The sequence below is a fragment of the Streptomyces sp. NPDC045899 genome (assembly GCF_056431485.1).
Map to the genome: position 1 here is coordinate 1 of NZ_JBWKKP010000009.1, position 230,686 is coordinate 230,686.

At 72.4% G+C, this 230,686-nt stretch carries 189 protein-coding genes, 6 tRNA genes and 1 pseudogene; 87 read left to right on the plus strand and 109 right to left on the minus strand.

Going from position 1 to position 230,686, the window contains the following annotated elements:
- On the plus strand, nt 1–1,215 hold a 1,215-nt coding region (locus AC07FT_RS15295), incomplete at its 5' end, for an ATP-binding protein (RefSeq protein ID WP_479176631.1).
- A gap of 56 nt (nt 1,216–1,271) precedes the next feature.
- On the opposite strand, the gene AC07FT_RS15300 is transcribed toward AC07FT_RS15295, so the two are convergent.
- Nucleotides 1,272–2,186: an alpha/beta hydrolase gene (locus AC07FT_RS15300; RefSeq protein WP_471204259.1), complete on the minus strand. Its 915-nt coding sequence runs from the start codon at nt 2,184–2,186 to the stop codon at nt 1,272–1,274.
- Nucleotides 2,187–2,458: 272 nt separating this feature from the next.
- Between AC07FT_RS15300 and AC07FT_RS15305 the strand changes: the two genes are divergently transcribed.
- Both AC07FT_RS15305 and AC07FT_RS15310 read left to right on the plus strand, forming a co-directional pair.
- The gene (locus AC07FT_RS15305; RefSeq protein WP_479176632.1) at nt 2,459–3,256 is read left to right on the plus strand and encodes a 4'-phosphopantetheinyl transferase family protein; all 798 of its coding nucleotides are present in this window, start codon (nt 2,459–2,461) and stop codon (nt 3,254–3,256) included.
- 47 nt (nt 3,257–3,303) lie between these two features.
- The gene (locus AC07FT_RS15310) at nt 3,304–3,513 is read left to right on the plus strand and encodes a DUF2277 domain-containing protein (protein WP_471204255.1); all 210 of its coding nucleotides are present in this window, start codon (nt 3,304–3,306) and stop codon (nt 3,511–3,513) included.
- Nucleotides 3,514–3,585: 72 nt separating this feature from the next.
- Here the strand turns inward: AC07FT_RS15310 and AC07FT_RS15315 are convergent.
- The 6 genes from AC07FT_RS15315 to ehuB form a co-directional block, all read right to left on the minus strand.
- A tRNA-Lys gene (locus AC07FT_RS15315) sits at nt 3,586–3,659 on the minus strand.
- A gap of 75 nt (nt 3,660–3,734) precedes the next feature.
- Nucleotides 3,735–4,496: an IclR family transcriptional regulator gene (locus tag AC07FT_RS15320; protein ID WP_479176633.1), complete on the minus strand. Its 762-nt coding sequence runs from the start codon at nt 4,494–4,496 to the stop codon at nt 3,735–3,737.
- Between the two features lie 235 nt (nt 4,497–4,731).
- Nucleotides 4,732–5,502, minus strand: a complete 771-nt coding sequence (gene ehuA, locus AC07FT_RS15325; RefSeq protein WP_432040503.1) for an ectoine/hydroxyectoine ABC transporter ATP-binding protein EhuA — start codon at nt 5,500–5,502, stop codon at nt 4,732–4,734.
- A gap of 22 nt (nt 5,503–5,524) precedes the next feature.
- Nucleotides 5,525–6,175 (minus strand): ectoine/hydroxyectoine ABC transporter permease subunit EhuD, encoded by a 651-nt coding sequence (gene ehuD, locus AC07FT_RS15330; RefSeq protein ID WP_479176634.1) that lies wholly within the window; start codon nt 6,173–6,175, stop codon nt 5,525–5,527.
- Nucleotides 6,172–6,918 carry an ectoine/hydroxyectoine ABC transporter permease subunit EhuC gene (gene ehuC, locus AC07FT_RS15335; protein WP_254740802.1) on the minus strand — a complete coding sequence of 249 codons (747 nt, stop codon included), beginning with the start codon at nt 6,916–6,918 and terminating at the stop codon, nt 6,172–6,174. Before ehuC ends, ehuD begins: the two co-directional genes overlap by 4 nt.
- A complete protein-coding gene (gene ehuB, locus AC07FT_RS15340; RefSeq protein WP_479176635.1) occupies nt 6,915–7,829 on the minus strand; it encodes an ectoine/hydroxyectoine ABC transporter substrate-binding protein EhuB in 915 nt (304 codons plus the stop codon). Before ehuB ends, ehuC begins: the two co-directional genes overlap by 4 nt.
- Before the next feature lie 119 nt (nt 7,830–7,948).
- On the opposite strand from ehuB, the gene AC07FT_RS15345 reads away from it, so the two are divergent.
- Nucleotides 7,949–8,458, plus strand: coding sequence for a DUF3830 family protein (locus AC07FT_RS15345; protein WP_471204246.1), 510 nt, complete (start codon nt 7,949–7,951; stop codon nt 8,456–8,458).
- Between the two features lie 115 nt (nt 8,459–8,573).
- On the opposite strand, the gene AC07FT_RS15350 is transcribed toward AC07FT_RS15345, so the two are convergent.
- Nucleotides 8,574–9,998, minus strand: a complete 1,425-nt coding sequence (locus AC07FT_RS15350; RefSeq protein WP_479176636.1) for an amidase — start codon at nt 9,996–9,998, stop codon at nt 8,574–8,576.
- Nucleotides 9,999–10,024: 26 nt separating this feature from the next.
- On the minus strand, nt 10,025–10,972 hold the full coding sequence (locus tag AC07FT_RS15355) for a D-2-hydroxyacid dehydrogenase (protein WP_479176637.1): 948 nt from the start codon (nt 10,970–10,972) through the stop codon (nt 10,025–10,027).
- Nucleotides 10,973–11,174: 202 nt separating this feature from the next.
- Here AC07FT_RS15355 and AC07FT_RS15360 point away from each other — a divergent pair, with 202 nt between their 5' ends.
- The 3 genes from AC07FT_RS15360 to AC07FT_RS15370 all read left to right on the plus strand — a co-directional run bounded on the left by AC07FT_RS15360 (nt 11,175) and on the right by AC07FT_RS15370 (nt 14,367).
- Nucleotides 11,175–12,119 carry a maleate cis-trans isomerase family protein gene (locus AC07FT_RS15360; protein ID WP_471204241.1) on the plus strand — a complete coding sequence of 315 codons (945 nt, stop codon included), beginning with the start codon at nt 11,175–11,177 and terminating at the stop codon, nt 12,117–12,119.
- Nucleotides 12,120–12,341: 222 nt separating this feature from the next.
- Complete coding sequence (locus AC07FT_RS15365; RefSeq protein ID WP_479176799.1) at nt 12,342–13,085, plus strand: maleate cis-trans isomerase family protein; 744 nt, start codon at nt 12,342–12,344, stop codon at nt 13,083–13,085.
- A gap of 160 nt (nt 13,086–13,245) precedes the next feature.
- Nucleotides 13,246–14,367, plus strand: a complete 1,122-nt coding sequence (locus tag AC07FT_RS15370; RefSeq protein ID WP_479176638.1) for an LLM class flavin-dependent oxidoreductase — start codon at nt 13,246–13,248, stop codon at nt 14,365–14,367.
- A gap of 51 nt (nt 14,368–14,418) precedes the next feature.
- On the opposite strand, the gene AC07FT_RS15375 is transcribed toward AC07FT_RS15370, so the two are convergent.
- Nucleotides 14,419–16,320, minus strand: a complete 1,902-nt coding sequence (locus AC07FT_RS15375) for a putative bifunctional diguanylate cyclase/phosphodiesterase (protein ID WP_471204237.1) — start codon at nt 16,318–16,320, stop codon at nt 14,419–14,421.
- Between the two features lie 312 nt (nt 16,321–16,632).
- Here AC07FT_RS15375 and AC07FT_RS15380 point away from each other — a divergent pair, with 312 nt between their 5' ends.
- The 3 genes from AC07FT_RS15380 to AC07FT_RS15390 all read left to right on the plus strand — a co-directional run bounded on the left by AC07FT_RS15380 (nt 16,633) and on the right by AC07FT_RS15390 (nt 20,462).
- Complete coding sequence (locus tag AC07FT_RS15380) at nt 16,633–17,904, plus strand: M6 family metalloprotease domain-containing protein (protein ID WP_479176639.1); 1,272 nt, start codon at nt 16,633–16,635, stop codon at nt 17,902–17,904.
- Nucleotides 17,905–18,046: 142 nt separating this feature from the next.
- A complete protein-coding gene (locus AC07FT_RS15385) occupies nt 18,047–19,717 on the plus strand; it encodes an AMP-binding protein (protein ID WP_479176640.1) in 1,671 nt (556 codons plus the stop codon).
- A 139-nt stretch (nt 19,718–19,856) separates the two neighbouring features.
- Complete coding sequence (locus tag AC07FT_RS15390) at nt 19,857–20,462, plus strand: response regulator transcription factor (RefSeq protein WP_471204231.1); 606 nt, start codon at nt 19,857–19,859, stop codon at nt 20,460–20,462.
- Between the two features lie 41 nt (nt 20,463–20,503).
- On the opposite strand, the gene AC07FT_RS15395 is transcribed toward AC07FT_RS15390, so the two are convergent.
- The 3 genes from AC07FT_RS15395 to AC07FT_RS15405 all read right to left on the minus strand — a co-directional run bounded on the left by AC07FT_RS15395 (nt 20,504) and on the right by AC07FT_RS15405 (nt 24,396).
- On the minus strand, nt 20,504–21,757 hold the full coding sequence (locus AC07FT_RS15395; RefSeq protein WP_479176641.1) for a sensor histidine kinase: 1,254 nt from the start codon (nt 21,755–21,757) through the stop codon (nt 20,504–20,506).
- 124 nt (nt 21,758–21,881) lie between these two features.
- Nucleotides 21,882–24,200: a TOMM precursor leader peptide-binding protein gene (locus AC07FT_RS15400; protein WP_479176642.1), complete on the minus strand. Its 2,319-nt coding sequence runs from the start codon at nt 24,198–24,200 to the stop codon at nt 21,882–21,884.
- A 7-nt stretch (nt 24,201–24,207) separates the two neighbouring features.
- On the minus strand, nt 24,208–24,396 hold the full coding sequence (locus tag AC07FT_RS15405) for a hypothetical protein (protein ID WP_471204225.1): 189 nt from the start codon (nt 24,394–24,396) through the stop codon (nt 24,208–24,210).
- 248 nt (nt 24,397–24,644) lie between these two features.
- On the opposite strand from AC07FT_RS15405, the gene AC07FT_RS15410 reads away from it, so the two are divergent.
- The 7 genes from AC07FT_RS15410 to AC07FT_RS15440 all read left to right on the plus strand — a co-directional run bounded on the left by AC07FT_RS15410 (nt 24,645) and on the right by AC07FT_RS15440 (nt 31,859).
- A complete protein-coding gene (locus AC07FT_RS15410; protein WP_432012374.1) occupies nt 24,645–25,469 on the plus strand; it encodes an AfsR/SARP family transcriptional regulator in 825 nt (274 codons plus the stop codon).
- Nucleotides 25,470–25,693: 224 nt separating this feature from the next.
- A complete protein-coding gene (locus tag AC07FT_RS15415) occupies nt 25,694–26,254 on the plus strand; it encodes a cyclase family protein (protein ID WP_308358454.1) in 561 nt (186 codons plus the stop codon).
- Between the two features lie 50 nt (nt 26,255–26,304).
- Nucleotides 26,305–27,540 carry an FAD-dependent monooxygenase gene (locus tag AC07FT_RS15420; protein WP_479176643.1) on the plus strand — a complete coding sequence of 412 codons (1,236 nt, stop codon included), beginning with the start codon at nt 26,305–26,307 and terminating at the stop codon, nt 27,538–27,540.
- A gap of 81 nt (nt 27,541–27,621) precedes the next feature.
- A complete protein-coding gene (locus AC07FT_RS15425) occupies nt 27,622–28,572 on the plus strand; it encodes a GlxA family transcriptional regulator (RefSeq protein WP_479176644.1) in 951 nt (316 codons plus the stop codon).
- Nucleotides 28,573–28,684: 112 nt separating this feature from the next.
- Entirely contained in the window at nt 28,685–29,764 is a 1,080-nt protein-coding gene (locus AC07FT_RS15430) for an NAD-dependent epimerase/dehydratase family protein (protein WP_479176645.1), read from the plus strand.
- On the plus strand, nt 29,764–30,468 hold the full coding sequence (locus tag AC07FT_RS15435; RefSeq protein ID WP_479176646.1) for an SDR family NAD(P)-dependent oxidoreductase: 705 nt from the start codon (nt 29,764–29,766) through the stop codon (nt 30,466–30,468). The genes AC07FT_RS15430 and AC07FT_RS15435 overlap by 1 nt, the downstream gene beginning before the upstream one ends.
- A gap of 86 nt (nt 30,469–30,554) precedes the next feature.
- The gene (locus AC07FT_RS15440) at nt 30,555–31,859 is read left to right on the plus strand and encodes a nucleotide disphospho-sugar-binding domain-containing protein (protein WP_479176647.1); all 1,305 of its coding nucleotides are present in this window, start codon (nt 30,555–30,557) and stop codon (nt 31,857–31,859) included.
- 78 nt (nt 31,860–31,937) lie between these two features.
- On the opposite strand, the gene AC07FT_RS15445 is transcribed toward AC07FT_RS15440, so the two are convergent.
- The 7 genes from AC07FT_RS15445 to AC07FT_RS15475 all read right to left on the minus strand — a co-directional run bounded on the left by AC07FT_RS15445 (nt 31,938) and on the right by AC07FT_RS15475 (nt 38,588).
- A tRNA-Lys gene (locus AC07FT_RS15445) sits at nt 31,938–32,011 on the minus strand.
- 56 nt (nt 32,012–32,067) lie between these two features.
- Complete coding sequence (locus AC07FT_RS15450) at nt 32,068–32,664, minus strand: bifunctional DNA primase/polymerase (protein WP_479176648.1); 597 nt, start codon at nt 32,662–32,664, stop codon at nt 32,068–32,070.
- Between the two features lie 196 nt (nt 32,665–32,860).
- Entirely contained in the window at nt 32,861–33,226 is a 366-nt protein-coding gene (locus AC07FT_RS15455) for a hypothetical protein (protein WP_254740761.1), read from the minus strand.
- Nucleotides 33,227–33,483: 257 nt separating this feature from the next.
- A complete protein-coding gene (locus AC07FT_RS15460) occupies nt 33,484–34,824 on the minus strand; it encodes an AAA family ATPase (RefSeq protein WP_479176800.1) in 1,341 nt (446 codons plus the stop codon).
- A gap of 44 nt (nt 34,825–34,868) precedes the next feature.
- Nucleotides 34,869–36,449 (minus strand): hypothetical protein, encoded by a 1,581-nt coding sequence (locus AC07FT_RS15465; protein ID WP_479176649.1) that lies wholly within the window; start codon nt 36,447–36,449, stop codon nt 34,869–34,871.
- Nucleotides 36,440–37,555, minus strand: a complete 1,116-nt coding sequence (locus AC07FT_RS15470; protein WP_479176801.1) for a hypothetical protein — start codon at nt 37,553–37,555, stop codon at nt 36,440–36,442. The genes AC07FT_RS15465 and AC07FT_RS15470 overlap by 10 nt, the downstream gene beginning before the upstream one ends.
- Before the next feature lie 31 nt (nt 37,556–37,586).
- Nucleotides 37,587–38,588 (minus strand): phosphatase PAP2 family protein, encoded by a 1,002-nt coding sequence (locus tag AC07FT_RS15475; RefSeq protein WP_471204205.1) that lies wholly within the window; start codon nt 38,586–38,588, stop codon nt 37,587–37,589.
- 319 nt (nt 38,589–38,907) lie between these two features.
- On the opposite strand from AC07FT_RS15475, the gene AC07FT_RS15480 reads away from it, so the two are divergent.
- The gene (locus tag AC07FT_RS15480; RefSeq protein ID WP_432012364.1) at nt 38,908–39,510 is read left to right on the plus strand and encodes a histidine phosphatase family protein; all 603 of its coding nucleotides are present in this window, start codon (nt 38,908–38,910) and stop codon (nt 39,508–39,510) included.
- A gap of 365 nt (nt 39,511–39,875) precedes the next feature.
- On the opposite strand, the gene AC07FT_RS15485 is transcribed toward AC07FT_RS15480, so the two are convergent.
- Nucleotides 39,876–41,228: a tetratricopeptide repeat protein gene (locus AC07FT_RS15485; protein ID WP_479176650.1), complete on the minus strand. Its 1,353-nt coding sequence runs from the start codon at nt 41,226–41,228 to the stop codon at nt 39,876–39,878.
- A gap of 190 nt (nt 41,229–41,418) precedes the next feature.
- Here AC07FT_RS15485 and AC07FT_RS15490 point away from each other — a divergent pair, with 190 nt between their 5' ends.
- Together AC07FT_RS15490 and AC07FT_RS15495 are read left to right on the plus strand one after the other, a co-directional pair.
- Nucleotides 41,419–41,916 carry a hypothetical protein gene (locus tag AC07FT_RS15490; protein WP_479176651.1) on the plus strand — a complete coding sequence of 166 codons (498 nt, stop codon included), beginning with the start codon at nt 41,419–41,421 and terminating at the stop codon, nt 41,914–41,916.
- A 120-nt stretch (nt 41,917–42,036) separates the two neighbouring features.
- Nucleotides 42,037–42,927 carry a spermidine synthase gene (locus AC07FT_RS15495; protein ID WP_479176652.1) on the plus strand — a complete coding sequence of 297 codons (891 nt, stop codon included), beginning with the start codon at nt 42,037–42,039 and terminating at the stop codon, nt 42,925–42,927.
- Nucleotides 42,928–42,960: 33 nt separating this feature from the next.
- Here AC07FT_RS15495 and AC07FT_RS15500 read toward each other — a convergent pair whose 3' ends face one another.
- A complete protein-coding gene (locus AC07FT_RS15500; RefSeq protein ID WP_479176653.1) occupies nt 42,961–43,497 on the minus strand; it encodes a hypothetical protein in 537 nt (178 codons plus the stop codon).
- A gap of 41 nt (nt 43,498–43,538) precedes the next feature.
- Here AC07FT_RS15500 and AC07FT_RS15505 point away from each other — a divergent pair, with 41 nt between their 5' ends.
- The 3 genes from AC07FT_RS15505 to AC07FT_RS15515 all read left to right on the plus strand — a co-directional run bounded on the left by AC07FT_RS15505 (nt 43,539) and on the right by AC07FT_RS15515 (nt 46,990).
- Nucleotides 43,539–44,267, plus strand: coding sequence for a response regulator transcription factor (locus AC07FT_RS15505; RefSeq protein ID WP_479176654.1), 729 nt, complete (start codon nt 43,539–43,541; stop codon nt 44,265–44,267).
- Entirely contained in the window at nt 44,264–45,670 is a 1,407-nt protein-coding gene (locus AC07FT_RS15510; RefSeq protein WP_479176655.1) for a HAMP domain-containing sensor histidine kinase, read from the plus strand. Before AC07FT_RS15505 ends, AC07FT_RS15510 begins: the two co-directional genes overlap by 4 nt.
- Before the next feature lie 186 nt (nt 45,671–45,856).
- Entirely contained in the window at nt 45,857–46,990 is a 1,134-nt protein-coding gene (locus AC07FT_RS15515) for a chitinase (protein WP_479176802.1), read from the plus strand.
- 72 nt (nt 46,991–47,062) lie between these two features.
- On the opposite strand, the gene qcrB is transcribed toward AC07FT_RS15515, so the two are convergent.
- From qcrB to AC07FT_RS15540, 5 genes are all read right to left on the minus strand, one after another.
- The gene (gene qcrB, locus AC07FT_RS15520; protein WP_479176656.1) at nt 47,063–48,715 is read right to left on the minus strand and encodes a cytochrome bc1 complex cytochrome b subunit; all 1,653 of its coding nucleotides are present in this window, start codon (nt 48,713–48,715) and stop codon (nt 47,063–47,065) included.
- A 185-nt stretch (nt 48,716–48,900) separates the two neighbouring features.
- Nucleotides 48,901–50,328, minus strand: a complete 1,428-nt coding sequence (locus tag AC07FT_RS15525; RefSeq protein ID WP_479176657.1) for a GH1 family beta-glucosidase — start codon at nt 50,326–50,328, stop codon at nt 48,901–48,903.
- Between the two features lie 48 nt (nt 50,329–50,376).
- Nucleotides 50,377–51,303, minus strand: a complete 927-nt coding sequence (locus AC07FT_RS15530; protein ID WP_479176658.1) for a carbohydrate ABC transporter permease — start codon at nt 51,301–51,303, stop codon at nt 50,377–50,379.
- A gap of 45 nt (nt 51,304–51,348) precedes the next feature.
- Nucleotides 51,349–52,305, minus strand: a complete 957-nt coding sequence (locus tag AC07FT_RS15535) for a carbohydrate ABC transporter permease (RefSeq protein WP_479176659.1) — start codon at nt 52,303–52,305, stop codon at nt 51,349–51,351.
- Nucleotides 52,302–53,645, minus strand: coding sequence for an ABC transporter substrate-binding protein (locus AC07FT_RS15540; RefSeq protein ID WP_479176660.1), 1,344 nt, complete (start codon nt 53,643–53,645; stop codon nt 52,302–52,304). The genes AC07FT_RS15535 and AC07FT_RS15540 overlap by 4 nt, the downstream gene beginning before the upstream one ends.
- A 278-nt stretch (nt 53,646–53,923) precedes the next feature.
- Here AC07FT_RS15540 and AC07FT_RS15545 point away from each other — a divergent pair, with 278 nt between their 5' ends.
- Nucleotides 53,924–54,970, plus strand: a complete 1,047-nt coding sequence (locus AC07FT_RS15545; protein ID WP_479176661.1) for a LacI family DNA-binding transcriptional regulator — start codon at nt 53,924–53,926, stop codon at nt 54,968–54,970.
- Between the two features lie 25 nt (nt 54,971–54,995).
- Here AC07FT_RS15545 and AC07FT_RS15550 read toward each other — a convergent pair whose 3' ends face one another.
- The 3 genes from AC07FT_RS15550 to AC07FT_RS15560 form a co-directional block, all read right to left on the minus strand.
- Nucleotides 54,996–56,057, minus strand: a complete 1,062-nt coding sequence (locus AC07FT_RS15550) for a glycosyltransferase family 2 protein (protein ID WP_479176662.1) — start codon at nt 56,055–56,057, stop codon at nt 54,996–54,998.
- On the minus strand, nt 56,054–56,365 hold the full coding sequence (locus tag AC07FT_RS15555) for a hypothetical protein (RefSeq protein ID WP_479176663.1): 312 nt from the start codon (nt 56,363–56,365) through the stop codon (nt 56,054–56,056). Before AC07FT_RS15555 ends, AC07FT_RS15550 begins: the two co-directional genes overlap by 4 nt.
- Nucleotides 56,366–56,525: 160 nt before the next feature.
- On the minus strand, nt 56,526–57,413 hold the full coding sequence (locus AC07FT_RS15560) for a glycosyltransferase family 2 protein (protein ID WP_479176664.1): 888 nt from the start codon (nt 57,411–57,413) through the stop codon (nt 56,526–56,528).
- Between the two features lie 130 nt (nt 57,414–57,543).
- Here AC07FT_RS15560 and AC07FT_RS15565 point away from each other — a divergent pair, with 130 nt between their 5' ends.
- Nucleotides 57,544–57,900, plus strand: coding sequence for a hypothetical protein (locus AC07FT_RS15565; protein ID WP_479176665.1), 357 nt, complete (start codon nt 57,544–57,546; stop codon nt 57,898–57,900).
- Nucleotides 57,901–58,264: 364 nt separating this feature from the next.
- Complete coding sequence (locus AC07FT_RS15570; RefSeq protein ID WP_479176666.1) at nt 58,265–58,591, plus strand: SH3 domain-containing protein; 327 nt, start codon at nt 58,265–58,267, stop codon at nt 58,589–58,591.
- A gap of 291 nt (nt 58,592–58,882) precedes the next feature.
- Here the strand turns inward: AC07FT_RS15570 and AC07FT_RS15575 are convergent.
- The 4 genes from AC07FT_RS15575 to AC07FT_RS15590 all read right to left on the minus strand — a co-directional run bounded on the left by AC07FT_RS15575 (nt 58,883) and on the right by AC07FT_RS15590 (nt 61,950).
- Nucleotides 58,883–58,955 (minus strand) — tRNA-His (locus tag AC07FT_RS15575).
- Nucleotides 58,956–59,051: 96 nt separating this feature from the next.
- Nucleotides 59,052–59,660, minus strand: coding sequence for an oligoribonuclease (gene orn / locus AC07FT_RS15580; protein WP_471204169.1), 609 nt, complete (start codon nt 59,658–59,660; stop codon nt 59,052–59,054).
- A gap of 5 nt (nt 59,661–59,665) precedes the next feature.
- On the minus strand, nt 59,666–60,985 hold the full coding sequence (locus AC07FT_RS15585; RefSeq protein ID WP_479176667.1) for a helix-turn-helix domain-containing protein: 1,320 nt from the start codon (nt 60,983–60,985) through the stop codon (nt 59,666–59,668).
- A 482-nt stretch (nt 60,986–61,467) separates the two neighbouring features.
- Nucleotides 61,468–61,950, minus strand: a complete 483-nt coding sequence (locus AC07FT_RS15590) for a hypothetical protein (RefSeq protein ID WP_479176668.1) — start codon at nt 61,948–61,950, stop codon at nt 61,468–61,470.
- A 440-nt stretch (nt 61,951–62,390) separates the two neighbouring features.
- On the opposite strand from AC07FT_RS15590, the gene AC07FT_RS15595 reads away from it, so the two are divergent.
- Nucleotides 62,391–62,912 (plus strand): universal stress protein, encoded by a 522-nt coding sequence (locus AC07FT_RS15595; protein ID WP_471204162.1) that lies wholly within the window; start codon nt 62,391–62,393, stop codon nt 62,910–62,912.
- A gap of 646 nt (nt 62,913–63,558) precedes the next feature.
- Here AC07FT_RS15595 and glmS read toward each other — a convergent pair.
- The 3 genes from glmS to AC07FT_RS15610 form a co-directional block, all read right to left on the minus strand.
- Entirely contained in the window at nt 63,559–65,391 is a 1,833-nt protein-coding gene (gene glmS / locus AC07FT_RS15600) for a glutamine--fructose-6-phosphate transaminase (isomerizing) (RefSeq protein ID WP_471204159.1), read from the minus strand.
- An 80-nt stretch (nt 65,392–65,471) separates the two neighbouring features.
- Nucleotides 65,472–65,747: a hypothetical protein gene (locus tag AC07FT_RS15605; protein WP_254740696.1), complete on the minus strand. Its 276-nt coding sequence runs from the start codon at nt 65,745–65,747 to the stop codon at nt 65,472–65,474.
- 74 nt (nt 65,748–65,821) lie between these two features.
- Nucleotides 65,822–66,751 (minus strand): DUF4429 domain-containing protein, encoded by a 930-nt coding sequence (locus AC07FT_RS15610; RefSeq protein WP_479176669.1) that lies wholly within the window; start codon nt 66,749–66,751, stop codon nt 65,822–65,824.
- Nucleotides 66,752–66,855: 104 nt separating this feature from the next.
- On the opposite strand from AC07FT_RS15610, the gene AC07FT_RS15615 reads away from it, so the two are divergent.
- Nucleotides 66,856–68,463: a beta-N-acetylhexosaminidase gene (locus AC07FT_RS15615; protein WP_479176670.1), complete on the plus strand. Its 1,608-nt coding sequence runs from the start codon at nt 66,856–66,858 to the stop codon at nt 68,461–68,463.
- A 70-nt stretch (nt 68,464–68,533) separates the two neighbouring features.
- Here the strand turns inward: AC07FT_RS15615 and AC07FT_RS15620 are convergent, their stop codons facing one another.
- From AC07FT_RS15620 to AC07FT_RS15635, 4 genes are read right to left on the minus strand one after another with little or no spacing between them, the layout of a single operon-like run.
- On the minus strand, nt 68,534–69,700 hold the full coding sequence (locus tag AC07FT_RS15620) for an acyl-CoA dehydrogenase family protein (protein WP_471204153.1): 1,167 nt from the start codon (nt 69,698–69,700) through the stop codon (nt 68,534–68,536).
- A gap of 3 nt (nt 69,701–69,703) precedes the next feature.
- Nucleotides 69,704–70,666, minus strand: coding sequence for a hydroxymethylglutaryl-CoA lyase (locus tag AC07FT_RS15625; RefSeq protein ID WP_479176671.1), 963 nt, complete (start codon nt 70,664–70,666; stop codon nt 69,704–69,706).
- Nucleotides 70,666–72,762 (minus strand): acetyl/propionyl/methylcrotonyl-CoA carboxylase subunit alpha, encoded by a 2,097-nt coding sequence (locus AC07FT_RS15630; protein WP_479176672.1) that lies wholly within the window; start codon nt 72,760–72,762, stop codon nt 70,666–70,668. Before AC07FT_RS15630 ends, AC07FT_RS15625 begins: the two co-directional genes overlap by 1 nt.
- A gap of 14 nt (nt 72,763–72,776) precedes the next feature.
- A complete protein-coding gene (locus AC07FT_RS15635) occupies nt 72,777–74,420 on the minus strand; it encodes a carboxyl transferase domain-containing protein (protein ID WP_254740688.1) in 1,644 nt (547 codons plus the stop codon).
- Nucleotides 74,421–74,519: 99 nt separating this feature from the next.
- Between AC07FT_RS15635 and AC07FT_RS15640 the strand changes: the two genes are divergently transcribed.
- The 3 genes from AC07FT_RS15640 (at nt 74,520) to AC07FT_RS15650 (ending at nt 77,388) form a co-directional block, all read left to right on the plus strand.
- Nucleotides 74,520–75,146 carry an SACE_7040 family transcriptional regulator gene (locus AC07FT_RS15640; protein WP_479176673.1) on the plus strand — a complete coding sequence of 209 codons (627 nt, stop codon included), beginning with the start codon at nt 74,520–74,522 and terminating at the stop codon, nt 75,144–75,146.
- 133 nt (nt 75,147–75,279) lie between these two features.
- Nucleotides 75,280–76,437: an acyl-CoA dehydrogenase family protein gene (locus AC07FT_RS15645; protein ID WP_479176674.1), complete on the plus strand. Its 1,158-nt coding sequence runs from the start codon at nt 75,280–75,282 to the stop codon at nt 76,435–76,437.
- A gap of 63 nt (nt 76,438–76,500) precedes the next feature.
- Entirely contained in the window at nt 76,501–77,388 is an 888-nt protein-coding gene (locus tag AC07FT_RS15650; RefSeq protein ID WP_479176675.1) for an acyl-CoA thioesterase, read from the plus strand.
- A 153-nt stretch (nt 77,389–77,541) separates the two neighbouring features.
- Here the strand turns inward: AC07FT_RS15650 and AC07FT_RS15655 are convergent, their stop codons facing one another.
- Nucleotides 77,542–78,351 (minus strand): phosphatase, encoded by an 810-nt coding sequence (locus AC07FT_RS15655; protein WP_431771114.1) that lies wholly within the window; start codon nt 78,349–78,351, stop codon nt 77,542–77,544.
- A gap of 193 nt (nt 78,352–78,544) precedes the next feature.
- Nucleotides 78,545–78,748, minus strand: coding sequence for a cold-shock protein (locus AC07FT_RS15660; RefSeq protein ID WP_254740681.1), 204 nt, complete (start codon nt 78,746–78,748; stop codon nt 78,545–78,547).
- Nucleotides 78,749–79,032: 284 nt separating this feature from the next.
- Here AC07FT_RS15660 and AC07FT_RS15665 point away from each other — a divergent pair, with 284 nt between their 5' ends.
- From AC07FT_RS15665 to AC07FT_RS15675, 3 genes are all read left to right on the plus strand, one after another.
- The gene (locus AC07FT_RS15665; RefSeq protein ID WP_471204141.1) at nt 79,033–79,335 is read left to right on the plus strand and encodes an SCO5918 family protein; all 303 of its coding nucleotides are present in this window, start codon (nt 79,033–79,035) and stop codon (nt 79,333–79,335) included.
- A gap of 88 nt (nt 79,336–79,423) precedes the next feature.
- Nucleotides 79,424–80,407: an agmatinase gene (gene speB, locus AC07FT_RS15670; RefSeq protein WP_479176676.1), complete on the plus strand. Its 984-nt coding sequence runs from the start codon at nt 79,424–79,426 to the stop codon at nt 80,405–80,407.
- Nucleotides 80,408–81,216: 809 nt separating this feature from the next.
- A complete protein-coding gene (locus AC07FT_RS15675) occupies nt 81,217–83,955 on the plus strand; it encodes a glycosyl hydrolase family 65 domain-containing protein (protein WP_479176677.1) in 2,739 nt (912 codons plus the stop codon).
- A gap of 120 nt (nt 83,956–84,075) precedes the next feature.
- Here the strand turns inward: AC07FT_RS15675 and AC07FT_RS15680 are convergent, their stop codons facing one another.
- Together AC07FT_RS15680 and map are read right to left on the minus strand one after the other, a co-directional pair.
- Complete coding sequence (locus tag AC07FT_RS15680) at nt 84,076–85,098, minus strand: AraC-like ligand-binding domain-containing protein (RefSeq protein WP_471204133.1); 1,023 nt, start codon at nt 85,096–85,098, stop codon at nt 84,076–84,078.
- A gap of 185 nt (nt 85,099–85,283) precedes the next feature.
- Nucleotides 85,284–86,051 (minus strand): type I methionyl aminopeptidase, encoded by a 768-nt coding sequence (gene map / locus AC07FT_RS15685; protein ID WP_479176678.1) that lies wholly within the window; start codon nt 86,049–86,051, stop codon nt 85,284–85,286.
- Nucleotides 86,052–86,127: 76 nt separating this feature from the next.
- Here map and AC07FT_RS15690 point away from each other — a divergent pair, with 76 nt between their 5' ends.
- The gene (locus AC07FT_RS15690) at nt 86,128–86,403 is read left to right on the plus strand and encodes a helix-turn-helix domain-containing protein (RefSeq protein WP_471204130.1); all 276 of its coding nucleotides are present in this window, start codon (nt 86,128–86,130) and stop codon (nt 86,401–86,403) included.
- A gap of 111 nt (nt 86,404–86,514) precedes the next feature.
- A complete protein-coding gene (locus tag AC07FT_RS15695) occupies nt 86,515–90,552 on the plus strand; it encodes an ABC transporter ATP-binding protein (protein ID WP_479176679.1) in 4,038 nt (1,345 codons plus the stop codon).
- A gap of 153 nt (nt 90,553–90,705) precedes the next feature.
- Here the strand turns inward: AC07FT_RS15695 and AC07FT_RS15700 are convergent, their stop codons facing one another.
- Entirely contained in the window at nt 90,706–91,149 is a 444-nt protein-coding gene (locus tag AC07FT_RS15700) for a hypothetical protein (RefSeq protein ID WP_471204125.1), read from the minus strand.
- 179 nt (nt 91,150–91,328) lie between these two features.
- Between AC07FT_RS15700 and AC07FT_RS15705 the strand changes: the two genes are divergently transcribed.
- Nucleotides 91,329–92,732 (plus strand): S28 family serine protease, encoded by a 1,404-nt coding sequence (locus AC07FT_RS15705; protein ID WP_479176680.1) that lies wholly within the window; start codon nt 91,329–91,331, stop codon nt 92,730–92,732.
- A gap of 114 nt (nt 92,733–92,846) precedes the next feature.
- Here AC07FT_RS15705 and AC07FT_RS15710 read toward each other — a convergent pair whose 3' ends face one another.
- From AC07FT_RS15710 to AC07FT_RS15720, 3 genes are all read right to left on the minus strand, one after another.
- Nucleotides 92,847–94,793 (minus strand): glycoside hydrolase family 3 protein, encoded by a 1,947-nt coding sequence (locus tag AC07FT_RS15710; RefSeq protein WP_479176681.1) that lies wholly within the window; start codon nt 94,791–94,793, stop codon nt 92,847–92,849.
- Between the two features lie 75 nt (nt 94,794–94,868).
- A complete protein-coding gene (locus AC07FT_RS15715; protein ID WP_479176682.1) occupies nt 94,869–95,471 on the minus strand; it encodes a hypothetical protein in 603 nt (200 codons plus the stop codon).
- 179 nt (nt 95,472–95,650) lie between these two features.
- On the minus strand, nt 95,651–96,565 hold the full coding sequence (locus AC07FT_RS15720; RefSeq protein ID WP_479176683.1) for a LysR family transcriptional regulator: 915 nt from the start codon (nt 96,563–96,565) through the stop codon (nt 95,651–95,653).
- 113 nt (nt 96,566–96,678) lie between these two features.
- Here AC07FT_RS15720 and AC07FT_RS15725 point away from each other — a divergent pair, with 113 nt between their 5' ends.
- On the plus strand, nt 96,679–97,761 hold the full coding sequence (locus tag AC07FT_RS15725; protein ID WP_479176684.1) for an EamA family transporter: 1,083 nt from the start codon (nt 96,679–96,681) through the stop codon (nt 97,759–97,761).
- Here the strand turns inward: AC07FT_RS15725 and AC07FT_RS15730 are convergent.
- The 3 genes and pseudogenes from AC07FT_RS15730 to AC07FT_RS15740 form a co-directional block, all read right to left on the minus strand.
- A pseudogene (locus AC07FT_RS15730) lies at nt 97,751–98,425 on the minus strand (sugar phosphate isomerase/epimerase family protein); the annotation flags it as partial. The gene AC07FT_RS15725 and the pseudogene AC07FT_RS15730 sit on opposite strands and share 11 nt — an antisense overlap.
- Nucleotides 98,426–99,117: 692 nt before the next feature.
- Nucleotides 99,118–100,305 carry a methyltransferase gene (locus tag AC07FT_RS15735; RefSeq protein WP_479176685.1) on the minus strand — a complete coding sequence of 396 codons (1,188 nt, stop codon included), beginning with the start codon at nt 100,303–100,305 and terminating at the stop codon, nt 99,118–99,120.
- Between the two features lie 169 nt (nt 100,306–100,474).
- Nucleotides 100,475–101,527: a LacI family DNA-binding transcriptional regulator gene (locus tag AC07FT_RS15740; RefSeq protein WP_479176686.1), complete on the minus strand. Its 1,053-nt coding sequence runs from the start codon at nt 101,525–101,527 to the stop codon at nt 100,475–100,477.
- Between the two features lie 281 nt (nt 101,528–101,808).
- On the opposite strand from AC07FT_RS15740, the gene AC07FT_RS15745 reads away from it, so the two are divergent.
- The 3 genes from AC07FT_RS15745 to AC07FT_RS15755 are packed head-to-tail and all read left to right on the plus strand — an operon-like array spanning nt 101,809 to nt 104,992.
- Nucleotides 101,809–102,969: a Gfo/Idh/MocA family protein gene (locus AC07FT_RS15745; RefSeq protein ID WP_479176687.1), complete on the plus strand. Its 1,161-nt coding sequence runs from the start codon at nt 101,809–101,811 to the stop codon at nt 102,967–102,969.
- Nucleotides 102,966–104,132, plus strand: coding sequence for a dihydrodipicolinate synthase family protein (locus tag AC07FT_RS15750; protein WP_479176688.1), 1,167 nt, complete (start codon nt 102,966–102,968; stop codon nt 104,130–104,132). The genes AC07FT_RS15745 and AC07FT_RS15750 overlap by 4 nt, the downstream gene beginning before the upstream one ends.
- Complete coding sequence (locus AC07FT_RS15755; RefSeq protein ID WP_479176689.1) at nt 104,129–104,992, plus strand: sugar phosphate isomerase/epimerase family protein; 864 nt, start codon at nt 104,129–104,131, stop codon at nt 104,990–104,992. The genes AC07FT_RS15750 and AC07FT_RS15755 overlap by 4 nt, the downstream gene beginning before the upstream one ends.
- Here the strand turns inward: AC07FT_RS15755 and AC07FT_RS15760 are convergent.
- The 9 genes from AC07FT_RS15760 to AC07FT_RS15800 form a co-directional block, all read right to left on the minus strand.
- Nucleotides 104,947–105,342, minus strand: a complete 396-nt coding sequence (locus AC07FT_RS15760) for a hypothetical protein (protein ID WP_479176690.1) — start codon at nt 105,340–105,342, stop codon at nt 104,947–104,949. The genes AC07FT_RS15755 and AC07FT_RS15760 overlap by 46 nt on opposite strands.
- 94 nt (nt 105,343–105,436) lie before the next feature.
- Nucleotides 105,437–105,829, minus strand: a complete 393-nt coding sequence (locus AC07FT_RS15765; protein WP_479176691.1) for a hypothetical protein — start codon at nt 105,827–105,829, stop codon at nt 105,437–105,439.
- A complete protein-coding gene (locus tag AC07FT_RS15770; RefSeq protein ID WP_479176692.1) occupies nt 105,826–106,494 on the minus strand; it encodes a SigE family RNA polymerase sigma factor in 669 nt (222 codons plus the stop codon). The genes AC07FT_RS15765 and AC07FT_RS15770 overlap by 4 nt, the downstream gene beginning before the upstream one ends.
- A 58-nt stretch (nt 106,495–106,552) precedes the next feature.
- Complete coding sequence (locus tag AC07FT_RS15775; RefSeq protein ID WP_479176693.1) at nt 106,553–106,990, minus strand: hypothetical protein; 438 nt, start codon at nt 106,988–106,990, stop codon at nt 106,553–106,555.
- A 357-nt stretch (nt 106,991–107,347) separates the two neighbouring features.
- The gene (gene rbsD / locus AC07FT_RS15780; protein WP_479176694.1) at nt 107,348–107,752 is read right to left on the minus strand and encodes a D-ribose pyranase; all 405 of its coding nucleotides are present in this window, start codon (nt 107,750–107,752) and stop codon (nt 107,348–107,350) included.
- Entirely contained in the window at nt 107,749–108,675 is a 927-nt protein-coding gene (gene rbsK / locus AC07FT_RS15785; protein WP_479176695.1) for a ribokinase, read from the minus strand. The genes rbsD and rbsK overlap by 4 nt, the downstream gene beginning before the upstream one ends.
- A 46-nt stretch (nt 108,676–108,721) precedes the next feature.
- Nucleotides 108,722–110,671: an ABC transporter permease/substrate-binding protein gene (locus tag AC07FT_RS15790; RefSeq protein ID WP_479176696.1), complete on the minus strand. Its 1,950-nt coding sequence runs from the start codon at nt 110,669–110,671 to the stop codon at nt 108,722–108,724.
- On the minus strand, nt 110,661–112,238 hold the full coding sequence (locus AC07FT_RS15795) for a sugar ABC transporter ATP-binding protein (protein WP_479176697.1): 1,578 nt from the start codon (nt 112,236–112,238) through the stop codon (nt 110,661–110,663). The genes AC07FT_RS15790 and AC07FT_RS15795 overlap by 11 nt, the downstream gene beginning before the upstream one ends.
- A complete protein-coding gene (locus AC07FT_RS15800; protein ID WP_479176698.1) occupies nt 112,235–113,251 on the minus strand; it encodes a LacI family DNA-binding transcriptional regulator in 1,017 nt (338 codons plus the stop codon). The genes AC07FT_RS15795 and AC07FT_RS15800 overlap by 4 nt, the downstream gene beginning before the upstream one ends.
- A gap of 196 nt (nt 113,252–113,447) precedes the next feature.
- On the opposite strand from AC07FT_RS15800, the gene recD2 reads away from it, so the two are divergent.
- Both recD2 and AC07FT_RS15810 read left to right on the plus strand, forming a co-directional pair.
- Nucleotides 113,448–115,688: an SF1B family DNA helicase RecD2 gene (recD2, locus tag AC07FT_RS15805; RefSeq protein ID WP_479176699.1), complete on the plus strand. Its 2,241-nt coding sequence runs from the start codon at nt 113,448–113,450 to the stop codon at nt 115,686–115,688.
- Between the two features lie 151 nt (nt 115,689–115,839).
- The gene (locus AC07FT_RS15810; RefSeq protein WP_479176700.1) at nt 115,840–117,129 is read left to right on the plus strand and encodes a citrate synthase; all 1,290 of its coding nucleotides are present in this window, start codon (nt 115,840–115,842) and stop codon (nt 117,127–117,129) included.
- Nucleotides 117,130–117,670: 541 nt separating this feature from the next.
- On the opposite strand, the gene AC07FT_RS15815 is transcribed toward AC07FT_RS15810, so the two are convergent.
- The 3 genes from AC07FT_RS15815 to AC07FT_RS15825 all read right to left on the minus strand — a co-directional run bounded on the left by AC07FT_RS15815 (nt 117,671) and on the right by AC07FT_RS15825 (nt 121,144).
- On the minus strand, nt 117,671–119,959 hold the full coding sequence (locus AC07FT_RS15815) for a heavy metal translocating P-type ATPase (protein ID WP_479176701.1): 2,289 nt from the start codon (nt 119,957–119,959) through the stop codon (nt 117,671–117,673).
- A gap of 86 nt (nt 119,960–120,045) precedes the next feature.
- Nucleotides 120,046–120,285, minus strand: coding sequence for a heavy-metal-associated domain-containing protein (locus AC07FT_RS15820; RefSeq protein WP_254740623.1), 240 nt, complete (start codon nt 120,283–120,285; stop codon nt 120,046–120,048).
- Nucleotides 120,286–120,487: 202 nt separating this feature from the next.
- Entirely contained in the window at nt 120,488–121,144 is a 657-nt protein-coding gene (locus AC07FT_RS15825; protein ID WP_479176702.1) for a TetR/AcrR family transcriptional regulator, read from the minus strand.
- 169 nt (nt 121,145–121,313) lie between these two features.
- Between AC07FT_RS15825 and AC07FT_RS15830 the strand changes: the two genes are divergently transcribed.
- Nucleotides 121,314–123,614 (plus strand): MMPL family transporter, encoded by a 2,301-nt coding sequence (locus AC07FT_RS15830; protein WP_479176703.1) that lies wholly within the window; start codon nt 121,314–121,316, stop codon nt 123,612–123,614.
- Between the two features lie 119 nt (nt 123,615–123,733).
- Here AC07FT_RS15830 and AC07FT_RS15835 read toward each other — a convergent pair whose 3' ends face one another.
- From AC07FT_RS15835 to AC07FT_RS15865, 7 genes are all read right to left on the minus strand, one after another.
- Nucleotides 123,734–123,940 carry a helix-turn-helix transcriptional regulator gene (locus AC07FT_RS15835; protein ID WP_471204068.1) on the minus strand — a complete coding sequence of 69 codons (207 nt, stop codon included), beginning with the start codon at nt 123,938–123,940 and terminating at the stop codon, nt 123,734–123,736.
- Between the two features lie 194 nt (nt 123,941–124,134).
- On the minus strand, nt 124,135–125,175 hold the full coding sequence (locus tag AC07FT_RS15840; RefSeq protein ID WP_479176704.1) for a Gfo/Idh/MocA family protein: 1,041 nt from the start codon (nt 125,173–125,175) through the stop codon (nt 124,135–124,137).
- 86 nt (nt 125,176–125,261) lie between these two features.
- Nucleotides 125,262–126,281, minus strand: a complete 1,020-nt coding sequence (locus tag AC07FT_RS15845; protein WP_479176705.1) for a Gfo/Idh/MocA family protein — start codon at nt 126,279–126,281, stop codon at nt 125,262–125,264.
- A gap of 49 nt (nt 126,282–126,330) precedes the next feature.
- The gene (locus tag AC07FT_RS15850; RefSeq protein WP_479176706.1) at nt 126,331–127,251 is read right to left on the minus strand and encodes a sugar phosphate isomerase/epimerase family protein; all 921 of its coding nucleotides are present in this window, start codon (nt 127,249–127,251) and stop codon (nt 126,331–126,333) included.
- A 185-nt stretch (nt 127,252–127,436) separates the two neighbouring features.
- Nucleotides 127,437–128,306 carry an ATP-binding cassette domain-containing protein gene (locus tag AC07FT_RS15855; protein WP_479176707.1) on the minus strand — a complete coding sequence of 290 codons (870 nt, stop codon included), beginning with the start codon at nt 128,304–128,306 and terminating at the stop codon, nt 127,437–127,439.
- A complete protein-coding gene (locus AC07FT_RS15860; protein WP_479176708.1) occupies nt 128,303–129,373 on the minus strand; it encodes an ABC transporter permease in 1,071 nt (356 codons plus the stop codon). The genes AC07FT_RS15855 and AC07FT_RS15860 overlap by 4 nt, the downstream gene beginning before the upstream one ends.
- Nucleotides 129,374–129,380: 7 nt before the next feature.
- Nucleotides 129,381–130,391, minus strand: a complete 1,011-nt coding sequence (locus tag AC07FT_RS15865; RefSeq protein WP_471204055.1) for a sugar ABC transporter substrate-binding protein — start codon at nt 130,389–130,391, stop codon at nt 129,381–129,383.
- Between the two features lie 282 nt (nt 130,392–130,673).
- On the opposite strand from AC07FT_RS15865, the gene iolC reads away from it, so the two are divergent.
- The 7 genes from iolC (at nt 130,674) to AC07FT_RS15900 (ending at nt 139,834) form a co-directional block, all read left to right on the plus strand.
- Complete coding sequence (gene iolC, locus AC07FT_RS15870) at nt 130,674–131,621, plus strand: 5-dehydro-2-deoxygluconokinase (RefSeq protein ID WP_479176709.1); 948 nt, start codon at nt 130,674–130,676, stop codon at nt 131,619–131,621.
- 190 nt (nt 131,622–131,811) lie between these two features.
- A complete protein-coding gene (locus AC07FT_RS15875) occupies nt 131,812–132,690 on the plus strand; it encodes a Cgl0159 family (beta/alpha)8-fold protein (RefSeq protein WP_479176710.1) in 879 nt (292 codons plus the stop codon).
- A 52-nt stretch (nt 132,691–132,742) separates the two neighbouring features.
- Entirely contained in the window at nt 132,743–133,648 is a 906-nt protein-coding gene (gene iolB, locus AC07FT_RS15880) for a 5-deoxy-glucuronate isomerase (protein ID WP_479176711.1), read from the plus strand.
- A complete protein-coding gene (iolD, locus tag AC07FT_RS15885) occupies nt 133,645–135,531 on the plus strand; it encodes a 3D-(3,5/4)-trihydroxycyclohexane-1,2-dione acylhydrolase (decyclizing) (RefSeq protein ID WP_479176712.1) in 1,887 nt (628 codons plus the stop codon). The genes iolB and iolD overlap by 4 nt, the downstream gene beginning before the upstream one ends.
- A 26-nt stretch (nt 135,532–135,557) precedes the next feature.
- The gene (locus AC07FT_RS15890) at nt 135,558–137,060 is read left to right on the plus strand and encodes a CoA-acylating methylmalonate-semialdehyde dehydrogenase (protein WP_479176713.1); all 1,503 of its coding nucleotides are present in this window, start codon (nt 135,558–135,560) and stop codon (nt 137,058–137,060) included.
- Nucleotides 137,061–137,237: 177 nt separating this feature from the next.
- Nucleotides 137,238–137,693: a hypothetical protein gene (locus AC07FT_RS15895; protein ID WP_471204043.1), complete on the plus strand. Its 456-nt coding sequence runs from the start codon at nt 137,238–137,240 to the stop codon at nt 137,691–137,693.
- 59 nt (nt 137,694–137,752) lie between these two features.
- A complete protein-coding gene (locus tag AC07FT_RS15900; RefSeq protein ID WP_479176714.1) occupies nt 137,753–139,834 on the plus strand; it encodes an FUSC family protein in 2,082 nt (693 codons plus the stop codon).
- Here the strand turns inward: AC07FT_RS15900 and AC07FT_RS15905 are convergent.
- Nucleotides 139,831–140,436 (minus strand): TetR/AcrR family transcriptional regulator, encoded by a 606-nt coding sequence (locus AC07FT_RS15905; RefSeq protein ID WP_479176715.1) that lies wholly within the window; start codon nt 140,434–140,436, stop codon nt 139,831–139,833. The two genes, AC07FT_RS15900 and AC07FT_RS15905, sit on opposite strands and share 4 nt — an antisense overlap.
- A gap of 100 nt (nt 140,437–140,536) precedes the next feature.
- Between AC07FT_RS15905 and AC07FT_RS15910 the strand changes: the two genes are divergently transcribed.
- Both AC07FT_RS15910 and AC07FT_RS15915 read left to right on the plus strand, forming a co-directional pair.
- Nucleotides 140,537–141,040, plus strand: coding sequence for a PH domain-containing protein (locus tag AC07FT_RS15910; RefSeq protein ID WP_471204037.1), 504 nt, complete (start codon nt 140,537–140,539; stop codon nt 141,038–141,040).
- Nucleotides 141,037–142,611 carry a PH domain-containing protein gene (locus tag AC07FT_RS15915; protein WP_479176716.1) on the plus strand — a complete coding sequence of 525 codons (1,575 nt, stop codon included), beginning with the start codon at nt 141,037–141,039 and terminating at the stop codon, nt 142,609–142,611. The genes AC07FT_RS15910 and AC07FT_RS15915 overlap by 4 nt, the downstream gene beginning before the upstream one ends.
- On the opposite strand, the gene AC07FT_RS15920 is transcribed toward AC07FT_RS15915, so the two are convergent.
- From AC07FT_RS15920 to AC07FT_RS15930, 3 genes are read right to left on the minus strand one after another with little or no spacing between them, the layout of a single operon-like run.
- Nucleotides 142,586–143,341 carry a succinate dehydrogenase/fumarate reductase iron-sulfur subunit gene (locus tag AC07FT_RS15920; protein ID WP_479176717.1) on the minus strand — a complete coding sequence of 252 codons (756 nt, stop codon included), beginning with the start codon at nt 143,339–143,341 and terminating at the stop codon, nt 142,586–142,588. The genes AC07FT_RS15915 and AC07FT_RS15920 overlap by 26 nt on opposite strands.
- Nucleotides 143,338–145,293, minus strand: a complete 1,956-nt coding sequence (locus AC07FT_RS15925; protein WP_479176718.1) for a fumarate reductase/succinate dehydrogenase flavoprotein subunit — start codon at nt 145,291–145,293, stop codon at nt 143,338–143,340. The genes AC07FT_RS15920 and AC07FT_RS15925 overlap by 4 nt, the downstream gene beginning before the upstream one ends.
- A gap of 1 nt (nt 145,294) precedes the next feature.
- Nucleotides 145,295–146,047, minus strand: a complete 753-nt coding sequence (locus tag AC07FT_RS15930; protein WP_431771068.1) for a succinate dehydrogenase — start codon at nt 146,045–146,047, stop codon at nt 145,295–145,297.
- Between the two features lie 83 nt (nt 146,048–146,130).
- On the opposite strand from AC07FT_RS15930, the gene AC07FT_RS15935 reads away from it, so the two are divergent.
- Nucleotides 146,131–147,090 carry a LysR family transcriptional regulator gene (locus AC07FT_RS15935; RefSeq protein WP_471204024.1) on the plus strand — a complete coding sequence of 320 codons (960 nt, stop codon included), beginning with the start codon at nt 146,131–146,133 and terminating at the stop codon, nt 147,088–147,090.
- 386 nt (nt 147,091–147,476) lie between these two features.
- On the opposite strand, the gene crcB (AC07FT_RS15940) is transcribed toward AC07FT_RS15935, so the two are convergent.
- The 4 genes from crcB (AC07FT_RS15940) to AC07FT_RS15955 form a co-directional block, all read right to left on the minus strand.
- The gene (crcB, locus tag AC07FT_RS15940; RefSeq protein ID WP_479176719.1) at nt 147,477–147,851 is read right to left on the minus strand and encodes a fluoride efflux transporter CrcB; all 375 of its coding nucleotides are present in this window, start codon (nt 147,849–147,851) and stop codon (nt 147,477–147,479) included.
- Nucleotides 147,848–148,165, minus strand: a complete 318-nt coding sequence (locus AC07FT_RS15945) for a DUF190 domain-containing protein (RefSeq protein WP_471204266.1) — start codon at nt 148,163–148,165, stop codon at nt 147,848–147,850. The genes crcB (AC07FT_RS15940) and AC07FT_RS15945 overlap by 4 nt, the downstream gene beginning before the upstream one ends.
- A gap of 68 nt (nt 148,166–148,233) precedes the next feature.
- The gene (crcB, locus tag AC07FT_RS15950) at nt 148,234–148,734 is read right to left on the minus strand and encodes a fluoride efflux transporter CrcB (RefSeq protein ID WP_471204019.1); all 501 of its coding nucleotides are present in this window, start codon (nt 148,732–148,734) and stop codon (nt 148,234–148,236) included.
- 81 nt (nt 148,735–148,815) lie between these two features.
- Nucleotides 148,816–149,853, minus strand: a complete 1,038-nt coding sequence (locus AC07FT_RS15955; RefSeq protein ID WP_479176720.1) for a polyprenyl synthetase family protein — start codon at nt 149,851–149,853, stop codon at nt 148,816–148,818.
- Nucleotides 149,854–150,121: 268 nt separating this feature from the next.
- Between AC07FT_RS15955 and AC07FT_RS15960 the strand changes: the two genes are divergently transcribed.
- Nucleotides 150,122–152,122 carry an ABC1 kinase family protein gene (locus AC07FT_RS15960; RefSeq protein WP_479176721.1) on the plus strand — a complete coding sequence of 667 codons (2,001 nt, stop codon included), beginning with the start codon at nt 150,122–150,124 and terminating at the stop codon, nt 152,120–152,122.
- A gap of 145 nt (nt 152,123–152,267) precedes the next feature.
- Nucleotides 152,268–153,257 (plus strand): zinc-binding alcohol dehydrogenase family protein, encoded by a 990-nt coding sequence (locus AC07FT_RS15965; RefSeq protein WP_471204263.1) that lies wholly within the window; start codon nt 152,268–152,270, stop codon nt 153,255–153,257.
- Nucleotides 153,258–153,647: 390 nt separating this feature from the next.
- Here AC07FT_RS15965 and AC07FT_RS15970 read toward each other — a convergent pair whose 3' ends face one another.
- The 4 genes from AC07FT_RS15970 to AC07FT_RS15985 are packed head-to-tail and all read right to left on the minus strand — an operon-like array spanning nt 153,648 to nt 157,196.
- The gene (locus AC07FT_RS15970; protein WP_479176722.1) at nt 153,648–154,859 is read right to left on the minus strand and encodes an ABC transporter permease; all 1,212 of its coding nucleotides are present in this window, start codon (nt 154,857–154,859) and stop codon (nt 153,648–153,650) included.
- The gene (locus AC07FT_RS15975) at nt 154,856–155,620 is read right to left on the minus strand and encodes an ABC transporter ATP-binding protein (protein WP_479176723.1); all 765 of its coding nucleotides are present in this window, start codon (nt 155,618–155,620) and stop codon (nt 154,856–154,858) included. Before AC07FT_RS15975 ends, AC07FT_RS15970 begins: the two co-directional genes overlap by 4 nt.
- On the minus strand, nt 155,617–156,681 hold the full coding sequence (locus AC07FT_RS15980) for a peptidoglycan-binding protein (RefSeq protein WP_479176724.1): 1,065 nt from the start codon (nt 156,679–156,681) through the stop codon (nt 155,617–155,619). The genes AC07FT_RS15975 and AC07FT_RS15980 overlap by 4 nt, the downstream gene beginning before the upstream one ends.
- On the minus strand, nt 156,678–157,196 hold the full coding sequence (locus tag AC07FT_RS15985; protein WP_479176725.1) for a hypothetical protein: 519 nt from the start codon (nt 157,194–157,196) through the stop codon (nt 156,678–156,680). The genes AC07FT_RS15980 and AC07FT_RS15985 overlap by 4 nt, the downstream gene beginning before the upstream one ends.
- Nucleotides 157,197–157,392: 196 nt before the next feature.
- Between AC07FT_RS15985 and AC07FT_RS15990 the strand changes: the two genes are divergently transcribed.
- Together AC07FT_RS15990 and AC07FT_RS15995 are read left to right on the plus strand one after the other, a co-directional pair.
- Complete coding sequence (locus tag AC07FT_RS15990; protein ID WP_479176726.1) at nt 157,393–158,109, plus strand: response regulator transcription factor; 717 nt, start codon at nt 157,393–157,395, stop codon at nt 158,107–158,109.
- Entirely contained in the window at nt 158,106–159,272 is a 1,167-nt protein-coding gene (locus AC07FT_RS15995) for a sensor histidine kinase (protein ID WP_479176727.1), read from the plus strand. The genes AC07FT_RS15990 and AC07FT_RS15995 overlap by 4 nt, the downstream gene beginning before the upstream one ends.
- 164 nt (nt 159,273–159,436) lie before the next feature.
- Here the strand turns inward: AC07FT_RS15995 and AC07FT_RS16000 are convergent.
- Nucleotides 159,437–159,512, minus strand: a tRNA-Arg gene (locus AC07FT_RS16000).
- Nucleotides 159,513–159,894: 382 nt separating this feature from the next.
- Here AC07FT_RS16000 and AC07FT_RS16005 point away from each other — a divergent pair.
- The 7 genes from AC07FT_RS16005 to AC07FT_RS16035 all read left to right on the plus strand — a co-directional run bounded on the left by AC07FT_RS16005 (nt 159,895) and on the right by AC07FT_RS16035 (nt 169,042).
- Complete coding sequence (locus tag AC07FT_RS16005) at nt 159,895–161,505, plus strand: dynamin family protein (protein WP_479176803.1); 1,611 nt, start codon at nt 159,895–159,897, stop codon at nt 161,503–161,505.
- A gap of 6 nt (nt 161,506–161,511) precedes the next feature.
- A complete protein-coding gene (locus tag AC07FT_RS16010) occupies nt 161,512–163,584 on the plus strand; it encodes a GTPase (RefSeq protein ID WP_479176728.1) in 2,073 nt (690 codons plus the stop codon).
- Between the two features lie 249 nt (nt 163,585–163,833).
- Nucleotides 163,834–164,286: a single-stranded DNA-binding protein gene (locus AC07FT_RS16015; RefSeq protein WP_479176729.1), complete on the plus strand. Its 453-nt coding sequence runs from the start codon at nt 163,834–163,836 to the stop codon at nt 164,284–164,286.
- A gap of 209 nt (nt 164,287–164,495) precedes the next feature.
- Nucleotides 164,496–165,872 (plus strand): Cys-Gln thioester bond-forming surface protein, encoded by a 1,377-nt coding sequence (locus AC07FT_RS16020; RefSeq protein WP_471205530.1) that lies wholly within the window; start codon nt 164,496–164,498, stop codon nt 165,870–165,872.
- Nucleotides 165,873–166,140: 268 nt separating this feature from the next.
- Nucleotides 166,141–167,805: an energy-dependent translational throttle protein EttA gene (ettA, locus tag AC07FT_RS16025; RefSeq protein ID WP_471205528.1), complete on the plus strand. Its 1,665-nt coding sequence runs from the start codon at nt 166,141–166,143 to the stop codon at nt 167,803–167,805.
- A gap of 5 nt (nt 167,806–167,810) precedes the next feature.
- Nucleotides 167,811–168,266, plus strand: coding sequence for an acyl-CoA thioesterase (locus AC07FT_RS16030; protein WP_471205526.1), 456 nt, complete (start codon nt 167,811–167,813; stop codon nt 168,264–168,266).
- On the plus strand, nt 168,263–169,042 hold the full coding sequence (locus AC07FT_RS16035; protein WP_479176730.1) for a DUF8185 domain-containing protein: 780 nt from the start codon (nt 168,263–168,265) through the stop codon (nt 169,040–169,042). The genes AC07FT_RS16030 and AC07FT_RS16035 overlap by 4 nt, the downstream gene beginning before the upstream one ends.
- Nucleotides 169,043–169,111: 69 nt before the next feature.
- Here the strand turns inward: AC07FT_RS16035 and AC07FT_RS16040 are convergent, their stop codons facing one another.
- A complete protein-coding gene (locus tag AC07FT_RS16040) occupies nt 169,112–169,516 on the minus strand; it encodes a globin (protein ID WP_479176731.1) in 405 nt (134 codons plus the stop codon).
- Between the two features lie 79 nt (nt 169,517–169,595).
- On the opposite strand from AC07FT_RS16040, the gene AC07FT_RS16045 reads away from it, so the two are divergent.
- On the plus strand, nt 169,596–170,651 hold the full coding sequence (locus tag AC07FT_RS16045) for a methyltransferase domain-containing protein (RefSeq protein ID WP_479176732.1): 1,056 nt from the start codon (nt 169,596–169,598) through the stop codon (nt 170,649–170,651).
- Between the two features lie 71 nt (nt 170,652–170,722).
- On the opposite strand, the gene AC07FT_RS16050 is transcribed toward AC07FT_RS16045, so the two are convergent.
- The 7 genes from AC07FT_RS16050 to AC07FT_RS16080 form a co-directional block, all read right to left on the minus strand.
- Nucleotides 170,723–172,072, minus strand: coding sequence for an FHA domain-containing protein (locus AC07FT_RS16050; protein WP_479176733.1), 1,350 nt, complete (start codon nt 172,070–172,072; stop codon nt 170,723–170,725).
- Nucleotides 172,073–172,134: 62 nt separating this feature from the next.
- The gene (locus AC07FT_RS16055; protein WP_479176734.1) at nt 172,135–173,493 is read right to left on the minus strand and encodes a vWA domain-containing protein; all 1,359 of its coding nucleotides are present in this window, start codon (nt 173,491–173,493) and stop codon (nt 172,135–172,137) included.
- Nucleotides 173,494–173,738: 245 nt separating this feature from the next.
- Nucleotides 173,739–174,965 carry a protein phosphatase 2C domain-containing protein gene (locus AC07FT_RS16060; protein WP_479176735.1) on the minus strand — a complete coding sequence of 409 codons (1,227 nt, stop codon included), beginning with the start codon at nt 174,963–174,965 and terminating at the stop codon, nt 173,739–173,741.
- 3 nt (nt 174,966–174,968) lie between these two features.
- A complete protein-coding gene (locus tag AC07FT_RS16065) occupies nt 174,969–177,497 on the minus strand; it encodes a serine/threonine-protein kinase (RefSeq protein WP_479176736.1) in 2,529 nt (842 codons plus the stop codon).
- On the minus strand, nt 177,490–178,821 hold the full coding sequence (locus AC07FT_RS16070) for a hypothetical protein (protein ID WP_479176737.1): 1,332 nt from the start codon (nt 178,819–178,821) through the stop codon (nt 177,490–177,492). Before AC07FT_RS16070 ends, AC07FT_RS16065 begins: the two co-directional genes overlap by 8 nt.
- Nucleotides 178,822–178,911: 90 nt before the next feature.
- Nucleotides 178,912–179,952 (minus strand): glutamate ABC transporter substrate-binding protein, encoded by a 1,041-nt coding sequence (locus AC07FT_RS16075; RefSeq protein WP_479176738.1) that lies wholly within the window; start codon nt 179,950–179,952, stop codon nt 178,912–178,914.
- Nucleotides 179,949–181,325: a hypothetical protein gene (locus tag AC07FT_RS16080; protein WP_479176739.1), complete on the minus strand. Its 1,377-nt coding sequence runs from the start codon at nt 181,323–181,325 to the stop codon at nt 179,949–179,951. The genes AC07FT_RS16075 and AC07FT_RS16080 overlap by 4 nt, the downstream gene beginning before the upstream one ends.
- 787 nt (nt 181,326–182,112) lie before the next feature.
- Here AC07FT_RS16080 and AC07FT_RS16085 point away from each other — a divergent pair.
- The gene (locus AC07FT_RS16085) at nt 182,113–183,231 is read left to right on the plus strand and encodes a hypothetical protein (protein ID WP_479176740.1); all 1,119 of its coding nucleotides are present in this window, start codon (nt 182,113–182,115) and stop codon (nt 183,229–183,231) included.
- A 72-nt stretch (nt 183,232–183,303) separates the two neighbouring features.
- On the opposite strand, the gene AC07FT_RS16090 is transcribed toward AC07FT_RS16085, so the two are convergent.
- The 4 genes from AC07FT_RS16090 to AC07FT_RS16105 form a co-directional block, all read right to left on the minus strand.
- On the minus strand, nt 183,304–184,326 hold the full coding sequence (locus AC07FT_RS16090; RefSeq protein ID WP_479176741.1) for an N-acetylglucosamine kinase: 1,023 nt from the start codon (nt 184,324–184,326) through the stop codon (nt 183,304–183,306).
- On the minus strand, nt 184,317–185,579 hold the full coding sequence (locus tag AC07FT_RS16095; RefSeq protein ID WP_479176742.1) for a 6-phospho-beta-glucosidase: 1,263 nt from the start codon (nt 185,577–185,579) through the stop codon (nt 184,317–184,319). The genes AC07FT_RS16090 and AC07FT_RS16095 overlap by 10 nt, the downstream gene beginning before the upstream one ends.
- A gap of 77 nt (nt 185,580–185,656) precedes the next feature.
- Nucleotides 185,657–186,877 (minus strand): ROK family transcriptional regulator, encoded by a 1,221-nt coding sequence (locus AC07FT_RS16100; protein ID WP_479176743.1) that lies wholly within the window; start codon nt 186,875–186,877, stop codon nt 185,657–185,659.
- Between the two features lie 209 nt (nt 186,878–187,086).
- On the minus strand, nt 187,087–188,169 hold the full coding sequence (locus AC07FT_RS16105; protein WP_479176744.1) for a mechanosensitive ion channel family protein: 1,083 nt from the start codon (nt 188,167–188,169) through the stop codon (nt 187,087–187,089).
- 395 nt (nt 188,170–188,564) lie between these two features.
- On the opposite strand from AC07FT_RS16105, the gene AC07FT_RS16110 reads away from it, so the two are divergent.
- Entirely contained in the window at nt 188,565–189,101 is a 537-nt protein-coding gene (locus tag AC07FT_RS16110) for an HNH endonuclease (RefSeq protein WP_254740526.1), read from the plus strand.
- A 74-nt stretch (nt 189,102–189,175) separates the two neighbouring features.
- Here the strand turns inward: AC07FT_RS16110 and AC07FT_RS16115 are convergent, their stop codons facing one another.
- Complete coding sequence (locus tag AC07FT_RS16115; protein WP_479176804.1) at nt 189,176–192,163, minus strand: beta-N-acetylglucosaminidase domain-containing protein; 2,988 nt, start codon at nt 192,161–192,163, stop codon at nt 189,176–189,178.
- Nucleotides 192,164–192,595: 432 nt separating this feature from the next.
- Between AC07FT_RS16115 and AC07FT_RS16120 the strand changes: the two genes are divergently transcribed.
- From AC07FT_RS16120 to AC07FT_RS16135, 4 genes are all read left to right on the plus strand, one after another.
- The gene (locus AC07FT_RS16120; RefSeq protein ID WP_479176745.1) at nt 192,596–192,886 is read left to right on the plus strand and encodes a hypothetical protein; all 291 of its coding nucleotides are present in this window, start codon (nt 192,596–192,598) and stop codon (nt 192,884–192,886) included.
- On the plus strand, nt 192,886–195,060 hold the full coding sequence (malQ, locus tag AC07FT_RS16125; RefSeq protein WP_479176746.1) for a 4-alpha-glucanotransferase: 2,175 nt from the start codon (nt 192,886–192,888) through the stop codon (nt 195,058–195,060). Before AC07FT_RS16120 ends, malQ begins: the two co-directional genes overlap by 1 nt.
- Nucleotides 195,057–195,302, plus strand: coding sequence for a hypothetical protein (locus AC07FT_RS16130; protein WP_432037989.1), 246 nt, complete (start codon nt 195,057–195,059; stop codon nt 195,300–195,302). Before malQ ends, AC07FT_RS16130 begins: the two co-directional genes overlap by 4 nt.
- Nucleotides 195,303–195,562: 260 nt before the next feature.
- Nucleotides 195,563–196,537, plus strand: a complete 975-nt coding sequence (locus AC07FT_RS16135; protein WP_471205495.1) for an acyl-ACP desaturase — start codon at nt 195,563–195,565, stop codon at nt 196,535–196,537.
- A gap of 123 nt (nt 196,538–196,660) precedes the next feature.
- On the opposite strand, the gene AC07FT_RS16140 is transcribed toward AC07FT_RS16135, so the two are convergent.
- The 4 genes from AC07FT_RS16140 to AC07FT_RS16155 all read right to left on the minus strand — a co-directional run bounded on the left by AC07FT_RS16140 (nt 196,661) and on the right by AC07FT_RS16155 (nt 203,530).
- A complete protein-coding gene (locus tag AC07FT_RS16140; protein ID WP_479176747.1) occupies nt 196,661–197,770 on the minus strand; it encodes a right-handed parallel beta-helix repeat-containing protein in 1,110 nt (369 codons plus the stop codon).
- Nucleotides 197,771–198,049: 279 nt separating this feature from the next.
- Nucleotides 198,050–199,150 (minus strand): right-handed parallel beta-helix repeat-containing protein, encoded by a 1,101-nt coding sequence (locus AC07FT_RS16145; protein WP_479176748.1) that lies wholly within the window; start codon nt 199,148–199,150, stop codon nt 198,050–198,052.
- Nucleotides 199,151–199,790: 640 nt separating this feature from the next.
- On the minus strand, nt 199,791–202,364 hold the full coding sequence (pepN, locus tag AC07FT_RS16150; RefSeq protein ID WP_479176749.1) for an aminopeptidase N: 2,574 nt from the start codon (nt 202,362–202,364) through the stop codon (nt 199,791–199,793).
- 140 nt (nt 202,365–202,504) lie between these two features.
- Complete coding sequence (locus AC07FT_RS16155; protein ID WP_254740511.1) at nt 202,505–203,530, minus strand: aspartate-semialdehyde dehydrogenase; 1,026 nt, start codon at nt 203,528–203,530, stop codon at nt 202,505–202,507.
- 322 nt (nt 203,531–203,852) lie between these two features.
- Here AC07FT_RS16155 and AC07FT_RS16160 point away from each other — a divergent pair, with 322 nt between their 5' ends.
- The gene (locus AC07FT_RS16160) at nt 203,853–205,586 is read left to right on the plus strand and encodes a TIGR03767 family metallophosphoesterase (protein WP_479176750.1); all 1,734 of its coding nucleotides are present in this window, start codon (nt 203,853–203,855) and stop codon (nt 205,584–205,586) included.
- Nucleotides 205,587–205,634: 48 nt separating this feature from the next.
- Here the strand turns inward: AC07FT_RS16160 and AC07FT_RS16165 are convergent, their stop codons facing one another.
- Together AC07FT_RS16165 and pepN (AC07FT_RS16170) are read right to left on the minus strand one after the other, a co-directional pair.
- Entirely contained in the window at nt 205,635–206,663 is a 1,029-nt protein-coding gene (locus AC07FT_RS16165) for a hypothetical protein (RefSeq protein WP_479176751.1), read from the minus strand.
- A 111-nt stretch (nt 206,664–206,774) separates the two neighbouring features.
- The gene (gene pepN / locus AC07FT_RS16170; protein ID WP_479176752.1) at nt 206,775–209,375 is read right to left on the minus strand and encodes an aminopeptidase N; all 2,601 of its coding nucleotides are present in this window, start codon (nt 209,373–209,375) and stop codon (nt 206,775–206,777) included.
- Between the two features lie 165 nt (nt 209,376–209,540).
- On the opposite strand from pepN (AC07FT_RS16170), the gene AC07FT_RS16175 reads away from it, so the two are divergent.
- Nucleotides 209,541–210,176 carry a mycothiol-dependent nitroreductase Rv2466c family protein gene (locus AC07FT_RS16175; RefSeq protein ID WP_471205483.1) on the plus strand — a complete coding sequence of 212 codons (636 nt, stop codon included), beginning with the start codon at nt 209,541–209,543 and terminating at the stop codon, nt 210,174–210,176.
- 134 nt (nt 210,177–210,310) lie between these two features.
- On the opposite strand, the gene AC07FT_RS16180 is transcribed toward AC07FT_RS16175, so the two are convergent.
- Nucleotides 210,311–210,952, minus strand: coding sequence for a superoxide dismutase (locus AC07FT_RS16180; protein WP_471205481.1), 642 nt, complete (start codon nt 210,950–210,952; stop codon nt 210,311–210,313).
- Between the two features lie 225 nt (nt 210,953–211,177).
- Between AC07FT_RS16180 and AC07FT_RS16185 the strand changes: the two genes are divergently transcribed.
- Complete coding sequence (locus AC07FT_RS16185; RefSeq protein ID WP_479176753.1) at nt 211,178–211,600, plus strand: hypothetical protein; 423 nt, start codon at nt 211,178–211,180, stop codon at nt 211,598–211,600.
- A gap of 404 nt (nt 211,601–212,004) precedes the next feature.
- On the opposite strand, the gene AC07FT_RS16190 is transcribed toward AC07FT_RS16185, so the two are convergent.
- Complete coding sequence (locus AC07FT_RS16190; RefSeq protein ID WP_479176754.1) at nt 212,005–213,426, minus strand: amino acid permease; 1,422 nt, start codon at nt 213,424–213,426, stop codon at nt 212,005–212,007.
- Nucleotides 213,427–213,700: 274 nt separating this feature from the next.
- Between AC07FT_RS16190 and AC07FT_RS16195 the strand changes: the two genes are divergently transcribed.
- Nucleotides 213,701–214,315 (plus strand): biotin transporter BioY, encoded by a 615-nt coding sequence (locus AC07FT_RS16195; protein WP_479176755.1) that lies wholly within the window; start codon nt 213,701–213,703, stop codon nt 214,313–214,315.
- A gap of 195 nt (nt 214,316–214,510) precedes the next feature.
- On the opposite strand, the gene AC07FT_RS16200 is transcribed toward AC07FT_RS16195, so the two are convergent.
- Nucleotides 214,511–215,977, minus strand: coding sequence for an amino acid permease (locus tag AC07FT_RS16200; RefSeq protein ID WP_471205475.1), 1,467 nt, complete (start codon nt 215,975–215,977; stop codon nt 214,511–214,513).
- A gap of 182 nt (nt 215,978–216,159) precedes the next feature.
- Between AC07FT_RS16200 and AC07FT_RS16205 the strand changes: the two genes are divergently transcribed.
- Together AC07FT_RS16205 and AC07FT_RS16210 are read left to right on the plus strand one after the other, a co-directional pair.
- Complete coding sequence (locus AC07FT_RS16205) at nt 216,160–216,648, plus strand: ribose-5-phosphate isomerase (RefSeq protein WP_254740490.1); 489 nt, start codon at nt 216,160–216,162, stop codon at nt 216,646–216,648.
- Complete coding sequence (locus AC07FT_RS16210; protein ID WP_471205473.1) at nt 216,648–217,457, plus strand: Fpg/Nei family DNA glycosylase; 810 nt, start codon at nt 216,648–216,650, stop codon at nt 217,455–217,457. The genes AC07FT_RS16205 and AC07FT_RS16210 overlap by 1 nt, the downstream gene beginning before the upstream one ends.
- Before the next feature lie 17 nt (nt 217,458–217,474).
- Here the strand turns inward: AC07FT_RS16210 and AC07FT_RS16215 are convergent, their stop codons facing one another.
- The gene (locus tag AC07FT_RS16215) at nt 217,475–218,704 is read right to left on the minus strand and encodes a GNAT family N-acetyltransferase (protein WP_479176756.1); all 1,230 of its coding nucleotides are present in this window, start codon (nt 218,702–218,704) and stop codon (nt 217,475–217,477) included.
- Between the two features lie 128 nt (nt 218,705–218,832).
- Between AC07FT_RS16215 and AC07FT_RS16220 the strand changes: the two genes are divergently transcribed.
- The 3 genes from AC07FT_RS16220 (at nt 218,833) to AC07FT_RS16230 (ending at nt 223,463) form a co-directional block, all read left to right on the plus strand.
- Entirely contained in the window at nt 218,833–219,975 is a 1,143-nt protein-coding gene (locus AC07FT_RS16220) for a PP2C family protein-serine/threonine phosphatase (RefSeq protein WP_254740484.1), read from the plus strand.
- 123 nt (nt 219,976–220,098) lie between these two features.
- The gene (locus AC07FT_RS16225; protein WP_479176757.1) at nt 220,099–220,941 is read left to right on the plus strand and encodes an ABC transporter ATP-binding protein; all 843 of its coding nucleotides are present in this window, start codon (nt 220,099–220,101) and stop codon (nt 220,939–220,941) included.
- Nucleotides 220,938–223,463, plus strand: coding sequence for an ABC transporter permease (locus tag AC07FT_RS16230; protein WP_479176758.1), 2,526 nt, complete (start codon nt 220,938–220,940; stop codon nt 223,461–223,463). Before AC07FT_RS16225 ends, AC07FT_RS16230 begins: the two co-directional genes overlap by 4 nt.
- An 82-nt stretch (nt 223,464–223,545) precedes the next feature.
- Here AC07FT_RS16230 and AC07FT_RS16235 read toward each other — a convergent pair whose 3' ends face one another.
- Nucleotides 223,546–224,736, minus strand: coding sequence for an acyltransferase family protein (locus tag AC07FT_RS16235; protein ID WP_471205465.1), 1,191 nt, complete (start codon nt 224,734–224,736; stop codon nt 223,546–223,548).
- 617 nt (nt 224,737–225,353) lie between these two features.
- On the opposite strand from AC07FT_RS16235, the gene AC07FT_RS16240 reads away from it, so the two are divergent.
- Entirely contained in the window at nt 225,354–225,548 is a 195-nt protein-coding gene (locus AC07FT_RS16240) for a hypothetical protein (protein WP_254740476.1), read from the plus strand.
- 75 nt (nt 225,549–225,623) lie between these two features.
- Here AC07FT_RS16240 and AC07FT_RS16245 read toward each other — a convergent pair.
- Nucleotides 225,624–225,697, minus strand: a tRNA-Gly gene (locus AC07FT_RS16245).
- 173 nt (nt 225,698–225,870) lie between these two features.
- Between AC07FT_RS16245 and AC07FT_RS16250 the strand changes: the two genes are divergently transcribed.
- From AC07FT_RS16250 to clpX, 5 genes are all read left to right on the plus strand, one after another.
- Nucleotides 225,871–225,947: transfer RNA gene (locus AC07FT_RS16250), tRNA-Pro, on the plus strand.
- A 155-nt stretch (nt 225,948–226,102) separates the two neighbouring features.
- A complete protein-coding gene (tig, locus tag AC07FT_RS16255; protein WP_479176759.1) occupies nt 226,103–227,527 on the plus strand; it encodes a trigger factor in 1,425 nt (474 codons plus the stop codon).
- 301 nt (nt 227,528–227,828) lie between these two features.
- Complete coding sequence (locus tag AC07FT_RS16260; protein ID WP_471205539.1) at nt 227,829–228,431, plus strand: ATP-dependent Clp protease proteolytic subunit; 603 nt, start codon at nt 227,829–227,831, stop codon at nt 228,429–228,431.
- 61 nt (nt 228,432–228,492) lie between these two features.
- Nucleotides 228,493–229,149, plus strand: a complete 657-nt coding sequence (locus tag AC07FT_RS16265) for an ATP-dependent Clp protease proteolytic subunit (RefSeq protein ID WP_471205461.1) — start codon at nt 228,493–228,495, stop codon at nt 229,147–229,149.
- A 178-nt stretch (nt 229,150–229,327) separates the two neighbouring features.
- A complete protein-coding gene (gene clpX / locus AC07FT_RS16270) occupies nt 229,328–230,614 on the plus strand; it encodes an ATP-dependent Clp protease ATP-binding subunit ClpX (RefSeq protein ID WP_432039212.1) in 1,287 nt (428 codons plus the stop codon).
- Nucleotides 230,615–230,686: the final 72 nt, after the last annotated feature.

Sequence of the window (230,686 nt, forward strand, 5' to 3'; positions counted from 1 at the left end):
GACTCCGCCGTCCGCGAGGCGGTGGCCGCCTTCGGCCGCGGCGAATGCTTCGTCGAGCGCTACCTCGACAAGCCCCGCCACGTGGAGACCCAGTGTCTGGCCGACACCCACGGCAACGTCGTGGTCGTCTCCACCCGCGACTGCTCCCTCCAGCGCCGCCACCAGAAACTCGTCGAGGAAGCCCCGGCACCGTTCCTGAGCGAGGAGCAGAACGCCGAGCTCTACGCCGCCTCCAAGGCCATCCTCAAGGAAGCCGGCTACGTCGGCGCCGGCACGGTGGAGTTCCTCGTCGGCAACGACGGCACCATCTCCTTCCTGGAGGTCAACACCCGCCTCCAGGTCGAACACCCGGTGACGGAGGAGGTGTCCGGTATCGACCTGGTGCGGGAGATGTTCCGGATCGCCGACGGGGAGGCCATCGGCTATGACGATCCGCCGTCGCGGGGCCACTCGTTCGAGTTCCGCATCAACGGTGAGGACCCGGGGCGCAACTTCCTCCCGGCTCCGGGGTCGGTGACCCTCTTCGCGCCGCCCTCCGGTCCGGGTGTCCGGCTGGACGCGGGGGTGGAGTCCGGCAGTGTGATCGGTCCGGCGTGGGACTCGCTGCTGGCGAAGCTGATCGTCACCGGCGCCACCCGCACCCAGGCGCTCCAGCGCGCCGCCCGTGCGCTGGCGGAGTTCCAGGTCGAGGGCATGGCCACCGCCATCCCCTTCCACCAGGCCGCGGTGGTCGACCCGGCGTTCACCAGTGACCCGTTCACGGTCCACACCCGCTGGATCGAGACCGAGTTCCAGAACACCATCGCCCCCTTCACCCCGACCGGCGCGGACGAGGCCGAGGACACCGGCGCCCGCGAAACCGTCGTCGTCGAGGTCGGGAGCAAGCGGCTGGAGATCTCCCTCCCGGCCGTTCTCGGACTGGCGGTCGCCCCGGCGGAGGGCGCGGGGGCGAAGAAGCCCAAGCGCAAGGCGGTCAAGAAGTCCGGCTCGGCGGCCTCGGGCGACGCACTGGCCTCGCCGATGCAGGGCACCATCGTGAAGGTGGCCGTCGCCGAGGGCGACACGGTGGCCGAGGGCGACCTCGTGGTCGTCCTGGAGGCCATGAAGATGGAACAGCCCCTCAACGCCCACCGGGCCGGGATCATCAAGAACCTGAACGCGGACGTGGGCGCCTCGGTCAGCTCGGGCGCGGTCATCTGCGAGATCAAGGACTGACACCCGCCCGGCCGGTCCTTCCCCGCAGGCGGTGCGGGGAGGACCGCTGCCCGGCCTCAGTCCTTGAGGGTGCGGTCCAGGAAGCCCAGTACGGTGTCGGCGTAGAGGTCCGGCTGGGTTTTGATGCCCTGGATGTGCGGGGTGTCCGGCAGGGTGTGCACCTCGGCCAGCGGATAGCGCTCGCCCAGCGCGTGCACCCCGGCGGCGGGGATCATCGAGTCACGCTCACCGGCAAGGAAGAGCATCGGCGTCCGCTCGTAGGCGCCCTCCGCCGCCGGGGGCCACTGGACCCGCAGCATCGCCACCGCTGCCGAGGAGGCGACCGTCTCCAGCACCGTGCGGGAGGGTCCGGACCGCAGCGGCCCCGGGACCGGCAGTCCGCCGGAGGCGACGAAGTTGCGGAACAGCGGGGCCAGTTCGAGGGCCGGACCGCTGTCGCAGATCAGCGCGTCCACCGGACACTCCTCCCCCCTGCGCAGCATGTAGAAGGAGGGGAAGGCGGAGATGGAGAAGCCGTATACGGCGATCCGCGCGGCGGCGTACTCCTCCAGGGAGCGCAGGTACCGGACCACGGCCACCACGTCATCCGTATGACGGTCGCTCATGCCCCAGCAGGCCCGGTCGGCCGTGCTCCTGCCGTGGTTGCGGTGGTCGAAGAGGGCGACCGTGTACCCCGCTTGATGCAGCAGCTTCGCCTGGGCCAGGCTCGCGGACTTGCTCAGCCCCAGTCCGTGGCCGAGCACCACCACCCGCCGCGGATCGGCCGGGCAGAGCCAGACGTGCAGTCCGCGTCCCTTGAAGCCGTCCAGCGGCACCGTGACGTCCGTACTGTCGATGCCCAGGTCGGCCGGGGTCCTGTGATGGCGTTTACGGGGCGGGTGGTAGATGAAGTACGAGAGGAACGCGCCGTACAGCGGCGCCACCGGGAGGGTGGCCGTGGACACCGCCTTCGCCAGGAATCCCGTCGCCATATCGCAAAACCCCCATCACCGGTTGTGCACGGACGTGCGCGATCGTAGTGGCGCGGCCCCGTGACCGGGGGCCCGCGAGGTGAACGTGTCCTAACTCACCGGCTGTTCCGGTGCCGTAACGCCCGCCCCCGGCGGGGGCGTTGGACCGGCGGGGACGGGCCGCGACGGCAGCTTCCTGCCGTGCCGCCGTACGGGTGAGCCGGGTCCGCACCGGTAACGTCGTCCCGACGGGATGCCGGAAGGCGACGAGTCGTGCGGAGGAGATACGAACAGTGCCGTTCACCAGCCCGGCCGAGCCCACCGGGAACCCCGGGTCCTGGGGTCCGGCCCGCACCCTGCCCCGCCCCGAGGACCGGCCGGGCCCGGGTGAGGTGGCCGTCTGGCTGCTGCGCATACCGCCCGCCGTGGCGGCGGCCGAGGCGGCCGCCGGAATGCTGGACGAGCGTGAGCGCGACCGCGCCGCCCGCTTCCGCCACACCACCCTGCGGGAGCGCTACGTCGCCTCGCACGTGGGGCTGCGGACCCTGCTCGCGGGCTATCTGGGGGCCGATCCGGCCGAGGTGGAGTTCACCCGGGACCTGTGCGGGATGCCGGACTGCGACAAGCCCCACGGCCGTCCCGCCCTGGCCGGGGACCCCACCCTGTGCTTCTCCCTGTCCCACGCCGGGGACGCCGCGCTCTGCGCGGTGGCCGGGGTGACCGTCGGCGCCGATATCGAGGAGCGCGAACCCCGGCGGGCGGGCACCCGGCTGACCGGACTGGTCGGGCAGCTGCACCCCGGGGAGCGGGCGGCGATCGAGGCACTGCCCGAGGAGCTGCGGGAGGAGGCGTTCCTCGGCTGCTGGGTGCGGAAGGAGGCGTATCTCAAGGGCATCGGCACCGGACTGCCCGGAGGCTTGCGCACCCATCACGTCGGTCTCGCCGAGGGGCTGGCGTCCGCGGACGCGCCGCCCGGCCCGGACGGCTGGACGCTCGCCGATGTGGACGCGCCCCCTGGCTATCACGCGGCGGTCGCGGTGCGCGGCCACGAGGCCCCGGTGGTCACCGTGGGCGCGCTGCCACTGGGCTGAGGACGGACGGGGGAGCGCTGTCGGTGCGGCGGCGTACCGTCGGGAGTATGTGCAGATCCATCAAGACACTCCGCCCGCCCTTTGCCGAGACCGTCACCGAGGAGGACATGCGCGCGGCGGCGCTCCAGTACGTGCGCAAGATCTCCGGCTTCCGGCAGCCCGCCGCGCATAACGCGGAGGCGTTCGACCGAGCGGTCGAGGCGGTCACCGCCGCCACCGCGGAGCTGCTGGGCTCGCTGGAGGTGCGGGGTGGATGAGGGCTTCACCGGAAAAAAGTCAGGGCGTTCTCGGAAACCGAGAACGCCCCAGGTCAGCTACCTGATCATCGGTGCGCCGCCAGGGACTCGAACCCCGGACCCGCTGATTAAGAGTCAGCTGCTCTAACCAACTGAGCTAGCGGCGCCTGCTGACGACGTAAATACTACCCGGTCCCGGGAGGTGCTTCGGACCACCGCCGGCGGGAGGAGCGCGGCCGGGCTCAGATGGTCAGGGAGAGCAGCATCGGGGCCGCCTCCCGGTTCAGGGCGTAGGCGGCCTGGCGCAGCCGGTGGGCGTGCTCCAGCGGGAGCGAGAGGGCCAGACAGCCGACGGAGCGGCCCGCGGTGATCGGCACGGCCGCGCAGACGGTGCCCACCGCGTACTCCTGGAGGTCGAGCACGGGCACGGTGGCGGGCTGGCTGTCCAGCTTGCGGAACAGCACCTTCTCGTTGGTCGTCGTCCGGGAGGTGAGCCGGACCGTCCTGTGGCGGGAGAGGTGGTCCCGGCGGCCGTCGTGGTCGAGCTGGGTGAGCAGGCACTTGCCGGCCGCCATGGCGTGGGCCGCGGACCGGAAGTCCACCCACTCGTTGACCCTCGGCATCCGCGGGCCGTCGGCGTACTGCGTGATCTTGACTTCCCCGTCGACGTAGCGGCTGAGGTAGACGGCGGCGCCCACCGAGTCGCGCAGCGCGGCCAGTGAGCGCTGGAGCTTGTTCTCCACGGCCTGGACGCGGTCGGCCGCGGCGGAGCCGAGCAGGGTCAGGGATTCGCCGCCGATGTACGCCCCGTCGCCGATCTGCTCCACATAGCCCTCGCGGCGCAGCATCCGCAGCAGTTCGCCGAGCCGGTGGCCGGGCAGCCGGGTCTCGCGCGCGATGACGGTGTCGTCCACGCCGCCGGAGTGCCTGGCGACGACCTCCAGGATGCGCAGGGCGTGCTGCACCGAGTGGAATGGCGCGGTCGGCTCGGGCTTGAGCGCCACGGTGTCCCCCCTCGCAGGCCTCGCAGGTTGTGACCGCTTGCGTACCACGATAGCCGCCAAGGGCGGGACGCGGGGGGTGTGTTGGGCATTTCGGCGGTGGGTCCGCCCCGGTCGGCGCGGGGTCGGCACCAGGCCGTCTCTGCGGCTGTGCCATGAGCATGCCCCCGCCGGTCTCGGCGGGGGCATGGTGGCGCTCAGGGCCGGGGGCCGGGTGGGACCGGCCCCCGGAGCGGTGTCAGAGGACCGCGCTCAGGAACTCACGGGTCCGCTCGTGCTCCGGTTCCGTGAAGATCTTCTCCGGCGGACCGGATTCTATGACCCGGCCCGAGTCGAACATCAGGACGTCGTCCGAGATGTCCCGGGCGAAGTTCATCTCATGGGTCACGCACAGCATGGTGATGTCGGTGGTGTGCGCGATGTCGCGCAGCACGTCCAGCACCCCGGCCACCAGCTCCGGGTCCAGCGCCGAGGTCACCTCGTCCAGCAGCATCACCTGCGGACGCATGGCCAGCGCCCGGGCGATCGCCACCCGCTGCTGCTGTCCGCCGGACAGCTGCGTCGGGTACGCGTCGCACTTGTCGCCGAGGCCGACCAGGTCGAGCAGTTCCCGTGCGCGGGCCTCGGCCTCGTCCTTGTCCAGCCCCAGGACGTGTACCGGGGCCTCGGTGATGTTGCGCAGCACCCGCATGTTGGGGAAGAGGTTGAACTGCTGGAAGACCATGCCGATCTTCTTGCGCACCTCACGGGTGTGCTTCTCGCCCGCGGGGACCAGCTTGCCGCCCTTGTCCTCGTGGGTGAGGTAGTCCCCGTCGACCTTGATCGTGCCCTCGTCGGGCTTGAGCAGCGTCATCAGCAGCCGCAGGATCGTGGTCTTGCCGGAGCCGGACGGGCCGATCAGGGTGACGTGCTTGCCCGAGGAGACCGAGAAGTCCAGGTTGTCCAGGACGACGTTGTCGCCGAAGCGCTTGGTCACCTGGTCGAAGCGGATCAGTTCACTGCCGTCCACGGCAGGATTCGTGTGGTCGGTTTCAGTGGCCAAGACGACGCTCCAGGGCTCGCATGAGAAGGGATGCCGGGTAGGCGATGAGGATGAAGGCGATGCCGACCATGGTGAACGGCTCGATGTAGTTGAAGGACGAGGAGCCCTCGGCCCGCGCGTTCTGCAACATGTCGACGACGCCGATCAGCGCGAGCATCGGGGAGTCCTTCAGCATCGCGATCACGTAGTTGCCCAGGGCGGGCACCACGCGGCGGATCGCCTGCGGCAGGATCACCGCCAGCCAGGTGCGGCTGCGGGAGAGGCTGAGCGCGGTGGCCGCTTCCCACTGGCCCACGGGTACGCCGTCGATACCGGCCCGGTAGACCTCGGCGGTGTACGTCGAGTAGTGGAGCCCCAGCGCGATCACACCGGTGGTCAGCGCCGAGAACTTGATGTCCCAGGTGGGCAGCACGTAGAAGAAGAAGAACAGCTGCACCAGCAGCGGGGTGTTGCGGATGAACTCCACGACCGCCGAGACCGGCCAGCGCACGAAGCGGCTGGGGGAGCGGAAGGCCATCGCCCAGACCAGGCCCAGCGCGAACGCCAGCACCGAGCCGAGGGCGGTGGCTTCCAGCGTGATCACCAGACCGTCGAGCAGGTCCGGAAGGAAGTCCTTGGCTACGTCCCAGTTCCAGTTCACTGGACTCCACCTCCAGTGATCAGGTTCGACGACTGCGCGCTCTCCTTGCTGGGCGAGAGCTTCCGCGTCACCAGCGGGCCGCGCTTCTCCGGGAACTGTCCGATGCCCGCCTTCGCGCGCCGCTCCAGCAGCCGCATCAGCCGGGTGAGGACGAAGGCCAGGACGAAGTACATGACCAGGATGAGCGAGTAGATCTCGGCACTCTCACCCGTCGCCAGCCGCGAGAGCTGGGCGGAGAAGGTGATGTCCGGGACCATCACCGCCGAGACCAGGGCCGTGCCCTTCAGCAGCTCGATGAGCAGGTTGTTGAAGGGCGGGATCATCTCGGGGATCGCCTGCGGCAGGATCACCCGGCGCATCCGCTGCGCCGGGCTGAAGCTGAGCGCGATGGCCGCCTCCTGCTGGGCCGGGGCGACGGACGCGACGGCACCGCGCACGATCTCCGAGCCGTAGGCGCCATAGGTGAGGCCCAGGGCCAGAACGGCCGCCCACATCGGGAAGAGCTGCCACTGGAAGGCCAGCGGCATCACGAACGCCAGCCAGAACATCAGCACCAGCGCCGAGGTGCCGCGGAAGATCTCCACGTAGAAGCCCGACAGGAAGCGGACGATCCACAGCGGCGAGTTCCGCACCAGGCCTATGCCGAAGGCCACCACGGTGGCGAAGGCGGCGCTGTACAGGGTCAGCTGGATCGTGATCCAGACGCCCGGGAGGAGCCAGTTTTCCCACAGTCCGGCTGTCATTTGCACAGCTCCTCTGCGGTCAGGTCGGTCATCTCTGCCTTGGTGAAGCCGAAGGGGCGCACGATCCTGAGCAGCTCGCCGCTCTTCTTTATCTTGTGCAACTCCTCGTTGAAGGCGTCGCGCAGCGCGGTCTCCTCGGGCCGGAAGGCGAAGCCGCCCGCCCCGATGTCCGGTTTGCCGTCCACGTACGCCTGGAACGGCTCGGTCGCCTCCGCTCGCTGGCTGTTCCGCTGCTTCACCACGTTGTGGACGGTCACGGTCGTGCCCGCGAAGACATCGGCCCGGCCCTGCTCCACGGCCAGCAGACCGGCCAGCTGGTCGGGAAGGGTCATGATGTCGTCCTTCTTCACTCCGGCGGCTTCCGCGTAGCCGATCTGGGCATAAGCGGTACCGGTCGCCATCGTGGCCTTGGATTTCGCGATGTCGTCGTAATTGTGGAGATTCTTCGGATTCCCCTTGCGTACGATGAACGCGTCACGCATGCGGTAGTCGGGATCGGAGAAGATCACCTGAGCGCAGCGCTCCGGATTGATGTACATCCCCGCCGAGACCACGTCGAACTGCTGCGATCGCAGCCCCGGGATCAGCGATCCGAACTCGGTCGGCACCGGCTGGACCCTGTCCACGCCCAGCCGTTTGAAGATGACCTTCGCGAGTTCCGGTGCCTCACCGGTGAAATCGCCGTTTTTGTCGATATAGCCGAATGGGATCTCCCCCGCGATTCCCAGCCGCACCGTGCCTTGCGACCGCAGCCGCTCCAGCAGATTGCCCCCGTCCTTGCCACCAGAGCTGGACACCCGGCTACAGCCGGCCGCGCCCAGCAGACCCAGGGCCGCGGCGCCGGTCAGGAGTGACCGGCGAGCGAGCCCTTTTCCTCTGCTTTCGATGTCTTTCCCACGTGGTGGAGCCATGGGCGCGCGACTACCCGACTCGGCGAAATGTATGCGGGCTGTTTCCAGCCCTTGATGTAGCCGATGCTGGGTATGTCCCTACGACAGCATTGACTCCGAACTGGCCTGGAGGAATGTCCATGGTTGACCGAGCTGACCGGTTCATCGAGGTCTCGCTCGACAAGCGCGGGGTGGCCTGCACGGCGAAACTCCTTGACGATCGTGCGCCGATCACCTGCGAGGCGGTCTGGAACGCGCTGCCCCTCGGAGGTGATGTGTATCACGCCAAGTACGCGCGGAACGAGATCTACACGTTGCTGCCGCCGTTCGCGCCGGAAGAGCCCCCGCTCGAGAATCCGACGATCACCCCCATCCCGGGCGATCTGTGCTACTTCACCTTCACGGACACCCAGCTCGGAACGAAGTCCTACGGCTATGAGACGGACGCCAAGCACCAGGGCCGCAACCAGGTCATCGACCTGGCGCTGTTCTACGAGCGGAACAACCTGCTGATCAACGGTGACGCGGGGTGGGTGCCCGGCATCGTGTGGGGCACCATCGTGGACGGTCTGGACCGCATGGCCGACGCCTGCCAGGACCTGTGGCGGGCCGGTGCACTGGGGGAGACGCTCAACTTCCGCCGGGCATGACGAACCGCCGGACGGACCACTCGGTCCGTCCGGCGTCGGGTCCCGGGCCACCGGCCGTCCGCCGCGGTGGCGGCCGCGGCGGGCGGCCCGGCCTCAGGCCGCGGGCGGTCCCGTCTCAGGCGGCGGGCGGCCGTACGCCGTCCGCCAGCCCCGCCCCGTACAGCGCATGCGCGGCCCGCAGCACCATCGCGTCCGCGTGGCGCGCGCCCACCAGCTGCACCCCGATCGGCAGCCCCGCCGAGGAAAGTCCGCACGGCATCGACGCCGCGGGCTGCTGGGTGAGGTTGAACGGGTAGGTGAACGGCGTCCACCCGGTCCAGCGGGTGTGCTCCGAGCCCGGCGGCACCTCCACCCCGGCCTCGAAGGCGGTGATCGGCATGGTCGGGGTGACCAGCAGGTCGTACGCGGAGTGGAAGCGGCCCATGGCGTGGCCGAGGGCCATCCGCACGTCCACCGCCGCCAGGTAGTCCAGTGCGCTGTACGCCGCGCCCTGGTCGCAGACCTCGCGGAGCCCCGGGTCCAGCAGCTCCCGCTGGTCCTGCGACAGCGGCTGCACCACCCGGGCCGCCCCGCTGAACCACAGCGTGTGGAACGCCTCCACAGGATCCTCGAACCCCGGGTCGATCTCCTCGACCACCGCGCCCAGCCGCTCCAGCAGGTCCACCGCCCGCCGGACCGCCGCGGCCACCTCCGGGTCCACCGCCGCCGTACCGCCGAGCGCGGGGCTGTAGGCCACCCGCAGACCGTCGACCCCGCCGCCGCCCGCGGTGAGGGCGTCCCGGAAGCCCGCACCGCCCTCCGGAACGGGCGCCAGCTGGGACCAGTCGCGCCAGTCCGCACCGGAGATGACGTCCATCAGGAGCGCGGCGTCGGCCGCGTCCCGGGTCATCGGACCCACATGGGCCAGCGTGCCGAAGGCGCTCGCCGGATAGAGCGGAACCCTCCCGTAGGTGGGTTTGAGCGCGAAGACACCGCAGAAGGACGCCGGGATGCGGACCGAGCCGCCGCCGTCCGTCCCCAGGCTGAGCGGACCCGCGCCCAGCGCCACCGCCGCGGCGCTGCCGCCGCTGGAGCCCCCCGCGGTCAGCCCCGGGTCGTACGGATTGCCGGTCACCCCGTGGACCGGACTGTCCGTGACGCCCTTCCAGCCGAATTCCGGGGTGGTGGTCTTGCCCACGAACACCGCGCCGTGTTCCCGCAGCCGGGCCACCGACGGCGCGTCCTCGTCCCACTCCCGGCCCTCCGCGCGCACGGTCCGCGAACCGCGCAGCGTGGGCGCGCCGCGCTGGAGCAGGATGTCCTTCACCGACACCGGCACCCCGTCCAGCAGCCCCACGGGGGTGCCGCGCCGCCACCGCTCGGCGGACTCCTCCGCCTGCCGCAGCGCCTCCTCGGCGTTCAGCCGGCAGAACGCGTTGACCTCGGGCTGGATCTGCTCGATCCGCTGGAGGGCGGCCCGGGTGGCCTCGACGGGGGACAGTTCGCCGGAGGCGTACCGCTCCAGGAGTTGAACCGCTGTCAGATCGTGGATATCGGTCATCCAACTCTCCGTTCCAGGTCGTGCGTTCAGTCCACCGGTACGTATCCGAGCCGCTTGTCGACGACGTTGCGCAGCGGCTCATCCGCGGCCCAGCGGTCGAAGTTGTCCTGGAACTGCTCGGCCAGGTGATCGCGCCAGCCGACCGTGTCGCCGCTCATATGGGGCGAGACGAACAGCCCCGGCACGTCCCACAGCGGGTCGTCGGCGGCCAGCGGCTCGTTCTCGAAGACGTCCAGCGCGGCGCCCGCGATCTGCCGGGAGACCAGGGCCGCCGAGAGATCCTTCTCGATCACCAGGGGGCCGCGGCCGACGTTGATGAACCGGGCGGTGGAATTCATCCGGGCGAAGGCGGCCCGGTCGAACATCCCGCGGGTGGACTCGGTGAGCGGCGCCGCGCACACCACCCAGTCGGCCCCGGGGAGCAGCCCGGGCAGCTCGTCACCGCCGCGCACCCCGTCCCGGGCGGTGCGGCCGACCAGGTCCACGACGACGCCGAGCGCTTCCAGGGTGGAGCCGATGGCCCGGCCGATGGGGCCCGCGCCCACGACCACCGCGCGGCTGCCCGCCAGCCGCATGGTCTCGCGGTGCCGCCAGCGACGCTGCCGCTGGAGCTCCCAGCTCCCCTGGAAATCCTTGGCCATGGCGATGACCAGGCCCGCGACGTACTCGGCGATGGGCTGCTCGAAGACGCCCCGGGCGTTGGTCAGGACGGTGTCGGAGGCGGTCAGTTCGGGGGAGAGCAGGCGGTCGACGCCCGCGCTCGCGGTGTGTACCCAGCGCGGCCGGGGCCCCTCGCCGGGCCAGGCGTCGCGGACCGCGTCGGAGGTGAAGTCCCATACGAGGAGCACGTCCGCGGAGGGGAGGGCTCCGGGCAGGGACTCCTCGTCGCAGACCACGACCCGGGCCCGGCCGGCCAGCCGGTCCAGCCGGACCGGCGGCTGGTCGCCGAAGACGACAACAGTGCATTCGGACATAGGCGGGAAACCGTTTCGAAACGTGGATGGGTTTGGCTTTACCAGCACTGGGCAGACGCCTCAGTTTGCAGGATTGACCACGCTAGGCAGCGGAAACTACCGTCGTCAACAACGGCATCTGTTCCGGCGTCCCGGCATCAGGCCGGCTTCTTCTGTATCTCTGGCCAATGGTCCAGCCCTCCGTTCTGATTTGGGGCTCGATATGGACGTCTCTTTCCTCGGTGGTCCACAGCCGCAGCTCGGCGTGGGCGTCGTAGCACCGTTCGACTTCGCTCTCGACCGGGAGCTGTGGCGCTGGGTACCCGATGAGGTCTCCCTGCACCTCACCCGGACCCCCTTCGTCCCGGTCGAGGTCAGCCTCGACCTGGCACGCCTCGTCAGTGAACACGAGACCTTGCACGAAGCGGTGCGGGCGCTGAGCGCGGTCGCACCGGAGGTGGTGGCCTACGCCTGCACCTCCGGCAGCTTCGTCGGCGGCGTCGCCGGCGAGCGCGCCATGTGCGCGGCCATGACCCACGCGGGGGAGCTCCCCTCGCTGACCACCTCGGGCGCCTTGCTGGAGGCGCTCCACGAGATCGGCGCCCGGCGGGTGGCGGTGGTGACGCCGTACACCCGGTCGGTGACCGACTCGCTGGGGGACTACCTCGGCGAGGGCGGTATCACCGTCACCGGGCGCGCCTACCTGGGACTCACCCGGCACATCTGGAAGGTGCCCTACCGCGATGTGGTCGACATGGCGCGGGAGGCGGTGGTCGGGTCCCCCGACGCGCTGTTCATCAGCTGCACCAATCTGCCCACCTACGACGTGATCCCACAGCTCGAGGCGGAGCTGCGGATGCCGGTGCTGTCCGCCAACCAGGTCACGATGTGGGCGGCGCTGCGCAGGATCGGCGCCCAGGCCGTCGGGCCGTACCAGGCGCTGCTGGACCCGGTCGCCCGGTCCGGTCCGGCGGGGATGTCCGCGTCCTCGCAGAGCGCGCCGGTCGCCCAGCAGGTGGCCGACGTCGAACCGGGACCCGAGGCGGCGCTGGCGGGCGCGGCGTCACCGGGGCCGGACCTGGACCCCGGGGACGGGCTGGACCCCGGATTCGCTTCCGGGCTCGGCGAGGGTCCCTACCTCGACGACACGGGCGGCCCGTCGGTGTGAGGAACCGATGCGTGCCGCCTGGACCGGGCGCGGGGCGGGGTGGTCACTCCGATGGCCCCTCGGTCGGTGTCCGGACCGTTCCGATGACCGATCCGACGATCCATGAGCCGGACGGTACCGCCGGGTGAGGGAACCCGGCGGGCGTCCGCGGTGTACAAGAAGTGTCAGAGCACGGGGCGGCGCTCACGGGGGCCGCCGGATGAGGAGGCAGTGCCAGTGGCAGTGGACACGACGCGCCCGACCCCGGACACCGTGGGCTTTCTCTACCCCGGCTATTCCGCCGAGGACGACTATCCGCGTCTGGAGGGCATCCTGGGCGACGGCATCCGGCTCCCGCTGGTCCATACGGACATCGGGGAGGACGCCCACCGGGTGGACGCGCTGCTGGAGATGGGATCGGCCCGGCGGCTCGCGGACGGGGTCGGCGAGCTGAAGGAGCGCGGCGCCCAGGCCGTGGTCTGGGCCTGCACCAGCGCCAGCTTCGTCTTCGGCTGGGAGGGCGCGCACGATCAGGTGCGTGAGCTGGGGGAGACGGCCGGGCTGCCCGCCTCCAGCACCTCGTTCGCCTTCGCCCACGCGGTGCAGGCGCTCGGGGCCGAGCGGGTGGCCATCGCCGCCACCTATCCGGAGGACGTGGCCGAGTGTTTCCGCGCCTTCCTGAAGGCCGCGGGCGCGGAAGTGGTCTCCACCCGGGGCAGCGGCATCATCACCGCCGCGGAGGTCGGCACCTGGGGCCGGGAGGAGGTGCTGCACCTGGCCCGTACCGGCGACCACCCGGAGGCGCAGGCGGTGCTGTTGCCGGACACCGCGCTGCACACCGCGGCCTGGTTGCCCGATCTGGAGGAGGAGTTGGGCAAGCCGGTGCTCACGGCCAACCAGGTCACGGTCTGGGAGGGACTGCGGCTGCTGGGCCGGGAACCGGTCCATGACCGGCTGGGCACCCTGTTCGCCAAGGCGGGCCGATGACCGGGTGCTGACGGAGCGCTGACCCGGCGCTGACCGGGCGCTGGCCGGGCGCGGCGCACCGGGAATAAAGCGGAGCCCTTCTCCGGTTGTTCGGGTCGCTGTCCGCGGGGGCTCCCGCGGACAGCGACCGGAACGAACGTGACCAGGGAGGCGGGCCACCGTGGCCGAAGAGCGGGACCGGCGAGACGACCAGCGCGACACCGTCCGGGGCGAGGCCCTCGGCAGCGCGCCCGTACCCCTGTCGGTGCTGGACCTCGCGACCGTCGGCAGCGGGGTCACCGCCACCCAGGCGCTGAAGACCTCGGTCTCCCTGGCCCGGCTCGCCGAGCGCCGCGGCTTCCACCGCTTCTGGGTGGCCGAGCATCACTCCATGCCCGGTGTGGCCAGCTCCTCCCCGGCCGTGATCCTGGGCCATCTCGCCGCCCACACCGAGCGCATCCGGCTGGGCTCCGGCGGGGTGATGCTGCCCAATCACGCCCCGCTGGTCATCGCCGAGCAGTTCGGCACCCTGGAGGCGCTCGCCCCCGGCCGGGTGGACCTCGGACTCGGCCGGGCGCCCGGCACCGACGGGGGCACCGCCGCCGCCCTGCGCCGCACCGACCGACTGAGGGAGGGAGCCGATGAGTTTCCGCAGGCGCTGTCCGAGCTGATCCGGTTCCTCGACGACGACTTCCCGGACGGTCACGCCTACGCCCGCGTGCATGCCGTGCCCGGCCCGGTGCAGGGGACCGTCCCCGGCGGGGTGCAGTCCGCCGACCGGCCCTCGGTGTGGCTGCTGGGGTCCAGCGGGTTCAGCGCCCGGCTCGCGGGCACCCTCGGTCTGCCGTTCTCGTTCGCCCACCACTTCTCCGCCGCGAACACCATTCCGGCGCTCGACCTCTACCGCGAGACGTTCCGCCCCTCCGCCGTACTGGACCGGCCGTACGCCTCGATCGGCGTCTCCGCGCTCGCGGCCGAGGACCGCGCGCAGGCCCACCGCCAGGTGCTCACCGGTGCGCTGTCCATGATCCGGCTGCGCACCGGCCGTCCCGGTCTGGTCCCCACCCCGGAGGAGGCCGAGGCGTATCCGTTCAGCGAGCTGGAGCGTGAGTTCGTGGACAGCTGGCTGGCGAACGTGGAGTACGGAACGCCGGACGAGGTCCGTGAGGGGCTCGACGGACTGGTCAAGCGGACCGGCGCCGATGAGCTCATGATCACGTCCACCGCGCACGGCCGGGAGGCGCGGCTGCGCTCCTACGAGCTGATCGCCGACGCCTACGGTCTGCCCGGCGCGAACACCTGAGCCATGTCCCGCGGCCCCGGCGGGACCCCGAGCGCCACGCCGCGGACATCTCTAGGACGCCGCCGACGAGGCCCGTGACGTGGCGATCATGGCGGTGATGCGGTCCGGTGGCACCGGGCGGGAGTAGAACCACCCCTGTCCGGTGTCGCAGCCGATCCGCCCCAGCCGCTCCGCCTGCTCCGCGCTCTCCACACATTCGGCCGTGACCGTCAGCCCCAGCCGGTGGGCGAGCTGCACCAGCGCCTCGACGATCGTCTCGTCCGCCGGATTCGGATGCTCCGCCGTCCGGAAGCCCTGGACGAACGACCCGTCCAGCTTCAGCGTGGAGACCGGCAGCCGGCTGAGATAGGCCAGATTGGAGTAGCCGGTCCCGAAGTCGTCGATGGCGATCGCCACCCCCATGTCGCTGAGCCGCTGGAGCGCCTGGAGAGGGCGTCCCGCCGAGCCCATCACCGCGGACTCGGTCAGCTCCAGTTGCAGCAGATGCGGCGGCAGCCCGGTCTCCTGGAGGATCGTGCCCACATCGGCGACCAGGTCCGAGTCCCAGACCTGGCGGACCGCCACGTTCACGCTGACCACCAGCGGCCGCAGCGGATGCGCCCGCTGCCAGGCGCGGGCCTGGTGGCAGGCGCTGCGCAGCACCCACCGGCCCAGCGGCACGATCGCGCCGTTCTCCTCCGCCAGCGGGATGAAGCGGTTCGGCGACAGCCGCCCGAACTGCGGATGGTCCCAGCGCACCAGCGCCTCCACTCCGCGCAGCACCCCGTCCACCAGCCCCACCAGCGGCTGGTAGTCCAGGACGAACTCCTCCCGCTCGACTGCCGGACGCAGGGTGCTGGAGAGCGCCTGACGGGTCATCCGGTGGGCGTTGCGCTCGGGGTCGAACAGGGTCCAGCGCGCCTTGCCGTCCTCCTTGGCCCAGTACAGCGTGGTGTCCGCGGCCTGCATCAGCCAGGTGGTGTGGGTGCCCGCGGCGGGCCGTTCCACCACACCGATGCTGGCCGACACCGAAAGCCGCTGGCCCACCACGTCGAACGGCCGCTGGAGCGCGGCCAGTACCGTCCGGGCCAGATCGCAGAGCTCCTCGGTGCCGCTGGAGTTGCGCACCAGCAGCGCGAACTCATCGCCGCCGAGCCGGGCCACCAGATGGCCGCCGGGCGCCGCGCATTCGGCCAGCCGCTGGGCCACCGCGCCCAGCAGCCGGTCGCCGACCCGGTGGCCCAGGGTGTCGTTGACCGCCTTGAAACCGTCCAGGTCCAGGTAGCACAGCCCGATCCGGCCGGTGCCCTCCTGGTCGTAGGCGGCCGACTCCAGCGCCGAGGCCAGCCGCTCGAAGAACAGATGGCGGTTGGGCAGCCGGGTCACCGGGTCGTGCATCTGGAGGTGGCGCAACCGCCCCTGGAGGTCCCGGCGGTCGCTGATGTCCGCCATCGACAGCAGCATGCCGCGGCTGTCCGTGGCGGGCTCGACCGTGATCTCCGCCCACAGCGCATGGCCGTCGGTGTGCTGGAGCCGCCGGGTGCAGCACAGCCGTGCCCGGCGCCCGCACAGCACCTCGCGGTACTCGGTCCAGGTCCGCGGGTCCTCCCGCAGACCGGCCAGATCGGCGGCGCTGCGGGTGGCCAGTACGGCCGGATCGGTGCCCAATAACGCGCCGAGCGCCGGGTTGGCGTCCAGCACCCTGCCCTCGCGGTCGACGACGGCCATCGCCAGCCGCGCCGTATGGAACGCGGCGCGGTAGTCGGCGGGTGCGGCGCCCGGGGGAGCGCCGGAGCCGGAGCCGGGTGCGCCGGCGCCCGTTCGAAGGGGTGGAGCGCTGGGCTCCGCATCACGTTCTGTGACTTTCGGCAGCGTCGCGCCGGGCGCGCGGCCCTGCCCGTCGGGGATTCCGCTCACCGCTCGCTCCCGCGTGGCGTCCGTCGTGGCCAGGTCTGTCGTACACGTCTCGCACATGTCTCACACCGGGTGCCGGGCGGGCCGAGATCGCCCGTCCACGTAGGGAATCCCCGTGGGAAATGTGCCGATCATAGAGGCTCGTACTCCGGGCGTTCCATCGACGTCATCGCGCTCTCCGCAGCCTTGACCCTGTGTTTGGTCGTAACTGTTCGACTCTGCGCGGGCCAACGGCCCGCCTGACCGATTGTGACCGTCTGTTACGTACCCGCATCGCGGCCGGTTCACTCGACCGGTCCAGCCGAACAGGGCGTACCGCCCCTTTCGACCGCAGGGTGGAGTGGGTGTTCCCACTATGCCCGGGAGGTCGACATGGTGCGTCCTCAGGTACCCGAGGGGGTGCACCGACCGCCCCGGCTGCGGCGGGCCGGAGCCGTGCTGACCTCGCTGAGCGCACTGATCGCCACCTCCGTGCTGGCGGGCCCCGCGGCCGCGGCGGGCGCGGGCGGCCCCTGTGACCTGGAGCGCACCGGAGCCCACCACTCCGAGGGCCTGGACAGCTGGAACTCGCGCTATCCGCGCCCGGTCCGCTCCCTGGACGCGGTGATGGTCTTCCTCCGCTTCCCGGACGCCAAGCCCAAGGTGACCCCGCGCCGACTCGCCGCCGACCACACCCCGGCCACGGCCGACTTCTTCGAGAAGTCCTCCTACGGCAGGTTCCGGTTGCGGGTGCATCCGCGGCAGAACTGGATCACCATGCCCCAGGCGTCCACCGCGTACGCGATACAGCGGGACTGGAACTCCGGGCGCCGGGCGGCCTATCTGCGGGATGCCATCGCCGTCTCCGATCCCCGGGTGGACTTCAGCCGCTACGACATCGTCTATCTGGTCGCCGATCCCGACGCCCCGGGCGTGGACGCCGACGCGACCAAGGTGGTCAACTTCGAACGTCCGATCCGTGCGGACGGTACCGATCTGCGACGCCTGGTGACCGTATTCGAACACCATCCGCCGGACCGCAATGTGCTCGCCCATGAGACCGGCCATGTCTTCGATCTGCCGGACCTCTACCACCGCCCCGAGGACACCGACAACAGCGGTGAGTGGGACACCTACGTCGGCGACTGGGACCTGATGGGCAGCCAGTTCGGACTGGCTCCGGACCCCTTCGGCTGGCACAAGTGGAAGCTGGGCTGGCTCGATGACCGCCAGGTGACCTGCGACCGCGCCCTCGGCTCACGGATGTACACCCTCGAACCGCTCGGCGCCCCCATGAACGGGAGCCGATCCGGCCTCGACACCCGCACCCGGCTGGTCGTGGTCCGCACCGGCCCCACCACGGCCCTGGCCATCGAGGTCCGCGGCCGCTACGGCAACGACTCCCGGCTGTGCACCGAAGGGGTGCTGGTCTACCGGGTGCACAATGACACCGCCTCCGGTGACGGCCCCATCCAGGTGCTCGACGGCCACCCCGCCAGCTCCGCCTGCTGGAGCGAATCGGTCTACCCCGCGCTGGCCGACGCCCCGCTGGGGATCGGCGACAGCCTCGCCGTCAAGGACGACGGCGTCCGGGTCACGGTGACCGGCCGCGCCACCGGGGGCGGCTGGAGCATCAAGGTCACCCGCCGGGAACTGGGCTCCTGACCGTACCGGGGGCGGATACGGGGGCGTGAGGTTGCGTTTCCGGTTGCGTTGGAGCGTTGCGCCCACCGGTGATCGAGCCGCCTTCGAGGTGGCGCTCCGAGACTGTGGGCCCTTTCCGACCTCGGGCGCCCGGGAGTTGTGCATGACGCGATACGCGAATCTGGCGGAGGCCCTGAAGGAACGCGCCCTCCAGCGCTCCGGCCACGACGCGCTGGTGCACCCGGCCGGGGCCACCTCCCCCGGCCACCGGCTCTCCTACGCCGAGCTCGACGCCCGCGCCACCGCCGTGTCCGCCTGGCTGCGCGCCCGGGACGCCGGTGGCCGCCGGGTGCTGATCGCCATGGACCCCGGCCCGTACGCGGCGGTGGCCCTGCTCGGCTGCCTCCTGGCGGGGGCCGTCGCGGTGCCGGTGCCCGCGCCGTACGACTCCCGGACCGACGCCGAGCGCACCGCCGCCATCGCCCGGGACGCCGCCGTGGACCTCGTCCTCACCGAGACCGCGCACGCCACCGAGACCTCGCGGCGCCTCTCGCTCGTCGGCCGTACCGGTCTCACCTGCCTCGCCGTGGACGGACTGCGTCCGGACGACCACCCCCACGGCGCGCGGGGCGCCCGGCGCGATCCGGCTCCCCACGCCCCCGCCCGTACCGGGCCCGAGAGCCTCGCGCTGCTCGCGTACGACTCCGGCCCCGCCATCGCCCCGCGCGGCGCCCGGCTCACCCACGGCCATCTGCTGGCCGCCATGGTCGCGCTGCGCCGGACGCTCGGCACCGGCCGCCACTCCCGGATCGGCGGCTGGCTGCCCCGCCACCACACCCCCGGTCTGGTCGGACAGGTACTGCATCCGCTCTGGCTGGGCGCCACCGCCGTCACCCTCCCGCCCCGTCCGCTGCGCGCCGATCCGGCCGCCTGGCTGCGGGCGGTCAGCCGCCACGGCATCACCGAGACCGTGGCCCCCGACAGCCTCTACGCCCGCGGCGCCGCAGCGGCCACCCAGGAACTGCTGGCCGGACTCGACCTGTCCCGCTGGCGCACCGCGCTGAACGCCGGGGAACCGGTCTCGGCCGCCACCATGGCCGCCTTCACCCGCCGCTGTGCCGCCGCCGGGCTGCGGACCGGCACCCTGGTCGGCGGCTACGCCCCGGCCGAGGGCGCCCCGGTGCTGTTCGCCGCGGGCCGGGACCCGGGGTCCGGCGCCGACGCCGCGGTCGTCGATCCGCAGACCTCCCGCCGGCTGCCGGACGGGACGACGGGGGAGATCTGGCTGCGCGGACCGGCCGTGGCCACCGGCCACTGGGGCGGACCGCCGGACACCGCCCCGCTGTTCGCCGCCCGCGCCGCCGGGGGAACGGGCGGCTTCCTGCGCACCGGCGACCTCGGCCTCGCCGTGGACGGCGGGCTCCGGATGACCGGACGGCTGCGCGACACCCTGCTCGTGGACGGGCGCACCCTGCATCCCCAGGATGTCGAACGCGAACTGCTGGACTGCGGACGTCCGCTGGGGTCCGCGCGGGTCTTCTGCGACGGCCCCGGCACCGGCCGGCTGGTGGTCGTCCAGGAGGTCCGCGCGGCGGGCGGCGCCCGTGCCCGGCTGCCGCTGCTGGCCGCACGGGTCCGGGCCGCGGTGGCGGCGGAGTTCGGGGTCACCACCGGCGCACTGCTGCTCGTCCGCCCCGGCACCGTGCGCGGGGTCGGCGCGGTCAAGGTGCGCCGCTCCCTGCTGCGCGAACGCTATCTCGGCGGCGAACTGCGATCCCTGCACACCGAGTTCGCGACCGGGTTGCGCGAACCGGCGCGCGGCGGCGCGGCCTGACCGCCCGCGCACGGCTCGCGCGCCGCAGGGGACGGGTGTTCGACGGGCGGATTCGGCCCGGGAATGGTGAAACAGCCGTCCTGATGCGGGAATACTTGGAGAGGGGGCGATAAAGGGGCGGAATACAACCGGGGGCCACATGGTTCGCGTGCTCATAGCCGAAGACATGCATATGCTGCGCAAGGCCCTGGTCGCCTTGCTGGAATTCGAACCCGATATCGAAGTCGTGGCGGAATTCTCCAGCGGTACCGACATCCTGCCGCGCGCCCGGGAACTCCGGCCGGACGTCGCCGTCCTGGACATCGACCTGCCCGGCATGGACGGACTCACCGCCGCCGCGGAGCTGCACACCGCCGTTCCCGAGTGCCGGACCATGATGCTCACCAGCCTCGGCCGGCCCGGGAACCTGCGCCGCGCCCTGGCCGCCCATGTCTCGGGCTTCCTGTTGAAGGACAGCAGTCCGGACAAGCTGTCGGACGCGATCCGGGCGGTGGCCAAGGGCGAGCGGGTGATCGACCCCCAACTGGCGCTGGCCGCGCTGGACGACGGTCCGCAGCCGCTGACCCCGCGTGAGCTGGAAGTGCTGCGACTGGCCTCGGATGGGGCGGAGTCGTCCCAGATCGCGGCCACGCTCTTCCTGTCGGTGGGGACCGTGCGCAACTACCTGACGTCCGCGGTGACCAAGCTGAACGGCCGTAACCGGGTGGACGCCATCCGGATCGCCCGTGAGGCCGGCTGGATCTGACGTCATCGCCCCGGTGGCCCGGGAGGAGGCAGGGGACCGGTTCAGGCCGTCACGGCCGGCCCCGGACCGTACTCCTCCTCGGCCCCGCGGCGCGCCCGCCGCCGGGGCTCCTGCTCCATGGACAGCTCCAGCTCCGCCCGCAGCTCGAACCAGCCGTCCGGGCGGACCCCCGCGCACAGCCGCCCGCCCAGGCCCTCCAGCCGCACCTTGAGGTTGCCGATCCCGCTGCCGCCGTCCGTACTGTCGGCGCGCAGGATCGTGGAGGGTTTGCCCACCCCGTCGTTGACCAGCGTCAGCCGCACCCGGCCCCCGGTGCGCCGTGCCTCGATCGCGCAGGTTTCCGCCTTGCTGTGGCGCAGTACGTTGGTCAGCCCCTCGCGCAGCACGCTCGCCAGCACCGTGTCCACCAGCTCGGGCAGATCGCCGCAGCCGATGTCCGAGGTGGCGCTGATCCCGGCCGCGGCCAGCATGGACCGCGCGGACTCCGCCTCCGCCGACAGCGACATGGTGCGGTAGCCGCTGGCCACCGCGCGGACATCGGCCAGCGCCTGCCGGGAGGTCTGGAGGATCTCCGAAAGCTCGCGCTGCGCACGGGAGTTCTGCCGCGGCACCAGCCGGTGCACCAGTTCACACTTGAGGGTGATGGTGGAGAGGCTGTAGCCGAGCAGGTCATGGACGTCCCGGGAGAACCGCAGCCGCTCCTGCGCGACCGCCAGCCGGGCCAGTTCGGCGCGTGACCGAGAGACCTCGGCGACCAGTCCGGACAGCCGGGAGAGCCCGAAGACCACCAGTCCGGTCAGCGCCGTGGAGACCGTGGTGTAGCCGACCTTGCCCCAGCCGAAGCCCACTTGGAACAGCAGCACATCGGTACAGAGCATGACCGTGGCGAACGCCGTCCAGCCCAGCGCCGGTGAGAGCACCAGCAGCGCGGAGCCCGCCAGGAACCCCGGCATGCCCAGCCACGCCTGCTCGAAGACGGCGAACGGCAGGAAGGTCAGCAGCGCCTGCAAGGTCAGCGTCCAGTGCCGGGCGTCGGCGAACCGGGGCACCAGCCCGGGGAAGGAGTGGACCAGCTGGAGACCCAGCAGCGCGGCCATCGGCAGGAGGGCCAGCACCAGCTTGGCCGTGCCCATCGCCCGGCCCGAGGGGCGGGAGTCGAGCACATAGGTCACCGCGACGCAGAAGTAGCCCATGAGGACCACCACGGTGATCACGACGGCCAGGCGCGGCGCCAGGTTCTCATGAGGGCGCGGCCGGTTGTCCCCGGGATCGCCGGGAAAGAGGCTCCGCTGCACTCGTCCTCCGGATGGTCGGGCCGGATTGGGCGGCTTGCCCGAGAGTATCCGATCTAAGCCGCAGGTGGAGAGGCCGCGTAGCGCGTTGATATGACGCTGGGTGTGTCGAGGGAGCACCGGGGGTTCACAGGAAGAGGGGAATGGGGTTGAGACAGCGGTAGGGCGTGGGGTCGGGCAGCCGGCCGAGGGTCACCGGAACGTCGAAGAGCCGGCCGGGCGCGAACCGGGGCCAGTGCGGGCGCAGTCCGGGGACGAGGACCTTGGCCACGGGCAGTCCGACATCGGGCCGGGTCTGGTCCAGCACCAGCAGCTCCATCCCGCGCCGACGGACCATCTCACCTATGGAGGCCACCGACAAGCCGTCCGGCGGGGTGGATATCGCGGGGGGCGCGGCGTCCGGATCCGGCGCCAGATAGGGGTGGCCGGCGGTGGTCGCGGTGCGGAACCAGCGCAGTGCCTCGGGGTCGGCCGCGCCGTAACCCCCGCCGTCGGCACGGGCCTCGACCACCGCCGGGAGCATCTGGTTGAGCTCGGCCAGGGCGTGGCACAGCGCGGTGAGCCGGTCGGGGTGGGCGCCGAAGCCCAGGGTGATGTCCTCGGCGGGTTTGTCGGTCCGGCGGGAGAGCGCCGCTACCACGGGGACACCGAAGTCCGTGGTGAGGTCCAGGGCCCAGACCTCCCGGCGCAGTCCGGTGTGCAGCTCGCGCACCTCGTCCGGCCAGGGGTCGCCGAGGCCGTCCAGGGCTATCCCGGGCTGCCGGGTGCGGTTGTACCACCACAGGGCGACCGCGTCCCGCTCCACGAGCTCCAGGAAGCCGCGGACCACCGCGTCCTCCAACGTGGCCCCGGCCGCCGCCCCGTTGGAGTCGGCCCGGCAGAAGCGGCGGCCCGGGGCCTGCGGCGCTCCGTAGTACAGCAGCGCGGTGGGCAGCAGCCGGTGGCGCCCGGCCGTCACGGACCACACCGGCGTCCAGTCCAGCTCCGCGCCCTCGTCGAACGGGTCGTGGACCCGGTGGCGTGCGGCGGCCGTCCGGTCCCGGAACTGGCGGGCCGCGAAGAGCTGGACGGTGTCGGGGTGGACGGCGTCCCCGGGGGCCAGGTCGCGGTAGCGGGCGCGCTGCCGGGGCTCGTCCCCCTGGAAGTGGCCGCTGTAGTGCTCCAGGGCCTCGCACAGGGCGCCCGCGCGGGCCTGTTCGGCGGTACGGCCCTTGCCGTGGGCCGCGGCGCCCAGACCGGCGCGCAGCGCGTCCAGGCCGCCCAGGAGGTCCGCCCCGGTGAACGAGGGGTGGCGCGCGTGGAAGCAGTTGAGCCCGTCGGGACCGCGCGGATCGCGGCGGATCTCGGTGATCAGCCCGGTGACGGGGTCGATGAGATGGCCGTAGGTCTCCAGGACGCGGCGGGGCGAGGTGTCGGCGGGCGCGCGCCGCTCCGCCAGGTCCAGTGGCGCCCGCACCCGCGCCGCCACCAGCTCCGGATCGCCGCAGCCGGGGCACTGCGGACGGCGGAACAGCGGATGGCGGTCCACCGTGGTGCTCAGGCTGTCCAGTACGGACAGGGCGCGCTGGCCCGGATGCCGGTGCCCGGCCAGCCACGTGGCCGCCTCCAGGGCGGCCAGCTGCAGCGCGGCGGCCCTGCTCGCGGGCAGTGACGCGGGCGGCCTGGGCACCGGTCCGGACCGGCCCAGTCTGCGCTGGAGGTACGCCTCGGCCTGGCGCCCGCGCCACAGCCGGTCGGCCATGCAGGACCAGCAGGGGTCGTCGGGGGCGCCGAGGAACGGGCCCAGCCATGCCTGGGTGCCCACGGGTTTGACGGGCAGCCAGCGGCGCCCGGCGGCACGGTGTTCACGGTCGACCGCGGCCAGCCGGGGGTCGAGATAGTCGTCGCAGACGACCAGGGTGAGATCGGCATCGTGAGGTTGACACGGTCCCACGGGGCATATGTCGCCGGGGAGTTCGGCGCCCACGGCGGTCCGCGCCCCGCCCGCCGGTGTGCCCTCCGCGGTCCGCAGACCGGCGGCCCGCAGCGCCCGCAGTGCCTCCTCCGGATCGGCGGAGCCGAGGGCCAGCACCGCCACGGCCGCCGCCGCGGGGGCCCGCGGGGACGCCGCCCGGCAGCCCTCCGGGCCCGGCCCGGCCAGCTCCCAGTACGCCTCCTCCGGGCCCGGGGGACCGGCGCTCCCGCGCTCGCAGACCAGCCCCGCCTCCCGCAGCCGGGCGATCACCAGCTCGGCCTGTTCCTCGGGGACGGCGCTCGCCCGGTCCGCCGCGGCGGCCGCCTCGGCCAGGATGCGCGCGAGGTCCCGGGAACCGTCCAGCAGCGGGGCGAGGGTGGCGACGGTCCGTCCGTGGAGTGCCGTGACGCCGTGCTCGGAGACGAGGTAGACGGCCTCGCCCGGGACCGGCTCGACCCGCAGGTGCGGGGTGAAGCCCAATTCCCCTGACATCCGGCGGTCAGTCTCCGGCGGTGCAGATGCAGATGCAGGCGCGTGGTGCGACAACTCCCCGCGAGGCGTCGGTCAGTTCCTCGATGACCAGGTCGTCCTGGAAGACCGGGAGCGATCCGGCCCGCGCGGTCACCGCCGCGACGGACGCCAACTCGGCGGTGCTGGAGGGGGATGTGAAAGCGGGCGCGTCGATCATCGCGCTCTCCTCGGATGAGAGGGGCAGTTCCCCGCGGAGGGGCCGCGTCGCGGCCACATGCAGGTCACTACCTATCTTGTCGCCAAGGTATGAATTTATCATGGTTTTGCACCCCAGAACTCATATGGGGTTCGGTATTCCGGCACTGGCCGGAGACGACCTCCGCACGCGAGTCTCTTAGGTGCCTCGGTGGCTGGGCCGCGCGGCACAAGAGGCACTTGACGGACCGTTGACGGAGGTACAGGACCATGGACATCAAGGTGTTGGGGCCACTGAGCGTCGAAGCGTGCGGTCAGTCGATCGTGCCCACAGCGGGCAAACCGCGGCAGATCCTCGCACTGCTTTCCGTCTACGCCAACCACATGCTGCCGGTGCCCACTCTTATGGAGGAAATCTGGGGCACACAGATGCCGCGCAGCGCACTGACCACCCTGCAGACCTATATCCTCCAGCTCCGCCGGAGACTGGCCGCCGCCTACGGACCGCAGGCCCCGAACGCCTCGAAGAACGTACTGGCCACCCGGTACGGGGGCTATGTGCTGGAGGCCCAGCCGGGCGCGGTGGACATCCATGAGTACGACCGGCTGGTGGCCGCGGGCCGTGACGCGCTGGACGCCGGGGACGACGTGGAGGCGTCCCTGCTGCTGCGCGAGGCCCTCGCGGTCTGGCGCGGCCCGGCGCTGGTGGACGTGCGGGTCGGACCGGTCCTGGAGATCGAGCTGGCCCGGCTGGAGGAGAGCCGCCTCGGTGTCCTGGAGCGCCGGATCGAGGCCGATCTGCGGCTCGGCCGCCATGCCGAACTACTTACCGAACTCACCGAACTGACTGCTCGTCATCCGTTGCACGAGGGGCTGCACGCCCAGTGCATGGCCGCCCTCTACCGGGCCGGCCGTCCCTGGCAGGCGCTGGAGGTCTACCAGGGGCTGCGGGCCCGGCTGGTGGAGGACCTCGGGCTGGAGCCGTCACCGCGGCTGCAGAAGCTCCAGCAGGCGGTGCTCGCCTCCGACCCCGCCCTCGATCTGGACGCGGACGCCCAGTGGCGGCGCCCGGTGCTCGATCTGTTCGCCGCCTGACCCGGGGGAGCCCACACCCCGCCCCGCCGAGCGCTCCGTCCGCGTACACCGTCAGCAGTCTCCCCGCGCGCCACCCGTCCCCCGTCCGGAGAGCCCTCCCCCCGAAACGCCCGGCGCCGCCCTTCAGCCGGGTCCGCTACGGCTCCGCTGCCCGATCCCCCCGCGCGGGCAAGCGGAGCCGTAGTGCTTCTCCCGCCGTCCAACGCACCAGCCGAGGGGGCGCCTTGCGCGTCATCGACCTGACCACACCCGAGGACGGCCGCGCGCCGGAGCCGGACCCCGGGGCGGCCACGCGATGGGCTCCCCGCCCGGCCCATGTGCTGGACCTCAGCGCCGTGGCCCCGCCGACCCGCACCGCCGGGGTCGCGGACATCGACCGGGCGCTGGCCCGGCTCGGCTGTCGCCCCCGCCCCCGGGACGTGGTCCTGCTGCGCACCGGCGCCTCCGGTCTGGCCGGAACCCCGCGCTACTTCACCGACTTCACCGGGCTGGACGGACCGGCCACCGACCGGCTGCTCGCCCTCGGGGTGCGGGTCATCGGCACCGACGCGTTCAGCCTCGACGCGCCCTTCCGTGCGATGATCCGCCGTTACCACGCCACCGGCGACCGCTCGGTGCTGTGGCCCGCGCTGTTCGCGGGCCGCCGTCACGCCTGCCGCAGGATCGAGCGGCTGGCCCGGCTGGACATCCTGCCGCCCACCGGCTTCCGGGTCGTCTGTCTGCCCGCGCGGGGCGCGGGGCCGGGGGCGCAGCCGACCCGGGCGGTGGCGCTGCTCGACGACTAGGCCCGTCCACGGCCCCGGTGCCGTTCCGCCGACCACGAGGAGGTGGGGGAGTGCGCGAGATCGACACCGATGTGTGTGTGGTCGGCGGCGGCCCGGCCGGGCTGGTGCTGGCCCTGCTGATGCTGCGTTCCGGCCTGGGCGTGGTCGTCCTGGAGCGACTCCGTGCCCATCAGCGGGAGTTCCGGGGCGACATCCTCCAACCGGGCGCGCTGGCGCTGCTGGACGCGCTCGGGGTGCTCAGCGGCGCGCGGGAGCGCGGCGCCCGTGAACTGGACCGGTTCCGCCTCCTGGACGGTGACCGGGTGCTGATGGAGGCGGACTACCGACTGCTCCCGCCCCCGTACGACCACCTGTTGACCGTTCCGCGCCCCCATCTGCTCGATGAACTGCTCGCCCACTGCCGCAGGTCACCACACTTCCGCTATCTGCCCGGGCGGCGGGCCGGAGGGCTGCTGCGGCGCGAGGGACGGATCGCCGGGGTCGTCGCCGACGGACCGTCGGGGCGCTGCGCGGTGCGCGCCCGGGTCGTCGTCGGCGCCGACGGCCGCCTCTCGCGGATCCGGCGGCTCGCGGGCATCGGGGCGGGCCGTACCGGACCCCTCGGCCAGGCCGTGCTGTGGTGCTCGCTGCGGACGTCGTCCGGCGGGGCGCCGCCGCCGGACGAGGTCCGCGTGGTGCGCACCCCGGCCGGCCCGGTGCTCGTCCACGGCGGCTGGCCCGACCGGATCCAGCTCGGCTGGACCCTGCCGCCCGGCCACGGCGGCGCGCTGACCGCCTCCGGTCTGGAACCGGTCGCCGAGCGGCTGGCGCGGGCCGTCCCGGAGTACCGCGGGCCGATCCTCGATCAGCTCCGCGCACCGGAGGACCTCACCGTGGTGGACGTCTTCTCCGCACGTGCCGAGCGATGGGTCGACGACGGTCTCGTGCTCATCGGCGACGCCGCCCACACCCACGGCCTCCTCGGCGCCCAGGGCGTTCATCTGGCCGTCCAGGACGCCGTGGTGCTGCATCCGGTGCTGACCGCGGCGCTGGCCGCCGGGGACACCGGCGCGGCCCGGCTCGCCGCCTTCGAGCGGCGCCGCGGGCCGGACATCACGGCCGTCATGCGCCGCCAGAGCCTCCACAACCGGGTGATGCACGCCCAAGGCACGTACGCCACCCGCGTACGCCCCCGGCTTGCGCGCGCACTGCGCCATACGCCGCTCTACCGCCGGGCACTCCAGCGCGTCGCCTACGGCAATCCATCGATCCGGATCACCGATGACCGGGCCTGCGGCTGGGCGTAGCGGGAGCGCGCCGGCCGCTGGCTGCTGGCCGGAATCAGCTGCCCCCTCCGATTCCGGCCAGGGCCGACCTAGGGTGGCCGCATGCACACCGTTGCCGTCCTGGCGCTGGACCAGCTGATCCCCTTCGATCTGGCCACGCCGATCGAGGCGTTCTCCCGCACCCGGCTGCCCGACGGCCGGGCGCCCTACCGGGTCCGGGTCTGTGCCCCCGCGCCGTCGGTGGACGCCGGGCTGTTCACCCTCCGGGCGCCGTACGGACTGGAGGCGCTGGCCGACGCGGACACCATCGTGCTGCCCGGGGTGAGCGACCCCCGGGTCCCCGTCCCGGACGAGGTGACCGACGCGCTGCGGCGCGCGGCCGCCCGTGGCGCCCGCCTCGCCTCGATCTGCTCCGGCGCGTTCGTCCTGGCCGCCACCGGACTGCTCGACGGCCACCGGGCCACCACCCACTGGCAGGCCGCGGCGCTGCTGGCCGAGCTCCATCCCCGGGTGGAGGTGGACCCCGGAGTGCTCTACGTCGACAACGGCCAGTTCCTCACCTCCGCGGGCGCGGCGGCCGGACTCGACCTGTGTCTGCACATCATCCGGCGGGACCACGGTTCGGCCGTGGCTGCCGACACCGCCCGTCAGGCCGTGATGCCGCTGGAACGCGAGGGCGGCCAGGCCCAGTTCATCGTCCACGACCATCCGCCGGTGCCGCGGGGCTCCCAACTGGAGCCGGTGCTGCGGTGGATGGAGGAGAACGCCGGACGTGAGCTCACCCTCGCCGAGATCGCCGCGCATGTCGGGATGAGCACCCGTACCCTCAACCGCCGCTTCCGGCAGCACACCGGTACCAGTCCGCTCCAGTGGCTGCACCGGGCCCGGATCCGGCAGGCGCAGTACCTGCTGGAGTCCACCGGCCATCCGGTGGAGCGGATCGCCGGGCAGGTCGGCTTCGGATCGCCGACCGCGTTCCGCGACCGCTTCAAGCGGGTGGTCGGCACCAGCCCGCACAGCTACCGGGCAGCCTTCCAGCACCCCTCCGGCTGACCGCACCGCTCCCGCCCGGACGATGGCGGGCCGTCACCGGGTACGGGTCGAGGCGGGCTCGAGTCACGGCGGCGACCATGGGCGTCCCCAGCGAGAACACAGAGGAGCGCCGATGGTGTCACACGCAGCCGGACTGTCGGTCGTGGTGCTCGGCGGCACCGGCGCCCTGGGCCGCCAGGTGTGCCGGGCCTTCCAGGACGCGGGCGCCCGGGTGCTGACCGTCTCCCGCGGCGGCCCGCCCGACGGCCCCGCCGGGCCCCCGGACCACCTCCGGCTGGACCTGACCCGCGCCCCGGCCGACGCCCTGGCCGGACTGCTCGCCGCGGCCGGCGCCGATGTGGTGGTCAACGCGGCGGGCCGGACCGGGGGCGGCGCCGGGGAGCCGCCGCTCGCCGCGGTCAACTCCCGGCTGGTGGACGTCCTGGTGGAGGCCACCGCCGCGCTGGAGCGCCGCCCCCGGCTGGTCCACCTGGGCACCGTCGAGGAGTACGGACCGGTCTGCCGGGGCGTGAGCGTCACCGAGGACCTGCCCCCCTCACCGGTCAGCGGCTACGGCCGGAGCAAGCTGCTGGGCGCCCGTACGGTGCTGGACGCCACCCGGGCCGGGGCGGTGGACGGCACCGTGCTGCGGATCGCCCATGTCTTCGGCCCCGGGGCGCCGCGCGGCAGTCTGCTGGGCACGGTCGCCCACCATCTGGCGGTGCGGCGCCCGGCGGCGCTGCGGCTGGGCTCGCTGGACGGCCGGTGGGACTTCGTGGACATCCGGGACGTGGCCACCGCCGCGGTGGCGGCGGCCGCCTCACCGCGCGCGGTCGGACAGGTCGTCAACATCGGCGGGGGACAGGCGCTGGGCGTACGACGGCTGGTCGAGCGGATGATCGTGCTCAGCGGGTACCCGGTGCCGCTGGTGGAGGACCCCGGCGCGGACGGCGGGTTCGGGCCCGGCCCCGACTGGCAGCGGGTGGACATCTCCCGGGCCCGGCTGCTGCTGGGCTGGCGGCCCCGGCAGCGTACCGCCCGCTCGCTGCGCGACCAGCTCGCGGCGGCGGGGGTGCCCGAGCGGGGCGGGGCGTTCGCCCGTGCGGTCAGCCCGCCCTGGGCCGCCGCCCTGGAGCGCGCGACCGCTCCCGGACGTCCGGGAACCCCGGGGAGCGCCGGGAGCCGTGGGCCGCTGGCGGTGGAGCGCCCGTGATGGACCTCGGTCTGGAGGAGCGCACCGTCCTGGTCACCGGTGCCACGGGCGCCGTCGGCCGCGCCGCCGCCCGTGCCTTCGCGGATCAGGGCGCCCGGGTCGCGCTCGCCTACCGCCACCGGCGGGACGCCGCGGAGGAGTTGGCCGCCGAGCTGGCCGGGCCCACCGGCGGCCGGGCCTTCGCCGTGCCGTACGCGCTGGAGGACTCCGCCTCACCGCGCTGGGTGGTGGCGGCCGTGGAGGAGCGCTGGGGCGGGCTGGACGTCCTGGTGGCCAACGCCTGGCGGTGGGGCGAGCGGCAGGGCGCGGGCGCCCGCTTCGAGGAGGTCAGCGAGCAGGACTGGCTGCCGGTCGTGGCGGACAACCTGACCCCCGCCATCCGTACCGTCCAGTGCGCGGTCGCCGGGATGCGCAAGCGCGGCTGGGGCCGGATCGCGCTGGTCTCCCCGCACCCCGCGCTCGTCGCCGGGCACGGCGGCGAGTTCCACGGGGTGGCGAAGGCCGGGCTGCACGGTCTGGCGCGCGCACTGACCGAGGGCGGCGCGGGCGTCGACGGGGTCCTGGTCAACGCCGTCTGCGCGGGCCCCACCGCGGCCGGGGAGGCGAGCGCCCCCGAGGACGTCGCCCGGGTGCTGCTGTTCCTCTGCTCGGCCGCCAACGCCGCCGTCGGCGGCCAGACGCTCACGGTCGCGGGGGCCCGCTGACGGATCCGGCCCGAGACCCACCCGGCGGGCGGCCACCCGGCGCCGGACCGACCGGTCCGGCCTCGCTCGACATCCCGGAGGAGACTGTGCGCGTCCTCTTCACCACCTGGGCCTCCGGGGCCCATCTCGTTCCCCTGGTGCCGCTGGCCCGTTCCCTGCTGGCCGCCGGTCACCAGGTGCGGTTCGCGGTGCCGTCCGGCTGTGCGGCGGCCGTCGCCCGGACCGGTCTGGTCCCGGTCCCGGTCGGTTCGCTGCCCCCGGCCGCGGTCAGGGTGGCGGCGGCCGCGCGCCGTCCGGCCGGGCACTGGCCCGCGGACTGGCCGGTGCGGCCCGCCGTGCTCAGCCCCGAACAGCACGGTGTGCTGCGGGCGTTCGGCGACCGGCAGGTGCGGATCGCCGAGGGGATGGCCCAGGGTCTGGTGGCCTTCGCCCGCTGCTGGCAGCCCGATCTGGTGGTGCATGACGCCAGCGCCTACGCGGGCACGGTGGCCGCGGCGGCGCTGGGGGTGCCCGCGGTGGGCCAACTCTGGGGCAGTACCGCCGTGGTGCGGCTGGAGCGGCACCGGCTGGAGGGACCGCCGCTGCCCGGTTACTCCCGCCTGATGCGCCGTTACGGGGCGGACCCGGAGCGGGAACCCGATCTGTGGCTGGATCCGTGTCCCCCGAGCCTGGCGCTGCCCTCGCGGTCCCGGCGGCTGCCGGTGCGCTTCGTCCCCGTCGATCTCCCGGCCGACCCGCCGTACGCGGCGCCCCGGACGTCGCCCGCCCCGCCCCGGCCCCGGGCCGCGCCCGTGCCCCCCGGCCGTCCTCCGTACCGCCCGATGCGGTCCGGGCCGGTGCGCGTCTGCGCGGTCTGGGACGACGCCGCGGGTCCGCCGGAGGCAGTGCGGGCCGCGCTGCGGGTGGCCGAGTCACGGGGCGTGGAGGTGGTGCGGGTGGGCAGTGCCGCCGAGGGGCGGCCGCCCGCCGGACCGCTGCACCGGGTGCTGCCCGGCTGCGGCGCGGTGCTCCACCCCGGCGGCGGTACGACCCTGATGGCCGCGACGCTCGCCGGGGTGCCGCAGTTGGTGGTGGCGCCCCGGCTCGAACAGCAGCTCAACGGGGCGCGGCTGGCGCGGGTGGGCGCCGGGACGCTGGTGCCCGCCGATCACCTCGACGGTTCGCCGAGGACGTCCGCGGCGGCCGGGGCGCGGCTGGCCCGCCATCTGTTCGCGCTGCTGGAGCAGCCCTCGTACGCCGCCGCGGCGCGCACCCTGCGGCGGGAGGCGCTGGGGATGCCGGGGCCGGACGAGGCGGTGGGCATGGTGACCCGGCTGACGGACCCGGACCGGGGCCGGGCGGACCGTTCCGCCACCGACCGGGACGGCCGTCGCCGTGCCGATGAGTCATGACCGCGCCGCTGCTCCTGGGCATGCGCAACGGGCATGCGAAAGGCCCCCCACCGAAGTGAGGGGCCTCACACATGTCTGTGCGCCGCCAGGGACTCGAACCCCGGACCCGCTGATTAAGAGTCAGCTGCTCTAACCAACTGAGCTAGCGGCGCCTGCTGACGTAGAAGACCTTAGCACCCTGGTCGGGCTGGGTGAAAATCGATATCCCTCAGCCCGGGAAAACGGCGGGAGTGCTGGTCACAGGGGTGGTGGCGGTGAGATCGGCACCACCCGCGCGGGCGGCCCGGACACATGCCCACAGCAGCACCTCGGGACCGGGCAGCCAGGGGTTGCGCACATCCGGGGCCACCAGCCAGCGCGGGGACGGCGCCGCCCCGGTGTCCCCGGAGGGCTCGGCCGCGGGGGGCTCCGGGGGGAACAGCGGCGGAACGGTCACCGCGTCGCCCCAGCCGTAGCAGAGCAGCGGGGGAGCGGCGGCGCCCCACTCCTCCCAGCCGAGCAGTGCGGGCAGCCGCTGGGCCGCGCCCGGGGTGGCGAAGAGCATGACGCGGCCCCCCTGGGCGGCCACCGGGCCGGTACCCGGGCCGTCCGTCCATAACCGGCTCACCACCCGGCGGCCGAAGAGCGCGTCCATGCTCACCACGTCGAAGGCCGTACCGCAGGGCAGGGCCACGGACGCGGACGGATGCCGGGCCCACAGGGCGTGCACATCGCGGGGGGAGTGGCTGGCCGAAGCGAGCCAGTCCGCGCCCGCCGGGGTGACGAACGCGGCGGTGTGCTGGATTTCCCGAGGCCATCTGCTCATGTTTCTACCTTTACCGTCGGTACGGACGGCGTAGGGGGATGAGTCAAAACCGGGACACGGCGGCGCGGGATGGAGTACCTTCCGCCCGCATATGCCCCCGGCTTGTGATCGCGGCACCGGGACCGACGTCCCCTCCGCACCGCGGGGCACAACCCGCACATCAGCCACCCCTCCTTCACCACGGATGCCACAACCGTCAGTCCGACGGGTCGCCGCCCCGCATCAGCTCCCGGCCGAACTCGACCATCTTCTTCGCGTAGTCCTCGGTCCACTCCGCCCGCTCGGCGATCACGGCCGGGGTCAGCCGGTCGAACCGCCGCGGGTCGGCGAGCTGGGCGGCGGCCATCGCCTGGAACTCCATGGCACGGTCGGTCGCCGCGCGGAACGCCAGTACCAGCTCGGTGGAGCGGGCCAGCAGCTCCCGCGGGTCCTCGATGGACTCCAGGTCGAAGAAGTGCGCCTCGTCCTTGACGGCGGCCGCCGGCTCGAAGAGCAACGGTGCGGGTTTCAGCCGCCGGGGCGCGGCGCCGTGCGGGCCTTGAGCCGGATCCGGCTCGGGCATGTGATCGCTCCTCCTGGGTCGTGAGACACGGTCGGTTCGCGGTGCTTCCCGCTCTCCATTGTCGCGCGCGGGGCAAGAGCGCCCCCGCCGTACGCCGCCGACCAGGGTTTCTCTCCCCACCCCGCCGCCCCGTGAACCATGCGGCGGGCAGAAGCCGTGGATCGGCGCCTCCCCGGACCGCTCCGGCACGCCCCCCGGCCGGCCCGGGAGGGCGGGTCAAGGGGCCGGGCGGTCCGGCGTCGGGATCCGGACAGGGCCTATGGCCGCCAGGGCACCCGGTGCTCGGAGAGATGGGACAGTACCGCGTGGTTGGCCTCCCAGCCGTCCGGGAACTTCACCGTGACGCCCAGCTGGACCGGCTCGGTGGACGGGTGCTCGTCCAGCAGCTCGGCCACCCCCGCACGGCAGACCACCACACAGGCGTGCCGGTGCCGGGAGGCGAGGACGCACAGCCGCCCGGTCTCCAGGTGGAAGGCGGTGGCGTCCGGCCGCCCGGACAGCGGGTGCAGGACCACCGTCACATCGAACTCACGCCCTTGGAGGCGGTTGGCGGTGTCGACGGTGACGCCGCGGACCCCGAGCCCGCCGAGCGCCGCCCGTACCGCCGCCGCCTGGTCCCGGTGCGCGGTGCCGACCGCGATCCGGTCCGCGGTGAGCGGCACCGGCTCCGCCGAGCGCTCGCTGACCGAGGCGCCGCCCCGGTCCAGCAGCCGCCGCACCACCTGGGCGACGGCCGTCACCGCCTCCGGGTCGGTGCGCGGGGTGCGGCGCGCGGGCAGCTCCAGCAGCCCCCAGCCCGAGACGGCCGCCTCGTCCAGCACCCGGTCCGGCCCCGAGCCGTCCGAGGCGACCCCGAAGCTCAGCCGCCGCTCACCGTGGCCGGTACCGCTGCGGAACGGGGTGTACGGGTAGAAGGCGTCCGAGACCAGCGGCGCCGCCGAGGCGGGCAGCCGCCAGGACACCGGCAGCCGGTGCTGCGGAAGCGTCGGGTTGTGCGCGAGCAGCGTGGTCACCGCGCTCGCCGACGGGTCGTACGACAGCCCCGCCCACTGGTCCGCGCCGACCACGCTGAACGGGTCCAGCTGCCCGGGGTCACCGACGAACAGCGCCCGTTCGAAGAGCCCGGCGACGGCCAGCAGCGCGTCGGAGCGCATCTGGTACGCCTCGTCGACGATCGCGTGCCGCCACGGCTCCACATTCTTGATGTGCGCCCACTTGGCGGCGGTGGACACCACGACGTCCAGCCCGGCGAGATCCGCGACCTTCGCCGAGGCGCGCACCGACGGATGCTCGTCGAGCACCGGGTCGTAGGGGTGCGGATCGCTGCTGTGCAGCCGCCCCACCGGAAGGTCCGGATCGGCGGTGGCCAGCCGGTCCACCAGATCGTCCACCTGGGCGTTGGTCTGCGCGACCACCATCAGCGGCCGCCCGGCGGCGGCCAGCTCCCGCGCCGCCCGCACCACCAGCGTCGACTTGCCCGCGCCGGGCGGGGAGTCGACCACCACCCCGCGGTGGGCGCCGTGCAGGGTGTCGCGCAGGATCGCGTCGGTCGCGCGGGCCGCGGCGGCCGACGGGTCGAACGGCCCGTCCCCGTGCAACCCCCCGGCCGTCCCCGGGCCACCGTCGACACAGTCCGTGCCGGTCACAGATAGTCCTCCTCGGTCACCGGGTCGGGCGCGGGGCCGGGCGTCACGGCCTCCGGCGGACCGCCGTGGGTCCACGGGGTGCTCTCCGCGTCGGGCAGCTCCGGGCCGCCGCGCGGCGCGTGCTCGAACAGCGTCCAGCACGTCCGGTCACCCGGCTCGGGCACCGAACCCGGTTCCGGGGTCTTGCCGCGCCCCATCCCGCCGGTCAGCCGCACCACCAGGGCACCCGGCGCGTGCGCGCCCGCGAACTCCCCGGTCTGCGTCCGGCCGTCGGCCATCACCCGGTACAGCTTGACCTGCTCGGCCAGATGCGGACGGTCCTCGGTGACCACCGTGACCAGGGGCCGCGGCCGGGGCACCTTCGCCTCCGACCAGGCCATCTCCACCTCGGTGACCTCGCCCGCGAACGCCTCCCCGGCCAGCCGGCGCCCCGCCATCACCAGCGGGTCGTCCAGCGCCTCCTGGGCCTCCAGCTGTGCCTGCGCGGTCTCCCGCGCGGCCAGCTTCTGCGCCGCGGTCACCGCGTCGTCCCGCTTGGGCTGCGGCGGTTCGCCCGCGCGGACCCGGTCCCGGTGGCCGGTGAACGACCAGCGGTCCCGCTTCCAGCGCTCCGCCACCCGCTCGCCCGGCGGCAGCTCGCGCAGCAGGTCCACACCGTGCCAGAGCGCGTCCCAGGTGGGCCGCAGCTGGGACGCGATCAGCTCACGCAGTCCGTTCTCTGCGAGCCGCAGCCGGGCCTCGCCCCCGGCCACGCCACCGCCGGCCTCCGCGCGCGCCGCGTCGTAGCGGGCGATGGCCGGGGCCAGCAGCTTGTTGTCGAAGGCCGGGTCGGTGGCAGGGCCCGCGGGCGGGCACAGCAACTGGCCGTCGGCGTCCCGCGCGGACTCCGCCCGCAGCGCGGCCTCCGGTCCGGTGACCCCCGCCGGGGGGTCGATCCAGGCCAGCAGCGAGCCCAGGTGCTGGTCCTCCAGATTGCTCTGGCCGGTCGCCCAGTGGCGGCCCAGCAGCTCGGTCAGCGACAGCAGCAGACTCGACCCCGGCACCCGGGACCGCTCGCCGTAGTGCGTCAGCCAGCGGCCGAGCAGCGGTACCCGCGCGGGCGCGGGGTAGGGCGTGTCCGGGTCCTGGTCGGCCGTCCGCCGGAACCGCATCGAGCGGCCCAGCAGCCGGACGAAGGCCACGCCCGCCGCGCTGGGCACCAGCAGCTGCGGGGCGTCCGCGCACAGCTCCACCTGGACCGGCACCTTCTTGCCGGTCTCCGGATCGGTCTCCTTGCGCTCCTCCAGCTCCACGGCGTCGGCGTAGGAGTCCAGGTACGGCAGCGTCTCCTCGGCCAGCTCGGCGAGGAAGGCGAACCGCAGGTCACGGTTGCGCGGCTGGGGGACGACCAGCAGCCGCGGCGCGTCCCGGTCGGTGCCCACCAGCGCCCCCAGGGGCGCGCCCGCCTCACCGGCGGTGGTCAGCGGGACGAACGCCAGCGGACGGTCGGACAGATGGCGGTGGCGCACGGTGGCGACCGGCCGCGCCCGCCCGTCCCGGACGGCTTCCATCCGGGCCAGGGTGGTGATCAGCGACATACCGCCGCCCCGGGCGCGGCGAGCGCCTCGGCGCGCAGGGCCGCCGCCCGGCGCAGGGCGTCCACCGCCGGATCGCCGGTGGGCCCGGCGTCGGTCTCGAGGGCGGCGGCCAGCACGGCCTCCACCGTGGTCAGCCCGCCCAGCTCGCCCCGCACCCCGCGGCCCAGCGACTCCACGGCGCCCGCGCCCCGGGACCGCGCCCGGCAGTGGACCGCCAGCTCGCACGCGGCCAGGCACTCCGGGGCGTAGGCCGCGTCCACCGCGTCCACGGCGGCGGTCAGCTCGTCGACCGGGCGGGTCGCGGTACGGCCGTCGTCCGTCAGCCGCAGGTCGAACGTGGTGCCCTCGGGGAGGGCGGCGGCGATGTCCTCGATCCGGGTCAGCCGGGTGAGCTGCCGCCGGGTGACGGACAGCTGCTTGCGCACATCGACCAGTTCGGCCGTCGGCAGGTTGGAGAAGTCCTTGGGGCACACCAGCAGCACCTGGTGGCGCACCCGGGCGGTCCGCGCCGTGCCCCCGCCGTCCGGCTTGAGCTCGCCGACCCGCGCCGCGACCCGCTCCAGGGCCAGCGCGTACACCGCGGACTGCCGGGCGGCGGCGCCCACCTTGGCCGGGTCCGCCGAGCCGTCGACCATCGGGAAGGACTTGATCTCGACGACCGACCAGGAGCCGTCGGGGTGCACCACGATCGCGTCCGGCTCCAGGAAGGCGGGGGAGCCCGCCACGTCCAGGCTGACCATCGGGTGGTCCAGCAGCGCCCACCGCCCCGCCGCGGTGGCCTCGCGCAGCGCCAGGGCCGTCCGCGCGGTGCGGCCCTGGGGGCCCGCGGCGGTCAGATCGGGGGCGTCCACGCCGCCCGGAGCGGGTGCGGGCGAGCCGTCCCGCAGCCGCTCGTGCAGCAGCCGGACCAGTGCCTCACCGCGGTCGGCGGTGACCCGCGCCTCGAAGGAATGGCCGCGCTGGATCGCGAACTGGGACTGTCCGAAGGAGGCCGGGGAGCCCAGCGCCCGCGCGAGCGCGCCCTTGTCGATCCCGGCGCCGTCCAGCAGGGCACGGCGACGGCAGCCGGGGTTGGCGGCCAGCGCCGCCAGGGCGCGGGCGTCCATCGGATGGGGAACGGTCCGCGGACCGCGCAGCTCAGCGAGCCGCTGCCGCAGTGCTGTCGTCGGTCTCGGCCGCGGCACCGGCTCCTGCCGCGCCGTGGTTGCGTTCCCTGTCCGCGCCCCTGCTCTGCTGTCGGGGGATCCGTTCCCGTTCACGCGCCGCAGTCTCGCACTTGTCACTGACATTCGTGGCCGCACCGGGGTTTCCGGTGGCCGCGCCCGCCGGCCGGGCGGTCTGCGGAACGGCCTCCCCGGCCGGGCGGAACCGGGCGAACAGCCGGTCGGCCAGGCGCAGCGCGGGCTTGGCGAGCAGCGCGCCGACCCCCATGACGGCCGCACCGGCGGCGGCGTCCAGGAAGTAGTGGTTGGCGGTGCCCATCACCACGATCGTGATGGTCAGCGGGTAGAGGACCGCGAGCGCCTTGGCCCATGTGGCGCGGCCGTGCCGCCACAGCGCCACTCCGCACCACAGCGCCCAGCCCACATGGAGACTGGGCATCGCCGCGTACTGGTTGGTCAGCCCGCCGAGCCCGCGCGGCGCGCTCGCCTCACCGCCCCACCAGCCGTACGAGCCGTACTGGGCCATGGTGTCCACGAAGCCGTGTCCGCCGTCCAGCAGCCGGGGCGGGCAAGTGGGCAGCAGGGTGAAGCCGATCAGCCCGATGAGCGTGGAGACCAGCAGCCAGGTGCGCAGGAAGCGGTAGTCGGACGCCTTGCGGCGCTTCCACATCCACACCAGGACCGCGGGGGTCGCCACGTAGTGCAGCGAGGCGTAGGCGAAGTCCGCCGGTATGCCGATCGCGGCGTGCGCGGTGAAGATGTCGTTCAGCGGCGACTCGAAGTCCAGGTGGAAACGCTGTTCGAAGCGGAGGATGGCCAGACCGTGGTCCACCGCCGTGGACACATCACCGCGGGCCAGCAGACGACCTGCCGAATACGCGGCGTACACCACGGCTATCAGCGGCAGTTCGGTCCACCAACGGGGCCGACCGCCCTGTGATGCCCCGGCACGGGGCGCGGTAGCGGTAAGGGGCATCCGGGCGCTCTCCCAAATATCAGGCGACCACAACAAGGCGCTCGGCCAACCGTACGGTGTAGGCGGAGCGCCCCGCGCACCGCCCCCGGAATGCCCCGGTGACGGCGGGGACGCCCGTCGCCGGTCCCCCCGGCCGACAGATGCGCGAAGGGGAAGACGCCGGGATCGCCCCGCGGGTTGCCTCCAGAACGCGTGAGCGATGATGGGGGGCGGCGGACCGTGCGCGGTCCGCACCCGCGTTCGCATCGGTCCGCGGGCGGCGGTGTGCGACGGGGCACGGCGGCGCGCCGCGGTGGTCCAACCGCTGAAAGGCACCCCCATGGCGACACAGCCACCCCGCATCCTCCTGGCCCGGCACGGACAGACGGAGTGGTCGCTGCTCGGGAAGCACACCGGCCGCACCGACATCCCGCTGCTCGACGAGGGGCGGCGCGGCGCCAAGCTGCTCGGTGAGCGGCTGCACCGCGCGCCGTGGGCCGGACTGCCGGAGGCCGAGGTCCGCACCAGCCCGCTCTCGCGCGCCAGGGAGACCTGTGAGCTGGCGGGCTTCGGGGACCGGGCCCAGGAGTGGGACGCGCTGCTGGAGTGGGACTACGGAGCCTACGAGGGGCTGACCCCGGCCGAGATCAAGGCGTCCCGGCCGGACTGGCTGATCTGGCGCGACGGCGTCCCGGAGGGCGAGGCGCGCGAGGCGATCGCGGCCCGCGCCGACCAGGTGGTGGCGTGGGCGCTCGCGGCCGACCGCGATGTGCTGGTCTTCGCGCACGGTCACATCCTGCGCACCCTGGCCGCGCGCTGGCTCGGTTACGACATCTCCTTCGCGTCCCGGATCCGGCTGGACCCGACATCGCTGTCGATCCTGGGCTGGGCGTACGGCGAACCGGCCCTGGAGCGCTGGAACGACACGGGTCATCTGGCCTGACCCCCGTCCGGCCGTGGCCGCCCGCTCCACCGGATGTCGGTTGTCGCCGCGCGCAGCCGACCCCCGCCCGGCCGCGGCCGCCCGACGGCCCGCGGTGCCGCCTCCGGCGGGCGGGGGCGTGGCGTCGCGCGGGGCCCGGGTCCGCGTCGTGTCGTGGTGGTCGCGTCGTTCCGGGCGGTCGCGGGCACCCCGGGGTCTCCAGGAGCCGCCCACCGGCGAGGGGCGGGGGCGGGACCACCGGGCGCCGCCGCGTCCGGTGGGAACGGACGGATCAGGTGCCGTCCGCGGGCGGGTGCCCGGCCCCGGGCGTGCCGGGCAGGCCGGTCCGGGGCCGGCGTCGGCGATTCCGGGTCCCGTGCGGCATGTCACACCCGGTGGGCGGCCGTCTCATAGCGGTCGAGGAAGTCCGCGACCGGGACCTCGCCGCCGTGGGGGCGGAGCCGCCGGGCGGTCTCGTCGAGCATGCGGCGGATCCGGGACGAGGTGACCTGGTCCATCAGCCGCAGGGCGCGGCCCGCCGCGGCGGCGGCCTCGTCCGGCGCGCCCTGCTGTGCGAGATCGCCCGCCAGCTCGGTGGTGAACAGCGCGATGTTGCGGGTGAAATGGGGGTCCTGGAGCGCGACCGCGCGGCGCGCGTGGTCGACGGCGCGCCCCCAGTCGCCCAGTGCGGACCAGCACTGGGCCTCCAGCCCCTCCAGCTCCGCCTCACCGTAGAAGCTCATCCACTCGGGGTCCGCGTCCGAGGCGCCGCGGCCGAACAGGGTCTGGGCGCGCAGCAGGGCCGTCTCACAGCCGCCGCGGTCGCCGAGCCAGGCCCAGCCACCCGCCTCGCGCAGCGCCAGCAGGGACAGCAGCCGCGGCGAGGAGAGCCGTTCGGCGACCCGCTGGGCGGCCTGGGCGGCCCGGACCGCCTCGCGGGGGCGGCCCGCGTCGCGCGCCAGGAAGGCGGTGTTGCAGAAGGCGTGGGCCTCCAGGGCGGCGTCACCGCTGACCCGCGCGGTGGCCAGCGCCTCGGCGTAGTGCGAGCGGGCGTCCGAGAGGCGGCCGGAGTCATGGGCCAGCCAGCCCACCGAGATGGCCAGTTCACCGGCGCCCGCGTAGAGCCGCGCGGCGACCGAGCGGCTGTAGCCGCCCGCGTCGAGCAGGGCGTAGGCGGCGCTCAGCGGTTTGGCGGTGTGGCTGTAGAGGGTGTCCGCGCCGTGCCGGTCGTCCAGGACCCGGATCCGGCGCACGGCTTCCTCCACGGCGGCGGCCTCCGCCTCGCCCACCCGGCGCCCGGACCGCCGGGGCGGGGGGACGAGCGGGGTCGCGGCCACGGCGGCGGCCGCCGCCCCACTGGTCATGAAGGCACGGCGTAGCAGTTCGCTCTCCTCGAAGACGTCGACGGACGCCCCCGCCCCGGGTGCGGGCACGGGGACGGTGCCCGCGCCGTGGCGGGCGCCGTGGCCGCGGACCGACTCCCGGGAGGCGAAGCCCAGATCGGTCAGCGAGCGGCCGGGGAACATATGGCGGAAGACGCGCTCGTAGGCGTAGTTGGGGCAGCGGATCGCCCCGGACTCGACCCGGCCGATGTAGCGGGCGTCGCAGGAGACCTGTTCGCCGATCTCCCGGGCGGCGCGGCGCACGGAGGCCGCGAACTCGGCGGCGGAGAGCGGGCCCCGCAGCCGCCGGAACGCGTCGTTCGGCCGGGGCGGCGGAAGGTCTGGAAGCGGCGTCATGTGCAGCCTCTCCCTTGGGTACTGCCAGGTGGGCGGGGGGAGAACCGTACCGGCTGGGAGATTCCCACCATTGGGAGAATTCCAGCAAACAGGACATGTCACCCACGATCTGCCATGAACTGCCATCCTTTACGGCGGCATTCGGCCGTAGCCGTTGACACCGTCCGGGCGTTGAACCCCTTGCAACCCGATGAAGAGGGAGGCCGGAGTGGACATCAGCCGCTCACGGACGACTGCCCAGCATCCCCCGCGCACCGCTCACCATCACCATCCCCCGCGCCAGGACTGCGATCTGGTCACCGTGCCCGCCCGGCAGGGGCTGGAGGCGGTGGACATCCTGCGCCGCGCGTGCGACGGACTCGGTCCCGTCCTGCATGACACCGCCTGCGACACCCTCGGCTTCCTGGTGCCGCCGGGTACCGCGGACGGCTGGGATCTGCCGGGCAGCGCCTGCACCCAGACCTCCGGGCGCGGTATCCGGATAAGCGCCGGGCCCGGCTCAGGTCCGGGAGGTGATCCGGCGACCGGGGCGCCGCCGCCCCGCGCGCCGGACGAGCCCCCGGGCATCGGCACCGGCTGGCTGGTGCCGCCGGACGCCGCGTACACGGTGGCCACCGACCCGGTGGAACTGCGCGCGGCGCTCGGTGAGGCGGCCCGCACCATCGAGGCCGTCGACCGCTGCCAGTGAGCACGGCGACGCCCCGGTGATTCCCGGGCGTGATTCCCGGGCCTGATCCCCCAGGCGTGATTCCTGGGCGCCGGTGACCGTCCGCGGCCGCTGTCGGTGGCCGGACGCATACTGGGGTCCATGGCGAAAGGCACACACAAGCGAGCGGCGCACGGGCGCGGAGCGGGCCGGGGACGCACCCCGGAGCCGGCCGCGGCACCCGTGGACGGGGGGCTCGCCGAGCTGGTGCCGGACCGCGACCACCCGCGCGCCTTCACCCTGCTGCTGGACGGCAAGCCGCAGTCACATGTGGACCTCGACGACCCGGCCCGCCTCGGCTTCGAGTACCAGCGCCGGTTCGGCCACATCGCCGATCTCGCCGCGCCGCCCGGCCGTCCGCTGCACGCGGTCCACCTCGGCGGCGGCGCCTTCACCCTCGCCCGTTACATCGCGGCCACCCGCCCCCGCTCCACCCAGCAGGTCGTCGAGATCGACGCCCCGCTCGTCCAGTTCGTCCGGCGGGAGCTGCCGCTGGATCCCGGCGACCGGATACGGGTGCGCTCCACCGACGCCCGCGCGGGGCTGGCCAGGATCCCCGACGGCTGGGCCGACCTGATCATCGCGGACGTCTTCGGCGGTGGCCGTACCCCCGCCCATCTGACCAGTGTGGAGTTCCTCGGCGAGGTGCGGCGGGTGCTGCGGCCCGGCGGGAGCTATGCCGCCAATGTCGCCGACGGGCCCCCGCTGGCCCATCTGCGGGCCCAGATCGCCACCACCCGCGCGGTGTTCCCCGAGGTGTGTCTGACCGCGGACCCCGCCGTGCTGCGCGGCCGCCGCTTCGGGAACGCGGTGCTGCTCGCCGCCGACCGCGCACTGCCGCTGGCCGAGCTCACCCGCCGGGCCGCGAGCGATCCGCACCCCGCCCGGGTCGAACACGGCCGTCCACTCCAGGACTTCACCGGTGGCGCGGTCCCCGTCACCGACGCCACCGCGGCACCGTCCCCGGCCCCGCCGCCCGAGGTCTTCGACTGACGCGGAGGCCGCGAAAGGCAGCCGTGGCACCGGTCAGGGCTCGTCCACCCGCACCTTGGGGGGACCGTCGTGCCAGGTGCAGTAGACCGAGGTGGTGTCCGTACCCGAGACGAAGTCCACCCGGATCCACTGCGTCTGCTTCCACACCTGCATCCGCCAGCCGCTGTCCGGGGTGGCCGACACCAGATCCGCCCAGGAGTCACGGATGTCGAAGACGACCCGGCCGCCCCGCACCGGATAGCTGCGGACGTTCCCGCCCGCCTCCGGCTTCGACTCCTTCGTCGGCCGCGCCGTGGGACCCGTTCCGGTACCGCGCGACGGCGGCTTCGGGGAGCGGTCGGGTGACGGCGACGAGGGCCGCGCGTCCGCCGACTCCGGGGGCGGAGCGGGCTGGTGGGTCGAGGAGGAACGCTCCTGTGCCGCCGACCGGCCGTCGTCCGCGATCGTGAGCGCGCGCGGCGGATCGTAGGCCGTGCCGGTCAGCACCGTGCGCACGCCGAACCAGGACAGCGCGACCGCGGCTCCCGTGGCCAGCACCCACGCCAGGCATTGGACCAGACCTCGTTGCATTCCCCCATCCTGCCTCACCCGGATGGCGTACGGTGCCGCTCATGGCAAGTGTGCTCGTCGTCGAGGACGACCAGTTCGTGCGGTCGGCCCTCATCCGGCAGCTGACCGAGGCGTCCCATACCGTCCGCAGCGTGGGGACCGCCCTGGAGGCGCTGCGAGAGGTGGCGCAGATCGGATTCGACGTCGTCATCCTGGACCTCGGCCTGCCCGACCTGGACGGTGCCGAGGCGCTCAAGATGCTGCGCGGGATCACCGATGTCCCGGTCATCGTGGCGACCGCGCGGGACGACGAGGCGGAGATCGTCCGGCTGCTCAACGACGGTGCCGACGACTACCTCGTCAAACCCTTCTCGGTGGCCCACCTCTCGGCCCGGATGTCCGCCGTGCTGCGCCGTTCCCGCTCCGCCGCCGCCGGGGAGACCCCGCCCTCGGGGGTGCTGCGGGTCGGCGGCCTCACCGTCGATCCGATGCGCCGTCAGGCCGCCCTGGACGGGGCCGGACTCGACCTCACCCGGCGCGAGTTCGACCTGCTGGCCTTCCTCGCCGGACGCCCCGGCGTCGTGGTGCCCCGCAAGGAACTGCTGGCCGAGGTCTGGCAGCAGTCCTACGGCGACGACCAGACCATCGACGTCCATCTGTCCTGGCTGCGCCGGAAACTGGGCGAGACCGCGGCCCGCCCCCGCTATCTGCACACCTTGCGCGGTGTCGGGGTGAAACTGGAACCCCCGGTGCAGAGCGGGGAGTACCGGGAGCGCCGGGAGCACCGGTGAGATGGGCCCTGGTCAAGGTCTGCCTGGCCGTCACCGCCATGGTCGTGGTCGCCTTCGCCGTACCGCTCGGCCTCGTCGTCAAGGAGCTGGCCCGCGACCGGGCGTTCGCGGACGCCGAACGGCAGGCCGCCCAGATCGGTCCGGCCCTGGCCATCACCACCGAACGGGCCCGGCTCCAGCGCGCCGTGGCCAGCACCCAGGCGGGCGGGGACGGCCGGATGGCGGTCCACGTCCCCGATGTGCCGGGCAGCCGCGGCAGCGGGTACGACCTCGGCAGGACCCGGGCCGACCGGAGCGAGGTGGCCACCGCCCGCAAGCTGGGCCGGTCCTCGGTCTCCGAGGTGCCCGGTGGCTACACCCTGCTCCAGCCCACCGCGCTGAGCACCGCTCAGGTCGCCGTGGTGGAGGTGTTCGTGCCGCGCGCCACGGTCACCAGTGGGGTCACCACCTCCTGGCTGGTGCTGGCCGGGGTCGGCGTCGCCCTCATCGTCGGTGCCGTGGCCACCGCCGACCGGCTGGGCACCCGGCTGGTGCGCCCGGCGGAACGGCTCGCCGGGGCCGCCCACGACCTGGGCCAGGGGGAGCTGGGGGTGCGGGTCCCCGAGGAGGGGCCGGCCGAACTGCGCTCCGCGGCCGTGGCGTTCAACTCCATGGCCGACCGGGTGGTCCAGCTGCTGGCCGGGGAGCGTGAGCTGGCCGCCGACCTCTCCCACCGGCTGCGCACCCCGCTCACCGTGCTGCGGCTCAACGCGGCCTCGCTCGGCGACGGACCGGCCGCCGACCAGACCCGGGCCGCCGTCGCCCAGCTGGAGCGCGAGGTGGACCAGATCATCCGCACCGCGCGGCAGCAGAAGACCCAGGTCCCCTCCGGCTGCGATGTCTCCGAGGTGATCCGGGAGCGGATGGACTTCTGGTCCGCGCTCGCCGAGGACCAGGACCGCACCGTACGGCTGGCCGGGGTGGACCGCACCGTACGGGTCCCGGTCGCCCGCCCCGAACTCGCCGCCGCCCTCGACGCGCTGCTCGGCAACGTCTTCCGGCACACCCCCGAGGGCACCGCGTTCGCCATGGACGTCCACAACGGCGAGGACAGTGTGATCGTGCTGGTCTCCGACGCGGGGCCGGGGATCGCGGACCCGGAGGAGGCGCTGCGCCGCGGCCACGGTGACGGCGGACCCGGTTCGACCGGGCTCGGGCTCGACATCGTGCGCCGGGTCGCCGAGTCCACCGGTGGTGATCTGCGCATCGGGCGTTCGGTGCTGGGCGGTACCGAGGTGCGGGTGTGGCTCTCGCTGCGCGAGGACGGGACGGGGCGGGGCGCACGGCGCGGCAGCCGCCGCAGAACCCGGCTGAAGGCGCGCTCCCTCACCGGGCGGCTGACCTCGCGGCTGCCCCGAGGCTGACACGGCGCGGCGACGTTCCGGCGGGGGCAGGGGACCCGGAGCCCGGCTTAATCACCCCCGATGGCCTCCTTAAGGGCGTCATAAGAAGCGTGCCCGGTGTCCGGGAAGGGGGATTCGCCGCGTTCCGCCCCGCTAGCGTGCTGCCCCGCACCACCACCCCCACCCCCGTACGCCGAAGGCAGGCATCTGATGAGCACTACGCACCGTCGCAGGGTGAGCCGGACCAGCAAGGTGATCGGCGCGGTGGCCGCCGCCGCGGTGGCGGGCTGCGCGGCGTTCGCGCTCAGCGGTGCGGCGAACGCCGGAACGGCCGCCGAGAAGAAGCACTCCGCGGTCAAGGGCGCCACGAAGAGCGCGCACCAAGGCGTCACGAAGAAGGCCGCGAAGGGCAAGAAGGGGAAGCAAGGCAAGAGGACCCCGCGGGCGGGCGCGGGCTTCGCCCCGTATGTCGACACCTCGCTCTCGCCCGCCTTCGACCTGGTGGGCGCGGCGAAGAAGACCGGTGTCAAGGAGTTCAGCCTCGCCTTCATCACCTCGGGCGGCGGCTGTACGCCCAAGTGGGGCGGGGCCATCGACCTCGGCAGCGACGCCGTGGCCCGCCAGATAGGCGCGCTGCGCAAGGCCGGTGGTGACGTCCGGGTCTCCTTCGGCGGCGCCTCCGGCTCCGAACTGGGCCTGGCCTGCACCTCGGCCGACCAGCTCACCGCGGCGTACGCCAAGGCCGTGGACACCTTCGAGCTCACCAAGGTGGACTTCGACATCGAGGGCGCCGCGCTGCCGGACACCGCCGCCAACACCCGCCGCGCCCGGGCCATCGCCGCCCTCCAGAAGAGCCATCCGGGCCTGGACGTCTCCTTCACCCTGCCGGTGATGCCCACCGGGCTCACCCAGGACGGCGTCGAGCTGGTCGCCGACGCGAAGAAGAACGGTGTGAAGGTGTCCGCCGTCAACATCATGGCGATGGACTACGGCGCCTCCTTCGACGGCGATATGGGCCGGTACGCGATCGAGGCGGCCACCGCGACCCAGGGCCAGCTCAAGGGTGCCATCGGGCTGAGTGGCCGGGCCGCCTGGCGGACCGTCGTGGTGACCCCGATGATCGGCGTCAATGACGTGGTCACCGAGGTCTTCACGGTGGACGACGCCCGGCAGCTGGTCGACTTCGCGCGGTCCAGGAAACTGGGCGGGCTGTCCATGTGGTCCGCGACCCGTGACAAGGCGTGCCCGGGCGGTCCGCAGAACTCCGCGTCGCCCACCTGCAGCTCCGTCGAGCAGAAGGAGTTCGCGTTCTCCAAGGCGCTCGGCGCGTACCGGGGCTGACCGGCTGGCCCACCGCAGGGCGACGGCCCCCGGGAAGGACGTCCCGGGGGCCGTCGCCCTGCGGCCGGCCGGCTACGGATGGTGCTCCCGCTGCCGCTCGAACTCCTCGCGCGTGGGCTTGGCGATCTGGCCGTACTCACCGAAGTAGGCACGGGAGAGCCGCACCCGCAGCCGCTCCTTGAACGTCAGCTTCCGCTCGACCCCGGACGGGTCCACCGCGGGTGGCAGTTCCAGCGGCCGGTACTGGTCGAACGAGACCAGGGTGTACCGCTCGGCCGGTGTCAGCGGCTCGTGCAGCTCGGTGAACTCGCCGTGCGGCAGCCGCTGGATGACCCCGGTCTCCCGGCCGTGCAGCACCTTCTCGTGATCGCGCCGCTGGAGTCCCAGACAGACCCGTTTGGTGATGACGAACACCACGACCGGCGCCACGAAGAAGGAGATCCGGCAGGCCCAGGTGATGGTGTTGATCGACAGGTGGAAATGGGTGGCGACCAGGTCGTTGCCGCCGCCGATCAGCAGCACGATGTACAGGGCGATCCAGGCGGCGCCGAAGGCGGTGCGGGTCGGGGCGTTGCGCGGGCGTTCATTGAGGTGGTGCTCGCGTCTGTCCCCGGTGATCCACGCCTCCAGGAACGGATAGAGCCAGATCACCAGCAGGACCATCGGGAAGATCATCAGCGGGATGAACACCCCGAGGACGAGGGTGTGGCCCCAGAGATTGATCTCCCAGCCGGGCATCAGCCGGATCAGCCCCTCGGAGAAGCCCATGTACCAGTCGGGCTGGGCGTCGGTGGACACCTGGTCGGGGCGGTAGGGGCCGTAGGACCAGATCGGGTTGACCGTGGCGATGGCCGACATCAGGGCGGTGATGGCGAACACCAGGAAGAAGAACCCGCCGGACTTGGCCACGTAGACCGGCCACAGCGGCGGACCCACGATGTTCATGTCCCTGCGGCCGGGCCCCGGATGGTGCGAGTGCTTGTGGTAGACGAGCAGCATCATGTGCAGCGCCAGCAGCCCCAGCATGATGCCCGGGATCAGCAGGACGTGCACGGTGAACAGCCGCGGCACGATGATATGGCCCGGGAATTGTCCGCCGAAGAGGAAGAACGAGATGTAGGTGCCCACGATGGGCACCGAGAGGATCGCGCCCTCCATGAAGCGCAGACCGGTCCCGGAGAGCAGATCGTCGGGCAGTGAATAGCCCATGAAACCGTCGAACATGCCGAGGATCAGCAGTCCGGCGCCGGAGAGCCAGTTGATCTCACGCGGTTTGCGGAACACACCGTTGAAGAACGTGCGCATCATATGGACGAGCATGCTCGCGATGAACAGGATCGCCGCCCAGTGGTGCAGCTGCCGCAGCAGCAGACCGCCGCGTACATCGAAGCTGATGTCCAGTGTCGACTCATAGGCCGCGGACATCCGGATGCCCTGGAGCGGGGTGTAGCGGCCGTGGTAGACGACCTCGTTCATCGAGGGTTCGAAGAACATGGTCAGATACACACCGGTGAGAATGATGATGATGAAGGTGTAGAGGGCGATCTCACCGATCAGGAAGGACCAGTGGTCCGGGAAGACCTTCCGCAGATTGGCCTTGGCCATCGAGAAGAGGCCCACCCGCCCGTCCGCCCAGTCGGCGAGGGCCTCGCCCCTGCCGACCCGTTTGGTCCGGGCGGAGTCGTCGTCGCGGACCCTCTGCCGGCGCCCCGGGGAATCACTCATGTTTCGGATTTACCAGTCCCTCCAGCGCCCCGCCCGCGTCGGCCGGGCGCGGCTAGCCCCTTTGGCGGAAATGTTGGAGGAAACGTGGGAAGAAACGCGGCATTCGCATGGTCCGGGAAAACCGGGCACGGATCGAACAACCGCTCGGTCGGCGGGGCGCCCCGGCGGGCCGTCCGGAACGGGGGTCATACCTCCGGCAGCTCACCCGTCCCGGCCACCGCCGCGTACCAGCGGGCGCTGGATTTCGGAATGCGGGCCTGGGACGGATAGTCGATGTACACCGCGCCGAAACGCTTGCTGTAGCCGTACGCCCATTCGAAATTGTCCATCAGGGACCACAGGAAATAGCCGCGCAGATCGGCGCCGTCCGCCAGCGCCCGGTGCGCCGCCGCCAGGTGGCTCCGGAGGTAGTCGATCCGCTCCGGGTCGTGGACCCGGCCCTCCGCGTCCGGCTTGTCGTCGTAGGCCGCGCCGTTCTCCGTGATGTACAGCGGCACCCCCGGCGCCTCGTGGGTGCAGCGCATCAGCAGGTCGTACAGCCCGCTGGGATCCACCGACCAGCCCATCTCGGTGCGCTCGCCGGGCGGCTGGTGGAAGGCGACGTGCTCGGAGCCGGGCCAGGGGGAGTGGTCACCGGCCCCGTGGCCGTCACGGCGCGGCGCGGGCTCCTCCGCGGCCGGGGCGGAGACCAGGGACGGGGTGTAGTAGTTGAGGCCCAGCGCGTCCAGCGGCTGCCGGATGGCCGCCAGGTCGCCGTCGTGGACGAAGTCCCAGTCGGTGATGGACCGGGTGTCCTCGATCAGGTCCTTCGGATACGCGCCGCGCAGCAGCGGCCCGGTGAAGATCCGGTTGGCCAGCGCGTCGATCCGCCGTCGCGCGTCCTCGTCCGCCGGGCTCGCGGTCACCGGCCGCACCACCGCCGGATTGAGGCTGATGGCGATGCGGGCGCGGGCGGGCAGCGCGGCCCGTAGCGCCTGGGCGGCCAGACCGTGGGCGAGGTTGAGGTGGTGGGCGGCGCGCAGCGGGGCCAGCCGCTCGGAGCGCCCCGGTGCGTGCACCCCCGAGCCGTAGCCCAGGAAGGCGCTGCACCAGGGCTCGTTGAGGGTGGTCCAGAGGTCCACCCGGTCACCGAGTGCCCCGGCCACGATCCCGGCGTACTCGGCGAACCGCTCGGCCGTCTCCCGCTCCGGCCAGCCGCCGCCCGCCGCGGAGCCGCCGCGGAACCGGGACTCCAGCTCCTGTGGCAGATCCCAGTGGTAGAGCGTCAGGGCCGGCTGGATGCCCGCCGTCAGCAGCTCGTCCACCAGCGAGCGGTAGAAGTCCAGCCCGCGCTGGACGGCCGGGCCGCGCCCGGTGGGCTGGATCCGGGACCAGGAGACCGAGAAGCGGTACGCGCCCAGCCGCAGCTCGCTCATCAGCCGGACGTCCTCGCGGTAGCGGTGGTAGTGGTCGGCGGCGATGTCGCCGGTGTCACCGCCGAGCACCTTCCCGGGGATGCGGCTGAAGGTGTCCCAGATGGACGGGGTGCGGCCGTCCTGCTGTGCGGCGCCCTCGACCTGGTAGGCGGCCGTGGCCGCGCCCCACAGGAATCCGGGCGGAAAGGCGAGTGTCATGGAAGCGCTCCCCTGCGTACGGGTCGGGTGGGGTGGGACGGCGTGAGCTCAGCCCTTGACGGCGCCCTGCATGATGCCGCCCACGATCTGCTTGCCGAAGAGGACGAAGGCGATCAGCAGCGGGAGGGTGCCCAGCAGCGCACCCGCCATGATCACCGACTGGTCCGGGACGTATCCGCGGCCCAGACCGGTCAGGGCCACCTGCACGGTCGGGCTGCCGTTCTGGGTGAGGGCGATGACCGGCCAGAAGAAGTCGTTCCACGCCTGGACGAAGGTGAGCATGCCCAGGACGGCCATGGCCGGACGGGCCGCCGGGAAGACCACGTGCCAGATGATCCGCAGACTGCCCGCCCCGTCCATCCGGGCGGCCTCGACCAGTTCGGACGGCAGCGCCTGGAGCAGGTACTGCCGCATGAAGAACACCCCGAAGGCGCTGACCAGGGTGGGCAGGATGACCGCCTGGAGCTGGTCGGTCCAGCGCAGCTCGGCGATGGTCATGTACAGCGGCACCACGCTCAGCTGCGGCGGCACCATCATGGTCCCGATGGTGAGCAGCAGCAGCGCGTTCTTGAACCGGAACCGCAGCTTGGCGAAGGCGAACCCGGCGACGGTCGAGAACAGCACGGTCCCGGCCGCGATCGTCCCCGCCACCATCGCCGTGTTGAGCAGCGCCGCGCCCATGTCGGCGTCGTGCCAGGCGATGTCGAGGTTCCTGGCGAGGTTGCCGCCGAACCAGAACGGCGGTGGCGTCCCGGCCAGCCGGGTGTTGGTGCGGGACGCGGCGATCGCCGTCCACACCAGAGGGAACAGCGAGCCCGCGGTGAACAGGATCAGCACGGCGTAGGTCACCGGTCCGCCGTGCAGCTGACGCCCGGCCCGGCCGCGGCCGCGGGCACGCCCGGCCGGGGCCGCGGGACGCGGTGCGGACTCCGTCGTGGGGTCAGCCGCCGGACGGGACGGCACGGTGGCGGTCATGGCCCTCCCTCACCTCCTTCTTCGTCTGCTTCGTCGTCACGGGCCTCACCGGCTCTTCCGCAGCCGGCGCCCGATCAGCCAGTTCACGGCGCCGATCAGCAGCAGGATGAGGAACATCGTCCAGGCGATGGCGGAGGCCCGGCCGAGGTGGAGATTGACCCAGCCCTGCTCGTACAGATACAGACCGAGCGTCTGGTACTGGTGGTCGGCGCCCCCGGTGGCGCCCGCCGACCCGTTGAACAGCAGTGGCTCACCGAAGAGCTGGGTGGCCCCGATCGTGGAGACGACCACCGTGAACAGGATCGTCGGCCGCAGCGAGGGGATCGTGACATGGCGGAACTGCTGCCACCGCGAGGCCCCGTCCAGCGCCGCCGATTCGTACAGATCGCCCGGCACCGCCTGCATCGCCGCCAGGTAGATCAGCGCGTTGTAGCCCGTCCAGCGCCAGATCACGATCGTGGAGACCGCCAACTGCGAGGTCCAGGTGCCGTTCTGCCAGTCGATACCGTCGGATCCGAGGAGTCCCAGGACCCAGTTGACCATCCCGTAGTCCCGGCCGAAGAGCAGGACGAAGACCAGGGTCGCCGCCGCCACCGAGGTGGCGTACGGGGTGAGGATCGCGACCCGGAAGAACATTGAGCCGCGCAGCCGGTAGTTGAGCAGATGGGCGAGGCCGAGGGCCATCAGCAGCTGCGGCACCGTGGAGATCACCCCGATGGTGAAGGTGTTCCGCAGCGCGTTCCAGAAGAACTCGTCGTTCCACAGCCGGGAGTAGTTGTGCAGCCCCGCCCACTCCATATGGGTGGGGTCGGTCAGCTCCACCCGGTGCAGTGAGGCCCAGCCCGTGTAGAGGAGCGGGAACAGTCCGAAGGCGGCGAAGAAGAGGAAGAAGGGGGCGATGAAGGCGTACGGGCTCCAGCGGGTGGCCCGGCGGTGGCGGCGCGCACGGCGGGCGCGGCGGCGCTCCTCGGCGGGAGCGCGCGCCGCGGTGAGCGCCGTCACCGGTCCAGGGCGTTGTCGATGGACCGCACCGCGGCCTTCCACCCCTCCTCCGCGGACTTGCCCTGCTGGTCGACCTGGAGCAGTCCGACGTCGGTGATGTTCTGGTGGATGAGCAAGTCCTTGGGACCCAGCACCTGCGTGGGGACGCCCTCGGCCGCCTTGCTGAAGAGGGCGCCGATCGGGGCGTCACCGAAGTACGGGTGCCGGGCGTCCGCCACCTGCGGCAGCTCGTAGGCGGCCCGGGAGCTGGGGAAGCTGCCCTGCTTCTCGAAGAGCGCGGCCTGCTGTTCCGGCGCGGTCAGCCAGGCGGCCAGCTTCACCGCCTCATCGGTGTGCCGCCCCGCCCTGGGCACGGTCAGGAAGGAGCCGCCCCAGTTGCCGGGCCGGGGCGCGGCGGCCACGTCCCACTGGTCCTCGGCCTTGGCCCCGGCCTTCTCCTTGATGTAACCGAGCATCCACGGCGGGCAGGAGACGGTGGCGAACCGGCCGTTGGCGTACGCCTGGTCCCAGGTCTTCTGGAACTGCTGGAGCCGGGCGGTCAGCTTGCCCTCCGCGGCGGCGGTGGCGATCCGCCAGGCTTCCCTGACCGCAGGGCTGTCCTTGTAGACGGGCGTGCCGTCGGTGTCGTAGTAGCGCCGGGCGCTGCTGGAGACCGCCGCGTTGTAGACCCCGGCAGCCGAGTCGACGAAGGCGGTGCCGCCGGGGGCCCGCTTCAGGTACCGCTTCCCGGTGTCGAGGTACTTCTGCCAGTCGCCCGCCCACAGCCGGGCGACCTCCTTCCGGTCGGTGGGCAGTCCGGCGCGGCGGAAGAGGTCCTTGCGGTAGCAGATCGCCATGGGGCCGATGTCGGTTCCGAGGCCGATCGTCCGGCCGTCCTTGGTGGTGGATTGCGCCCATTTCCAGGGGATGAAGCTGTTCTTCTTCACCCCCTTTGCCTTCGAAAGATCAATGAACTTGTCCGCCTGGGTGGTGGTGACCTCATTGATGTTGGCCACCTCGACCGCCTGGATGTCGGCGAGCCCGCTGCCCGAGCCGAGGTGGGTGAGCAGCTGGGGGTAGTAGTTCTCGTTGCGCTCGATCGAGGTCTCCTCGATCCGGACGTCCGGGTGGAGCCTCATGTACCGGTCGTAGAGACCGGCCTGTTTGTAGCCGAAGACTCCGAAGACCCCGATGGTCACGGTGGTTCTGCCGCTTCCGCCACCGGCTCCGGAGGAGGTCCCCGCGCGGTCGTCGCCGTCGTCGGCGCAGCCGGTCAGCAGTCCCGCGCCGAGGGCGGCGGCGGCCATGAGGGCCACCGTCCGGCACCGGGGTCCGGCCGCTCTTCCTGAACTCGTGCGCATTGCGTCCTCCTCGCACCCTGACGTACCGCTCCCGGCCAAGGGGTGGGCATACGTGGGACTTCGGGCTGCGTCGGCTCGGGCGGGGAACGTGCGGCTTGTGTATGGCGAAGACAGTGTGGGAGCGCTCCCAGATTGATCTGTTGAAGGGTCGCGGCTCCCTGAGGGGGTGTCAAGGGAGCGTGCGGAACAACGTCACCCGAACGGCACTGCTGTTGAATGTCCCTTCGCAGCCGCCCAGGGAGGGGGAGCTGCCGGGTACGTACGGCTGGAGGCGCGACATGGCAGGAACGCGGCGGCGTGGCGCGGGGCGCGGTCGGCCCACGCTGGAGGAGGTCGCGGTCCGCGCCGGAGTCGGCCGGGGCACCGTCTCGCGGGTGATCAACGGCTCGCCGCGGGTCAGCGACCGCACCCGCGTCGCCGTGCAGCGGGCCGTCGCCGAACTCGGCTACGTCCCCAACCGGGTGGCCCGCGCGCTGGCCGCCGACCGGGCCGACGCGGTGGCCCTGGTGATCCCCGAGCCCGAGACCCGGCTGTTCGCCGAGCCCTACTTCTCCGACATCATCCGCGGGGTCGGCGCCGGACTCGCCGACACCGACCTCCAGTTGCTGCTGACCCTCATCCGCACCCCCAAGGAGCGCCAGCGCTTCGCGGACTACCTCGCCGCCCACCGGGTGGACGGGGTGCTGCTGGTCTCGGTGCACGCGGACGATCCGCTCCCGGACCTGCTGGAACGGATAGAGATCCCCGCGGTGCTCAGCGGACGCCGCTCGGCACATGAGTCGGTCGCGTATGTCGACTCGGACAACACCGGCGGCGCGCGGGCCGCGGTGGCACACCTCGTCGAGCGCGGCCGCGCCACGGTCGCCACCATCACCGGACCGCTGGACATGTATGTCGCCCAGTGCCGTCTGGACGGCTATCGCGACGCGCTGCGGGCGGCGGGCCGCGAGGTGGATCCGGCGCTCGCGGTGGCCGCGGACTTCACCGAGGAGGGCGGCCGCCGCGCGATGCGCGAACTACTGGTGCGCAGACCGGATCTGGACGCGGTCTTCGCGGCCTCGGACGTGATGGCCTCGGGCGCCCGGCAGGTGCTGCGCGAGGCGGGGCGCCGGGTGCCGGAGGACGTCGCGCTGGTCGGCTTCGAGGACTCCGCGGTCGCCCGCCACATGGATCCGCCGCTCACCAGCGTCCGGCAGGCCACCGAGGAGATGGGGCGGGCGATGGCGCGGGTGCTTCTGGAGGAGATCGAGGGCGCGGCGGGGCGTACGGCGGTGCCGCCCCGGCTGGTCCTGCCGACGGAGCTGGTGGCGCGCGCCTCGTCCTGAGAACGCCCCGGCCCGGTACGCCGGTTCAGCCGACCGGCCCGGGACCCGCCACCGCGTCCAGCGGCCCGGCCACCGCGTCCACCGCCTCCGCAGGTCTCCCGTCCCGCTGGGCCAACGCCGCCTCCAGTCGCTGGATGTGGCGGTGCTGGAGCCGGGCGGTGCGCTGGAGCGAGAGGACCGCCCGCAGGAACTGGTCCATATCGGCGGACCGGGTGAGGATGTCGTCCGGCACCCGTGCGTCGTCGTGGCAGTCCGGGGCCTCCCGGCCGAGCACGGCCTGCGCCCACGCCCGGGTCACCGGTTTGAACATCCGCGGGTGGTTGGCCACGATCCGGGCCCGCACCGCGAGGTCGTTCTCCGCGGCCTCCACATGCAGTCCATCGTCCTTGTTGCGTGCCCCGAAGAGCGGTTCGTGGAGGTGGTGGGCGGTGAAACCGCGTTCGGCGCAGGCGATCCAGAAGTCCCAGTCCTCCCCGGCGCGCATCTCCTCGTCGTAGCCGCCCACCGCCTCCCACACCTCACGGCGGTAGAGCGAGCAGTAGAACATGATCAGACGGCGCAGCAGCAGCCGCGGGTCGTACGCGGGGAGGGCCAGCACCTGTGGGGGGAGGTCCTTGTCGTCGGTGAAGGCGGAGACATCGGTGGAGGCGATGGCGATGTCCGCGTCTCCCTCCAGCACCGCGACGGTCTTCTCCAGCATGGTCGGGGCGATCACATCATCGGCGTCCAGCGGCAGCACATAGCGGCCGGTGGAGGCGGCGATCCCGGCGTTACGGGCCGCGGACACCCCGGCGTTGGCCTGGCGCAGCAGCCGGATCCGGCGGCCGGGGTGGCCGGCGATCAGGGACTCGGCCACCGCCGCGGTGTCGTCGGGGCTGCCGTCGTCCACGACGAGCAGTTCCCAGTCGTCGTAGGTCTGGGCCACGACGCTCGCCACCGCCTGCGGCAGATAGCGGCCATAGCCGTAGCAGGGGATCACCACGGAGACGGCGGGGCGCGGGGCGCGGTCGGCACACGAGCCGGACGCGGCCCCCGGGAGGCGAGTCTCCAGGGGGCCGCGCTCAGCCGTCGCGGACGCCGTCCTCACCGGGCTCCGGCCGCGGTCGTGGACGGCGCGGAGATGTTGATGCACTTGGGGTCGAACCTGATCGGTGCCACCACGACGTTGGCCGCGTTGGAGACGGCGGAGTCGCAGTGGTTCCGCTGGGTCACGGCCTTGTCGTCGCCGAAGACATGGGCGAAGTCCAGGCAGTCGACGGTGGTTCCGGCGGCGGACCCGGTCGCGCCGGCGCAGGCGACGCCGGAGTCGAGCGGGTCGGCCAGGGCCTGGCCGCCGATGAAGACCACCGCGCCCGCCGTCGCCGTCACCAGGGCGGCCGTTGTGCCGATGTTCATGAGAGCCTCCTCGTGGACGCTCCGCGGGGGTACCCGCGGGCCTGTGTCCAACGACGGTCCGCGGGGCGGGCATCGAAGCCGCGGGGGGCTTCACCTGTCCGGCGCAGCGAGCGGCGAAGGTGTCGCCGCGCGGGGCGGAGCGGGCCGCACGACGGTGCCGTCAGGGTGCGGTCCGCGGCTGCGGCAGGTCCGCCGTGGCCAGGGGCAGCCGGGCCGCCATCGCCCGCGTCCGCTCGTCGTACGCGCCGTCCGTCCACCGCCGGGTCGCCATCTCGAAGAGGCGGGCGAGATGCGCCGCGTCGCAGGTGTTGGCGCCGTGGCAGACGTAGGTGTACAGCTCCGGCGCGTCCACGGAGACCACGAGCCCCGCGCGCACCACCTCCAGCGTGACCGCCGAGTCCTCACCGCGCCGCAGCGCGGGGTAGCGCGGCATGATCTCCGTGGCGCAGAGCACGGAGTTCTCCCACACCCGCGCCCCGGAGAGGGCCAGGGCACGCCGGGCGGGCCACCACAGCCGCTCGCGGGCGAGGAAGCAGGCGTCCGCCCCTGTCCCGGCGACCGCGGCGAGCTGCACCTCCAGCCGCTCCGGGTCGTACACATCGTCGTCGTCCCACTGGCACACATACGGTCCGGCGGCCAGGTCGACCGCGAGGTTGCGCAGCTCGCCCAGGGTGAGCCCGGGGCGCGGGGCGTGATGGTGCCGGATCCGCGGGTCGGCGAGGGCCCGGAGGCGGCGGGCCAGGGTGTCGTCCGCGCCGTCGTCCACGACGACGAGTTCGGCAGGGGCGTGGGTCTGGGCGAGGAAGCACCGGACCGCGCGGGCCGCGAACCCCGGCCGGTCCCTGGTCACCATCAGGCAGGACACCAGCGGCGCCGGGGTGCCGGACGCCCACCGGGCGCGCCGGGCGTCGAGGTCGAGCTCACCGCGCGTGTCCGGCCGCCCCCGCAGGCCGGTCCAGTACCGGACGGTCCGCCACGGGCGGGGCGGTGTGTCCGGGTCCGTACCGGTCCGCCGATCAAGGGGAGGTGATCCGCTCTGCTCGGGCATCCGCACAGTATGTCCGGATACGGCGGAACCTCCGCCGAACGTGTCACCCGCTCGGCCCCACGGGGTGCGCGGATCGCCCGTCTGGGGCGCCCGGGGTGCGGGGGCGGGCCGTCAGCCGCACGTTGGACCCATGACCGAGAGTGAGATCCCACGTATCACCCGGCCGTCGATCGTGGTGCTCGGCGTCCAGCCGGGGGAGCCCCCCTACCGGCTGGTGGAGGTGGCCGGTGAGCTGGCGGGCAAGGCGCACTCGGTCCTGGACGTGATCGAGATCGCCCGGTCGGTCGGGCTCGACGACGTCGATCTCGACGACCCCGACGTCGTCCGCTGGGTGGGCGGCGACAAGTTCACCTGGACCTCGTGGTGGCCGTACCACCCGCCGCCGCACGAGGAGAGCGAACGGCACGGGAAGCGGCAGCGGCGACGCGGACGGAAGGAGCCGTCCGAAGGGCCCGAGGGGGGCGAGCCCGACGAGACGCACGACTGACGCCCGCGGGAACGCCGGCCGTCGGCAAACCGCGGCGCCCTCCGCGACGCCGCCGTTACGCGAGGTCCAGCAGCTGCTCGTAGAAGCCGCCGTAGCCCTTCTCCCGATGGACAGGAGCTCCAGGATCCGGCCTTCGCCCTGTCGTTGGTCTCGTGCGGGAACTCGCCGACCAGGCGTTCGGCCTCCGCGTACAGCTGCCTGCCGGTGATGTCCTCGTCCGCCTGGAAGGCGGCGCGGCCGGCGGCGAAGATACGCGGGAAGTCCTCCGGGAGCCGGTGCTTGCCGCGCCCGGGACCCCGTGGGTCGGCCGCGCCCGGCGGCCACCCCCGGGTGGAAAGACCCTGGTCACCGTATCGCGGCCACGGTGGCGGCTTTGGGGGCCGCCCAGTTCGCGGGAGCCCTCACTGTGGCGCCGACGGCGAGCGCGGTGGGCAGCAGTGCCTGCGCCAAGAACGTCACGAACCACTGGCGGCACATCTATGTCCTCGCCTCACAGGGCGCCTACGACTCGTACATGCACAGCGGTGCCGGCGAGACCTACAAGGTCGTCAAGGGTCTGGGCTACGGGGACGACTTCATGGCGTACTGCGGTGGTTACAGCTCCCACGGCAACTGGTGGTACTACTCCAAGCTGCCCAACGGCAAGAAGGGCTGGATCTTCGGGAGGGACAGCTCCAAGGGCCGCTTCTGAGGTCTGAGGTTCCGGGACGCTCGGGTCGGTGCGGGGCTCTTCCGCACCGCCCCGAGCGCCAGGCACTGCCGCGGTGTGCTCGAAGGGGCAGGGCTCCCGCCGGTGTGCCGGACCTTGCCCAGGACCTTGTCCCCCGGCTTTCCGCGTTCTCCCGGTGCCGCCGCGCCGCCGATCATCGACATGGACACGGCACGCTTGTCGATCAGCGATCCATCCGGTGCCGATCGCCAGGCTCCCGGGAATGACGAAGGCCCCCGTCCGCTTCCGCGGCCGGGGGCCCTCTTCGTTCAGGGTGAGTAACGGGACTTGAACCCGCGACATCCTGGACCACAACCAGGTGCTCTACCATCTGAGCTATACCCACCATGACCGGTGCTTTCCGCACCGGCCGAGAAAAAGTGTACAGGGTCGGCGGGGGTGCTCGCACCCGGCTTCCGGGACGCCGGGTGCGAGCGGTGGATCATGCGTGCCGGGCGGGCAGAACGTGCTTGGCCGCGATCGACTTCGCCGTGTCCGAGTCCGGCCCGGGCTGCGGTACGAAGACCGCCTCCCGGTAGTAGCGCAGCTCGGCGATCGACTCGTGGATATCGGCGAGCGCGCGGTGGTTGCCGTTCTTCTTGGGGCTGTTGAAGTAGGCCCGCGGGTACCAGCGGCGGGCCAGCTCCTTGACCGAGGAGACATCGACGATCCGGTAGTGCAGATAGCCCTCGAGGGTGGGCATGTCGCGGAGCAGGAAGCCGCGGTCGGTACCGACCGAGTTCCCGCACAGCGGAGCCTTGCCCGCGTCGGGGACGTGCTCGCGGATGTACGCCAGGACCTTCTCCTGGGCGTCCTCCAGCGTGGTGCCGCCGTCGAGTTCGGCGAGCAGGCCGGAGGCCGTGTGCATCTCCCGCACCACCTCGGGCATGGTGGCCAGTGACTCGGCGGGCGGCCGGACAACGATGTCCACTCCGTCGCCCAGGATGTTCAGCTCGGAGTCCGTGACCAGCGCGGCCACCTCGATGAGCGCGTCGTCCGACAGCGAGAGCCCGGTCATCTCGCAGTCGATCCACACCATGCGATCGTTCATACGTCTCACCCTACGGGGCGTTCCCGCTGGCCGGGCAGGGTCGGGCGGCCCGGAGCCCGTCCCGCCGCCTGCTCGGGCAGCCGGGGGGCATAGGCGTCCGACTCCGGTTTGCCCGGGTCCGCGCCCCCGTGCGGATGCGCGGGGTGATGGTGGTGCGCCGCGGAGTGACCGAGCGGCGCACCGGAACGCCGCAGCGGCAGGGCGTGCTCGCCCGGACGCTGCTCGATCACCTCGGCCCGCTCCGGCCGGTCCATCCGCTCGCCCCGCTCCAGCCGCTCCAGCCGGTCCGGCCGGTCCGCGGAACCGCCCTGCGGTCTGCGGGCCCGGTAGGCCGCCCGGTACGCGGCCGGGGAGGACCCCAGCTGCCGCCGGAAGTGCCCGCGCAGGGCCACCGGCGAACGGAAGCCGCAGCGCCCGGCGACCTCGTCGACCGAGTAGTCGGAGGTCTCCAGGAGCCGCTGCGCCTGGAGCACCCGCTGGGTGATCAACCACTGGAGTGGAGCGCTCCCAGTGAGGGAACGGAAACGCCGGTCGAAGGTGCGACGGCTCATATAGGCGCGGGCGGCCAGGGCTTCGACGTCGAACTGCTCATGCAAATGCTCAAGCGCCCACGCCACCACCTCGGCGAGCGGATCCGCGCCGATCTCCTCTGGTAAGGACCTGTCCAGGTAGCGCTCCTGGCCTCCACCGCGGCGCGGCGGTACGACGAGGCGGCGGGCCAGGGCCCCCGCGGCGTCGGCGCCGTGGTCGGTGCGCACGATGTGCAGGCACAGGTCGATCCCCGCGGCGGTGCCCGCCGAGGTCAGTACGTCGCCGTCGTCCACGAACAGTTCGCGTGGATCCACGTGGACGGACGGATAGCGTTTGGCAAGCGTCGGTGCGTACATCCAGTGCGTGGTCGCCGGGCGTCCGTCGAGCAGCCCGGCGGCCGCCAGGACGAAGGCCCCGGTGCACAGCCCCACGATCCGCGCACCCTCCTCGTGCGCGCGTCGCAGGGCGTCGAGCGCCGCGGCCGGTGGCGGCTGGGTGATCGACCGCCAGGCCGGTACGACGACGGTTCCGGCCCGGGACAGCGCCTCCAGGCCGTACGGTGCGGTCAGTTCCAGTCCGCCAGTCGTTCGCAGTGGCACATCTTCGCCCGCGCACACCAGCAGTCGGTAGCGCGGGACTCCGGCGTCCTGCCGGTCGATACCGAAGACGGAGAGCGGGATGGAGCTTTCGAAAATGGGGCCGCCGCTGAACAGCAGCACCGCGACGATTTCTCGTCGCCGGCGTCCGGAGAGCTTGCGCGAGGTCTCCGGTACGGTCGTGGAGTCCTGGCTCATGGCTCTAAGCCCCCCTCGGTGGTCGCGTCCTCTCGGTCCTGCACGTTTCCCCTCGGTCCTGAACGGTTCCCCCGCCGGTCATGGCCAAGATCGAATCTACTGTGTCGCGTGTGGTCGCCGTGACCAGTTCACCACCCGCCACTATGTCGACATGACAACTTGGCGCGAAGCATTCGATCACGAAGCGTTGCACTCGTAGCCCTCGCTGTGAAGTGCGCCTAGTGCGGACATCCACTTCGCGTAGGGGGTCAGAACACCGCACGCCCCTTTCTACGCTGGCCTGAACGCGGTTGAGCACGCTGTTTGCCAAGGGAAGAACTGTGACGCGAAGTTGGCCGAAAACAGCCGGGTGTAGATGTAGAAAAGCGTCATGCGACCGGCGTAGGTCCCTCTCGTACTCCATCACCGCAGGGTGTACGCGGCACTACACAGCGCTCCCCCGGGAGCGCTCCCACCGCGTTCCGTGCGTGCCCGGATACGCCTCAGCCGTGCCGTCCGCCGCGGTGCGCGCCGATCCCGGTGCGTCCGTGCCGTCCCCGGTGAGGGAGGGCCGCGTCCGGGTCCGGCCGGGCCGCCACCCGCTCGGAGTGGCGCAGCAGGGCGCGGCTGGCGGCGGTCACCGCGGCCAGGCCCGCGGCGGCGGCCAGTGCCACGCCGCACGGCAGCCCGCACAGCAGGAGGACGAACGGAACGACCGCGCAGCTGAAGGCCGCCCAGCGGATCAGCTCGTTCACCGTCCCGTCCGCCGGGGCCGCCTCGGGGAGGGCCGGCGGGAGCGCCGTCCGGGCGGCCGGGGCGGGGATCGCGGCGGGGGTCCGCGCGGCGGTCCCGGCGCGGCCGCGGGGGCGGCTGCGGGCCCGGCCGCGGGAGGCCGCGCGGGAAGCGGCGCGGGAGGTGGTCGCCGGGGTGCCGCGGCGGGCCGCGCCCCGGGTACGGCGGACGGCGCGGGCTCGGGGGACGGGCACGGGCGCAGGGCTCCTCTCGCGCCGCTGACGGGCACCGGCGGGGCCGGTCCCGGACGTCCGGCCGGGCCGCCGGGGCCCGGTGGCGTCCCGGTCGCGGCTACTACAACGCCGGGCCCGTCCCGAGGTCACTGCGTGGCCGCCGCACGGTGTACGCACAGGGACCGTAGGGCCCCATGGGGGACCACTTGGGGCATTGCGTATCGGGCCGCCCTCCGGCATGCTCCGGGGAACGCTTCGGGCGCTCCGCTGCCGAAGCGGCCTCTGGGCAGGCGAGGAATGGCGCCGTACCCTTAGGGGTAAGGGCTTGGAAAGATGAATCCCGGACGGATTTGGTTCGTTCGATCCCGTCCCCGAGCTCCAGCGGAGCTCCGTCCCCGACAACCTCAACCCGAGCCCCCGCCGATTCCCTCCGCACGAGGACATCCTTCGCCGAGACACCGATGGCCGGTCACGAAATCCCCGAACCCGCGGACCGCAAGCGGGTCGCCGATCACATGGCGCACCCCGAAGCGGCGGAAGAAACACGTCATTCCTGCGATCCGGCGTTCCAGCACGGAGTCGTGGTCGGATTCGACGGCTCCACATCCAGCGAACGCGCCCTCGCCTATGCGATCGGGATGGCCCGTCGCTCGGGCTCCGGCCTGATCATCGTGCATGTGGCCAACCGGCTGCCGACGACCGTGTGGGCGGGCTGTGAGCCGCCCGTCTTCGTCGATGTCCCCGATCACCGCACCGAGGTGCTGGGGCTGGAGCTGGCCTGCGCCGAGCATCTCTCCGAGGTGCCCTGGGTCCTCGTCGAGCGGGGCGGGGACATCTGCCATGAGCTGGAGGAGGTCGGCCGGGAGTACGCGGCCGACGCCATCGTGGTCGGCTCCACCCACGGTCTGGTGGGGCGGATCTTCGGATCGGTGGCGGGGCGGCTCGCGCGGCGGGCGCAGCGGCCCGTCGTGGTCATCCCCTGAGCGCTCCCGGCCCCGAGCGCCGCGTCTGCCGCCGGGCACTGCCCGACCCTGAGCGCTGTCCGCCCCTGAACACCGCCTGACCGGCGGCTGAGCGCCACTTGACGCTCGCCCGCGTCCCGCAGGACTCCGCTTGAATCTCTCTTGAGACCACCTCGAGGCCGTCTCGCGCAGGCGTCGCTCCGCGGTCGTATCCGCCCCCACCGCCCCCCTTGGCGCTCAAGCGAAACTCCGGCGGCACTCCAGCGAGCCGTCAACGGGCCTCCGGTCATCCTCCGCGCGGACTGTGGTGGACCACCGGCGCCGTGCCGGCGTTCCACGAGTCGGCGTACCTCTTCTCGTCCTGCCGCCCCAAACCGCCGTACCGCGCCGACGGTTGGTGATGCGCAGGGAATCGGACACCGCCAACTCCCCTCGACCGCAGGTGAGATGGCGTCAAGTCCATCTTGACAGTCGATAAATCTACCGATGCGTAGAGGTGGATTGTGTGCTGGTGAGGGGTACGTACGCAGCATTCGCGCTGTCGCGCGGGAAGTGACGGTTCCCGTGGGGCGGCCGCCGCCGGCGGAGGGCGACGCCGGCCAAGGGAGGCGGCCCCCGCGTGTGTTGGTGGCACACGCGGGGACCGCCGGACGGACTCCCGGAGTGGCTACTCCACCGTCACCGACTTGGCGAGGTTGCGGGGCTTGTCGATGTCCCGGCCCAGCGCCAGCGCCGTGTGGTAGGCGAGCAGCTGGAGCGGGATGCCCATGAGGATCGGGTCGAGCTCCACCTCGTTGCGGGGCACCACGATGGTGTGGTCCGCCTTCTCCTGCTCCTGGTGGGCGACGGCGAGGATCCGGCCGCTGCGGGCCTTGATCTCCTCCAGGGTCGCGCGGTTCTTCTCCAGCAGGTCGTCATCGGGGAGCACCGCCACCGTCGGCACCTCCGGCTCGATGAGCGCCAGCGGCCCGTGCTTGAGCTCGGAGGCCGGGTACGCCTCGGCGTGGACGTAGGAGACCTCCTTGAGCTTCAAGGACGCCTCGCGTGCGACCGGGTAGCCGCGGACCCGGCCGATGAACATCATGCTCTTTGCGTTCGCGTACTCCGCGGCCAGCTTCTTGATCTCCTCCTCGCCGCGCAGCACCTCGGCGATCTGCTCCGGCAGCCTGCGCAGTCCGGCGATGATCCGCTTGCCGTCGGCCACCGACAGATCGCGGATCCGGCCCAGGTGCAGGGCGAGCAGGGCGAAGGCGACGGCGGTGTTGGTGAAGCACTTGGTGGAGACGACGCACACCTCCGGTCCCGCGTGCACGTACACCCCGCCGTCCGTCTCGCGCGCGATGGCGCTGCCGACGACATTGACCACGCCCAGCACCCGCGCGCCCTTGCGCTTGAGCTCCTGTACGGCGGCCAGGGTGTCGTAGGTCTCGCCGGACTGGCTGACCGCGATGTAGAGGGTGTCGGGGTCCACCACCGGGTTGCGGTAGCGGAACTCGCTCGCGGGCTCGGCGTCGGCCGGGATCCGGGCCAGCTCCTCGATCAGCTGGGCGCCGATCAGACCCGTGTGGTACGCCGAGCCGCAGCCGAGGATCTTCACCCGGCGCACCCCGCGCGCCTCACGGGCGTCCAGGTTGAGCCCGCCCAGCCGGACGGTGGAGAAGCGGTCGTCGATCCGGCCGCGCAGCACCCGGTCCACGGCGTCGACCTGCTCGTGGATCTCCTTGTGCATATAGGTGTCGTGGCCGCCCATGTCGTACGACTCGGCCTCCCACTCCACCGTCGTCGGCGCGGGGGCGGTGCGGCTGCCCTCGGTGGTGTAGGTGCGGTAGTCGTCGGCCTTGAGGGTGGCCATCTCGCCGTCGTCCAGGGTGACGACCTGGCGGGTGTGGCTGACCAGCGCGGCGACGTCGGAGGCGACGAACATCTCCTTCTCGCCGATGCCCAGCACCACGGGCGAGCCGTTGCGGGCGACCACGATGCGGTCGGGGAAGTCCGCGTGCAGCACGGCGATGCCGTAGGTGCCCTCGATCAGCGCGAGCGTGTGGCGGACCTTCTCCTCCAGGGTGCTCGCCTGGGAGCGGCCGATCAGGTGCGCCAGCACCTCGGAGTCGGTGTCGGAGACCAGCTCCACCCCGTCGGCGACCAGCTTGGCGCGCAGATCGGAGGCGTTGTCGATGATCCCGTTGTGGACGATGGCGACCTTGCCGTCGGCGTCCGTGTGGGGATGGGCGTTGGTGTCGTTGGGCGCGCCGTGGGTGGCCCAGCGGGTGTGGGCGATACCGGTGCTGCCCGCGAAGCGCTTGGGCAGCCGGGCCTCGAGGTCACGGACCCGGCCCTTGGCCTTGGCGGTCTTCAGTCCGGCGCTCTGGGCGCCCTTGGCGGGCTTGGCCTGGATCGCGATGCCCGCGGAGTCGTAGCCGCGGTACTCCAGTCGCTGGAGCCCTTCCAGCAGCAGTGGCGCCACATCGCGTTTGCCGATGTATCCGACGATTCCGCACATGGTGTTCAGGCCCTCCCTAGTGGATCGGTCGCAGGGTGCTCGTGGTCCGGGACCGGCGGTGGCGGCCGCCGTCCGGGGTGTCAGCCGTAGACGATGCGGCGCAGCTGCCGCAGTGAGAGTCCGGGCGGCGCCACCGCGCGGTACGGCAGCTCGGCCGTGATCCGCTCGAAGATGTCCGCGTTGGTCAGTCCGCCGGACTGCAGCTCGCGGTGGCGGCGGCGGACGAACTCCTCGGTCGTCTCGTCGAAGTACGCCAGGACGTCCAGCACCACCCGGGCCGCCTCGCCGCGGCTGAGCGGCGTGGAGCGGACCAGGTGGTCGACAAGGTCATCGTGGGACATACGGCGATCGAGCACCCATCGATACTGCGGGGAAGAGGGTTCTTTCGCAAGAATCCTGCCCGATATCGGGCAGGGGTCGGAGTGGGTGGCTAGAAACGGCGGAGTACGGCTTGTTTGGCGGCGGTGAACTCCTCCTCGGTGAGCACTCCGCCCTCGTGGAGATCGCCGAGTTCGCGCAGCCGTCGCAGCAGGGTGTCGTGATCCGTGTCACCCTCATCCGCTCCACCCGGAGCCCGCTGCCCGCTATGCGCCGATTGCTGGTCCCCGGTGAGCAGGGCCGGGGTCGCGTCGGCGGGTCCGGCGGCCGGGGCCGTGGCCGCGCACGGATGCGGCAGCCGGGCGGTGACGGCTGCCGCGACCAGGGCCATCAGCGGGTCCTTCTTGAAGCCGTAGAGCACCACGGTGTGCGGGTCGTACTTGGGCGCCGCCGGAGCCCCCGCCCGCGCCGTGCGGAACCGCAGATGGCCGTTGTCCAGTCCGACGGCGGGGTGCCACTCCACCGCCTCCAGATCGGCCAGCCGGATGGTCCGGGTGCCGCCCGACTTCTTCGACTCCTCGGTCTTCCAGTTCCACTCCAGCCGGATCCGCTCCCCGTCGAAGGTGACCGTGGCGTCCCCGGCCGACACCGACAGCGGGACATACGGGCCGGGCAGCAGATAGCGGTCACACGGTCCGGACGGCACCTGGTCCAGCAGCAGCGCCCGCCGGACCTCCTCGACCAGGTACTCGGCGACGCCGGAGCGATCCGCCTCGACCGAGAGCTGATACGGGTCGGCGGCGTCCGGCAGTTTGCCGCGGGCCGCCTGGAGCAGCGGATCCGCGCCCTCGCGCAGCTTCAGCCGCAACCGCCCCGCCTTGCGGCCCGGTTCATGGGCGATGCCCGCCACCGCCCACAGGGGGACGGTCAGTTCGCCGAGCGACTGCCGCACCGGGTTCACGCTCTTGTCCCGCCCCGGGACGATCCGTATCGCGCCGCCGTCGAAGGACCAGGCACCATCGCGCTGGGTGATTTCCGCCATGACGTGAATTCTGACAGGCAGTCGACGGCATATTGGTCTACACCTTGACCGCGGCGGGGGCGCGCGGTACCCAGGGACGCGACGCTTCGTTGAAGGGATCCCCTGTGAGACGACGCCGTGCCCGACTTCTGTGTTCCCTCCTGCTGACCGTGGCGGCCGGGGCGGGGACCGCCGCCACGGCGGAACCGTCCGCCGCCACCGAGCACTCCGCCGCCGCGCCCGTCCCGCTGGACCGGGTGGTGCCCGCGCCCGCCTCGGTACGCCCCGCCACCACCCCGTACACCCTCGGTCCGGACGCCCGGATCCGCGTCGTGGGGAAGGACCCCGCGGCGCGGCGGACCGGCGACTACCTCGCGGGCGTGCTGCGCCCCTCCACCGGCTACCGGCTGCCGGTCACCGCGCGGGACGGCGGTGACGGCATCCGGCTGCGGCTCACCCCCGGGGCGCGCGCCGTACGCGGCCTCGGCGCCGAGGGCTACCGGCTCCAGGTGACCGGCCGCGCCGTCACCATCAGCGCCCGCGCCTCCGCGGGGCTCTTCCACGGCGTCCAGACGCTGCGTCAGCTGCTCCCCGCGTCGGTGGAGCGGACGACCCGGCAGCCCGGACCCTGGCGGATCTCCGGCGGCACCATCACCGATGAGCCGCGGTTCGGCTACCGGGGCGCGATGCTCGATGTGTCCCGGCACTTCTTCACCGTCGACCAGGTCAAGCGCTATGTGGACCAGCTCGCCCTGTACAAGATCAACAAGCTGCATCTGCATCTGTCGGACGACCAGGGGTGGCGGATCGCCCTCGACTCCTGGCCGCGGCTGGCCACGTACGGCGGCTCCACCCAGGTCGGCGGCGGACCCGGCGGCTACTACACCAAGGCCGACTACCGGGAGATCGTGCGCTACGCCGCCGACCGCGAGCTGACCGTGGTCCCCGAGATCGACCTGCCGGGCCACACCAACGCGGCGCTCGCCTCCTACGCCGAACTCAACTGCGACGGGGTCGCCCGGCCGCTCTACACCGGCACCGAGGTCGGTTTCAGCTCGCTGTGCGTGCCCAAGGAGGTGACCTACGACTTCGTGGACGACGTCATCCGCGAACTCGCCGCCCTCACCCCCGGCCGTCTGCTCCACATCGGCGGCGACGAGGCGCACTCCACCAGCCACGCCGACTACACGGCCTTCATGGACCGGGTGCAGCCCGTCGTGGCCCGCTACGGCAAGACGGTGGTGGGCTGGCACCAGCTGACCGGCGCCCGCCCCGCCGAGGGGGCCATCGCGCAGTACTGGGGACTGGACGGCAGCGAGAAGGAGGTCGCGGACGCGGCCAGGGCGGGCACCCGGCTGGTCCTCTCGCCCGCCAACCGCGCCTATCTGGACATGAAGTACACCAAGGACACCCCGCTGGGGCTCTCCTGGGCCGGCTATGTCGAGGTCCGGCAGTCCTACGACTGGGACCCGGGCGCCTACATCAAGGACGCCCCGGCCTCATCGGTCCTCGGTGTGGAGGCGCCGCTGTGGACGGAGACCCTGTCCACCGGCGCGCATATCGAGTACATGGCCTTCCCCCGGCTGCCCGGGATCGCCGAACTCGGCTGGTCACCCCGGGCCACCCATGACTGGGACGCCTACAAGGTGCGGCTGGCCGCCCAGGGGCCCCGCTGGGACGCCCTGGGCATCAGCTACTACCGCTCACCGCAGGTGCCCTGGCCCGCGTCCTGACGGACGGAGAGCGGCGGGGAGCGACGGTGAGCGGCGGGAGGCGGTGGGCCCCGGTGGGGGCCCGCCACCATCAGCCCGCGAAGCCCAGCTCCCGGGCGATCAGCATCCGCTGGACCTCACTGGTGCCCTCACCGATCTCCAGGATCTTGGAGTCGCGCCACATCCGGGCCACCGGGTACTCGTTCATGAAGCCGTAGCCACCGTGGATCTGGGTGGCCTCCCGGGCGTTGTCCACCGCGACACCGGAGGAGTAGAGCTTGGCGATCGACGCCTCCTTCTTGAACGGCTCCCCGCGGACCAGCCGGGACGCCGCGTCACGCCAGGCCACCCGCGCCATATGGGCGCGCATCTCCATGTCCGCCAGCTTGAACTGGATCGCCTGGTTGGCACCGATGGGACGGCCGAAGGACTCCCGGGTCTTGGCGTACGACACCGACTCGTCCACACAGCCCTGGGCCAGCCCGGTGGCCAGCGCCGAGATCGCGATCCGGCCCTCGTCCAGTATCCGCAGGAACTGGGCGTAGCCCCGGCCTTTCTCGCCCAGCAGATTGGCCGCCGGGACCCGGCAGTCGGTGAAGGACAGCTCGCGGGTGTCCGAGGCGTTCCACCCGACCTTGGAGTAGGGGGCGGCCACGCTGAACCCGGGGGTGCCGGCGGGCACGATGATGGAGGAGATCTCGGGGCGGCCGTCCGGCTTGCGGTCGGTGACGGCGGTGACCGTGACCAGCGCGGTGATATCCGTACCGGAGTTGGTGATGAAGCACTTGGAGCCGTTGATCACCCACTCGCCGGTGGCCTCGTCCAGCCGCGCGGTGGTGCGGGTGGCGCCCGCGTCCGAACCGCCGCCGGGCTCGGTCAGCCCGAAGGCGCCCAGCGACTCACCGGAGCACAGCCCCGGCAGCCACTGCCGCTTCTGCTCCTCGGTGCCGTAGAGGAAGATCGGCATCGCGCCGAGGGAAACCCCGGCCTCCAGGGTGATCGCCACCGAGGAGTCGACCCGCGCCAGCTCCTCGAGGGCCAGGCCGAGCGCGAGATAGTCGCCGCCCATCCCGCCGTACTCCTCGGGGAAGGGCAGTCCGAACAGGCCCATCCGGCCCATCTCCCGGATGATCTCGTACGGGAACTCATGCTCCTCCCAGTACTTCCCGATCTTCGGGGCGACCACGTCCTGCGCGAACTCCTCGACGGTGCGGCGCAGTTCCTCGTGCTCGGTGGAGAGACGGTGGTCGATCGTCATGACTCAGATCTCCTTCTGGGAGAGGGCGCGGACGGTACGGGACGGGCTGGGCCGGCCCAGGTGCCGGGCCATCCACACGCTGGTGGCGGTGAGACGGCCGAGGTCGACCCCGGTCTCGATGCCGAGGCCGTCGAGCATCCACACCAGGTCTTCGGTCGCGAGATTGCCGGTGGCGCTCTTGGCGTAGGGACAGCCGCCGAGGCCACCGGCGGAGGCGTCGACGGTGGTGACACCGTGCTGGAGGGCGGCCAGGGTGTTGGCGAGCGCCTGGCCGTAGGTGTCGTGGAAGTGCACCGCCAGCCGGTCATCGGCCACGCCCGCCTCGTTGAGCGCGCTCAGCAGCTCGGTGACATGGCCGGGGGTGGCCACACCGATGGTGTCGCCGAGGCTCAGTTCGGCACAGCCCATCTCGATCAGACGGCGGCTGACCGAGACGGTCTGGGAGACCGGGACCGGTCCCTCCCAGGGGTCGCCGAAGCACATCGACAGATAGCCGCGCACCGTCGCCCCGGCCTCCAGGGCCCGGGTGACCACCGGTGCGAACATCTCCAGCGCCTCGTCCACCGTGCGATTGAGATTGGCCTTGGCGAAGGATTCGGTGGCGCTGGCGAAGACGGCGATCTCCCGGGCGCCCAGGGCGAGCGCGCGCTCCAGCCCGCGCTCATTGGGCACCAGCACCGGGAGCCGGGCGGGGACATCGTCGATCAGCGGCATCAGCTGCTCGGCGTCGGCCAGTTGGGGCACCCACTTGGGGTGGACGAAGCTGGTGGCCTCGACCGTGTCCAGGCCCGCCTCGGCCAGCCGCCGGATGAACTCGGCCTTCACGGCCACCGGCACCAGCGTCTTCTCGTTCTGCAAGCCGTCCCGCGGGCCCACCTCATGGATCCGGACCCGGGCGGGCAGCCCGGAGGCCGGAACGGTCATGGGGAGCCCGGCCGGTCCGGCGGGGGTGTCCGGCACGGACATCACATACGCTCCTCGGTCTCGCCGGTCCCGGACGGGGTGACGACCGCCAGCAGCTGGTCCATGGCGACCGTGCTGCCGGGGGTGACATCGAGCTCGGTGACGGTGCCGTCGTGCGGGGCGGAGATGAGGTGCTCCATCTTCATCGCCTCGACCACCAGCAGCCCCTGGCCGGCGGTGACCTCGTCACCGACGGCCGCCTTGACCACCGTGACGGTGCCGGGCATCGGGGCGGTGAGCTCCCCGGCGTGGGCGTCGGACCCGCCGCCGCGCAGCGCCTCCTCGACCGGGTCGTGGCCCACCACGCGCCAGGTGTCGGCCTCGCGCCCCAGCCACTGGCTCGCGCCGTCCGCGACGTGGCGGAAAGGGAAGGTGACCCCGGCCAGATCGAGCACCACCCGGTCGTCGCCCGCGCCGAGCCCGGTCAGCCGGGCCCGCAGGGGCTCGGCCGCGGGCGCGTCCTGGGCGGCCGGGGTGTCGTCCTGGCGCTCGATCACCACATCGGCGCCCTGGGCCCGGCCGCGCACCCGCACGGTGACCGGGGAGTGGCCGGAGATCCGCAGCCGGTGGACGGTCCAGGCGGGTGTGCCGCCCAGCCGCCAGCCGGTCGGCACCGAGAACGGGTCCACCCAGCCGCCGGACTCCGGCCGCGCATCGTCCCCGCCCGGCTCCAGGGCCGCCTGGCGCAGCAGCGCGGCGGCGGCATAGACCTCGTCCGGGACCCGCTCGGGGACCAGGGAGGCCGCCGCGCGGTCGACCAGTCCGGTGTCCAGCTCGCCGGAGACCACCTGGGGATGGGCGGCCAGCCGGCGCAGGAAGCCCGCATTGGTGTCCACGCCCAGCACGCTCAGCTCGGCGAGGGCGGCCCGCAGCCGGCGGAGCGCGGTGGGGCGGTCCGGCCCATGGGCGATGACCTTGGCGAGCATCGGGTCGTAGGTGGTGCCGACCTCGGTGCCGGTGCTCAGCCCGGAGTCGACCCGGACGCCTTCGCCGACGGGCTCGTCCAGCGCCAGCACGGTGCCCGCGGACGGCAGGAAGTCCACCCGGTCGCCGGTGGCCCGGGCGGTCTCGGCGCAGATCCGGGCCTCCACGGCATGGCCGGTGAAGGTGATGTCCTCCTGGGCGTGGGGCAGCGGCTCGCCGGCCGCCACCCGCAGCTGCCACTCCACCAGGTCCAGCCCGGTGATCAGCTCGGTCACCGGATGCTCGACCTGGAGGCGGGTGTTCATCTCCATGAAGCAGTACGCGGAGGGATCGTCACCCGGGACGATGAACTCCACGGTGCCCGCGCCGACATAGCCGCACGACCGCGCCGCGGAGGCTGCCGCCTCGCCCATCAGCGCCCGGGTGGCCTCGTCCAGCAGCGGACTGGGCGCCTCCTCGATGATCTTCTGGTGACGGCGCTGGAGCGAGCACTCGCGCTCGCCGAGGTGGATCACTCCGCCATGGCCGTCGGCGAGCACCTGGATCTCGATATGGCGCGGCCGGTCGATCCAGCGCTCCACGAGCAGGGTGTCATCGCCGAAGGCACCGCGCGCCTCGCGCCGGGCGGCCGCGATCTCGTCCGCGAGCAGCGCCTCGTCCCGCACCAGCCGCATGCCCTTGCCGCCGCCGCCCGCCGAGGGCTTGAGCAGCACCGGCATCCCGATCTCCCGGGCCGCCTCGGTGAGCTGGGCGTCCGTCAGACCGCTGCCGGAGGAGCCGGGCACCACCGGCACCCCGGCCGCGCGCACCGTCTCCTTGGCACGGATCTTGTCGCCCATCAGCTCGATGGCATCGGCCGGGGGGCCGATGAAGGCCAGCCCGGCATCGGCACAGGCGCGGGCGAAGGCCGCGTTCTCCGCGAGGAAGCCGTAGCCGGGGTGGACGGCCTGGGCGCCGGTGCGCGCCGCCGCCTCCAGCAGCCGCTCGATCGACAGATAGCTCTCCGCGGCCTGGGCGGGGCCGATCCGCACGGCGGTGTCCGCCTCCCGCACATGGCGGGCGTCCGCGTCGGCGTCGCTGTAGACGGCGACCGAGCGCACCCCGAGCCGCCGCAGGGTGCGGATGACGCGTACCGCGATCTCACCGCGGTTGGCCACCAGGACTGTCTCGAACATCGGGTGCATTCCCCTCACATCCGGAAGACGCCGTAGCCGGGCGCCGCGGGGTCCTTCTCGGGCAGCGGGGCGCTCGCACACGCCGTGAGCGCGAGACCGAGCACCGTACGGGTCTCCAGGGGGTCGATCACTCCGTCGTCCCACAGCCGGGCGGTGGCGTAATAGGCGCTGCCCTGGGTCTCGTACTGCTCGCGGACCGGGGCGCGGAACGCCTCCTCGTCCTCGGCGCTCCACTCCTCGCCGCGCGCTTCGAGCTGGTCGCGCTTGACGGTGGCGAGCACCGAGGCGGCCTGCTCACCGCCCATCACCGAGATCTTGGCGTTGGGCCACATCCACAGGAAGCGCGGTGAATAGGCCCGGCCGCACATCGAGTAGTTCCCCGCGCCGTAGGAACCGCCCACCACCACGGTGAGCTTGGGGACCCGGGTGCAGGCCACGGCGGTGACCATCTTGGCGCCGTGCTTGGCGATACCGCCCGCCTCATAGCTGCGGCCGACCATGAAGCCCGAGATGTTCTGCAGGAAGACCAGCGGGATACCGCGCTGGTCGCACAGCTCGATGAAGTGGGCGCCCTTCTGGGCGGATTCGGAGAACAGGATGCCGTTGTTGGCGACGATGCCCACCGGGTGGCCCATGATCCGGGCGAAGCCGGTGACCAGCGTGGTGCCGAACTCGGCCTTGAACTCGGCGAACCGCGAGCCGTCCACCACCCGCGCGATCACCTCGCGCACGTCGTACGGGGTGCGGGAGTCGACCGGCACCGCCCCGTACAGCCCCGCGGGGTCCACCGCGGGCTCCTGGGACGGCTCCACCCGCCAGGGCAGCGCGCCCCGCTGGGCGGGGGAGGACGGCAGGGTGGCGACGATGTCGCGGACGATCCGCAGCGCGTGGGCGTCGTCCTCGGCGAGGTGGTCGGTGACGCCGGAGACCCGGGAGTGGACCTCCCCGCCGCCCAGCTCCTCGGCGGTGACCACCTCACCGGTGGCCGCCTTCACCAGCGGCGGCCCGCCCAGGAAGATGGTGCCCTGGCCGCGCACGATGACCGCCTCGTCGCTCATCGCCGGGACATAGGCGCCGCCCGCGGTGCAGGATCCGAGCACCGCCGCGACCTGGGGGATCCCGGCGCCGGACATCCGCGCCTGGTTGAAGAAGATCCGGCCGAAGTGGTCACGGTCGGGGAAGACCTCGTCCTGCATCGGGAGGAAGGCGCCGCCGGAGTCGACCAGATAGACACACGGCAGCCTGTTCTCCAGCGCGACCTCCTGGGCGCGCAGATGCTTCTTCACCGTCATCGGGTAGTAGGTGCCGCCCTTGACGGTGGCGTCATTGGCGACCACGACCACCTCGCGGCCCGCGACCCGGCCGATCCCGGCGATCACACCCGCCGCCGGGGCCTGCCCGCCGTACATCCCGTCGGCCGCGAGCGGGGCCAGCTCCAGGAAGGGGGAGCCGGGGTCCAGCAGGGTGTCCACCCGGTCGCGCGGCAGCAGCTTGCCGCGCGAGGTGTGGCGCGCCCGCGCCTTCTCGCCGCCTCCCAGCCGCGCCGCGGCCAGCTTCTCGCGCAGGCGCGCGGCCAGCTCGCGGTGCGCGGCCTCATTGGCCTTCCAGGCGTCGGACGCCGGGTCGGCGCCGCTCCGCAGCACCGGTGCCTGCTCCATCGGTTCGAGCCCCCTCGCTCGCTTCGCCGGACGGGTTAATAAGCGTTAACCCACCCATCAGGTTAACGACCACTAACCCCGCTGTCTAGAATTGATTTCATGAGCACGCATGCCCCCGCCCCGACCCGCCGTGAACAGATCCTCAAGGAGGCCGCGCGGCTCTTCGCCGAGCGCGGGTTCCACGGTGTCGGCGTCGACGAGATAGGCGCGGCGGTCGGTATCAGCGGCCCCGGCCTCTACCGCCACTTCGCGGGCAAGGAGGCGATGCTCGCGGAGCTCCTGGTGGGCATCAGCGGCCGGCTGCTGACCGGCGGGAAGAGGCGCGCCGCCGAGGCCGAGGGCGGCGGTCTGAGCCCGGCCGGGGTGCTGGACTCCCTCATCGAGGGGCATATCGACTTCGCCCTGGACGACCGGCCGCTGATCATCCTCCACGACCGTGAGCTGGACCGGCTCCGGGACACCGACCGCAAGCTGGTGCGCTCGCTCCAGCGGCAGTACGTGGAGCTGTGGGTCGAGGTGGTGCGCACGGTCTACCCCGGGCTCGCCGAGGCCGAGGCCCGCGCCTGTGTGCACGCCGTCTTCGGGCTGCTGAACTCCACCCCGCACCTCGGCCGCCCCGGCGCGCTCCCCGGTCGCGAGGCCACCGCCGCCCTGCTGCACCGGCTGGCGCTGGGCGCCTTCGCGGCCGCCCACGCCGCCGACGGTTCCTCTGGACAGGGTCGCTGACCGGCCGGTAGCTTTCGCTGAGCAAGCGCTTAGGCGCCTGCTGTCAACCCGGCATGGTGCGACCACGGCGGCGCGCGGCCACGGCCGCGCGGGCGGAGGTGGCCGGGCCGCGAGAACGAGTAGGGAGTGGCTGATGCGCCGCACGGTGTTCAACGAGGACCACGAGGCGTTCCGGCAGACCATCCGTGACTTCATCGCGGCCGAGGTCGTGCCGTACTACGACGCATGGCGCGAGGCCGGTCAGGCCCCCCGTGAGTTCTACAAGAAACTCGGTGAGCTGGGCGTCTTCGGGATCGAGGTCCCCGAGGAGTACGGCGGCGCGGGCGAGACCAGCTTCAAGTTCAACGCGGTGATCACCGAGGAGTGCGCCCGCGCCGGGGTCAGCTTCGGCGGCAGCGGGGTGCACACCGCGCTGTGTCTGCCCTATCTGCTGGCGTACGCCACCGAGGAGCAGAAGCGGCGCTGGCTGCCGCCCTTCGTCAGCGGCGAGATGATGACCGCCATCGCCATGACCGAGCCCGGCACCGGTTCGGACCTGGCGGGTATGAAGACCACCGCCAAGCTCTCCGAGGACGGCACCCACTACGTCCTCAACGGTGCCAAGACCTTCATCACCGGCGGGGTGCTCGCCGACCGGGTGCTGGTCTGCGCCCGCACCGCCCCCGCCACCGCCGAGGACCGCCGCGCGGGCATATCCATCCTCGTGGTCGACACCACGAGCGAGGGTTACGCGGTCGGCAGGCGGCTGGAGAAGCTCGGCCTGAAGACCTCCGACACCGCCGAACTCTCCTTCACGGACGTCAAGGTGCCGGTGGAGGACCTGCTCGGCGAGGAGGGCAAGGCGTTCGGCTACCTCGCCCACAACCTGCCCCAGGAGCGGCTGGGCATCGCCATCGGCGCCTACGCCCAGGCGGCCGCCGCCGTGGAGTTCGCCAAGGGCTACGTCCAGGACCGCACGGTCTTCGGGAAGTCGGTGGCGTCCTTCCAGAACACCAAGTTCACGCTCGCCGACTGCAAGTCCGAGGTGGACGCGATGCAGGCGGTCGTGGACCGGGCGCTGGACGCGCACGACGCCGGTGAGCTGACCGCCGCCGACGCCGCCTCCGCCAAGCTGTTCACCACCGAGCGCGCCAATGTCGTCATCGACAAGTGCCTCCAGCTGCACGGCGGTTACGGCTACATGATGGAGTACCCCATCGCCCGGCTGTACGCGGACACCCGCGTCAACCGCATCTACGGCGGCACCAGCGAGGTCATGCGCTCGATCGTCGCCAAGTCGATGGGGCTGTGATGGCCGCCCGCCCCGCCCGTCGGCGCCCCTGCCGCGGTATCGCTCTGCAAGACTGCGCGAACCATGAATGACGCACTCCAGGGCCTGCTCGAACTGCTCGACCTCGAGCGGATCGAGCGGGACATCTTCCGCGGCACCAGCGACGCCGCGCCCATGGTGCCCCGGGTCTTCGGCGGCCAGGTGGCCGCACAGGCGCTGGTGGCCGCGGGCCGCACCGTCCCTGACGACCGTTCGGCGCATTCGCTGCACGCCTACTTCCTGCGGCCCGGCGACCCCGGGGCGCCCATCGTCTACACGGTGGACCGGATCCGCGACGGCCGGTCCTTCACCACCCGCCGGGTGGTGGCCGTCCAGCACGGTCAGCCGATCTTCCACCTGTCGGCGTCGTTCCAGACGTACGAGGAAGGGCTCGAGCACCAGGAGCCGATGCCGGACGTCCCCGATCCGCTGTCCCTGCCGACCGCCGAGGAACTGCTGCCCCGCTACAAGGACCTCATCCGGCCGGAGGTCAGCAGACGGATGCTGATGTCCCGGGCGGCGGTGGACCTGCGGTACGTGGATGAGCCGCCCTACGGCAGCGTCGGACGGCCGCGTGAGGCGAAGTCGCGGGTGTGGTTCCGGACCAACGGCAAACTGGACGGCGTGGCCGACGACCCGCTGCTCCACGTCTGCCTGGCCACCTACGTCTCCGATATGACCCTGCTGGACTCGGTGCTGCTCGCGCACGGCCGGGGCGGCTGGGTGGTGGGGGACATCGTCGGCGCCAGCCTCGACCACGCCATGTGGTTCCACCGGCCGCTCCGGGTGGACGACTGGCTGCTGTACGACCAGGAGAGCCCCTCGGCGTCCGGCGGACGCGGCCTCGCCAAGGGCCGGATCTTCACCGCCGACGGGCGGCTGGCCGTCTCGGTGATCCAGGAGGGCGTCATGCGGGTGCCGCACAAGGCGTGACGGCGGTCTCCCGGACCTGCGGCGAGGGTCCGGGGCCCGGCGCGCGGCGGGGACGCGCGCCCGTGGTGCCGGAGTGCCCGATGGCTCGGCGCCTCGGCGCGTGAGCGGGCGAACGCCTCGGTGCGCCGGGGCGACGTACCGGGGCCCGGCGCGTCAGAAGCGGGGTTCGAGCCCCGCCGCGTCCAGCAGATAGGCGGTCATCGGGTCGTAGAACCGCGGATTGGTGACGTGGTCGTCCAGCGGGACGACCACCGAGAGGCTGCCCTCGGACTCACCGAGGAAGAGGGCGGGGTCATTGCAGTCCGCGTACCCGACGGCGTCGATGCCCCGCTGTCCGGCGCAGCCGGCCCAGCCGTGGTCGGCGACCACCAGATCGGGCAGCGGGCGCCCCTCACGGGCCAGCCCGTCCAGGATCGCCGCCATCGGCGCGGGGGAGTGGGTGTGCCAGAGGGTGGCCCCGCGCTCCAGCATCGCCACGTCGCAGAACTGGAAGACGTACCCCTCGTCCGCCTGGAGCCCGCCGGGGATCTCCACGATGTCGCAGCCCGCTGCCCGCAGCGCCGAAGCGGTGGCCCGGTGGACCTCCAGCAGCCCGCCGGGGTGGCCGGTGGCGAAGAGCACCCGCTCCTGGGTCTCGGCCGCCTTCCGCAGCACCGACGCCATCCGGTCCAGTGCGCCGACCGTGAGCTCGGGGTCGATGGTGTCCTGACCCGAGCGGTGCTGCGGATCGTCGATCACCCCGCACCGCTCCGCCATGACGGCCAGCACGTCCTGTTCGTCGGTCCAGCGGTCGCCCAGCTCCAGGCCGAGCCAGTAGTGGCGGTCGCCATTCGCCAGCTTGCGGTAGTGGGAGAGGTTGTTCTCCCGGGGAGTGGCGACATCGCCCGCGATGCGGGTCCGGACAAGGTGGTCGATCAGCTCGGCACGACTGGGCACGGTACTGGGTATGGGCATGTGGCCCATTGTCGCCCCTGCCGAGGCGGAATGGGGGCGTCCATCGCGTGGCGGACCGGGCCGGTCACGGCGTGACGAGGGTCACGTGACCTGCCGTGCGCAGGGCGCTGACGGCGCCGCCGCGGGGCCGTGCGCACGGCATGAACGAGCCGGGGCCCGCACCCTCGTCAGGTGCGGGCCCCGGCTGTCAAGCCGTGACGCGTCAGGCGGGAACGATGTTCTCGGCCTGCGGGCCCTTCTGGCCCTGCGTGACGTCGAACGACACCTTCTGGCCCTCGTGCAGCTCACGGAAGCCCTGGGCGGCGATGTTCGAGTAGTGGGCGAAGACGTCGGCGCCGCCACCGTCCTGCTCGATGAAGCCGAAGCCCTTTTCCGAGTTGAACCACTTCACGGTGCCAGTAGCCATGTCAATCTCCTTCAATGGGGGCTGAGTCGGAACCCGAATTCTTCGGATCCCGTGTCGCCGCAATGACCCCATCCGGAAATGACCGGTAAAAACAAAATGCGCCTGATGGCTACATCCCGTCAGGCGCACACGAAGTTCATGGGTACCAAAACTGCAACTGCAGGCAACTATAGCACGTGTCCCCGCCGGGTGGGGGAACCCGCGAGGTTTTGGGGCGCTTCCCCTGTGCCGCCCGGTGTGGGACGCTGGATTTCCCGATTCCCCACTCTCCCCGTTGAGGCACTATGCGCTGCATTATCGCCAATTTCGCCTTCGACCTGACCGCTCGGGAGGTGACGGAGGCGATGACCGGCGTCAGCCCCGAGCCCATCACCGGCCCCTCGGTCCGCATCGGGCGCCGCACCTACCCGGTGAAGCAGGTCGGGGCGGTGGTCACCCGCCAGGACCGGCGCGACTTCACCGCGGGTGAGGTCACCCGCGCCATGACGCGTCTGGGTTTCACCTGCTTCCCTGCGCCGGACGCGACCCCGGCCGACCCGGTCAAGAACGCTTCCGGGCTGCTGGGAGGCCCGTCGCAGGAGGGCTGAGCAAGTGGACGCGATGTCCAAATGACGGGCGCCGGATCCTCGGGAACGTACATGTGACGCGCGGGCGGATCTGCCTACGCTCCTCCGTATGACCACAGCACCCCGGCAGTCCGCCGCCCCCGTCGGCCCCGTCGACTCCTCCCGTGTCCCGCGCTTCGCCGGCCCCGCGACCTTCGCCCGGCTGCCGCGCGTGGACGAGGTCGGCGGCACCGCGGACGTCGCCGTGGTCGGTGTGCCCTTCGACAGCGGTGTCTCCTACCGGCCGGGCGCGCGGTTCGGCGGCAACGCCATCCGTGAGGCGTCCCGGCTGCTGCGCCCCTACAACCCGGCACAGGACGCCTCGCCCTTCGCTCTGGCGCAGGTGGCCGACGCCGGTGACATCGCCGCCAACCCGTTCAACATCAACGAGGCCGTCGAGACGGTCCAGGCCGCGGCCGACGACCTCCTGGACAGCGGCGCCCGGCTGATGACCCTGGGCGGCGACCACACCATCGCCCTCCCGCTGCTGCGCTCGGTGGCCCGAAAGCACGGCCCGGTGGCCCTGCTCCACTTCGACGCCCACCTGGACACCTGGGACACCTACTTCGGCGCCGAGTACACCCACGGCACGCCGTTCCGGCGCGCGGTCGAGGAGGGCATCCTCGACACCTCCGCCCTCTCGCACGTCGGTACCCGGGGTCCGCTCTACGGGAAGAAGGACCTGGACGACGACGCCAAGATGGGCTTCGGCATCGTCACCTCCGCCGATGTCATGCGGCGCGGTGTGGACGAGATCACCGACCAGCTGCGCCAGCGCATCGGTGACCGTCCGCTGTACATCTCCATCGACATCGACGTCCTGGACCCGGCCCACGCGCCGGGCACCGGCACCCCCGAGGCGGGCGGCCTGACCTCCCGCGAGCTGCTGGAGATCCTGCGCGGGCTGGCCGGCTGCCACCTGGTCTCGGCCGACCTCGTCGAGGTGGCCCCGGCGTACGACCATGCCGAGATCACCTCGGTGGCCGCCTCGCACACCGCCTACGAGCTGACGACGATCATGGCCCGCCAGATCGCCGCCTCCCGGAGCGAGTGACCTCCTCCGCACCTCTCGACCGACGCCCGGGTCGGGCGCCGCCCGCGCACGGCGGCGCCCGACCCGGCCGCGTAGGAGACTCCACGCGCCATCGAGTGGCGGCCGTTCCCATGTCCTCCGTCCGGCAAACGGCCGGCGAAAAGGAGGCCCCTCATGGGGAGTTGGAGCGACGGGGAGGATGTCGGCGGGTCGATCCTGTCGGCGCCGAGCGCCGCGTCCCGGGTAGCGGAGCGGATGACGGTGGTGGCCGGGCCGCCGCCTCGGCGAAGGAGGACCGCGTCGATCTGTTCGGCCTGAGCGACACCTACCAGGTGCTGCACGCGACGGCCCCGCCGTCGACCTGGTGGCGCCGGGGGCGGCCAGCAACACCCTGTGGCACCGGGTGCTCAACGGCAGCACCTGGTCGACCTGGCGGGACATCGGATCCAACGCCCTCTCGGACCGGGGGTGCGCAGCTGGGGTCCGGACCGGCTCGATGTCTTCGCCAAAGGGCCGTGACCACCAGATGCTGCACCGCTTCTGGAACGGCCAGACCTGGAGCGCGTGGCTTGACCTCGGCACCTTCGGCACCGATGACAACCCGGCGGCGGCGAACCCCTGTCCGCCGTACCGCTCCGTGCTTCCCCGGGGCGGTACGCGCGCGTCGGGGACCGCCCGGCACGCGGAGGTGACCGGGCCACCCATGCCATTCCCTCGCCGTACGGGCGTCTTGTGTTCATACATTGAAGACATTCGTCGATCCATTGACCCGTTGTGTTCACTTCTTTATGGTCGCTGCGACCGTCATCGGCGAACCACGACGGAGAACAATGACGTACTCCACCCCCCGGCCGCCCCGCGCCGCCCGGCTGATCGCACCGCTCGTCGTCTGCGGGCTGATCGCGGCGGTACCCACGGCTTCGGCCGGCCCCGTGTCCGAACCGTCCACGGCGGAAGGGGATGCCGCCGGGTCCTGCACGGACGGCTCCGGCGGCCGCCCGTCCGACGGCTGGTCGCTGTCGTCCCACCGGATCGATCCGAAGGACAGCTACCACGCCTACGTCGGCAACGGCTACCTCGGACAGCGGGTGCCGCCCCAGGGCACCGGCTACTCGGGAGGCGGTGACAAGACCGGCTGGCCGCTGTTCACCCCGCGCTACGACGGTTCCTTCGTCTCCGGGCTCTACGCGCACAACAAGCAGACCACCGACGACCGGCAGGTCGCCGCGGCCATCCCGACCTGGTCCACCCTCGAGGTGGCCACCGGGGGCGCCGCGGGCGAGACCTTCGGCCCGGGGACGTCCCCGGGCCGGATCTCCGACTACCGGCAGACCGTCCTGATGCGCTGCGGTCTGGTGCGCACCTCGCTCACCTGGACCGCGTCCGACGGCCGGGCCACCGACCTCACCTACGACGTCCTCGCCGACCGCCGCGACGCCCATGTCGGCGCCGTACGGCTGCGGATGACCCCGCACTGGAGCGGACGGGCCACGGTCACCGACCGGCTCGACGGACGCGGCGCCCGGCGGCTGACCGGGACCGGCGGCGGTGCCCACCGGGGCGGTTCGGTGGACGTCGGATTCCGCACCGACGGCACCCGCACCGAAGGGACCGTGGCCTCCACCCTGCGCCCCGGCCACGGGGTGCGGGCACGGGCCCAGGGAACCCCCGGCGCCTCCGGGAAGCTGAGCGCGCGTCAGGGCTTGCGCTTCCCGGTCCAGCGCGGCCGTTCCTACGCCTTCACCAAGTACGTCGGCGTCGACACCGCCCTGACCTCCCGCGCCCCGCGCGCCGATGCCCTCGCCGCCTCCCGGCGCGCCGCGGACCGGGGCTGGGACGCGCTGTTCGCGTCGCACACCGCCGCCTGGCGGAAGCTGTGGCGCTCGGACATCGAGGTGGCCGGGCGCGACCGGGCCGAACTGCGCTCCTGGGTGCGCTCGGCCCAGTACGGACTGCTGTCCGCCACCCGTGCCGGATCCCGTAACAGCATCGCGCCCACCGGACTGACCAGCGACAACTACGGCGGTCTGGTCTTCTGGGACGCCGAGACCTGGATGTACCCCGGGCTGCTGGCCACCCATCCCCAACTGGCCAGGTCCGTGGTGGAGTACCGCTACAAGACCCGCTCGGGCGCTCGTGCGAACGCCCGCAAGCTGGGCTACCCGGGGCTGTTCTACCCCTGGACCAGCGCCTCCCGGGGCGGGCTGTGGACCGAGTGCCACAGCTGGGACCCGCCGCACTGCCGCACCCAGAACCACCTCCAGAGCGATATCGCCCTCGCCGCCTGGCAGTACTACCAGGCGACCGGGGACCGCGGCTGGCTGCGCGACCGCGGCTGGCCGGTGCTCAAGGGGATCGCCGAGTTCTGGGCGGGCCGCGCCACCCGGAACGACGACGGCAGTTACTCCGTCAAGAACGTGGCCGGACCGGACGAGTACAGCAACGGCGTGGACGACGCGGTCTTCACCAACGCGGGCGCCGCCACCGCGCTGCGCCACGCCGCCCGCGCCGCCCGGCTGCTCGGCGAGGACGCCCCCGCCGCCTGGACCCGGATCGCCGACCGGCTGCGGATCCCCTACGACAAGAAGAAGGGAGTCTTCCAGCAGTACCGCGGCTACCAGGGGTCGATGATCAAGCAGGCGGACACCGTGCTGCTGATGTATCCGCTCCAGTGGCCCATGAAGGGCGGGACCGCCGCCCGGACCCTGGACTACTACGCCGGGCACACCGACCCCGACGGCCCGGCCATGACGGACTCGGTGCACGCCATCGACGCCGCCGCCATCGGTGAGCCCGGCTGCTCGTCGTACACCTATCTGATGCGCTCCATCAAGCCGTTCGTCCGCGGTCCGTTCCATCAGTTCTCCGAGGCGCGGGGGCAGAAGGCCGGTGCGCAGGACCCGTTGTCCGGTTCCCCGGCGCAGGACTTCCTGACCGGCAAGGGCGGTTTCCTCCAGGTCTTCACCCACGGGCTGACCGGGCTGCGGGCGGAGGAGGACCGGGTGCGGCTGGACCCGATGCTGCCGCCGCAGCTCCACGACGGTGTCACCCTGCGCGGACTGCGCTGGCAGGGGCGCACCTACGAGGTGGCGATCGGCCCGCGGGAGACGACCGTCCGGCTGACCGGCGGTGCGCCGTTCACCATCGAGACGCCGCGGGGCGGGAAGCGGACCGTGAGCCGGGACGCCCCCGCGGTGCTCCCGACCCGCCGTCCGGACCTGCGGCCGACGGACAATGCCGCCCGCTGCGTGAAGGCGACGGCGAGTTCGGAGGAGCCGGGGATGTACGCGGGCGCCGCCGTGGACGGCGGCGAGGCCACCGCCTGGGTGCCGAACGCCGCCGAGGGCACGCTCACCGCCGACCTCGGCCGGGTGGTGCGCGGGGCGGAGGTCACCCCCGAGTGGACCTCGGTGCGGCCCGCCTCGTACCGGGTGCGGACCTCGCTCGACGGCCACCACTGGCGTCCGGCGGGTGCGGGACCGGCCCGCTACGTCCGGGTGACGGTGCGTTCGTCGGACGACAAGAAGCGGGCGGGCGTCGCGGAGTTGAAGGTGACGCGCGAGCGCTGACCGCCCGGCGGGGGTGTCGTACGGCGTGCCCGTGACGGCGTTGCCCGGCGGCGTGCACAGGGCGTCAAGAACTGTGCAAGGGATGCCAACGACACCCCGGCCCCCGGCGGGCCATGCTGATCAGGTCAGGTAGGCAGGGTTTCGACGGGGGGAGCCCTGCCTGCCTGCGACCAGCGCCTCCTGGCGGAAGTCCCGGGGCGCGACGCCGTAGGCGCCGCGGAAGGCGCGGCTGAAGTCCGCGGCGTGGCTGAATCCCCAGCGGGCGGCGATGGCGTGGATGGGGGTGGCGCTCTGCGCGGGATCGGCGAGATCGCGGCAGCACCGCTCCAGCCGCTGGGCGCGGATCCACGCGGAGACGGTGTGGCCCCGCTGCTCGAAGAGGCGGTAGAGGTACCGCAGCGAGATGTGGTGGGCGGCGGCGACCGAGGCCGGGCTCAGCTCCGGCCGGTGCAGGTTCCGCTGGACGAAGTCCTCGATCCGCAGGAACAGGGCGCGCCGCCGGCTCTCCGGGGTGACGGCGGTGGTGTCGCGGCCCTCTCCGGCGTCGAGTTCATGTGCGAGCAGCGCGGTGAGCAGGTCGAGCAGGACGGTGCCCAGCCGCGGCGCGTCGGAAGGACGCAGCCGGTCGCCCTCGGTCGCCAGCCGGGTGAGGAAGTCGGCGAGCATCGCCCCGATCCCCTCGCGCCCGGACAGGGACCGTCCGAGCAGCCGGTCGAGCTCATCCGGCGGGAACGGCAGCAGCGCGGGGCGGATCGCCACCGACATCTCCTCCACCCGGCCCCGCACACTGGCCCCGTGGTACGGCCGGGAGGTGGAGGTGAGCATGAACTGCCGTCTGCCCAGTGTGGTGTTCCACCCCGCGTGCGACAGATCGGTCTCCCCGCGCACCACCAGCAGCAGGTGGTAGAGCTCGGGGTCCGAGCGCCGGATGTGCGCCGCCGACCGGCTGTTCCGCAGGGACGGTACGGAGGTGTAGGAGAGCGAGACCTCGCCCAGACCGACGCCCCGCATCGTGGCGTCGAAGTCGTCCTCGTGGTCCGAGCGCAGCTCCACCGGGATGGACACCTCCTCGGACAGGGCGCGCCACGCCGCGAACCGCTCGGCGGGCGGGATGTTGTCGTAGGCAAGCACCATCCCGGTCATCACCCTCCCGTATCGGGTCATCGCTCGGTGCGATCATCCCGAGCGGCCATCAATGTTTGATGAACGGTTCGGTGGTGAACAGTCCGCATCGGACCGATTCCGCGTGCATCCGTCCGATCCCCCGTGCGCCCTTGTCCGGACCGGTGCGCGGTGCGGCCCCGCCGCCGCGCCGGGCTCTCAGGCGGTCACAGCGCGGTCAGGACGCGGGGGCCGTCCTCGGTGATGGCCACCGTGTGCTCGCAGTGGGCGGCCCGGGTGCCGTCGACGGTGCGCAGCGTCCAGCCGTCGGGGTCGGCGGTGTAGTCGTCCCGCCCGCCCGCCATGAACATCGGCTCGATGGCCAGCACCAGCCCGTGCCGCAGTGGCAGACCGCGGCCGGGACGGCCCTCGTTGGGCACCGGCGGGTCCTCGTGCATCCGGCGGCCGATGCCGTGGCCGCCGAAGTCCGCGGGGATGCCGTAGCCCGCGGCACGGCCGACCGCGCCGACCGCGTGCGAGATGTCACCGAGGCGCGCCCCGACGACGGCCGCCTCGATCCCCGCCGCCAGGGCCCGCCGGGTGGTCTCGATCAGCTGCTGGTCCTGCGGGCGCGGGGTGCCGACGATGAAGCTCACGGCGGCGTCACCGGCCCAGCCGTCCACCGTCGCGCCGCAGTCGATGCTCACCAGGTCGCCGTCGCGCAGCCGGTAGCCGTTCGGGATGCCGTGGACGATCGCGTCGTTGACCGAGGCGCAGATGACCGCCGGGAAGGGGGTCGGGGCGAACTGGGGGCGGTAGCCGAGGAAGGGGGAGCCCGCTCCGGCCTCGTGCAGCACGGTCCGCGCCGTCTCGTCCAACTGTCGCAGCGACACGCCCACCGCGGCGGCCTCCTGGACGGCGGCGAGGGCGGTGGCCACGACCCGGCCCGCCTCGCGCATCGCGTCCAGGGACGCATCGGTCTTGATCTCCACCATGGGGGTGCTGCCTTCCGTCACCGCCGGGGCGAGCCCTCGGCGACCCAATTCTTATACCGGTATTAGTATCACGGTCATGGTGCGCACCCCTCTCACTCCGCTGGAACGCGAACGCGGCCGCTTCCTCGGCGCCCTGCTGCGGCAGGCCCGGGGCGAACGCAGCATGGCCGAGATCGCCGCCGCGGCCGGGATCTCCGCGGAGACCCTCCGCAAGATCGAGACCGGCCGGGCCCCCACTCCCGCCTTCTTCACCATCGCGACCCTGGCCGCCACCCTCGGCCTCGGCATGGACGAGATCGCCGCGCGCTGCGCCGCGGTCACCGCGCCACCGGAGGACAGCGCGGCGGCGTGATCCGGCCACTCCGGGTGTCCGTCCGGGACGGCTTTTGTTGCGGCAGGATGAAATCCGCCCGGCCGTGTGTTGGTGCCTTCCGGCAGGACTGGAGAGTCGGAGGGACACGGGGTGACGGACGTGGCGGCGGATGAGCCGGGGACACAACAGGGCTGGGTGCGGCGGCTGACCCGCTGGAGCTGGCGGTACCGGCGCAATGTGCTGCTGGCCCTCGGCTCCTCGCTCGGCGGTATGGCCGTCATGGCGCTGGTCCCGCTGGTCACCAAGCTGATCATCGACGATGTGATCGTCGGCCATGACCGGTCGATGACGCCCTGGGCCACCCTCCTGATCGTCGCCGCCCTCGTGGTCTACGGCCTCACCTACGTCCGCCGCTACTACGGCGGACGGCTCGCGCTCGACGTCCAGCACGATCTGCGCACCGAGATGTACGCCTCGATCTCCCGCCTGGACGGCAGACGCCAGGACGAGCTGTCCACCGGCCAGATCGTCGGCCGGGCCACCAGCGACCTCCAGCTGATCCAGGGCCTGCTGTTCATGGTGCCGATGATGATCGGCAACATCCTGCTCTTCCTGGTGTCCCTCGTGGTGATGGCGGTGCTCTCACCCCTGCTCACGGTGGTCGCGCTGGCCGTCGCCCCGGCTCTGTGGATCATCGCCTCACGCAGCCGGGTCCGGTTGTTCCCGGCCACCTGGTACGCCCAGGGGCAGGCGGCGGCCGTCGCCGGAGTCGTCGACGGGGCCGTCACCGGTGTCCGCGTGGTGAAGGGCTTCGGCCAGGAGGGCCAGGAGACCGGCAAGCTGCGCGGGGTCAGCCGGGAGCTGTTCGCCGCCCGGCTGCGCACCGTCCGGCTCAACTCCCGCTACACCCCGGCGCTCCAGGCCGTCCCCGCCTTCGGCCAGGTCGCCATGCTGGCGCTCGGCGGCTGGATGGCCACCCGCGGGCAGATCACCCTCGGCACCTTCGTCGCCTTCTCCACCTACCTCGCCCAGCTGGTGGGCCCGGTCCGGATGCTCACCATGATGCTGACCGTCGGCCAGCAGGCACGGGCCGGAGTGGAGCGCGTCTTCGAGCTCATCGACACCGAACCCGCCATCGCCGAGCGCCCCGACGCCCGCGAACTGCCCGAGGACGCGCCCGCCACCGTCGAGTTCGACCGGGTCACCTTCGGGTACGACGCCGACCGCCCGGTGCTCTCGGACGTCTCGCTGCGCATCGAACCGGGGGAGACCCTGGCCGTCGTCGGCGCCTCCGGAAGCGGCAAGTCCACCCTGTCGATGCTGCTGCCCCGCTTCTACGACGTGACCTCCGGCGCGGTCCGGGTCGGCGGCCACGATGTGCGCGAGCTGAGCTACGCCTCGCTGCGCGCGGCCATAGGGCTGGTGCCGGAGGACAGCTTCCTCTTCTCCGACACGGTCCGCGCCAACCTCGCCTATGGGCTGCCGGACGCCACCGAGGAGCGGATCCGGGCCGCCGCCCGCGCCGCTCAGGCCGACGGCTTCATCGCCGCACTGCCCGACGGCTACGACACCCAGGTCGGCGAGCAGGGGCTCACTCTCTCCGGCGGCCAGCGCCAGCGCCTGGCGCTGGCCCGCGCGATCCTCACCGACCCCCGGCTGCTGGTCCTGGACGACGCCACCTCGGCCGTCGACGCCCGCGTCGAGCACGAGATCCACGAGGCGCTGCGCGGGGTGATGGCCGGGCGCACCACCCTGCTGATCGCCCACCGCCTCTCCACGCTCGCCCTCGCCGACCGGGTCGCCGTCCTCGACCGCGGCCGGCTGGTGGACGTCGGCACCGACGAGGAGCTGCGCGGGCGGTGCACGCTGTACCGGCGGCTGCTCACCGACCCGGACGAGCTCGGCGGGGTCAGCCGCGACCCCGCGGGCCGGCCGGTCCCGCGCGGTGGTGACGACCCGGACCACAGCGCCCCGGTGGCGGACCGGACCGACGAGCCCTGGCGGATGTCCGCGGCCGGGGCGTTCGACGGCGAGGCGTCGGCCACCGGTCTGGCCGATGCGGACCTCGACGGCCACCGGGACGGCTCCGCGTGCCCGTTCCCGGCCGACACCGACGGTCCATCCGCCGACGAGCGGTGCGCCCCCGATCTGGCCGGGCTGACCGCGGCCGCCCGGCGGCGTCCGCACGGCGGCGACGACCCCGAGCGCGCCGCCGCGGCCGATGGCGCCGTCCCCGCCGTGACCCCCGGACTGTGGGTGCGGCGCACGGACGAGGAGGACGCACCGGCCGGGCGGGACGGCGCCCCCGCCCCTGCCGCCGCGCCCGCCCCCGGGATCGCCGGGGCGCTCTCCGGGATGCCCGCCACCCCCGATCTGCTGGCCAAGGTCGAGGCCCTGCCGCCCGCCACCGACACCCCGGACGTCGACGAGGAGCGCGCGGTGCGCCCCGAGACGGCGTACGGGCTGCGGCAGTTGCTGCGCGGCTTCGGCGCGCCGCTGCTGATCTCCCTGCTGCTGGTGACCATCGACGCGCTCGCCGGGCTGCTGCTGCCGGTCCTCATCCGGCACGGCATCGACGACGGCGTCCAGCGGCTGGCTCTGGGGGCGGTCTGGGCCGCCTCCGGGCTCGCGCTCGTCGTCGTCCTCGCCCAGTGGGCGGCGCAGATCGGTGAGACCCGGATGACCGGGCGCACCGGTGAACGGGTGCTCTACGCGCTGCGCGTCAAGATCTTCGCGCAGTTGCAGCGGCTCGGACTCGACTACTACGAGCGCGAGCTGACCGGCAAGATCATGACCCGGATGACCACGGACGTGGACGCGCTGTCGACGTTCCTCCAGACCGGCCTGGTCACCGCCGTGGTCAGCCTGTTCACCTTCTTCGGCATCCTGGTCGCCCTGCTGGTGATCGACGTCCAGCTGGCGCTGGTGGTCTTCGCGACCCTGCCGCCGCTGGTCATCGGCACCGTCTTCTTCCGGCGGCAGAGCGTCAAGGCGTACGAGCTGGCGCGCGAACGGGTCAGCGTGGTCAACGCCGATCTCCAGGAGAGCGTGGCGGGTCTGCGGATCGTCCAGGCGTTCCGCCGCGAGGGCTCGGGCCGGGAGCGGTTCGCCGGGCGCTCCGACGACTACCGCCAGGCGCGGGTGCGCGGCCAGTGGCTGATCTCGGTGTACTTCCCGTTCGTCCAGCTGCTGTCGTCCACCGCCGCCGCGCTGGTGCTGATCGTGGGCGCCGGACGGGTCGGGGACGGCACGCTGACCGCGGGCGCGCTGGTCGCCTACCTGCTCTACATCGACCTGTTCTTCGCCCCGGTGCAGCAGCTCTCCCAGGTCTTCGACGGCTATCAGCAGGCCAGCGTCTCGCTCGGCCGGATCCAGGAGCTGCTGCGGGAGCCGACCAGCACCCCGGCGGCCGGGACACCGCGCGCGGTCTCCGCCGTCCGCGGCGATGTCACCTTCGACGAGGTGCGCTTCCGCTACGGCGACGAGGGCGAGGAGGCGCTGTCGGGCGTCTCGCTCACGGTTCCCGCGGGCCAGACCGTGGCCTTCGTCGGGGAGACCGGTGCGGGTAAGTCCACCCTGGTCAAGCTGGTGGCCCGGTTCTACGACCCGACCGGGGGCGCGGTCCGCGTCGACGGTACGGACCTGCGCGAACTGGACCTCACCGGCTACCGCAACCGCCTGGGCGTCGTTCCCCAGGAGCCGTACCTCTTCCCCGGTACGGTGCGCGACGCCATCGCCTACGGACGGCCCGACGCGAGCGATGCCGAGGTGGAGGCGGCCGCGCGGGCGGTCGGCGCGCACGCCATGGTGGCCTCGCTGGACGGGGGCTATCTCCACCCGGTCACCGAGCGCGGGCGCAATCTCTCCGCCGGACAGCGGCAGTTGATCGCGCTGGCGCGGGCGGAGCTGGTGGACCCGGACATCCTGCTGCTGGACGAGGCCACCGCCGCCTTGGACCTGGCCACCGAGGCCCTGGTCAACCAGGCGACCGACCGGCTGGCGGGGCGCCGCACCACCCTGGTGGTCGCCCACCGGCTGACCACCGCGGCCCGGGCGGACCGGGTGGTGGTCCTGGACCACGGCCGGGTCGTCGAGGACGGCACCCATGAGGAGCTGGTGGCGCGGGACGGCCGCTACGCCGCGCTGTGGCGCACCTTCACCGGGGAGGCGGCCCCGGTCGGCGCGTAGGCGGTCGCGCGGGCCGTCACAGGGGCCGGGCAACCGGCGCGCGGACGGGGAGGGGATGGGCCGGTGCGGGGCGCGGCCGGTCCGCTCGTGCGGGCCGATCGCCCCCGCCGTCCGTCACTCTCGGCGTTCGTCAGGAGTGACGCTGGGTGAGGGTCAGGGCTCCATCCCGCTGACCCGGGCGATGCCCTCCACCTCCAGGCGGTCCCGCTCCCGCTGCTCGGCCTCGGCGGCCACCCGCTGCTTGTGGCGGTGCAGGTAATCGGGGTCGCCCGCGCGGTCCTCGGGCACCAGCACCTTCATCCCCTTGGCGTGCGGACTGTCGCCGAGGTCGACCACCACCCGCTCGTCCTGGGAGGTGAGCAGACCGAACAGCACCAGCAGTTCGGCCTGGAGAGCGGGGGTGAACAGCTCTTTCTCCTCCGGCCCCATACCGAGCTCATAGGTCCCCCCGCGGACGGCCGGTGACGTGCTCAGCTCGCGCAGCAGCCGCATCAGCAGCTCGAGCGAGCGCGGATCGATCCGTTCCTGCAGTTCCGTCAGATACCGCGTCAGCCGCTCGGCCCGTTCACTCCGGTCGTGCCGTTCGTCTCGGTCCATGTACGCAGCATGGGCCATCACAGCCCGCTACGAAAGAGGGCGGGGGTAACAACTCTCCGTATCCGGACGTGGGTTGATGTGGGGGAGAGACCACTAGCGGGTCCGGGTGTGGCCCGAGTAGGTTCTCGGCGACCTGTGCGAATTCATGGGGAACCAGGGGAAAAAGAAGAGGAGGCCGCATGGGCAAGGCGCTCAGATGGCTGTTGTCGCTGGTGATACTCGTGGGGGCGGCCGGAATGGGGGCGGGGAACGCCTCCGCGCGCCCGGCCGCGCCCCAGCAGTCGGACATCAAGGAACGCGTCCTCGCCATTCCGGGGATGAGCTTCGTCGAGGAGAAGCCCTACGAGGGCTACCGCTTCCTCGTCTTCAACTACACCCAGCCGGTGGACCACCGGCATCCGTCGAAGGGGACCTTCCAGCAGCGGTTCACCCTGCTGCACAAGGCGACCGACCGGCCGACCGTGTTCTACACCTCGGGCTACAACGTCACCACCACGCCGCGCCGCAGTGAGCCGACGCAGCTGGTGGACGGCAACCAGGTGTCGATGGAGTATCGATTCTTCACGCCGTCCCGGCCGCAGCCCGCCGACTGGTCGAAGCTGGACATCTGGCAGGCGGCCAGTGACCAGCACCGCCTCTACCGGGCGCTGAAGCCCGTCTACGGTGAGAAGTGGCTGGCCACAGGCGGCAGCAAGGGCGGGATGACGGCGACCTACTACCGCCGCTTCTTCCCGCGCGACATGGCCGGAACGGTCGCCTACGTCGCCCCCAACGACGTGGTGAACAAGGAGGACTCGGCCTACGACCGGTTCTTCCGCAACGTCGGCACCGCCGAGTGCCGCTCCAAGCTCAACGCGGTCCAGCGCGAGGCGCTGGTGCGCCGTGACGAGATCGTGGCGCGCTACCAGAAGTGGGCCGACGACGAGAAGCAGACCTTCACCGTCATCGGCAGCGCCGACAAGGCGTACGAGAACGTGGTCCTGGACCTGGTGTGGGCCTTCTGGCAGTACAGCCTGGAGAAGGACTGCGCGGACGTCCCCGCGGCCACCGCCCCGACCGATGAGCTCTACGACTTCATCGACACGATCTCCGGCTTCTCGGCCTACACCGACCAGGGCCTGGAGACCTACACGCCGTACTACTACCAGGCGGGCACCGAGCTGGGCTCGCCCACCTTCCGCACCCCCCACCTGGACGGGCTGCTGCGCTACCCCGGCATCTACGCCCCGCGCAACTACGTCCCCCGGGACATCCCCATGCACTTCAAGAACCGGGCGATGCGCGACGTGGACAGCTGGGTGCGCCATGACGCGCAGCGGATGATGTTCGTGTACGGGCAGAACGACCCATGGGGCGCGGAGCCGTTCCGGCTCGGCAAGGGCGCCGAGGACTCCCACGTCTACACCGTCGCGGGCGGCAACCACGGCTCGAACATCGCCGGACTGACCGCCGGTGAGAAGGCCAAGGCCACCGCGGCGGTCCAGCGGTGGGCGGGGGTCTCCCCGGCCGGGAAGCCGCTGGCGCCGTCCGACAAGCGGCTGGACAAGCGGGACGTCGAGCGCCGTCCGGTGCTGCGGCCGTAAGCCGTCCGGATCCCTCGTCCCCGTTCCGGCGGGACGGGGGTCCACGGGGCCGGGGGCGGCAGCCCCCGGCCCCTTCCGGCTCTCCGCTCTCCGCGGTCAGCCGGGCCGGCCGGGTCAGTCGTAGGACAGACCGTGCCCGATCGGGTAGAGCACCCGGGACGGCTCGTCCGCGTCCCGGACCGCCACCGGCAGCCGTCCGCGCGGACCGGTCTTCCCCGCGATCACCCGGGCCGCCGCGCGCAGTTCCACGTCCGTCCACGAGTAGGCGGCGAGCGACGCCCCGGGCTCGGTGTCCGCGCCGCGCAGCCGCGCGATGTCGTACGGGTTGCGGACGGCCAGGTGCACCACCGGTGTCCCGGTGGCCACCAACGCGGCGACCAGGGTCCGCTGCGACGATCCGGCGCCCACGTTGTACGTCGCCACCACCACCGCGTCCCGGTCCCGGGCCGCCGCGACCGCCTCGTCGATCCGGGCGGGCGAGGGGTCCGGCGCGGTGCCCGTGCCGGTGGACAGCGCCTCCGCCGCGAAGCCGAGTCCGCTCAGGGCGCGCGCGAGCACGGCCGTGGGCGGCCCGCCGGTGCCGGACGGCGAGGCAGGGTCCACCCCCACCACCAGGACGCGGCGGTGGCGTCTGCGGGACAGCGGCAGCAGCCCCTCGCGGTTGGTGAGCAGGGTGGTGGTGCGGTCGACGATCCGGTCGGCGGCGGCGCGGTGCTTGGCGGTGCCCACCGTGCGGTCCACCTCCCGCGCGCTGGTGTACGGGTCGTCGAACAGGCCGCGGCGCGCCTTGAGTTCCAGGATCCGCCGCAGCGAGGTGTCGATCCGCGCCTCGGTGATCTCACCGTCCCGGACGGCCCGGTGCATCCCGCGCCAGGCGGCGGCCAGGTCCGGCGGGTTGAGCAACTGGTCCGCACCCGCCTTGAGCGCGAGCACCGGCACCCGGTCGTCCCCGTACTTCTCCCGTACGCCCTGCATACCGAGCGAGTCGGTGACCACCACACCGTCGTAGCCGAGTTCCTCGCGCAGCACACCGGTGAGGATGGGCCGGGAGAGGGTGGCGGGGTCGTCGGCCGGGTCCAGGGCCGGGAACAGCAGATGCGCGGTCATGATCGAGTCGATGCCCGCCTCGATGGCGGCGCGGAACGGCGGCGCGTCCAGCCGCTCCCACTCCGAGCGGGAGTGGGTGATCACCGGCAGTCCCACATGGCTGTCCACGGTGGTGTCGCCGTGCCCGGGGAAGTGCTTGGCCGTGGCCGCCACCCCCGCGCCCTGGTACCCGGCGACCTGGGCGGCGACCAGCCGTGCGGCGGCCCGCGGATCGGCCCCGAAGGACCGCACACCGATCACCGGGTTGGCCGGATTGACATTGACGTCCGCGACCGGGGCGTAGTCCTGGCGGATACCGAGGGCGGCCAGTTCGGCCCCGGCGATCCGGCCCGCGGCGCGGGCGTCCTTCGCGCTGCCGCCCGCGCCGAGCGCCATCGCGCCGGGCAGGAGGGTGGCGGGGGCCCCGACACGGGCCACGATGCCGTGCTCCTGGTCCGTGGAGAGCAGCAGGGGCACGGGGGCCCCGCGGTCCCGCAGCGCGGCCTTCTGGATGCCGTTGGAGAGCGCGGCGACCTGGTGGGGATCGCGGATGTTGTGCGTCCAGCCGAAGTAGATGATCCCGCCGACGTGGTACTTGGCGATCAGCTCGGCGGCGTTGGCGACGCCCAGCTCCTTCTGGTTCGCGGCGACATCGGCGGGGTCGGGCGCGGTGGCCGAGTGTCCGTACACCCGCATCACGAAGAGCTGGCCGATCTTCTGGTCGAGCGTCATCCGCCCGATCAGCGCGTCGACGCGGTCGCGGTGCCGGTTACGGGCGGTGCCCTCGCGGCGCGCCGAGGTCCGCTCCCCGGCCGCGCCCGCCCCGCCGCCGGAGCGGGCCGGGGAGGTGGTGGCGGGGGACGGGTGGCGCGCCGGGGCGTCGCCGGACGCCCCCGGCGCGCAGGCGGTCGCGGCGGCGGCCACGGAGGCGGCGGTGGCGGCGAGCAGGGCGCGGCGTGACGTGGGCTCGGGCACCCGCACTCCTTCCGTCGGGGTGGAGGGGGCGGCTGGCGGTTGCTCTGACACGGTTCAGTGCACAGCGGACCCGGGTCAATGGGAATCGCTTTTTCGGTTCAACTTCGGTCGGGAGAAGACCGGTTCTGATGGAAGTCGTTCCTTCGGCACGCTGAAGACGGCGATCAGATGGAACGGTACGAAGCACTCCGGCGGCGGTGGGGGATGCCGTCCGGCGATGAGCGTCAGCAGCTGACCGGACCGCCGCAGCGTCGCCGACGGCCACTTCGCGCATCCGGTGGTGAGGGACCAGCCCACCAGTGCGGTCCGCGAGAAGTCGGTGGTCCGGGCCGCGTCGGTGATGGCGTCGGCCCGATTGCCGAAGCGGTGGGCGAAGGCGCTGAGCTCGGCCTCGTCCCGGAGCACGGCGTGGACCTCAGGGACCCCGCCGGAGCCGCTGGTGACATGGGCGGGCCCGGTGTCGATCCGCCCGTCGTGACGGGACGGGGAGGAGGTGCCGGAGGCGCTGTGGGAGGGGTGCGCGCCGGGGGCGGGGTCCGGCCGGCCGCAGCCGGCGGAGATGGCGGTCAGCGACACGGCCAGCAGCGACGCCGCCACCGCGCGGTGGGCGTGGCGGGCGCGGCGGGCCGGTTCCGGGTGCGACGCGGCGCTCTCGCCGTGGTGAGGAACGGGACTCACCCGCCCATGGTGACAGCGCGCCCGGCTGCCGGGCCCGGAACCGGCCCCTCCGACACGACGGCGTCCGGCGGCCGGGCCGCCGGGCGGGGCCGGGGTGTCAGACGCTGCCGGGCGGTGCCGGGCGGTCGGGTGGCGCCGGACGGTGCCGGGCGGGCAGACCGTCGGACGGCTCCCGCCGCTTATGTGGTGCGCTGGGGCCAGAGCTCGCGCAGCAGACGGACGGTCTCGGTGATGGCCGGACGGCGGGAGGCGCCGGTGCGCCACAGCGCGTACAGCCGTCGCACCGGGACCGGTTCGAGGGACACCGCCGTCACCCCCTCCGGCAGCGTGCCGCGCCCCAGACGGGGCATCAGGGCGATACCGAGACCGGCCGCGACCAGCGCGATCTGGGTGTGGTTCTCCGCCGCCTGGTAGGCGAGGTCCGGTTCATGGCCCGTCGCCCGCAGCGTACGGACCAGCCAGTCGTGGCACACCGACCCCGGCGGCTGGCAGATCCAGCGCTGGCCCGGGAGATCGTCGCGGCTCAGCGGGCGCTCCCGGCCGCGTGCGGCCAGCGGATGTCCGGCCGGGGCCAGGATGTCGCAGGAGTCGTCCCCGATGACCGCCCGCTCCAGCCCCTCCGGGGCGGGCAGCGGCGCGATGTCCCAGTCGTGGGCGACCGCCATGTCGATCACGCCCTGCGCCACCAGGTCCACCGACAGATGCGGGTCCACCTCCAGCAGCCGGGCGTCCAGCGAGGGGTGCTCCTCGCGCATCCGCGCCAGCACCGGGGGCATCAGACCGCGTGCCGCGGTGGCGAACGCGCCGATCACCAGCCGCCCGGTGGGCCGGCCGCGGCGCTCCTCCAGCGTGGTCTCCGCCTGCTCGACGATGGCCAGCAACTGCTGGGCGGTGGCGGCCAGGTGCCGGGCCGCGTCGGTCAGCGCGATGCCCCGGCCCTGGCGTTCCAGCAGGGTGGTGCGGGTCTCCCGCTCCAACTTGGCGATCTGCTGCGACACCGCGGACGGGGTGTAGCCGAGCGCCGTCGCCGCCGCGCTCACCGACCCGTGCACGGCGACCGCGTGCAGAGCCCGCAGCCGGGCCAGATCCAGCATGGGCCGCCCTCCCTCTCGCCGGGTGCGCTCATGGCACCTTTCACATTCGCTGCATCCAACCATGCAGATATCCGCGCTGGTGCTACAAGGTCGACGGACGTGATCCTCGACCCATGCGACCTGCACACATCGCCCTCGCCGTCCTCGTCGCGGCCGCGTGGGGCGTCAACTTCACGGTGATCGAAGTGGGGCTCGGCCACTTCCCCCCGCTGCTCTTCTGCGCCCTGAGGTTCCTGGTGGCCGCGCTGCCCGCGGTGTTCCTCGTCGGACCGCCCCGGGTCGCGCTGCGCTGGGTCCTCGGGGTCGGACTCGCGCTGGGCGTGGCCAAGTTCGGGCTGCTGTTCATCGGGATGCACGAGGGGATGCCCGCCGGTCTCTCCTCACTGGTGCTCCAGATCCAGGCGGTCTTCACCGCGCTCTTCGCCTCCGTCTTCCTGGCCGAACGCCCCACCCGGGTGCGGCTGCTGGGCATGGGCGTCGCCCTCGCCGGGATCGCGGTGGCCGCCGCCGACGAGGGCACCTCGGGACCGCTGCTCGGCTTCGTGCTGGTCATCGCGGCGGCGGCCTTCTGGGGCGTCTCCAACGTCCTCACCCGCAAGGCCGCACCGCCGGACGCCCTCGCTTTCATGGTGTGGGTGAGCCTGGTGCCGGTGCTGCCGCTGCTCGGCCTCTCGCTGATGTTCGAGGGCGCCGACCCCGATCTCCAGGCGCTGACCCGGATCGACTGGGCCGGGGCGGGCACGATCGTCTACGTCGCCTGGGTCACCACCGTGTTCGGCTTCGGGGTGTGGGGCTTTCTGCTGCGCACCTACGACGCCTCGGCGGTCGCGCCCTTCTCGCTGCTCGTGCCGGTCTTCGGGATGTCCTCGGCGGCGCTGGTGCTGGGGGAGGGGATCAGCCCGGCGCGCTGGCTGGCGGCCGCGCTGCTGGTCGGCGGGGTGGCGCTGACGTCGCTCCCGGCGGCCCGGTGGCGCGGGGCGCGCGCTTTGCTCGGGCGGCGTGATGCGTCCGGGCCGGGCCTTCCGTGCGGACCGCGCCTCCCGCTCGGGCCGGGCCGTTCGCTCAGGCCGCGTCGGCGAGCAGCCGCAGCAGATGCTCCCGGCCCGGAGCGAGCAGCCCCGGCAGCTCCGGAGCCTGCGGGTACCAGCGCTTCTCGTACTCCCAGCACAGCCAGCCGTCCCAGCCCTCACGGCTGAGCAGCTCCACGCACTCGGTCAGCGGCAGCACCCCGGCGCCCAGCGGCAGCGGGGTGGTGTCGTCGGCCGAGGCGATGTCCTTGACCTGGACATAGCCCAGCTGCGGGGCGAGCGCCGGATAGCTGGTCGCGGGGTCCTCCCCGGCCAGCCAGGTGTGCATCACGTCCCACAGCGCCCCGACACTGCCGTGTCCGACGGGCCCGAGGATCCGTGCCGCGTCCGCCCCGGCCGGATGCGAGTCATGGGTCTCCAGCAGCAGCCGCACCCCCAGCCCGGCCGCCTCCGGCGCGGCGGCGGCCAGCCGCCGGGCGGCGGTGGCGTCGGCCTCCGCGACGTCCTGGTCCCCGCCGCCGGGGAACACCCGGACGTGGGGCGCGCCCAGATCGTGCGCGAGCCGGACCAGATCGCTCAGCTCGGCGAGCACCGGCTCGTCGGGCCCCGCCGCGGCGACCCGCGCGTACCCGGCCACGGCCAGTACGTCGACCCCGCCACCGGCGAACTCCTCCACCACCCGCGCCCGCTCCGCGCCCCCGATCCCCGGATGCACCGGTTCCTCGGGATGGGCCCGCAGCTCCACCCCGTGATACCCACTGTCGGCGGCGAGCCGGACCACGTCGCGCACGGCCATACCGGGGACGCCGAGGGTGGAGAAGGCGAGCTTCATGAGGGCTCCGTTGCTCGTCGGGGATCTTCAACGGGACGCTAGGCAGGGGCACGGGCGGGGTCAATCCCGCCGTGCCGGTCGGCCGGGCGACTGCCCGCCCCCGGCCGGCGGACCGGCCCCGCCGGGACGGTGGAAGATCGGGTGCCCGGCCACGGAGCGTCTATGCGTCTCCGCCGCGGAACGGCGGGGCCGCCGGGCCCGGCCCGGTGGCAGTGGCCGGACGTGATGCCCGCGGCGGGGCGGTGGGACGTGCCGGGATGCCGCCCTGTGGTGGGGCGGTGCGCGCGTCATCCTGGCTCCCGGCGGGAGCCGTACGCCGAGAAGGGAGCGCAACGCGCAACTGGCTCCGGCTGAGGCGTGTGCACCCTGCGGGCTGGGTCCGCCGGGAGAGCGAGCGGTCATGTGTCCGCGTCCCGGCGCCGGTGAAGGCCCTCCGCTGCCCCACGACCCCGGCGTCCGGCGGCGGAGTGCGTGGGACGCCGTCCTGGCCCCGGCGGGAGTCGCGCGCCCTGCCGGACCCTACGGCGTTCCGCCTGTGACCGTACGGCGGAGGGGCGCGGGTGCAACCCCGGTCGCCCCGCAGGGCGTGTGCCCTGCGGGGGTGGGGTGGTCTCCCCCAGCCGAGGACGAGCGGTCCCTGCCTCGAGCGCCGTACACCGCCCGGGACGACGCGCTCGCACCCGCGGTTCCGCTCAGGGCGTGGTCAGGCGCCAGAGGGAGGTGACTTCTGCCGCGCGGGCCGCGTGGAGGGGGTCGTCGGGGGCGGTCGCGCGGGGGTGGACGGGGCGGGTGTCGTGGCGGGCCCGTACCGTCAGGCCCGCTCCCTCGATCGTGGCCAACAGCTCGGCGCGCGACCGCAGTCCGAGGTGTTCGGCCAGGTCGGACAGGATCAGCCAGCCCTCCCCGCCCGGGGTGAGGTGTGCGGCGAGGCCGTCCAGGAAGCCGCGCAGCATCCGGCTCCCGGGGTCGTACACCGCGTACTCCACCGGGGAGGAGGGGCGTGCCGGGACCCAGGGCGGGTTGCAGACGACCAGCGGGGCGCGGCCCGGCGGGAAGAGATCGGCCCGGACCACCTCCACCCGGTCGGACAGGCCCAGCCGGGTGACGTTCTCCCGGGCGCACACCAGCGCCCGGGGGTCCTGGTCGGTGGCCACCACCCGGGCGATCCCGCGGCGCGCCAGTACGGCCGCGAGGACACCCGTGCCGGTGCCGATGTCGAACGCCGTCCCGCCCGGGGGCAGCGGCGCGTCGGCCACCAGACCGACGTACTCGCCCCGCACCGGGGAGAAGACCCCGTAATGCGGATGGACGCGGTCGCCGCCCAGCGCCGGTACCTCGACCCCCTTGCGACGCCATTCGTATGCGCCGATCAGCCCCAGTAACTCGCGCAGCGAGGTGACCGACGGCGCGTCCGAGGAGCCGTACGCCGCGGCGCACGCTTCCCGTACGTCGGGCGCGCGGCGCAGCGGTACGCCGAAGTCGGCATCCAGCGGCACCAGCAGCATGCCCAGCAGCCGGGCCCGCCGGGACTGCGCCTGGCGGTGCCGGTGGAACGCCTCGGCCGGGGAGGCCGGGGAGGCGGGGGAGCCCGCCGGGACCCGCCGCCCCCGCGCCCGGCGCGGGCCCCGGTCGACCCGGCGGGCGACCGCCGTCAGCAGCTGCCGTGCGCCCCGGTAGTCGCCGCGCCACAACAGCGCCGTGCCCTCGCAGACCATCCGGTAGGCGGTGTCGGCGGTCGTCCGGTCGTCGGCGATCTCGACCCGCGCGGGCGGTGGGGTGCCGCTCTCGGAGCGCCAGTGGGCGGAGCGGGACCGGCCGTCCTCGGTCCAGCGGATCCAGTGGATGACGTGCTGCGTGGTCAGGGGACACCCTTTGCTCATGCGCGCGCTCACGCGCGTCCGTGTGGGCCGATCCTCGCCGCCCCGGCACAGCCGCGCGAGCGGTTTTCCGGACGGGTGCGCCGGACGGGTGACGGGAGCGGGTGATGGGAGCGGTGACAGGTGGTCCCAAAGGCCAACCCACCACGGGGGAGCGCCGCGTGAGAGGGCGTCAGCCTCGCGGCGGCGGCGCCGTGGACGCCCGCGCCATCAGCTCGCCGCGCACCATCGCCACCCCGCCCGGCGGCTGCGGTTCGCGGCCCAGCGCCAGCCGTCCCGCCCGGATGCCCGCCTCGTGCAGCGGCAGCCGGACCGTGGTGAGCGAGGGCACCGCGTCCGCGCTGAACGGCAGATCGTCGAAGCCCGCGACCGACACGTCCTCGGGTATCCGCCGCCCGCGGTCGCGCAGCGCCGCGCAGACGCCGAGCGCGATGGTGTCGTTGGCGGCGACGATCGCGGTCAGGTCACCGTCCCTGCGCAGCAGTTCGAGGGTGGCGTCATAGCCGGAGGGGCGGTCGTACAGGCCGTGCACGGTGAGCCGCTCGGCGTCCTCGTCCAGCCCGGCCGCGGCCAGCGCCGCGAGGTGGCCCTCCAGCCGGTGGCGGGTGGTGGTGCGCTCGGACGGTCCCGCCACATAGCCGATCCGCCGGTGGCCGAGGGTCACCAGATGCTCGGTCAGCCGGCGCGCCCCGCCCCGGTTGTCGAAGGCGAGGGTCACCGTGTCCTCCAGCGGCGGACGTCCGCAGAGCACCACCCGGGTGCCGGACGCGGCCAGCCGGGAGACCTTGGTGGCCACCGCGGCGGCGTGATCGGGCTGTTCGGCCGCGCCACCGGTCAGCACCACCGCCGCCGCGCGCTGCCGCTGGAGCAGGGTGAGGTACATCAGCTCACGCTCGGGCGACCCGCCCGTACTGCAGATGACGGCCAGCTTCTCGCCCCCGCGCCCCGGTCCGCCGCCGGGTGCGCCCATCTCGGACTGCACCGCGCCCGCGATGATGCCGAAGAAAGGGTCGGCGATGTCATTGACCAGGACCCCGACCAGATCGGACGTGGCGGCGGCGAGAGCGCTTGCCGGGCCGTTGACCACGTACTCCAGCTCATCGACGGCACGCAGTACCCGGGTCCTGGTGGACTCGGCGACCGGGTAGTTGCCGCTCAGGACACGCGACACGGTGGCCGCCGAGACCCGAGCCCGAGCCGCCACATCGGCCAGGGTCACTGCCATGTTTCCTCCGTCGGTTGGTCACCGGGTGGTACGCCGGACGCACCGGTGGGGCGGGCTCCATGGTCTCACTGCCCACTGTCACCGTGGTCGGGATCGGGGGCGTTGGCCCAACCGTTGCGGTCCGCCGTCCGGTCGGCGCCACTCCGCGCGGACCCCCGCCACATGGCGCGAACTGTCCGATGACGACCGGGGTGTCCCATCTGTACAGGGTGGCGGGGGGAGACTAGCGTGAACGACCCCGAAAGCGCTTACCGTGCCGTCCCGTGAGGAGAAGAAGCCACGTGACACGCAAGACCGTGCGGATCGCCATGAACGGTGTGACCGGCCGGATGGGCTACCGCCAGCATCTCGTCCGGTCCCTGCTCGCCCTGCGGGAACAGGGCGGACTCGATCTGGGCGACGGCCGGGTGCTCTGGCCACGGCCCCTGCTCGTCGGCCGCCGGGAGCACGCCCTGCGGACGATCGCCCAGCGCCACGGCCTCGATCCCGTCGCCGACGTGTCCACCGACGTGGACGCCGTACTGGCCGACGAGAGCGTGGACATCTACTTCGACGCACAGGTCACCGCGGCCCGCGAGGACGCGCTGAAGAAGGCCATCGCGGCGGGCAAGCACATCTACACCGAGAAACCCACGGCCACCGGTCTGGACGCGGCGCTGGAACTGGCCCGCCAGGCGAACGCGGCGGGGGTCCGGCACGGGGTCGTCCAGGACAAGCTCTTCCTGCCCGGACTGCTGAAGCTGAAGCGCCTGGTCGACGGCGGATTCTTCGGCCGGATCCTTTCGGTGCGCGGCGAGTTCGGCTACTGGGTCTTCGAGGGCGACTGGCAGGACGCCCAGCGGCCGTCCTGGAACTACCGCGCGGAGGACGGCGGTGGCATCGTCGTCGACATGTTCCCGCACTGGGAGTACGTGCTGCACGAGCTGTTCGGCCCGGTGCGCAGCGTCCTGGCGCAGTCCGCCACCCACATCCCCACCCGCTGGGACGAGCGGGGCAAGCCGTACGACGCCACCGCCGAGGACGCCGCCTACGGCATCTTCCGGCTGGAGGGCGGCGCCATCGCGCAGATCAACTCCTCCTGGGCGGTCCGCGTCCACCGCGACGAACTGGTGGAGTTCCAGGTGGACGGCACCGAGGGCTCGGCCGTCGCGGGGCTGCGCGGCTGTCGCGTCCAGCACCGCTCGGCCACCCCCAAACCGGTGTGGAACCCCGACCTCCCGGCCACCGAGTCCTTCCGCGGCCAGTGGCAGGAGGTTCCGGACAACGAGGAGTTCGACAACGGCTTCAAGACACAGTGGGAGCTGTTCCTGCGCCATGTGGCGCTCGGTGAACCGTGGCGCTGGGACCTGCTGGCGGGCGCCCGCGGTGTCCAACTCGCCGAACTGGGGATGAGGTCGTCGGCCGAGGGCCGCCGGCTGGACGTACCGGAGCTGAGCCTGTGATCCTCCGTCTCCCCGCACCGGGCGGCGGGACCCGCCCGCACCGACCGTGCGCCGAACCCGCCCGGTTCGCCCCGGGGGGCGCCCCGCTCACCTCCCGGGTGGTCTTCGCGGCCGCCCATGTGGTCGCCGATCCGTACGCCGACACCGCACCCGGCGGTCCGGCCGCCGTGGACTGGGACGCGACGCTCGCCTTCCGCCGCCATCTGTGGTCCCACGGACTGGGCGTGGCCGAGGCGATGGACACCGCCCAGCGCGGAATGGGGCTGGACTGGCCGGTGGCGGCCGAGCTGATCCGCCGTTCGGCCGCCGAGGCACGGGCGGCGGGCGGACGGCTCGTGTGCGGCGCGGGCACCGATCAGCTCGCCCCCGGCGAGCGGCCCCGCGGGCTGGACGGGGTGCGCGCCGCCTACGAGGAACAGCTCGCCGTGTGCGAGGAGTCGGGCGCCCGCGCGGTACTGATGGCCTCCCGCGCGCTGGCCGCCGTGGCCAAGGGCCCGGAGGACTACCTCGAGGTCTACGGACGTCTGCTGAAGCAGGTCTCCGAACCGGTCGTACTGCACTGGCTGGGCCCGATGTTCGACCCGGCGCTGGAGGGCTACTGGGGCGACGCCGACCCGGACGCCGCGACCCGCACCGTACGGGAGCTGATCGCCGCCCATCCGGACAAGGTCGACGGCATCAAGATCTCGCTGCTCGACGCCCGCCGCGAGACCGAGCTGCGGAGGCTGCTCCCCGACGGGGTGCGCTGCTACACGGGTGACGACTTCCACTACCCCGAGCTGATCGAGGGCGACGGCCACGGCGCCAGCGACGCCCTGCTCGGTGTCCTCGACCCGCTGGGGCCGGTGGCGGCCGAGGCGGTCCGCGCGCTGGACACGGGTGACGCGCCGGGGTTCCGGGCGCTGCTCGATCCGACGGTGGAGCTGGCCCGCCACCTCTTCCAGGAGCCCACCCGCTTCTACAAGACCGGGGTGGTGCTGCTGGCGTGGCTGGCCGGGCACCAGTCCCACTTCACCCTGGTGGGCGGCCTCCAGTCGGCCCGTTCCCTGCCGCATCTGGCGCGTGCGTACGAACTGGCCGACGGGCTGGGGCTGTTCCCCGATCCGGAGGCGGCCGCCGCGCGGATGCGGCATCTGCTGATCGTCCAGGGGGTGGCCCAGTGAACGGCCGGAACGCACTGGAGCGGCTGAGCCTGAACCAGGAGACCATCCGGCAGTGGTCGCTGCCCGAACTGGCCGAGGGCTGTGTCGCGGCCGGTGTGCCCGGTGTCGGCCTGTGGCGGGCACCGGTCCGGGCCCATGGGGTCGAGGCGGCCGCGCGGCTGGTGCGCTCCGCCGGGCTGACCGTCACCTCGCTGTGCCGGGGCGGTTTCCTCACCGCCCTCGACCCGGCCGGGCGGACCGCCGCCCTGGACGACAACCGCGCCGCGATCGACGAGGCCGCCGTCCTCGGCACCGGAACCCTCGTCCTGGTCTCCGGCGGCCTTCCGCCCGGCAGCCGCGATCTGCCCGGCGCCCGGGAGCGGATCGCCGACGCGCTGGGCGAGTTGAGCCCGTACGCCGCCGAGCGCGGGGTGCGGCTGGCGGTCGAACCGCTGCACCCCATGTACGCCGCCGACCGCTGTGTGGTCTCCACCCTCGCCCAGGCGCTGGACCTGGCCGAGCGGTTCCCGGCCGAGCGGGTGGGCGTGGTCGTGGACACCTACCACCTGTGGTGGGACGACACGGTGGCCGCGCAGATCGCCCGGGCGGGCGCCGGGGACCGGATCGCCGCCTTCCAGGTCGCCGACTGGATCACCCCGCTCCCGGCGGGGGTGCTGCTGGGCCGCGGCCAGCTCGGGGACGGTTCGATCGATCTGCGCTGGTTCCGCGAGCGGGTCGACGCCGCCGGGTACGACGGGCCGATCGAGGTCGAGATCTTCAACCCGGCGCTGTGGGAGCGGGACGGCGCCGAGGTGCTACGGGAAGTCGCCGAACGCTACGCGTCCTCGGTGCTGTCCGCACCGCCCGAACCGGTGGGCTGACCGGAGGACTTCTGGGCCGCGACCATGACCTCGGACACGTACTCCCGCACCCGGAGGGTCGTGGTGCCGCTGGTGTAGAGCCCCATCCCCAGCATGCCGACCGGCACCGAGGCCGCCAGGATCCCGGTCATGGTCGTCCAGGGACGTGCCTCCTCGCAGTCCTCGTAGGCACGGTCGCGGAAGGCGGGCGCGTCGCAGTGGTTGCGGTACTCCCCGGTCTTGAACGGAGTGAACATCAGCACGGCCAGAAACGCCCAGCTCAGCCCCGCCAGGAACAGCATTCCCAGCCCGGTGGCCCGCATCCGCTGCGCCCGTACCACCCACGCCGTGCTCTCGACCGCCCCGTTCATATCCACCCTTCCGTCGGAACGCAAAGGCCACGAACATAACAGGCGGTCCCGCGCGGCGAATTGGTGCCGTCGGCGGCACCGGGCCGCGGCCCGGCTACCGGGACGTCGGGACCGCGGAGGTCGGGTTCGGGCTTCCCGTCCGGGTCGGTATGGCGGACCGGTCGGTGCTGGGGGTCGGCGTGGGGCGGGGGGTGGCCGGGGCCTCGGAGGTACGGGGGTCGCGGGCGGGCGGCGCCGGATGGTCCCGGTCCGGTCCGGAGCCGGTGGGCAGCAACAGGACGCAGACCACCACCACGGCCGCCGCGGCCACCAGGACACCGGCCGCGACCCGCCGGATCCGCCGCGTTCCCCAGGCCGGGCCGGTGGGCGGGGCGGCCGGGCCGAGGGAGTGTGGGGTGATGAGCCGGGCGCGGGCGTCGAGCGCGGCGCGCAGACGGGTCTCGACGGCACGGGGCCGGTCCGCCGCATCGCGCGGGGGAGTACTCATCCGTCCGCCTCCAGCAGTTTCTCCAGGGTGTCCAGCGCGCGGCTCGCGGTGGACTTCACGGTGCCCCGGGACACGCCCAGCGCCTCCGCTATCTGTGCCTCGGTCAGATCGGACCAGTAGCGCAGGACGAGGACCTCGCGCTGCCGCTCGGTGAGCCGCGCCAGCGCGTCCAGGACCTGCCCGTGCTCCTCGGCGAGCAGCATCCGTTCGTCGACCGGCGCCCCTTGGGCGTGGTGCGGCGGGGTGTACGCCCGCGCCGTGCGCCGCCGGCGCAGCACCGAGCGGGCGGCGTTGATCACCGCCGTGTGCAGATAGGCGTGTGCGTCCTGGAGGCTGTCCAGGCGTGCGCCGTGTCTGCGGCAGACGGCGGCGAAGGCGTCCTGGACGACGTCCTCGGCGGTGTGCCGGTCGTCCACCAGGGAGAACGCCAGCCGGACCATGTCCAGCCGCCGGGCCCGGTACAGATCGTCCAGGGTGGGCCGCGGCCCGGTGCCGCGGCCCGGCCGGACCGGTCCCAGCAGCCGCAGCCGCCGCTTGTCGGCGACTCCGTCCGCCCCGGCGGCCGGTGCCCCCGCGCGCCGGTCCGGGACCGTACGCGCCCGGCGCAGCAGCCGGGTCCACCAGCCCGCGCGGTGGAGCCCCGGCAGGAAGTACGTGAGTTGCATCGTCCTCGTCCACCTCAGAGGGGCAGGGCCGAACGGTATCCGGCCCCGCCCCGTCACGTCACCGGCCGTTGGACCTGGTGGGGCTCGCCGAGGGCTTGGGCTCGGCGGGCTTCGGGGTGGGGGTCGCCGACGGTCGGGGCTTGGTGGGCGAGGCGGAGGGCCTGGGTTCGGCGGTCCTGGTCGGGGTCGCCGACGGCTCGGGTTCGGCGGGCTTCGGCGTGGGGGTCGCCGACGGTCCGGGTTTGGTGGGCGAGGCGGAGGGCCTGGGCTCGGCGGTCCTGGTCGGGGTCGCCGACGGCTCGGGCTTGGCCGCGGAGGTGGCGGGCTCGGGCGTGGCCGGCGCCTCCGTGCGGCTCGGACGCGGCGGGGCGCCGTCACCGCCGCCGGTGGCGTGGGCGGCGATCCCGCCGCCCAGGATCAGGGCGAGTCCGGCACCGGATCCGAGGACCCAGGTGCGCAGTGGGCGACGCGAGAGACGGGAACGGTGGAGCTGCATGCGGAACGACTCCCGGAGTGAGGGGAACGGGTCGGTGAGAGGCGGACCCGGGCCGTGACCGCGCCGTGGAGACCCGCCTTCACCCCACCAGACGTGCGGCCCCGACCGGGGTTGTCGCACCGCCGGGAAATAGTTCTCCGGGGCGCCGCTCCCGGCCCGGACCGGGCCGCGGCAGCTGACATTGCGTAACAGATCGATAACTCGCGGAAATCGTGCAACCCTTCCGGACCCCGGCGGGTCGTACGGGGCGTCGGGCTTCCTGGGAGGGATCCGGGGGGATCGAGAGGAAGCCCTGGGGGAGGGGAAACGAGGGGCCCGGTCCATGGACCGGGCCCCTCGAAATGCCCTTCGACAGGCTCAGAACGGCACCCCGCACCGCAGCAGCACATTGGCGTACGGCCGTGCCTCCCCGGTGCGCACCACCAGCCGTGCCCGGCCGGTCAGCGCCTTCAGCTCCTCGTGCGGCACCAGGGTCAGCGACGCGTCGGGGAACAGCCCCTCCAGCAGCGCGGTCGCCTCCTTGTTGTGGTCCCGCACCTCCCGCGCGGCCGTGGCTCCCTCGACCACCAGCTCGTCCAGCAGCCCGGTCAGCACCTGCTCGAAGGGCGGCACGCCCAGGACGAAGGCGAGGTCGACGACGACCGGGGCGTCCGGGCCGGAGGGGATCGGCAGCCCGGCGTCGCACACCATCACGGTGTCGGTGTGGCCCAACCGGGCCAGTCCGGCGCCGAGGTGGCGGTTGATGACTCCAGCCCGTTTCACAGCCGCGCCACGTCCTCGGCGGTGGGGAAGGACTGCTGGGCACCGGCCCGGGTCACCGCGGCGGCGCCCACCCGTACCGCGAACCGGACCGCCGCCTCCAGACCGTCGCCGACGCCCAACCGCCAGGCGAGCGCCCCGGTGAAGGCGTCCCCGGCGCCCGTGGTGTCCACGGCCTTCACCGGGAGGCTGGGCACCAGGACCGTACGGCCGCCCTCGGCGACGAGCGCGCCCTGTTCGCCCAGGGTCACCACGACCGACCGCGGGCCGCGGGCCAGCAGGGCGGCCGCCCACTCCGCGGGCTCGGCGGAGCGGCCCGCCGGATCGCCGTCGAGCAGGAAGCGCGCCTCGTGCTCGTTGACCACCAGCGGATCGCAGACGGCCAGCACCCCGGCGGGCAGCGGCGCGGCCGGCGAGGGGTTGAGCACCACCCGCGGCCCCGGCCGCCCCTCCGTGCCCGCCTCCGCCGCGCGCACCACCTCGGCCACGGTCTCCAGCGGGATCTCCAGCTGGAGCGAGACCACCCGGGCGGCGGCCAGCAGCGGGGCGGCGGCCCGTACGTCCTCCGGGGTGAGCCGGGCGTTGGCACCGGGGGAGACCACGATGCTGTTGTCGCCGGACGGATCCACCGTGATCAGCGCGACCCCGGTGGGCGCCCCTCCGGTGAGCACCCCGGAGGTGTCCGCCCCGGCCGTCCGCAGCGAGTCCAGCAGCAGCCGGCCGTGGTCGTCGTCGCCGACCCGGGCCAGCAGGGCCGTGCGGGCCCCGAGCCGGGCGGCGGCGACGGCCTGGTTGGCGCCCTTGCCGCCCGGGTGGACGGCCAGGTCGGAACCGAGGACGGTCTCGCCCGGTCCGGGGCGGCGCTCGACCCCGATCACCAGATCGGCGTTGGCGGATCCCACGACCAACAGGTCGTAGTCGTGCATCGTTACGTCCCTTCGCATGACGGGTGCCGGGCGGCGCGCCCCGGGCTCACTTGGCCGCGACGACCTTCACCGGCACCTTGACCGTCTTGTCGACGTCCTTGCCCTTGGCGGCCCGGATCGCGTTCCGCACGGCCATCTTCCCCAGCTCGCGCGGCTGCTGGGCGACGGTCGCGGCGAGCGTGCCGTCCTTCACCGCCTTCAGACCGTCCGGGGTGCCGTCGAAGCCGACCACGTCGACGGACGTGCCCGCCTTGGAGCCGAGCGCCTTGACCGCGCCGAGCGCCATCTCGTCGTTCTCGGCGAAGATCCCGTCCACACCGGGGTGGGACTGGAGCAGGTTGGTGGTCACGTCCAGCGCCTTGGCCCGGTCGAAGTCGGCGGGCTGCTTGCCGACCACCTCGATGCCCGGGTACGCCTTCAGGCCCTCAGCGAAGCCCTGGCCGCGCTCGCGCGAGGCCGAGGTACCGGCGACGCCCTGGAGCACCAGGATCTTCCCCTTGCCGCCGAGCCGTCCGGCCAGCGTCTTCGCGGCCAGCTTGCCCCCCGCGATGTTGTCGGAGGCCACCAGCGTCTCGATGCTGGCCTTGTTGACGCCCCGGTCGGCGGCGAGCACCGGGATACCGGCCTTGTTGGCCGCCTTGACGGACGGGCCCGCGGCATCGGAGTCGACCGGGTTGATGATGATCGACTTCATGTTCTGGCTGGTGAAGTTCTGGATCTGATTGGCCTGCTGGGAGGCGTCGTTCTGGGCGTCGGTGACGGTCAGGCTCACCCCGGCGGCCTTGGCCTCCTCCTGCGCACCCGCCTTCAGCTGCACGAAGAAGGGGTTGTTGAGCGTGGAGACCGACAGACCCACCTTGGTGCCCTTGCCCCCGGAGTCGCCCGAGTGCAGGAAGGAGGAGGCGAGCACCACGGCGCCGACGGCCACCGCCGCCACCGCGAACCGCCCCGCCGTCGCTGCCGCTCTGCGGCCCGGCCCCTCCGGTCCTCCGGCGGACGCGCCGGGGGCGGCGGGACGGGAGCCCGCGCGGCGGCGCAGGGTGTCGAGCAGCACCGCGAGCGCGATGACCACACCGATGACGACCTGCTGCCAGAAGGCGGACACCTCCAGCAGGTTGAGCCCGTTGCGCAGCACCGCCAGGATCAGCGCGCCGATCAGGGTGCCGGATGCCTTGCCGACGCCGCCGGACAGGCTCGCGCCGCCGATGACCACCGCGGCGATGGCGTCCAGCTCGTAGCCGACCGCGGCCTGCGGCTGTGCCGAGGACAGCCGGGAGGCGAGCACGATGCCCGCGACGGCGGCGAATCCGCCGGAGAGCGCGTAGATGACGAGCTTCTGGCGCGCCACGCGGATCCCGGAGAGCCGGGCCGCCTCCTCGTTGCCGCCGATCGCGTACATCGCGCGGCCCACGTAGGTGCGGCCGAGGATCCCGGCGGTGACCAGACCCGTCACGATCATGACGATGACCGGGACCGGCAGCCAGCCGCCGAGGGTGTCACCGAGTCCGGAGACCGCGTCGGGGACGGGGATCGGGCTGCCCTGGGAGATGACCAGCGCCAGACCACGGCCGACGGAGAGCATCGCCAGCGTGGCGATGAACGGCGGCAGTTTGCCGTAGGAGACCAGCGCGCCGCTGACCAGACCGCAGGCGATGCCCGTACCGACGGCGAGCAGCACCGCCAGCCAGACCGGCAGCCCCTGGGAACTGGCGGACCAGGCCAGCACGGTGGCCGAGAGCGCGGCCACCGAGCCGACGGACAGGTCGATGCCGGCGGAGACGATGACGAAGGTGACACCGAAGGCGAGGATCGCGGTGACCGCCGCCTGGACACCGACGTTCAGGAGGTTGTCGGTGGTCAGGAAGTCGCCGGAGAGCAGCGACATCGCCGCCACCAGCAGTACCAGGGCGCTCAGTGCGCCGTTGTCGAGCAGCACGCGGCGCAGCACCGCCGGGCCCCCGGGGTCCTTTGTGACGTGAGGCGTGTCAGTTGCCACGGGGTCCCTCCTTTTCCGTGACGCCGACTCCTTCGCCGGCGCCCTTGACGTCCTTCACTGCCAGGGCCATCACGGCGTCCTGGGTCGCTTCGTGCGCGGTCAGCTCACCGGCGATCCGGCCCTGGGCCATGACCAGGACCCGGTCGCTCATCCCCAGCACCTCGGGCAGATCGCTGGAGATCATCAGGACCGCGTGGCCCGATGCGGTGAGTTCATTGATGAGCTGGTAGATCTCGACCTTGGCGCCCACGTCGATACCGCGGGTCGGCTCGTCGAGGATCAGCACCCTGCTGTCGGCGAGCAGCCACTTGCCGATGACGACCTTCTGCTGGTTGCCGCCGGAGAGGGTGCGCACCCGCTGGTCGAGACCGGCCATCCGGACGGCCAGCTGCTCCGCGACGCGCTCCGCGGCGCGCCGCTGTGCGGCCCGGTCGACCAGGCCCGCGCGGGTCGCGGAACGCAGGCTGACCAGACCGAGGTTCTCCTGTACGGAGGCGTCCAGGAGCAGGCCCTGGCCCTTGCGGTCCTCCGGTACCAGACCGACACCGGCGGCCATCGCGGCCACCACGTCATGGCGGGGCAGCGGGGCGCCCGCCACCTCGACCGTGCCGGAGTCATAGGGGTCGGCGCCGAACAGCGCCCGCACCACCTCGGTGCGGCCCGCGCCCACCAGACCGGCCAGGCCCACCACTTCACCGGCGCGCACCTCGAAGCCGATGTCGTGGAAGCTGCCGTCGCGGGTGAGCCCCTCGACCTTCAGCAGCGGCTCACCGGCGTCGGCGCGTTCGCGCGGGTACTGCTGCTCGATGGAGCGGCCGACCATCAGCCGCACCAGCTCGTCCTGGTCGGTGGCGGCCGGGACCTGGGTGACGCTGCGGCCGTCGCGCAGGACGGTCACCCGGTCGCCCAGGGCGGCGATCTCCTCCAGGTGGTGGGTGATGAAGACGATGCCCACCCCGTCCTCGCGCAGCCGGCGCACGATCCGGAAGAGCTTGTCGACCTCCTCGGTGGTGAGCACCGCGGTCGGCTCGTCCATGATCAGTACGCGCGCCTCCAGGCTGAGCGCCTTGGCGATCTCGACCATCTGGAGCCGGGCGATGCCCAGGTCCCGTACCCGGGTGCGGGGGGAGACGTCCACCCCGACGCGGGCGAGGAGTTCGGCGGCCCGCTCGTGCATCGTGTGGCGGTCGATCATGCCGAAGCGGCGCGGCTGGCGGCCCAGGAAGATGTTCTCGGCGACGCTGAGGTCGGGGACGAGGTTGAACTCCTGGTAGATGGTGGCGATACCGAGCCGTTCGGCGTCCTGGGCGCCGTCGATGCGCACCGGGGTGCCGTCGACCAGGACGCGGCCGCCGTCCGGGCGGTGGGCGCCGGAGAGCATCTTGATGAGCGTGCTCTTGCCCGCGCCGTTCTCGCCCAGCAGGACGTGCACCTCACCGCGGCGCAGGTCGAAGTCGACGCCGTCCAGCGCGACCACACCGGGGAAGGTCTTGCGGACGCCCTCCATCCGCAGCAGTTCGGACTCCGGGCGCGACGGCTCTTCGGCGACACGGGACGTCGTGCTCATGGCTTGCTCCCTTCGGGCTCGCCGCACGAGCGGCGGGTGACCAGGCGGGCGGAGAGGGTCACCGACTCCGCGGGACGGCCCTCGACGAGATCGACCAGCGCGCGGACGGCGGCGTGGCCGAGCTCCCCGGTGGGCTGGGCGATGGCGGTGATGGGCGGATCGGTGTGGACGAACCAGGGGATGTCGTCGAACGCGGCGAGCGCGATGTCGCCGGGCACCCGCAAGCCCCGCGCGCGGATCTCGTCCATCGCCCCCAGCGCCATCAGGTTGTCCGCGGCGAAGATCGCGTCCGGGGGGCGCGGCAGATCGAGGAACCGGGCGGTGACCCGGCGTCCGCTGTCCGCCTGGAAGTCGCCCTGGCCGATGTGGCCGTCGTCCAGCGCCAGGCCGAACTCCCGCAGCGCCGCCCGGAAGGCGTCCACCCGCTCGCGTCCGGTGGTGGTGGCCGCCGGGCCCGCGATGATGGCGAGCCTGCGGTGCCCGAGCGCGTGCAGATGGGCCACCAGGTCGCGGATGGCGTCCCGGCCGTCGGTGCGCACCACGGGCACCGACGCCAGGCCCTCGTCCTCGATCCAGCGGTCGACGAAGACCATGGGCGTACCGGTGCGGGCGGCGTCCAGCATCATCGGCGAGCCGCCGTCGGTGGGGGAGACCAGCAGCCCGTCGATTCTGCGGTCCATCAGGGTGCGGACGTGGTGATCCTGAAGTTCGGGCCGCTCATCGGCGTTGCCGATCACCACGCTGTAGCCCAGGTCGCGGGCGGCGTCCTCGACGGAGCGGGCCAACTCGGTGAAGAAAGGATTCAGCACGTCGCTGATGACCAGGCCCAGGGCCCGGGTCTGGTCGGTGCGCAGCGAGCGGGCGACGGCGTTGGGGCGGTAGCCGAGGTCGGCGACCGCGGCGAGTACGCGCTCCCGGGTGTCGGCGCGGACGGAGGGGTGTTGGTTGAGCACCCGCGAAACCGTCGCGACGGACACTCCGGCCCGTTGCGCCACGTCCTTGATGGCCGGCATCGTCCACCTCCTCGTGGAATCGATTACACGGAGGATTGGAATCGATTACACGGGACATCGACAAGGGCTCGGTCCGCCCCGAAACCGGATCGTGATACTCCGCGATGATCGGCCGCGCCGGTCCGTCCCGGCCGGTTGTCCACAGCCGCGGACCGTCGGCGGACCGACTGTCGGGCCCCGGCGGTACGGTCGGTCCATGCTCAAACTCGCGGTGGTCGAAGGGGTTCTGGAGCGGATCACCTACGCCAATGAGGAGAACGGCTACACGGTCGCGCGGGTCGACACCGGCCGTGGCGCGGGCGATCTGCTGACCGTCGTGGGCTCACTGCTGGGCGCCCAGCCGGGCGAGTCACTGCGGATGGAGGGCCGCTGGGGCTCCCATCCGCAGTACGGCAAGCAGTTCACCGTGGAGAACTACACCACCGTCCTCCCCGCCACCGTCCAGGGCATCCGCCGCTATCTGGGCTCCGGTCTGATCAAGGGGATCGGTCCGCGGATCGCCGACCGGATCACCGAGCACTTCGGCGTCGAGACCCTGGACGTCATCGAGCAGCGGCCGGAGCGGCTGATCGAGGTCCCCGGGCTCGGCCCCAAGCGCACCAAGATGATCGGCGCGGCCTGGGAGGAGCAGAAGGCGATCAAGGAGGTCATGATCTTCCTCCAGGGAGTCGGCGTCTCCACCTCCATCGCGGTGCGGATCTACAAGAAGTACGGGGACGCCTCGATCTCCGTGGTGAAGAACGAGCCGTACCGGCTGGCGGCCGACGTCTGGGGCATCGGCTTCCTCACCGCCGACAAGATCGCTCAGTCCGTCGGCATTCCGCATGACAGCCCGGACCGGGTCAAGGCCGGTCTCCAGTACGCCCTGTCCCAGTCCACGGACAACGGCCACTGCTATCTCCCCGAGGAGCAACTGATCGCGGACGCGGTGAAGTTGCTCCAGGTCGACACCGGCCTGGTGATCGACTGCCTGGGCGAGCTCGCCGCCGAGGAGGGCGTGGTGCGGGAGCGGGTCCCCGCCCCGGACGGCGGCGATCCGGTCGCGGCGGTCTATCTGGTCCCGTTCCACCGCGCGGAGATCTCGCTGGCCGGTCAGGTGCGGCGGCTGCTGCGCACCGAGGAGGACCGGATGCCCGCCTTCCAGGGGGTGGACTGGGAGAAGGCGCTGACCTGGCTGGCCGGCCGGACCGGCGCCGAGCTGGCCCCCGAGCAGCGGGAGGCGGTGCGGCTGGCGCTCACCGAGAAGGTCGCGGTGCTCACCGGCGGCCCGGGGTGCGGCAAGTCCTTCACCGTCCGGTCGGTGGTGGAGCTGGCCCGTGCCAAGAAGGCCAAGGTGGTGCTGGCGGCCCCCACCGGCCGGGCCGCCAAGCGGCTCGCCGAGCTGACCGGCGCCGAGGCGTCCACCGTCCACCGGCTGCTGGAGCTCAAGCCCGGCGGGGACGCCGCGTATGACCGGGACCGCCCGCTGGACGCCGATCTGGTGGTGGTCGACGAGGCGTCCATGCTCGATCTGCTGCTGGCCAACAAGCTGGTCAAGGCGGTTCCGCCGGGTGCGCACCTGCTCTTCGTCGGCGATGTGGACCAGCTGCCCAGCGTCGGCGCCGGAGAGGTGCTGCGCGATCTGCTGGCCCCTGGCGGCCCGGTCCCCGCGGTGCGGCTGACCCGGATCTTCCGCCAGGCCCAGCAGTCCGGTGTGGTCACCAACGCCCACCGGATCAACGAGGGGGTGCCGCCGCTCACCCAGGGGCTCTCCGATTTCTTCCTCTTCGTGGAGGACGACACCGAGGAGGCCGGGCGGCTCACGGTCGATGTCGCGGCCCGTCGCGTCCCCGCCAGATTCGGTCTGGACCCCCGGCGTGACGTGCAGGTTCTCGCCCCGATGCACCGCGGTCCGGCGGGCGCGGGCGCGCTGAACGGACTGCTTCAGCAGGCCATCACCCCGGCCCGCCCGGACCTCCCGGAGCGCCGTTTCGGCGGCCGGATCTTCCGTGTCGGCGACAAGGTGACCCAGATCCGTAACAATTATGAGAAAGGGGCCAATGGGGTCTTCAACGGCACGGTTGGAGTCGTCACCTCCCTCGACAGCGACGAGCAGCGGCTGACCGTGCTGACGGACGAGGACGAGGAGGTGCCGTACGACTTCGACGAGCTGGATGAGCTGGCTCACGCCTATGCGGTGACCATCCACCGCTCGCAGGGCAGTGAGTACCCGGCCGTCGTGATTCCGGTGACCACCGGAGCCTGGATGATGCTCCAGCGCAACCTGCTCTACACCGCGGTGACGCGCGCCAAGCGCCTTGTGGTGCTGGTCGGCTCGCGTCGCGCGCTCGGGCAGGCGGTGCGTACGGTTTCGGCGGGAAGGCGCTGCACGGCACTGGACCACCGGCTCGGCGGCCATGGCCGAGTCGAGGATGCCCACAGGGTTTCCGAACGATGACGAACGGGGCAGGATGGGCGTGAAAGCGGCACTGAGTGCCGCCAAAAGGTCCTTTGGCCGACCCCGAGTGCACGTCCATCGTCCGGATGGGGGAAGGTGGGGGAGTCAGGGCACCTCGAAGAAGAGAACCAGGACGTCGGTGAGGGATGACGTGAGCGACAACTCTGTAGTACTGCGGTACGGGGACGGCGAATACACCTACCCGGTGGTCGACAGCACCGTCGGCGACAAGGGCTTCGATATCGGCAAGCTGCGTGCCCAGACCGGTCTGGTGACCCTGGACTCCGGTTACGGCAACACCGCCGCGTACAAATCCGCGATCACCTACCTCGACGGTGAGCAGGGCATCCTGCGCTATCGCGGCTACCCCATTGAGCAGCTGGCGGAGCGCAGCACGTTCCTCGAGACGGCCTTCCTGCTGATCAACGGTGAACTGCCCACGGTGGACGAACTGGCCACCTTCCGCGAGCAGATCACCACGCACACGCTGCTCCACGAGGACGTCAAGCGCTTCTACGACGGCTTCCCGCGCGACGCCCATCCGATGGCCATGCTCTCCTCGGTGGTCAGCGCCCTGTCGACCTTCTACCAGGACAGCCACAACCCCTTCGACGAGAAGCAGCGCGACCTCTCGACGATCCGGCTGCTGGCCAAGCTGCCGACCATCGCGGCGTACGCCTTCAAGAAGTCGGTCGGCCACCCGTTCGTCTACCCGCGTAACGACCTCGGTTACGTCGAGAACTTCCTGCGGATGACCTTCTCGGTCCCGGCCCAGGAGTACGAGCTCGACCCGGTCGTCGTCAGCGCCCTCGACAAGCTGCTGATCCTGCACGCCGACCACGAGCAGAACTGCTCGACCTCCACCGTGCGGCTGGTGGGCTCCTCGCAGGCCAACATGTTCGCCTCCATCTCGGCGGGCATCAGCGCCCTGTGGGGCCCCCTGCACGGCGGCGCCAACCAGTCGGTGCTGGAGATGCTCGAGGGCATCCAGGCCGCGGGCAGCGATGTCGACACCTTCATCCGCAAGGTGAAGAACAAGGAAGACGGCGTGAAGCTCATGGGCTTCGGGCACCGCGTCTACAAGAACTTCGACCCGCGGGCGAAGATCATCAAGTCGGCGGCGCACGATGTCCTCTCCGCCCTCGGCAAGTCGGACGAGCTCCTTGAGATCGCCCTCAAGCTGGAGGAGCACGCCCTCGCCGACGACTACTTCGTCGAGCGCAAGCTCTACCCGAACGTGGACTTCTACACCGGTCTGATCTACCGGGCGATGGGCTTCCCCACCGAGATGTTCACCGTACTGTTCGCGCTCGGCCGGCTGCCGGGCTGGATCGCGCAGTGGCACGAGATGATCAAGGAGCCGGGCTCCCGCATCGGCCGCCCGCGCCAGATCTACACCGGCGTGGTCGAGCGCGACTTCGTCCCGGTCGAGCAGCGCTGACACCTGACCTGACCGCCAGGGTCCTGGCACGGGGCGCCCCCGAGGGGGCGCCCTTCGTCATGGGTGCCACGCGTCTCGGGGTTCGCCGCCCTGCCGGCGAGTGAGGCACCGTCGACAGGGGCTTCAGCGCCCCGGAGCCGAACCGAGCCCCCAAAAGAATCAGAAAGCGCCCCGCTTCCGATCCCCCCACGGGTCGGAGCGGGGCGCTTCCCATGTCCCGGTTCGGATTCCCCCCACGGGATCCGGCCGGGCGTCCACGGGCCGCACAGGCGGCATTGCGGCGCGATCTGCCGGGACGAGTACCTACGGGAGGGCCGCTCAAAGCTCCCCGAGTACCTCGCCCCGGCCACGCGTAGCGGGATTCATCCCCCAAGACGAATCCCCACCGTCCCATTAGACTCGCGACCCCCCGAAATGGTTACGTTCGGTTGCCTGTGATCTGCGTCTCTTGCCATAACGGGCGTACAAGGGCAAGAGCCTCGATTTGAAGATCGAGGCTCTCATGTATGGGTGTTGTGCGGCTTATGGGGAGCCGGTGAAGCTATGTGGATGCCGTGAAGGTCCGCAGTCGCAGGCTGTTGGTGACGACGAAAACGGACGAGAACGCCATGGCCGCTCCGGCGATCATCGGGTTCAGCATCCCGGCCGCCGCGAGCGGCAGCGCGGCGACGTTGTAGCCGAACGCCCAGAAGAGGTTGCCCTTGATGGTGGTGAGCGTCCGGCGTGCCAGCCGGATCGCGTCGGCCGCCACCCGGAGGTCGCCGCGGACCAGGGTCAGATCCCCGGCCTCGATGGCCGCGTCGGTGCCGGTGCCCATGGCGAGCCCGAGGTCGGCGGTGGCCAGCGCGGCCGCGTCGTTGACGCCGTCGCCCACCATGGCGACCGTACGGCCCTCGCCCTGGAGCCGCTTGACGACGTGGACCTTCTCCTCCGGCAGGACATCGGCGATGACCTCCTCGACGCCGATCTCGCGCGCCACGGACTCGGCGACCAGCCGGTTGTCCCCGGTCAGCAGGACCGGGGTGAGGCCGAGGGCGCGCAGCTGGGCGACGGCTTCGGCGCTGGTCTCCTTGACCGCGTCGGCGACCAGCAGGATGCCGCGGGCCTCACCGTCCCAGGCCACGGCGACGGCCGTATGGCCCTCCGCCTCGGCGGCGGCCTTGGCGGACGCGAGCTCCTCGGGCAGTTCGACGGCCCACCGGCCGAGCAGCTTCTCCCGGCCCACGAGCACCTTGTGGCCGTCGACCACGCCCCGGACGCCGAGACCCGCGACGGAGGTGAAGCCCTCGGGCACCGGGAGGGAGCCGACGCGTTCGACCGCGCCGTCCGCGATGGCGCGGGCGACCGGGTGCTCGCTGGCGTGCTCCACGGAACCGGCGAGGCGCAGCAGCACCTCCTCGTCCGTGCCGGGTGCGGTGACGACGCCGCGCAGCCGCATCCGGCCGGTGGTGACGGTGCCGGTCTTGTCCAGGACGACGGTGTCGACCCGGCGGGTGGACTCCAGTACCTCGGGGCCCTTGATGAGGATGCCGAGCTGGGCGCCGCGGCCGGTGCCGACCATCAGGGCGGTCGGGGTGGCCAGGCCCAGCGCACAGGGGCAGGCGATGATCAGGACGGCCACGGCCGCGGTGAACGCGGCGGTCGCGTCGCCGGTGGCGCCCAGCCAGCCCAGCAGGGTGCCGAGGGCGATGAGCAGCACGATCGGCACGAAGATCCCGGAGACCCGGTCGGCGAGCCGCTGCACCTCGGCCTTGCCGTTCTGCGCGTCCTCCACCAGCTTGGCCATCCGGGCGAGCTGGGTGTCGGCGCCGACGCGGGTGGCCTCCACGACGATGCGGCCCGCGGTGTTGACGGTGGCGCCCGCGACCGCGTCGCCGACGACGACGTCCACCGGTACCGATTCGCCGGTGAGCATCGAGGCGTCCACCGCGGAGCCGCCCTCGACGACCGTGCCGTCGGTGGCGATCTTCTCGCCGGGGCGGACCACGAAGCGGTCGCCGGCCCCCAGCTCGGTGACCGGGACGCGGACCTCCCGGCCGTCGCGCAGGACGGCCACGTCCTTGGCGCCGAGCTCCAGCAGGGCGTGCAGCGCGGCCCCGGCCGCCCGCTTGGACCTGGCCTCCAGGAAGCGGCCGAGGAGGATGAAGGTGGTCACTCCGGCGGCGGCCTCGAGATAGATCGAGGACGAGCCGTCGGCGCGGGAGACGGTGAGGTCGAAGCCGTGCCGCATCCCGGGCATGCCCGCGTGCCCGAAGAACAGCGCCCACAGGGACCAGCCGAGGGCCGCCAGGGTGCCGAGCGAGACGAGGGTGTCCATGGTGGCCGCGCCGTGCCTGGCGTTGCTCCAGGCGGCCTTGTGGAAGGGCGCGCCGCCCCAGACGACGACGGGCGCGGCGAGGGTGAGCGAGAGCCACTGCCAGTTCTCGAACTGGAACGAGGGCACCATCGCCAGCACGACGACGGGAAGGGACAGGGCGAACGAGATGAGCAGGCGGCGGCGCGGGGCGTCCGGCCGGTCCTCGCCGTGGCCGGGGCGGTCCGCGGCCCCGCCGGGAGCCTCGGTGGCCGCGGCCGGGGGCACGGGCTCGGGCGGGCGGGGCTCCTCGGCGGTGTAGCCGGTTCTGACCACGGTGGCGATCAGGTCCGTCACCTCGACCCCGGCCCCGTAGGACACCTTGGCCTTCTCGGTGGCGAAGTTGACCGTGGCGGCCACCCCGTCGATGCGGTTGAGCTTCTTCTCGATGCGCGCCGCGCAGGAGGCGCAGGTCATACCACCGATGGCGAGTTCGACCTGTGCCGTGTGCCCGGCTTCGGAAGCCGTGCTGGTCATGTCTGGGTCTCCTGGGAGGAGGGCCGGTGCCGTACGGCGTCTGTATCAGCAGGGCGGTACGGCCCGGCGGGAGGAGTCGGGGGTGCTCAGGCCCGGCCGGCGAGCTCGTAGCCCGCCTCGTCGACGGCGGCGCGGACGGCCTCGTCGTCCAGCGGGGCGGCGGAGACGACGGTGACCTGTCCGGTGGAGGCCACGGCCTTCACGGAGGAGACGCCGTCGAGGGCGCCGAGCTCCTCGGTGACGGCACCCTCGCAGTGGCCGCAGGTCATTCCGGTCACCTGGAGGACGGTGGTGACGCCGGAGCCGGTGTTCGCCTCGGAGCTCATGGACTTTCTCCTGTGGGGTGGGCGTGATGGTCGGGACGCAGGAGACGCCGGATGCCCCAGGGTCTCCTGACTCTCATAACTCTATACCCCTAGGGGGTATTCCCGGAAGCCGGAGGTGCGCCGGATCGCGAACAGCGCGCCACGCCCGCGCGCGCTCCCCTTCCGTGCAGAGCGCGCCCGGGGTGGTGGCGGCGGATCCGGGTCAGCGGATGGGGCTGCCCTCGGTGCCGATGATCGGCGCGAGATAGCGGTACAGGGCGTCCTTGGTCTCGGTGATGTACGCCCGCTGCTCCGCCCCCTCATGGGCCAGGATCACATCGAGACCGGCCTTGAACAGGTGGAACGCCATGGTGGCGGTACGGGTGCGGCGGTCGGCGGGCAGCTCGGGATGGCGCAGTCCGAGCAGCTCCTCCACCCGGGACTGAAGGGTGAGGTGCAGCGCGTCATGCTCCTCGACGACCGGGCCGGGGGTGTCCGTGGAGTTGATCAGCGCGAGGAAGGCGGGATTCGCGCAGTTGAACTCGATCATCGGATCGAGGACCGCGTCCAGCATCTCGCCCAGCGGCAGCGCGGCGTTCTCCACCGTGAAGACCAGGCCGTGAGCCTGGCGCATCTGATGGGTCAGCCGCTCACCCAGTTCGACCGCGATGGCCTCCTTGTTCGGGAAGAACTGGTAGAGCGTGCCCGGGGAGACGCCCGCCTCGCGGGCGATCGCGTTGGTGCTCGCGCCGGCGTAGCCGTTCTGACAGAAGACGCTCGCGGCGGCGTCGAGCAATTGCTGGACCCGGCGCTCGCCGCGCGCCTGCCGGCGGCGCGGCTTGGCGGCTCCCTCGGCCTGGGCTGCCTTGCTCTCGGTCACGCGCAATCTCCGGATCTTGGTGTTCGATTGACAAACGCGAGCACTCACTCGCATTCTTGTGAAACGCGAGTGATCGCTCGTGTTTGCCAGTCTATGGCAATCAATGACCCATGCTGCCTGCCCAAACGTCGTGCGGTGGCCTGGGCACAGGTGAAGGGGACACCGTGCCATGACCACTGTCAACCATCCGTCGGGGGACCGGATCGGAGGATGGACCCGCCTGGTCACGGCGCGCCCCCGGCTCTCCTTGCTGCTCGCTCTGCTCTTCACCGCGCTCACCGTGGTCGCGGGCAGCGGTGTCGCCGACCGGATGGGCAGCGGGGGCTGGGAGGACCCGGCGTCCCAGTCCACCTACGCCACCGAGGCGTTGGAGAAGCACTTCCCGACCTCCCAGCCCAATCTGATCCTGCTCGTCGACAGCGGCAAGGCCACGGTGGACGATCCGGCGGTGGCCGCCGAGGGGCGGGCGCTGGCGAAGAAGCTGGCCGAGGAGGAGTCCGTCACCGGCGTGACCTCCTACTGGGACACCGGTGCGCCCACCCTCCGGCAGCGCGACCGCGGCGAGGCGATCATCGCCGCCCGCGTCACCGGCGATGAATCCGCCGCCAACGAGGCGCTGGAGCGTCTCGCCCCGCGCTACCGGGGGGACCACGGCCCGGTCGAGGTGTCGATCGGTGGCCTCGTCGCGGTCCGCCATGAGCTCCAGACCACCATCCAGGAGGATCTGCTGCGGGCCGAGATGATCGCCCTGCCCATCACCCTGGTCCTGCTCGTCATGGTCTTCGGCAGCGCGGTGGCCGCCCTGCTGCCGCTCGGCGTGGGCATCATCGCCATCCTGGGCACCAACGCGGTGCTGCGCGGTCTCACCGAGTTCACCGATGTCTCGGTCTTCGCGCAGAACCTGACCACCGCACTCGGCCTCGGACTGGCCATCGACTACGCCCTGTTCATCGTGCGCCGCTTCCGCGAGGAGCTGGCCACCGGTGCCGAGCCCCTGCCCGCCGTGGCGGCCACCCTGCGCACCGCCGGGCGCACCGTGCTCTTCTCGGCGCTGACCGTCGCGGTCTCGCTCGCCGCGATGCTGGTCTTCCCGCAGTACTTCCTGCGCTCCTTCGCCTACGCGGGCATCGCCGTGGTGCTGATCGCCGCGGGTGCCGCCCTGGTGGTGCTGCCCGCGGCGCTGGCGCTCCTCGGCGACCGGGTCAACTCCCTCGATCTGATGAAGCTGTTGCGCCGCGGGCGCCCCGCCCGTACCGGTGAACCCGGCAAGGGATGGGGGTGGCTGGCCCGGCTGGTGATGCGGCGCGCACCGCTGTTCGCGCTGGCCACCGTCGCCGGTCTGGTGGCGCTCGGACTGCCCTTCCTGAAAGTGGAGTTCGGCACCGCGGACGACCGCCAGCTGCCCCGGAGCGCCGAATCGCATGTGGTCCAGCAGCACATCCGGGACGGTTTCCCCGGAGGGCCCGGCGGCGCCGTCGAGATCATCGCCGAAGGCCGTCCCGGCACCCGTGCCCTCGCCGACTACAGCGCCGAGCTCTCCGCGCTCCCCGATGTGCGGCGGGTGGACGGCCCGGCGGGCCAGTTCGCGGGCGGCCGTCAGGTGGCGCGGCCCGGTCCGGCCGAGGCGGCCCGCGCGGCCCGGGGGAGCGCCTATCTCACCGTGCTGACCAAGGGCGAGGCGGTGGACGCCGCGAGCCAGGACCTGGTGCGCGACATCCGTGCCCAGCAGCCCCCGTTCCACGCCTCGGTGACCGGCACGGCCGCCGTCCTGGTGGACACCAAGGACTCCATTGCCGACCGGCTGCCCTGGGCGGCCGCGATCATCGCCATCGTCACCCTGCTGCTGGTCTTCCTGCTCACCGGCAGTGTGCTGATACCGATCCAGGCGGTGCTGCTCAACGCCCTCAGTCTCACCGCGATGTTCGGCGCCATGGTGTGGGTCTTCCAGGACGGCCATCTGTCCGGTCCGCTGTCCTTCACCTCCACCGGCGATATCGAGACCACCCTGCCGGTGCTGATGTTCTGCGTCGCCTTCGGACTCTCCATGGACTACGGGGTCTTCCTGCTCTCCCGGATCAAGGAGGAGTACGACCGCACCGGGGACCATACGGCGGCCGTGGAGTTCGGGCTGCGGCGCACCGGCGGGCTGATCACGGCCGCCGCGCTGATCCTGGCTGTGGTGATGGTCGCCATCGGCACCTCGCGGGTCACCAACACCAAGATGCTGGGGCTCGGCATCGCCCTGGCGGTGCTGATGGACGCCATGGTGGTGCGCAGTCTGCTGGTGCCCGCGGTGATGCGGCTGACCGGCCGGGCCACCTGGTGGGCACCGGGCCCGCTGCGGCGGCTGCACGCCAGGATCGGGCTGAGCGAGGGGGAGTCCGCCCCGGTCCGGAGCGGTGACGACGGGGAGGAGCCCGGGCCCCGCAGCGAGGAGGAGCTGCGGGACCCGGTCCGCGCGGGGCACTGACGCCTTCCGGAAGGGGGTTCACGGGGTGCACCCCCTCCCGGCGGGGCGCCGGGGACATCGTGCGCCGGTGTGTGAGCGGGCACCGTCCGCGCGGGTCTTGGTGGCGCGGGCGCCAGGACCTAAGGAGCGCCGCGCCGCCCGCGCCGGTTGCCCGGTCTGCGGGCCACCCAGGCGCGGACGGTGTCCGCGTACCAGTACGGCTTGCCGCTCTCCACCAGATCGGGGGGCGGCAGCAGTGCGTGTTTGCGATACGACCGTACGGTGTCGGTCTGGACCCCGATATGAGCGGCGATCTCCTTGTACGACCAGAGCCTCCGGTCGGTCATCTCTCGAGCCCTTCCCGCAGCCACCGCGACCACGGCCCCGGTGGGGCCGTCGGGGGAGCCACGGCGGACCTGCTGACGATCTCTCAGCCTGTGTCCGGTGAACGACAGTGCGTGATCGTGGTCAGGGGCTGTTGAACACCTGTGACGAAGCCGTGTGGAGATGTGACGGCTGTGACACCCGAGTGACAGTGGCCTCAGGCCTCCAGCTCGGCCATCCGTTCGGTGATCTCCGCCAGTCGTACCGGACGGTGCTCCAGCCGGGACAGTTCACACGCCTCGGCCACCAGCAGGGCGTAGAGCGCCTGCTGACCGGAGCACGGGTTGGGGGCCTCGCCCCGGGCCGCCCGTACGAAGGCGGCCAGCTCCGCCCGGTAGGCGTCCTCGAACCGCTCCAGGAAGTGTGCCCAGGGGCGGCCGGGGCCGGCGGGCCCGCCCGGTTCGGCCGAGGCGAAGGGCGTACGGCCGTCCAGCCCCACCACCAACTGGTCACGCTCACCGGACAGTTCCATCCGCACGTCGTACCCGGCGCCGTTGTAGCGGGTGGCGGTCGCGGTCACCAGCGTGCCGTCGTCCAGCGTCAGCAGCGCCGCCGCGGTGTCCACATCGCCCGCCTCCCGGAAGAACGCCGCGCCGTCCGCCGAACCGGACGCGAACACCTCCACCACCTCCCGTCCGGTCAGCCAGCGCACGGCGTCGAAGTCATGCACCAGACAGTCCCGGATCAGTCCGCCGGAGTGCGGCAGGAATTCCGGCGGCGGGGGAGCGGCGTCCGAGGTGATGGCCCGGATGGTGTGCACCCGGCCCAGCCGCCCTTCGCGCAGCGCCTCGCGCGCGGCCCGGTACCCGGCGTCGAACCGCCGCTGGAAGCCCATCTGGAGCATGGTCCCGGCCGAAGCGACCTCGCTGAGCGCCCGGACGGTGCCCGCCAGGTCCAGGGCGATGGGCTTCTCACAGTAGGCGGGCAGTCCGGCCCGCGCCGCCCGGGTGATCAGTTCGGCGTGCGAGGCGGTCGCGGTGGCGATCACCAGCGCGTCGATCCCGCCGCTGAAGACCGCGTCCACCGAGGCCGCGGCGGTCACCGGTACGGCGGCATCCGCGTCGATCCGCGCGGCCAGCTCGGCGGCCCGCGCAGGGTCGGCGTCCCCGATCAGCAATGCGTCGACGCCGTCCGTGGCGGCGAGAGCGGCGGCATGGAAGGAGCCGATCCGCCCGGCGCCGAGGAATCCGATGCGCATGGTGTCTTCCCGTCCGAAGGGGTGGGGCCGAAGGAGTGGGCCCCGAAGGGGTGAGGAGTGGTCCGAGGCCCGTGGCGGAGCCGGGGTCAGCGATAGAAGGCGGGGCGCACGATCATCTCCACGGGGGTGCGCTCACCGGTCTTCTGCGCGCGCAGCCCCGCCTCGCAGACGGCGGCGGCCGCATAGCCGTCCCAGGCGCTGGGCCCTTCGACCTCCCCGCGGCGGGTGGCGTCGACCCATGCCTGCACCTCCCGGTCGTACGCCTCCGCGAAGCGGGCCACGAAGTCCGGGGCGATTCCACCGCCCCAGCCGCCGGGACGGTTGACCAGCATGCCGTGGGCGTCACCGACCCGTGCGGTGCCGCGTTCGCAGACCGCCTCGGTCTGCACCTGGTAGCCGAAGCCGCAGGTGGCGAACATCTCGACGCTGACGAGCGCGCCACCGCTGGTCTCGAAGATCACCAGCTGAGGGTCGCTCAGACCCTCGGGCGCAGCGGAGTTGGGCGTCGGCTTGAGCACGGTCACCGTGGTGATCTCCTGCTCCAGCAGCCAGCGCGACTGGTCCATCTCATGCACCACCGAGTCGCTGATCAGCATCTCGGTGGTGAAGTACGGATGTGTCGAGGCATTGCGGTGGCGGCAGTGCAGCATCAGCGGACGGCCCAGCTCACCGGTGGCCAGCAACGCCTTGAGCTCCATGAACTCGGTGTCGTAGCGGCGCATGAACCCGACCTGGACCCGGCGGTGGCCCAGCTGCTGCTCGGCCTCCAGCACCCGCAGCGCGGAGGCCGCGTCCGGGGTGAGCGGCTTCTCGCACAGCACCGGCAGATCCCGCTCGAACGCGTTGAGCAGCGCGGCCTCATGGGCGGGTCCGGGAGAGGCGATCAGCACCGCGTCCACCCCGGGCGCGTCCATCGCGGCCGCCGGATCGGTGAACGCCCGGCACCCCTCGGCGGTGTCGGCCACGGCCTTCGCGCGCGCCTCGTCGATGTCGACCACGGCGGCCACCCGGGCGCCGCTGATCACCTCATCGATCCGGCGGACGTGGTCGGCGCCCATCTTGCCGGTCCCGATGACGGCGATCCCGAGCGTCCCCTGCTGGGTCATATGCGAGTTCCTTCTCTTTCTGCCGGTGCGGTGGTGGACGGGACGGGGGTCAGGCGCCGCAGGAACGCAGGAAGCGACGGGTGCGCTCGGCGATCGGGAACGGCTGGTCGGGCGGGCAGGGGTACATGTCCTGCTCGACGATGGCGAACAGGTCCACGTCCAGCTTCTGGGCGGCGGCGAGGACCGGCTCCAGTGCGGGCACCCCGTCCGGCGGTTCGCACATCACCCCGCGCTGGACGGCCGGGCCGAACGGCACCCCGTTCTTCACCACGTCGGCCAGGATCTCCGGGTCCACCTGCTTGAGGTGGAGATAGCCGATGCGCTCGCCGTAGGTCTCGATGAGCTTGACGCTGTCGCCGCCGCAGTAGGCGTAGTGCCCGGTGTCCAGGCAGAGGTTGACCAGGCCGGAGTCGGTCGCGTCCAGGAAGCGGGCGACGTTCTCCTCGGTGTCGATGTGGGTGTCGGCGTGCGGGTGGACGACGATCTCCAGACCGTAGCGCTCCCGCACCTCACGGCCGAGCCGCTCCATCCCGGTGGACAGATGGCGCCACTGCTCGGCGGTCAGCTCCCGAGGCTCGATGATCTCGGCGGTCTTGTCGTCCCGCCAGAAGGAGGGGATGACCACCAGGTGCCCGGCGTTCATCGCCCGGGTCAGCTCGGCGACCTGGGAGACATGGGCCCAGGTGGCGTCCCAGACATCGGGGCCGCGGTGCAGTGAGGTGAAGACGGTGCCCGCCGAGACGGTGAGCCCCCGCCGGGTGGTCTCCTCGGTGAGCCGGGCCGGGTCGGTCGGCAGATAGCCGTACGGACCCAGTTCGATCCAGGAGTAACCGGCCTCCGTGACCTCGTCGAGGAAACGCTGCCAGGGGACCTGCTGCTCGTCGTCGGGGAACCACACCCCCCATGAGTCGGGGGCCGAGCCGACCCGGATGCGGTCCAGGGCGGGTACGGGAGAGGCGGCGGCAGTCATGGGAGGGGTCTCCTCTCGCCGGTCATCGGCGACCGGGGAAGGGGGCGGTGCGGATTCCGGTGCTCGCTGGCGGACGCGCGTCCGCGTCGTACTGTTTTGGGCAGCTTCACGGTCCGGGCGGGGGGTCGTCAAGGGTTGGTCAGGACATTCGGACGTCATGTCAGGACGGGGAGGGGGTGTGTGCCTCATGCGCCGGGCGTCTGCATCGCCTCCGGCAGCTCCTCCACGTCCACTCCGCGGACCTGTGCGAGTTCGTGTTTGAGGGCGGCCAGTTCGGCGCCACCGGCCATATGGTTGGTCAGCTCCTCGAGGGTGACGTCCTCGCGGGCGGCGTTGAGCTCCAGGGCCCCCAGCCGGAGCACCGAGAAGTGGTCACCGACCATATAGGCGTGGTGCGGGTTGTGGGTGATGAAGATGACGCCGAGGCCGCGCTCGCGCGCCGCCGCGATGTACTTCAGCACCACCCCCGACTGCTTGACGCCGAGCGCCGCGGTGGGCTCGTCCAGGATCAGCACCCGGGCGCCGAAGTGGACGGCCCGTGCGATGGCCACGGACTGCCGCTGACCGCCGGAGAGGGTGCCGATGGGCTGTTCCAGGTTGTCGAGGTGGATGCCCATGGCGGACAGCTCCTCGCCGGTGGTCCGCTTCATCCGCTCGATGTCGAGCCGGCGGAACGGCCAGGGGCCCTTGGTCAGCTCCGAGCCGAGGAAGAAGTTCCGCCACACCGGCATCAGCGGCACGGTGGCCAGGTCCTGGTAGACGGTGGCGATGCCGAGGTCCAGGGCCTCGCGGGGGTTGCTCAGCCGCACCGGCTGACCGTCGACGAGGTAGTCGCCCTCGTCGTGCTGGTGCAGTCCGGACACGATCTTGATCAGGGTGGACTTCCCGGCGCCGTTGTCGCCGAGGACGCAGGTGACCTTGCCCGGTCGGACGTCGAGGTCGATGCCCTCCAGGGCGCGGACCGTGCCGTAGAGCTTGCCGACGCCCTTCAGCCGGACGACCGGCTCATCGGTCCCGCCGGTCGTGGCGGTGTCCTTCGATACCACGGTGATCACCTCCTGGCGGCCTGACGGCGCACCCACAGATTGACGAGCGTCGCGAGCAGCAGCATCACGCCCACGAAGAACTTGAACCAGTCGGGGTTCCAGTTGGCGTAGACGATGCCCTGGTTGACCATGCCGAAGATGAAGGCGCCCAGGACCGCGCCGATCGCCGAGCCGTAGCCGCCGGTGAGCAGACAGCCGCCGATCACCGCCGCGATGATGTAGTAGAACTCGTTGCCGACGCCCTCGCCCGCCTGCACGGTGTTGTACTCGAAGAGCAGGTGCATACCGACGAACCAGGCGGCGAAGCCGACGGTCATGAAGAGGGCGATCTTGGTGAGGTTCACCGGGACGCCGACCGCCCGTGCGCTCTCCTTCGAACCGCCTGCCGCGAAGATCCAGTTTCCGAACTTGGTGCGCAGCAGCACCCAGGTGGCGATGGCCGCGAAGGCCAGCCACCACAGCACGGTCACCTTCACATCGACGCCGAACACGGTGACCTCGGAGGCGAAGACCGATTTGGCCTGCTCGAAGCCGTCCATGTCATTGATGGTGTCGGTGGCGACATTGCCGGTCAGCAGTTTGGTGACGGCCAGGTTGGCGCCCTGGAGCATCAGGAAGCTGGCGAGGGTGACCAGGAAGCTGGGCAGTCCGGTGCGGATCAGCAGCAGCCCGTTGATCAGGCCCACCCCGAGCGAGACCAGCAGCGCGACGATCACGCCCACCCAGACATTGGTGGTCAGCTGGAAGCTGAGCATGGAGGAGGCCAGTGCCGAGGAGGTGACGGCGACCCCGGCCGACAGGTCGAACTCGCCGCCGATCATCAGCAGGGAGACGGCGAGCGCCATGATGCCCATGGTGGACGCCTGGTAGAGGACGGTGGCGAAGGAGTCGGCCTGCCGGAAGGTGGGGGCGACCGCGAAGAAGAAGACATAGACGCCGACGGCCGCGACCAGTGCCCCGATCTCCGGCCGGGCCAGCAGCCGCCGGGCCAGTGAGCGTTCGGGGGCCCGGCTCTTCCGTTCCGGGGCGGGGGAGACCGGCGGCGTGGCCGCCGCCGGTGTGACGGTATGGGTCATCGCCGGATCACCGCGTCCCCTTCTGTGCGAACTTCGCGATGGTGTCCACGTTGTCCTTGCTGACGAAGGCCGGACCGGTCAGCACCGGTTCCTCGCCACCGCCGCTGAAGTTGCCGTTGTTCCGGTAGAGCCACATGGAGTCGATCGCCAGATAGCCCTGGAGATAGGGCTGCTGGTCGACGGCGAATTCCACGTCCCCGCTCTTCACGGCGGCGACCAGGTCCTTGTTGAGGTCGAACGTGGCGACCTCGGCCTCACCGCCCGCCTCGTCGGCGGACTGCACCGCGGTCAGCGCGAACGGGGCGCCGAGGGTGACCACATGGTCGATGCTGGAGTCCTGCTTGAGCTTGGCGGCGATGGTGGACTTCACCGACGGCATATCGGTGCCGTTGACATAGAGGATGTCCGTCTTGCCCTTGAAGGTCTTCTTCACACCCTCGCACCGGGCCTCCAGGGCGACATGGCCCTGTTCGTGGATCACACAGATGTTGTGCTTGGCCTTCACCTCGTTCAGCCGCTTGCCGAGCGCCTCGCCGGCGATGGACTCGTCCTGCCCGAAGTACTCCAGCAGGCCCATGTCCTTCCACTGGTCCAGCCCCGCGTTGAAGGCGACGACCGGGATCCCGGCCTTCCTGGCCTTGGCTATCGCGCCCTTCATCGCGTCCGGCTTGGCCAGCGTGATCGCGATTCCGTCGACCTTCTGGTCGATGGCGTTCTGGACCAGACTGGACTGGTCCGCGCCGCTGGGGTTGCTGGAGTAGACGAGGTCGATGTTGTCCTTGGCCGCCGCGGCCTTGGCGCCCTTGCGGACGGTGTCCCAGAAGGTGTCGCCCGGTGCCGCATGAGTGATCATCGCGATCTTCAGCCGGGGGGTGTTCGCCTTCCCCGCGGCGATGTCGTCCTCGGCTTCCTGTGCCTTCTTGCCGCCTTGACTGCTGCACCCCGTCACGAGGAGGACGGTTGCGGTGGCGAGCGCGGCGAGGCCCGCTCCGCGGCGTCGGTTGATTCTGAGGTCCATCTGTTCCAGCACCTCTCAAGCCAGGTCCGTTGTTCACACGGCCGTTGCAGAACGGGAGCCAACTCCTCCGGGCCATCGACTGTCAAGGGTTTGTCATGACAACATTTCATCTGGACGTAACGACGCGATAACGCCTCCGGGCCTCACTTCGTCCTCACGTCCGAATGTAAGGACAAAGTCTTGACAGCGGGCCCGGAGCACGTCTAGACCTGAAGGGGCCGGGCGTTGTCCGGCGTTTTCGCACTCCCACCCTGAGCTGCGTCTTTTCCCGAAGGGGCACGCATGAGTGAGCCGTACGACCTGATCACGATGGGCCGGATCGGAGTGGATCTCTATCCGCTCCAGACCGGTGTCCCTCTGCCGCAGGTCGAGTCGTTCGGAAAGTTCCTCGGCGGTTCGGCGACCAACGTCGCCGTCTCCGCCGCCCGCTTCGGACGCCGCGCCGCGGTCATCAGCCGCACCGGCGCGGACCCCTTCGGCGACTACCTCCACCAGGAGCTGCGGGCGTTCGGGGTGGACGACCGGTTCGTCACCCCGGTCGAGGAGTACCCGACGCCGGTCACCTTCTGCGAGATCTTCCCGCCGGACGACTTCCCGCTGTACTTCTACCGCCGCCCCAAGGCACCCGATCTGGAGATCCACCCCGGTGAACTGGACCTCGACGCGATCCGCGCGGCCCGGATCTTCTGGATGACCGGCACCGGCCTGAGCGAGGAGCCCAGCCGCACCAGCACCCTGGAGGCGCTGGCCGCCCGCGGCGGCAGCGGCACCACCGTCTTCGACCTCGACTGGCGGCCGATGTTCTGGCGCGACCCGGACACCGCCCGCCCCTTCTACGCCGAGGCCCTGCGCCACGCCACGGTCGCCGTCGGCAACGTGGACGAGTGCGAGATCGCCACGGGCGTCCGCGAACCCACCGCCTGTGCCGAGGCGCTGCTCGCGGCGGGCGTGGAACTGGCCGTCGTCAAACAGGGACCCAAGGGCGTCCTTGCCGTGCACCGCGACGGCACCACCGCCGAGGTCCCCCCGGTCCCGGTGGAGGTGGTCAACGGGCTCGGCGCGGGCGACGCGTTCGGCGGTGCCCTGTGCCACGGGCTGCTCTCCGGCTGGGACCTGGAACGGATCATGCGGTACGCCAACGCGGCGGGCGCCATCGTCGCGTCCCGGCTCGCCTGCTCCTCGGCCATGCCGACGGCGGGCGAGGTCGAGGCCCTGCTCACCGAAGGCTGACGGCGCCGCCGATGGGGTGCGGGTCCGCCCCAGCCGGCGGGCGAGCGAGCCGAAGGGGCGCGACCCTGTCGAAAGGGAGAGCGCGCGGAGGCCCCGAGGGACGAGGGGCCGGGCACGGTCGACCGTCGACAGGGGCTTCAGCGCCCCGGAGGCCAGCCGAGCCCCTAAAAGAAGGAAAGGGTAAGACCTCTTGAGCATCAGCATCTCCGACCTCGTCACGGTGCGCTCCCGCCACCCCGAGGCCATCGCCGAGGCGGCCGCCCGACGGGCCCGCCGCCCCCTCATCGGTGACAGCGGCCGGCTGATGATCGTGGCGGCCGACCATCCGGCGCGCGGCGCCCTCGCCGTCGGGGACCGCAAACTGGCCATGGCCAACCGGTTCGAGCTGCTGGAGCGGCTGTGCACGGCGCTGTCCCGCCCCGGTGTGGACGGGGTGCTCGCGACCGCCGACATCCTGGATGACCTGCTGCTGCTCGGCGCCCTCGAGGGCAAGGTCGTGATGGGCTCGATGAACCGCGGCGGGCTGGCCGGTGCCACCTTCGAACTGGACGACCGGTTCACCGGACACCGGCCCGAGGACCTCGCCCGGCTCCGGTTCGACGCGGGCAAACTGCTGCTGCGCATCGACTACGCGGACGCCGGCTCGCTGACCACCATGACCAGCACCGCCCGCGCCATCGACGCGATGGCCGCACACCGGCTGCCGGTCTTCGTCGAACCGTTCATCTCCCGCCGAATAGACGGCCGGGTCCGCAACGACCTGAGCGCCGAGGCCGTCACCCGGTCCATCGCCATCGCCTCCGGACTCGCCGGGACCTCCGCCTACACCTGGCTGAAGGTGCCGGTGACGGACGATCCCGAGGAGATGGCCACGGTCATGGAGACCAGCACCCTTCCGGCGGTACTGCTCGGCGGTGAGGTGGGAAGGGACCAGGAGGGGGCGTACGAGAGATGGCGCAAGGCCCTGCGGCTGCCCACCGTCCAGGGCCTGGTCGTCGGCCGCTCACTGCTCTATCCGGCGGAGGGCAGCGTCGAGACCGCTGTGGACACCGCCGTCGGACTGCTCTGACACGCCCCGCACCACGGGCCCCGTCCCTGGAGGAAAGGCAGAAACTGAACTCATGACCAGCAGCGATCCTTCGACCGGTTTCCATGTGCGGGCCGGTGAGGCGGCCGACGGTCCCCATGCCGTGGACATCGGCCCCGAGCGGGCCGGCTGGGGGTACTCCGCGCTGCGGGTGCTCGAGCTGCCGCCCGGCGATTCACACTCCCTGGCCACCGGCGACAGCGAGTGGATCCTGCTGCCGCTCAGCGGCGGCTGCACGGTGGTCACCGAGGGGGAGGTCTTCGAACTCCACGGCCGGGAGAGCGTGTTCAGCGGGGTCAGCGACTTCGTCTATCTGCCGCGCGACGCGCATGCCCGGATCGCCACCGGCGCGGGCGGCCGGTTCGCGCTCGCCGGCGCCCGCTGCGAGCGCAGACTGCCCGCGCGCTACGGCCCCGCCTCGGACGTGCCGGTCGAGCTGCGCGGCACCGGCAACTGCTCGCGCCAGGTGAACAACTTCGGCGCCGCCGGGGTCTTCGCCTGCGACAAGCTGATCGCCGTCGAGGTGCTGACCCCGGGCGGCAACTGGTCCTCCTACCCGCCGCACAAGCACGACGAGTGCCGCCCCGGTGAGGAGAGCGAGCTCGAGGAGATCTACTACTTCGAGATCGCCGAGTCCCACGGCAGCGAGGGCGTCGGCTACCAGCGGGTCTCACCGTCCGGCCGCGGCCGTGGCACCGATGTGCTGGCCGAGGTCCGCACCGGTGACACCGTGCTGATCCCGGACGGCTGGCACGGCCCGTCCATCGCCGCCCCCGGCCACACCATGTACTACCTCAACGTCATGGCGGGTCCGGAGGAGGAGCGCTCCTGGCTCATCTGCGACCACCCCGACCACGCCTGGATCCGCTCCACCTGGCCGGACCAGCCCGTCGACCCCCGACTTCCGCTCTACGAAGCCCCCGATGGAGGCCCTCGATGAACGCCTCGGCAGTGCGCCGCCTCACCGTCGCCCAGGCCCTGGTGGAGTTCCTGGCCCACCAGTACACCGAGCGGGACGGGCAGCGGCACCGCCTGATCAACGCCACCTGGGGCATCTTCGGCCACGGCAACGTGGCCGGGATCGGGCAGGCCCTCCTGGAATCCGGTCCGGACGCCATGCCCTACCTCCAGGGCCGCAATGAACAGGCCATGGTGCACGCGGCCGTGGGCTTCGCCCGGCAGTCCAACCGGCTCTCCGTCCAGGCGGTCACCACCTCCATCGGCCCCGGTGCCACCAACCTGGTCACCGGTGCGGCACTGGCCACCGTCAACCGGCTGCCGGTGCTGCTGCTGCCCGGCGACACCTTCGCCACCCGCCCCGCGGACCCGGTGCTCCAGCAGCTCGAAGTCCCCTCCGCGGGCGATGTGTCGGTCAACGACTGTCTGCGCCCGGTCTCCCGCTACTTCGACCGGGTGACGCGCCCCGAGGCGCTGATCCCGGCCGCGCTGGCCGCCCTGCGGGTGCTCACCGACCCGGCCGAGACCGGCGCCGTCACCCTGGCCCTGCCGCAGGACGTCCAGGCCGAAGCCTTCGACTGGCCCGAGGAGTTCTTCGCCGACCGGGTCTGGCACGTACGCCGCCCGGCCGCCGACCCGACCGAACTCGCCGCCGCCGCCCAGGCGATCCGCTCCGCCCGCAGACCGCTGATCATCGCGGGCGGCGGGGTCCACCACAGCGAGGCCGAGGACGCGCTGCGCGCCCTGGCCGACGCCACCGGCATCCCGGTCGCCTCCACCCAGGCGGGCAAGGGCTCGCTGCGCCATGACCACCCGGCCGACATCGGCGGCATCGGGCACACCGGCACCGCCGTCGCGGACGATCTGGCCCGCGACGCCGACCTGGTCATCGGTGTCGGCACCCGGTACAGCGACTTCACCACCGCCTCCGGGACCCTCTTCGCCGACCCCGCGGTCCGCTTCGTCAACCTCAACATCACGCCCTTCGACGCCCACAAGCTGTCCGCCACCACCCTGGTGGCGGACGCCCGCGCCGGTCTGGAGGCGCTCGTCCGCGAGCTGTCCGGCCACCGGGTCGACGAGACGTACGAGGCCGGATACCGCGCCGGCAAGGCCGCCTGGGAGCGCCGGGTGGACGCCGCGTTCGCCGCCGACGACGAGACCGCGAGGCCCTCGCAGAGCCAGGTGCTGGGCGCGCTGGACGCGGTCGTCGGCGACGAGGACGTGGTGGTCAACGCGGCCGGATCGCTCCCCGGCGACCTCCACAAACTGTGGCGCGCCCGCTCGCCCCGCCAGTACCACCTGGAGTACGGCTACTCCTGCATGGGCTACGAGATCCCCGGGGCGATCGGGGTACGGCTGGCCGCCCCGGACCGCCCGGTGTGGGCGCTGGTGGGCGACGGGACGTACCTGATGATGCCGACCGAGATCGTCACCGCCGTCCAGGAGGGCATCAACATCAACGTCGTGCTGCTCCAGAACCACGGCTACGCCTCCATCGGCGCCCTCTCGGAGGGCATCGGCGCCGAGCGGTTCGGCACCGCCTACCGCTTCCGGGCGGCCGACGGCAGCTACACCGGCGATCCGCTGCCGGTGGACCTGGCCGCCAACGCCGCCTCGCTCGGCATGGACGTGCTGCGCGCCGGGAGCGTGCGGGAGCTGCGGGAGGCGCTCGCCGCGGCCCGCGCCTCGGACCGTCCCACATGTGTCTATGTGGAGACCGAAACAGCTGACACAGTGTCCGGCCCGCCGGGGGCCCAGGCGTGGTGGGATGTGCCCGTCGCCGAGACCGCGACCCGCCCGGCCGCCGTGAAGGCCCGTGAGGACTACGACCGGCAGGCCGCCGCCCGCCGCCGCCACCTCTGACGTTTTTCGACAGAAAGGCCCACCCCATGAAGACCGTCAACCACTGGATCGGCGGCAAGTCCGCCGAGGGCGCGACCGGTCGCTTCGGTCCGGTCTACAACCCCGCCACCGGCGCCCAGGACACCCAGGTCGCCCTGGCCTCCGTGGACGAGGTCGACGCGGCGGTAGCCGCCGCCAAGGAGGCGTTCCGGTCCTGGGGCGCCACCTCCCTGGCCAAGCGCACCGCGATCCTGTTCAAGCTCCGTGAGCTGATCGTCGCCCACCGGGACGAGCTGGCCGAGCTGATCACCGCGGAGCACGGCAAGGTGCACTCCGACGCGCTGGGCGAGGTGGCCCGCGGTCTGGAGATCGTCGAGCTGGCCTGTTCGATCGCCGAGAAGCTCAAGGGCGAGCTGTCCACCCAGGTCTCCTCCGGGGTCGACGTCTCCTCGATCCGTCAGCCGCTCGGTGTGGTGGCGGGCATCACCCCGTTCAACTTCCCGGCCATGGTGCCGATGTGGATGTTCCCGGTGGCCATCGCCTGCGGTAACACCTTCGTCCTCAAGCCCAGCGAGAAGGACCCCTCGGCCGCCCTCCGGCTGGCCGAGCTGGCCGCCGAGGCCGGGCTGCCGGACGGGGTGCTCAACGTCGTCCACGGTGACAAGGTGGCCGTGGACCGGCTGCTGGAGCACCCGGACGTCGCCGCGGTCAGCTTCGTGGGCTCCACCCCGATCGCCCAGTACATCCAGTCCAAGGCCGTCGAGCACGGCAAGCGGGTCCAGGCGCTCGGCGGCGCCAAGAACCACATGCTGGTGCTGCCCGACGCCGACCTGGACTTCGCCGCGGACAACGCCATCAACGCCGCCTACGGCTCGGCCGGTGAGCGCTGCATGGCGGTCTCGGTGGTCGTGGCGGTCGGGGACACCGGCGACGAGCTGGTGAAGAAGATCGCCGACCGTGCCGCCAAGCTCCGGATCGGCCCCGGCAACGACCCGGCCTCGGAGATGGGCCCGCTCATCACCAAGGAGCACCGCGACAAGGTCGCCTCCTATGTGCGCGGGGCCGCGGCACAGGGCGCCGAGGTGGTCGTGGACGGTACGGACTACTCCGTCGAGGGACACCCCGAATGCGCTGACGGCTTCTTCATCGGTGTCTCGCTGCTGGACAAGGTGCCCACCACCGCCGACGCCTACCGTGACGAGATCTTCGGCCCGGTGCTGTGCGTGGTCCGCGCCGAGACCTACGACGAGGCCATCGAGCTGATCAACAGCTCCCGGTGGGGCAACGGCACCGCGATCTTCACCCGGGACGGCGGCGCCGCCCGCCGCTTCCAGCTCGAGGTGGAGGCGGGCATGGTCGGCGTCAATGTGCCGATCCCGGTCCCGGTGGGCTACCACTCCTTCGGCGGCTGGAAGGACTCGCTCTTCGGCGACCACCACATCTACGGCAACGACGGGGTGCACTTCTACACCCGCGGCAAGGTCGTCACCACCCGCTGGCCCGACCCCAGCGACGGCGGGATCAACCTGGGCTTCCCCAGCAACCACTGAGCGCGTCCCGCGTCCGTGACGTACCCCCCGCAGGCCCCGGCCGGCGGGGGGTACGCGTTTCACCGGCAGCCTGACGGACAGGGGGCCGAACGGCGCACAACCATCCGGTGGGTTGGCGGGTCTTCTTGAGTGTTCGCCCGAATAATGGGTGCAACGACCTGCTCAGGGGGATTCCTTATGCTTCGTCTGTTCCGTTCCACGGCGGTGACCGCCGGCTGCACGGCCGCCCTCGGACTCGGACTCGCGCTCGCCGCGAGCGCCCCGGTCTCCGCGCACACGCCCCGGACCGACCCCGACCGCCGCTACACCGCCGAGGAGATCCACCACTTCCTGGAGGGCTTCTACGGCAACCACGGCCCGCGCCCCTGGGAGCGGAAGCACCTGGTCGCGGACCAGCTGAAGGAGAAGGCCGACCAGAACCCGGGCTTCGACGTACTGCTGTGCGCGCAGAACACCCCGAAGCGGATCGATGTCGGCGAGGTGACCACGGCGCAGTCCGCGCGGGTCGGCTGGGCCACCGTCACCACCCACTGGCGGGGCGGCCCCGACGCGTCCTTCACCGCCTATGTGGACCTCGACGGCAGCCGTCCGATGAAGCTGCTCGACGTGGACTGCGGTACGCCCCAGGGCTGATCGCGCACCGGCGCGCCCATGGCTTCGGTTCCGTGGGACCGGGGCCGTAGGCTCACCGTATGACCTGGTCGCGCGCGCTGAAGGAGACCGCGCGGGACGGGCTGTCCATCGAACGCACCCGGCTGGAGCCGCTGGTCGCGCTGCGCGGTGCGTGCGGGGTGGCGATCGTCGTCGGGCTGACCCTGTGGCTGGGGTCGCCCACGCTCGCGGTCTCCTCCGCCTTCGGCGCGTTCTCCGCCGGGCTCGCCACCTTCCAGCGCAGCTGGCGGCCGCGCCCGGCGCTGGCGCTGGCCGCCGCGGCCGGTCTCGCGGTCAGCACCTTCCTGGGTTATCTGGCCGCCGCCCACACCGCCACCTTCGTCGTCATGCTCGCCGTCTGGACGCTGCTGACGGGGATGGCGTGGGCGGTCGGCCCGGTCTCCGGGCTGGTCGCCACCCAGATGGTCGCCGTGATGCTGGTGACCGTCACCCTCCCCACCTCCCTGCTGGGGGCCGTGGAGCACGCCGCGCTGATCGGTCTGGGCGGGGTCGTCCAGGCCGCGCTGATCGTGCTGTTCCCGGTGCGGCCGTGGGGCGTTCAGCGGGATGCCCTGGCCGACGCGCTCGCCGCCGTCGCCGACTACGCCCGGCGGCTGCGCCAGGACCCGGTGGCGCCGTTCGACCCCACCCCGCTGATGGACGCGCGCAGCGCCGCCGCCCTGACGCCCCGCCAGGCCCGGCGGCGCCCGCGCCAGCTGCGCGGCTACCGGCTGCTGGCCGAACGGATCCGGCCGGTGCTGGCCTCGCTCGCCGACCCGGTGGTCGGCGCCGCGGCCGAGGGTCCCGAACGCGACCGGGCGCGCGAACTGCTGGGCGCCACCGCCACCGTGCTGGACGCCGTGGCCCACGCCATCCGCCGGGGCGTGACCGTGCGGCTGCCCCCGGAGGCGATGGCGGTGCTGGAGGTGCCGCCGACCGGCCCCAGACTGGACGGCGCCGCCCGCCGGGCCGCGCTGCGGCTGATGGCGCTGGTGAACGACGTGGTGGAGTCGTCGGACGAACCGGTGGAGACGGTGACCGCCGAGGGCGGCCGGGACCGCCGCTATCTGCCGTCCCCCACCCCCGCCGGGCGGGTGCGGGTGGTCTGGCGCGCGCTGCGCCGGGAGTCCCGCTGGTCCTCACCCGTCTTCCGGCACGCGGTACGGGTCTCGGTGGTCGCCGCGGGCGGCTATCTGCTGGGCAGCGCGCTGCCCTGGGGCCATGGCTACTGGGCGCCGCTGACCTCGGTGATGGTGCTGCGCCCCGACTTCGGCCAGACCTTCTCGCGCGGGGTGGCCCGGTTCACCGGAACGCTGGCGGGGGTGCTGGTGGCCGGGGTGGTGGTGGCGCTCGCCGACCCCGCCCCCTGGGTGAGCGCGCTGCTGGCGGTGGCGTGCGTGGGCTCGCTGTACCTGCTGATGCGCACCGGTTTCATCGTGGCCTCCGCGTGCATCGGCGCCTATGTGGTCTTCCTGCTCGGCATCGCGGGCGCGGCCCCGGGGGAGACGGTGCAGGCGCGGGTGGCGCTGACACTGCTGGGCGGGGCGCTGGCGATGGCCGCGTACGTGGTCTTCCCGGCCTGGGAGACTCCGCTGCTGCGGGACCGGCTGGCGGACTGGCTGGCCGCCAACGGCCATTACGCCACCGCCGTGTTCGACGCCCACGCCCGCCCTGCCGAACGCCGCCCCCGCCAGGTGCGCGAGGCGCTGCTGGACGCGCGGGCGGCGCGGGCCGCCTGGGAGCAGCTGGAGGCGCGTGCCCAGCGGGAGCCGGTGCGCCACCGCGGGCTGTCCCGGCGCGCGGCGCGGGAGGCGCAGACGGCGCTGTCCACCACCGGCCGGGTCACCATGCTGCTGGAGGCACACCTTCCGGACCGCGCCGCGCCCCCGTCCGCCGAGGCCGGTGAGTTCGCCGCGGCGCTGCGCACGGCGCTGCCGGAGGCAGCCGCCGCGGTCCGGGAGCGGCGCCCGCTGGACTGGGAGCCGCTGGGTGAGGTGCTGGAGCGCTGGCAGCGGCGGGCCGGGGACCGGCCCGGGGTGGCGGTGCGCGGCGCCGAACTGCTGCTGGAGGCGCTGGAGGATCTGGCGGAAGCGCTGAAGGTGGCTCAGCGGGGCCGTCGTTAGGCGGCGCCGCCGAACAGCCGCTCCAGATGCAGGTCGATCAGCGCCATGGCTTCCTCGGGGGTGTGCAGCTCCATCAGGGTGTGTCCGCTCACGCCTTCGACCAGGGCCATCAGCAAGGACGCCTCGTGGATGGGGTCCCGGTCGGCGGACACCTCGCCGCGTTCGACGCCGCGTGCCACCTGTCCGGCGAGGAAGTCGCGCAGTGCGCGGGAGCCCTCCCTGGCATGGGTGCGCGGCCGTTCGTCGTAGAGCGCCCGGACGAAGTAGGCGATCTGCACCCGTTGGCCGATCCGGCTGTTCTCGTCCAGCGGCAGCATCTCGGCGAGCGTCTCGCGCAGGACGGTGCGCGGGGTCGGTTCACCCGGCAGGGCCTCGATCCGGGCGCGGATGCGCCCCTCGGCGAGCTGTCCGATGTGCTCGAGCGCGAACCCCAGCATCTCGTCCTTGCTGGTGAAGTAGTGCTGCAACTGACCGAGCGAGATCCCCGCCTCGGCCGCGACATCGCGCAGGCTCGCGCCCTCCAGGCCGCGTTCGGCCGCGATCCGCCACAGCGCCCCGGCGATCAGCCTGCGCCGCTCTTCATGATCCACTCGCTTGGGCACCCCGTGGTCCTTCCCGTGTGAACCCTTTTTGCAAGTCACTTGTATTGCTACAGTGGTCCCGTTCAATACAGCTGACTTGGAAAGTTTACGGGGGACTCCGATGCCCGAACTCAGGCCGCCGCGCCACCGGGTCGATCCACGGGCCCGCCGCTGGTGGACCGTGCAGGCCCTGCTCGTCCTCAGCGGTCCTGCCCTGCTCACCGCCCTGGCCCTGGCCGTCTGCTCGCTGCTGTTCTTCCCCGGTGCGCTGCCCTGGCTCGGCCCGCTGCTGCTGGTCGTCCTGGTGCTGCCCGCGCTCGGCTATCTGTGGTTCATGCCCCGGTGGCGTTACGCGGTGCACGCCTGGGAGCTGGGGGAGCGCGCGGTGTACGCGGCGAGCGGCTGGTTCTGGCGCACCCGGCGGATCGCCCCGCTCTCCCGGGTGCAGACCGTGGACACCGTACGCGGCCCGGTCCAGCGGGCGTTCGGACTGGCCACCGTCACCATCACCACCGCCTCCACCGCGGGCGACATCCGGATCGCGGGACTGTCCGACGCCGACGCCGAGGAGCTCTCGCGCCGGATCGGCGAGGCCGCCCAGCTGGTGGCCGGTGATGCCGCGTGACCGCCGCACCGCCGGACACCGCCCGGGCCACCGAGTGGCGCTCCCTCGATCCGCGCACCGTCGCCGTCCACCTCAGCTGGCTGGCCGCCCCGCTCGGTTCCCTCGGACTCACCGCCCTGGCCACCCACGGACGGCTGGACACCCGCGCCTGGATCACCCTCGGCTGTATCGCCGCGGGCTTCGCCGTCATCACCACCGGCGGTCTGCTGCGCTGGTGGCGCACCCGCTACCGGATCACCGCCGATGCCTTCGAACTGCGCACCGGACTGTTCACCCGGCGGCTGCGCGCCATCCCGCTGCACCGCGTCCGCAACGTCGATCTGACCGCTCACCCGGTCCAGCGGCTCCTCGGCCTCACGGTGCTGCGCGCCGGAACCACGGCCGACGGTGCCACCGGCGGCAGCGCGCTGACCCTGGAGGCGCTCACCCGCCCGGACGCCGAGCGGCTGCGCGCCGAACTGCTGGCCCGCGCCGGGAGCGCGGACACCACCGGGGAGCCGGTGCTCTCCACCGTCGACCGGCGCTGGCTGCGCTACGCCCCGCTCACTTTCTGGATCTTCGGCGGGGTCTTCGCCGTGCTCGGCACCGTCTGGCGGGTGCTCGGCGACATCGGTGTCGAGCCCTGGCGGATCGGGGTGGTCCGTGACGCCTTCCGGGAGTTCGGCCACAGCGCGCTGTGGCTCACCGTGCCGCTCGCCCTCCTCGGCATCGCCGCCGTCGGCAGCCTCGGCGCGGTCGTGCTCTACGCCGAGAACTGGTGGAAGTACCGTCTGGAGCGGACGGACGCCGACACCCTCCGGGTCCGCCGCGGACTGCTCACCACCCGCTCGGTCTCCTTCGAACGCTCCCGGCTGCGCGGTGCGGTGCTCCGCGAACCCCTGCTGCTGCGCCTGGGCGGCGGCGCCACCGTACGTGCCGTCGCGGGCGGTCTCGGCAGCCGCGAGGAGAACTGCAAGCGCAGCCAGGTGCTGCCGCCCGCACCCCGCGCCGAAGCGCTGCGGGTGGCCGCCGCGGTGGCCGCCCCCGGCCCCGGGGACGGTGCCCCGGCGCTCTTCGACCGTCCGGCGCTGCGCCCCCACCCGGCCGCCGTCCGCCGCCGCCGGACCGTGCGGGGGATGGTCTGGGCCGTGCTGCCCGGCACCGCGGCCCTCACCGTGCTCGGCGCGCTGCTCACCCCGGTGCTGCTGTACTGCGCCCTCGGGTACGCCCTGCTGGCCGTGCCCGTGGTGCTGGTGCTGGCCCGGGACGCCCACCGCTCCCTCGGCCACGGGGTGACCGGCCTTCATCTGCTGATCCGCTCGGGCACCTTCAGCCGGGACACCGTCGCCCTGGCCCGCGACGCCGTGCTCGCCTGGAGCTTCACCGACAGCCCGCTGACCCGGCGGGCCGGACTCACCACCGTGACGGCGGCCGTCGCGGCGGGCCAGGACGGCTACCGCGCCCCGGACATGGCCGCCGGGGACGCCGTCCCCTTCGCGGCCGAGGCCGCACCGGGGATCCTCGACGAGTTCCTGGTGGGAGACCCGGACGGGACCGCGGACCCGCTCAGTCCGCCCGGCCGCCGCCCTTGAGGCTCGCCCGCAGGAACTCCCGGTTCATCCGCGAGATCGACTGCAGCGGTATCCCCTTGGGACAGGCCACGGCGCACTCCCCGGTGTTGGTGCACCCGCCGAACCCCTCGTCGTCCATCGTCCCCACCATGTCCAGCACCCGGGACTCCCGCTCCGGCGCGCCCTGCGGCAGCGCGTTGAGATGGACCACCTTCGCCGAGGTGAAGAGCATCGCCGAACCGTTGGGGCAGGCCGCCACACAGGCGCCGCACCCGATGCACTCGGCGTGCTCGAAGGCGAGGTCCGCCACCGGTTTGGGCACCGGGGTGGCGTGGGCGTCCGGGGCGCTGCCGGTCGGCACGGAGACGAACCCGCCCGAGCCGATGATCCGGTCGAACGCCGACCGGTCCACCACCAGGTCCTTCACCACGGGGAACGCGGCGGCGCGCCAGGGCTCGACATCGATGGTGTCGCCGTCCGCGAAGTGCCGCATATGGAGCTGGCAGGTGGTGGTGCGCTCGGGGCCGTGCGCCTGGCCGTTGATCACCATGCCGCAGGCACCGCAGATGCCCTCGCGGCAGTCGTGGTCGAAGGCGATCGGCTCGTCCCCGCCGAGGATCAGTTCCTCGTTGAGGGTGTCGAGCATCTCCAGGAAGGACATCTCCGGTGAGATGCCCTTGACCTCGTAGGTGGTCAGGGCGCCCGGCTCCTCGGGGCCGCGCTGGCGCCAGATCCGCAGGGTGAGCCTCATGCGTAGCTCCGTCGGGTGGGGTGGACGTAAGCGAAGACCAGCTCTTCGCGGTGGAGTACGGGGGCGCCGCCGGTCGTGGTGAACTCCCAGGCCGCCGCGTAGGAGAAGGTCTCATCGCGCCGCGCGGCCTCGCCGTCGGCCGTCTGGCTCTCCTCCCGGAAGTGGCCGCCGCAGGACTCCTCGCGGTGCAGCGCGTCCAGGCACATCAGCTCGGCGAGCTCCAGGTAGTCGACGACGCGGTTGGCCTTCTCCAGCGACTGGTTCAGCTCCGCACCGCTGCCGGGCACCTTGATCCGTCGCCAGAACTCCTCGCGCAGCGCGGGGATGCGCTCCAGCGCCTTGCGCAGTCCGCTCTCGGTGCGGGCCATCCCGCACTCGTCCCAGAGCAGTTCGCCCAGCTCCCGGTGGAAGGAGTCGGGGGTGCGGTCGCCGTCGTTCGCCAGCAGCCGCCGCAGCCGGTCGGACACCTCGGCCACCGCCCCGGTCACCGCCGGATGGGCTGGATCGACCTCGGCGGTCCCGCCGTGGGGACGGCGGGCCAGATAGTCGTTGATGGTGGCCGGGAGTACGAAGTAGCCGTCCGCCAGGCCCTGCATCAGGGCCGAGGCACCGAGCCGGTTGGCCCCGTGGTCGGAGAAGTTGGCCTCGCCGATCGCGAACAGCCCCGGCACGCTGGTCTGGAGGTCGTAGTCGACCCACAGTCCGCCCATCGTGTAGTGGATCGCGGGGTAGATCCGCATCGGCACCCGGTACGGATCCTCCGCGGTGATCCGCTCGTACATCTCGAAGAGGTTGCCGTACCTCTCCTCCACCGCCGCGCGCCCCATCCGCGCGATGGCGTCGGCGAAGTCCAGATAGACGCCCTGACCGCCCGGGCCGACCCCGCGGCCCTCGTCGCACACGTTCTTCGCGGCGCGGGAGGCGATGTCACGCGGCACCAGATTGCCGAACGCCGGGTAGATCCGCTCCAGGTAGTAGTCGCGCTCCTGCTCCGGGATCCGCGCCGGCGGCCGGGTGTCGCCCTTCGCCTTCGGCACCCAGATCCGGCCGTCGTTGCGCAGCGACTCGCTCATCAGCGTCAGCTTGGACTGGTGGTCGCCGGAGCGCGGGATGCAGGTGGGGTGGATCTGGGTGAAGCACGGGTTGGCGAAGTACGCGCCGCGCCGGTGCGCCCGCCAGATCGCGGTGGCGTTGGAGTTCTTGGCGTTCGTCGACAGGTAGAAGACGTTGCCGTAGCCGCCGGAGGCGAGCACCACCGCGTCCGCGAGATGGGTGGAGATCCGCCCGGTGATCAGGTCCCGGGCCACGATGCCGCGCGCCCGACCGTCGACCACGATCAGGTCCAGCATCTCGGTGCGCGCGTGCATCTCCACCCGGCCCGCGGCGATCTGCCGGGAGAGCGCCTGGTACGCGCCCAGCAGCAGCTGCTGTCCGGTCTGGCCGCGGGCGTAGAAGGTGCGGGAGACCTGCACCCCGCCGAACGAGCGGGTGTCCAGCAGCCCGCCGTACTCCCGCGCGAACGGCACGCCCTGTGCCACGCACTGGTCGATGATCTCCACCGACACCTCGGCCAGCCGGTGCACATTGGACTCACGGGCGCGGAAGTCACCGCCCTTGACGGTGTCGTAGAACAGCCGCCGGACCGAGTCGCCGTCGTTGCGGTAGTTCTTGGCGGCGTTGATCCCGCCCTGCGCGGCGATGGAATGCGCCCGGCGCGGGGAGTCCTGGTAGCAGAACTGCACCACCTGGTAGCCCTGTTCGGCCAGGGTCGCCCCGGCCGCGCCGCCCGCGAGCCCGGTGCCGACGACGATCACCCGGTAGCCGCGCCGGTTGGCCGGGTTGACCAGCTTCGCCTCGAAGCGGCGGCGGTTCCAGCGCTCCTCGATCGGACCGTCCGGCGCCGTGGTGTCGGCGACCGGCTCACCGGTCCGGTAGTCGGTGTACGCACTCATCTCAGCTCACCACTCCACTCATCACGCCCACCGGAACGGCGATGAAGCCGCAGGTCAACAGGGCGGCCAGGACGTTCGCCGCCGTCTTCAGGGCCTTGTCGCGGCGGGGCCTCCCGGCGCCGAGGGTCTGTGCGGCGCTCCAGAATCCGTGCCGGATGTGCAGACCCAGGGCGAGCATCGCCGTGATGTAGACCGCGTTGCCGTACCAGGTGGAGAAGGTCGCGACGACGTTCTCGTAGGGGTGGCCGGGCTCGGCGCGCTCGTTCACGGTGAGCGTGGTCAGGTCCAGGACGTGCCAGACGATGAACAGCCCGAGGATCACCCCGCCCCAGCGCATGGTGCGGGTGGCGTAGCTCGCCCGCCGCCGCTGGTGGGCGTAGCCGCGCGGCCGCGCCGCCAGGTCCCGTCGGCTGAGCTGCGCGGCGGCCACCCCGTGCAGCACCACGGTGGTCAGCAGCGCGAGCCGGGCCAGCCACAGAAAGCCCTCATGGGGGAGGAACGGTTCGCCGAGGGTGCGCAGCCAGTGGGCGTAGCCGTTGAGGTCGTCCGGACCGAGGAACACCTTCAGGTTGGCGAGCATATGGGCCACCAGATAGGCCAGCATGATCAGCCCGGTGACGGCCATCACCGCCTTCTTGCCGACGGTCGAGCGCCAGACGGAGCCGATGAAGGACGGCTTCCGTGCGGGCTTCCGCGACGGTTTCCCGGGCGGTTTCCGGGTGGGGTCCGCGTCCGTGCGTATCGCCACTGCCATGCCGTCGACGCTAGGCAGCGGGTGTGTGATTCGTCCAAGACATGCTACGGCTGGTTTCCATAGGCACGGGCTATCATGGCTGGGTGCAACTCCAGCAGCTGCGCTATTTCGCCACCGTCGCGGACACCCGCCACTTCACCCGCGCCGCCGAGCTCCTCCATGTCGCCCAGCCCTCACTGTCCCAGCAGATCAGAACGCTGGAACGGGAGCTGGGGGCCGAGCTCTTCCACCGCGCCCGGGGCAATATCGCGCTCACCGACGCGGGGGAGGCGCTGCTTCCGCTGGCCCGCCAGATCCTCGCCGACACCGAGACCGCGCACCGCGAGGTCCAGGAGGTCGCGCAGCTCCGGCGCGGCCGGGTACGGCTCGGCGCCCCGCCCAGCCTGTGCGCCAGCCTCGTCCCCGATGTGCTGCGCCGCTTCCACGACGCGTTCCCGGGGATCGAGCTGTTCGTGCACGAGGGCGGCTCCCAGGACCTGGTGCGCAGCCTGGCCGCCGGTGAACTGGACCTCGCCCTGATCATCACTCCGCTGGCGGGCCAGGCCCCCGCGCTGGCCGCCACCGAGCTGCTGCGCGAGGAGCTGGTGGTGGCCTCCTCACCCGCCTCCCCGCCACCGACCCGGCGCCGCCGGATCCGGGTGGAGGACCTCCGGGACCAGCCCCTGGTGATGTTCCGGCGCGGCTACGACCTGCGGGAGTTCACCACGTCGGCGTGCCGGGCGGCCGGGTTCGAGCCGGCCTTCTCGGTCGAGGGCGGTGAGATGGACGCGGTGCTCGGCTTCGTCCGCGCCGGACTCGGCATCGCGGTGCTGCCCGGGATGGTGGCCGAGCGGTCCGGACTGCGGATCACCCCGTTCGCGGGCCACCGGATGCGGCGGACGATCGCGGTGGCCCACCGCAAGGACGTCGCCCCGCCCCGCGCCGCCCGCGAACTCCGCCGCGTCCTGCTGGAACACCTCCGCACGGCGAAGGACCGCCCGAACGACGGCCTGCCCCCCAACACGACCCTCCTGACCCCGGACCCACCGGGAAGCCCGGACTAGCGCCCCGGACGGCCGGTTGCCGCGGTGCGCCGGGGGCTCCCGGGAGCCGCGGCACCGCCGGCTACGGCGGGGGTGACCGGCAGGCCGCGACCGCGGTCCGCCCGGGGCAGGCGCGGCAACCCGGGCGCCGGGGTATGCCGGGGCGGCGCGGTAGCCGGGTGCGGTGGGAACTGGGTGTCGGTGCGGCGGACGATCCGGGTGATGCGGCGGGTCGGCCGGGAGGCCGAGTGGCGCGGTGCGCCGGGGGCTCCTGGGAGCCGCGCAGCGGGGGCGCGCCCGGTATGCCGCGACCGCGGGGTGCCCGAGGGAAGACGGGGCATCCCGGACGCCGCGTCTGCCGGGCGGGGCGGCCCGGAGCGGGGCGGCACTCACCGCCGGGACACGGCCTAGCCCCAGATCGCCTCGGCCAGTGCGCCGCCCGCGAACGCGGCGCCCACGCCCGTCACCACACTGCCCACCGCGTTGGCCGCGGCGAAGAGCCACGCGCCCTCCTCGGCCAGCCGCAGCGTCTCGTAGGAGAAGGTCGAGTACGTCGTCAGCGCCCCGCACAGCCCGGTGCCCAGCAGCAGTTGGAGCTGGGAGGAGACCGCGCCGGCCGTGGCCGCGCCGGTCAGCAGGCCCAGTACCGCGCACCCCATGACGTTCACCGTGAACGTGCCCCACGGGAACATCGCATCATGCCGGGACTGCACCGCGCGGTCGGTCAGATAGCGCAGGGGGGCACCGGCCATGCCGCCGGCCACCACCAGCAGCCAGTTCATCCGGCGCGCCCCGCGCGGCCGACGATCTCGACCGGGTCCACGACCATCAGGGCGTCGCCCACGATCTCCTCCAAGCCGGGCAGGAAGGACCGCACCCGCTCCTCCGTATCGATGATCACCACAGCCATGGGGAGATCGTCGCCCAGCGACAGCAGCCGTGAGGTGTGCACCATCGACGAGGAGCCGTAGCCCTCCACCCCGCGGAAGACACTCGCGCCCGCCAGCCCCGCCCGGTGGGCGCGGTGCACGATCTCGGCGAACAGCGGCCGGTGGTGCCAGGTGTCGCGTTCGCCGACGAAGACGGTCAGCCGCAGTCCGCCGGTCCCGTGCGCGGCACCGGTCCCGTGCGCGGCGCCCTCCTCCGGCGGCCCGGACGGCGTGCTCACCGCGCGCTCCGTCCGTGGCCGCCCAGGGCCAGGGCCCGCCGGGTCGCCACCACCCCGGCGCAGACGGCGGCCATCGCGGCCAGCAGCGTTCCGGTCAGATAGAGCAGCCCGGCCGTGGCGCGGCCCTCGTCGAGCAGGCGCTTGAAGTCCACGGCGTACGTCGAGAAGGTGGTGAACCCGCCCAGGACCCCGGTGCCGAAGAACGGCCGGACCAGCCGGTGGGCGCCCCACAGCTGGTCCACCAGCACCAGCAGGACGCCGATGAGGGCGCATCCCACCACGTTCACCAGCAGGGTCGTCCAGGGGAACGCCGCACCCGGGGAAGGCCACAGCAGTGACGCGCCGTAGCGCGCGGTCGCGCCGATCCCGCCGCCGGCCGCCACCGCGGCGACGACCGGGCCCTGACCGCGCCACACACCGTGCCCGGCGGGCGTCGGCGGCGCGGTGTCGGGGTCGATGGGCTCGTCCGCCACCCCCTGAGACCATGAGCTGCCCATACGGCTCAGCGTACGTGCTCGGGCACCCGCCGGCCGGTCCGGATCCGCGCCACCGGTCCGGATCCGCGGCACCGGGACGGATCAGTGGTCCCGGTCCGCCACCACGTCGCACAGCGTGTACAGCACCCGGGTCGCGGGCCCCTCCGGCAGTCCGCCCAGCGCCGCCCGCGCCCGCGCCAGCCGCCCGCGCATCATGGCCCCGGCCTCCGCCAGCGCACCCCCGCCGCGCACCAGGGCCACGGCCCTCGGCACCGCCGCGGCGCCCGCCCGCCCCTGTCCCGCGGCCGTGAGCAGCTCCCGCAACTCGTCCGCCGCGGGACCCTCGTCGGCCAGGGCGAGCAGGACCGGGAGGCTGGCCACACCGACGGCCAGGTCCTTGCCCTGCTCCTTGCCGGAGACCTCGGAGGCGGCGGTGACGTCGAGGATGTCGTCGGCGATCTGGAATGCGGTGCCGAGGTGTTCGCCGTACTCCGCGAGCGCCTCCGCGGCGTCCGTGGGCGTACCCGTCCGGATCGCGCCGCTCTGGAGCGCCATCGCGATCAGGGAGGCGGACTTCCCGGCCACCACCGCGAAGTAGTGGGAGAGCGGGTCCTCCCCGGGCGCGGCGCCCGTCAGCTCCCGTATCTGACCGGACACCAGCCGGTTGGTGACCCTGGCCTGAAGCCGGAGGATCTCCGGGCCGAGCTCCGCCGCGAGCCGCGCGGCCTTCGCCAGCAGCCAGTTGCCCGCCAGTACGGCGACCGAATCGCCCCACAGCGCGTTGACGCTGGGCGCCCCGCGCCGGGTGCGGGCCTGGTCCATGACGTCGTCGTGGTGGAGCGAGGCCACGTGCACCAGCTCCGCGAGCGCGGCCGCGTCCACGGCGGCCTCCGGGTCCCGCTCCCCGAACTCCGCGCCGACCAGGGCCAGCAAGGGCCGCAGCCGCTTTCCGCCGGTGCCGATGAGATGTCCGACGATCCGGGCGACATACGGGTCCCCGGCCTCGGTGGCGAACCCCCGCAGCCGCTCCTCCGACGCCTCCAGACCACGCTGGAGGCGGGCGGTGAGCGCGGGTTCTCGGGCGGCCAGCTCCCCGGCCAGGGAGCCACCGCGCACGGGGTGGGCGAACGACGCGACCATGCCGCGGACGCTAGGCGAGGAACGCGCCCGCATCGCGGGGTGCGTCAGGAAGGTGCCACCGGGACCGGCGGCGCGGACCGCGGGGCCGTTGGCGGCCGGGCGGGCCCGCCGCCGCCTCGCGAGCCCGCTGGCACCTTCCTGGCAGTTTCCCCGGCCCGGCGCGGCCCGCGGCGGACCGGTGCCGAAGATGGGACGGAAGCGGGGAACGGGACGACGACGCGGAACGGCCGGGGACGGGGTACGGACACATGGGGGCTGCGACGGCGTCATGTCGTCACCGCGCCGCGGGACCGCGGTGAAGGCGGCCCAGTTCGTCCTCGTCGTCCTCGTCATGAGCGGCTTCATGACGGTCTTCGTCGTGAGCGCGCGCCGGATGCTCGGGCTCCACATCGGTGTCCTCCGCGCGCTGTCCGGCGGACTGGTGAGCCTGGCCGGGCTCGGGGTGTTCAACCTGGTGATGCAGCGCCCGGAGCAGCAGGGCATCCTCACCGGCGTCCAGTTCGGCTCCACCCTGCTGGTGACCATGGGCTTCCTGGCCGCGTGGGAGGTGGTGCTGCCCAGCGGCTCCCTCGGCTCCCCGGCCGGCTGGCCGAGGGCTTGGAAGTCCCGTGTCGCGCGCGGCCGCCGCTATTCGCACATCGTCTCCATCGCGGTGCGCCACGGGCTGCGGCCGTATCTGCGCGGACGCTCCGGTAAGGGGGCGGCGGGCGGCGCCGCGCGGCTGGCCCGCCCGCTGCGGCTGGCCCTGGAGGAGGGCGGCCCCACCTTCGTCAAACTCGGCCAGATGCTCTCCACCCGGCACGACATGCTGCCGCGCGAGTTCGTGAGGGAGCTGAGCCGGCTCCAGTACCAGGTGTCCCCGGCGCCCTGGCCCGCCGTCGAGGAGGCCCTCGTCGCGGCCTACGGCGTGCCCCTGGAGACGCACTTCAAGGAGTTCGAGCCGACCCCGCTGGCCGCCGCCTCCATCGCCCAGGTGCACACGGTGTGGCTGCACGACGGCGGCAAGGCGGTCGTCAAGGTGCTGCGCCCCGGCGTGCGTCCGGTGGTCGAACGCGACCTGGACATCATCCGCCGCCTGGCGGCCGTGCTGGAGCGCCGCACCCGCTGGGCCCGTGCCATCGGCCTGGTGGAGCTGGCCGAGGGGTTCGCCGCCTCCGTCCACGAGGAGCTGGACTTCCGGGTGGAGGCCGCCAACATCGCCACCGTGCGCGCCGCGCGGGCGCGGCGCCGTCAGGACGACGCCGTCCGGCTGCCCACCGTCCACGCATCGCTGTCCGGTGAATCCGTCCTGGTCCTGGACTGGCTGGTGGGGGAGCCCATCGGGGCGGCCACCCGGCTGGCCGCCGCGGACGAGGACGACCGCGCCCGCTGGGCGCACACCCTGCTGTCCACCCTGCTCGATCAGGTCCTGGTCGACGGTGTCTTCCACGCCGATCCGCATCCGGGCAACATCCTGCTGCTGGACGACGGCCGGGTGGCGCTGATCGACTTCGGCTCGGTGGGCCGGGTGGACGCCCAGCTGCGGGCCGGGCTGAAACTGTTCCTGCTGGCCGTCAACAGCGGTGACCCGGCCGCCCTGTGCGATGCGCTGCTCCAGATCGTCGAACGCCCCGACGAGATCGACGAACGCGCCCTCGAACGGGCCCTGGGCCGCTTCCTGGCCCGCCACTTCATCCCCGGCAGTGCACCCCAGGTGCAGGTGTTCGCCGATCTGTTCCGGCTGGTCGCCGGGTACGGGCTGACCGTGCCGCCGGAGGCCGCGGCCGTCTTCCGGGCGCTGGCCACGCTGGAGGGCACGCTCACCACGGTCTGCCCCGGCTTCAACATGGTCGACGAGGCGCGCCAGATCACCGGTGGACGGCGCGGCGGCCCGGCCGCCGGGAAGTCCACCGGTCCGTCCTCGTCGGTCCCGTCGCCGGAACCGGCCGTCCCCGCCGAGCTGCTGGCCGCGTGGGAGCTGCTGCGCCGGCTGCCGCGCCGGCTGGACCGGGTGACCGGCGCGCTGGAGCAGGGGCGGCTGGGGGTGGGGGTCCGGCTGTTCGCCGACGCCCGCGACCGCAAGTACGTGCGCTCCCTGGTCCACGAGGTGCTGCTCACCTTCATCGCGGCCACCAGCGGGGTGATGTCCGCGATCCTGCTGAGCATCGAGCGCGGACCGGAGGTGATCCCCGGCACCGGTCTCTTCCAGCTGTTCGGCTACCACCTGCTGGTGATCACGGCGGTGCTGGTGCTGCGGGTGCTCTTCATCATCTCACGCGAGGACCGGTGACGACCGGTCAGGACCGGTGCGGGCCGGGTCCCGCCGGAGGGTGAGCGCGTGGCGTGGCCACGGGCGCGCCACGGCGGCCGTGCCCGTGACCCGGCTTACGTTGTGACGCGTGACGGCTGCCGCGAACGCTGACATCCCCCCGACCATGCGCGCCTGGGTGGTCCGCACCCCCGGCCGTCTCGACCGGGCGGACCTGCCGGTGCCCCGGCCCGCCGATGACGAACTGCTCGTCCGGGTGCGGGCATGCGGGGTGTGCCGTACCGATCTGCACGTACGGGACGGCGATCTGCCGCCGCACCGCAGCCCCGTCGTCCCCGGCCACGAGGCGGTCGGCGAGGTGGTCGCGGCGGGCCCGCGGGCGGGGGGAGAACGGCTCGGCACCCTGGTGGGCGTCCCCTGGCTGCGCCGCACCTGCGGCCGCTGCGCGTACTGCCGCCGCGGCCGGGAGAACCTGTGCCCCTCGTCCGAGTACACCGGCTGGGACGCGGACGGCGGTTACGCCGAGTACGTCACCGTCCCGGCCGCGTACGCCTACGACCTGCCCGCCGGATACGCCGACGAGGAGCTGGCACCGCTGCTGTGCGCCGGGATCATCGGCTACCGGGCGCTGCGCCGCGCCGAGCTGCCGCCCGGCGGCCGCCTCGGCATCTACGGCTTCGGCGGCTCCGCGCACCTCACCGCCCAGGTGGCCCTCGCCCGGGGCGCCGTGGTCCATGTGCTCACCCGCTCGGCCGCGGCCCGCGCCCTCGCGCTCGAACTCGGCGCCGCCTCCGCGGGCGCCGCAGCCGACCGGCCGCCCGAGCCGCTGGACGCGGCCGTCCTCTTCGCGCCGGTGGGCGATCTGGTGCCGGTGGCCCTGGAGGCGCTGGACAGCGGCGGCACCCTCAGCGTCGCCGGGATCCACCTCTCCGACATCCCGCCGCTGGACTACCAGCGCCATCTGTTCCGCGAGCGCACTCTGCGCAGCGTCACCGCCAACACCCGGGAGGACGGGCGGGAGTTCCTGGCCGCGGCCGCCGCCCACCGCGTGCGGGCCACCATCACCCCGTACCCCTTCGACCGCGCGGACGAGGCCCTGGAGGACCTCGCGGAAGACCGCGTCAACGGCGTCGCGGTGCTGACCATGCCCCGCTGAACCGCGCGGCGCGGACCGCGGCGATCCCGCCCCGGTGTTCGACTAGCAATTTTCACCGGTGTCTCCCAGCGGAATCTCTGGAAACATCTGCCCCGGGCCCGCCGTTGGTGTCATCCGGCACCGGCCATGACGAGGCCCCACCCCGCGCCGTGATACCGGCGCCACTCCCGAGAACAGCCTCCTGGTGGCCTCGCCTCGCCCCCGTATCGGGGCCATCAGGAGGCGCTTTTGCCGCGCCCGCCCCGGGCGCGCGGACGGCCGCATGCGCCCCGCCTGGCTACGAGGCACGGCCCCGTACGCGCCCGAGCCCCCGTACGCGCCCGAGCGCCCCCGTACGCCGCCGTATGGGTCTCATACGGCGGCGTACGGAGCCCGTAAGGTCCGCCCGGCTCATGCCGCGTGCAGCGCGAGCGTGGGCGAGAGCCGGGAGGCGCGTATGGCCGGATACAGCCCGGCGATACACCCGATGACCAGCGTGGTTCCGAAACTTCCCGCGACGGCCCACGGCGGGATCACCCATGGGAGATCGCTCCCGAGCGCGTACACCGCGGCGGCGCCGGAGCCGAGCAGTACCCCCGCCACCCCGCCCAACCCCGACAACAGCAGCGACTCGGTGAGGAACTGGAAGCGGATCTGCCCACGGGTGGCCCCGATGGAGCGCCGCAGTCCGATCTCGAAGCGGCGCTCCAGCACCGAGATGATCATGGTGTTGGCCACCCCGACCCCGCCCACCAGGAGGGCGACCCCGCCCAGCCCCAACAGCAGGCTGTTGAAGGTGCCTTCGGTGGCGGCCTTGGCCTGGAGCGCGGCCGAGGGATCGCTGACCGACACATTGCTCGGCGACTCGGGGTCCACCGAACGCGGGATGAGGGCCCGGACCGTGGACACGGTGGCGTCCGTGGACCGTTCGTACACCGAGGTGGGATGTCCGTCGAAGTCGAGGTGGGCCATGGCAGCCCGCCAGCCGACCAGGGCCGAGCGCTCGATCTCGGGGGCGAGGGGCAACGGATCGAGGATCCCCAGCACGGTGAAGTACTCGCCCTTGATGTACACCCGCTGCCCGGGCTCGGTGATGCCCAGGCGCTCGGCCGCCACATCGCCCAGGACCACCGAGGGATAGGAGGCGGTGGCCGCGTTGAACCACGTACCGGAGCGCATCGTGGCGCGCAGCGTCGTCCGCAGCTCCTGGCTGGTGGCCTGGACGGTGATCCCGCCCGTCACCTGGTCGCTGATCTTCTCCGAGCGGCGGACCGAGAGCGGGAGCTCTCCCGTCGCGCCGACGTCCTCGACGCCCTCGATACGGCCGACCCGGGCCGCCGTGTCCTTCGCCAGCGATACGGGATCCCCGGTCAGCAGAGACTCCCCGGGCTTGACCACGAGCATATTGGTGCCCAGGGAGTCGAGTTCACGGAGCAGCCGCTCCTTTCCGGACGAGGAGATTCCGACGACGGCGATCATGGTGGCGATGCCGATGGCGATACCGAGTGCGGAGAGCACGATGCGCAGGGGTCTGCTGCGCATACCCGCCGCACCGGTGTGCAGGATGTCGCGCGGGGTCAACCGGGCGGGGGCGAGACCCGGCTGCCGCTGCCGCGTGTTCATGGTGTCTCTCCTCGTCGCCCGGTGGTCGTCGTCCCGTGCCCCGGCCGCTCGGCGCCGCCGGCCGCGCCGACCCCGACACCGGCGGCGGCGCCGCGCCGGATGTCCTCCACGATCAGCCCGTCATGCAGCCGCACCTGGCGGGGCAGGGTGGCGGCGACCTCCCGGTCATGGGTGATCACGGCGATGGTGGCGCCCTCCCGGTGCAGTTCATGGAGGAGTTTGAGCACGCTCTCCCCGGAGACGGAGTCCAGCGCGCCGGTCGGCTCGTCGGCCAGCAGGAGGTCCGGTTCACCGACGATCGCCCGCGCGATGGCGACGCGCTGCTTCTGGCCACCGGACAGTTCATGCGGCCGGTGACCGAGACGGTCCCCGAGGCCCACCCGCTCCAGCGCCGCCGTCGCCCGCCGCCGCCGCTCGGCGCGCGGCAGTCCGGTGTAGAGCAGCCCCTCCGCCACGTTGTCCCGGGCGCTGACCCCGGCGAAGAGGTGGAACGCCTGGAAGACGAAGCCGATGTGCTGTGCGCGCAGGGCCGACAGCCGACGGTCGGACAGGGTACCGGTGTGGTGCCCGGCGATCGTCACCGAACCGGCGGTGGGGGAGTCGAGGGTGCCCACGATGTGCAGCAGGGTGGACTTCCCCGATCCGGAGGGGCCGACGATCGCCAGCAGTTCTCCGCGTTCGACGGTCAGATCGACCCCGCGCAGGGCGGCGACCCCGCCCGGATACTCCTTGCGCACCTCGGTCAGACACACGACGCTCATATCGAGGGAACCCCGACTCGCATACCTTCCCGCAGCCCGCCCCCGGTGACTTCCACCCGGCCCTGGGCGAACAGCCCCAGCCGCACCTTCACCTCACGGACCTGGGTGCCCTCGACGACCTGCACGCCGTAGGAATGGTCGGGCAGGGCGAGCAGGGCGCTGACCGGAACGCTGAGCACATTCTCGCGCGTCTCGCCCTTGAGATGGATGGTGACGGGGGCCTTGTCGATTCCCCTGACCTTGTCCGGATGGTCGAAGGCGACGGTGATGCTCACGCGTGGATCGGTGTCGGAAGGGTTCTTGCCCGGCTTGGCGGTGTTCGCCACCGCCGTGACCTCACCCATCTCCCTCTTTCCGTCGGGCAGTTCCACCTCCACCTTCTTTCCCTCCGTGGCCATGGCGGAGTCCACGACCTTGACGTCGAACTGCACCACACGGTCCGAACTGGTGATGCTCAGTACGGGCTGTCCGGGAGTGGTGCGGTCACCGACCGCCGCCTGGGTTTCCCGTACCCGTACCGGCCCCGTCGCGAAGAAGATCTGATCCGGGCCGATGGTGCCGGTCACCTTGAGACCGTGGTCCTTCTGCCATCTCTTGACGGCCTTTTCCGTGCCTTGGGTGAACTCCTCGTCCACCGAAAGACCGATGCCATAGCCGAGGGCGATCAGATTGGTCTTCAACTGCCGTACGTCGGTACCGGTGTTCCCCTTCTTGAGGGTCCGGTACATCGGCTCGGAGCCGTACATCAGCCGTACGTCCCGGCCGTCGACCGCGTACAGCCGCTCCTTGCGGGTGATCTTCGAACCGCCGCCCGGGAGCCAGGTCACGGTGCCACCCGCACCGGCGTTGACCTTCCGCTTCTTTGCGTAGCCGAGCGTCCCCTCCACCGTCGTACTGCTGATGAGGTCGTTTCTGACAACCTTGTCGGTCGCCTTCGGAAGGTCGGTCCGCTCCTCGACGCCGCTCTTGCCGGAACCGGACATCTCATGAGCGGCGAGCCCCGCTCCGGACAGGGCGGCAACGGTGATCACACCCCAGGTGACCGCGGCCCAGCGCCTCACGCTCCGCACTCTTTCCAGTCCTTCATGAACTTTTCCTTGTTCTCCCCCTTCGGAATGGGAATGGTCGCCCTCGTGCCGCCGCCTCCGCCCTCGATGGGCTTGGGGTCGGGCAGGTCATAGCCCTTCTTCCGCATACAGGCGGCGAGTTTCACCTGCTGCTCCTGGAACTGGCGATCTTCCTCCGGGCTGCCCCCGCCCATGCCGCCGCACTTCTTCATGGCCGCGAAGAACTTTTTCTGCGAGGTGCCCTCGGGCGGCCCGATGGCGAGCATCTTCCCGTCCTCGGTCTGCTTTTGATCCGGCAGTTCCACGCCTTGGCCGCGCATACACTTCTGGAGCTTCAGGAACGAATCCGATGCTTCGACCTCGGAATTTCCCGCGGCATTTCCGCCGGACCCGGAGGCCTCCGTCGGCGTCTTATCGGTACCGCCGCCCTCGGATGAACAGCCGACGGTCAACAGGGCGAGACCGATCACAACAGAGGCCATCACCAGCTGAATCCGTGAATTCCTCATATGCGTTTCACCTCCATGATGGAACGGAAGAGAGAAGGGTAAAGGAGCGCGCGGTGACCCCTATCGCGGCGGCCTTCGGCGTCACACTGAGAGGCACCGTGACACAAAGGCCCGTTTCGTTTCTCTTACCGAGTCACGGGGGATTGCGGCCATCATGTAATGGCAATGAAACGTGGAACCCGTGTATACAGGGAACATGCGCGTACTTCTGGTAGAGGACGAGCAGTTCCTCGCAGAGATGATCGCTCACGGTCTGCGACGCGACGCGATCACCGTCGACATCGCACTCGACGGGGAGAGCGGACTCGACAAACTCGTCTACGGCGACTATGACGTGGTGATCCTCGACCGGGACCTGCCGGGGACGCACGGCGATGACGTCTGCCGCCATGTGGTGGCCGAGGGCCTGCTCACCCGCGTCCTCATGCTCACCGCGTCCACCACCGTTGCCGAGCGGGTGGCCGGTCTGGGGCTGGGTGCCGATGACTATCTGACCAAGCCCTTCGCCTATGACGAACTGCTGGCCCGGGTCCTCGCCCTGGGTCGCCGGAACCAGCCCGCACTACCCCCCGTTCTCCGGGGGGCCGGTCTGGTGCTGGACACCTCGCGCCGCCAGGTGACCCGCGACGGCCGCCGGGTGGTGCTCGCGCGCAAGGAGTTCGCCGTGCTGGAGACCCTGATGCGGGCCAACGGCGCCGTGGTCAGCGGCGAGAGCCTGATCGAAAAGGTCTGGGAAGAGGGCACCGGATACGACACCAATCCGGTGCGGGTCACCATGAGCCGCCTGCGGACCAAACTCGGTGCCCCGCCCGCGATCGAAACGGTCCCGGGCGCGGGATACCGCATCGTCCCCAGTGCCCGCCGGGCCCCGTCCGGTCGGAAGGACGAGATAACACGGCAGGAATGTCCATGATCCGCCGCTTGCGCTTCGGGACCGAACGGGCCCGGCTGACGGCGCTGTACACCGGACTGATCCTGCTCGCCGGCGGCCTCCTCACGGCCTTCATCTACTCGCTGGTCCAACGCTGGCTCGAGGGGCCGGTACAGCGGGCGGCCATGGACACGAAGCCGACGGGCATGGTCGCCCCGTTCGCGTTCGTCCGACCGGTTCGCCTCCCCAGCACGGAGCTGACCAGGACCGCCGCGTTCAGAATCCAGTCGGACGCGGTCGAGGTGGTCACGGGAATGACGCTCAGCCGTCTGCTGATCATCTGTGTCATCGGATTCGGCGTCTTCTCCGTCCTCTCGGCCTTTCTCGCGTGGTGGATGGCGGGACGGGTACTCCGCCCCGTCGGCGTGATCACCGCCACCGCGAACAAACTCTCCGGAGAGAACCTCGCGCAGCGCATCGATCTCAAAGGCCCGCCCGGGGAGCTGAAACAGCTGGCGGACACCTTCGACCGGATGCTGGACCGTATCGAGCGACTGGTCCAGGCGCAGCAGCGGTTCGCCGCCAACGCGGCGCATGAACTGCGCACCCCGCTGGCCATTCAGCGGGCGGCCGCCGAGATCGGTCTCTCCGATCCCCGGCCGGAGGAGGTCCAGTGGATCCGGCGGCGGCTGATCGACACCGCCGACAGCAGTGAGCGGCTGATCGAATCGCTGCTCCTCTTCGCCGACGCGGCCGAGGGGCTGCGCCACCGTGAGGCCGTCGCGCTCGACCGGACGACGGAGGCGGTGGTGGCGGAGGCCGGTGAGGAGGCGCGGCAGCGCGGGATCACGCTCACCACGGTCCTGAAGCCCCTCGCCGTGGAGGGCGACCCGGTCCTGCTCGGCCAGCTCATCCGCAATCTGGTGCGCAACGCCTTGCGGTACAACCACCCCGGCGGCGAGATCCGGATCGTGCTCGGCGATGGGACCCTGCGCATCACCAACACCGGGCCGCACGTTCCCGCCGGGATGGCGCCCCGGCTCTTCGAGCCGTTCCACCGCCTCCAGGCCCGCACCCGGGTACGGGGCGAGGGCGCGGGGCTCGGCCTGGCCATCGTCGCCGCCATCGCGCGCGCCCACGGCGGAACCGCCACCGCCGATCCCCGCCCGGGCGGCGGTCTCACCGTCACCGTGGAGTTCCCCTGAGGGCGGATGAAGTCGAGCCGGTACGGTGCGCCCCTGTTCACCCAGTGCGACCCCGGTCGGCGCAGCCGTCCACGGTGCTTACGCGGCCGCTACAGGGGCGCCGCTAGAGTCCCGCGGAACAGGATGCGAAAGCCCCCTCCGCGGACACGCGGGGAGGAGGCGGGTGGCGCCCCCGGCAGGACTCGAACCTGCGGCCAAGCGCTTAGAAGGCGCCTGCTCTATCCACTGAGCTACGGGGGCCGGTGGTGGTCATGGAACATGAGCCCCCGGGTGCCCGCGATACCGCCGGTGCGGCCGTGGTGCGGGTGGCCGGGCTCGGCGGACCGTGACCTCGCCGGGGACAAGGATAGGGCTCCTTGCGCCTCGCCCCGGTTGCTTCACCTCCGTGGCACCTTGTGGAGGTTCGGTGAAGCGGTCTGATAATCGCAGGCAGGTCCGGAACTCGCATCGTTTTTCACGCCTCAGCGGGCGGGTGTTGTCTACTCGTTATGCCTGGGCCCCCGTCGTCTCTTACGTCCCATGCCCCTTCTGGGGTGATCCGGGCGGGTCTCTTTGACGCGCACGTGTGGGCATACGCTTCAAAAAGCCACCAAAAACGGGCATTCTTCACCACGTGGCGATCTTGGACGTACGGCCCCGGCTGCTCGACGCGTTGACCGCACTGCGTGATCGCGTCGACGCCGCCCGGTTTCCGCTCCCCCTTCCCGGTGCCGACCGCGCGCGCCGCAGCCGTGCCGAGCTGCTCGCCCAACTGGACGACTATCTCGTGCCCCGGCTGCGGGCCCCCGAAGCGCCCCTGCTGGCGGTGATCGGAGGATCCACCGGGGCGGGCAAGTCCACGCTCGTCAACTCCCTGGTGGGCCGACGGGTCACCGAGGCCGGGGTGCTGCGGCCCACCACCCGTACCCCGGTGCTGGTGTGCCACCCCGACGACCGCCCCTGGTTCGCCGGGCAGCGGGTACTGCCGCAGCTCACCCGGGTGTGGGTGCCGGCGCAGGGCGAACGGCCGGAGACGGTGTACGACGACGAGGACCGGGGGCAGGAGGGGGCCCGGGCGCTGCGGATCGAGACGGATCCGGAACTGGCGCGCGGGCTCGCCCTGCTCGACGCGCCCGACATCGACTCCCTCGTCGCCCGGAACCGCGATCTGGCCGCCGAGCTGATCTGCGCCGCCGACGTCTGGGTGCTGGTCACCACCGCCACCCGCTACGCCGACGCCGTCCCCTGGCATCTGCTGCGCACCGCCAAGGAGTACGACGTCACCCTGGTGACCGTGCTCGACCGGGTGCCCCACCAGCTCGCGGGCGAGGTGTCACGGCAGTACGCGGCCCTCCTCACCACGGCCGGGCTCGGCGACGTACCGCGCTTCACCATCCCCGAACTGCCCGAGTCCGCGGGCGGGGGCAGCGGGCTGCTGCCCGCCACCGCCGTCGCCGCGCTGCGGGCCTGGCTCACCCAGCACGCCCAGGACCCCCACGCACGCGGTGTGGCGGCCGCCCGGACGGCCGCCGGGGTGCTCGCCTCGCTGCGTTCCCGGATGCCCGCCCTGGCCGGTGCGGCCGCCGCCCAGCACGCGGCGGCGGTACGGCTGGTGCAGCGGGTCGAGGGAGCCTACGGGGAGGAACTGGAGCGCGTGCGGCGGGAGATCGCCGGTGGCGCGGCGCTCGCGGGCGGCGCTCTCACCCACTGGCACGGGCTGCCCCGGGACAGCACCCCCGAGGAGCTGCTCCGCGCCCTCGTCGACTCCCTGGCGACCCTGCTGCGCAGCGCGGTGGCCGCCGCCGACGAGCGGGTCGCGGAGACCGGGAAGCGGGATCCGGTGGCGCGGGCAGGGCTCGCGCCGAGCGACGCGCGCGGCGCGGGGGAGCGGATCGGCGTGGCCGTGCGCCACTGGCGGCGGTGCGTCGAGGAGTTGGCCGAGGAGGAGGTGCGGACGCGAGTCGCCGAAGGCGGCGGCAGATGCGCCCCCGACGAGGTCACCGCCCTGCTGACGGCGTCCCTGCTGGGCGGCCGTCGTGCCCGTACGGCGGGTGAGCGGCTGGCCGAGTCCCTGGGCGCGCACGGTGCGCTGAACCTGGGCGACCGCGGCGGTCAGCTCCTCGACGGCTGTGTCACCCGCGCCCTGGAGGCGGAGCGGGACCGGCGGTTGGCGCCCCTGGACACCTTGGACGTGACGCCGGACCACCAGGTCCAGCTGATCGCCGCGCTGTCCGTACTACAGAAGGAGAGGTGACCGAAGGTGACCGCCACTGAGGGCCACGGAACGGACCACCCCGCGGCTGACCGGCCTCGCCAGACCTGGGACGACGGCCTCATCGCCCGGCGCGCCCAGCGGCGGGCCGAGGGGCGCGCGGTGCGCGGCGGCGCGGACGCCGAGGCGGCGGACCTGATGGATACGGAGGACGCCGCGATGGCCCCCGAGGGCCGGTGGGGGGACGACGGCCGAGCCGGTGACAGCGGCCGCTCCGGGGACGGCGGGACGGACCGGTCGGCGACGGTCGACGCCCCGGCGGCGATGGGCTTCATGGGGGCGATGGGCTCCATGGGCGGCATGGGGCCGGGGAACCAGGCCGGCCCGCCGTCCGCGGGCGAGCCGCGGACGGCGGGCGGGGCGTACGGGAGCCCCTCGTACAGCCCGTACGGTCCCGGCGCGCGCGGATTCGTCACAGGAGCCCTGCGACCGCGTCTGGACGCGCTGCGCCAGCTCGTCGGGCTGTCCCGCACCCGGCTGGACGGACGCACGCTGGCCGGGGCCGGGCGGGTGCTCGACGAGGCCGACGCGCGGGGGCGGCACCCGCTCGGCCACACCGTCGTGGCGCTCGCGGGAGCCACCGGTAGCGGTAAGTCCACCCTGTTCAACGCACTCGCGGGAACGCAGCTCTCGGAGGCGGGGATCCGCCGTCCCACCACCGCCGCACCGCTGGCCTGCGCCTGGACCGACCACGCGGACGGCCTGCTGGACCGGCTCGGCATCCCGATGGCCGACCGGCGCCGCCCCGCCTATCCGTACGATCCCGCCCTGCGCGGGCTCGTCCTGCTCGATCTGCCCGATCACGACTCGGCCGCCACGGGACACCGGGAGCGGGTGGACCGGCTGCTCGGGCTGGTCGACGCGGTGGTGTGGGTGGTGGATCCGGAGAAGTACGCGGACGCGGTGCTCCACGAGCGCTATCTGCGGCCGCTGGCCGGATACGCCGAGGTGACCTTCGTGGTGCTCAACCAGGTGGACCGGCTCCCGGGCGAGGCCGCCGACCAGGTGCTGGACGATCTGCGGCGGCTGCTGGACGAGGACGGACTGGCGCTCGGTGAGCACGGTGAGCCGGGGGCCGCCGTCCTGGCGCTGTCGGCGCTGACGGGGGAGGGCGTCGGCGAGCTGAGGGACATGCTGGGGCGCTTGGCGGCCGAGTGCGGCGCGGCGGAACGGCGGCTGGCGGCCGATGTGGACGGCGCGACCGCGCGGCTGCGCCCGCAGTACGTGGCGGACGGGGGCTCGGTCGGGTTCGGCGAACGGGCGCGGGCGGAGTTCGAGGCCCGGCTCGCCGAGGCGGCGGGCGCGGCCGCGGCCGGACAGGCGGCCGAGCGCGCCTGGCTGCGGGACGCGGAGTGGGCCTGCGGCACACCGTGGGGGCGGGTCGCCCGGCGCGGGCCGGGGGGCGTCCGGGGCACCCATGGCTCCATGGGGTGGTCCTCGGGGACGAACGGCGGCGGGCGGCCGGCGGGACGGCGGGTGGAGGACGCCCGCGAGATCCCGGGGGCGCGGGTGAAGGCGGCGGCGGTGGAGGCGGTCACGGCCCGGCCCTCGGTGGAGGAGGCGGTGCGCACCCTGGCGGACGAGGCGACGGCGGGACTGCCCGGACCCTGGGCCCAGGCGGTGCGGGAGGCGGCGGGATGGGGCGGCAGGGGACTGCCGGACGCGATCGACGAGGCGGTGGCGGCCGCGACGGCGGGGCGCCGCCCGGCCCGGCCCGGGTGGTGGTCGATGGTGGCGTCGGCACAGGTGACGCTGTTGCTGGTGCAAGTGGTGGCGCTGGTGTGGCTGGTGGGGGTTGTGGCGGGACTGTTCGGCGGGCCGCTGTGGTGGCCGCCCGCGATGCTGCTGTCGGGAGCCGTCGCGGCCAGCGCGGGGCTGGCGTGGGGCTGCGGACTGGTCGCCCGGGGACCGGCGCGGCGGTACGGGCAGCTGGCGGAGGCGCAGCGGCGCCAGGCGGCGGTGGCGTGCGGCCGGGCGCGGGTGCTGGAGCCGGTGGGGGCGGAGCTGGCGCGCTACCGCGAGGTGCGGGCGCAGTACGTCATCGCGGCGGGCGGAAGCTGACGGGGGGCTCACCCGGCCGGGGCGCCGAGTTGTCCACAGTCTGGGGGCCGTACACAGGGCCCGGCGGTATCCCGCGGATCCGTGCAGCATGAGAACCGAGCGGCACGGCCGGACCGGGAGACGCACGGGATGCGCGAGACGCACGAGCTGACGGCCCGACGGCCCGACGGCCCGCTGCGGTCCGCGACGGTCCGGGACGGGGCAACGGGGGCGATGAGCGCTCATGAGGGGTGACGGGGGGCATGGCCGGTGAACGAGAGCTGGGTGACCGTGGTGGGCAACGCCGCGACACGGCCGGATTTCCGCGAGACGGCGACCGGGGTCGCGATGGCCCGCTTCCGGCTGGCGGTGACGGTGCGCCGCTGGGACCGGAGGCGGGAGCTCTGGGCGGACGCGCATACGAGCTTCTATACGGTCTGGACCTGGCGGTCGCTCGCGGCGAACGTGGCGGGTTCGGTGTCGCTGGGTGAACCGCTCCTCGTCCACGGCACATTGCGGTTGAGGGAGAGGGAGCGGGAAGGAGAACGGGGGAGGGAGCCGGAGCGGACGGGGGATCAACCCGGCGGTGGGGACCGGTGGATCACCGCCGAGATCGACGCCGTCGCCGTGGGCCACGACCTTTCACGAGGTACGTCCGCCTTTCGTCGGATCTCACAGGCGAAACCTCTGCTAAACGTACCGACCAGGGCAACTTCCCCCTGAATCTCGATGATTTGTCGATAATCCCAGGTCATACCGGGTCTCAGGCGGAGATAACAATTCCGATTCGGATTGGGCCGTGCGAGGTACACGCGGGGGCCGAAGGGCGTCAATACTCCCTAGGATCCCTGAGTGCCCAACGGGGGTTTCTGAGTTTTGAGTTCGCTGGCGAGGCGCACCTACGGACTGGCGCTCGCCCGGAGGGAAAACGCATGATTGCTGTAAAGAGGCGGGTTTCGGCTCGCCTGGGCGCCGCCGTGCTGGCGTCCGGCCTGGTCGCGGCGGGTGTGCTCGCTACCGCAGGTACCGCCGCCGCGGATCCGGCCCCGAGCCGGGGTGGCGCCACCGCCACGCTGAGCGGTCTCAAGACCTTTGGCAAGGCCGTCATTCACGAGAACGGCAAGAACCAGCGCGTCGGTGCCGGTCTCTTCGAGATGGCGGTCGACAACGGCGGCACCATCCAGACGTACTGCATTGACGTGCACAACCCGACGCAGGACAAGGCGAAGTACGAGGAGAAGCCCTGGAGCGCCACCTCACTGGCCAGCAACCCCGACGCCGGTAAGATCAACTGGATTCTGCAGAACTCCTATCCGCAGGTGAACGACCTCTCGGCGCTGGCGAGCAAGGCGAAGTCCGGTCCGCTCACCGAGAAGACGGCCGCCGCGGGTACACAGGTCGCCATCTGGCGCTTCTCCGACAAGGCGGATGTCGAGGCGGTCGACCCCGCGGCCGAGAAGCTGGCCGACTACCTCCAGAAGAACGCCCGGACGGTCCAGGAGCCCAAGGCGTCGCTGACGCTGGACCCGCCCGCGGTGTCCGGCAAGGCCGGTGACCGGCTCGGTCCGGTCAAGGTCCGCACCAATGCGGACAGCGTCACCCTCACCCCGGGCACCGGGGCCGCGGCCTCCGGTGTGAAGCTCGTGGACAAGAACGGCAAGACGCTCACCAGCGCCGCCAACAACGGCGAGGTGTACTTCGACGTGCCGAAGGGCGCCGCCGACGGTACCGCCACGGTGACCGCCCAGGCCGCCACCAAGGTCCCGGTGGGCCGTGCGTTCGCCAGCGCCAGCAAGAGCCAGACGCAGATCCTGGCGGGCTCCAGCGAGAGCACCGTCACCGCCACGGCCACCGCGAACTGGGCCAAGGAGGGTGCGATCCCGGCGGTCTCCGCCGAGAAGAACTGCTCCAAGGGCGGCGTGGACATCACCGCCACCAACAAGGGTGACGAGGCGTTCACCTTCCAGCTGCTGGGCGAGAAGTACACGATCGAGGCGGGTCAGTCGAAGACCGTGACCGCCCCGGTGAAGGAGGACCAGCGCTACTCCATCACCATCAAGGGTCCGAACGGCTTCACCAAGACCTTCTCGGGCGTCCTGGACTGCCGGACCTCCAGCAGCGGTGGCAGCGAGACCCCCTCGCAGCCGAGCCCGGCCTCGGCCGGTGGCTCCAGCACCGGCAGCACCGGCGGTGACGATCTCGCCGAGACCGGGAGCAGCAGCAACACCCCGATGATCGCGGGTATCGCCGTGGCGTTCGTGGTGCTCGGCGGCGGCGCGATCTTCCTGGTCCGCAAGAAGAGGGTGTGACCCCCGCGTCACCCTCGGTCGGCTGCGCGCCGCGCCCCATGGGTGTGAGCGCCGGCGACTGACAGTGATGACACGGCGAAGGGCCGGAGTCCCACCGGGACTCCGGCCCTTCGTACGTGCCCCGACGGAGCGCCGCGGACAACCCGTTTTCGCCTCGGGCTTGGCGTACGGCAAGATGGGGTGTATCTGCCCTCACGCGGTGGGAGCCGCCCAGGACCACGCGGCGGGGCCGCACCTCGATACCTACCAGATTGCCGGACGGTTTCTCTTGGCTGAGTACATCTACACCATGCGCAAGACGCGCAAGGCGCACGGTGACAAGGTGATCCTCGATGACGTCACGCTGAGCTTTCTGCCCGGCGCGAAGATCGGTGTCGTGGGCCCCAACGGCGCCGGTAAGTCGACGGTGCTGAAGATCATGGCGGGTCTGGAGCAGCCGTCCAACGGTGACGCCTTCCTCTCTCCCGGCTACAGCGTCGGCATCCTGCTCCAGGAGCCCCCGCTGGACGAGTCCAAGACCGTGCTGGAGAACGTCCAGGACGGTGTCGCGGACACCAAGCGCAAGCTCGACCGCTTCAACGAGATCGCCGAGCAGATGGCGACCGACTACAGCGACGAGCTGCTGGAGGAGATGGGCAAGCTCCAGGAGGACCTGGACCACTCGAACGCCTGGGACCTGGACGCCCAGCTCGAGCAGGCCATGGACGCCCTCGGCTGCCCGGCCGGGGACTGGCCGGTCACCAACCTCTCCGGTGGTGAGAAGCGCCGCGTCGCGCTCTGCAAGCTGCTGCTGGAGGCCCCCGACCTGCTGCTGCTCGACGAGCCCACCAACCACCTGGACGCCGAGTCCGTCCAGTGGCTGGAGCAGCACCTCGCCAAGTACGCGGGCACCGTCGTGGCCATCACCCACGACCGGTACTTCCTGGACAACGTGGCCGAGTGGATCCTCGAGCTCGACCGCGGCCGCGCCATCGGCTACCAGGGCAACTACTCCACCTACCTGGAGACCAAGCAGACCCGTCTGAAGGTCGAGGGGCAGAAGGACGCCAAGCGCGCCAAGCGCCTCAAGGAAGAGCTGGAGTGGGTCCGCTCCAACGCCAAGGGCCGTCAGGCCAAGTCCAAGTCCCGGCTGGCCCGTTACGAGGAGATGGCCGCCGAGGCGGAGAAGACCCGGAAGCTGGACTTCGAGGAGATCCAGATCCCGCCGGGCCCCCGTCTGGGCAGCGTGGTCGTCGAGGTGGAGAACCTCTCCAAGGCCTTCGGCGAGAAGGTCCTGATCGACGACCTCTCCTTCACCCTTCCCCGTAACGGCATCGTCGGTGTCATCGGCCCCAACGGCGCGGGCAAGACGACCCTGTTCAAGATGCTCCAGGGCCTCGAGACCCCGGACGCGGGCAACATCAAGGTCGGCGAGACCGTCAAGATCTCCTACGTCGACCAGTCGCGCGCCAACATCGACCCCAAGAAGACGCTGTGGGCCGTCGTCTCCGACGAACTGGACTACATCAACGTCGGCCAGGTCGAAATGCCGTCCCGCGCCTATGTCTCGGCCTTCGGCTTCAAGGGCCCGGACCAGCAGAAGCCCGCCGGGGTGCTCTCCGGCGGTGAGCGCAACCGGCTCAACCTCGCGCTCACCCTCAAGCAGGGCGGCAACCTGCTGCTCCTCGACGAGCCCACCAACGACCTCGACGTGGAGACCCTGTCCTCGCTGGAGAACGCGCTGCTGGAGTTCCCCGGCTGCGCCGTGGTCGTCTCCCACGACCGCTGGTTCCTCGACCGCGTCGCGACGCACATCCTGGCGTACGAGGGCGAGTCCAAGTGGTTCTGGTTCGAGGGCAACTACGAGTCCTACGAGAAGAACAAGGTCGAGCGGCTCGGCCCGGACGCGGCCCGTCCGCACCGCGCCACCTACAAGAAGCTGACCCGGGGCTGAGCGGGATGGCCCGGCACATCTACTCCTGCCCCCTGCGCTGGTCCGACATGGACGCGTTCGGCCACGTCAACAATGTGGTCTACCTCCGCTACCTGGAGGAGGCGCGCGTCGACTTCATGTGGCGGCTGGCGCCGGGGGACGGCAGCTCGGCGTTCACCGGCGGTGTGGTGGTCTCCCGCCACGAGATCGACTATCTGAAGCCCCTCGTCCACCGGCACGCCCCGGTGACCATCGAGACCTGGGTGACGGAGATCCGTGCCGCGTATCTGACCCTGCGCTACGAGGTCAAGGACGAGGACACGGTGTACGCACGGGCCGCCACCCGTCTCGTCCCCTTCGACCTCGAACGGGGACGCCCGCGCCGGGTGAGCCGTGAGGAGGAGCAGTTCCTCGCGGAGTACCTGGAGCCCGCCGAGGGTGCCGGGCGGAACGGGCGGCCGGAAGGGGCCCTCGCGGTATGACGGCTGCCCGCCACGAGCTCCACTTCGCCGACGCCGGGGAGGCGGCCGACCTGGCCGCCTTCCTGGTCCGGCTGATCCACTACGACCGTGCCGCGGCGGTGCGGCTCCAGGCGGGCGCGGGTGTGCTCGCCGTCTTCGGCCGTCCGCCGTCCTTCGAGGTGCTCGCGATCCGTACGGCGCGGGTGGAGGCGGCGGTCACCACCGGCGGTGCCGCGGGGTCCCTGGACACCACGGTCTCGGCCGGTGAGCTCGCCGAGGCGCTGGACACGGCGCTCACGGCGCGGACCGCCGCCGCGGCGGGCCCGCTGGTGGTCCCCGTGCCCGGCGCCGTCACCGGTCCGCCGTGGGCCGGGGTGCTGCCGCCGCGCGGCGGCTGGCGCCGGGTGGAGGGGCTGCCGGGCGCGGACCAGGTGCGGGCGGCGGTCTCCGCCGCGGTCGCCGAGTTCCGCGCGCGTGACGAGGCCCTTCCCGAGGAGCGCCGGACCCGCGCCGAGCGCGACCGCATCGGCCATGAGATCTGGTCCCGCACGCTGGGCGGCACCCGGCTGCCGCTGCGCGCGGTGCACGCGGCGCAGTCGCTGGGCTTCCTCCGCCCGGCCCGGGCGGCGGCGGGCGTCGGTGCGGGTGTCCCCGCCGGAGCCACGACCGCGCTCCCATCCGTGGCCGAGCCGCTGGCCCTGCTGTCCGCGGGCGGCTGGCTGAGGCTGCGCACCCCCTACGGTTCGGTGGCGGTCCGCACCTCCGGCCTGCCCGGTCTGACCGTCACCCCGGCCTGACCGGCTCGTTCCGTCCACGGCTCGTTCCGTCCGCCGCCGGGCCGCTGCCCGGCGGCGCGGTACGGCCGCTCAGCCCTCGGTGTTGACCATGGACGCGGCGGCGTAGGTGAGGTAGTTCCACAGCTGCCGCTCCAGATCCGGAGCGAGCTCCAGCTCGTCCACGGCGTCGCGCATATGACGCAGCCAGGCGTCATGGGCGGCGCGGTTCACCGTGAACGGGGCGTGACGCATCCGCAGCCGCGGGTGGCCGCGGTGGTCGCTGTAGGTGCGGGGCCCGCCCCAGTACTGCATGAGGAAGAGCACCAGCCGCTCCTCCGCCGGTCCCAGGTCCTCCTCGGGGTACATCGGCCGGAGCAGCGGGTCCTCCGCGACCCCCTGGTAGAAGCGGTGCACCAGTCGGCGGAAGGTCGGCTCGCCGCCGACCTGCTCGTAGAAGGTCTGCTCCTGAAGTGTGCCGCGCGGAATGTCTTTCACGTCTCCATGCTCTCAGACCACCCGGCTGGGGGAAGGGGCGTGGGTCGCGGCCCGGAGGCGGGCGCAGGACAGTGGAGTCATGGGCAGTACGGGCGGCCGTACCCGCGGCGCGCCGGACACCGGCCCCCGCGCGGCGGTGGCCGATCCCCACGCCGCGGCGGCCGCGGAGGCGCGGGCGGGACTGGTGCGGCGGCTCACCGAGGGCGGCGCGCTCACCGACCCCCGCTGGCGGGCGGCGTTCGAGGCGGTGCCCCGCCATCTGTTCGTGCCCTGCTACTACGAGGCGGGCGAGGAGCCGGGCGGGGCGTGCGCGGCATCCGGGGGCGCCGTCTACACCCGGCTGTGGTGCGATGACCCGGATCCGTCGCGCCGGGCGCGCTGGCTGGCCGGGGCGTACGCCGACGCGCCCCTGGCCACATGGGTGCGCGGGGGCGAGCTGATCTCCTCCAGCAGCCAGCCGTCGCTGATGGCGCGGATGCTGGAAGCCCTCGAGGTGGCGGACGGCAACGGGGTGCTGGAGATCGGCACCGGCACCGGGTACAACGCCGCGCTGCTCGCCCACCGGCTCGGCGACGACCGGGTCACCACCCTCGACCTCGAACCGGAGCTCACCGACACCGCGCGCGGCCATCTGGCCGCGGCCGGATTCCGTCCGGCGGTCGTGACCGGTGACGGGGCGCGCGGCTGGCCCGACCGCGCCCCCTACGACCGGATCATCGCCACCTGTGCGGTGCCGTCCGTTCCCGCGGTGTGGCTCACCCAGTGCCGGCCGGGCGCGCTCCTCCTGATGCCGCTCGCCACCGGGCTGGTCAGGCTGCGGGTCGCCGACACCGGACATGGCGAGGGACGATTCCTGGCCACACCCGCCTATTTCGTACCGCTGCGCGGCAGCGCCCCGCCGCCCTCGGTCTCCACCCACGGCGTGCCGCCGCGCCCGCTGCTGGACGACTCCTTCCGCTTCCTGCTGAACCTGGTCGCGGGGCGGATGGAGCCGGTCGAGGCCCTCGCGCTCTGGGAGCACGAGGACCGGCCGGGGCGCGAGCGCTACGGCGTGACGGTGCGGGGCGACCGCCAATGGGCTTGGCTGGACGACCCGGAAGGACCCTACGGCTGGCCGCTGGGCCCGCCCGTCTGAGCGGGTCCAGGGCTCCGGGGCGGCGGCCCGGCCCGACCCGGGCGGACCGCCACCCGCACGACGGGGAGCGCTCAGCCGCGGCGGACCGTGATCGTCGTCCAGGCGCCCACATGGACGCGGTCGCCGTCCTGGAGGGGAACCGGGACATACGGCTGGATCGGGTCCTCACCACCGTTGATCGTGGTGCCGTTCGTCGAGTCCTGGTCGACCACCGACCAGCTGCCGTCGGGCTGCTGGACGAGCACCGCGTGCTGGTGCGAGACACCCGGGTCCTCGGGCGGGCGCCCGAGGTCGATGTCGGGGGACTCGCCGGTGCTGTGGCGGCGGCGGCCGATGGTGATCTGCTGGCCGTTGAGCGGCAGCTGCTGCTCGGGGGAGTACGCCGGGAGGTTCAGCCCGGCGGCCTCCGGACCGCTGCGGTGCATCATCGCCATGAAGTACTCGCGGTCCGGAGCGACGACCGCGACCCACCCGGCGGGCGACGGCGGCGGACCGCCGTGCTCGAACGGCGAGGGCGGCGTGGCCTGCTGCGGCGGGGGCGGTGCCGCGTGCCCCTGCTGCCCCTGCTGTACGGGCGGAGGAGGCGGCATGGCGCCCGGGAACTCCTCGTTGCCGTACGGCGGCGCGGGCGGCGCGGGCTGTGCCGCGCCCTGCGGCGGCTGCGGAAAGCCGTACCCGTACTGCTGCTGGGGCTGCGGTGCCTGCGGGGGCGCGTGCGCGGCCCCCGGCGCGGTGGCGCCGGTGGGCGGCGGCAGGGTCCAGTCGTCGTCCTGGCCGAACGCCGCACCGGGCGGCGGGCCCGGCTCCGCGGTGGGCAGCGGCTCCGCCGGGCGGTTGATCTGCGATGGACGCGACGCCTGGTAGTCACCGCCGTGCGGGGGCTGCTGGCCCTGCGGCGGGAACGGCTGCGGCGGCCCCGGCGGCGGTGCGAACCCGCCGGAGGAGGGCGGTGAGTACGGAGTGGGCGCTCCCGTCAGGAAGTTGAAGCGGCACTCCTCGCAGAACGGCGCCTGTGCCTCGCGCGGGGTGCGGCACTGGGGGCACAGCTCGGCCTGGAAGGCCGGGGCCGGCTGCGGGGGCGTGGGTGCGCCGGGGTAGCCGTAGCCACCGCCCGTCCCGCCGTGCGGGGGCGGCGGCGCACCGGGGCCACCGGGCGGCGGTGGTCCGCCGGGCCCGCCGTAGGGCGGCGGGGGCGCACCGGGACCGCCGGGTGGCGGGGGCGCACCGGGGCCGGGCTGGTGGGGCGGTCCGGCGGGGCCCGGGAAGCCGTAACCGCCGGGGGCACCCGGGGCGCCGGGCATGGGGGGCGGCGGAGGCGGAGGTACGGCGCCGGTGGGCATGGGCGTCCCCGACATTCGGTGACCACATACCTCGCACCAGTCGTCGGCTGCCGATGAGTGGCCGTTGGGGCAGGTCGGCATGTCGGTGATCCCCCTCTTGTGCCGTTCTTGGCGTTTCCTGCGTGGGTGTACTGCTTCGTCTGCTACTTCTTGACGCGAACCGTCTTGGTGGAGCGCGTCTCGAGGGTCATCTCGTCCGCTTCCGCGACCTTCGCTTTCAGTCGCACAGTACCCGTCGCCGCGTCGACGACATCCACCACCTTCGCGAGCAGCTTCGCGGTGTCCTCGTTGCCGGACGCGCCGGCGAGCTGGACGGCCCGCCCGAGCTTGGCGGTGGCCCCTTCGATATCGCCCGACTTGCGGGCATCCATTCCCTGTTGGATGACCTGGGCCAGTTCGGCCTGACCCGTGTAGTGCGCGACCTGGCGGTTCATCGCGGTGGAGGCGACCACGTCATCGGTCCACACGGCCCGTACCAGCCCTTGTGCCAGCGGTGCCGCGGGCCCTCCGTCCTGCTGCGGCAGCACCAGGGAGGCCCGCGCCGCGAGCATCTCCCGGCCGACCTCGGCCGCGGGCACCCGGACGCACACGTGGTAGTCGCGGGACTCGTCCCCCCAGGAGCCCGTGGGATAGTCACCCGCGCGCGCCCCGGCCTCGACGCGCCGGGCGGTCAGATCCTCGACCGTCGGTGCGACCTGTTTCACAAACGCCACCTCGGCGCCCATCGGGGTCCACAGCCGCAGGGAGACATCGGCGACCTCCTTGCCCATCGCCGTTTCCATCATCCGTGTGAAGTCGCCGGACAGCTCGGCGGGATCGGCGACGATATCGGCCGTACCGAGCAGCGCGGAGGCGATCCCGGTGACCTCCTTGACCTCCCAGTCCGTGCCCACCCCGCGGGCGTCACAGGTGAAGCGGCCCGCGCAGGCGTCCAGCGCCGCCCGTAGGTCCTCCGGCTCCTCGTGCTCGTTGCGCCCGTCGGTGAGCACGATGCCGTGCCGGATGGCGACGTCGGCGGAGGCGAGCAGCCGGTCGGCCAGCATCAGCCAGGTGCCGATCGCGGTGCCGCCGCCCGCGCTCAGGGTGCGCAGCGCGTCCTTGGCCAGCGCACGGCTCTCCGGATCGGCGGTCGCGAGCTGCCCGTTGCCCGGGAAGACCTCCACCGCCTTGTGGGTGCCCGCGATCACGGCGAAGGCGACACCGTCGCGCACCGTGTCGATCGCGGCGGCCGTCGCGTCCCGGGCGTTGCGCATCTTCGTCGGCGGATAGTCCATCGAACCGGAACAGTCGACCATGATCACCACGGCCGCGTCGGGGGAGCTCCCTCTGCTGTCCCGCACGCCCGTCAGCCGGCTGGGGATCGGCATCCCCCCGGTGGTCCCGCCGCCGGTCGAGGTGACCGTGACGATCGCGTTCACCTCGCGGCCGCCCTCGGGGAGGTAGGCGTTCTGATAGACCTCCACCGAGAAACGCGGCGCTTGGGACTTGGAGAAAGTGGCCATCTGGTCCGCTCCTTGGCGCTCCGTGGCGATCTGCCCCATAGCGATCTATGGACACATCGTCCTATCGACAAAAGGGCTGAGCGGAGCGGCGAGCACACGGCAGCCCCCGCCGGAGGAGACCGCCGCGGCGCCGTGCGCTCCCCGCGCGCCCGCGACGCCCCACGGGACCTCCGCGCGCTGTCGTGCGCCGTCGCGCCGCCGAGGTCCGTCTCAACCGGCGGGGACCCGCAGCCCCCCTCGAGCCGTCAGGCGGATCCTGCCCTCCCCTGCGGAGCGGGGAACGGCACCACCGCCACTGTTACGTTGTCGTGGCCCCCGCCGTCGAGGGCGTGGCCCACCAGCACCTGGGCGCTGTGCAGCGGACGGGACCGGGCGTCCGGCGGTACGGCCAGGGCCATCTCCTCCGCCGACTCGGCGTAGTTCCACAGACCGTCGGTGCACACCACGACCACACCCGGACGGTCCGGTTTGAACGACGCGGTGTGCGGATCCAGTTCGTAGGCGTCCGCGCCGAGCCAGCCGGTGATGGCGTGGGCCCGCTCGTCCGCGTACGCCTCGGCCTCCGACATCAGCCCGGCGGCCACCATCTGCGCCGCCCAGGAGTCGTCCTCGGTCAGCCGGGCGGCCGGCGTCGTGCGGTCGTCCGGCACCCAGTAGGCGCGGCTGTCGCCGATCCAGCCCACGGTGAGGATCCCGGGGGTGACCACTGCGCTGACGATGGTGCACGCCGGAGCGTTCTGGTGGCGCTGCTGCTGCTCCTCGTGCGCGGCGGACCCGGGCTCCAGGGCCAGGGAGTTGACCGCCTCGGCGGCGGCCACGATCGCCTCGTTCATGGCCTGCTGCGGGTGGGCGCCGCGCGGCAGGGAGGCATGCAACGACGCCTCCGCGGCGTGCGCGGCGGCGGCCGAGGCGTCATCGGGGCGGGTGGCCGAGGAGACGCCGTCGCAGACGACCGCGACCACGGCAGGGGAGCCGTCGGGGAGCGCGGCGGCCGAGACCGAGAACGCGTCCTCGTTGCGGTGGTGGCGCAGACCCCGGTCGCTGGCCGCGGCCACCCCCTCCAGCTCGCGCTCCATGTGGTCGCGCTCACGAGCCTGGGCATGGCCGCAGTGCTCGCAGTAACCGTCCTGGTCGATGGTGCCCTCCTGACACGCCACACACCGGGGGCGGCCCGCGCCGCCGTTCAGCCGGGGATCCGCTCCGCCGGCCGGTCCCTCCGCCGCTCCGGGCGCACCCGGAGCGCCGAACACCGCCCCGCCGGGCGGAGCGGCCGCCGGGGCGGCCAGCGGATAGTCCTCCGGTTCGGGGGCCGCGGAACCGGCCGGGGAAGACCCGGCGGGCGCCGTACCCGGCGGCGGGGCCGCCGCCGTCAGATCGGCGCCGCAGTTATCGCAGTAGCGGTCCCCCGACTGCGGCGGCTCTTCACAGGTCGGGCAGGCTGACAGCTGGGGCAGCTGTGGCATCTGCGACATCGATCACACCCACGTCCTGGGGCGGAGACGGTTGGCCCGCTCCACCAGTTCGATCCTTTCCTCGCCCCGCTGCGCGAGCCTGGCGAGTACCCGGTACGAGCGTTCCAATCCGAAGCGCAGCCCGCGCTCGTCCAGGCTGCTCCCGAGCAGAGGCGGCCCGGTCTGACCCGGGGTCGCTCCACTGCTGCCGGACAGTACCCAATCCAGCGCGCCACCGAGGACTTCCGTCCGCAGCCGCTCGCGCCGCACCGCGTCCAGTCCGAACTCGCCCAGCCGCTCGACCTGGAGGGCCGCGGCCGTCAGATCGGCCAGCAAGGCGTCCCGCGGCGGACGCTGGCGCAGCCGTGCCCGTACCGCGGCGACCCGCGCCGCCGTGTAGTGGATCGAGGACTCCGGCACCGACTCCAGGGTGTGCACGGCCCCGGCCCGGTCCCCCGAGCACAGCCGCACCCGGGCCAGCCCGAAGGCGGCGCTCACGAAGCTGGGGTCGGTCGTCCACACCAGCCGGTAGTACTCGGCGGCGTTGTCCAGCTGGCCGAGCACCTCGGCGCAGACCGCGAGCGCCAGCTTGGGCGCGGGCTCCCCCGGGAAAGCGTCGTAGACGGCGTCGAAGGAGAGCGCGGCCGTCTCGTGGTCGCCGGTGGCCAGCGCGTGCAGCCCCCGGTACCAGACGATCCGCCAGTCGTCGCTGTACCCGGCCTCCAGACCGGACAGCGCGGCGCCCGCCTCCCGCACCTGGCTCAGCTCCAGCTGGGCGCGCACCCGGCGCAGCCGCAGCTCCAGCGAGTCGGCCGGGGCGTTCTGGAGGGCGGCACTCAGCTCCGCGGGGGCGGCGCTGAGCAGCCCGGCCAGGAAGCCTGCGTTGGCGTCGGCCTGGTCCACCAGCGGCACCGGCAGCGCCAGCGCGGTGGCCCGGGTGTCCAGCGGGGCCACCGCGGGCAGCGGCAGGGGCGGCGGCCCCGGCGGCTGGAGGGCCGCCCCGCCCGCCGCGGCCGGGCCGTGGGCCCCCGGGCTCCCCGGGGGCGCGCCGTCCGCGGCCCGGCGCCCGGGGTCCCGGGTGCCCAGCACGGACGGCTCCTGGCCCTCCTCGGCGAACAGCGCGGTGTCCACCACTCGCGGTTCGGGGCCGAAGAGCGTGGACAGCGCGGGCCGGGGGCGGCCGGTCTGGAGCGCCACGACCTCCCGCAGCACCCCGGTCAGCTGGTCGGCCATCTCCTGCGCGGAGGCGAACCGGCGGCCCGGATCCGGGTCGGTGGCCCGCACCAGCAGCCGGTAGAACGACTCGTAGCGCCGGAAGACCTCGATGTTCTCGGGGTCGGGCAGGCTGTCCGCGTAGACGTTGGTGTAGCCCTGGAAGTCGAAGGTGAGCACCGCGAGGGTGCGCGCCACCGTGTACAGGTCGGAGGAGACGGACGGACCGGCGTCCGAGATCTCGGGCGCCTGGTAGCCGACGGTGCCGTAGATCGCGCTGTCGTCGTCGTCCATCCGCCGGACCGCGCCCATGTCGATCAGTTTCAACTGGTCCTGCTGCTGTATCGCGTTGTCGACCTTGAAGTCGCAGTAGAGCAGATTGCGGCTGTGCAGATGGCCCAGCGCCTCCAGCGCCTCGATGCCGTACGCGCACGCCTGCTCCACCGGCAGCGGATCCCGGCGGCCGTCCGGGGCCCGCCGGTCGTTGGCGATGTCCTTCAGCGACTTGCCGCCCACGTACTCCATGACGATGTAGCCGTCGAGGCTGCCGGTGCGCTGGTCGAGGTGTTCGACGAAGTTGTAGATGCGGACGATGTTCGAGTGCTCGATCTCGGCGAGGAAGCGGCGCTCGGAGACGGCGACCGCGAGCGCGTCCTCATCGCCGGTGTCCAGCAGGCCCTTGAGCACCACCCAGCGGTCGGAGACGGCGCGGTCTATGGCCAGGTAGATCCAGCCCAGACCGCCGTGCGCCAGACAGCCCGCCACCTCGTACTGCCCGTGGACCACATCGCCGGGGCGCAGCTTCGGGACGAACGAGTACGGATGGCCGCACTTGGTGCAGAACCCCTCGGTGCGGCCGGGACGGTCGCCACGGGACCGGCCCACCGGCGCCCCGCAGTCCCCCCGGCTGCAGAACCGCTTGCGCTCCGGTACCTCGGGGTCGGCCAGCACCGCCGTCCGCGGATCGGGACGCGGTACCTCCGGAACGCTGACCAGGCCCGCGCCCAGGGCGTTCCGCCCGGAGGCGGAGGAGGTGGAACGGGAGCTGCGCACCGAGACCGAACGCCCCGAGGACCCGCCCGACAGCGAGGAACGCAGCCGCCCGGAGACCGAGCGCCGGGACGAGGAGGAGCGCGCCGACCGCGAGGGGCGCGAGGACCTGGTCGAGGGCGCGGAGCCGCCGCGGCCCCCGGCCGCCACCCCGGTGGGCGGTGAACTCACCAGGCCCTCCCGGGAGACGACCGGAGCCATCCCGCAGGTGTCGCAGTACAGCTCGCCGCCGCCCACGTCCTCGTACGCACCGCCGCATTCGCGCCGCTGGCAGCTGACCGCCTCACTCATGCCGTGCCCCCTGGGTGCCGTGATCGGTGGGGCCCGCCTGACGGGGTACGAGGGCGTCGGCCGCGGCCCGCTGATAGCGCAGCACCGCCTGCTCGGCCGCCCGCAGATCGCAAGGGGCACTCCACAGCATCCGGCGCGCCGCGTCGTACCGCTCGATCAGCAGCGGGTCCTCCGCCATACCGTGCCGGGCGACCTTCGCCTTGTACGCGTCGAGCCGGCCGCGCAGCTCGGCGCGGACCGCGAGCGGCGCGGTCACCGCCGTCAGGGACTCCCGGGCCCGCAGCAGCTCGTCATCGGCCCGCTGCTCCAGGCTCTCCAGCAGCGGCGAGAGCCGGTGCCACTGGGCGCGCCTGCGGTAGTCGGCCGCGGCCACCAGCTGTTCGTGCAGCGCGGTGGGCGGGCCGCTGACCGCGGGCACCTCGGATGCCGCGATCTTCGCCAGCACCTCACCGCGCGCCTGCCGGGCCTCGGCCAGGGTGCGGTCGGCGCGGGAGAGCACATCGCGCAGCCGCATCAGCCGCCGCTCGGCGTCCTGCCGCACGTCCAGCACCGCTTCGATCTCGCGCCGTACGTCCTCCAGGGCGCGGGCCGCCCGGTCGTAGCGCTCGGTGTCCGGGGACCCGCCCCCCGGTGCCGAACTGCCGCTCTTCCGCGGCTTCCAGAACGCCAGTGGATCGGAGACCACTTCGGCGCGGAGCGCGGTCAGCTCGGTGGTGATCCGCTCCAGATCGTCGCCCGAGGGGTGCTCGCCGGGGCGCACCCCCACCGAATGCGCCAGGGAACGGGTGCGGTGCAGTTCGGCGGCGAGCATGTCGATCCGGGCGGGCAGCGCGGACCAGACGGCGTCCGCGGTGACGATGACGTCCAGCGCTTCCGCGTACCAGCGGTTCATCCGGTCCACCAGCCGGTCCAGGCTCAACTGCTCGCTCAGCAGCGGTGAACCGGTGAGGGTGGCGCTGCTGGGCAGGGTGATCCCCTCACCGCGCAGCAGCTCGGTGAGGTCGGTCAACTCGCCCGGGGTGGGCCAGCGGTGGCGGGCCCGCAGCTCCCGCGCGCGCTGGAGGGTGTCGGTGTACGCGTCGAAATAGCTCCACAGCAGGGAGACGGCCTGTTCGGTGGTGGCCCATCGATCCTTGGTGACACCGGTCAGCTCGGCGCCCTCCAGGAGTCTTCTGCCCGCGTGGTCCTGGAGGGCGAGCAGCGAGGACTCGATCGCCTCGTGCTCGGCGGCGAGCTTCGCCAGCGCGCGGTCCACCTCCTCGCGGCCCATGGCGGGCCCGTCGGGTGTCCCCGCTGCGCCGGGGAAGGGTCCCGGGACCCCCATCGATCACCTCTCCGTGTCCGTATCCGCCGTGTGATCCGTTACTGCGTCATCCCTACGCGTGCGAGCCGGGCGCTAATCCTTACCGGTCCGTCAGTCCTTGTAGACGGGGTCCGGCGGGGCCGGTTTCTCCTGCGCCCCGCCGAAGTCCTCCGCGAGCCACTTGCGGTACGCGCGCATCCAGGGGCTGTCGTCACCGCCCTTGCGGTAGTCCGCCAGCACCTTGTTGACCCGGCGTACCAGGTCCTCGTCGTCCTTGTTCATCGCCACGCCGTACAGCTCGTCGGTGAATCGGGAACCGACCAGCTTGACGGAGGGGTCCTGGGCGGCCTGGCCCGCCGCCAGCGCATTGTCCGTGATCACCGCGTCCACCTGGCCCAGTTGCAGCCTGACCAGGCAATCGAGCTGATTGGGCACGGGTTTGACCTTGATCGCGCCCAGCTTCTCGGCACCGGACCCCGGTGTGTCCAGCTCGGCCTCGGCGGTGGAGCCCTGGGCCGTGCACACCTTCTTGCCGCGCAGGGTGCGGTTGTAGCCGGTGATGGACGAGCCCTCGCCGACCAGCACCTGCTGACCGGCCTGGAAGTAGGCGGTGGAGAACGCCACGTCCTTGATCCGGTCGCAGTTGACGGTCATGGTGCGGACCACCACGTCCACCTTGCCCTGCTGGAGGGCTTTGATGCGCTGACTGGTGGGGATGGTGCGGTAGATGACCGCGTCGGGATCGCCGAAGATGTCCTCGGCGATGGCGCGCACGATGTCGATGTCGAATCCGGTGAGGTCGCCGGTGGCCGGATCGCGGTAGCCCCAGCGGTAGCTGTTCTGGTCGACGCCCGCGATCAGCTTGCCGACCTTGTGGCCGTTGATCTCACGGTTCTTGATCCGCTTGATGGCCGGACCGCTCGCGCCGGACGGCCGCAGACTCGCCTCCGGCTTCTTGCAGCTGTCCGCCGGGGCCTCGTGCCCGGCCCGCAGCGCCTGCGCACGCCGGTCCGCGGCCCCGCTCCGGCCGCCGTCGCCCCTCCCGTCCACCAGGGCGGGCCCGACGATCGCCGTGGCCACTCCCAGAACGCACACCGCCACCGCGGCGGCCGATCGTACCGAGCGCATGCTGATGCCCCCCATCGCCCTCATCGGTACTCCGACAGTCTGCGGCCGATGCCCAGCACCGCGCCCACGGCCCCCAGCACCGCCAGCGCCGCGGCCCCGGCGGCCAGCGCGGTGAACGCGCCCCGCCCGTCGTCGGCCGCCCGCTGGAACTCGCGCTGTTCGTGGTCGACGGCCTTGGCCAGCAGGGTGTCCACGGTGTCGAAGGACCGGCCGGTGCTGTCGTCGCCGCCGATGACCTGCTTCAGCGCCTCGCCGTAGTCCCCCGCGTCATCGGCGCTGCGGGCGGACTGGTGCCGCTTCTGCCACTCCCGGACCGCCGAGGCGGCGCTGTCCACCGGATCGCGCCCCGCGCTGTCGTCCGCGGCCTCCCGCGCGCCGCGCAGATGCCCGGCCAGACTCGTCATCCGGGAGCCGTAGCTGACCTCGTAGGCGTCCTTGCCCTTGTCGGGACCTTCCTTGTCGATGACGACCGCGCCCCGCGCGACCAGCGTCAGATTCTCGTCGGCACGGGCCCGGAGGGCGTCGATCCGCGCCGCGTTGAGCACCTGGAGGGACCTCGCGCCGTGCTCGTGGGAGTCGTTCAGCTCGGCGCGGGCGATCGCGTGCCCGGCCACCGTCCACAGCAGCACCACCGTGGTGGCCGCGGTGGCGGCCAGCAGACCGTGGTTGAAGACCCGGTTGGTCCGGCGGTAGTTACGGCGCTGGGCCCAGCCCAGGGCGCTCAGCGCGACCACCCCGGCGCCCAGCGCCGCCCAGGGCCACGCCTTGGCGTCCGCGTAGTCCTCCCCGAGGCGGGCCGTCTCCGCCTCGTAGAGCCTGCTCGCCGCGGGGAGCAGCCCGCCGCGCATGGTGTCGTTGGCGTAGCGCAGATACGCGCCGCCCAGCGGCAGCCCCTGGCGGTTGTTGGCGCGCGCGGACTCCACCAGGCCCGTGTAGACCGGCAGCAGCCGGTTGATGGTGCGTATCTCCTCCCGGGCGGAGGCCGCGCCGTCGGTGGTGGCCGCGGCGCGCACCAACAGCTGGGAGGCGGTGTCGATGTCCTTCTCGTACCGCTCGCGGACCCCGGCGGGCTCCTCCTTGCCCGCCAGGAAGCCGCTGGCCGCCGTGGTGTCGGCATCGGCCAGCGAGCGGTAGATCCGGGCGGCGTCCGCGCTCAGCGGCTGGCTGCGGCCGGCCACCGCGTCCGCCGCCGACTGGCGGTCCGCCACCTGCCAGGCCGTCACCGCCCCGAACGCCACCACCAGCACGGCCAGCACCGCCCCGATGATGCGCAGCCGCCCCGGCTCGGTCGTGGCCGCCGCCCGCGCCCGGTCGACGCCCTCGCGCCACGCGGTGCGCGGCGGAGCCGCGGGCGCGGGCGGCGGTACGGCTCTGCCGGTGGTCGGCGGGTGTGACACAAGACCTCCCCCTCGGTCCGGATCCCCTCGGTCGCTCTCCCGGCCCGCCGCCCGGCTGCGGCGAGCTCCGGATCCCCCGGCAGCAGTATGACCGCAGCCACCGGCGGGGTCATCGGTACTGCCCCGATCTTGCCCGGATCGCGATCTCCGCCGCCTCCGCCGCGCGATCGGGCCGCGGCCGCGCCCGCACCGGTGCGCCGGGTGTGGTCGGTGCCCGGTGTTTCCACTGGGGTCCACGTCGTCAACGACCGTCCGGTTCCCGAACCGGCCGATGTGGGGTCCGGATCACAGTATGACAAATGGTCTCTTCGGGTGATTGCCGGTCATGGCGATGGACCCCGGGCCCGGTCTGCGCCTTACTGGGATGGCATCGGCTCGCCATGAAGTGGTCGGCACCCCGGCGGGAACGGACGCGGGGCCGCCCGACCCTTCCCACTCCTCCCGCACCCTCCTTCTCAGGGGTGTGCCGCGACGACACCGGGCTGAACGAAGCCCTCCGGGGCCACGCCCGGATCGAGGCCCACCGGTCGCCGCTCATTTCTTCCTCGCGCCGAGGCTGCTCGCGCGTGTGCGTCTGTATCGAACCGATTCGTTGGATTCGTGGAAGGAGAGCTCCATGGTGTGGAGTGGAAGGGTCCTGTGTGGGCCGCGTAGACGGTCCGGGCGGCGGTGGGCGTCGCTGGCGGGGGTGGTGGCACTGGGGGCCGCGGGTCTGGTGGTGGTGCCCGGCGCGGCTCCGGCGTACGCGGTGTCGGTGCCGTGCAATGACGCGGCGCTGGTTTCGGCGGTGGCCGGGGTGGCCGCTACGGGTGGGTCGCTGAGTCTGTCGCCGGGCTGTACGTACACGTTGACGGCGGCGGACAATCCGAACAACGGTCTGGCGGTGATCACGGGGTCGGTGAGCATCACCGGGAACAACGCCACCATCGTGCGGAGTTCCGCGGCTCCCTTGTTCCGGATCTTCGAGGTCGGCAGCGGTGGCACGCTGTCGCTCAGCAACCTCACCCTCCGGGGCGGCTCGGTCTCCGGCGACGGCGGCGGTGTCCTGGTGGGCAGCGGCGGCACCGCGCACACCACCAGAACCAGATTCATCAACAACGAAGCCACAGGCAACGGCGGCGCCATCAACATCGACTTGGGTGGTACCAGCACCTCGAGCGGCGACACCTTCACAGACAATGTTTCGGGTAGCCGTGGCGGAGCCATCTTCTCCAACGGCACCACGACCCTCACCGGCGCCACGGTGACCGGCAACCGGGCCGAGCGGGGCGGCGCCATCAGCAGCGCCGCCAACCTGGCGAACATCACGATCTCCGGAAGCGCCTTCAGCCGCAACAGCGTCAGTGGGAGTTTTGGGACCTATGGCGGGGTCGCCGCCTTCGACGTCGGTACTGTCAAGATTTCGAACAGCACCTTCAGCCTCAACACCGCCACCAGGACGACCTCGGCCGGCTTCGCCGGGGCCTTCTACAACGGCGGGAACCTGACCATGACGGGTTCCTCGGTAAGCCGCAACACGTTGACGACCGCCGGCAGTGGGGCGGAGGGCGGAGCGTTCTACAACGACGGAACCCTGACCTTGGTGAACACCTCGGTCAACGCCAACGCCGTCAGCGGAAACGCGAACAACGACTCCGGCGGTATCTACAACGACGGCACGCTGATTCTCCAGCGTTCCACGGTCAACGGGAACACCGTCGCCAACGGCTTCGCGGGCGGTATCTTCAACGACTCCGGTACGCTCACCGCGACCGGCAGCACCGTCAGCGGGAACACCTCCAGTGAGGCGCCCGGCGGCATCTCCAACGACGGGGGGACCGTCACCCTGACCGGCTCCGTCGTCGGCGGCAACAGCCCCACCAACTGCGTCGGCAGCCCATCGCCCGTACCCGGCTGCACCGGCTGACCGTGAGACCGGCGGAGGGCCGATGGGCACGCCCCGTCGGCCCTCCGCCTCCCCGCAGGAGCGGGCGTCGGCTCACCCGTTCCGGTACTGCGTCCGCAACCGGGCGTACGCCCCCGCGGGCGCTCCCATACGGTCCAGACCGAGCAGCGCGGCGCCCAGCACCGGTGGCGCGGTGATGACGCGCGGTTCGGCCTCGGGGGCGCGTTCGGCGAGGAGTTCGCGGATCCGGCCGTCCAGCAGCGGATGGCGGGCGGCCAGCACCCCGCCGCCCAGGATCACCGGGGTCGGCTCGGCCAGCAGACCGAGCCGGGTCAGCACGACCGTGGCCAGGGTGACCACCTCCTCGGCCTGCCGGCTCACGATCGCGCGCGCCACCGGATCGCCGGACGCGGCCACCGCGAACAGCACCGGCGTCAACTCCAGCCGCCGGGCGGCCGGGAGGGTGCCCAGGTGCAGTGCCTCGATCAGCTCGTACATCGTGATCAGCCCGAAGTGCGCGGGCAGGGCGCGGGCCAGACCGGTGCCCTCGCCCCGGCCGTCCTCCGCCCGCGCCGCCCACCACAGGGCCTCCTCGGCCAGGAACCCCCCACCGCCCCAGTCACCGGAGATCCGGCCGACGGCCGGGAAGCGGGCGGTCCGGCCGCCGTGGCCGAGCCCCGCGCAGTTGATGCCCGCACCGCACACCACGGCCACCCCGGCCGGCTCACCGGCGTCCGGCACCCCCGCCCGCAGCAGCGCGAAGGTGTCGTTGGCCACGGTGACCCCGGCGGCCCAGCGGCGGGTGGTCAGCGCGTCGGTCAACTCCTCCTCCTCGGCCGGCAGATCCGCGTTGGCCAGACAGGCCGAGACATGGCCGATCCGGGCCGGGCCCGGGCCGCCCACCGCCAGACACGCCCGCTCCACCAGCGGTGTCAGCGCGTTCACCGCACGCCCGGCGCCCACCACCGGTGGCCGGAACCCGCCGCCGCGGGCCGTCCCGAGAACCGAACCGTCCAGGGCCACCAGCGCGACATCGGTCTTGCTGTTGCCCGCGTCGACCGCCAGAACCGCCCGGCCCGCCGCGGCCGGAGGGGGTACGGACCGGGTCAGATCCACGCCAGGTGCTCCCGGTTGTGCGCGATCAGGGCGTCGGTCAGCTTCTCGGCGTACTCGAGCTGGCCGATGAGCGGATGGGCGAGCAGCGCCCGGAAGATCCGCTCCCGTCCGCCCTTCAGCGCCGCCTCCAGCGCCAGGTCCTCGTACGCCGTCACCTGGGCCACCAGCCCGGCGAACAGCGGCTCCAGGGGGCGCAGCGGCAGCGGTCGCGCGCCCCGCGCGTCCACCGCGGCCGGGACCTCGATCACCGCGTCATCGGGGAGGAAGGGCAGGGTGCCGCCGTTGAACGTATTGACGATCCGCACCTCACCGGTGTCCCGCAGCAGTGCGGAGGTCAGCTCGACCGCCGCCTCCGAATAGAAGGCACCGCCGCGTCTGCCGAGCAGTTCGGGTGTGTGGTCCAGCGCCGGATCGCCGTACATCGCCAGCAGCTCCCGCTCGATCGCCGCGACCTCCGCCGCCCGGGACGGCCGGGTCCGCTGCTCCCGCACCACCGCGTCGTGCTGGTAGAAGTAGCGCAGGTAGTAGGAGGGGACGACACCGAGCCGGTCCAGCAGCGCACGCGGCATCCGCAGGTCCGCGGCCACCGCGTCACCGTGCCCGGCGAGCAATCGGGGCAGTACGTCCTCGCCGTCCGGACCGCCGATCCGCACCGCGCGCTCCCAGGTGAGGTGGTTGAGCCCCACGTGCTCCAGCCACACCTCGCCGGGCGCCACGCCCAGCAGTTCGGCGAACTTCCGCTGGAAGCCGATGGCCACATTGCACAGCCCGACCGTCCGGTGCCCGGCCGACAGCAGGGCCCGGGTGACGATCCCCACCGGATTGGTGAAGTCCACCAGCCAGGCGCGGGGGTTGCGGGCGCGCACCCGCTCGGCGATGTCCAGCACCACCGGGACCGTGCGCAGCGCCTTGGCCAGCCCACCCGCCCCGGTGGTCTCCTGGCCGACGCAGCCGCACTCCAGCGGCCAGGTCTCGTCCTGGTCGCGCGTGGCCTGTCCGCCGACCCGCAGTTGCAGCAGCACCGCGTCCGCGCCGTCCACGCCCGCGTCCAGATCGTTGGTCCAGGAGATCCGGCCGGGGTGGCCCTGTCGGGCGAAGATCCGGCGGGACACCCCGCCGACCAGCTCCAGCCGGTCCGCGGCCGGATCGATCAGGACCAGTTCCGCCAGCGGGAGCAGCTCCCGCAACCGGGCGAAGCCGTCCACGAGTTCGGGGGTGTAGGTGGATCCCCCACCCACCACTGCGAGCTTCAACCCTTGACTCCTGTCCGTGTGGCGCCTTCGGCGAAGGCTTTCCGGGTGAAGAATGAAGATGACGGGGACGGGGAGGTTCAGACGTCGAAGCGGGCGGTGTCGAACACCGTGTGGCGGGCGTCGGTCAGGGCCTGGCGCAGGGCACCGAGGAGGATCGGATCGCCGTCGAGCGCGCTGATCCGTATCTCCGGCCGGGGCAGGGCCAGTCCGGTCAGCCCGGCCTCCACCAGCTCCCGCAGCCGCTCCCCTCCGGCCTGCGCGATCCCGCCGGACAGGACGACCAGTTCGGGGTCGACCACCGCGACGACGGAGGCGAGTCCGGTGGCCAGCCGGCCCGCCAGTTCGGTGAGGACCGCGTCGCCCGCGCCGGGTGTGCGCACCGCAGCGGCCAGCGCCTTCGCGGCGGTGGGCGCCTCGATGCCGTGCTCCCGGGCCAGGCGCAGCACGGCGGGTGAGCCGACCAGCTGCTGGAACCCGCCGCCCGCGTCCGGCCGGGCGGCGTGGTCCTGTCCGCCGCGGGCGAGCGGTGCCCCCGGCAGCGGCATATAGCCGATCTCCCCGGCCCCGCCGGTGGCCCCGCGCAGCGGGGTGCCGCCGAGCACGATGGCCGCGCCGACGCCCTCGTCGGCCCAGACCAGCACGAAGTCGTCGAAGTCCTGGGCGGTGCCGTGGTGTTGTTCGGCGACGGCCGCGAGATTGACGTCGTTCTCGATGACGACCGGGGAGCCCAGCGCCCTGGCCAGGTCCTCCCGCAGGGTGCGGGACCGCCAGCCGGGCAGATGGGGCGCGTAGCGCAGGGTGCCGGTGCGCGGGTCGAGGGCGCCGGGGGTGCCGATCACGGTGGAGCACACCGCGCCGGGCGCCAGCCCGGCGGCGGCCAGCGCCCCGTGGACGGCCTCGGTCACCAGCCCGGCGGTACGGGCACGGAGCGCCGGGTCCTCCGCGGGGGCGGACACCCGGTGTTCGCCGACGGTCCGGCCGGTGATGTCGGCGACGGCGGCGGTGATGCCCGTCCGGTCCACGGCGACCGCGGCGACATGGGCGGCGGCCGGATCGATCTCGTACAGCCGGGCGCTGGGGCCCGGCCGTCCGGTCACATTGCCGGTCGTCCGGACCAGACCGGCGGACTCCAGCCGGGTGAGCAGTTGGGAGGCGGTGGGCTTGGACAGCCCGGTCAGCTCCCCGAGCCGGGTGCGGGTGAGCGGTCCGTGCGCGGCCAGCAGCTCCAGCGCGGCCCGGTCGTTCATGGCGCGCAGCACGCGCGGTGTACCGGGTGTGCCGCCGGGAGGTGCGGCCATGGTGGTGTGCCCCCGTTCCGGGCGGCGCGGAGGAGTCGCGTCGCTCTGTTAAGAAACTTTCCTATCGATGAAACGAACGTAGGCGCCGCACCCTGCGGCGTCAATGGGGGCGGCGGCCGGGGCCGCCGTGTCCCGGAAACGACGGACGCCCCCGTCCCCGGAGCGGGGGCGGGAGCGTCGTCGTACCGGGCGGGCGGAGGCCCGCCGCGTCACTTCTGTACGGGCGGCGGGACGGCCGCCGGGGCGGGCGGCGGAATCGCACTGGCCGCCTGGGACTGCGGGGAGTCGGGGTTGCCCAGGACCGAGGGCGCGTTCACACCCGCCGAGGTATCGGCGGACGCCGCGTCCAGCGCGGCCTCCGGGGGACGGCCCACCAGCGGGATCCCCGCCTCCTCCAGCGCCTTCTTGATCCGCCAGCGCAGTTCGCGCTCGACGCCCAGCGACTTGCCCGGCATGGTGCGTGCCGCGACCCGCACCACCATCGAGTCCAGATAGACCGCGTCCAGACCCAGCACCTCGACCGGCTCCCAGAGCCGCTCGTTCCAGGGCTCCTCCTTGGCCATGTCCACGCCGACCTGGGTGATCACCTCGCGGACCCGGTCCAGGTTCTCGTCGGCCCGCACCTGGACGTCGACGTTCGCGGTCGCCCAGCCCTGGCTGAGGTTGCCGATCCGCTTCACCTCGCCGTTGCGCACGTACCAGATCTCGCCGTTGTCACCGCGCAGCTTGGTGACGCGCAGCCCGACCTCGATCACCTCACCGGAGGCGACCCCGGCGTCGATGGAGTCGCCCACGCCGTACTGGTCCTCCAGGATCATGAAGACCCCGGAGAGGAAGTCGGTGACCAGGTTGCGGGCGCCGAAACCGATCGCCACACCGGCCACACCGGCGCTGGCGAGCAGCGGTGCGAGATTGATCTTCAAGGCGGAGAGGATCATCAGCCCGGCGGAGCCCATGATCATGAACGAGGCGACCGAGCGCAGCACCGAGCCGATCGCCGCGGACCGCTGCCGCCGCCGCTCCACATTGACCAGCAGCCCGCCGAGCGCGGTGCCGTCGACCGCCTGGGCGGTGCGGTTCATCCGGTCTATGAGCTTGGTGATGGCACGCCGGACGAGGGAGCGGGCCACGAACGCGATCACCAGGATCAGGGCGATGCGCAGTCCGACGCTGAGCCAGGTGGACCAGTTCTCCTCGACCCACCCCGCGGCGTTGGTGGCACTCTCCTGTGCGTCGTCGATGGTCGTCGGACGAGGCGTCGAGTCAGCGGCCAGAGCAGCGGACCAGAACACAGCAGAAACCCTTCGTGTGCGACATGCCCGCACGATTCACCCGCGCGCGCAACCCCTCACACAGTAGCCGGGCGCGGGAAGGTGACGTTCCTGTGTTCGAGAGCGCGCGAGCGCGTCCAGGGGGCGCCCGTGAGTGGACGGAACCGGCCTCAGCTCCCCGTTTCCCCCGCATGCCGCGCCCCGGCGGGGACGGTCGCGGCACGGGCCCCGGAACCCGTGATTATTGCCACTCCCGCCCGATGGCGGCGCAGTGTGCGAACGGTGTGCGGGGCGGACGCGGAAATGCCTCTCAACCGTTAACCCGGTGATAGTGGCGTTCCGGCCAGGGTTCAGGGGAAACTGGGGGAGATCGTCCCGGCGCGAGCCACGCGCCGCCGGCGTACAAGGAGGCATCCGTGCCGCATGTCCTGGTCCTCAACGCGTCGTACGAGCCGCTCGGCGTCGTACCGCTCCGCCGCGCGCTCATTCTCGTCCTCAACGACAAGGCCGTCAGCCTCGAGGACTCAGGCGCCCTGATGCACAGCGCGACCCGGGTCATACCCGCTCCCAGCGTCGTCCGGCTGAAGCGCTTTGTGAGGGTGCCCTTTCGCGGCCCCGTCCCGCTCACCCGCCGTGCCCTGTTCGCCCGTGACGGCGGCAGGTGCGCCTACTGCGGTGGTATCGCCACCAGCGTCGACCACGTCATTCCGCGCAGCCGGGGCGGCCAGCACACCTGGGAGAACGTGGTCGCCGCCTGCCGCCGCTGCAATCACGTCAAGGCCGACCGCCATGTCGCCGAGATCGGCTGGCGGCTGCGCCATCAGCCCGCGCCGCCGTCCGGGCTGGCCTGGCGCATCATCGGCACCGGGCATAGGGACCCGCGCTGGCTGCCATACCTGCAGGCATACGGCGCGGAAGACGCCATGGCCCGGATCGACGGCAAATCAGCCTGAGACCGGGCCATCGTCATGTCTGCCCGCCGCGGGGTCCGCGGCGGGCAGCCGACCGTCCGCGGGTCTCTTCGCGGTCACCGCTCCCGGCGTTCGTGCACGGCGTAGGCCGACACCGACCAGAGTGAGTAGCCGAAGCGGGTCGCCCGCTCCACGCCCTGGATCCGGATGAACCGGGTGTCCGGGGCGTCCATCCGGACCGACTCCCGTCCCCCCTTGCCGTGGTCCACCGCGGCCGCCGTGCGCCAGGTGCGCCCGTCCTGCGAGACCTGGATCCGGTAGCGCGCGGCGTAGGCGTCCTGCCAGCGCAGTTCGAGCCGTCCCAGCCGGGTCGGACGGGCCAGCTCCAGCTGGAGCCAGGCGCCGTCCTCCGCCGGGGAGGACCAGCGGGTGTCCGCCTCGCCGTCCACGGCGGCGGAGGCCGGGAAGTCAGGGGTCTCATCGGCCGAGGAGGACGCCCTGGCGCCGTCCGCGCGGGCCAGGTCCGGGCCGCCGGTGCGCGGGAAGGCCCGTACGGTCAGCGTCCGCTTCTGCGCGCCGAACCGGACCGGCACGGTGTAGCTGCCCGCCTTGGTGCCCTTGGCGACGGATATCTCCAGCCGGGCCGTGGCCGTACCGCCGCGCTGTGCCGTCACCCCCTCGGGCGCCCGGACGGTGATCCCGCGCGGGGGCCGGAGGGTGAGGTCACCGCTGACGTCACCGGGGCGCTGCGAGGTGAGCTCGGCGTGGACCACCGCGGACCGTCCGCCGATCTCCGCGTCCGCCACCGGGTGGGACAGCCCCAGCTTCACCGCCGGGGTGTCGGCGAACCAGGGGGTGAGCTCGTGGACGTCCGGGGCGGTGGTGCCCTCCGCCCAGGTCAGCCGGAGCGCGTCCGCCCGGACGCCCTTGCCCGCGACCTGGGTGGCACCGCCGCGGGACAGCGCGCCCAGCCTCCGCCAGCCCTCGCCCGGGACATGGGCCTCGACCGTGCCCGGTGAGCGGCCCGTCACCGGGGTGGTGAGCGCGGAGACGGAGGCCAGGGGGCGGGTGCGGTCGAACCGCACGGTCACCGGACGGCCCGGGGCCCGCACCGCGGTGGTCACCTTGCCGTCGGCCGCCGCGCGGTCGCCACCGGAGGCGCGCAGCCCCCGCGCACCGGCCCGGTCCAGGCCCAGCCAGGCGTCCGCGCGGGCGACGGCCTTGGTGAGGAAGGGGTCCAGAACGCCCTTGCCCACCGTCACCCGGCTGTCCGCGATCTTCTCGCGCAGCCCGTCCAGCGCCCGCCGGTCCTTCCAGGCCGCCCCGCCGTCGCCGCGCGCCTGGGCGGTGAGCATGTCCACGGCGCGCACCCCGGCGTCGCCGTACCGCCCCAGCTGGTCCAGCCAGGGGCGGACGTCCTCGCCCAGCTTCCCCGCCAGCCGTTCGGGGGCGTCGCGCATGGTGCGGAAGGCGTCGCGCAGCCGGTCCGAGGTCCGCTCCAGCCGTGCCGCGTCGGTGTCGCCGAGCGCCGACCAGAAGGCCGAGATCAACGGGCGCAGATAGGCCGACTCATGGCCGCCGAGCACCGAGGAGGCGTCGTTCCCGGCGAAGGCGCGCAGCGCGGCGCGGCTCTTCGCGTCCGGTCCGGCCAGATCGTCGATGGCCGCGCCCCAGGACTCCGCGGGGCGGTAGCCGCGCGGGTTCCAGGCGAAGTCCGCCGCGGTGAACAGCGGGATCCGGGAGGCGGTCGGCTGCTCCATGGCGTTGGCCAGCAGCCCCGCGGACTGGGTGGCCACCGCCGGGTCCCGGCCGGTGTACGGACCGAGGAAGACGCGGTCCTGCGCGTAGTCGTTGACCGGGTAGTTGTCCATGGTCATCAGCCGGTGGCCGAACGCCGACCGGGCCCCGGCCAGTTGACCTCCGGTGATGGTCTCCGGCACCACCCCGACCCCGGTCCAGGCCACCTCGACCCGCTCGTCGAGACCGGAGGCCAGCGCCCGCCGGAACGCGGTGTCGCCGTCCTGGTAGTACTCGGTGGGCATCAGGGAGGGCGGCACGGAACCCGGGTGGCGCGAGGCCAGGTGCCGGGCGACCGCGTTGGCCACCGTGGCCTGTGCCTCCGCGGCCGCGCGCGGGCCCGAGCCGAAGGTGTCGGAGTCCTTGCCGCAGTGCCATTCGCTGTAGCTGACGTCCTGGAACTGGAGCTGGAAGGCGCGCACCCCGAGTGCCCACATCGCGTCGACCTTGCGCAGCAGCGCCTTGACGTCGTCGGGGGAGGCGAAGCACATCTGCTGGCCGGGGGAGACCGCCCAGCCCAGGGTGACGTGGTTGGCGCGGGCCCGGGTGGCCAGCTCGCGGAACTCCTCGCGCTGGGCGGCCGGGTAGGGGTCGCGCCAGCGGGACTGCCGGTAGGGGTCGTCGCCGGGCGCGTAGAGATAGCGGTTCTGCTTGGTGCGGCCCATGAAGTCGAGCTGGGCCAGCCGGTCGGCCCGGGACCAGGGGGAGCCGAAGAAGCCCTCGGTGGTGCCGCGCACGGCCGTGCCCGGCCAGTCGCGGACGGTCACCCCGGCGAACGCCTTCCCGTCCTCGCCGCGGCGCTCGGTGAGCAGCTGGCGCAGGGTCTGGACGGCGTGGAAGAGCCCGTCCGGGCCGACGCCGGACAGCGCGGCGGTGGGCCGTCCGTGCACCGCACCGGTGGCCAGCAGATAGCCGCCGGAGGGGAGGTCGCCGCGCTCGGGCGCGCGCAGGGCCCGCAGCGCGGACCGGGCGCCCCGGCCGTCGGCGTGCACCACCAGACCGCGCCCGGGGGCGCGGCCGCCCGGTGTGGCCTCGTAGACCGTGCGCACCCCGGCGTCGTGGAGCAGGGCGCGCAGCGCGTCCAGCGCATAGGGGTCGGCGTCGCCGTCGGCTATGAGGGTGGCCTCGTCCCCCACCGGGACCGCCTCGCCCTGGGCCCGCAGCGACTGGGGGCGCGGCCAGACCGGGGGCACCCCGCCGTCGCTGTCGCGGTCCGGGGTGGAGGTCACCGGTTCGCCGTGGTCCACGGGCGCCGCGCCCGCGGCCGGCGCGCCGCCGAGGAGGCCGCCGATGACCGCGGCCGCCATGGCCGTCGCCCCGGCCGCCCTCGGACCCCTGGGCCGCTTCCCCCCGAACTGCACCGGCTTCTCCCTGATCCGATAGACGGCCTTCGTCGAAACGTCGCGCGCGCCGCCAGTGAGCGATGAGCCCACCACCACGCCGGTGAGGGTGTCAACGCGGGCGACCGAACTGTCGCCAATGCCGTGTCCGGTACGGGACGCCCCGTCCGGGCGCGCCGCCGCACCGCCCGCGACACACCGTGGGGCACGCCCCCGCAAGTCTGACGGACGAGGGGCGGTCCTGTTCGTAAACTCTGTGTCCCCGATCCCCTGTCGCCGACAAATCGCCGCTCGGACGGGATGTGAGCTACGGCACGTCCGGGGGTTGTTTACGTCTGTACCGGTCCCGAGTGGGTAAGCGCGACGTTGACCCACTGCCGACACCCCACGGAGGTCCGTGTGGCCGCGTCAGCTCAGCTTCTGCTCACCGCCCTGTCCAAACCCGTGCCCGAGCCGTCTCGTGACACGGATCCCTTCGACGGAGTCTCCGACCCCGACTGCGGACTGTGCGGACTGGACGGCTTCGGGACCGGCGGCGCCACCGAAGCGCCCCTGACCAGCGAACCCCCGCTCGCCGACAATGTGCCCCTGACCAGCGAGCCGCCGCTCGCCGCCGAACTTCCCCTGACCAGTGAGCCGACCGCCGCCGCCATCGGCGCGGGAGCGGGCATGGAGCCGATGGAGTTCTGATGGGCAGAGCGCGGCTCGCCGAGCTGCACGGTGTCGCCACCTCCTACGAGCCCGCCCCGGGCCGCACCGTCCAGGTGCCCGAGGACACTGTCGTCGCCGTGCTCGCCGCGCTCGGCGTGGACGCCTCCACCCCCCGATCCGTCACCGAAGCGCTCGCCCGGCACACCAGCCGTGAGCGCGACCGGCTGCTGCCCCCCTGCGTGGTGGTGCGCCCCGGTGGCACACCCCGGCCCGACGTGCCCGAGGGCACCGAGCTGTGGGTGCGCACCGAGAACGGCGCACCGCACGCGTGGGGGCCCGTGGACGGCCCGGCCGCCGAGCGGCTGCCCCCGCTGCCGCCCGGCGCCCACACCCTGACCGCGCGGGCGCCCGACGGCCGCCGGGCCCGCGCCACCCTGATCGTCGCCCCGGACCGGATGCCGGTCCCCGCGGCGCGCAGCCACGGCTTCCTCGTCCAGCTCTACTCGCTGCTGTCCGCCCGCTCCTGGGGCATGGGCGACCTCGGTGACCTCGCCGACCTCGCCGCCTGGTCCGGCCGGGCGCTCGGCACCGGCTTCGTACAGCTCAACCCGTTGCACGCGGCGGTGCCCGGCACCCCCACCGACCCCTCGCCCTACCGCCCCTCCTCGCGCCGCTTCCCCGACCCGGTCCATCTGCGGGTCGAGGACGTCCCCGAGTACGCCCAGCTGCGCGGTGCCGCCCGGGAACGGGCCGACCGGCTGCTGGAGTCGGCCGCCGGTCTGCGCAGAGCCGTCTTATCCGAGGGTGCGCTGATCGACCGGGACGCGGTGTGGGCGCTCAAGCGCGAGGCCCTGGAACTGGTACGGGCCGTCCCGCTCGGCCCCGGCCGCCGCGCCGCCTACTGCGATTTCCTCGCCGAGCGCGGCCAGGCCCTGGAGGACCACGCCCTGTGGTGCGCGCTCGCCGAGACCCACGGCCCCGACTGGCGCGGCTGGCCCGGCGGACTGTCCGATCCGCGCTCCGCCGGCACCGCGCGCGCCCGCGGTGAGCACCTGGACCGCACCGACTTCCACTGCTGGCTCGCCTGGCTCACCGACGCCCAGCTCGCCACCGCCCAGCGCGCCGCCCGCGAGGCGGGTATGGGCATCGGCCTGGTGCACGACCTGGCCGTCGGCGTACACCCCTCCGGTGCGGACGCCTGGGCCCAGCAGGACGTCTTCGCCGCCGGGATGTCCATCGGGGCGCCGCCGGACGCGTTCAACTCCCGCGGTCAGGACTGGGGTCTGCCGCCCTGGCGCCCGGACGCCCTCGCCGCCACCGGCTACGCCCCCTACCGAGAGCTGCTGCGCGGACTGCTGCGGCACGCGGGCGCGCTGCGCATCGACCATGTGATGGGCCTGTTCCGGCTGTGGTGGGTCCCCGAGGGGCGGCAGCCGACCGAGGGCGCCTACGTCCGCTACGACGCCGAGGCCATGCTCGCGGTGCTCGCCTTGGAGGCGCACCGTGCGGACGCCGTCGTCATAGGGGAGGACCTGGGCACGGTCGAGCCCGGCGTCCGGGAGACCCTGGCGCGGCGCGGAGTGCTGGGCACCTCGGTGCTGTGGTTCGAGCGCGACTACGACGGGTCCGGTACGGCCCGCCCGCTGGCCCCCGAGGAGTGGCGCGCCGACTGTCTGGCCACCGCCACCACCCACGATCTGCCGAGCACCGCCGCCCGGCTCACCGGCGACCACGTCGAGCTGCGCCACCGGCTGGGGCTGCTCGCCCGTCCGCTCGCCGAGGAGCGGGCCGCGGACGCGGTCGAGGTCGCCGAGTGGCTGGCCCTGCTGGGGCGGCTGGGGCTGCTGCCCGAGGGGCCGGCCGACGAGGAGGCCGCGATCCGGGCCGTCCACCGCTTCCTGCTGCGCACCCCGGCCCGGATGGTGGGGGTGTGGCTGCCGGACGCGGTGGGGGACCGCCGTCCGCAGAACCTTCCGGGCACCTGGGACCAGTACCCCAATTGGCGGCTGCCGATCGCCGACGCCCGGGGGCGGCCGGTGTCCCTGGAGGAGCTGGTGGCCTCGCCCCGGCTGCACGCACTGATGGCGGAGCTGGCCCGCGCCGCAGGGGAGGAGCCCGCGGCGGCGGGGGCGCGGGGCACCGCGGACGTCACCGCGCGCACGGCCACCCCGCGCACGACCGGCGCGCGGGCGTCGGATAAATTGAGTCCGTGAGCAACAAGGTCAAAAAGAACGCCGTGCGCGCCGGGGCCGTGGTCGCCGCGACGACGGCGATGGTGCTGATGTCGTCCCCCGCGTTCGGGCTCACCCCCGACGACGGAGACGACCCGGGTCCGGGCCTGAGCGTCGGTGCGACGCTGGGCCTCTACGTCGTCACTCCGATTGTGCTCTTCCTGGTGATCGCCGGTCTGGTGATCGTCGGAGACAAGAAGTCCGGCAAGAAGCAGACCGACTGACACCGGGCGATCGACGAAAGCGCTCAAGGCGGCGCTGCGAAGGCGCCCCCGGCCATCCGGCCGGGGGCGCCTTCGTCGTATCCGCTGTCGGGTCCGCCACAGCGCACGGGGCTCGCGCACACCGACTCCTGCCGTGACACGGTCAGTTCACTCCGGGTCGCGCCCGTGTCCCCGACCGTTTATTTTCGCTTTAACCTACGGTGTCGTAACCTACGGGTCCGTAGGTGATGACCGCCGTACCCGTCCCTTGGAGCCCCGCTGTGACTCTCGCCCCTTCCCGCCGACACGGTCAGACCGTGTGGAGCGACAGCCGGCTGCTCTTCGCCCTCGAGGAAGTCGTCGAGGTCGAGCTCAACCGGCATCTGAAGGTCGCCAAGGAATGGATGCCGCACGAGTACGTGCCCTGGAGCGACGGCCGCAACTTCGACGGGGTGTTCGGCGGTGAGGCGTGGGCGCCCGAGCAGTCCAAGGTCAGTGAGATCGGCCGGACCGCGCTGGTGGTCAACCTCCTCACCGAGGACAACCTCCCCAGCTACCACCACGAAATAGCGACTCTGTTCGGCCGGGAGGGCGCCTGGGGTACCTGGGTGCACCGCTGGACGGCCGAGGAGGGCCGCCACGGCATCGTCATGCGCGACTACCTGCTCACCACCCGCGCCGTGGACCCGGTGGAGCTGGAGCGCTTCCGGATGCAGCACATGTCGGAGGGGTTCGAGTCCGACAACGCGCACAGCATGCTGCACTCGATCGCGTACGTCGCCTTCCAGGAGCTCGCGACCCGCATCTCGCACCGCAACACCGGCCACCACTCCGGTGACCCGGTCTGCGACCGGATGCTGGCCCGCATCGCCACCGACGAGAACCTGCACATGGTCTTCTACCGCAACCTCCTGTCGAAGGCGTTCGAGCTGGCGCCCGACCAGACCATGTCCGCGGTCCGCGATGTGGTGGTCAACTTCCGCATGCCGGGCCACGGCATCCCCGGGTTCGAGCGCGCCGCCGCCAAGATGGCCATCGGCGGCATCTACAACCTGCGCATCCACCACGACGACGTGCTCCAGCCGGTGCTGCGCTTCCTGAAGGTCCTGGAGATCGGCGGACTCGGCCCGGACGGGCTGAAGGCGCAGGAGGAGCTGGGCCTGTACATGGGCGGCTTGAACGACCAGGCCGTCAAGTTCGACGAGAAGCGAGAGGCGTTGATGGCCCGCCGCAGGGCCCGTGCCGAGCGCGTGTGACCACTCCGCCCCCGGGGCCCTGACCGGACCGGGTCCGAGGGCACGCGCTGCCCCCGGACCCGGCCCGGAGCCGTGGTGACGTCCCTGGACACATCACCACGGCCCGTGTGCGGCGCCGTGACGTCAGCCGATGCAGCTGGGCGGGATGAAGGGGCTGCCGACGCAGTTGGTGGGCTGGTTGCCGGTGATGGGGGAGTTGGCGACGGTGTACGGGTCGCCGGAGTAGATGCCGCCGGGCTGTTCGGTGGCGGTGTTGTTGGTCACCGGGCTGTTGATCAGGGTCATGGTGCCGTCGTTGGAGATGCCCCCGGCTCTGCCGTTGCCGGCAGTGTTGCGGGTGACCGGGCTGTTCTTGAGCGTGAGCGTGTTGAAGTTCTCGATGCCGCCGATCGAACCGTCGGTGACGGTGTTGCGGCTGACGGGCGTGTTGTTGAGGGTCAGCACCGCGTCGTTCCACAGACCACCGGTATTGGCTCCCGTACTGGTGGTGGTGTTGTCGGTGACGCTGCTGTTGGTGAAGGTGACGGTGCCGCCGTCGAAGTCGCCTCCGCCTCCGGCTCCGGCCGCCTCATTGTTGCGGAGGGTGCTGTTGTTGACGACCAGGGTCCCCGACGCGCTGTTGAGCCCCCCTCCGAATGAACCCGCGTAGTTGGAGGTGAGGGAGGTGTTGGTGATGGTGGTGTTGCCTTCGTTGTCGAGGCCCCCGCCGAGATCGTCGGCGGAGTTGCCGGTGATGGTGCTGTTGGAGATCGCGGCGGTGCCGTCGACGCTGACGCCTCCTCCACTCGCGGCGATGTTGTCGCTGATGGTGACGGTGCTGAGGAGGCGGAGGGTGGCGCCGGTGTCGACGAGGATGCCTCCCCCGGCGGTGGTTCCGGGGGTGTCGCCGCCGGAGATGGTCAGTCCGTTGGTGAGGCTGAGGGTGCCGCCGCTGCCGACTTCGAAGATGCGGAACTGGGGGGCGCTCGGGTCGCGTGTGATGGTGGCGTTGTTGCCGACGATGGTGAGGGGTCTGGTGATGATGGGGAGTCCGTTGTCGCCGATGGCGGTGGTGAGGGTGTAGGTGCAGCTGGAGGCGAGGACGAGGGTGTCGCCCGCGGGTGCGTTGGTGATGGCGTTGACGAGTGCGGTGGTGGAGCAGGGGACGACGGTGGCGGCGTGGGCGGGGGCGGTGAGGGCGCCGATGGCCAGGGCGGCGCAGGCGGGGACGGTGAGGGTGCGGAGGAGTTTCATGGCAGGCCTCTCCTGGGGGTCGGCGGGTTGCCGGCTTTCTCCGGCCGGTCGGCTGGGGGCGCTCCGGGGTGGTGGGGGTGGTGCGGGCAGCGCCGAGACCGGTTGCGGTGGAGTGCCGGGGTGAGGTGGCGGACGCGGACCGAGCGGTCCGCGTCCGTGCTCCCGCTCCTGGGCGACGCCGACAGCGGTGGGGGTGGGCCTGCCCGGCAACCGCCGGCCGGTTCCTCCGAGCGGGATGGTGCGGCAGGGCGGTTGCCGGGTTGCGGCTGGGCGGTCCGGTCAGCCGATGCAGCTGGGCGGGATGAAGGGGCTGCCGACGCAGTTGGTGGGCTGGTTGCCGGTGATGGGGGAGTTGGTGACGGTGTACGGGACGAAGGAGTAGACGCCGCCGGGCTGACCGGTGGCGGCGATGTTGTTGGTCACCGGGCTGTTGATCAGGGTCACGGAGCCCTCGCTGTTGAAGATCCCGGCGGGCGCGGAGTCGGAGCTGTTGGAAGTGACGGGGCTGTTCCTGAGCAGGAGCGTGCCCTCGTTCTCGATGCCCCCGACCGATCCGTCGGCGGTGTTACCACTCACCGTCGTGTTGGTGAGCGTCAGGTTCCCGTCGTTGAACAGACCCGCGTAGGAGGCGGCGGTAGCGGTGTTGTTGGTGATACTGCTGTTGTTGAAGGCGGCGGTGCCGTCGGAGACATAGCCACCACCGCCCTCGTTGGCGGTGTCGTTGTTGCGGACGGTGCTGTTGTTGACGGTCAGGGTCCCCACCTCGCTGTAGAGCCCGCCCCCGAAGGTGTCAGCCTGGTTCGAGGTGATGGAGGAGTTGCTGATGGTGGTGGTGCCCGCATTGTGGACGCCGCCTCCGTTGTTGTCCGCGCTGTTGCCGGTGATGGTGCTGTAGTTGATGCTGGCCGTGCCCTCGACGCTGATGCCCCCTCCGTTGCCGCCGGAGCTGTTCCCACTGACGGTGACGTCCCTCAGCAGGCGCAGGGTGCCGCCGCTGTCGACGAGGATGCCCGCGCCGTCGTTGGGGGTGTCGCCGCCGGTGATGGTCAGTCCGCTGGTGAGACTGAGGGTGCCGCCGCTGCCGACTTCGAGGATGCGGAAATCGGGGGCGCCCGGGTCGCGTTTGATGATGGCGTTGTTGCCGACGATGGTGAGGGGCCTGGTGATGATGGGGAGTCCGTTGTCGCCGATGGCGGCGGTGAGCGTGTAGGTGCAGCCGGAACTGAGGACGAGGGTGTCACCCGAGGGTGCGTTGGTGATGGCGGTGACCAGTGCGGTGGTGGAGCAGGGGACGACGGTGGCGGCGCGCGCGGGGGCCGCGAGGGCGCCCGCGGTCAGGATGGCGCACGCGGCGGCGACGAGGGTGCGGATGAGTCTCATGGTGGTCTCTCTCCTGGCCAGTGGTGCTCCGGGGTGGAGCCGGGAGCGCCGGGCACGCGCGGGGCGTGTCGAGGATGAGGGGCTGACCGTGTCGGATGCAGCGCCCCCGCGCTCCGGACGGGATCGCGGAGCGGGGGGACGGACACGGGAGCGGGCCGGTCGTACCTCGTCGGCGGTGAGCGTCGGTGGTGAGTCCGGAGGAGGTACCGGCGTGCCTCCAGTGAGGCAGGAAGACCGAGGGGCGGGCAAGGATCCGGCCCGGGAGTCACCCGAACAGGGCAGCGCTCGATGTCGCGCTCACGGTCGGCGCCGCGTTCCGTGAGCGGGCGCACCGCCGGCGCGGTGCGAAATCTCCTCCGAACCGGGACGGCGGGCGCATCAGAGGGGGCCGCACACCCCGTGGACGGGGACGCATGCCGTCCCACGCCAGGTCGCCGGTCGACGGCGCCGCGGCCCGCCGTGGCGAGCGGTGATCCACCGCCAAGCGGGGCGTTCCCCCAGAAGCGGCCGAGCGGGATCGCGGCGAGGGGGCGCGCCCCCGGGCCCGGCTCGCCTTCGGTCACGCGGGTCTCCGCGCCGCGGGTCGTTTCCCCGTCGCCGCCGTGCGGCCCACGAAGGGCCGCACGGCAGCGTCACCGGGTCAGCCCGCCGCTGCGGCGTCCGCGGCCCGGGCCTTCAGGGCGCGCTCCACGCCCGCGCGGGACTCGGTGACCATACGGCGCAGGGCCGGGGACGGGTCGGCCGAGGCGAGCCAGGCGTCGGTGGCGTCCAGGGTGTCCTGGGAGACCTGGAGGGCCGGGTAGAGGCCGACCGCGATCTGCTGCGCCATCTCATGGCTGCGGCTGTTCCAGATGTCCTTCACCGCGGCGAAGTACCGCTCCGTGTACGGCGCCAGCAGCTCCCGCTGGTCGGTCTGGACGAAGCCGCCGATCACCGCTTCCTGCACCGCGTTCGGCAGCTTGTCGCTCTCCACGACCGAGGCCCACGCCTCCGCCTTGGCCTCGTGGGTCGGCCGCGCGGCCCGGGCGGTGGCCGCGTGGCGCTCGCCCGCCGAGGTCTTGTCGCGCTCCAGCTCCGCCGCGATGGCCGCGTCGTCGGCCCGGCCGGTGGCCGCCAGCCGCTCCAGCAGCGTCCAGCGCAGCTCGGTGTCGACGGCCAGGCCGTCGAGCGTCTCCGTGCCGTCCAGCAGCCCGGCGACCAGGTCCAGCTGGGCGTCGGTGCGGGCGGTGGCGGCGAACGCCCGCGCCCAGGCGAGCTGGTGGTCGCTGCCGGGGGCCGCGCCCCGCAGGTGGGCGAGGGTGGCCTCGGTCCACGCGGTCAGGCCCGTGGGCCGCCAGTCCGGTGCCGCGTACAGCTCCAGGGCCAGCTTGACCTGGCGGTGCAGGGACTGGACGACGCCGATGTCGGACTCCTTGGCGATGCCCGACAGCACCAGCGACAGGTAGTCGCGGGTGGCCAGTTCGCCGTCCCGGGTCATGTCCCAGGCCGAGGCCCAGCACAGGGCGCGCGGCAGGGACGCCTCGAAGTCGCCCAGGTGCTCGGTGACCACGGCCAGCGAGTCCGGGTCGAGCCGCACCTTGGCGTAGGACAGGTCGTCGTCGTTGAGCAGGATCACCGCGGGGCGCTTGGTGCCGGTCAGCCGCTCCACCTCGGTCAGCTCACCGTCCACGTCCAGCTCGATCCGCTCGGAGCGGACCAGCTTGCCGGTGGCGTCCAGGTCGTACAGGCCGATGGCGATGCGGTGCGGCCGCAGCGTCGGCTCACCGGTGGCGCCGGGCGGCAGCGCGGGGGCCTCCTGCCGGACCGCGAAGGAGGTGATGGTGCCGGTGGCGTCCGTGGTGATCTCCGGGCGCAGTACGTTGATTCCCGCGGTCTCCAGCCACTTCTTCGACCAGGTCTTCAGATCGCGGCCGCTGGTCTCCTCCAGCGCGCCGAGCAGGTCGGAGAGCCGGGTGTTCCCGAAGGCGTGGCGCTTGAAGTACGCCTGGACGCCGGTGAAGAACTCCTCCATGCCCACGTAGGCGACGAGCTGCTTCAGCACGCTCGCGCCCTTGGCGTAGGTGATGCCGTCGAAGTTGACCAGCACGTCGTCCAGATCACGGATCTCGGCCATGATCGGGTGGGTGGAGGGCAGCTGGTCCTGCCGGTAGGCCCAGGTCTTCATGGAGTTGGCGAAAGTGGTCCAGGCGTGCGGCCACTTGCTGCCCGGGGCGTGCGCCTGGCAGGCGATGGAGGTGTAGGTGGCGAACGACTCGTTCAGCCACAGGTCGTTCCACCACTCCATGGTGACCAGGTCGCCGAACCACATGTGGGCCAGCTCGTGGAGGATCGTCTCCGCGCGCGTCTCATAGGCCGCGTCCGTCACCTTGGAGCGGAAGACGTACTGGTCGCGGATGGTGACCGCGCCCGCGTTCTCCATCGCGCCCGCGTTGAACTCCGGGACGAAGAGCTGGTCGTACTTGGCGAACGGATACGGGTAGTCGAACTTCTCCTCGAACCAGTCGAAGCCCTGCCGGGTCACCGCGAAGATCGCGTCCGAGTCGAGGAACTCGGCCAGCGAGGGACGGCAGTAGATGCCCAGCGGCACCGAGCGGCCGTCCTTCTCGTAGGAGCTGTGCACGCTGTGGTACGGGCCGACGATCAGGGCCGTGATGTACGAGGAGATCCGCGGCGTCGGCTCGAAGCGCCAGACGTTGTCCTTGGGCTCGGGCGTCGGCGAGTTGGAGATCACCGTCCAGCCCTCGGGCGCGGTCACGGTGAACCGGAAGGTGGCCTTGAGGTCCGGCTGCTCGAAGCTGGCGAAGACCCGGCGCGCGTCCGGCACCTCGAACTGCGTGTACAGATACGCCTGCTGGTCCACCGGGTCGACGAACCGGTGCAGTCCCTCACCGGTGTTGGTGTACGCGCAGTCCGCCACCACCCGCAGCTCGTTGCGCCCGGCCAGCAGCCCCGGCAGCGCGATCCGCGAGTCCGCGAACACCTCGGCCGCGTCCAGCGCCTCGCCGTTGAGCACCACCTCGTGCACCGTGGGCGCCACCAGGTCGATGAACGACTCCGCGCCCGACTCGGCGGCGTCGAAGCACACCGAGGTCACCGAGCGGTAGGTACCGCCCTCCTGCGCGCCTGAGAGATCGAGGTCGATCTCGTACGAGTCGACGGTGAGCAGGCGGGCCCGCTGCTGTGCCTCGTCGCGGGTGAGGTTCGTTCCAGGCACCTGGCATTCTCCTTGTGTCGCGTTTCCGGCCATCCTTCCACGGACACCCGCCCTCGCGGCGGTAGGAAAAGCGGTGGACAAAAGGGCCGGAGCGGGACGGCTGGCCCGTCCCGCTCCGGCCCCGGGTGCCTCCGGGTGGCTCAGCCGAGCTCGGCCGCCACCAGCTCCGCGATCTGCACCGCGTTCAGCGCGGCGCCCTTGCGGAGGTTGTCGTTGGAGAGGAACAGCGCGAGGCCGTGCTCCACGGTCTCGTCCGCCCGGATCCGGCCGACGTAGCTCGGGTCCTGGCCCGCGGCCTGGAGCGGGGTCGGGATCTCGGAGAGGGCCACGCCCGGGGCGCCGGCCAGCAGCTCATAGGCGCGCTCGACGCTGATCGGACGCTCGAAGCGGGCGTTGACCTGGAGCGAGTGGCCGCTGAAGACGGGCACGCGGACACAGGTGCCGGAGACCTTGAGCTCCGGGATCTCCAGGATCTTGCGGCTCTCGTTGCGGAGCTTCTGCTCCTCGTCGGTCTCATGGCGGCCGTCGTCGACGATCTTCCCGGCCAGCGGGAGGACGTTGAACGCGATCGGCCGGGCGTAGACACCGGGCTCGGGGAACTCGACGGCCGCGCCGTCGTGGGTGAGCTCGGCCGCGCGGTCGGCGGTCTTGCGGATCTGGCCGTCGAGTTCGGCGACACCGGAGAGACCGGAACCGGAGACGGCCTGGTAGGTGGTGGCCACCAGGGCGGTCAGCCCGGCCTCCTGGTGCAGCGGGCGCAGCACCGGCATGGCGGCCATGGTGGTGCAGTTCGGGTTGGCGATGATGCCCTTGGGGCGGTCCACCGCGGCGTGCGGGTTGACCTCGGAGACCACCAGCGGGACCTCGGGGTCCATCCGCCAGGCGGAGGAGTTGTCGATCACGACGGCGCCCTGCCCGGCGACCTTCTCGGCCAGCGCCCGGGAGGTGGCGCCGCCCGCGGAGAAGATCACGATGTCCAGACCGGAGTAGTCGGCGGTGGCCGCGTCCTCGACGGTGACCTCGGTGCCGCGCCACGGCAGTGTGCGGCCCGCGGACCGGGCCGAGGCGAACAGGCGCAGCTCCTCGGCCGGGAAGTCGCGCTCGGCGAGTATGTTGCGCACCACTCCGCCGACCTGGCCGGTCGCACCGACGATTCCGATCCTCATATCTACCCTTTTCCTCAGTCGTGCCTGTTCCGGACCCCCTACCCAGCGGCCAGTCTCTCAGGCTGTGACATAGCCCGCTCCTGGGTTTCGCCGCGGCGGCGTGCCGGCCGGGTTCCCTCCGGGATGAACACGGAGTGAGCGGAAGAATGCCTGTTCACCAGGGTGCGGTAACCGTTTGCTACCGCGGAGATCCACGTGTGGAGATCGGTGGCCGGCGTTGCCGTCGCGTTCACGCGGGGGCCACTCCCGATGCCAACGATCCGGAGTGAGGGGCAGTTCCCTGCCCCGGCCGCTTCCGCGTATCCACCCGGGGAGATCGCGTATGTCCCGCATACGGTCCGCCGCCTCTGCCGTCACCGCCCTCGACCGCCGCACCTTCCTGGCCGCCACCACCGCCACCGGCGCCACCGCGGCGCTGGGTATCGCCTTCGGTCCCGGTACCGGCTCCGCGACCGCCTCACAGCCCCCCATGGCGCACGGCGCGGCCCGCCGGGTGGTGCAGGCGCCCGCCGCCCCCTCCAGGGCCGGCACCACGCTGGAGACGGTCTCGGCGGCGCACGGCGCGATCGGCTACCGCAAGCTCGCCGACGGCCCGGCCTGGGCGCGCGGGGTGCGGACCGACATCGTGGCGGGCAAGGGGGGCCGGGAGGACCGGCGCACCGCGCTCGCCTCCTTCGTCCAGCTCACCGATCTGCACATCACCGACGTCCAGCACCCGATGCGCTACGAGTTCCTGCGCTCGGGCCGCACCGGGGCCTGGCGGCCGCACGAGGCGCTGACCGTGGTCGGTGCCGCCTCGCTCATCGAGCGGGTCAACGGACTGCGCGGCGGACCGGTCACCGGGGCGCCGCTGTCGTTCGTGATGACCACCGGCGACAACACCGACAACAACTCCACGATCGAGCTGGACTGGTTCCTGACCGCCATGAACGGCGGCCGGATCACTCCCAACACCGGCGACCCCCGGCAGTACGAGGGCGTCCAGAACAGCGGGATCAAGGAGTTCTGGCACCCGGACCGGGCGCTGCGCGACGCCGACAAGCAGCGCGGCTTCCCGCGTATCGACGGGTTCCTGGAGGCGGCGCTGCGCACCGTGCACAGCCCCGGACTGCGGCTGCCCTGGTACTCGACCGTCGGCAACCACGACGACCTGGGCGGCGGGGTCTACTCCTTCGGCGGCGGCTACCTGGCGGAGCTGGCCACCGGCGACCGCAAACTCCAGATCGTCCCGGCCGCCGAGGCCGCCAGGATCTACCAGGGCGAGCGCGAGGGGGCCGACCCGCGCGGCAAGGACATGAAGGCCCTGCTGCGCGCGCACGCCAGGGACATGCGCAGGGTCACCCCCGACGAGCGCCGCGCGCCGTTCACCCGGGCCGGGTACCTGGCCGCGCACCTCGACCCGGCGCGCACCGGCCCCGGCCCTGTCGGCCACGGCTACACGAAGGCCAATCTGGAACAGGACACGCTCTACTACTCGTTCCGGATCTCGGACGATGTCATCGGCGTCAGCCTGGACACCACCGACCCCGGCGGCCACTACACCGGTTCCCTCGGCACCGCGCAGCTGAGCTGGCTGGAGCGGACGCTGAAGGCGCACCGGGACGACCACGTCCTGGTCTTCAGCCACCACTACAGCCGCAGCATGACCAATATGAATCACGACCCGGCCCGCCCCGGCGAGGCCCGCCACGGCGGTGACGAGATCATCGCGCTGTTCCGGCGCCACCCCCAGGTACGGGCCTGGATCAACGGCCACAGCCACCAGAACGAGATCACCCCGCACGGCACCTTCTGGGAGATCACCACCGCCTCGCACGTGGACTTCCCCCAACTGGCCCGGGTCGTCGAGGTGGTGGACAACCACGACGGCACCCTGTCGCTGTTCACCACGCTCATCGAGGCGGCCGCCCCGCGCCGCACCGACCACTCCGACCTCTCCCAGACCGGTCTGGCCGCGCTCTACCGCGAACTGTCCTTCAACGCGCCCGGCGCCAGCCAGAAGCTGGCCGGTGACCCGGGCGACCGCAACACCGAACTGCTGCTGCGCAAGGGCTGATCACCCACAGGGCGGCGGCCACCGCGCGGCGGCCCGGCACAGCGCCCGTCACCGCGGCAGCACCACGACGTACGGGGCCGGCTCGCGGTCGGCCGCCGCGATCAGGGCGGTGCGCACCACCGCCGCCTGCTCCTCCAGCCCCTCCCGCAGCCTCCGCGGGGTCGTCCGCACCACCGTGATGCCCAGCCCCTCCAGGTGCTCGCGCTTACGGGCGTAGGCGCCGCGCAGCGCGTACTCGTCGTGGCGCGGCGCCCGTGCGTCGATCTCCAGCGCCACCGCGTGGTCGCGCCAGTAGGCGTCCACCTCGCCGAGGCGGTGGCCGCCGGGCAGCCGCAGTTCGACGTTCCACAGCGGCTCGGGCAGCCCGTGGCCGCGCACCATGTCGTACAGCCGTCCCTCGGCGATGGCCCGGCCCTCGGCCAGCAGCGCGTCCACCGCGTCGATCACATACGGCCGGGACAGCAGCCGGGCCTGGCTCAGCTCCTTCACCACGGCCCCCGCCTCGCAGTGGCCGTGGCGTACGGACTCGGTGAGCAGTCTGCGCACCAGCACCGCGTCGCCGAGCCGGGCGACCGTGTCCGCGAGCGCGCGGGCGACCGGGGCGGTGGGCACTCCGGCGAGGTACCGCGGGCCGGGCATCGTCTGGGAGCGGACGAACCGCACATAGCCGGTGGCGCGCAGCCGCCGGGTGCGCGGCACCAGCACATCGACGTGGTCCAGCGAGGCCAGCGGGGGAGCGGCGGAGAAGTGGTGCAGGGCCAGCGCCGCGAGCCCGGTGACCATCGCCTCGCCGTACGGCCCCTCGTCCCCGGCGCCGCTCCCGGCCGCCGCCGTCTGGCGGCGGCTCGCGGTGTACAGCAGCGCCGCGTGCAGCCGCTCCTCGCTGGTGGCCGGACCGGGGTGGAGCAGATGGACGCCCGGCAGGATCTGCTGCCACGGCCCACCCTCCCGGCAGCGCTCCGCGGCGACGGCCGCGGTGACACCGTGTTCCCGGAGCTGGCGGGTGGTCAGAACCCGGCGCTGGACGTCGGTGAGGTGGTGGAGCGGACGGGGGGACAGCGGCGTGTCGTGGCTCATGCCCCGGCCATTCCCGCTCGCCCCGCCCCACTCACCGCTGTTACCAACTCGTCGACAAACCCGGACAACACCGTCCTAAAGTACGGGAGTTCGAATGCCGAAAACGGTCCGTCAGACAGCTGCCCGGGTATCGCACTCCTGACCGCGCAGGGCACGCGCCAGATCGTCCCGCGCCTCCAGCACCAGCCGCCGCAGCGCTGGCGCCGCGTCCGGCCGGGCGGCCAGCCAGTCGTCGGTGGCCTTCAGCGTGGTGGCGTCGCCCTGGGTGGCCGGGAACAGGCCGCGCACGATGCCCATCGCGATCTCGATCGAACGCTCCTGCCAGATCCGCTCGATCATCTCGAAGTAGCGCGGTGCGTACGGCGTCAGCAGCTCCCGCTGGCCCGGCTGGTCGAAGCCCGCGATGGTGGCGTCCACCAGGGCGTTGGAGAGCCGGTCGGAGTCCACCACGGCCGCCCACGCCTCCGCCTTGACCCCGGCCGAGGGCCGCGCGGCCAGACAGCGCACCTGGTGGCGCTTGCCGGACGCGGTGTCGTCCCGGGCCAGTTCGGCCGCGATATCCGACTCGTCCGCCGCCCCGGCCGCCGCCAGCGCCGCCACGAAGGTCCAGCGCAGCTCCTGGTCGACGTCGAGGCCGTCGATCCGGGCCGTACCGGCCAGCAGTCCGCTCAGCAGCCGCAGTTCGGAGTCGTCCGTGGCGAGCTGGGCGAAGAACCGCGCCCACGCCAGCTGGTGTCCGCTGCCCGGCTCGGCGCGCCGCAGTTCGGCGAGCGCGCCCTCCGCCAGCCGGGCGCCGGCCGCCTCGCGCGCCTCGGGCGCGGCGTAGTGGTGCAGGGCGGACAGCGCCCATGTCTGGACCATCTGGAGCACGCCGATGTCGGACTCGGACCCGGCGAAGCGCAGCACCAGACCCAGGTAGTCACGGGCGGGCATCAGCCCGTCCCGGGTCAGGTTCCACACCGCGGACCAGCACAGCGCACGGGCCAGCGGATCGCTCAGCTCGCCCAGGTGCTCGCGCAGGGTGGCCAGCGAGCCCTCGTCGAAGCGGATCTTGCAGTAGGTGAGGTCGTCGTCGTTGACCAGGACCAGATCCGGCCGCTCGGCACCGGTCAGCTCGCCGACGACCGTACGGGGCCCGTCGACATCGGTCTCCGCGCGGGCGTAGCGCACCAGCGCCCCGGCCTCGTCCTTCCGGTACAGCCCCACCGCGATCCGGTGCGGGCGCAGCGTGGGATGACTCTCGGCGGCCTCCTGGACCACCGCCAGCTCGGTGATGTGCCCGGCCGCGTCACAGGTGAGCTGCGGGGTGAGCACATTGACGCCCGCCGTCTCCAGCCACGCCCGGGACCACGCGGCCATGTCCCGGCCCGAGGTCTCGGTGAGCACCGCCAGCAGGTCGGTCAGCCGGGTGTTGCCGAAGGCGTGGCGCTTGAAGTAGCGTCGCGCGCCTTCCAGGAAGGCGTCCTGGCCCGCGTAGGCCACCAGCTGCTTGAGCACCGAGGCGCCCTTGGCGTAGGTGATCCCGTCGAAGTTGAGCTTGGCGTCCTCCAGGTCACGGATGTCGGCGGTGACCGGGTGGGTGGAGGGAAGCTGGTCGGCGCGGTACGCCCAGGACTTGCGGCGGTTGGCGAAGGTGATCCAGCCGTCGGTGAACCGGGTGGCGCCGACCAGCGCGAAGGCGCCCATGAAGTCCGCGAAGGACTCCTTGAGCCACAGGTCGTCCCACCACTCCATGGTCACCAGGTCGCCGAACCACATATGCGCCATCTCGTGGAGGATGACGTTGGCCCGCCCCTCGTACGAGGACCGGGTGACCTTGCCGCGGAAGACGAACTCCTCGCGGAAGGTCACGCACCCCGGGTTCTCCATGGCGCCGATGTTGTACTCGGGCACGAACGCCTGGTCGTACTTGCCGAACGGGTACGGGTAGTCGAAGCGGTCGTGGAAGAAGTCCAGTCCCTGCTTGGTGACGGTGAAGATGTCGTCCGCGTCGAAGTGCTTGGCCAGCCCCGCCCGGCACAGCGCGCCCAGCGGGATCTCCAGCTCCGTGCCGTCGGGCAGGGTGCGCCGGTAGGTGTCCGTCTCGTAGTGGTACGGGCCCGCGACGACCGCCGTGATGTAGCTGGAGATGGGCAGCGTCGGGGTGAAGTGGGTGGTGGTGCCGGAGCCGGAGGCGGCGGGTTCGCTGCGCGCCGCGGTGCCGTTGCTCAGCACGGTCCAGTGGCCGGGCGCGGTCACCGCGAAGGTGAACGGGGCCTTGAGGTCCGGCTGTTCGAAGGTGGTGAAGACCCGGCGGGCGTCGGCCGGCTCGTACTGGGTGTAGAGGTAGACCTCGCCGTCCTCGGGGTCGGCGAAGTGGTGCAGCCCCTCCCCGGTGCGGCTGTACGCGCACCGGGCGTCCACCACCAGCTCGTTCTCGGCGGCGAGCCCGTCCAGCGCGATCCGGGCCCCGTCGAAGACGGCCGCCGGGTCCAGCTCCCGGCCGTTGAGGGTCACCGAGGTGACCTCGGGCGCCACCAGATCGGCGAAGGTCGAGGCGCCCGGCTCGGCGCAGCGGAACCGCACGGTGGTGGTGGAACGGAACGTACGCGGCCCCGGACCGGTGTGCGGCTCGACGGCCGACCGCACATCGAGCGCCACGTCGTAGGCGTCCACGGTCAGCAGCCTCGCCCGCTCCCGGGCTTCGTCACGGGTCAGGTTCTCACCAGGCACGACGCGGACTCCCTCGCTCTCGTCTCGAATATCGGACAGCGCGCATCATGTCACGCCGTACTCCCCGGGGGAATCGGGGAATGAGGCCCGATCACGCATGCGTTGTCCTGGAGGAGAGCCCCGATAACCCCTGCTTTTCACAGGCGCCCCGCCCGAGGAGACACCGTGACCGAGACCGCCAAGACCCCCGCCGACTTCTGGTTCGACCCGCTCTGCCCCTGGGCCTGGATGACCTCGCGCTGGATGCTCGAAGTGGAGAAGGTGCGCCCGGTCGAGGTGCGTTGGCATGTGATGAGCCTGGCCGTGCTGAACGAGCCCAAGCTGGACGAGCTGCCCGAGGAGTACCGCGAGCTGCTGAAGACGGCCTGGGGGCCGGTGCGGGTCTGCATCGCCGCCGAGCAGAAGCACGGCAGCCAGGTGCTCGGCCCGCTCTACACCGCCCTGGGCACCCGTTTCCACAACCAGGGGCTGGAGAAGAACCGCGAGACGATCGTGGCGGCGCTGGAAGAGGCGGGGCTGCCCGCCGAGCTCGCCGACGCCGCCGACTCCGACGCCTATGACACCGAGCTGCGCGCCTCCCACAAGGAGGGCATCGAGCTGGTGGGCCAGGACGTGGGCACCCCCGTGATCGCCGTACCGGGCCCGGAGGGCGAGCGCATCGCCTTCTTCGGCCCGGTGGTGACCCCCGCGCCCAAGGGCGAGGAGGCGGCGAAGCTGTGGGACGGCACTCTGATGGTGGCCTCCGTCCCCGGTTTCTACGAGATCAAGCGGACCCGGACGGTCGGCCCGATCTTCGACTGACCGACGGCCGGACGGCCGGCGACCGGAAGGTCGTCGGAAGACGGCGGGGCCCCCGCGCGAGTCGACCGCGCGGGGGCCCCTTTTCCGCCTGCCAGGTGTTCGGTGAGAAGACGATCACGCAAGCAGGAGGTCTGTTACGGCGCGAGCAGCAGGTTGTTCGCGCGCTCCTTGGCGGCCGTGTAGCGACGCGCCACGTCCTGCCAGTTCACGACCTTCCACATGGCCTCGATGAAGTCCACCTTCTGGTTCTTGTACTGCAGGTAGAAGGCGTGCTCCCAGGCGTCGAAGACCAGGATCGGCACCGAGCCCTGGCCGACGTTCCCCTGGTGGTCGTAGACCTGCTCGACGATCAGCCGCCCGCTCAGCGGCTCATAGGCGAGCACACCCCAGCCGGAGCCCTGCGTCGTCGCCGACGCCTTGGACAGCTGCGCCTTGAACGCCGCGAAGGATCCGAAGTACTCGGTGATCGCGTCGGCGAGCTCGCCCACCCCGTCCTTCTCCAGCGGCTCGCCGCCGCCGTCACCGGTCATGTTCTGCCAGTAGATGCTGTGCAGGATGTGGCCGGACAGGTGGAAGGCCAGGTTCTTCTCCAGGCCGTTGATGGAGCCCCACTGGTCCTTGTCCCGCGCCTCCGCGAGCTGCTCCATCGTGTCGTTCGCGCCCTTGACATAGGCCGCGTGGTGCTTGTCGTGGTGCAGCTCGATGATCTCGGGGCTGATGACCGGGGCCAGCGCCGAGTAGTCATACGGAAGTTCAGGAAGTGTGTAGATGGCCATGCGAAGCCCTCCGGGACCGGCTTAATGCAATTAGCTTGCAACTGCACGCTATCAGCAAGAACATTCTTCGCCAGTGGGGAGTGGATCTCTGGTCCGAAAGAAGGAGGCGCGGTGCGCCCCCGGACCGAGGACCCGCCCCGCCGTTCACCTGGGCGTGGCCTGACCGGACGCATGCGCGTGGGGAGCGGCGGATCTAAGATCAAAGGTCGCTCGAAGGGGGAGGGCATGGATCCTCAGATCGCCGATCTCGCCAGGACCGCCGGCACCACCATGGTCACGCTGATGACCACCAACGCCTGGGAATCGGCCCGGGACGGCCTCGTCTCGCTCTGGCAGAGGTTCCAGCCCGCCAGGGCCGACGGCATCGGCGAGGAGCTCGAGGCGAGCCGTGCCGATCTGCTGCTCGCGCGCGAGACGGGCGACGCGGAGTCCGAGGCGGAGCTGACCACGGAGTGGCAGGGCCGGGTGCGGCGGCTCCTGGTGGCGCGGCCGGAGGTCGCGGAAGAGCTGCGCCGCATCCTGGACGAGCTGAACCCCCGGCTGCCGGATCAGCGGCCCGCCGCCGGCGAGATCCATCTGACGGCCGAGGCGTCCGGCAGCGGCCGGGTCCACCAGGCCGGACGCGATCAGCACATCACCGAGCGGTGAGCGGCCCCATGCCGATCGACGGCCGCGCCTCCGGCCAGGGCCGGGTCTTCCAGACCGGCGGCGACCAGTACATCGAGGAGCACCACCACCACGGCACCGGCACGGGGTCCCTACCCGACCCGGTCCGGCACTACCCGGCCCCGCCATCTCGTGGGCCGCACCTGGCAGTTGTCCCTGGACGCCCTGGCCGGACAAGGACGGCCTGAGGCGAGCGCATCCGCCTGCAAGCCCCGGTCATCCGCGGACTCTGGCGACACCGTCGCTCACAGCCCGGGTTGCCCACGGGCTGGCCGTTCAACGGCAGCTGCTCGAACGCCGCGAACGGGTGCTCGGACCCGAGCACCCGTTCGTCGTGCAGAACCGCGAATCGTTGACCGAGCGGCAGGCCGAAGCCCACCCCCGAGTCAGCCCTTGCGGGTCACCGCCCGCTGGCGGACGTAGCCGATGATCGCCAGCGCCACCGTCAGACCGGCCGTGGCGTACAGCTGGCTGCGGGTGTCGGCCTCGCGGAGCATCAGGCCCAGCACACCGATCGTGGCGGCCAGCGCCACCCACGTGAGGTAGGGGAACAGCCACATCTTGACCACCAGCTTCTCCGGCGCCTCGCGCTGGAGCCTGCTGCGCATCCGCAGCTGGGCGACGGCGATGAAGGCCCACACCACCAGCACCGCGGCGCCGACCATGTTGAGCAGCCACTTGAAGATGGTGTCCGGCCACCAGTAGCTCAGCAGCACCGCGACGAAGCCGAAGAAGGAGGAGGCGAGCACGGTGAGCCGGGGGACACCGCCGCTGACCTTGCCCAGGAAGGCCGGGCCCTCACCGCGGGCGACCAGCGAGTACGACATCCGGGAGGCGCCGTAGATGTTGGCGTTCATCGCGGAGAGCAGGGCGATCAGCACGATGACGTTCATGATGTTGCCGGCCGCGGGGATGTCGAGGTGGTCCAGGACCGCCACGTACGGGCCGTCGGACAGGATCGCCTTGTCGTCCCACGGGATCAGCGTGACGACGACCAGCATGGAGCCGACGTAGAACAGGGCGATCCGCCACATCGCGGTGCGCACGGCCGAGGCGACGCTCTTGACCGGGTTCTCGGACTCGGCGGCGGCGATGGTCACCGTCTCCAGACCGCCGTAGGCGAACACCGAGGCGAGCAGACCCACCACCAGGCCGTCCAGGCCATTGGGCAGGAAGCCGCCGTCCCCGGAGAGGTTGGAGCCGCCCGGGGCGTCGGTGCCCGGCAGCACACCGGCTATCGCCAGGACGCCGAGAACCAGGAAGAGGGTGATCGCGGCGATCTTGAGCGCGGCGAACCAGAACTCGAACTCACCGAAGTTGCTGACCGCCGCCAGGTTGGTGGCGCAGAAGACCGCCATGAACAGGGCGACCCACATCCAGGAGTCGGTGCTCGGGAACCACTGGACCATGATCCCGGCGGCGCCGATCGCCTCGGCCGCGATGCCCACGCACAGCAGCACCCAGAACATCCAGCCGGCGGTGAACCCCGCCCACGGCCCGATGGCCCGCTCCGCGTGCACGGAGAAGGATCCCGAGGCCGGATTGGCGGCCGACATCTCGCCCAGCATCCGCATGACCAGCATCACCAGCAGCCCGGACATGGCGTAGGCGAGCACGATCGAGGGGCCGGCGGCGGCGATTCCGGCACCGGAGCCGACGAACAGGCCCGCTCCGATCACCCCACCGAGGGCGATCATCGACAGATGGCGCTGCTTGAGGCCGTGGGAGAGCGCGGGCGAGGCGGGTGTGCCCGCGCCGCTTGCCTCCATGTCGCGCTGTGGCGCGGAGGACGCAGGTGTCCGATTCATGTGCTCTTCTCTGTCCCTTGGGTGGGGGGGGCGGACGGGTGCAAAACGAGCTCAGTGTGAGGCGTGTGTCCGGTGAGGACAACACTGCGAGCTGGATTGTCTGGATATCGGACACCTCGGTGACGCTCTGTATCGCGGCGCTATGCCGGAAGCCGCCAAGTGCGCGCTCCGCCCTTTGTGGTCAACCGATGGTGATCGGTACGGCCCCGCCGGGTTAGCGTCGCCCTATTGTTCACCACCGCTGTCCACCACCTCTCACCTGGGAGCTTCGCTGATGAGCACCGCCTCGCCCACCGCCCCGACCGGTACGGTCCTCGCGGACGTGGTCTTCCCCGCCCGCACCGCCGGACGCCCCGACCGGCGTGCCCTGGCCCGTGACGCCGTACTGGTGCTCGGCGGCGCCGCGCTGACCGGGCTGGCCGCACAGGTGTCGGTGCCGGTTCCCGGTTCGCCGGTGCCGGTGACCGGCCAGACCTTCGCCGCCCTGCTGGTGGGCACTTCGCTGGGCGCCGGACGCGGTTTCGCATCCCTGCTGCTGTACGCCCTGGCCGGGATGGCGGGTATGCCGTGGTTCGCCGAGGGCGACTCCGGTGCCGCGGCCCCGTCCTTCGGCTATGTGCTGGGCATGATGCTCGCCGCGACCGTGGTGGGCGCCCTGGCCCGGCGCGGTGGCGACCGCGGGGCGCTGCGCACCGCGGGCACCATGGCGGTCGGATCGGCGATCATCTACGCGGTCGGCGTTCCCTACCTGGCGCTGGCCGCCGACATCTCCTTCTCCCAGGCGGTCGCCGCCGGGCTGACCCCCTTCCTCATCGGGGACGCCCTGAAGGCCGCGCTGGCGATGGGCGCGCTGCCCGCCGCCTGGAAGCTGCTCGGCCGCCACGGCTGAGCACCGCCGTACGACGCCGTGAGCCCTCACCGGGGCCCCACCGGACCCCCAGGGGGCCCGGTGGGGCCTCACAGGGGCACCAGCGGCGTCCGGAGGCATACGGAGCCGGGGCCCGCACCATCCACTGGTGCGGGCCCCGGCCCGTTGCGGCGTCGCTCGTCGTCACCCGGAGCCCCCGGAGGGGCGGGGAGGCGGTTACGGAGCCACGGACTCCTTGGTCTTGCCCTCGGTGCCCGTCGCCTGGTGGCTCGGCGACATCTTGTCGCGGACCAGGGCGAAGGCCACCACCAGCGCGGCCACCAGCGCGGAGAGGAGGACCTGCTCGCGCCCGGCGTCGTCGGTGAGCATGTAGACCAGCACGAACGAGATCATGGCGATGGTCGCCCAGGTCAGGTACGGGAACAGCCACATCCGGACGATCAGCTTGTCCGGGTTCTCCCGCAGGATGATCCCGCGCATCCGCAGCTGGGTGAAGCAGATGACCAGCCACACGAAGAGCGCGATGGCACCCGAGGAGTTCAGCAGGAAGTCGAAGACGGTGTCCTTCCACTGGTAGTTGAACCAGACGGCGACGAAACCGAAGACGACCGAGCCGAGGATCGCGGCCTGCGGGACACCGCGGGAGTTGGTCCGGCCGAAGGCGGCCGGGGCGTCACCGCGCTGGCCGAGCGAGAACGCCATCCGGGACGCGGTGTACAGGCCGGAGTTGAGGCAGGAGAGCACGGCGGTCAGCACGATGACGTTCATGACCTGGCCGGCGTGCGGAATGCCGATGGAGTCCAGCGAGGCGACGTAGGAGCCCTTGTCGGCGATCTGCTTGGAGTCCCAGGGCAGCAGGGTGATCACGACGAAGATCGAGCCCAGGTAGAACACCGCGATACGCCAGATGACGCTGTTGGTGGCCTTGGAGACGGCACGCTGCGGGTCCTCGGACTCACCGGCGGCCAGGGTGACGATCTCACTGCCCATGAACGAGAAGACGACCAGCAGCACACCGGTGAGGATCGCTCCCGGTCCGTTCGGCAGGAAGCCTCCGTGGTCGGTCAGGTGGTCCAGACCGGCTCCGGGGTTGTCCGAGCCCGGCAGGACGCCGAAGACGGCCAGTCCGCCGATCACGATGAAGGCGGCGATGGCGACGACCTTGATGCCCGCGAACCAGAACTCGAACTCGCCGTAGGAGGCGACCGAGGCCAGGTTGGTGGCGGTCAGCACGACCATCACTATGAGGGCCCAGGCCCACTGCGGTACGGACGGTACCCAGCCCTCGAGGATGACCGCGCCGGCGGTCGCCTCGACGGCCAGCACCACGACCCAGAAGAACCAGTACAGCCAGCCGATGGAGAATCCGGCCCAGCGGCCGAGGGCCCGGTCCGCGTAGGCGGAGAACGAGCCGGAGCTGGGGTTGGCCGCGGCCATCTCACCCAGCATCCGCATCACCAGGACGACCATCAGGCCGACGAGGGCGTAAGAGATCAGAATGGCGGGGCCCGCCTTGGCGATGCCCGCACTGGAGCCCACGAAGAGGCCGGCGCCGATCACTCCGCCGATGGCGATCATCGACAGATGTCGGTTCTTGAGTCCGGCCTTCAGGCCGTCGGGGGAGCCGGGGCCGGAGTCGCCGGGCCTCTGCTGCTCCGAGGTGGTCGCGGGTTGTGCGCTCATGGGCTCGGTTCCTTTGCTCTCGGGTTACGAGCGACGCCAGTGAATCTCAGGAAGACCGTTTGATGAACCTTTGATTCCGGATTGTTACTTGAGCTTTCCTTGAGGTTCCTTGGTTTTGGCGTGGTTTTCGGGGTCGCATACCCGGCGGGGCAAGGGGGACACGGGCGTGTCACACTCGGGACATGCGCGTGTACCTCGGTTCCGACCATGCCGGTTACGACCTCAAGAACCACCTCGTGGAGTGGCTCAGGGCGGGCGGGCACGAGCCCGTCGACTGCGGCCCGCACATCTACGACGCCCAGGACGACTACCCGCCGTTCTGTCTGCGTGCCGCAGAGCGGACCGCCGCCGACCCGGACAGCCTCGGCATCGTGATCGGCGGATCCGGTAATGGTGAACAGATCGCGGCCAACAAGGTCAAGGGCATCAGGGCCGCTCTCGCGTGGAGTGAGCAGACGGCCGCGCTCGGTCGCGAGCACAACAACGCCAACGTGATCAGCGTGGGCGCCCGTATGCACACGGAAGAAGAGGCGACCAAGTTCGTCGAGATCTTCCTCAACACCCCCTACTCGGGTGAGGAGCGCCACACCCGGCGGATCGAGATGCTCGCCGCGTACGAGACCACCGGTGAGCTGCCCCCGATCCCGGCGCACCACCCCGATCACGGCTGATGCCCGAAGGGCACACCATCCACCGGCTGGCCGCCGACCACCTTCAGCGATTCGGCGGCCGGCCCGTCCGGGCCAGCAGCCCGCAGGGCAAGTTCGCGGACGGTGCCGCCCTGATCGACGGCCGGCCGCTGCACCACGCCGAGGCCCACGGCAAGCACCTCTTCCTGGATTTCGCCGCCTCCGGCTGGGTCCACGTCCACCTGGGGCTCTTCGGGAAGTACGGCTTCGGCCCGGCCCCCGCCCCGCCGCCCACCGACACCGTCCGGCTGCGGCTGGAGAACCCGGAGGGCTTCGCGGACCTGCGCGGCCCGACGGCCTGCGGGCTGATCACCGAGGACGAGAAACAGGCGGTGCACGACCGGCTCGGCCCCGACCCGCTGCGCCCGCAGGACGACGGTGAGCGTGCCTGGGACCGGATCTCCCGCAGCCGGGTCAGCGTCGCCGCCCTGCTCATGGACCAGAAGATCGTCTCCGGGGTGGGCAATGTGTACCGCGCCGAGGTGCTGTTCCGGCACGGCATCGACCCGTACCGCCCCGGCCGCGGGCTCATCCGCGCCGAATGGGACGCCATCTGGGCCGATCTGGCGGAGCTGATGCGCGAGGGCGTGCGGAACAACCGGATTGACACCGTCCGGCCCGAGCACACCCCCGAGGCCATGGGCCGCCCGCCCCGCGTGGACGACCACGGCGGCGAGGTCTACGTCTACCGCCGCGCCGGTCAGCCCTGCCACATCTGTGGCGGCGAGGTCCGCACCGCCGACCTCGCCGCCCGCAATCTCTTCTGGTGCCCCGGCTGCCAACGGGCCTGAGCGCCCCGCCGGCCGCCTCAGAAACCGTGCGGGAGCCAGGGGGCCCGGGTGCTCAGGAAGGCCGCCGACGCCGCCTCCAGCGCCCCCTCGCGGACCTCCCGCACCCGGCCCGCCCCCGCCAGGGCGTCCAGTGACACCCCGCCGAGGTACGCGGCCCCCAACTCCCGCACACCGAGGCGCAGATCGGGGGCATCGGAGGTACGGGCGCAGGAGGCGCCCTTGGCGTCGCCGGTCAGCCGCCAGCGCCCCTCGTTCCAGGGGCAGAAGGGGTCGGCGACCTCCAGGACGACGTCCAGCGGGGCGGTGTACGCACGCGCCTCCAGCGCCGCGCCCACGTCCACCAGCCGTACGTGCAGCGAGTCCCGCAGCCGCACCTGGCACCGCCGGATGTCCGAGACCAGGTGCTGCCAGGGATCGTCGACCGGCCGGCCGCCGGTGCGGATGACCGAGGTCAGGTCGATCTCGAACAGGAAGCGCCACAGCGCCGCGCGGGACGCCGGGTCCAGGGCCTCCAGATCGCGCAGCACGATCGTGCCCTTGGGCCCCGCCAGGTCCCAGTCCGGTTTGATGGCGAACCGGACGTACCCGGTGACCTCGCCGTCCGACTCGGCCAGCACACAGCGCAGCGGGGACGCGCCCTCGCGCTCACCGGGCGGGTCGAGCACCGGCAGCCGCTCCCACTTCGGCAGCCGCTCCAGCATGCCCGGCCGGGTGGGCACCAGCCGGGCGTACACGGCCTCGCAGGCCCCGGTCCCGTCGGCCGGTGCCACCTCCCGCAGGGTCACCCGGTCGGTGCCCTCGGGAACGGCGAGCCGCACCCGGTCGGTGTCGATCTCCGCGTACGCGCTCTGGGTGGCGATGCCGTAGCCGAACCGGCCGTAGATGTCCGGTTCCGACGCGGTCAGCACCGCCAGCGGTTCGCCCATGGCGCGGATGTCGTCGAGCTGGCGTCTCATCATCGAGCGCAGCACGCCGCGCCGCCGGTGCGTCGCCTGCACACTGACCATGGTCACACCGGGTGCGGCCACCGAGGCGCCGCCGGGAACCGTCATCCGGAAACTGAAGAGCCCCGCGGTGCCGACGATGTCCGCGCCGTCCCAGACCCCGATCGAGCGCTCGCATTCGGTCAACTCCCGCCAGAGCCCGGATTCCTCGGGCGCTTCGGGAACTCCGCCGAATGCGAGTACCAGCTTTCCGTACCAATCATCCCAAACCGCAGGATCGAGCACGCGCAGCTCAGTCGTCATATTCCCATCCCTAGCAGCCGTTTCCCGTACACGCGAACGAATTTCGCTTACGATTGCCCCCCTGCGCGGGTGGTTCGACGCGCCACGAATCGACGCGCGTCCAAACGGGTGGGTAGGGTCCCGGTGCAATGACAGGCGGCGTGGACACTCCGATGGCCCGGATGCGCAGAGCACTGCACCGGGCTCGCACCGGCGTGCGCAAAGCCGGAGTGGACTACTTCCGCGGTGAGGGCTCCGACCGGCTGGCACTGGCCATGCTGCTCCTCGGGGTCCCCGCCATCGCCTGCGGCACCATCGCCCAGCCCGACTGGTGCGCCCCCTCCGCACTCGTACTGCCCATCGTCGCGGGCGGTCTGCTGCTGCGCCCGGCCAGCCTGCTCGCCCTCTACGCGGCCGCCGCCACCGCCCTGATCGTGGAATCCGCCGTCCTCGGCCCCTACACCGAGGAGGACGCCTCCTCCCGGGTGACCCCCGGCACCATCCTGGTCGTCGCCGCCGTCGGTTTCTTCGGCCTGCTGATCGCCCAGTTCCGCAGCCGGGTCGGCGTGCCCTGGCGGCGCGGCGGCACCATGCTGTTCGACCTGCGCGAGCGGATCCGGGTGCAGAGCAAACTGCCCGGGCTGCCGCGCGGCTGGCACCGCGAGATGGCCCTGCGCCCGGCCGGGGGCCAGTCCTTCTCCGGCGACTTCGTGGTGGCCGCCCGCACCGGCGGCGGCCGCACCCTCGAGGTCGTCCTCACCGATGTCTCCGGCAAGGGCATGGACGCGGCCTCCCGCGCCCTGCTGCTCTCCGGCGCCTTCGGCGGACTGCTCGGCTCCCTGCCGCCGCACGGCTTCCTCCCCGCCGCCAACGGCTACCTCCTGCGCCAGGACTGGGACGAGGGCTTCGCGACCTCCGTCCACCTCGTCCTGGACCTGGACAGCGGCGACTTCGAGCTGTTCTCCGCCGGGCACCTCCCCGCGCTCCAGCTCAGCGCGGGCACCGGCAAATGGGAGGAGAAGGCCGCCGACGGCCCGCTCCTCGGCGTCTACGACGGCGCCCAGTTCGACCCCATCAAGGGCACCCTGCGCGCCGGCGACGTCCTGATGCTCTTCACCGACGGCCTCGTGGAGACCGCCGACCGCGACATCAGCGAGGGAATCGACCGGCTCACCGGCGAGGCCGACCGCTATGTCTCCTCGGGTTTCCACGGCGCCGCCTGGCATCTGATCGAGACCGTCGCCAAGGACGTCAACGACGACCGCGCGCTGCTGCTGATCTGCCGCGACTAGGACGACCCCCCAGGTCACCGGGGGTTAGCCCCACCCCGTACACACCGGAAACCGCCATGGCCGCGGCCGCTCCGCGCTCCGTACGTTCGAGGGGTCGGGCGAACTCCTCGGAAGGCGGAAACCATGCGGCTGCGCGGGCGGCGACGCGAGCATCACACCAGCGGGCATCACACCGGCGAGCACCACACGGCCGGAACCCGCGACCACGCCGTCGAACTGCGGGGCGTGCGCCGCAGTTACGGCCGCGGCGGCCGCGCCGTGCACGCCTTGCGCGGGATCGACCTCGCGCTGCCGCGCGGCAGCTTCACCGCCGTCATGGGCCCGTCCGGATCCGGCAAGTCCACATTCCTCCAGTGCGCCGCGGGACTCGACCGGCCCACCGCGGGATCCGTGACGCTGGGCGGCACCGAGATCACCGGCATGAGCGAGAACAAGCTCACCGCGCTGCGCCGCAGCCGCCTCGGCTTCGTCTTCCAGGCATTCAATCTGCTGCCCTCGCTCACCGCCGAGCAGAACGTGCTGCTCCCCCTGCGGCTCGCGGGCGTCCGCCCCGACCGGCGCCTGGCGCGCGAAGTGCTCGCCCAGGTCGGACTGCACGAGCATTCCCGGCGCCGCCCCGGGCAGCTCTCCGGCGGCCAGCAGCAGCGGGTGGCCATCGCCCGCGCCCTGGTCACCCGCCCCGACGTCGTCTTCGCCGACGAGCCGACCGGGGCCCTGGACACCGTCACCGCCGCCGAAGTGCTCGTCCTGCTGCGGCACGCCGTGGACGCGCTCGGTGCGACCGTCGTCATGGTCACCCACGACCCGGTGGCCGCCGGCTACGCCGACCACACGCTCTTCCTCGCCGACGGATCCATCGCCGACCGGCTGCCCCGCTCCCCGGCAGCCGAGATCGCCGAGCGGATGACCCGGCTCACCGGCCGGGCCCCCGCCGCCGCTGCCATGGCCGGGGGACCGGTCCGATGAGGTCGCTCAGCAACGGACTGGCCCGCGCCGCCGTCCGGTTCAAACCGTCCGCCTTCGCGGGCACCTTCATCGCCCTGATGCTCGCCGCGATGATCGTGTCCGCCTGCGGGATCCTGCTGGAGACCGGCCTGAGGGCCTCCGTACCGCCGGAGCGCTACGCCGCCGCCCCCGTCGTGGCCACCGCCGGTCAGGAGGTCGGCTACGGCAGCGGGGACACGGCCGACAGCCTGCAGGTCCCCGACCGGGCCCGGCTCGACGCCGCTCTCGTCGCCACCGCAGCCCGCACCCCGGGCGCCGCCGCCGCGGCACCCGATCTGACCTTCCCGCTGCGCACCGCCGACGGCGGGCTGACCGGCCACGGCTGGGGCGCGGCCCCCTTCACCGGTATCGCCCTGGCCGAGGGCAGCGCCCCGCGCGGCGGCGAGGCGGTGCTCACCGAGGCCGCCGCCCGGGCCGCGGACACCGGCGTGGGCGGGCGGATCACCGTGACCGCGCCGGACGGCGACCACACCTTCCGGGTGTCCGGACTCGCCCGTACCACCGGCCCTGCGCACTCCGCCGAGGACGAGGGGCCGGCCGCCTGGTTCACCGACCGCCGGGCGGGGGCGCTCAGCGGCCACCCCCGTGACGTCGACGCGATCCTCGTCCGCCCCGGACCCGGCACCACGGCCGACACGCTCGCCGACCGTCTGGAGCGGGCCTTCCGGGGCGCCGCCCACGCTCGGGGCGTCCACACCGGCGAGGGCCGTGGCGACGTCGAGGAGCCCGCGCTCGCCGAGGCGAAGGAGATGCTCATCGCCCTCGGCGGCTCCTTCGGCGGAGTGGCCACCGCCGTCGCCGTCTTCACCGCCGCGGGCACCGTCGCCCTCTCCGTCGGCCAGCGCCGCCGCGAATTCGCGCTGCTGCGCGCGATCGGCGCCACCCCGCGCCAGATCCGCCGGTCGATCGCCACCGAGGCCCTGCTGGTCGCACCGCTCGCGGGCGCGCTCGGCTGTCTGCCCGGAATCGCCCTGGCGCGCTGGTGGTTCGGACAGCTCAAGGACAAGGGGGCGGTCCCCGGGGAGGTGGAGTTCGCGCTCTCCTGGCTGCCGCCGGCGATCGCCGTCGGCGCGGTCCTGCTGACCGCTCTCCTGGCGGGGCTGGTGGCCGCCCGCCGCCCCGCGCGGATCACACCGGGCCAGGCCATCGGCGAGGCGGCCGTCGAACGGCTGCGGCCCGGACTGATCCGTACGCCACTGGGCCTGGCCGCCCTCGTCGGCGGCTTCGTCCTTGCCGGGGTCGCCGCCTCGGCCACCGGTGAGGACGCGGCCAACGCCGCCCTCGGCGTCGTGATGCTCTTCATGCTCGCCGTGGGGCTGCTCGGCCCGCAGATCGCCCGGCTGTGCGCCTGGCTGATCGGGATGCCGCTGCGCGCGGGATCGGCCGCGGCCCATCTGGCGTCCACCACCACCCGGGCCAACGCCGGCCGGCTCGCCTCCGCGATCACCCCGATCGTGCTGGCCATGGCCTTCTCCTCCACCCTGGTCTTCCTGCACACCAGTGAGGACCACGTGACGGCGGAGCAGTCCCGGGCGGGCATCGTCGCCGACCAGGTGCTCACCGCACCCGACGGCCTCCCGGCCGGCACCGCCGGACGGGCCGCGTCCGTCCGGGGCGTCACGGCGGCGGTGGGCGTCCTGCGTACCGGCGTCCTGGTCCCGACCGGCTCGGGCGGATCCAGTCCGCTGGAAGGCGTCTCCGCCCAGGGTGTCTCGGGCGGCGGCCGCGCCCTGGCGGCGGTGCAGGACCTGGACCTCCGTACCGGCCGGCTGGACGATCTCGGCCCGGGCCGGGTGGCGGTCGACGCGAACGTGGCGGAGGCGGCGGGCGTCGGGGTCGGCGACCGGCTGCGGCTGCGGCTCCCGGACGGCACCGCTGTGCGGCCGAAGGTGGTCGCCACCTATGGGCGGGGTCTGGGCCTCGCCCGGGTCACCCTTCCCCGGGCGGCGCTGACGGCCCATATGACGTCGTCCTTCGACAGCACGGTGCTGGTACGGGACGACGCGGGCGCGGACCGGGCGGCCGTCGCGGCGGCCCTCGGCCGGATCGGCGCGCAGGTCACCGACCGGGACGGCTACGCGGCCGGCCAGGACGAGGAGCGCGAGCTCAACGCCTGGGCCAACACCACCATGGCCGCGGTCCTCGGCGGCTTCGCCGCCGTCGCCGCCGCCAACGCCCTGGTGATGACGGTGCTCGACCGCCGCCGCGAGCTGAGCACCCTGCGGCTGATCGGCTCCACCCGCCGGCAGATCCTCGGAATGGTGCGCTGGGAGGCGCTGCTGGTGGTCACCGCGGGCATCGTCCTGGGCACGGCCATCGCCCTGGCGACGCTCACCCCGATGACCCGCGGGCTGACCGGGGAGGGCCCGTACATCCCACCGGTCACCTACGGCGCCTTCGCGGGCTCCGCGGTGGCGCTCGGCCTCGTGGCGACGGGGCTGCCCGCGCGGGCGGCGCTGCGCCGGAAGCGCCGGGGTCCCTAGAGGGAGGGGGAACGAAGAGGGCCGGAGCCAATGGCTCCGGCCCTCTTCGCCGTTCCGTCCCGCGGATCCCCGGTGGGTGTGCTCAGGCCGCCGTCGTGGTGCGGCTGCGGGCCTGTTCTGCGGGGTCCTTCTTGAAGGCCCACGCCATCTTCGGCTCCATCGCGAAGCGGAAGGCACGCTGGACCGGGGGAGTGCACAGCACCGTGACCACGGAGGCCGCGATGATCGTGACCGTGATCTCGCCGAGCGGCTTGTGCAGCCACTCGTACTCGTCGAACCAGCCCCAGAAGCGGGAGCCCTTGGCGAGGAAGCCGTGCAGCAGGTAGCCGTACAGCGTTCCGGCGCCCAGCGCGGTGAACCACATGTGGCGCCGCGGCACCCAGGCGAAGAAGCAGCTGACCAGCACGACAGAGCAGCCGAACAGGGCCAGCGTCATCACCGGACCGGTCCATGGCGGAGCGCCGAGCTCCTGGACGCTGTCCCGGTGGTAGAACCAGGCCGAGTTCATCCGCGGCGCCGCCCAGTAGGCGAACGCCAGGGCGCACAGACCGATCGGCAGCGACAGCCAGCGCACCTCGCGCCGCCGGACCATCTGGAAGTGCTCGGGCTTCATGCACAGGCCCATCACGAAGAAGGGCAGGAACTGGAGCACCCGCTGGAGGTCGAGGTCATCGCCGATGTCGGGGGAGACCGACGCGAGTGTGGCGACCGCCAGCGAGAGCGGGACCGGCCAGCGGACCAGCTTCCAGATGGGCGTGGACAGCCGCCAGACGAAGAGCGCGATCAGGAACCAGGTGAGGTACCAGGGGTCCAGCAGGCTGAAGTCATACGTGGGGTCGTCGTCGGCCCAGCGCTTGAAGAAGGTGTAGGCCACCTCGAAGATCACGTACGGGACCGCGATCCCGGTGATGAGCCGCTTGAGCCGGTCCGGCCGCATGTCGAAGCTGCGCGAGAAGTAGCCGGAGATCACGATGAAGGCCGGCATATGGAAGGTGTACACCGTCATGTACAGCGCTTCCGCGGTGCGGCTGTGATCCGTGAGCGGTTCCCAGGAGTGGGCCATCGCGACCAGCACGATCGCCAGGTACTTGGCGTTGTCGAAGAACGCGTCGCGCTGCTTCGGCTTCTGTCCGGCCGGAACGCTCGGGGCGGGCGGGGCCGCCTTGTGTTGTCCTGCTTCGTTGTCCCGCGAGGTGGGAGAGGGGGGTGCCGCCTCCTGGACCGGGGGGAGGGGAGCCCGCTGATAGCCGTGCGGGCGCAGGGAGTTGGTCACAGGCCCTCCCACCAGGAACTGGGAGAAACCGTCCGGGACCTCACTGCGCGAGGGGGAGTCATGGCAGCGTGGAACATCTAAGGCACGATAGCGCCGAAACCTGTATTGCGTAAAACCTCGTTCACTTCTTTGTGGCCAATACCTCTCATAGCTTGGCTGTTAACCCTCGGCGATCAAGTCGACAAAGCGATCCGATCACGTGATTTCACGGCTTTCGCTGTCCGTTCTGTCATGCTTCATACCCCTTAAATGGCGCATATGCCCCGCAGGAGGCTCTGGCGGAATGTCTGATTCATTGATGCTTTGTCACCCGCCCGAGCGACCGCCAGAAGAATTCCGAAATGGCCGCGCAGGCCGCCGGGTTGGCTATCGGGCGAGTCTCGAAATTGACGTTCGGGCGACTCCTCGAATTGTGGGCAGCGTCACCCGTGTCCGCTTGTGTGATGGATTACCGGATGGGTACCGGAGGGGTGGGTGGGTTACGCGCACTCCGCCGGTGTCCGCTTCACCCCGCTGCTGTGGAGCGGGAGTTGGTGGCACGATGGTGACCGCGGGGGTGTGCGGGGTCGCGTGCTTCCGGGCCGGAGACGTGTGCGACCGAGGGTGCGTGATCAGCTGTGGTCATTTCTCTGTCACTGGTGGTGCTGGTCGGCATCGTCCTGGTGCTGATGATCCGCAATGGCTCGATCAAGTGGGGTCCGGGTCTGGTGGCGATCCTCTTCGGCTTCCTGCTCGCCTCTTCGGACCTGGCACCGGACATCCAGGACTTCCTCGACTCGGTCGCGAACGCCATCAGCGACATAGACGTCTGACCCCGCCCGGCAACACGCGCGCACCACGCACAACGGCCCGGGCCGGACATGATCCGGAACCGGGCCGAGGGCCTGTGGAGCGGGCGACGGGAATCGAACCCGCGTAGCCAGTTTGGAAGACTGGGGCTCTACCATTGAGCTACGCCCGCGCGCGCCGCATGCGCCCGGCCGGACCGGGACGGCACCGTCCGGAACGATCGCCCGGAGCGCGGCACGGCATGCATCGTAGCGGGTTCCGGCGGTTCCCCGCACACCCTTGCCCACCAGTCGAATATCCGGCGGCCGGGGCGTCCGCGGCCATGTACCCTACGTGTCGCACCGACGGGGTGTGGCGCAGCTTGGTAGCGCGTCCGCTTTGGGAGCGGAAGGTCGTCGGTTCGAATCCGGCCACCCCGACCATCACCGGCGACAAGATCGCATTGTGGGGCGCGTCAGCCGTGCGGTTACTATGCAAGCTGCGCGTCTGTGTCTTTATCTCTGCCGGGCGCGATCCGCTGCGGACGCATCAGCGCATGCAGCAGAACACCACACGTCAGCCCCAAGGAGACCGAACCGTGAAGAGCGCCGTGGAGAACCTGAACCCGACCCGGGTTCGGCTCACTGTCGAGGTGCCCTTCGAGGAGCTCAAGCCCAGCCTCGACGCGGCGTACAAGAAGATCAACCAGCAGGTCTCGGTGCCTGGGTTCCGCAAGGGCAAGATCCCGGCCCGCGTGATCGACCAGCGGTTCGGCCGCGGGGCGGTGCTGGAGGAGGCCGTCAACGACGCGCTCCCGAAGTTCTACACCGAAGCGGTCAACGAGGGTGAGCTGAACCCGCTGGGTCAGCCCGAGGTGGACATCACCGAGCTCAAGGACAACGAGCTCCTGGCCTTCACCGCCGAGGTCGACATCCGCCCGGCGATCGAGATCCCCGACTACTCGGGCATCGAGGTCACGGTGGACTCGGTCGAGGTGTCCGACGAGGACATCGACCAGTCGATCGAGCAGCTTCGTGACCGCTTCGCCACCACCAGCGCCGTCGAGCGCGCCGCGGCCGAGGGCGACGTCGTCGTCATCGACCTCGAGGCCAAGGTCGACGGTGAGGTCCTGGAGGACGGCGTCGCCCAGGGCGTCACCTACACCATCGGCTCCGGTGAGCTGCTGGACGGTATCGACGAGGCCGTGACCGGCCTGGAGGCCGGTGGCTCCACCACCTTCACCTCCGAGCTCAAGGGCGGCTCCGCCCAGGGCAAGGAGGCCGAGGTCTCGGTCGAGGTCTCCGAGGTCAAGGCCCGTGAGCTGCCCGAGCTGGACGATGACTTCGCCCAGCTCGCCAGTGAGTTCGACACCCTCGAGGAGTTGCGCGCGGACAGCCGCAAGCGCCTGGAGCGGACCAAGAAGTTCGAGCAGGCCACCCAGGCCCAGGAGAAGGTGCTGGACGCCCTCCTGGAGCTGGTCGAGGTCCCGATCCCCGAGAAGCTCCTCGAGGACGAGATCAACACCCGCAAGCACAACCTGGAGCACCACCAGCTCGGCCAGATGGGCCTGAACCTGGAGTCCTACCTCCAGATGCAGGACAAGACCGCCGAGGAGTTCGACGCCGAGCTCAAGGAGCAGGCCGAGAAGGGCATCCGCACCCAGTTCGTCCTGGACGAGCTGGTCAACAAGGAGCAGCTCTCGGTCGGCCAGGAGGAGCTCACCGAGCACCTGATGCGCCGTGCGCAGTCCTCCGGTATGAGCCCCGACCAGTTCGCCCAGGCCGTCGTCGAGGGCGGCCAGGTGCCGATGCTCGTCGGTGAGGTCGCCCGAGGCAAGGCGCTGGCCGTCGTGGTCGAGGCCGCCAAGGTCGTCGACGACAAGGGCGAGACCGTCGACCTGGACGACGAGGACGAGACCGGCGAGACCGTCGAGGCCACCTCCGAGGAGGGCGCCGAGGCCGCCGAGGCCGCCGCCGAGGAGACCCAGGCCGAGGGCGACAAGCAGGACAAGGCCGAGAGCTGACCTTCGTCCGCCCCCAGCCCGTACGAACGGGCCCGAACGTCTGCACACGTCCGGGCCCGTTCGTGTTCCGCGAAGCCGTACCCCCGGACCCGTGCCGGGGGCGGGACATGCGCTCAGAGCGAACAGTTCCTGATGCGGGATGGCGCCCGCCGACCAGCGCGTTAGGGTCCGTAGATACGAGGGCAGGGGAGTCTCACGAGCCCGCCGGAGCGCACCGGCGGCCATGTCCCCCAGCCCAGAAGAAGACGCTGAGACGGCCAGTCGCCGTCAGAGACGAGCAGGTGGATACGTGACGAATACGATGCCTTCCGCCGCCGGCGAGCCGACCATCGGTGGCCTCGGCGACCAGGTCTACAACCGGCTGCTCGGTGAGCGGATCATCTTCCTCGGCCAGCCGGTCGACGACGACATCGCGAACAAGATCACGGCGCAGCTGCTCCTGCTGGCAGCCGACCCGGACAAGGACATCTACCTCTACATCAACTCCCCGGGCGGCTCGATCTCGGCCGGCATGGCGATCTACGACACCATGCAGTACATCCAGAACGACGTGGTCACCATCGCCATGGGCCTCGCCGCCTCGATGGGGCAGTTCCTGCTGAGTGCCGGAACCCCGGGCAAGCGGTTCGCGCTGCCGAACGCCGAGATCCTGATCCACCAGCCCTCCGCGGGCCTGGCGGGTTCGGCCTCGGACATCAAGATCCACGCAGAGCGGCTGCTGCACACCAAGAAGCGCATGGCGGAGCTGACCGCCTTCCACACCGGCCAGACCGTGGAGCAGATCACCCGCGACTCGGACCGTGACCGCTGGTTCTCCGCCGATGAGGCCAAGCAGTACGGCCTGGTGGACGACGTCATGGTGTCCGCGTCCAGCGTTCCGGGCGGGGGCGGCACCGGGGCCTGAGTCCCGCCGTCCCGTAGCCGACCTCCAGCCCTCAGATCGCCACAGGATGGTGAAGACCCAGATGAACAACTTTCCCGGCAGCGGTATCTACGACCGCCCGATGGCCGAATCCCGCTATGTCGTGCCGCGCTTCGTCGAGCGCACCTCCCAGGGCATCCGTGAGTACGACCCGTACGCCAAGCTCTTCGAGGAGCGGGTGATCTTCCTGGGCGTGCAGATCGACGACGCATCGGCCAACGACGTCATGGCGCAGCTGCTGTGCCTGGAGTCGATGGACCCGGACCGCGACATTTCGGTCTACATCAACTCGCCCGGCGGCTCGTTCACCGCGCTGACCGCCATCTACGACACGATGCAGTTCGTCAAGCCCGACATCCAGACGGTCTGCATGGGCCAGGCGGCCTCCGCCGCCGCCGTGCTGCTCGCCGCCGGTACCCCCGGCAAGCGGATGGCGCTGCCCAACGCCCGGATCCTGATCCACCAGCCGTACAGCGAGACCGGCCGGGGTCAGGTCTCCGACCTGGAGATCGCGGCCAACGAGATCCTGCGGATGCGCTCGCAGCTGGAGGAGATGCTGGCCAAGCACTCCACCACGCCGATCGAGAAGATCCGCGACGACATCGAGCGGGACAAGATCCTCACCGCCGAGGAGTCGCTGGCGTACGGTCTGGTCGACCAGATCGTCTCGACCCGCAAGACCTCCGTCGGCCTCGGCTGACGCACCGGTGACATCGCCCCCCTCGGACCGAGTAGGTCCAAGGGGGGCCCGAACCGGGGGCCCGGCAAGGTACCGTCATAGAGGGCCGGAGCCGGTCTCCGGTCACACAGCAGAAAGCGCAGCGCAAGCACCCGGGTCCGCGGAGCAAAGCGGATCCAAGGCGAAGGGGAAGCACCTCGTGGCACGCATCGGTGACGGCGGCGACCTGCTCAAGTGCTCGTTCTGCGGGAAGAGCCAGAAGCAGGTGAAGAAGCTCATCGCGGGCCCGGGTGTGTACATCTGCGATGAGTGCATCGATCTCTGCAACGAGATCATCGAGGAGGAGCTCGCCGAGACCTCCGAGGTGCGCTGGGAGGAACTCCCCAAGCCGCGCGAGATCTACGAGTTCCTCGAGGGCTATGTGGTCGGCCAGGAAGCCGCCAAGAAGGCGCTCTCCGTCGCCGTCTACAACCACTACAAGCGGGTGCAGGCGGGCGAGAACGGCGGCAACAGCCGCGACGACGGCATCGAGTTGGCGAAGTCCAACATCCTGCTGCTCGGCCCCACCGGCTCCGGCAAGACGCTGCTGGCCCAGACCCTCGCCCGGATGCTCAACGTCCCCTTCGCCATCGCCGACGCCACCGCGCTCACCGAGGCGGGCTACGTCGGCGAGGACGTGGAGAACATCCTCCTGAAGCTCATCCAGGCCGCTGACTACGACGTCAAGAAGGCCGAGACGGGCATCATCTACATCGACGAGATCGACAAGGTGGCCCGCAAGAGCGAGAACCCCTCGATCACCCGCGATGTCTCCGGTGAGGGCGTCCAGCAGGCACTGCTGAAGATCCTCGAGGGCACCACCGCCTCGGTTCCGCCGCAGGGCGGCCGTAAGCACCCGCACCAGGAGTTCATCCAGATCGACACCACGAACGTGCTGTTCATCGTGGGCGGTGCGTTCGCCGGTCTGGAGAAGATCATTGAGTCGCGGGCGGGCGCCAAGGGCATCGGCTTCGGCGCCACCATCCGCTCCAAGCGCGAGATCGAGGCCAGCGACCAGTTCCAGGAGGTCATGCCGGAGGACCTGGTGAAGTTCGGGATGATCCCGGAGTTCATCGGCCGTCTCCCGGTCATCACCTCCGTCCACAACCTCGATCGCGAGGCGCTGCTCCAGATCCTGGTCGAGCCGCGGAACGCGCTGGTCAAGCAGTACCAGCGGCTGTTCGAACTCGACGGTGTGGAGCTGGACTTCGACCGTCCGGCCCTCGAGGCCATCGCCGACCAGGCCATCCTGCGCGGCACCGGCGCCCGCGGTCTGCGCGCCATCATCGAAGAGGTGCTGATGTCGGCGATGTACGAGGTGCCGTCCCGTAAGGACGTCGCCCGGGTCGTCATCACCGAGGAGGTCGTGCACTCCAACGTGAACCCGACCCTCGTCCCGCGCACCCGCGGCAGCGAGCCGGGCGAGCGCCACGAGAAGAGCGCCTGACCGCCTCAGCGCCCCGGCGCGGCCGTCAGCGCCCCCAGAGCGTACGAAGAGGGCCCCGGGTCTCCCGGGGGC

Bases quoted from the DNA above. Each gene is read 5' to 3' on its own strand.
- AC07FT_RS15300 (WP_471204259.1), bottom strand. From the start codon at position 2,186: ATGGCGACGGGATTCCTGGCGAAGGCGGTGTCCACGGCCACCCTCCCG.
- AC07FT_RS15310 (WP_471204255.1), top strand. From the start codon at position 3,304: ATGTGCAGATCCATCAAGACACTCCGCCCGCCCTTTGCCGAGACCGTC.
- ehuC (WP_254740802.1), bottom strand. From the start codon at position 6,918: ATGACAGCCGGACTGTGGGAAAACTGGCTCCTCCCGGGCGTCTGGATC.
- ehuB (WP_479176635.1), bottom strand. From the start codon at position 7,829: ATGGCTCCACCACGTGGGAAAGACATCGAAAGCAGAGGAAAAGGGCTC.
- AC07FT_RS15345 (WP_471204246.1), top strand. From the start codon at position 7,949: ATGGTTGACCGAGCTGACCGGTTCATCGAGGTCTCGCTCGACAAGCGC.
- AC07FT_RS15350 (WP_479176636.1), bottom strand. From the start codon at position 9,998: ATGACCGATATCCACGATCTGACAGCGGTTCAACTCCTGGAGCGGTAC.
- AC07FT_RS15355 (WP_479176637.1), bottom strand. From the start codon at position 10,972: ATGTCCGAATGCACTGTTGTCGTCTTCGGCGACCAGCCGCCGGTCCGG.
- AC07FT_RS15360 (WP_471204241.1), top strand. From the start codon at position 11,175: ATGGACGTCTCTTTCCTCGGTGGTCCACAGCCGCAGCTCGGCGTGGGC.
- AC07FT_RS15375 (WP_471204237.1), bottom strand. From the start codon at position 16,320: ATGTGCGAGACGTGTACGACAGACCTGGCCACGACGGACGCCACGCGG.
- AC07FT_RS15380 (WP_479176639.1), top strand. From the start codon at position 16,633: ATGGTGCGTCCTCAGGTACCCGAGGGGGTGCACCGACCGCCCCGGCTG.
- AC07FT_RS15385 (WP_479176640.1), top strand. From the start codon at position 18,047: ATGACGCGATACGCGAATCTGGCGGAGGCCCTGAAGGAACGCGCCCTC.
- AC07FT_RS15390 (WP_471204231.1), top strand. From the start codon at position 19,857: ATGGTTCGCGTGCTCATAGCCGAAGACATGCATATGCTGCGCAAGGCC.
- AC07FT_RS15400 (WP_479176642.1), bottom strand. From the start codon at position 24,200: ATGTCAGGGGAATTGGGCTTCACCCCGCACCTGCGGGTCGAGCCGGTC.
- AC07FT_RS15405 (WP_471204225.1), bottom strand. From the start codon at position 24,396: ATGATCGACGCGCCCGCTTTCACATCCCCCTCCAGCACCGCCGAGTTG.
- AC07FT_RS15410 (WP_432012374.1), top strand. From the start codon at position 24,645: ATGGACATCAAGGTGTTGGGGCCACTGAGCGTCGAAGCGTGCGGTCAG.
- AC07FT_RS15425 (WP_479176644.1), top strand. From the start codon at position 27,622: ATGCACACCGTTGCCGTCCTGGCGCTGGACCAGCTGATCCCCTTCGAT.
- AC07FT_RS15430 (WP_479176645.1), top strand. From the start codon at position 28,685: ATGGTGTCACACGCAGCCGGACTGTCGGTCGTGGTGCTCGGCGGCACC.
- AC07FT_RS15435 (WP_479176646.1), top strand. From the start codon at position 29,764: ATGGACCTCGGTCTGGAGGAGCGCACCGTCCTGGTCACCGGTGCCACG.
- AC07FT_RS15450 (WP_479176648.1), bottom strand. From the start codon at position 32,664: ATGAGCAGATGGCCTCGGGAAATCCAGCACACCGCCGCGTTCGTCACC.
- AC07FT_RS15455 (WP_254740761.1), bottom strand. From the start codon at position 33,226: ATGCCCGAGCCGGATCCGGCTCAAGGCCCGCACGGCGCCGCGCCCCGG.
- AC07FT_RS15465 (WP_479176649.1), bottom strand. From the start codon at position 36,449: ATGTCGCTGATCACCACCCTGGCCCGGATGGAAGCCGTCCGGGACGGG.
- AC07FT_RS15470 (WP_479176801.1), bottom strand. From the start codon at position 37,555: ATGGACGCCCGCGCCCTGGCGGCGCTGGCCGCCAACCCCGGCTGCCGT.
- AC07FT_RS15475 (WP_471204205.1), bottom strand. From the start codon at position 38,588: ATGCCCCTTACCGCTACCGCGCCCCGTGCCGGGGCATCACAGGGCGGT.
- AC07FT_RS15480 (WP_432012364.1), top strand. From the start codon at position 38,908: ATGGCGACACAGCCACCCCGCATCCTCCTGGCCCGGCACGGACAGACG.
- AC07FT_RS15485 (WP_479176650.1), bottom strand. From the start codon at position 41,228: ATGACGCCGCTTCCAGACCTTCCGCCGCCCCGGCCGAACGACGCGTTC.
- AC07FT_RS15490 (WP_479176651.1), top strand. From the start codon at position 41,419: ATGAAGAGGGAGGCCGGAGTGGACATCAGCCGCTCACGGACGACTGCC.
- AC07FT_RS15495 (WP_479176652.1), top strand. From the start codon at position 42,037: ATGGCGAAAGGCACACACAAGCGAGCGGCGCACGGGCGCGGAGCGGGC.
- AC07FT_RS15500 (WP_479176653.1), bottom strand. From the start codon at position 43,497: ATGCAACGAGGTCTGGTCCAATGCCTGGCGTGGGTGCTGGCCACGGGA.
- AC07FT_RS15505 (WP_479176654.1), top strand. From the start codon at position 43,539: ATGGCAAGTGTGCTCGTCGTCGAGGACGACCAGTTCGTGCGGTCGGCC.
- qcrB (WP_479176656.1), bottom strand. From the start codon at position 48,715: ATGAGTGATTCCCCGGGGCGCCGGCAGAGGGTCCGCGACGACGACTCC.
- AC07FT_RS15525 (WP_479176657.1), bottom strand. From the start codon at position 50,328: ATGACACTCGCCTTTCCGCCCGGATTCCTGTGGGGCGCGGCCACGGCC.
- AC07FT_RS15530 (WP_479176658.1), bottom strand. From the start codon at position 51,303: ATGACCGCCACCGTGCCGTCCCGTCCGGCGGCTGACCCCACGACGGAG.
- AC07FT_RS15540 (WP_479176660.1), bottom strand. From the start codon at position 53,645: ATGCGCACGAGTTCAGGAAGAGCGGCCGGACCCCGGTGCCGGACGGTG.
- AC07FT_RS15545 (WP_479176661.1), top strand. From the start codon at position 53,924: ATGGCAGGAACGCGGCGGCGTGGCGCGGGGCGCGGTCGGCCCACGCTG.
- AC07FT_RS15555 (WP_479176663.1), bottom strand. From the start codon at position 56,365: ATGAACATCGGCACAACGGCCGCCCTGGTGACGGCGACGGCGGGCGCG.
- AC07FT_RS15560 (WP_479176664.1), bottom strand. From the start codon at position 57,413: ATGCCCGAGCAGAGCGGATCACCTCCCCTTGATCGGCGGACCGGTACG.
- AC07FT_RS15565 (WP_479176665.1), top strand. From the start codon at position 57,544: ATGACCGAGAGTGAGATCCCACGTATCACCCGGCCGTCGATCGTGGTG.
- orn (WP_471204169.1), bottom strand. From the start codon at position 59,660: ATGAACGATCGCATGGTGTGGATCGACTGCGAGATGACCGGGCTCTCG.
- AC07FT_RS15585 (WP_479176667.1), bottom strand. From the start codon at position 60,985: ATGAGCCAGGACTCCACGACCGTACCGGAGACCTCGCGCAAGCTCTCC.
- AC07FT_RS15595 (WP_471204162.1), top strand. From the start codon at position 62,391: ATGGCCGGTCACGAAATCCCCGAACCCGCGGACCGCAAGCGGGTCGCC.
- glmS (WP_471204159.1), bottom strand. From the start codon at position 65,391: ATGTGCGGAATCGTCGGATACATCGGCAAACGCGATGTGGCGCCACTG.
- AC07FT_RS15610 (WP_479176669.1), bottom strand. From the start codon at position 66,751: ATGGCGGAAATCACCCAGCGCGATGGTGCCTGGTCCTTCGACGGCGGC.
- AC07FT_RS15620 (WP_471204153.1), bottom strand. From the start codon at position 69,700: ATGACGATCGACCACCGTCTCTCCACCGAGCACGAGGAACTGCGCCGC.
- AC07FT_RS15625 (WP_479176671.1), bottom strand. From the start codon at position 70,666: ATGTCCGTGCCGGACACCCCCGCCGGACCGGCCGGGCTCCCCATGACC.
- AC07FT_RS15630 (WP_479176672.1), bottom strand. From the start codon at position 72,762: ATGTTCGAGACAGTCCTGGTGGCCAACCGCGGTGAGATCGCGGTACGC.
- AC07FT_RS15635 (WP_254740688.1), bottom strand. From the start codon at position 74,420: ATGGAGCAGGCACCGGTGCTGCGGAGCGGCGCCGACCCGGCGTCCGAC.
- AC07FT_RS15640 (WP_479176673.1), top strand. From the start codon at position 74,520: ATGAGCACGCATGCCCCCGCCCCGACCCGCCGTGAACAGATCCTCAAG.
- AC07FT_RS15645 (WP_479176674.1), top strand. From the start codon at position 75,280: ATGCGCCGCACGGTGTTCAACGAGGACCACGAGGCGTTCCGGCAGACC.
- AC07FT_RS15650 (WP_479176675.1), top strand. From the start codon at position 76,501: ATGAATGACGCACTCCAGGGCCTGCTCGAACTGCTCGACCTCGAGCGG.
- AC07FT_RS15655 (WP_431771114.1), bottom strand. From the start codon at position 78,351: ATGGGCCACATGCCCATACCCAGTACCGTGCCCAGTCGTGCCGAGCTG.
- AC07FT_RS15660 (WP_254740681.1), bottom strand. From the start codon at position 78,748: ATGGCTACTGGCACCGTGAAGTGGTTCAACTCGGAAAAGGGCTTCGGC.
- AC07FT_RS15665 (WP_471204141.1), top strand. From the start codon at position 79,033: ATGCGCTGCATTATCGCCAATTTCGCCTTCGACCTGACCGCTCGGGAG.
- speB (WP_479176676.1), top strand. From the start codon at position 79,424: ATGACCACAGCACCCCGGCAGTCCGCCGCCCCCGTCGGCCCCGTCGAC.
- AC07FT_RS15675 (WP_479176677.1), top strand. From the start codon at position 81,217: ATGACGTACTCCACCCCCCGGCCGCCCCGCGCCGCCCGGCTGATCGCA.
- AC07FT_RS15680 (WP_471204133.1), bottom strand. From the start codon at position 85,098: ATGACCGGGATGGTGCTTGCCTACGACAACATCCCGCCCGCCGAGCGG.
- map (WP_479176678.1), bottom strand. From the start codon at position 86,051: ATGGTGGAGATCAAGACCGATGCGTCCCTGGACGCGATGCGCGAGGCG.
- AC07FT_RS15690 (WP_471204130.1), top strand. From the start codon at position 86,128: ATGGTGCGCACCCCTCTCACTCCGCTGGAACGCGAACGCGGCCGCTTC.
- AC07FT_RS15700 (WP_471204125.1), bottom strand. From the start codon at position 91,149: ATGGACCGAGACGAACGGCACGACCGGAGTGAACGGGCCGAGCGGCTG.
- AC07FT_RS15705 (WP_479176680.1), top strand. From the start codon at position 91,329: ATGGGCAAGGCGCTCAGATGGCTGTTGTCGCTGGTGATACTCGTGGGG.
- AC07FT_RS15720 (WP_479176683.1), bottom strand. From the start codon at position 96,565: ATGCTGGATCTGGCCCGGCTGCGGGCTCTGCACGCGGTCGCCGTGCAC.
- AC07FT_RS15725 (WP_479176684.1), top strand. From the start codon at position 96,679: ATGCGACCTGCACACATCGCCCTCGCCGTCCTCGTCGCGGCCGCGTGG.
- AC07FT_RS15735 (WP_479176685.1), bottom strand. From the start codon at position 100,305: ATGAGCAAAGGGTGTCCCCTGACCACGCAGCACGTCATCCACTGGATC.
- AC07FT_RS15740 (WP_479176686.1), bottom strand. From the start codon at position 101,527: ATGGCAGTGACCCTGGCCGATGTGGCGGCTCGGGCTCGGGTCTCGGCG.
- AC07FT_RS15760 (WP_479176690.1), bottom strand. From the start codon at position 105,342: ATGAACGGGGCGGTCGAGAGCACGGCGTGGGTGGTACGGGCGCAGCGG.
- AC07FT_RS15765 (WP_479176691.1), bottom strand. From the start codon at position 105,829: ATGAGTACTCCCCCGCGCGATGCGGCGGACCGGCCCCGTGCCGTCGAG.
- AC07FT_RS15770 (WP_479176692.1), bottom strand. From the start codon at position 106,494: ATGCAACTCACGTACTTCCTGCCGGGGCTCCACCGCGCGGGCTGGTGG.
- AC07FT_RS15775 (WP_479176693.1), bottom strand. From the start codon at position 106,990: ATGCAGCTCCACCGTTCCCGTCTCTCGCGTCGCCCACTGCGCACCTGG.
- rbsK (WP_479176695.1), bottom strand. From the start codon at position 108,675: ATGCACGACTACGACCTGTTGGTCGTGGGATCCGCCAACGCCGATCTG.
- AC07FT_RS15795 (WP_479176697.1), bottom strand. From the start codon at position 112,238: ATGAGCACGACGTCCCGTGTCGCCGAAGAGCCGTCGCGCCCGGAGTCC.
- AC07FT_RS15800 (WP_479176698.1), bottom strand. From the start codon at position 113,251: ATGCCGGCCATCAAGGACGTGGCGCAACGGGCCGGAGTGTCCGTCGCG.
- recD2 (WP_479176699.1), top strand. From the start codon at position 113,448: ATGCTCAAACTCGCGGTGGTCGAAGGGGTTCTGGAGCGGATCACCTAC.
- AC07FT_RS15815 (WP_479176701.1), bottom strand. From the start codon at position 119,959: ATGACCAGCACGGCTTCCGAAGCCGGGCACACGGCACAGGTCGAACTC.
- AC07FT_RS15820 (WP_254740623.1), bottom strand. From the start codon at position 120,285: ATGAGCTCCGAGGCGAACACCGGCTCCGGCGTCACCACCGTCCTCCAG.
- AC07FT_RS15830 (WP_479176703.1), top strand. From the start codon at position 121,314: ATGACCACTGTCAACCATCCGTCGGGGGACCGGATCGGAGGATGGACC.
- AC07FT_RS15835 (WP_471204068.1), bottom strand. From the start codon at position 123,940: ATGACCGACCGGAGGCTCTGGTCGTACAAGGAGATCGCCGCTCATATC.
- AC07FT_RS15840 (WP_479176704.1), bottom strand. From the start codon at position 125,175: ATGCGCATCGGATTCCTCGGCGCCGGGCGGATCGGCTCCTTCCATGCC.
- AC07FT_RS15845 (WP_479176705.1), bottom strand. From the start codon at position 126,281: ATGACCCAGCAGGGGACGCTCGGGATCGCCGTCATCGGGACCGGCAAG.
- AC07FT_RS15850 (WP_479176706.1), bottom strand. From the start codon at position 127,251: ATGACTGCCGCCGCCTCTCCCGTACCCGCCCTGGACCGCATCCGGGTC.
- AC07FT_RS15860 (WP_479176708.1), bottom strand. From the start codon at position 129,373: ATGACCCATACCGTCACACCGGCGGCGGCCACGCCGCCGGTCTCCCCC.
- AC07FT_RS15865 (WP_471204055.1), bottom strand. From the start codon at position 130,391: ATGGACCTCAGAATCAACCGACGCCGCGGAGCGGGCCTCGCCGCGCTC.
- iolC (WP_479176709.1), top strand. From the start codon at position 130,674: ATGAGTGAGCCGTACGACCTGATCACGATGGGCCGGATCGGAGTGGAT.
- iolB (WP_479176711.1), top strand. From the start codon at position 132,743: ATGACCAGCAGCGATCCTTCGACCGGTTTCCATGTGCGGGCCGGTGAG.
- iolD (WP_479176712.1), top strand. From the start codon at position 133,645: ATGAACGCCTCGGCAGTGCGCCGCCTCACCGTCGCCCAGGCCCTGGTG.
- AC07FT_RS15890 (WP_479176713.1), top strand. From the start codon at position 135,558: ATGAAGACCGTCAACCACTGGATCGGCGGCAAGTCCGCCGAGGGCGCG.
- AC07FT_RS15895 (WP_471204043.1), top strand. From the start codon at position 137,238: ATGCTTCGTCTGTTCCGTTCCACGGCGGTGACCGCCGGCTGCACGGCC.
- AC07FT_RS15900 (WP_479176714.1), top strand. From the start codon at position 137,753: ATGACCTGGTCGCGCGCGCTGAAGGAGACCGCGCGGGACGGGCTGTCC.
- AC07FT_RS15910 (WP_471204037.1), top strand. From the start codon at position 140,537: ATGCCCGAACTCAGGCCGCCGCGCCACCGGGTCGATCCACGGGCCCGC.
- AC07FT_RS15920 (WP_479176717.1), bottom strand. From the start codon at position 143,341: ATGAGGCTCACCCTGCGGATCTGGCGCCAGCGCGGCCCCGAGGAGCCG.
- AC07FT_RS15925 (WP_479176718.1), bottom strand. From the start codon at position 145,293: ATGAGTGCGTACACCGACTACCGGACCGGTGAGCCGGTCGCCGACACC.
- AC07FT_RS15930 (WP_431771068.1), bottom strand. From the start codon at position 146,047: ATGGCAGTGGCGATACGCACGGACGCGGACCCCACCCGGAAACCGCCC.
- crcB (WP_479176719.1), bottom strand. From the start codon at position 147,851: ATGAACTGGCTGCTGGTGGTGGCCGGCGGCATGGCCGGTGCCCCCCTG.
- crcB (WP_471204019.1), bottom strand. From the start codon at position 148,734: ATGGGCAGCTCATGGTCTCAGGGGGTGGCGGACGAGCCCATCGACCCC.
- AC07FT_RS15955 (WP_479176720.1), bottom strand. From the start codon at position 149,853: ATGGTCGCGTCGTTCGCCCACCCCGTGCGCGGTGGCTCCCTGGCCGGG.
- AC07FT_RS15960 (WP_479176721.1), top strand. From the start codon at position 150,122: ATGTCGTCACCGCGCCGCGGGACCGCGGTGAAGGCGGCCCAGTTCGTC.
- AC07FT_RS15965 (WP_471204263.1), top strand. From the start codon at position 152,268: ATGCGCGCCTGGGTGGTCCGCACCCCCGGCCGTCTCGACCGGGCGGAC.
- AC07FT_RS15970 (WP_479176722.1), bottom strand. From the start codon at position 154,859: ATGAACACGCGGCAGCGGCAGCCGGGTCTCGCCCCCGCCCGGTTGACC.
- AC07FT_RS15975 (WP_479176723.1), bottom strand. From the start codon at position 155,620: ATGAGCGTCGTGTGTCTGACCGAGGTGCGCAAGGAGTATCCGGGCGGG.
- AC07FT_RS15985 (WP_479176725.1), bottom strand. From the start codon at position 157,196: ATGAGGAATTCACGGATTCAGCTGGTGATGGCCTCTGTTGTGATCGGT.
- AC07FT_RS15990 (WP_479176726.1), top strand. From the start codon at position 157,393: ATGCGCGTACTTCTGGTAGAGGACGAGCAGTTCCTCGCAGAGATGATC.
- AC07FT_RS15995 (WP_479176727.1), top strand. From the start codon at position 158,106: ATGATCCGCCGCTTGCGCTTCGGGACCGAACGGGCCCGGCTGACGGCG.
- AC07FT_RS16020 (WP_471205530.1), top strand. From the start codon at position 164,496: ATGATTGCTGTAAAGAGGCGGGTTTCGGCTCGCCTGGGCGCCGCCGTG.
- AC07FT_RS16030 (WP_471205526.1), top strand. From the start codon at position 167,811: ATGGCCCGGCACATCTACTCCTGCCCCCTGCGCTGGTCCGACATGGAC.
- AC07FT_RS16035 (WP_479176730.1), top strand. From the start codon at position 168,263: ATGACGGCTGCCCGCCACGAGCTCCACTTCGCCGACGCCGGGGAGGCG.
- AC07FT_RS16045 (WP_479176732.1), top strand. From the start codon at position 169,596: ATGGGCAGTACGGGCGGCCGTACCCGCGGCGCGCCGGACACCGGCCCC.
- AC07FT_RS16050 (WP_479176733.1), bottom strand. From the start codon at position 172,072: ATGCCGACCTGCCCCAACGGCCACTCATCGGCAGCCGACGACTGGTGC.
- AC07FT_RS16055 (WP_479176734.1), bottom strand. From the start codon at position 173,493: ATGGCCACTTTCTCCAAGTCCCAAGCGCCGCGTTTCTCGGTGGAGGTC.
- AC07FT_RS16060 (WP_479176735.1), bottom strand. From the start codon at position 174,965: ATGTCGCAGATGCCACAGCTGCCCCAGCTGTCAGCCTGCCCGACCTGT.
- AC07FT_RS16065 (WP_479176736.1), bottom strand. From the start codon at position 177,497: ATGAGTGAGGCGGTCAGCTGCCAGCGGCGCGAATGCGGCGGTGCGTAC.
- AC07FT_RS16070 (WP_479176737.1), bottom strand. From the start codon at position 178,821: ATGGGGGTCCCGGGACCCTTCCCCGGCGCAGCGGGGACACCCGACGGG.
- AC07FT_RS16075 (WP_479176738.1), bottom strand. From the start codon at position 179,952: ATGAGGGCGATGGGGGGCATCAGCATGCGCTCGGTACGATCGGCCGCC.
- AC07FT_RS16100 (WP_479176743.1), bottom strand. From the start codon at position 186,877: ATGGCCGCACCTCCCGGCGGCACACCCGGTACACCGCGCGTGCTGCGC.
- AC07FT_RS16115 (WP_479176804.1), bottom strand. From the start codon at position 192,163: ATGGCGGCCGCGGTCATCGGCGGCCTCCTCGGCGGCGCGCCGGCCGCG.
- malQ (WP_479176746.1), top strand. From the start codon at position 192,886: ATGGGCAGAGCGCGGCTCGCCGAGCTGCACGGTGTCGCCACCTCCTAC.
- AC07FT_RS16140 (WP_479176747.1), bottom strand. From the start codon at position 197,770: ATGAAACTCCTCCGCACCCTCACCGTCCCCGCCTGCGCCGCCCTGGCC.
- AC07FT_RS16145 (WP_479176748.1), bottom strand. From the start codon at position 199,150: ATGAGACTCATCCGCACCCTCGTCGCCGCCGCGTGCGCCATCCTGACC.
- AC07FT_RS16155 (WP_254740511.1), bottom strand. From the start codon at position 203,530: ATGAGGATCGGAATCGTCGGTGCGACCGGCCAGGTCGGCGGAGTGGTG.
- AC07FT_RS16160 (WP_479176750.1), top strand. From the start codon at position 203,853: ATGTCCCGCATACGGTCCGCCGCCTCTGCCGTCACCGCCCTCGACCGC.
- AC07FT_RS16165 (WP_479176751.1), bottom strand. From the start codon at position 206,663: ATGAGCCACGACACGCCGCTGTCCCCCCGTCCGCTCCACCACCTCACC.
- AC07FT_RS16180 (WP_471205481.1), bottom strand. From the start codon at position 210,952: ATGGCCATCTACACACTTCCTGAACTTCCGTATGACTACTCGGCGCTG.
- AC07FT_RS16185 (WP_479176753.1), top strand. From the start codon at position 211,178: ATGGATCCTCAGATCGCCGATCTCGCCAGGACCGCCGGCACCACCATG.
- AC07FT_RS16190 (WP_479176754.1), bottom strand. From the start codon at position 213,426: ATGAATCGGACACCTGCGTCCTCCGCGCCACAGCGCGACATGGAGGCA.
- AC07FT_RS16195 (WP_479176755.1), top strand. From the start codon at position 213,701: ATGAGCACCGCCTCGCCCACCGCCCCGACCGGTACGGTCCTCGCGGAC.
- AC07FT_RS16200 (WP_471205475.1), bottom strand. From the start codon at position 215,977: ATGAGCGCACAACCCGCGACCACCTCGGAGCAGCAGAGGCCCGGCGAC.
- AC07FT_RS16205 (WP_254740490.1), top strand. From the start codon at position 216,160: ATGCGCGTGTACCTCGGTTCCGACCATGCCGGTTACGACCTCAAGAAC.
- AC07FT_RS16210 (WP_471205473.1), top strand. From the start codon at position 216,648: ATGCCCGAAGGGCACACCATCCACCGGCTGGCCGCCGACCACCTTCAG.
- AC07FT_RS16215 (WP_479176756.1), bottom strand. From the start codon at position 218,704: ATGACGACTGAGCTGCGCGTGCTCGATCCTGCGGTTTGGGATGATTGG.
- AC07FT_RS16220 (WP_254740484.1), top strand. From the start codon at position 218,833: ATGACAGGCGGCGTGGACACTCCGATGGCCCGGATGCGCAGAGCACTG.
- AC07FT_RS16225 (WP_479176757.1), top strand. From the start codon at position 220,099: ATGCGGCTGCGCGGGCGGCGACGCGAGCATCACACCAGCGGGCATCAC.
- AC07FT_RS16230 (WP_479176758.1), top strand. From the start codon at position 220,938: ATGAGGTCGCTCAGCAACGGACTGGCCCGCGCCGCCGTCCGGTTCAAA.
- AC07FT_RS16260 (WP_471205539.1), top strand. From the start codon at position 227,829: ATGCCTTCCGCCGCCGGCGAGCCGACCATCGGTGGCCTCGGCGACCAG.
- AC07FT_RS16265 (WP_471205461.1), top strand. From the start codon at position 228,493: ATGAACAACTTTCCCGGCAGCGGTATCTACGACCGCCCGATGGCCGAA.